General features: G+C 64.5%; 198 protein-coding genes, 2 tRNA genes and 3 rRNA genes (2 of these 203 cut by a window edge). 122 read left to right on the top strand and 81 right to left on the bottom strand.

Annotated features, from left to right (window positions below):
* From OU419_RS28615 to OU419_RS28570, 10 genes are all read left to right on the top strand, one after another.
* A protein-coding gene (locus tag OU419_RS28615; RefSeq protein WP_254469649.1) for an alpha/beta hydrolase crosses the window boundary here: on the top strand, positions 1 to 389 show its 3' end. 565 nt of this gene lie to the left of the window's left edge; only the last 389 of its 954 coding nucleotides appear in the window; its start codon lies off the left edge, out of view; the stop codon is at positions 387 to 389.
* Positions 390 to 866: 477 nt separating this feature from the next.
* On the top strand, positions 867 to 1,115 hold the full coding sequence (locus tag OU419_RS28610) for a hypothetical protein (protein ID WP_254469648.1): 249 nt from the start codon (positions 867 to 869) through the stop codon (positions 1,113 to 1,115).
* Positions 1,116 to 1,628: 513 nt separating this feature from the next.
* Positions 1,629 to 2,735: a DUF2169 family type VI secretion system accessory protein gene (locus tag OU419_RS28605; protein ID WP_254469647.1), complete on the top strand. Its 1,107-nt coding sequence runs from the start codon at positions 1,629 to 1,631 to the stop codon at positions 2,733 to 2,735.
* Positions 2,732 to 4,468: a Tox-REase-5 domain-containing protein gene (locus OU419_RS28600; protein ID WP_254469646.1), complete on the top strand. Its 1,737-nt coding sequence runs from the start codon at positions 2,732 to 2,734 to the stop codon at positions 4,466 to 4,468. Before OU419_RS28605 ends, OU419_RS28600 begins: the two co-directional genes overlap by 4 nt.
* 2 nt (positions 4,469 to 4,470) lie before the next feature.
* The gene (locus OU419_RS28595; RefSeq protein WP_268172744.1) at positions 4,471 to 5,199 is read left to right on the top strand and encodes an Imm52 family immunity protein; all 729 of its coding nucleotides are present in this window, start codon (positions 4,471 to 4,473) and stop codon (positions 5,197 to 5,199) included.
* Between the two features lie 44 nt (positions 5,200 to 5,243).
* On the top strand, positions 5,244 to 5,972 hold the full coding sequence (locus OU419_RS28590; RefSeq protein ID WP_268172743.1) for an Imm52 family immunity protein: 729 nt from the start codon (positions 5,244 to 5,246) through the stop codon (positions 5,970 to 5,972).
* Positions 5,973 to 6,016: 44 nt separating this feature from the next.
* Entirely contained in the window at positions 6,017 to 6,745 is a 729-nt protein-coding gene (locus OU419_RS28585; protein ID WP_268172742.1) for an Imm52 family immunity protein, read from the top strand.
* Between the two features lie 44 nt (positions 6,746 to 6,789).
* Positions 6,790 to 7,518: an Imm52 family immunity protein gene (locus tag OU419_RS28580; protein WP_268172741.1), complete on the top strand. Its 729-nt coding sequence runs from the start codon at positions 6,790 to 6,792 to the stop codon at positions 7,516 to 7,518.
* A gap of 44 nt (positions 7,519 to 7,562) precedes the next feature.
* Positions 7,563 to 8,291, top strand: coding sequence for an Imm52 family immunity protein (locus tag OU419_RS28575; RefSeq protein ID WP_268172740.1), 729 nt, complete (start codon positions 7,563 to 7,565; stop codon positions 8,289 to 8,291).
* Between the two features lie 294 nt (positions 8,292 to 8,585).
* Complete coding sequence (locus OU419_RS28570; RefSeq protein ID WP_254469644.1) at positions 8,586 to 10,130, top strand: DUF1254 domain-containing protein; 1,545 nt, start codon at positions 8,586 to 8,588, stop codon at positions 10,128 to 10,130.
* A gap of 256 nt (positions 10,131 to 10,386) precedes the next feature.
* Here OU419_RS28570 and OU419_RS28565 read toward each other — a convergent pair whose 3' ends face one another.
* The 3 genes from OU419_RS28565 to OU419_RS28555 form a co-directional block, all read right to left on the bottom strand.
* On the bottom strand, positions 10,387 to 10,719 hold the full coding sequence (locus OU419_RS28565) for a hypothetical protein (RefSeq protein WP_254469643.1): 333 nt from the start codon (positions 10,717 to 10,719) through the stop codon (positions 10,387 to 10,389).
* A 381-nt stretch (positions 10,720 to 11,100) separates the two neighbouring features.
* Positions 11,101 to 12,207, bottom strand: a complete 1,107-nt coding sequence (gene gbdR / locus OU419_RS28560; protein WP_254469642.1) for a choline metabolism transcriptional regulator GbdR — start codon at positions 12,205 to 12,207, stop codon at positions 11,101 to 11,103.
* 373 nt (positions 12,208 to 12,580) lie between these two features.
* Positions 12,581 to 13,957, bottom strand: a complete 1,377-nt coding sequence (locus OU419_RS28555) for an L-serine ammonia-lyase (RefSeq protein WP_254469641.1) — start codon at positions 13,955 to 13,957, stop codon at positions 12,581 to 12,583.
* Between the two features lie 339 nt (positions 13,958 to 14,296).
* Between OU419_RS28555 and OU419_RS28550 the strand changes: the two genes are divergently transcribed.
* The 4 genes from OU419_RS28550 to choV all read left to right on the top strand — a co-directional run bounded on the left by OU419_RS28550 (position 14,297) and on the right by choV (position 18,499).
* A complete protein-coding gene (locus OU419_RS28550; protein WP_254470320.1) occupies positions 14,297 to 15,235 on the top strand; it encodes a choline ABC transporter substrate-binding protein in 939 nt (312 codons plus the stop codon).
* Between the two features lie 247 nt (positions 15,236 to 15,482).
* Positions 15,483 to 16,421, top strand: a complete 939-nt coding sequence (locus tag OU419_RS28545; protein WP_254469640.1) for a choline ABC transporter substrate-binding protein — start codon at positions 15,483 to 15,485, stop codon at positions 16,419 to 16,421.
* Positions 16,422 to 16,475: 54 nt separating this feature from the next.
* On the top strand, positions 16,476 to 17,315 hold the full coding sequence (gene choW / locus OU419_RS28540) for a choline ABC transporter permease subunit (protein ID WP_254469639.1): 840 nt from the start codon (positions 16,476 to 16,478) through the stop codon (positions 17,313 to 17,315).
* 5 nt (positions 17,316 to 17,320) lie between these two features.
* A complete protein-coding gene (choV, locus tag OU419_RS28535) occupies positions 17,321 to 18,499 on the top strand; it encodes a choline ABC transporter ATP-binding protein (protein ID WP_254469638.1) in 1,179 nt (392 codons plus the stop codon).
* Between the two features lie 183 nt (positions 18,500 to 18,682).
* On the opposite strand, the gene OU419_RS28530 is transcribed toward choV, so the two are convergent.
* The 4 genes from OU419_RS28530 to OU419_RS28515 form a co-directional block, all read right to left on the bottom strand.
* The gene (locus tag OU419_RS28530; RefSeq protein WP_254469637.1) at positions 18,683 to 19,690 is read right to left on the bottom strand and encodes an alpha/beta fold hydrolase; all 1,008 of its coding nucleotides are present in this window, start codon (positions 19,688 to 19,690) and stop codon (positions 18,683 to 18,685) included.
* Between the two features lie 189 nt (positions 19,691 to 19,879).
* Positions 19,880 to 20,749 (bottom strand): helix-turn-helix transcriptional regulator, encoded by an 870-nt coding sequence (locus OU419_RS28525; protein WP_254469636.1) that lies wholly within the window; start codon positions 20,747 to 20,749, stop codon positions 19,880 to 19,882.
* Positions 20,750 to 20,802: 53 nt separating this feature from the next.
* A complete protein-coding gene (locus tag OU419_RS28520) occupies positions 20,803 to 22,221 on the bottom strand; it encodes an aminotransferase (RefSeq protein ID WP_254469635.1) in 1,419 nt (472 codons plus the stop codon).
* A 92-nt stretch (positions 22,222 to 22,313) separates the two neighbouring features.
* Positions 22,314 to 23,417 (bottom strand): polyamine ABC transporter substrate-binding protein, encoded by a 1,104-nt coding sequence (locus OU419_RS28515; RefSeq protein ID WP_254469634.1) that lies wholly within the window; start codon positions 23,415 to 23,417, stop codon positions 22,314 to 22,316.
* A 209-nt stretch (positions 23,418 to 23,626) separates the two neighbouring features.
* Between OU419_RS28515 and OU419_RS28510 the strand changes: the two genes are divergently transcribed.
* The 5 genes from OU419_RS28510 (at position 23,627) to OU419_RS28490 (ending at position 29,901) form a co-directional block, all read left to right on the top strand.
* Positions 23,627 to 24,274: a TetR family transcriptional regulator C-terminal domain-containing protein gene (locus OU419_RS28510; RefSeq protein WP_254469633.1), complete on the top strand. Its 648-nt coding sequence runs from the start codon at positions 23,627 to 23,629 to the stop codon at positions 24,272 to 24,274.
* 112 nt (positions 24,275 to 24,386) lie between these two features.
* Entirely contained in the window at positions 24,387 to 25,127 is a 741-nt protein-coding gene (locus tag OU419_RS28505; RefSeq protein WP_254469632.1) for a response regulator, read from the top strand.
* Positions 25,128 to 25,130: 3 nt separating this feature from the next.
* Positions 25,131 to 25,916, top strand: a complete 786-nt coding sequence (locus OU419_RS28500; RefSeq protein ID WP_254469631.1) for a substrate-binding periplasmic protein — start codon at positions 25,131 to 25,133, stop codon at positions 25,914 to 25,916.
* Positions 25,913 to 28,156 carry an ATP-binding protein gene (locus OU419_RS28495; protein ID WP_254469630.1) on the top strand — a complete coding sequence of 748 codons (2,244 nt, stop codon included), beginning with the start codon at positions 25,913 to 25,915 and terminating at the stop codon, positions 28,154 to 28,156. The genes OU419_RS28500 and OU419_RS28495 overlap by 4 nt, the downstream gene beginning before the upstream one ends.
* Before the next feature lie 320 nt (positions 28,157 to 28,476).
* Positions 28,477 to 29,901: an amino acid permease gene (locus tag OU419_RS28490; RefSeq protein WP_254469629.1), complete on the top strand. Its 1,425-nt coding sequence runs from the start codon at positions 28,477 to 28,479 to the stop codon at positions 29,899 to 29,901.
* Positions 29,902 to 29,949: 48 nt separating this feature from the next.
* Here OU419_RS28490 and OU419_RS28485 read toward each other — a convergent pair whose 3' ends face one another.
* Both OU419_RS28485 and OU419_RS28480 read right to left on the bottom strand, forming a co-directional pair.
* Positions 29,950 to 30,834: a dihydrodipicolinate synthase family protein gene (locus OU419_RS28485; RefSeq protein ID WP_254469628.1), complete on the bottom strand. Its 885-nt coding sequence runs from the start codon at positions 30,832 to 30,834 to the stop codon at positions 29,950 to 29,952.
* A gap of 59 nt (positions 30,835 to 30,893) precedes the next feature.
* Positions 30,894 to 31,676: an aldolase gene (locus OU419_RS28480; RefSeq protein WP_254469627.1), complete on the bottom strand. Its 783-nt coding sequence runs from the start codon at positions 31,674 to 31,676 to the stop codon at positions 30,894 to 30,896.
* A 144-nt stretch (positions 31,677 to 31,820) separates the two neighbouring features.
* Here OU419_RS28480 and OU419_RS28475 point away from each other — a divergent pair, with 144 nt between their 5' ends.
* The 11 genes from OU419_RS28475 to OU419_RS28425 all read left to right on the top strand — a co-directional run bounded on the left by OU419_RS28475 (position 31,821) and on the right by OU419_RS28425 (position 44,919).
* Entirely contained in the window at positions 31,821 to 32,360 is a 540-nt protein-coding gene (locus OU419_RS28475) for a helix-turn-helix domain-containing protein (protein ID WP_254469626.1), read from the top strand.
* Positions 32,361 to 32,589: 229 nt separating this feature from the next.
* Positions 32,590 to 33,378, top strand: a complete 789-nt coding sequence (locus OU419_RS28470; RefSeq protein WP_254469625.1) for an enoyl-CoA hydratase/isomerase family protein — start codon at positions 32,590 to 32,592, stop codon at positions 33,376 to 33,378.
* Positions 33,379 to 33,395: 17 nt separating this feature from the next.
* Positions 33,396 to 34,556 carry an acyl-CoA dehydrogenase family protein gene (locus OU419_RS28465; RefSeq protein ID WP_254469624.1) on the top strand — a complete coding sequence of 387 codons (1,161 nt, stop codon included), beginning with the start codon at positions 33,396 to 33,398 and terminating at the stop codon, positions 34,554 to 34,556.
* Positions 34,557 to 34,566: 10 nt separating this feature from the next.
* Positions 34,567 to 36,654 carry an acetate--CoA ligase family protein gene (locus OU419_RS28460; RefSeq protein WP_254469623.1) on the top strand — a complete coding sequence of 696 codons (2,088 nt, stop codon included), beginning with the start codon at positions 34,567 to 34,569 and terminating at the stop codon, positions 36,652 to 36,654.
* Between the two features lie 159 nt (positions 36,655 to 36,813).
* Positions 36,814 to 38,424, top strand: coding sequence for a 5-guanidino-2-oxopentanoate decarboxylase (locus tag OU419_RS28455; protein WP_254469622.1), 1,611 nt, complete (start codon positions 36,814 to 36,816; stop codon positions 38,422 to 38,424).
* A 149-nt stretch (positions 38,425 to 38,573) separates the two neighbouring features.
* Positions 38,574 to 39,764 (top strand): pyridoxal phosphate-dependent aminotransferase, encoded by a 1,191-nt coding sequence (locus OU419_RS28450; RefSeq protein ID WP_254469621.1) that lies wholly within the window; start codon positions 38,574 to 38,576, stop codon positions 39,762 to 39,764.
* A complete protein-coding gene (locus OU419_RS28445; protein ID WP_254469620.1) occupies positions 39,757 to 41,175 on the top strand; it encodes an aldehyde dehydrogenase family protein in 1,419 nt (472 codons plus the stop codon). Before OU419_RS28450 ends, OU419_RS28445 begins: the two co-directional genes overlap by 8 nt.
* Positions 41,176 to 41,230: 55 nt before the next feature.
* Entirely contained in the window at positions 41,231 to 41,935 is a 705-nt protein-coding gene (locus tag OU419_RS28440) for an NAD(P)H-dependent oxidoreductase (RefSeq protein ID WP_254469619.1), read from the top strand.
* Positions 41,936 to 42,207: 272 nt separating this feature from the next.
* A complete protein-coding gene (locus OU419_RS28435; RefSeq protein ID WP_254469618.1) occupies positions 42,208 to 43,143 on the top strand; it encodes a LysR family transcriptional regulator in 936 nt (311 codons plus the stop codon).
* A gap of 182 nt (positions 43,144 to 43,325) precedes the next feature.
* Complete coding sequence (locus OU419_RS28430) at positions 43,326 to 43,520, top strand: hypothetical protein (RefSeq protein ID WP_254469617.1); 195 nt, start codon at positions 43,326 to 43,328, stop codon at positions 43,518 to 43,520.
* Between the two features lie 400 nt (positions 43,521 to 43,920).
* Positions 43,921 to 44,919, top strand: coding sequence for a hypothetical protein (locus OU419_RS28425; protein WP_254469616.1), 999 nt, complete (start codon positions 43,921 to 43,923; stop codon positions 44,917 to 44,919).
* Here the strand turns inward: OU419_RS28425 and OU419_RS28420 are convergent.
* Together OU419_RS28420 and OU419_RS28415 are read right to left on the bottom strand one after the other, a co-directional pair.
* A complete protein-coding gene (locus OU419_RS28420; protein WP_254469615.1) occupies positions 44,901 to 46,235 on the bottom strand; it encodes a sigma-54-dependent transcriptional regulator in 1,335 nt (444 codons plus the stop codon). The genes OU419_RS28425 and OU419_RS28420 overlap by 19 nt on opposite strands.
* 3 nt (positions 46,236 to 46,238) lie before the next feature.
* Positions 46,239 to 47,996 carry a sensor histidine kinase gene (locus OU419_RS28415; protein ID WP_254469614.1) on the bottom strand — a complete coding sequence of 586 codons (1,758 nt, stop codon included), beginning with the start codon at positions 47,994 to 47,996 and terminating at the stop codon, positions 46,239 to 46,241.
* A gap of 113 nt (positions 47,997 to 48,109) precedes the next feature.
* On the opposite strand from OU419_RS28415, the gene OU419_RS28410 reads away from it, so the two are divergent.
* Positions 48,110 to 48,988, top strand: a complete 879-nt coding sequence (locus tag OU419_RS28410; protein WP_254469613.1) for an alpha/beta fold hydrolase — start codon at positions 48,110 to 48,112, stop codon at positions 48,986 to 48,988.
* Positions 48,985 to 49,338 (top strand): DUF7079 family protein, encoded by a 354-nt coding sequence (locus tag OU419_RS28405; protein WP_254469612.1) that lies wholly within the window; start codon positions 48,985 to 48,987, stop codon positions 49,336 to 49,338. Before OU419_RS28410 ends, OU419_RS28405 begins: the two co-directional genes overlap by 4 nt.
* A 1-nt stretch (position 49,339) precedes the next feature.
* On the opposite strand, the gene OU419_RS28400 is transcribed toward OU419_RS28405, so the two are convergent.
* Positions 49,340 to 49,816, bottom strand: coding sequence for a DUF3301 domain-containing protein (locus OU419_RS28400; protein ID WP_254470319.1), 477 nt, complete (start codon positions 49,814 to 49,816; stop codon positions 49,340 to 49,342).
* 121 nt (positions 49,817 to 49,937) lie between these two features.
* Here OU419_RS28400 and pdxY point away from each other — a divergent pair, with 121 nt between their 5' ends.
* Entirely contained in the window at positions 49,938 to 50,807 is an 870-nt protein-coding gene (gene pdxY, locus OU419_RS28395) for a pyridoxal kinase PdxY (RefSeq protein WP_254469611.1), read from the top strand.
* 61 nt (positions 50,808 to 50,868) lie between these two features.
* Here the strand turns inward: pdxY and OU419_RS28390 are convergent, their stop codons facing one another.
* From OU419_RS28390 to OU419_RS28365, 6 genes are all read right to left on the bottom strand, one after another.
* A complete protein-coding gene (locus OU419_RS28390) occupies positions 50,869 to 51,453 on the bottom strand; it encodes a YqaA family protein (protein WP_254469610.1) in 585 nt (194 codons plus the stop codon).
* A gap of 4 nt (positions 51,454 to 51,457) precedes the next feature.
* A complete protein-coding gene (gene ybaL / locus OU419_RS28385; protein WP_254469609.1) occupies positions 51,458 to 53,161 on the bottom strand; it encodes a YbaL family putative K(+) efflux transporter in 1,704 nt (567 codons plus the stop codon).
* Positions 53,162 to 53,365: 204 nt separating this feature from the next.
* Positions 53,366 to 53,845 (bottom strand): acyl-CoA thioesterase, encoded by a 480-nt coding sequence (locus tag OU419_RS28380; RefSeq protein ID WP_254469608.1) that lies wholly within the window; start codon positions 53,843 to 53,845, stop codon positions 53,366 to 53,368.
* Positions 53,846 to 53,997: 152 nt separating this feature from the next.
* A complete protein-coding gene (locus tag OU419_RS28375) occupies positions 53,998 to 54,756 on the bottom strand; it encodes an SDR family NAD(P)-dependent oxidoreductase (protein WP_254469607.1) in 759 nt (252 codons plus the stop codon).
* 295 nt (positions 54,757 to 55,051) lie between these two features.
* Positions 55,052 to 56,419: a glutamine synthetase family protein gene (locus OU419_RS28370; RefSeq protein WP_254469606.1), complete on the bottom strand. Its 1,368-nt coding sequence runs from the start codon at positions 56,417 to 56,419 to the stop codon at positions 55,052 to 55,054.
* A 122-nt stretch (positions 56,420 to 56,541) separates the two neighbouring features.
* The gene (locus OU419_RS28365; RefSeq protein ID WP_254469605.1) at positions 56,542 to 57,936 is read right to left on the bottom strand and encodes an aspartate aminotransferase family protein; all 1,395 of its coding nucleotides are present in this window, start codon (positions 57,934 to 57,936) and stop codon (positions 56,542 to 56,544) included.
* 128 nt (positions 57,937 to 58,064) lie between these two features.
* Between OU419_RS28365 and OU419_RS28360 the strand changes: the two genes are divergently transcribed.
* Both OU419_RS28360 and OU419_RS28355 read left to right on the top strand, forming a co-directional pair.
* Positions 58,065 to 58,850: an SDR family NAD(P)-dependent oxidoreductase gene (locus OU419_RS28360; RefSeq protein WP_254469604.1), complete on the top strand. Its 786-nt coding sequence runs from the start codon at positions 58,065 to 58,067 to the stop codon at positions 58,848 to 58,850.
* Positions 58,851 to 58,915: 65 nt separating this feature from the next.
* Complete coding sequence (locus OU419_RS28355; protein ID WP_254469603.1) at positions 58,916 to 59,581, top strand: GntR family transcriptional regulator; 666 nt, start codon at positions 58,916 to 58,918, stop codon at positions 59,579 to 59,581.
* A 22-nt stretch (positions 59,582 to 59,603) separates the two neighbouring features.
* Here the strand turns inward: OU419_RS28355 and OU419_RS28350 are convergent, their stop codons facing one another.
* From OU419_RS28350 to OU419_RS28340, 3 genes are all read right to left on the bottom strand, one after another.
* The gene (locus OU419_RS28350; RefSeq protein WP_254469602.1) at positions 59,604 to 59,816 is read right to left on the bottom strand and encodes a YgdI/YgdR family lipoprotein; all 213 of its coding nucleotides are present in this window, start codon (positions 59,814 to 59,816) and stop codon (positions 59,604 to 59,606) included.
* Between the two features lie 104 nt (positions 59,817 to 59,920).
* A complete protein-coding gene (locus tag OU419_RS28345; RefSeq protein WP_254469601.1) occupies positions 59,921 to 60,322 on the bottom strand; it encodes an SMI1/KNR4 family protein in 402 nt (133 codons plus the stop codon).
* Positions 60,323 to 60,498: 176 nt separating this feature from the next.
* Positions 60,499 to 61,374, bottom strand: a complete 876-nt coding sequence (locus tag OU419_RS28340; protein WP_254469600.1) for a Tim44 domain-containing protein — start codon at positions 61,372 to 61,374, stop codon at positions 60,499 to 60,501.
* Positions 61,375 to 61,615: 241 nt separating this feature from the next.
* Here OU419_RS28340 and OU419_RS28335 point away from each other — a divergent pair, with 241 nt between their 5' ends.
* A complete protein-coding gene (locus tag OU419_RS28335; RefSeq protein ID WP_254469599.1) occupies positions 61,616 to 63,373 on the top strand; it encodes a cation:proton antiporter in 1,758 nt (585 codons plus the stop codon).
* A gap of 12 nt (positions 63,374 to 63,385) precedes the next feature.
* On the opposite strand, the gene OU419_RS28330 is transcribed toward OU419_RS28335, so the two are convergent.
* Positions 63,386 to 64,156 carry an ABC transporter ATP-binding protein gene (locus OU419_RS28330; RefSeq protein ID WP_254469598.1) on the bottom strand — a complete coding sequence of 257 codons (771 nt, stop codon included), beginning with the start codon at positions 64,154 to 64,156 and terminating at the stop codon, positions 63,386 to 63,388.
* An 8-nt stretch (positions 64,157 to 64,164) separates the two neighbouring features.
* A complete protein-coding gene (locus OU419_RS28325) occupies positions 64,165 to 64,920 on the bottom strand; it encodes an ABC transporter permease (RefSeq protein WP_254469597.1) in 756 nt (251 codons plus the stop codon).
* A gap of 123 nt (positions 64,921 to 65,043) precedes the next feature.
* On the opposite strand from OU419_RS28325, the gene OU419_RS28320 reads away from it, so the two are divergent.
* Genes OU419_RS28320 through OU419_RS28295 form a run of 6 tightly spaced genes read left to right on the top strand, consistent with a single transcriptional unit; the run spans position 65,044 to position 70,717 of the window.
* On the top strand, positions 65,044 to 65,778 hold the full coding sequence (locus OU419_RS28320) for a sulfotransferase family protein (protein ID WP_254469596.1): 735 nt from the start codon (positions 65,044 to 65,046) through the stop codon (positions 65,776 to 65,778).
* Positions 65,779 to 65,792: 14 nt separating this feature from the next.
* Positions 65,793 to 66,716, top strand: a complete 924-nt coding sequence (locus OU419_RS28315) for a glycosyltransferase (RefSeq protein ID WP_254469595.1) — start codon at positions 65,793 to 65,795, stop codon at positions 66,714 to 66,716.
* Positions 66,713 to 67,708, top strand: coding sequence for a glycosyltransferase (locus OU419_RS28310; protein ID WP_254469594.1), 996 nt, complete (start codon positions 66,713 to 66,715; stop codon positions 67,706 to 67,708). Before OU419_RS28315 ends, OU419_RS28310 begins: the two co-directional genes overlap by 4 nt.
* Positions 67,709 to 67,712: 4 nt before the next feature.
* Positions 67,713 to 68,810, top strand: a complete 1,098-nt coding sequence (locus tag OU419_RS28305; RefSeq protein ID WP_254469593.1) for an acyltransferase family protein — start codon at positions 67,713 to 67,715, stop codon at positions 68,808 to 68,810.
* Positions 68,807 to 69,556 (top strand): class I SAM-dependent methyltransferase, encoded by a 750-nt coding sequence (locus OU419_RS28300; RefSeq protein WP_254469592.1) that lies wholly within the window; start codon positions 68,807 to 68,809, stop codon positions 69,554 to 69,556. Before OU419_RS28305 ends, OU419_RS28300 begins: the two co-directional genes overlap by 4 nt.
* Positions 69,557 to 69,562: 6 nt before the next feature.
* Entirely contained in the window at positions 69,563 to 70,717 is a 1,155-nt protein-coding gene (locus tag OU419_RS28295) for an acyltransferase family protein (protein WP_254469591.1), read from the top strand.
* Positions 70,718 to 70,723: 6 nt separating this feature from the next.
* Here OU419_RS28295 and OU419_RS28290 read toward each other — a convergent pair whose 3' ends face one another.
* Positions 70,724 to 71,515 (bottom strand): 2OG-Fe(II) oxygenase, encoded by a 792-nt coding sequence (locus OU419_RS28290; RefSeq protein ID WP_254469590.1) that lies wholly within the window; start codon positions 71,513 to 71,515, stop codon positions 70,724 to 70,726.
* Between the two features lie 18 nt (positions 71,516 to 71,533).
* On the opposite strand from OU419_RS28290, the gene OU419_RS28285 reads away from it, so the two are divergent.
* The gene (locus tag OU419_RS28285) at positions 71,534 to 73,435 is read left to right on the top strand and encodes a sulfatase family protein (protein WP_254469589.1); all 1,902 of its coding nucleotides are present in this window, start codon (positions 71,534 to 71,536) and stop codon (positions 73,433 to 73,435) included.
* A 13-nt stretch (positions 73,436 to 73,448) separates the two neighbouring features.
* On the opposite strand, the gene uvrD is transcribed toward OU419_RS28285, so the two are convergent.
* On the bottom strand, positions 73,449 to 75,629 hold the full coding sequence (gene uvrD, locus OU419_RS28280) for a DNA helicase II (RefSeq protein ID WP_254469588.1): 2,181 nt from the start codon (positions 75,627 to 75,629) through the stop codon (positions 73,449 to 73,451).
* 454 nt (positions 75,630 to 76,083) lie between these two features.
* Here uvrD and OU419_RS28275 point away from each other — a divergent pair, with 454 nt between their 5' ends.
* From OU419_RS28275 to OU419_RS28265, 3 genes are all read left to right on the top strand, one after another.
* The gene (locus OU419_RS28275) at positions 76,084 to 78,924 is read left to right on the top strand and encodes a putative bifunctional diguanylate cyclase/phosphodiesterase (RefSeq protein WP_254469587.1); all 2,841 of its coding nucleotides are present in this window, start codon (positions 76,084 to 76,086) and stop codon (positions 78,922 to 78,924) included.
* Positions 78,925 to 79,407: 483 nt separating this feature from the next.
* A complete protein-coding gene (locus OU419_RS28270; protein ID WP_254469586.1) occupies positions 79,408 to 81,585 on the top strand; it encodes an outer membrane assembly lipoprotein YfiO in 2,178 nt (725 codons plus the stop codon).
* Positions 81,586 to 81,593: 8 nt separating this feature from the next.
* Positions 81,594 to 82,304, top strand: coding sequence for a DUF3142 domain-containing protein (locus OU419_RS28265; RefSeq protein ID WP_408004975.1), 711 nt, complete (start codon positions 81,594 to 81,596; stop codon positions 82,302 to 82,304).
* 136 nt (positions 82,305 to 82,440) lie between these two features.
* Here the strand turns inward: OU419_RS28265 and trhP are convergent, their stop codons facing one another.
* Both trhP and zwf read right to left on the bottom strand, forming a co-directional pair.
* Positions 82,441 to 83,844 (bottom strand): prephenate-dependent tRNA uridine(34) hydroxylase TrhP, encoded by a 1,404-nt coding sequence (gene trhP, locus OU419_RS28260; RefSeq protein ID WP_254469585.1) that lies wholly within the window; start codon positions 83,842 to 83,844, stop codon positions 82,441 to 82,443.
* Positions 83,845 to 84,035: 191 nt separating this feature from the next.
* Complete coding sequence (zwf, locus tag OU419_RS28255; protein WP_254469584.1) at positions 84,036 to 85,511, bottom strand: glucose-6-phosphate dehydrogenase; 1,476 nt, start codon at positions 85,509 to 85,511, stop codon at positions 84,036 to 84,038.
* A gap of 91 nt (positions 85,512 to 85,602) precedes the next feature.
* Between zwf and hexR the strand changes: the two genes are divergently transcribed.
* Entirely contained in the window at positions 85,603 to 86,487 is an 885-nt protein-coding gene (gene hexR / locus OU419_RS28250; protein WP_254469583.1) for a transcriptional regulator HexR, read from the top strand.
* A 124-nt stretch (positions 86,488 to 86,611) separates the two neighbouring features.
* Positions 86,612 to 86,824: a PA3496 family putative envelope integrity protein gene (locus tag OU419_RS28245; RefSeq protein WP_254469582.1), complete on the top strand. Its 213-nt coding sequence runs from the start codon at positions 86,612 to 86,614 to the stop codon at positions 86,822 to 86,824.
* Here the strand turns inward: OU419_RS28245 and OU419_RS28240 are convergent.
* Positions 86,778 to 87,713, bottom strand: a complete 936-nt coding sequence (locus OU419_RS28240; protein ID WP_254470315.1) for a LysR family transcriptional regulator — start codon at positions 87,711 to 87,713, stop codon at positions 86,778 to 86,780. The two genes, OU419_RS28245 and OU419_RS28240, sit on opposite strands and share 47 nt — an antisense overlap.
* A 228-nt stretch (positions 87,714 to 87,941) precedes the next feature.
* Here OU419_RS28240 and OU419_RS28235 point away from each other — a divergent pair, with 228 nt between their 5' ends.
* The 4 genes from OU419_RS28235 to OU419_RS28220 all read left to right on the top strand — a co-directional run bounded on the left by OU419_RS28235 (position 87,942) and on the right by OU419_RS28220 (position 92,412).
* Positions 87,942 to 89,357 (top strand): acetyl-CoA carboxylase biotin carboxylase subunit, encoded by a 1,416-nt coding sequence (locus OU419_RS28235; protein WP_254469581.1) that lies wholly within the window; start codon positions 87,942 to 87,944, stop codon positions 89,355 to 89,357.
* An 11-nt stretch (positions 89,358 to 89,368) separates the two neighbouring features.
* A complete protein-coding gene (gene oadA / locus OU419_RS28230; RefSeq protein WP_302328769.1) occupies positions 89,369 to 91,183 on the top strand; it encodes a sodium-extruding oxaloacetate decarboxylase subunit alpha in 1,815 nt (604 codons plus the stop codon).
* Between the two features lie 211 nt (positions 91,184 to 91,394).
* On the top strand, positions 91,395 to 91,964 hold the full coding sequence (locus tag OU419_RS28225) for a c-type cytochrome (protein WP_254469580.1): 570 nt from the start codon (positions 91,395 to 91,397) through the stop codon (positions 91,962 to 91,964).
* Between the two features lie 106 nt (positions 91,965 to 92,070).
* Complete coding sequence (locus OU419_RS28220) at positions 92,071 to 92,412, top strand: zinc ribbon domain-containing protein YjdM (protein WP_254469579.1); 342 nt, start codon at positions 92,071 to 92,073, stop codon at positions 92,410 to 92,412.
* A gap of 111 nt (positions 92,413 to 92,523) precedes the next feature.
* On the opposite strand, the gene OU419_RS28215 is transcribed toward OU419_RS28220, so the two are convergent.
* From OU419_RS28215 to OU419_RS28205, 3 genes are all read right to left on the bottom strand, one after another.
* Positions 92,524 to 93,363: an acyl-CoA thioesterase gene (locus OU419_RS28215; protein ID WP_254469578.1), complete on the bottom strand. Its 840-nt coding sequence runs from the start codon at positions 93,361 to 93,363 to the stop codon at positions 92,524 to 92,526.
* 78 nt (positions 93,364 to 93,441) lie between these two features.
* Positions 93,442 to 94,470, bottom strand: a complete 1,029-nt coding sequence (locus OU419_RS28210) for a DUF5924 family protein (RefSeq protein WP_254469577.1) — start codon at positions 94,468 to 94,470, stop codon at positions 93,442 to 93,444.
* A gap of 124 nt (positions 94,471 to 94,594) precedes the next feature.
* Entirely contained in the window at positions 94,595 to 95,503 is a 909-nt protein-coding gene (locus OU419_RS28205) for a LysR substrate-binding domain-containing protein (protein WP_254469576.1), read from the bottom strand.
* A gap of 333 nt (positions 95,504 to 95,836) precedes the next feature.
* Between OU419_RS28205 and OU419_RS28200 the strand changes: the two genes are divergently transcribed.
* From OU419_RS28200 to OU419_RS28185, 4 genes are all read left to right on the top strand, one after another.
* A complete protein-coding gene (locus OU419_RS28200; RefSeq protein WP_254469575.1) occupies positions 95,837 to 97,327 on the top strand; it encodes an aldehyde dehydrogenase in 1,491 nt (496 codons plus the stop codon).
* Between the two features lie 42 nt (positions 97,328 to 97,369).
* A complete protein-coding gene (locus tag OU419_RS28195; RefSeq protein ID WP_302328766.1) occupies positions 97,370 to 98,797 on the top strand; it encodes an APC family permease in 1,428 nt (475 codons plus the stop codon).
* A 29-nt stretch (positions 98,798 to 98,826) separates the two neighbouring features.
* The gene (locus tag OU419_RS28190) at positions 98,827 to 100,209 is read left to right on the top strand and encodes an aspartate aminotransferase family protein (protein ID WP_254469574.1); all 1,383 of its coding nucleotides are present in this window, start codon (positions 98,827 to 98,829) and stop codon (positions 100,207 to 100,209) included.
* A gap of 192 nt (positions 100,210 to 100,401) precedes the next feature.
* The gene (locus tag OU419_RS28185) at positions 100,402 to 101,460 is read left to right on the top strand and encodes an ABC transporter substrate-binding protein (protein ID WP_254469573.1); all 1,059 of its coding nucleotides are present in this window, start codon (positions 100,402 to 100,404) and stop codon (positions 101,458 to 101,460) included.
* 99 nt (positions 101,461 to 101,559) lie between these two features.
* Here OU419_RS28185 and OU419_RS28180 read toward each other — a convergent pair whose 3' ends face one another.
* The 8 genes from OU419_RS28180 to glyA all read right to left on the bottom strand — a co-directional run bounded on the left by OU419_RS28180 (position 101,560) and on the right by glyA (position 111,681).
* Complete coding sequence (locus tag OU419_RS28180; protein WP_254469572.1) at positions 101,560 to 101,772, bottom strand: hypothetical protein; 213 nt, start codon at positions 101,770 to 101,772, stop codon at positions 101,560 to 101,562.
* A 670-nt stretch (positions 101,773 to 102,442) separates the two neighbouring features.
* Positions 102,443 to 103,642 carry a formaldehyde dehydrogenase, glutathione-independent gene (gene fdhA, locus OU419_RS28175; protein WP_254469571.1) on the bottom strand — a complete coding sequence of 400 codons (1,200 nt, stop codon included), beginning with the start codon at positions 103,640 to 103,642 and terminating at the stop codon, positions 102,443 to 102,445.
* Positions 103,643 to 104,036: 394 nt separating this feature from the next.
* On the bottom strand, positions 104,037 to 104,894 hold the full coding sequence (locus tag OU419_RS28170) for a formyltetrahydrofolate deformylase (RefSeq protein ID WP_254469570.1): 858 nt from the start codon (positions 104,892 to 104,894) through the stop codon (positions 104,037 to 104,039).
* A 56-nt stretch (positions 104,895 to 104,950) separates the two neighbouring features.
* On the bottom strand, positions 104,951 to 105,586 hold the full coding sequence (locus OU419_RS28165) for a sarcosine oxidase subunit gamma (RefSeq protein WP_254469569.1): 636 nt from the start codon (positions 105,584 to 105,586) through the stop codon (positions 104,951 to 104,953).
* Positions 105,587 to 105,667: 81 nt separating this feature from the next.
* Positions 105,668 to 108,688, bottom strand: coding sequence for a sarcosine oxidase subunit alpha (locus OU419_RS28160; protein ID WP_254469568.1), 3,021 nt, complete (start codon positions 108,686 to 108,688; stop codon positions 105,668 to 105,670).
* Positions 108,685 to 109,008, bottom strand: coding sequence for a sarcosine oxidase subunit delta (locus OU419_RS28155; RefSeq protein ID WP_254469567.1), 324 nt, complete (start codon positions 109,006 to 109,008; stop codon positions 108,685 to 108,687). The genes OU419_RS28160 and OU419_RS28155 overlap by 4 nt, the downstream gene beginning before the upstream one ends.
* 12 nt (positions 109,009 to 109,020) lie before the next feature.
* Positions 109,021 to 110,271 (bottom strand): sarcosine oxidase subunit beta, encoded by a 1,251-nt coding sequence (locus tag OU419_RS28150; protein WP_254469566.1) that lies wholly within the window; start codon positions 110,269 to 110,271, stop codon positions 109,021 to 109,023.
* A 156-nt stretch (positions 110,272 to 110,427) separates the two neighbouring features.
* On the bottom strand, positions 110,428 to 111,681 hold the full coding sequence (gene glyA / locus OU419_RS28145) for a serine hydroxymethyltransferase (RefSeq protein WP_254469565.1): 1,254 nt from the start codon (positions 111,679 to 111,681) through the stop codon (positions 110,428 to 110,430).
* Positions 111,682 to 111,905: 224 nt separating this feature from the next.
* Here glyA and OU419_RS28140 point away from each other — a divergent pair, with 224 nt between their 5' ends.
* The 4 genes from OU419_RS28140 (at position 111,906) to OU419_RS28125 (ending at position 115,494) form a co-directional block, all read left to right on the top strand.
* On the top strand, positions 111,906 to 113,099 hold the full coding sequence (locus OU419_RS28140; RefSeq protein ID WP_254469564.1) for a PAAR domain-containing protein: 1,194 nt from the start codon (positions 111,906 to 111,908) through the stop codon (positions 113,097 to 113,099).
* Positions 113,080 to 113,598: a hypothetical protein gene (locus OU419_RS28135; protein ID WP_254469563.1), complete on the top strand. Its 519-nt coding sequence runs from the start codon at positions 113,080 to 113,082 to the stop codon at positions 113,596 to 113,598. The genes OU419_RS28140 and OU419_RS28135 overlap by 20 nt, the downstream gene beginning before the upstream one ends.
* Positions 113,599 to 113,660: 62 nt before the next feature.
* On the top strand, positions 113,661 to 114,341 hold the full coding sequence (locus OU419_RS28130) for a hypothetical protein (protein ID WP_254469562.1): 681 nt from the start codon (positions 113,661 to 113,663) through the stop codon (positions 114,339 to 114,341).
* Positions 114,342 to 114,447: 106 nt separating this feature from the next.
* A complete protein-coding gene (locus OU419_RS28125) occupies positions 114,448 to 115,494 on the top strand; it encodes a threonine aldolase family protein (RefSeq protein ID WP_254469561.1) in 1,047 nt (348 codons plus the stop codon).
* Positions 115,495 to 115,646: 152 nt separating this feature from the next.
* Here OU419_RS28125 and OU419_RS28120 read toward each other — a convergent pair whose 3' ends face one another.
* Positions 115,647 to 115,964: a heavy metal-binding domain-containing protein gene (locus OU419_RS28120; protein ID WP_254469560.1), complete on the bottom strand. Its 318-nt coding sequence runs from the start codon at positions 115,962 to 115,964 to the stop codon at positions 115,647 to 115,649.
* 927 nt (positions 115,965 to 116,891) lie between these two features.
* On the opposite strand from OU419_RS28120, the gene fusA reads away from it, so the two are divergent.
* On the top strand, positions 116,892 to 118,940 hold the full coding sequence (gene fusA, locus OU419_RS28115) for an elongation factor G (protein ID WP_254469559.1): 2,049 nt from the start codon (positions 116,892 to 116,894) through the stop codon (positions 118,938 to 118,940).
* A gap of 235 nt (positions 118,941 to 119,175) precedes the next feature.
* Here the strand turns inward: fusA and gbcB are convergent, their stop codons facing one another.
* Positions 119,176 to 120,279: a glycine-betaine demethylase subunit GbcB gene (gene gbcB / locus OU419_RS28110; protein ID WP_254469558.1), complete on the bottom strand. Its 1,104-nt coding sequence runs from the start codon at positions 120,277 to 120,279 to the stop codon at positions 119,176 to 119,178.
* Positions 120,280 to 120,807: 528 nt separating this feature from the next.
* Here gbcB and gbcA point away from each other — a divergent pair.
* The 9 genes from gbcA to OU419_RS28065 all read left to right on the top strand — a co-directional run bounded on the left by gbcA (position 120,808) and on the right by OU419_RS28065 (position 131,291).
* Positions 120,808 to 122,097, top strand: a complete 1,290-nt coding sequence (gene gbcA, locus OU419_RS28105; RefSeq protein ID WP_254469557.1) for a glycine-betaine demethylase subunit GbcA — start codon at positions 120,808 to 120,810, stop codon at positions 122,095 to 122,097.
* 372 nt (positions 122,098 to 122,469) lie between these two features.
* Complete coding sequence (locus OU419_RS28100) at positions 122,470 to 123,447, top strand: dipeptidase (RefSeq protein WP_254469556.1); 978 nt, start codon at positions 122,470 to 122,472, stop codon at positions 123,445 to 123,447.
* 108 nt (positions 123,448 to 123,555) lie between these two features.
* Entirely contained in the window at positions 123,556 to 124,086 is a 531-nt protein-coding gene (locus OU419_RS28095; protein WP_254469555.1) for a 4-vinyl reductase, read from the top strand.
* Positions 124,087 to 124,160: 74 nt separating this feature from the next.
* On the top strand, positions 124,161 to 126,221 hold the full coding sequence (dgcA, locus tag OU419_RS28090) for a dimethylglycine demethylation protein DgcA (protein ID WP_254469554.1): 2,061 nt from the start codon (positions 124,161 to 124,163) through the stop codon (positions 126,219 to 126,221).
* Positions 126,222 to 126,323: 102 nt separating this feature from the next.
* The gene (gene dgcB / locus OU419_RS28085) at positions 126,324 to 128,291 is read left to right on the top strand and encodes a dimethylglycine demethylation protein DgcB (RefSeq protein ID WP_254469553.1); all 1,968 of its coding nucleotides are present in this window, start codon (positions 126,324 to 126,326) and stop codon (positions 128,289 to 128,291) included.
* Between the two features lie 118 nt (positions 128,292 to 128,409).
* The gene (gene etfA, locus OU419_RS28080; RefSeq protein ID WP_254469552.1) at positions 128,410 to 129,642 is read left to right on the top strand and encodes an electron transfer flavoprotein subunit alpha; all 1,233 of its coding nucleotides are present in this window, start codon (positions 128,410 to 128,412) and stop codon (positions 129,640 to 129,642) included.
* A 120-nt stretch (positions 129,643 to 129,762) separates the two neighbouring features.
* Positions 129,763 to 130,539, top strand: a complete 777-nt coding sequence (etfB, locus tag OU419_RS28075; protein ID WP_254469551.1) for an electron transfer flavoprotein subunit beta — start codon at positions 129,763 to 129,765, stop codon at positions 130,537 to 130,539.
* Between the two features lie 228 nt (positions 130,540 to 130,767).
* Positions 130,768 to 130,998 carry a hypothetical protein gene (locus tag OU419_RS28070; RefSeq protein WP_254469550.1) on the top strand — a complete coding sequence of 77 codons (231 nt, stop codon included), beginning with the start codon at positions 130,768 to 130,770 and terminating at the stop codon, positions 130,996 to 130,998.
* Positions 130,995 to 131,291 carry a cell division protein ZapA gene (locus tag OU419_RS28065; protein ID WP_254469549.1) on the top strand — a complete coding sequence of 99 codons (297 nt, stop codon included), beginning with the start codon at positions 130,995 to 130,997 and terminating at the stop codon, positions 131,289 to 131,291. Before OU419_RS28070 ends, OU419_RS28065 begins: the two co-directional genes overlap by 4 nt.
* Before the next feature lie 410 nt (positions 131,292 to 131,701).
* Here the strand turns inward: OU419_RS28065 and OU419_RS28060 are convergent, their stop codons facing one another.
* The gene (locus tag OU419_RS28060; RefSeq protein WP_254469548.1) at positions 131,702 to 133,126 is read right to left on the bottom strand and encodes an aspartate ammonia-lyase; all 1,425 of its coding nucleotides are present in this window, start codon (positions 133,124 to 133,126) and stop codon (positions 131,702 to 131,704) included.
* 212 nt (positions 133,127 to 133,338) lie between these two features.
* Here OU419_RS28060 and OU419_RS28055 point away from each other — a divergent pair, with 212 nt between their 5' ends.
* Positions 133,339 to 134,253 carry a LysR substrate-binding domain-containing protein gene (locus OU419_RS28055; protein ID WP_254469547.1) on the top strand — a complete coding sequence of 305 codons (915 nt, stop codon included), beginning with the start codon at positions 133,339 to 133,341 and terminating at the stop codon, positions 134,251 to 134,253.
* A 107-nt stretch (positions 134,254 to 134,360) separates the two neighbouring features.
* Here the strand turns inward: OU419_RS28055 and adhP are convergent, their stop codons facing one another.
* Entirely contained in the window at positions 134,361 to 135,395 is a 1,035-nt protein-coding gene (gene adhP / locus OU419_RS28050; RefSeq protein ID WP_254469546.1) for an alcohol dehydrogenase AdhP, read from the bottom strand.
* A gap of 314 nt (positions 135,396 to 135,709) precedes the next feature.
* Here adhP and purE point away from each other — a divergent pair, with 314 nt between their 5' ends.
* The 4 genes from purE to OU419_RS28030 all read left to right on the top strand — a co-directional run bounded on the left by purE (position 135,710) and on the right by OU419_RS28030 (position 138,381).
* Positions 135,710 to 136,201: a 5-(carboxyamino)imidazole ribonucleotide mutase gene (purE, locus tag OU419_RS28045; RefSeq protein WP_254469545.1), complete on the top strand. Its 492-nt coding sequence runs from the start codon at positions 135,710 to 135,712 to the stop codon at positions 136,199 to 136,201.
* Positions 136,202 to 136,272: 71 nt separating this feature from the next.
* Positions 136,273 to 137,358: a 5-(carboxyamino)imidazole ribonucleotide synthase gene (locus tag OU419_RS28040; RefSeq protein WP_254469544.1), complete on the top strand. Its 1,086-nt coding sequence runs from the start codon at positions 136,273 to 136,275 to the stop codon at positions 137,356 to 137,358.
* Positions 137,359 to 137,524: 166 nt separating this feature from the next.
* Complete coding sequence (locus tag OU419_RS28035; protein WP_081519143.1) at positions 137,525 to 137,770, top strand: GlsB/YeaQ/YmgE family stress response membrane protein; 246 nt, start codon at positions 137,525 to 137,527, stop codon at positions 137,768 to 137,770.
* Positions 137,771 to 137,838: 68 nt separating this feature from the next.
* Positions 137,839 to 138,381, top strand: coding sequence for a DUF3299 domain-containing protein (locus OU419_RS28030; protein ID WP_254469543.1), 543 nt, complete (start codon positions 137,839 to 137,841; stop codon positions 138,379 to 138,381).
* Between the two features lie 145 nt (positions 138,382 to 138,526).
* Here OU419_RS28030 and OU419_RS28025 read toward each other — a convergent pair whose 3' ends face one another.
* The 3 genes from OU419_RS28025 to OU419_RS28015 all read right to left on the bottom strand — a co-directional run bounded on the left by OU419_RS28025 (position 138,527) and on the right by OU419_RS28015 (position 140,663).
* On the bottom strand, positions 138,527 to 139,438 hold the full coding sequence (locus OU419_RS28025) for a D-hexose-6-phosphate mutarotase (protein ID WP_254469542.1): 912 nt from the start codon (positions 139,436 to 139,438) through the stop codon (positions 138,527 to 138,529).
* 81 nt (positions 139,439 to 139,519) lie between these two features.
* Entirely contained in the window at positions 139,520 to 140,200 is a 681-nt protein-coding gene (locus OU419_RS28020) for a GNAT family N-acetyltransferase (RefSeq protein ID WP_254469541.1), read from the bottom strand.
* Between the two features lie 13 nt (positions 140,201 to 140,213).
* The gene (locus OU419_RS28015) at positions 140,214 to 140,663 is read right to left on the bottom strand and encodes a GNAT family N-acetyltransferase (protein WP_254469540.1); all 450 of its coding nucleotides are present in this window, start codon (positions 140,661 to 140,663) and stop codon (positions 140,214 to 140,216) included.
* A 117-nt stretch (positions 140,664 to 140,780) separates the two neighbouring features.
* On the opposite strand from OU419_RS28015, the gene pdxR reads away from it, so the two are divergent.
* Entirely contained in the window at positions 140,781 to 142,235 is a 1,455-nt protein-coding gene (gene pdxR / locus OU419_RS28010; protein WP_254469539.1) for a MocR-like pyridoxine biosynthesis transcription factor PdxR, read from the top strand.
* 88 nt (positions 142,236 to 142,323) lie between these two features.
* On the opposite strand, the gene OU419_RS28005 is transcribed toward pdxR, so the two are convergent.
* From OU419_RS28005 to OU419_RS27990, 4 genes are all read right to left on the bottom strand, one after another.
* On the bottom strand, positions 142,324 to 143,304 hold the full coding sequence (locus OU419_RS28005; RefSeq protein ID WP_254469538.1) for a hypothetical protein: 981 nt from the start codon (positions 143,302 to 143,304) through the stop codon (positions 142,324 to 142,326).
* Between the two features lie 118 nt (positions 143,305 to 143,422).
* On the bottom strand, positions 143,423 to 143,596 hold the full coding sequence (locus OU419_RS28000; RefSeq protein ID WP_254469537.1) for a hypothetical protein: 174 nt from the start codon (positions 143,594 to 143,596) through the stop codon (positions 143,423 to 143,425).
* Entirely contained in the window at positions 143,589 to 144,149 is a 561-nt protein-coding gene (locus OU419_RS27995; protein WP_254469536.1) for an HdeD family acid-resistance protein, read from the bottom strand. The genes OU419_RS28000 and OU419_RS27995 overlap by 8 nt, the downstream gene beginning before the upstream one ends.
* 160 nt (positions 144,150 to 144,309) lie before the next feature.
* Positions 144,310 to 145,845 carry a BCCT family transporter gene (locus OU419_RS27990; RefSeq protein ID WP_254470310.1) on the bottom strand — a complete coding sequence of 512 codons (1,536 nt, stop codon included), beginning with the start codon at positions 145,843 to 145,845 and terminating at the stop codon, positions 144,310 to 144,312.
* Positions 145,846 to 146,202: 357 nt separating this feature from the next.
* On the opposite strand from OU419_RS27990, the gene betI reads away from it, so the two are divergent.
* The 3 genes from betI to betA all read left to right on the top strand — a co-directional run bounded on the left by betI (position 146,203) and on the right by betA (position 150,136).
* Positions 146,203 to 146,796, top strand: coding sequence for a transcriptional regulator BetI (betI, locus tag OU419_RS27985; protein ID WP_254469535.1), 594 nt, complete (start codon positions 146,203 to 146,205; stop codon positions 146,794 to 146,796).
* A gap of 56 nt (positions 146,797 to 146,852) precedes the next feature.
* Positions 146,853 to 148,325, top strand: coding sequence for a betaine-aldehyde dehydrogenase (gene betB / locus OU419_RS27980; RefSeq protein WP_254469534.1), 1,473 nt, complete (start codon positions 146,853 to 146,855; stop codon positions 148,323 to 148,325).
* Positions 148,326 to 148,453: 128 nt separating this feature from the next.
* Complete coding sequence (betA, locus tag OU419_RS27975; protein WP_254469533.1) at positions 148,454 to 150,136, top strand: choline dehydrogenase; 1,683 nt, start codon at positions 148,454 to 148,456, stop codon at positions 150,134 to 150,136.
* Between the two features lie 47 nt (positions 150,137 to 150,183).
* Here betA and OU419_RS27970 read toward each other — a convergent pair whose 3' ends face one another.
* A complete protein-coding gene (locus OU419_RS27970; protein ID WP_015479588.1) occupies positions 150,184 to 150,588 on the bottom strand; it encodes an acyl-CoA thioesterase in 405 nt (134 codons plus the stop codon).
* Positions 150,589 to 150,853: 265 nt separating this feature from the next.
* Between OU419_RS27970 and OU419_RS27965 the strand changes: the two genes are divergently transcribed.
* The 13 genes from OU419_RS27965 to OU419_RS27905 all read left to right on the top strand — a co-directional run bounded on the left by OU419_RS27965 (position 150,854) and on the right by OU419_RS27905 (position 167,260).
* A complete protein-coding gene (locus OU419_RS27965) occupies positions 150,854 to 152,173 on the top strand; it encodes an MFS transporter (protein ID WP_254469532.1) in 1,320 nt (439 codons plus the stop codon).
* A gap of 566 nt (positions 152,174 to 152,739) precedes the next feature.
* A 16S ribosomal RNA gene (locus OU419_RS27960) occupies positions 152,740 to 154,275 on the top strand.
* Between the two features lie 64 nt (positions 154,276 to 154,339).
* Positions 154,340 to 154,416 (top strand) — tRNA-Ile (locus OU419_RS27955).
* A gap of 29 nt (positions 154,417 to 154,445) precedes the next feature.
* Positions 154,446 to 154,521: transfer RNA gene (locus OU419_RS27950), tRNA-Ala, on the top strand.
* A 233-nt stretch (positions 154,522 to 154,754) separates the two neighbouring features.
* Positions 154,755 to 157,646 (top strand): 23S ribosomal RNA (locus OU419_RS27945).
* Positions 157,647 to 157,776: 130 nt separating this feature from the next.
* Positions 157,777 to 157,892 (top strand): 5S ribosomal RNA (gene rrf, locus OU419_RS27940).
* Together the 16S, 23S and 5S rRNA genes with 2 tRNA genes alongside form the textbook arrangement of a ribosomal RNA operon.
* A gap of 430 nt (positions 157,893 to 158,322) precedes the next feature.
* Positions 158,323 to 159,294: a phosphate ABC transporter substrate-binding protein PstS gene (pstS, locus tag OU419_RS27935; protein WP_254475563.1), complete on the top strand. Its 972-nt coding sequence runs from the start codon at positions 158,323 to 158,325 to the stop codon at positions 159,292 to 159,294.
* Positions 159,295 to 159,689: 395 nt separating this feature from the next.
* Positions 159,690 to 161,723: an ABC transporter permease subunit gene (locus tag OU419_RS27930; RefSeq protein ID WP_254475574.1), complete on the top strand. Its 2,034-nt coding sequence runs from the start codon at positions 159,690 to 159,692 to the stop codon at positions 161,721 to 161,723.
* Positions 161,724 to 161,748: 25 nt separating this feature from the next.
* Complete coding sequence (gene pstA / locus OU419_RS27925; protein ID WP_254475562.1) at positions 161,749 to 163,425, top strand: phosphate ABC transporter permease PstA; 1,677 nt, start codon at positions 161,749 to 161,751, stop codon at positions 163,423 to 163,425.
* Between the two features lie 52 nt (positions 163,426 to 163,477).
* Positions 163,478 to 164,314, top strand: coding sequence for a phosphate ABC transporter ATP-binding protein PstB (pstB, locus tag OU419_RS27920; protein WP_254475561.1), 837 nt, complete (start codon positions 163,478 to 163,480; stop codon positions 164,312 to 164,314).
* 164 nt (positions 164,315 to 164,478) lie between these two features.
* Entirely contained in the window at positions 164,479 to 165,210 is a 732-nt protein-coding gene (phoU, locus tag OU419_RS27915; protein WP_254475560.1) for a phosphate signaling complex protein PhoU, read from the top strand.
* A gap of 133 nt (positions 165,211 to 165,343) precedes the next feature.
* Positions 165,344 to 166,237, top strand: coding sequence for a response regulator (locus tag OU419_RS27910; protein ID WP_254475559.1), 894 nt, complete (start codon positions 165,344 to 165,346; stop codon positions 166,235 to 166,237).
* A 123-nt stretch (positions 166,238 to 166,360) separates the two neighbouring features.
* Positions 166,361 to 167,260, top strand: a complete 900-nt coding sequence (locus tag OU419_RS27905; RefSeq protein ID WP_254475558.1) for a peptidoglycan DD-metalloendopeptidase family protein — start codon at positions 166,361 to 166,363, stop codon at positions 167,258 to 167,260.
* Between the two features lie 100 nt (positions 167,261 to 167,360).
* Here the strand turns inward: OU419_RS27905 and OU419_RS27900 are convergent, their stop codons facing one another.
* The 3 genes from OU419_RS27900 to phoB form a co-directional block, all read right to left on the bottom strand.
* Positions 167,361 to 168,701, bottom strand: coding sequence for a hemolysin family protein (locus tag OU419_RS27900; RefSeq protein WP_254475557.1), 1,341 nt, complete (start codon positions 168,699 to 168,701; stop codon positions 167,361 to 167,363).
* 94 nt (positions 168,702 to 168,795) lie between these two features.
* Entirely contained in the window at positions 168,796 to 170,061 is a 1,266-nt protein-coding gene (gene phoR / locus OU419_RS27895; RefSeq protein WP_254475573.1) for a phosphate regulon sensor histidine kinase PhoR, read from the bottom strand.
* 179 nt (positions 170,062 to 170,240) lie between these two features.
* On the bottom strand, positions 170,241 to 170,930 hold the full coding sequence (phoB, locus tag OU419_RS27890) for a phosphate regulon transcriptional regulator PhoB (RefSeq protein WP_254475556.1): 690 nt from the start codon (positions 170,928 to 170,930) through the stop codon (positions 170,241 to 170,243).
* Between the two features lie 294 nt (positions 170,931 to 171,224).
* On the opposite strand from phoB, the gene OU419_RS27885 reads away from it, so the two are divergent.
* Positions 171,225 to 171,590, top strand: a complete 366-nt coding sequence (locus OU419_RS27885) for a COG4315 family predicted lipoprotein (RefSeq protein WP_302329079.1) — start codon at positions 171,225 to 171,227, stop codon at positions 171,588 to 171,590.
* Between the two features lie 107 nt (positions 171,591 to 171,697).
* Here OU419_RS27885 and ubiA read toward each other — a convergent pair whose 3' ends face one another.
* On the bottom strand, positions 171,698 to 172,588 hold the full coding sequence (gene ubiA / locus OU419_RS27880) for a 4-hydroxybenzoate octaprenyltransferase (RefSeq protein WP_254475555.1): 891 nt from the start codon (positions 172,586 to 172,588) through the stop codon (positions 171,698 to 171,700).
* Positions 172,589 to 172,614: 26 nt separating this feature from the next.
* Positions 172,615 to 173,169: a chorismate--pyruvate lyase family protein gene (locus OU419_RS27875; protein ID WP_408004915.1), complete on the bottom strand. Its 555-nt coding sequence runs from the start codon at positions 173,167 to 173,169 to the stop codon at positions 172,615 to 172,617.
* Between the two features lie 207 nt (positions 173,170 to 173,376).
* On the opposite strand from OU419_RS27875, the gene OU419_RS27870 reads away from it, so the two are divergent.
* The 5 genes from OU419_RS27870 (at position 173,377) to OU419_RS27850 (ending at position 176,215) form a co-directional block, all read left to right on the top strand.
* Positions 173,377 to 173,544, top strand: a complete 168-nt coding sequence (locus OU419_RS27870; RefSeq protein ID WP_015479573.1) for a rubredoxin — start codon at positions 173,377 to 173,379, stop codon at positions 173,542 to 173,544.
* Between the two features lie 188 nt (positions 173,545 to 173,732).
* The gene (locus tag OU419_RS27865) at positions 173,733 to 173,900 is read left to right on the top strand and encodes a rubredoxin (protein ID WP_138525920.1); all 168 of its coding nucleotides are present in this window, start codon (positions 173,733 to 173,735) and stop codon (positions 173,898 to 173,900) included.
* 155 nt (positions 173,901 to 174,055) lie between these two features.
* Positions 174,056 to 175,210, top strand: a complete 1,155-nt coding sequence (locus OU419_RS27860; protein WP_254475554.1) for an NAD(P)/FAD-dependent oxidoreductase — start codon at positions 174,056 to 174,058, stop codon at positions 175,208 to 175,210.
* Between the two features lie 196 nt (positions 175,211 to 175,406).
* Positions 175,407 to 175,679: an HU family DNA-binding protein gene (locus tag OU419_RS27855; protein WP_009614168.1), complete on the top strand. Its 273-nt coding sequence runs from the start codon at positions 175,407 to 175,409 to the stop codon at positions 175,677 to 175,679.
* 134 nt (positions 175,680 to 175,813) lie between these two features.
* Positions 175,814 to 176,215 carry a helicase gene (locus OU419_RS27850; protein WP_254475553.1) on the top strand — a complete coding sequence of 134 codons (402 nt, stop codon included), beginning with the start codon at positions 175,814 to 175,816 and terminating at the stop codon, positions 176,213 to 176,215.
* A gap of 63 nt (positions 176,216 to 176,278) precedes the next feature.
* On the opposite strand, the gene OU419_RS27845 is transcribed toward OU419_RS27850, so the two are convergent.
* From OU419_RS27845 to oxyR, 3 genes are all read right to left on the bottom strand, one after another.
* Entirely contained in the window at positions 176,279 to 177,685 is a 1,407-nt protein-coding gene (locus tag OU419_RS27845) for an aminoacyl-tRNA deacylase and HDOD domain-containing protein (protein WP_254475552.1), read from the bottom strand.
* A gap of 91 nt (positions 177,686 to 177,776) precedes the next feature.
* Positions 177,777 to 179,852, bottom strand: a complete 2,076-nt coding sequence (gene recG, locus OU419_RS27840) for an ATP-dependent DNA helicase RecG (protein WP_254475551.1) — start codon at positions 179,850 to 179,852, stop codon at positions 177,777 to 177,779.
* Complete coding sequence (gene oxyR / locus OU419_RS27835) at positions 179,849 to 180,781, bottom strand: oxidative stress transcriptional regulator OxyR (protein ID WP_254475549.1); 933 nt, start codon at positions 180,779 to 180,781, stop codon at positions 179,849 to 179,851. The genes recG and oxyR overlap by 4 nt, the downstream gene beginning before the upstream one ends.
* 94 nt (positions 180,782 to 180,875) lie before the next feature.
* On the opposite strand from oxyR, the gene OU419_RS27830 reads away from it, so the two are divergent.
* From OU419_RS27830 to OU419_RS27820, 3 genes are all read left to right on the top strand, one after another.
* Entirely contained in the window at positions 180,876 to 181,745 is an 870-nt protein-coding gene (locus OU419_RS27830) for an NAD-dependent epimerase/dehydratase family protein (RefSeq protein ID WP_254475547.1), read from the top strand.
* A gap of 1 nt (position 181,746) precedes the next feature.
* The gene (locus OU419_RS27825; protein WP_254475544.1) at positions 181,747 to 182,547 is read left to right on the top strand and encodes an AraC family transcriptional regulator; all 801 of its coding nucleotides are present in this window, start codon (positions 181,747 to 181,749) and stop codon (positions 182,545 to 182,547) included.
* 66 nt (positions 182,548 to 182,613) lie between these two features.
* Positions 182,614 to 183,237 (top strand): LysE family translocator, encoded by a 624-nt coding sequence (locus tag OU419_RS27820; protein ID WP_254475542.1) that lies wholly within the window; start codon positions 182,614 to 182,616, stop codon positions 183,235 to 183,237.
* Between the two features lie 34 nt (positions 183,238 to 183,271).
* Here OU419_RS27820 and OU419_RS27815 read toward each other — a convergent pair whose 3' ends face one another.
* The 6 genes from OU419_RS27815 to OU419_RS27790 all read right to left on the bottom strand — a co-directional run bounded on the left by OU419_RS27815 (position 183,272) and on the right by OU419_RS27790 (position 188,537).
* A complete protein-coding gene (locus tag OU419_RS27815; RefSeq protein WP_254475540.1) occupies positions 183,272 to 184,006 on the bottom strand; it encodes a putative periplasmic lipoprotein in 735 nt (244 codons plus the stop codon).
* A 66-nt stretch (positions 184,007 to 184,072) separates the two neighbouring features.
* Positions 184,073 to 184,453, bottom strand: a complete 381-nt coding sequence (locus tag OU419_RS27810) for a RidA family protein (RefSeq protein ID WP_024762056.1) — start codon at positions 184,451 to 184,453, stop codon at positions 184,073 to 184,075.
* 21 nt (positions 184,454 to 184,474) lie between these two features.
* Complete coding sequence (gene spoT, locus OU419_RS27805; RefSeq protein ID WP_254475538.1) at positions 184,475 to 186,583, bottom strand: bifunctional GTP diphosphokinase/guanosine-3',5'-bis pyrophosphate 3'-pyrophosphohydrolase; 2,109 nt, start codon at positions 186,581 to 186,583, stop codon at positions 184,475 to 184,477.
* 60 nt (positions 186,584 to 186,643) lie between these two features.
* On the bottom strand, positions 186,644 to 186,910 hold the full coding sequence (rpoZ, locus tag OU419_RS27800) for a DNA-directed RNA polymerase subunit omega (RefSeq protein WP_043256481.1): 267 nt from the start codon (positions 186,908 to 186,910) through the stop codon (positions 186,644 to 186,646).
* A 100-nt stretch (positions 186,911 to 187,010) separates the two neighbouring features.
* Entirely contained in the window at positions 187,011 to 187,622 is a 612-nt protein-coding gene (gene gmk, locus OU419_RS27795) for a guanylate kinase (RefSeq protein WP_254475536.1), read from the bottom strand.
* Positions 187,623 to 187,673: 51 nt separating this feature from the next.
* Positions 187,674 to 188,537, bottom strand: coding sequence for a YicC/YloC family endoribonuclease (locus tag OU419_RS27790; RefSeq protein ID WP_254475534.1), 864 nt, complete (start codon positions 188,535 to 188,537; stop codon positions 187,674 to 187,676).
* Between the two features lie 180 nt (positions 188,538 to 188,717).
* Between OU419_RS27790 and rph the strand changes: the two genes are divergently transcribed.
* Positions 188,718 to 189,437, top strand: coding sequence for a ribonuclease PH (gene rph / locus OU419_RS27785; protein WP_254475532.1), 720 nt, complete (start codon positions 188,718 to 188,720; stop codon positions 189,435 to 189,437).
* 35 nt (positions 189,438 to 189,472) lie between these two features.
* A complete protein-coding gene (locus OU419_RS27780; protein WP_254475530.1) occupies positions 189,473 to 189,844 on the top strand; it encodes a DUF4870 domain-containing protein in 372 nt (123 codons plus the stop codon).
* A gap of 60 nt (positions 189,845 to 189,904) precedes the next feature.
* Here OU419_RS27780 and OU419_RS27775 read toward each other — a convergent pair whose 3' ends face one another.
* Complete coding sequence (locus OU419_RS27775; protein ID WP_254475528.1) at positions 189,905 to 190,684, bottom strand: exodeoxyribonuclease III; 780 nt, start codon at positions 190,682 to 190,684, stop codon at positions 189,905 to 189,907.
* An 81-nt stretch (positions 190,685 to 190,765) separates the two neighbouring features.
* Here OU419_RS27775 and pyrE point away from each other — a divergent pair, with 81 nt between their 5' ends.
* Entirely contained in the window at positions 190,766 to 191,407 is a 642-nt protein-coding gene (pyrE, locus tag OU419_RS27770) for an orotate phosphoribosyltransferase (RefSeq protein WP_254475526.1), read from the top strand.
* Between the two features lie 21 nt (positions 191,408 to 191,428).
* A complete protein-coding gene (locus OU419_RS27765) occupies positions 191,429 to 192,046 on the top strand; it encodes a DUF4124 domain-containing protein (protein ID WP_408004914.1) in 618 nt (205 codons plus the stop codon).
* A gap of 9 nt (positions 192,047 to 192,055) precedes the next feature.
* On the opposite strand, the gene OU419_RS27760 is transcribed toward OU419_RS27765, so the two are convergent.
* From OU419_RS27760 to coaBC, 5 genes are all read right to left on the bottom strand, one after another.
* Positions 192,056 to 192,502: an acyl-CoA thioesterase gene (locus tag OU419_RS27760; RefSeq protein ID WP_254475525.1), complete on the bottom strand. Its 447-nt coding sequence runs from the start codon at positions 192,500 to 192,502 to the stop codon at positions 192,056 to 192,058.
* Between the two features lie 95 nt (positions 192,503 to 192,597).
* Positions 192,598 to 193,503 (bottom strand): acetylglutamate kinase, encoded by a 906-nt coding sequence (gene argB, locus OU419_RS27755; RefSeq protein WP_254475522.1) that lies wholly within the window; start codon positions 193,501 to 193,503, stop codon positions 192,598 to 192,600.
* A gap of 26 nt (positions 193,504 to 193,529) precedes the next feature.
* Positions 193,530 to 196,148: a phosphomannomutase/phosphoglucomutase gene (locus tag OU419_RS27750; protein ID WP_254475520.1), complete on the bottom strand. Its 2,619-nt coding sequence runs from the start codon at positions 196,146 to 196,148 to the stop codon at positions 193,530 to 193,532.
* 37 nt (positions 196,149 to 196,185) lie between these two features.
* Positions 196,186 to 196,641 carry a dUTP diphosphatase gene (gene dut, locus OU419_RS27745; RefSeq protein ID WP_254475518.1) on the bottom strand — a complete coding sequence of 152 codons (456 nt, stop codon included), beginning with the start codon at positions 196,639 to 196,641 and terminating at the stop codon, positions 196,186 to 196,188.
* 7 nt (positions 196,642 to 196,648) lie between these two features.
* The gene (gene coaBC / locus OU419_RS27740) at positions 196,649 to 197,857 is read right to left on the bottom strand and encodes a bifunctional phosphopantothenoylcysteine decarboxylase/phosphopantothenate--cysteine ligase CoaBC (RefSeq protein ID WP_254475516.1); all 1,209 of its coding nucleotides are present in this window, start codon (positions 197,855 to 197,857) and stop codon (positions 196,649 to 196,651) included.
* Positions 197,858 to 197,998: 141 nt separating this feature from the next.
* Between coaBC and radC the strand changes: the two genes are divergently transcribed.
* Complete coding sequence (gene radC / locus OU419_RS27735) at positions 197,999 to 198,673, top strand: RadC family protein (protein ID WP_254475514.1); 675 nt, start codon at positions 197,999 to 198,001, stop codon at positions 198,671 to 198,673.
* 18 nt (positions 198,674 to 198,691) lie between these two features.
* Here radC and OU419_RS27730 read toward each other — a convergent pair whose 3' ends face one another.
* Positions 198,692 to 200,263 carry an ABC transporter substrate-binding protein gene (locus OU419_RS27730; RefSeq protein ID WP_254475512.1) on the bottom strand — a complete coding sequence of 524 codons (1,572 nt, stop codon included), beginning with the start codon at positions 200,261 to 200,263 and terminating at the stop codon, positions 198,692 to 198,694.
* A 365-nt stretch (positions 200,264 to 200,628) separates the two neighbouring features.
* Between OU419_RS27730 and rpmB the strand changes: the two genes are divergently transcribed.
* Together rpmB and rpmG are read left to right on the top strand one after the other, a co-directional pair.
* Positions 200,629 to 200,865 (top strand): 50S ribosomal protein L28, encoded by a 237-nt coding sequence (gene rpmB, locus OU419_RS27725; protein ID WP_009614118.1) that lies wholly within the window; start codon positions 200,629 to 200,631, stop codon positions 200,863 to 200,865.
* 12 nt (positions 200,866 to 200,877) lie between these two features.
* Positions 200,878 to 201,033, top strand: coding sequence for a 50S ribosomal protein L33 (rpmG, locus tag OU419_RS27720; protein ID WP_009614117.1), 156 nt, complete (start codon positions 200,878 to 200,880; stop codon positions 201,031 to 201,033).
* A gap of 125 nt (positions 201,034 to 201,158) precedes the next feature.
* On the opposite strand, the gene OU419_RS27715 is transcribed toward rpmG, so the two are convergent.
* On the bottom strand, positions 201,159 to 201,521 hold the full coding sequence (locus tag OU419_RS27715) for a cupin domain-containing protein (RefSeq protein WP_254475510.1): 363 nt from the start codon (positions 201,519 to 201,521) through the stop codon (positions 201,159 to 201,161).
* A 299-nt stretch (positions 201,522 to 201,820) separates the two neighbouring features.
* Here OU419_RS27715 and OU419_RS27710 point away from each other — a divergent pair, with 299 nt between their 5' ends.
* Both OU419_RS27710 and OU419_RS27705 read left to right on the top strand, forming a co-directional pair.
* Positions 201,821 to 203,314, top strand: coding sequence for an aldehyde dehydrogenase (locus OU419_RS27710; protein WP_254475508.1), 1,494 nt, complete (start codon positions 201,821 to 201,823; stop codon positions 203,312 to 203,314).
* Positions 203,315 to 203,517: 203 nt separating this feature from the next.
* Positions 203,518 to 204,687 (top strand): MFS transporter, encoded by a 1,170-nt coding sequence (locus OU419_RS27705; protein WP_254475506.1) that lies wholly within the window; start codon positions 203,518 to 203,520, stop codon positions 204,685 to 204,687.
* Here the strand turns inward: OU419_RS27705 and OU419_RS27700 are convergent.
* The 3 genes from OU419_RS27700 to dadR all read right to left on the bottom strand — a co-directional run bounded on the left by OU419_RS27700 (position 204,684) and on the right by dadR (position 208,258).
* Positions 204,684 to 206,237, bottom strand: coding sequence for a phospholipase D family protein (locus OU419_RS27700; protein WP_254475498.1), 1,554 nt, complete (start codon positions 206,235 to 206,237; stop codon positions 204,684 to 204,686). The two genes, OU419_RS27705 and OU419_RS27700, sit on opposite strands and share 4 nt — an antisense overlap.
* 86 nt (positions 206,238 to 206,323) lie before the next feature.
* Complete coding sequence (locus tag OU419_RS27695; RefSeq protein WP_254475496.1) at positions 206,324 to 207,643, bottom strand: NAD(P)/FAD-dependent oxidoreductase; 1,320 nt, start codon at positions 207,641 to 207,643, stop codon at positions 206,324 to 206,326.
* A gap of 126 nt (positions 207,644 to 207,769) precedes the next feature.
* On the bottom strand, positions 207,770 to 208,258 hold the full coding sequence (dadR, locus tag OU419_RS27690) for a transcriptional regulator DadR (RefSeq protein WP_015479539.1): 489 nt from the start codon (positions 208,256 to 208,258) through the stop codon (positions 207,770 to 207,772).
* Between the two features lie 167 nt (positions 208,259 to 208,425).
* On the opposite strand from dadR, the gene OU419_RS27685 reads away from it, so the two are divergent.
* From OU419_RS27685 to OU419_RS27645, 9 genes are all read left to right on the top strand, one after another.
* Positions 208,426 to 210,987 carry a YdbH domain-containing protein gene (locus OU419_RS27685; protein WP_254475494.1) on the top strand — a complete coding sequence of 854 codons (2,562 nt, stop codon included), beginning with the start codon at positions 208,426 to 208,428 and terminating at the stop codon, positions 210,985 to 210,987.
* A 17-nt stretch (positions 210,988 to 211,004) separates the two neighbouring features.
* Positions 211,005 to 211,196 carry a YnbE family lipoprotein gene (locus OU419_RS27680; RefSeq protein WP_254475492.1) on the top strand — a complete coding sequence of 64 codons (192 nt, stop codon included), beginning with the start codon at positions 211,005 to 211,007 and terminating at the stop codon, positions 211,194 to 211,196.
* A 14-nt stretch (positions 211,197 to 211,210) separates the two neighbouring features.
* On the top strand, positions 211,211 to 211,555 hold the full coding sequence (locus tag OU419_RS27675; RefSeq protein WP_254475490.1) for a YdbL family protein: 345 nt from the start codon (positions 211,211 to 211,213) through the stop codon (positions 211,553 to 211,555).
* Positions 211,556 to 211,914: 359 nt separating this feature from the next.
* Entirely contained in the window at positions 211,915 to 213,210 is a 1,296-nt protein-coding gene (dadA, locus tag OU419_RS27670) for a D-amino acid dehydrogenase (RefSeq protein WP_254475488.1), read from the top strand.
* On the top strand, positions 213,185 to 213,538 hold the full coding sequence (locus OU419_RS27665; protein ID WP_254475486.1) for a RidA family protein: 354 nt from the start codon (positions 213,185 to 213,187) through the stop codon (positions 213,536 to 213,538). Before dadA ends, OU419_RS27665 begins: the two co-directional genes overlap by 26 nt.
* A gap of 96 nt (positions 213,539 to 213,634) precedes the next feature.
* Complete coding sequence (gene alr / locus OU419_RS27660; protein WP_254475484.1) at positions 213,635 to 214,714, top strand: alanine racemase; 1,080 nt, start codon at positions 213,635 to 213,637, stop codon at positions 214,712 to 214,714.
* A gap of 164 nt (positions 214,715 to 214,878) precedes the next feature.
* The gene (locus OU419_RS27655; protein WP_254475482.1) at positions 214,879 to 215,427 is read left to right on the top strand and encodes a cupin domain-containing protein; all 549 of its coding nucleotides are present in this window, start codon (positions 214,879 to 214,881) and stop codon (positions 215,425 to 215,427) included.
* 176 nt (positions 215,428 to 215,603) lie between these two features.
* On the top strand, positions 215,604 to 216,032 hold the full coding sequence (locus OU419_RS27650) for a c-type cytochrome (RefSeq protein WP_326494064.1): 429 nt from the start codon (positions 215,604 to 215,606) through the stop codon (positions 216,030 to 216,032).
* Positions 216,033 to 216,209: 177 nt separating this feature from the next.
* Entirely contained in the window at positions 216,210 to 218,063 is a 1,854-nt protein-coding gene (locus OU419_RS27645; protein WP_254475569.1) for an acetyl-CoA hydrolase/transferase C-terminal domain-containing protein, read from the top strand.
* Between the two features lie 116 nt (positions 218,064 to 218,179).
* On the opposite strand, the gene OU419_RS27640 is transcribed toward OU419_RS27645, so the two are convergent.
* Both OU419_RS27640 and rep read right to left on the bottom strand, forming a co-directional pair.
* Positions 218,180 to 218,755: a xanthine phosphoribosyltransferase gene (locus OU419_RS27640; protein WP_254475478.1), complete on the bottom strand. Its 576-nt coding sequence runs from the start codon at positions 218,753 to 218,755 to the stop codon at positions 218,180 to 218,182.
* Between the two features lie 214 nt (positions 218,756 to 218,969).
* Positions 218,970 to 220,979 carry a DNA helicase Rep gene (gene rep / locus OU419_RS27635; protein WP_254475476.1) on the bottom strand — a complete coding sequence of 670 codons (2,010 nt, stop codon included), beginning with the start codon at positions 220,977 to 220,979 and terminating at the stop codon, positions 218,970 to 218,972.
* 291 nt (positions 220,980 to 221,270) lie between these two features.
* On the opposite strand from rep, the gene OU419_RS27630 reads away from it, so the two are divergent.
* Positions 221,271 to 222,950, top strand: coding sequence for a putative bifunctional diguanylate cyclase/phosphodiesterase (locus OU419_RS27630; RefSeq protein ID WP_254475474.1), 1,680 nt, complete (start codon positions 221,271 to 221,273; stop codon positions 222,948 to 222,950).
* On the opposite strand, the gene OU419_RS27625 is transcribed toward OU419_RS27630, so the two are convergent.
* Entirely contained in the window at positions 222,947 to 224,332 is a 1,386-nt protein-coding gene (locus tag OU419_RS27625) for a NorM family multidrug efflux MATE transporter (protein WP_254475473.1), read from the bottom strand. The two genes, OU419_RS27630 and OU419_RS27625, sit on opposite strands and share 4 nt — an antisense overlap.
* 146 nt (positions 224,333 to 224,478) lie before the next feature.
* Here OU419_RS27625 and OU419_RS27620 point away from each other — a divergent pair, with 146 nt between their 5' ends.
* Positions 224,479 to 225,399: a LysR substrate-binding domain-containing protein gene (locus OU419_RS27620; RefSeq protein ID WP_254475471.1), complete on the top strand. Its 921-nt coding sequence runs from the start codon at positions 224,479 to 224,481 to the stop codon at positions 225,397 to 225,399.
* 586 nt (positions 225,400 to 225,985) lie between these two features.
* Positions 225,986 to 227,029, top strand: coding sequence for a haloacid dehalogenase-like hydrolase (locus tag OU419_RS27615; RefSeq protein ID WP_254475568.1), 1,044 nt, complete (start codon positions 225,986 to 225,988; stop codon positions 227,027 to 227,029).
* Between the two features lie 53 nt (positions 227,030 to 227,082).
* On the opposite strand, the gene OU419_RS27610 is transcribed toward OU419_RS27615, so the two are convergent.
* Both OU419_RS27610 and OU419_RS27605 read right to left on the bottom strand, forming a co-directional pair.
* A complete protein-coding gene (locus OU419_RS27610) occupies positions 227,083 to 227,718 on the bottom strand; it encodes a DUF2931 family protein (RefSeq protein ID WP_254475469.1) in 636 nt (211 codons plus the stop codon).
* Positions 227,718 to 227,909, bottom strand: the end of a protein-coding gene (locus OU419_RS27605; protein WP_254475467.1) for a PAAR domain-containing protein. 1,659 nt of this gene lie beyond the right edge of the window; the window shows 192 of its 1,851 coding nt (coding positions 1,660-1,851); its start codon lies beyond the right edge, outside the window; the stop codon is at positions 227,718 to 227,720. Before OU419_RS27605 ends, OU419_RS27610 begins: the two co-directional genes overlap by 1 nt.

The raw sequence follows: 227,909 nt of genomic DNA, 5'->3' as shown, positions 1-227,909 counted from the left end.
TGGGCGGCGGCCAGACGCCGGCGCGGCTGGAATGCGCCGATGCGCCGCTGTTTTCGCGGGCCGATCTCGATGCCTGCCTGGACGCCTACCTGCCCCACGCCGGCGACCGCCGCGACCCGCTGGCGCTGCCGCTGCGGGCCGGCGACTTCCGTGGCTTGCCGCGCGCCTTCATCGCTGTCGCCGAGTTCGACCCGTTGCGCGACGACGGCGCACTCTATTGCTCGGCATTGCGCGAGGCTGGCGTCGAGAGCCGCTTCTTCAATGGCGCGGGGCTGGTCCACGGCGCCTTGCGCGCCCGTGGCGTGGCGGAGGTGGAAGCGCTCTACCACGCGCTTTACCAGGCGTTGCGGAGTTTCCTCGGGATCACGCCACCGGCTGGCCGAGAATGAACTCGCGAGCGTCTTGAGCGCGCAGGGAAGGGCGGCATGGGGATCTGCCCGCAGCACTCCACGCCGTCCTGGCGAATATGCCCGGTCACGCAGGGCAGAGCGGCCGGGCCGTCGCCTGGCGGGTGGGCCGGCCAGCGCGCGCTCGAGTATGCCAGCGCGACAAGCTCCTCTCGCAGGGCCTGGAATGCTTCTGGCAAGACTGCCGCGCGACGCAAAAAAATCCCCTGCGACGCCCGACGCGTGGCAGGGGACAAAGCGAGCCGGTGATGGGCTGGCGGTGTGCTGGAGGCCCGTGCCGGCGAGGCTTTCGGGTTCGGTATGGGCCGCAGTCTGCGCGTATGGCCGTGGCGGCGATTAGCCGAAAACGACCTGCGCGTGCCCGTTGCGGACATTCCGCCGGCCGGGTGCTTGCCGCGCTCCTGTCCACTTACCAGAATCCGGCTCATGGGAATCCATGCCGCTGCGAGGAGAACTGCCATGATGCACGCTGACCTGATAGACCAGGACGACTTCCGCGAGCGCCTGCAAGCGCTGGGTTTCGCCGTACCACCGGATGTCACCGCGGAGCAGGCCTGCGAGTACGCCGTGCGCGCCCTGACCCCCGAACGCTCGATGGCGCTGCGCCGCCTGGTGGAAGAAATGCTCGCCGGCAACGCCACCCTGCTGCCCGCCGTGCGCGAAGCGATCTCCCGGCAGTTGCTGCCGGCCCTGGTGCCCAGGGCTTGATGTTTGTCGGTAGCCGGAGCCGCTCCGGCTGCCCTTCCGCTGCCTTGATGGCGATTGCTGCTCTGGCCTGAATCCGGCTGATGGATGGGGGCAGGAGTAGCCCCTCTTTACCCAACTCCCCCGACCAGTCTCCCCAGCCAGAGGGTGATTGGTGCCTCTGCCTGCCTCGAATACCTGCCGTGGAACATCGTTTTGTCAGAATTCACTGCGGTGCTCTGTTGGTAATTCCGTAACAGCCGTCAGTGGCCTCTGAAACCCCTTTTTGTGGGTCCACAGGCGTTCCTGCTCTTCCTAAATTCAGCCGCTCTATTGCGGGCTTTTCGGAGGGGCGGATGTGTTTCTGGTCATTGGCTGCATACGACGCAAACGGTTCATCGACGGCGCACTCGTTCGACGGTGCGCCAGTGCGATCTTCGATCTGTGCGGAGCGCACAGACCCTCTTCGGCATTGCTCGCCGCGTTGCCAGGGCGCGCGGTTCACCGGCTTGGTGGTGGATGGCCAGGGGGTTGCCGATGATGGTCCGCGTCGACAATCACAGCGGCCTGCCGCACCTGTTCTACGAAAAGGCCGCGCCGTCCGGTGAGCGCTTCGATGTCCTGGTGCTGCGCGGCACTTTCGACTTCGCTCGCGACGGCGCACCGATGGCGCTGGCCACCGGGCAGCAGCCGATTCTGCTGGGGGACCGTTACGACGGCCCGGTCAACACCCGTCCGCTCAAGGCGGTAATGGCCGAGGAAGGCGACCTGGTGCCAGGGAAGCCGGGAACGGACGTGCAGCTCTACGGCAGCCTGCAGGCGTACCACGGCATCGCGCGGGATCGCTGGCGGGTGGCGATCGAGGTGGGGCCGGTTCGCAAGGCGCTGATCGTGCTCGGCCCCCGGCGGCTGGAGAAGCGCTTCCTGGGCTGGGACATCAGCCAACCGGAAGACGTGCTCGCGGTGCCGCTGGACTATCGGCTCGCCTATGGCGGCAGCTATTTCGACCCGGCGGCCAGCCCCCTGTCGTCGGCCGCCGTGCTCTATCCGTTCAACCCATGCGGCCAGGGCTGGCTCCCGAGCAGCAGCGACTACAAATGGCTGGATAAAGACACCGCCCAGCGAATACGCGCCCACGTCAACGCGCAGACGACCCTGGCGGCGCCGCAGTTCGAACCGCTGGACCGCCCCTACGAGCACCCCTGGCAGAACTACCACAGCATCGGGCTTGGCCCCATCGCCCGCTGGTGGCAGCCGCGCCAGTCCCTGCAAGGCACCTTCGATGCCCGTTGGGAGCAGGAGCGCTACCCCTACATGCCCGAGGACTTCGACCCGCGCTTCTACCAGGCCGCACCGCCCGACCAGGTGGTGGCGAAACACCTGCGTGGCGGCGAGCCGATTTCCCTTGCCGGCTGCCTGGCCGAAGGCACGCGCACCATGCGGTTGCCGGAGTGGTCGCCCCAGTTGGTTGTGCACCGTGCCGACGGTAGCCGCCGCGTCGTCGAGCCAGTGCTCGACACACTGCGCCTGCACCTGGACAGCCAGCGCGCCACCCTCCTCTGGCGCTACGCCTTTTGCCAGGACGAACCCCTCACCCGAGTGGAAATCGCCACCTTCGGCAACCACCAGGGGCATGCACGATGATCGACCGTGTGGCATGCGACGTGCTGGGCCTCGATGCCGATGAAGAAGAGCGGCGGCAGCTCAAGCGCGAACTGGAGGAGGTGTGCAGGTGGGAAAACCGCGCCGGAACCACCCTGGTCATCCTCGGCCAGATGGAAAGCGTGAGGCCGCTGACTGCCGAATACCTGGAGATACGGCAAAGCACACAGGAAGAACTGGCGCAATTGAAACGGCGCCGTGCCGAGCTCGAAAGTGCTCTGGCGCCTCCGCCCCCGCCGCCCCCGGCTGCCCCACCACCCCCTGAGCCCGAAGCGCCGCCCGAGCCTGCACCGCTCGTCAAGCGCCATGCCGCCCATGCCAGCGCGCAGTGGTTCGCGCTCTGCGTGGAGCCCGACTTTTGCCGGGTCGGCCCCGGCATCGTCGCCTTCGACTCCTTCGCCACCCTCGATGAACCCGTCATCGCATCGCCCAACGTAAAGGCCCAGGGCACGCCGGTGTATCGCCAGGGCGACGTCTTCCGGGTCGTACAGGCCGACGCCGGCAGCCATGTGGTGTCCGGCACCGCCCTGGAATGCGGGCACGTGAAGCTGCTGGACGGGCAGAGCAACATCAAGGTCAACGGCCTGCCCCTCGCGCGGCACGGCAGCACCTGCCTGATCAACTGCGACGCCGACGGCAACGGCGGTGCGCTGGGGCAGATATTCACCCTGCGGGAGCAGATACGGCGCAATGCCGAGCCGCCAACCCATGCGCAACTGGAAGAAGACCTGCGCAACTACAACGTGCTGTACAAGGCGGCCCGTCAGAAGGCCGACAGCGTGGAGCAAAACCAGCAGTACGCGCGGCGGGAACTGAACGATACCTCCCGCCTCAGCCCATACGACTGGCCCAGGCGCGATGCGCTGAACGAGCGCATTTCGGCCCTGGAACAAGAACGCCAGGCCCTGGGGCAGGACCTGCTGTATTACCGGCACCAGGCCGAGTCTGCCGCCAGTGCGCTGTACGGCGACCAGCCGCGGATGTCCTCGCCGCTCACCTCGCACGAAACCAGGGAACTTCAGCGGCAGCGGGAGGAACAACGCAAGGTCGCCGACCGCCTGGGCGTCGTTGCAATGGGGCCCGTTGCCGGAGCGCTGCCGGCGCTGGTCGACATGGCGGGCGGCCCATCGGAGGCGATGGAAGACGCAGCGGACATCTCGATGAGCGCGCTGCCGATACCTGGGCCCAAGGGTGTTGGCGGGCGGGGGCTCGGCAACCGACCGCGAAACCCCGTGGGTGGTCGGGCAAGGGTGGATGCCGAGGCGGCGGGGCCGAGGCGAGCACGCGAGCCGGCGGCCAGCGAGGGCGTCCATATCCAACCGCGCTTGCGCACCCTGCAAGAGATGCAGGGGCAATCCGAGGGCGGCCCGGGAATCTGGGAGGCGTCTCCCAAGCGTACTGGCGGAGAGGAATATCAGGAGCAGATAAGTGGCGTGGAGCGAGGAGCGGAATATACAGTCAACGGAGTACGGTTCGATGGATATGACGCGTCACGTAACGTGTTGCTGGATGCTAAGGATTGGCGGGGATATCCGCCGGAGGGTACTGTTTTTTGGCAAAAAGGAGTTATCAAAGATGCTCTGCGTCAGATTGAATTCGCAGGTGGAACACCTATTGAATGGCATGTTTCAACACAATCGGCAGCCACTAGTCTTAGAGAAGTTATAGGGCAAAAAGGCATTAAGATTAATGTGGTGTTTACACCTAAGAGGTAAAAATGAAAGTATTCCTGGGTATTTACTGGAGAGCTCGCCCAATTACGCTGGGTGAATATTTAAGAAATACTAAATATTATCTGCGGAGGCTGCAGGAGATTCATCCGATTTTCAGAGAGCTGTACGATGTTGGGACAAAACCTAATGCTGAAACAGCTATTGCTCCCGATTTAAACAATTTCTACGAGGTTGCACGTGAGAAAGTATACGAAAAAGAATACGAGTACTCTCATACAGATGTGAGCGGCCATCCGACACTTGATGCTACCTGTAAGTTTGGCTATAGCTTAATTATGAGTAATAAGAATAGCGCTAAGGAAGGCAAGGTGTGTGTGTCTGTAAGTGCTGGTTCCAGTATTGATAGAATATTTAATAATGTTGTTATTAATTTTCCCGAATACCAATATCCAGAGTTTATAAATAAGCCTCTTTCGCTAGATTTGCTCAAGGCATCGATTGAGTGCTGGAGCCCGGAGTCTGGGCTTGTCACTAATATGGATTTCTTCTATTTGACATACGATAACTGGGACAGCCTCCCCGTCGGCTGGATGACCTACTCCGACAACCCCTCCGTATGCCAACTGCTCCCGCCGCATATTCAGTGCGAACGCTTCGGTCCGGGTAGCTTGATCACGATTTCGGAAGAGGTTTCCTCTGTGGATAACCCGGAACATGTGGAGAAGGCGCTGACCATTTCCGCCTGCCTTGCGGGTAAGATCACGCGTAATTAGATGAGATGAGTTGCGAATATAGTAATAGCCCTGGAGATGTGCATATGGAAGTATTCCTGGGTATTTACTGGAGAGCTCGCCCAATTACGCTGGGTGAATATTTAAGAAATACTAAAGATTATCTGCGGAGGCTGCAGGAGATTCATCCGATTTTCAGAGAGCTGTACGATGTTGGGAGAAAACCTAATGCTGAAACAGCTATTGCTCCCGATTTAAACAATTTCTACGAGGTTGCACGTGAGAAAATATACAATAAAGAAAACGAGTACTCTCATACAGATGTGAGCGGCCACCCGACACTTGATGCTACCTGTGAGTTTGGCTATAGCTTAATGATGAGTAATAAGAATAGCGCTAAGGAAGGCAAGGTGTGTGTGTCTGTAGGTGCTGGTTCCAGTATTGATGGGCTATTTAATACTGTTATTATTGATTTTCCCGAATACCAATATCCAGAGTTTATAAATAAGCCTCTTTCGCTAGATTTGCTCAAGGCATCGATTGAGTGCTGGAGCCCGGAGTCTGGGCTTGTCACTAATATGGATTTCTTCTATTTGACATACGATAACTGGGACAGCCTCCCCGTCGGCTGGATGACCTACTCCGACAATCCCTCCGTATGCCAACTGCTCCCGCCGCATATTCAGTGCGAACGCTTCGGTCCGGGTAGCTTGATCACGATTTCGGAAGAGGTTTCCTCTGTGGATAACCCGGAACATGTGGAGAAGGCGCTGGCCATTTCCAACTGCCTTGCGGGTAAGATCACGCGTAATTAGATGAGATGAGTTGCGAATATAGCAATAGCCCTGAAGATGTGCATATGGAAGTATTCCTGGGTATTTACTGGAGAGCTCGCCCAATTACGCTGGGTGAATATTTAAGAAATACTAAAGATTATCTGCGGAGGCTGCAGGAGATTCATCCGATTTTCAGAGAGCTGTACGATGTTGGGACAAAACCTAATGCTGAAACAGCTATTGCTCCCGATTTAAACAATTTCTACGAGGTTGCACGTGAGAAAATATACAATAAAGAAAACGAGTACTCTCATACAGATGTGAGCGGCCACCCGACACTTGATGCTACCTGTGAGTTTGGCTATAGCTTAATGATGAGTAATAAGAATAGCGCTAAGGAAGGCAAGGTGTGTGTGTCTGTAGGTGCTGGTTCCAGTATTGATGGGCTATTTAATACTGTTATTATTGATTTTCCCGAATACCAATATCCAGAGTTTATAAATAAGCCTCTTTCGCTAGATTTGCTCAAGGCATCGATTGAGTGCTGGAGCCCGGAGTCTGGGCTTGTCACTAATATGGATTTCTTCTATTTGACATACGATAACTGGGACAGCCTCCCCGTCGGCTGGATGACCTACTCCGACAACCCCTCCGTATGCCAACTGCTCCCGCCGCATATTCAGTGCGAACGCTTCGGTCCGGGTAGCTTGATCACGATTTCGGAAGAGGTTTCCTCTGTGGATAACCCGGAACATGTGGAGAAGGCGCTGGCCATTTCCAACTGCCTTGCGGGTAAGATCACGCGTAATTAGATGAGATGAGTTGCGAATATAGCAATAGCCCTGAAGATGTGCATATGGAAGTATTCCTGGGTATTTACTGGAGAGCTCGCCCAATTACGCTGGGTGAATATTTAAGAAATACTAAAGATTATCTGCGGAGGCTGCAGGAGATTCATCCGATTTTCAGAGAGCTGTACGATGTTGGGACAAAACCTAATGCTGAAACAGCTATTGCTCCCGATTTAAACAATTTCTACGAGGTTGCACGTGAGAAAATATACAATAAAGAAAACGAGTACTCTCATACAGATGTGAGCGGCCACCCGACACTTGATGCTACCTGTGAGTTTGGCTATAGCTTAATGATGAGTAATAAGAATAGCGCTAAGGAAGGCAAGGTGTGTGTGTCTGTAGGTGCTGGTTCCAGTATTGATGGGCTATTTAATACTGTTATTATTGATTTTCCCGAATACCAATATCCAGAGTTTATAAATAAGCCTCTTTCGCTAGATTTGCTCAAGGCATCGATTGAGTGCTGGAGCCCGGAGTTTGGGCTTGTCACTAATATGGATTTCCTGGATTTGACATACAAGAATAGGGACAGCCTCTCCATCGGCTGGATGACCTACTCCTCCAATCCCTCCGTATGCCAACTGCTCCCGCCGCATATTCAGTGCGAACGCTTCGGTCCGGGTAGTTTGATCACGATTTCGGAAGAGGTTTCCTCTGTGGATAACCCGGAACATGTGGAGAAGGCGCTGACCATTTCCGCCTGCCTTGCGGGTAAGATCACGCGTAATTAGATGAGATGAGTTGCGAATATAGTAATAGCCCTGGAGATGTGCATATGGAAGTATTCCTGGGTATTTACTGGAGAGCTCGCCCAATTACGCTGGGTGAATATTTAAGAAATACTAAAGATTATCTGCGGAGGCTGCAGGAGATTCATCCGATTTTCAGAGAGCTGTACGATGTTGGGAGAAAACCTAATGCTGAAACAGCTATTGCTCCCGATTTAAACAATTTCTACGAGGTTGCACGTGAGAAAATATACAATAAAGAAAACGAGTACTCTCATACAGATGTGAGCGGCCACCCGACACTTGATGCTACCTGTGAGTTTGGCTATAGCTTAATGATGAGTAATAAGAATAGCGCTAAGGAAGGCAAGGTGTGTGTGTCTGTAGGTGCTGGTTCCAGTATTGATGGGCTATTTAATACTGTTATTATTGATTTTCCCGAATACCAATATCCAGAGTTTATAAATAAGCCTCTTTCGCTAGATTTGCTCAAGGCATCGATTGAGTGCTGGAGCCCGGAGTCTGGGCTTGTCACTAATATGGATTTCTTCTATTTGACATACGATAACTGGGACAGCCTCCCCGTCGGCTGGATGACCTACTCCGACAATCCCTCCGTATGCCAACTGCTCCCGCCGCATATTCAGTGCGAACGCTTCGGTCCGGGTAGTTTGATCACGGTCTCGGAGGAGGTTTCCTCTGTGGATAACCCGGAACATGTGGAGAAGGCGCTGGCCATTTCCAATTGCCTTGCGGGCCATGTTTCACGGCGGTAGGTCGCTTGCACGAAGTTGCAGAGAGGGAACTGATTTGTTTTCCGGCGCCCAGGTTCGCAATTGCACTCATCTGACCATGCAGTTGCATTTGTTCTGACCAACGAGTTGTAGATGGACGAGGGCAGCAGTTGACCCAGCCGGAGAGAAATAGCAGCACGCGTCTAACAGTGCTCCCTCAATAGGCAGCTACCGACCCAAAGCGGACTGTGAGGCCGAAGCCCCAAGCTTGTCGACTCCCGTACGCCATCTAGACTCGTGCTTTCAAGGAGCACGGAAAGTTGAGTGTGAGCCGCAATGGCTCTCCGCAGTTTGCCGACCGACCTCTGGAACCCCGCTAACTTCAAGGAAGTCGACATGATCCACTCGCTGAAAGTGCTATCCGCTGCTGTTATGTTCGCCTGTCTTGGCACATCGATGCTTCATGCCGCCGACCAAGCCCCGGCCTCGCCGCTGATCAAGCAGATCAACAACGGCAACTGGCTCGATCCGAAGGAGGCCGAGAGCCTGCGTGACGAGCTGTACTACCAGCGCGCCATTTATGCCTACATGACGATGCTTCCTCTGCTCAACACCATCGGCATGAAAGACGGCTCGGAGAAGGCCTTCGGTGCCGGCTACAACGTGCTGCCGATCTGGAAGGAGCGCATGGACGCACGGACGATGGTGCCCACACCCAACGCTGACGTGATCTATTCCATGAGCTACCTGGATCTGAAAGAGACTGGTCCGCTGGTAGTCAAGGCGCCAGCCAATGTTATCGGCATGTTCACCGACTTCTTCCAGCGCACCCTCACCGATGTCGGCGCCATCGGGCCGGATCGTGCACGCGGTGGCCTCTATCTGCTGCTGCCGCCGGATTACAACGGCCCGGTGCCGGGAGGCTACTTCGCCGTAAAGTCACGCACCTACAACGTTTTCCTGTTCTTCCGCACCGTGATGGCCAAGGGCGATGGCAAGCCTGATCCGGCACCGGCGGTGAAGAGCGCCGAGACCACACGCGTCTATCCGCTGTGGGCGACCGAGAAAGACGCCAGGCCGATGCAGTTCCCAGACGCCAGCGGCAAGAACCTGAACATGATGTACCCGGTCGACAACACCTACTGGACCAAGCTCAAGGCCTTTATCGACTACGAGCCGGTCGAGGCCATCGACCCGGAGCTGCGCGGTGTGCTGGCTTCCATTGGCATCGTCAAGGGTGAGCCCTTCAAGCCTAATGCGAATCAGGAGGAGTTGCTGAAGAAAGCCGTCGAAACCGCGCCTAAGATGATCCTCGCCAATCGTCAGTTGGGCCGCGAGGACAAGCGCAACCTCTACTACACCGATCGCCAATACGAGAACACCTGGGCCGGCGGCACCAACGACTGGATGCAGAAGAGCTACCTGGACACCAACCAGCGCGCTAACTTCTTCCAGTTCGCCTACTCCTCCGCCCCGGCGATGGTGATGCACACCACCGGCGCCGGCTCCAAGTACCCCTTTACCGGCCGTGACAAGGACGGCAAGTTCCTCGAAGGTGGCAGCACCTATAAGTTGCGCCTGCCGCCGAACCCGCCGGCCGCGCTGTTCTGGGCGGTGACGGCCTACAACATCACTGATGGCACCATGCCCGAGACCAAGCAGTTGCTGCCGTCCACTAACGGCTATTACGACATTCCAAAGCAGCAGGACGGTTCCATCGAAATTTGGTTCGGCCCGGAGAAACCGGCTGATGTGGCCGACTCGGCCTTCATCCAGACCATTCCGGGGCGCAACTTCCTCGTGGCTCTGCGCCTGTACGGCAGCGAGGATGCCTTCTACGACCAGACGTGGAAGCCCGATGATGTGGTGAAGGTCAAGTAAGGGGGCTGGTTACGCTGGCGGGGCATCCCCGTCAGCGTCCGCTTGTGGCTATTCTCTGCCGCACATGGTTTCAAACCGTTCTGGTAAAACCGATGCAACTGCATGGTCAGAACGAATGCACACAGATGGTCAAGTGCAATGCAGCTCCGCGCCCAGGCTGGCCAGCGGGCGTATCGGTGGCAGGAAAACAAATCCTTCCTCTTTGAAACCTTGAAAACCCCAGCCAACGAGCTGGGGTTTTTGTTGTTGGGGCGGGTTATTGCCCTCTGGCGCGCTGTTGCTGGTTGGCCTGGTACAGCGACTGGGCGTCGGATGCCAGCAGTAGCAGCGAGCGGCTGAGTTGGAGGAGGTTGTGGTTGGGGAGGGCGGTCAGTTCGGCCAGCTCCAGTGTGGTGAGCAGGTCGATGAGGGATTTCAGCCGGTATTCGGCGGCGTCGTACAGCGCGTTGGCGGGGGCGTTGGGGTTCAGGTAGAGGGTGGCGTCGCGGGGCAGTTTGCTGTGTTGTGACGCTGGCCCCAGCGGGATGAAGGTGCCCCCTTCGCGGCGTTCTGCTGGGCTGGAGGGTGACGTATGATCGGTGTTAGCCATGATTCAGCTCCTGTTTAGCTGCTTTGTGGTTAGCGGGCTCAAGGTGTGTGACCACCTTGGGCCCGCGTCTTTTGGGTCTGTTGAAACTCCTGCTCGATCCGCGCTGTTCGGCGCTCACGGATCGCCTTCCGCTACTCCCCACGATGTGCCGATTAGGCAAGAACTTGCACAGATCGCTCGGGATCGTGTGGTGAACGAGCTGCCATGCTAGCGATGAGGGGGCGAGGCATCCACTGCGATGGGCGGGATGCAGTAGTTCCCTGTGCAGACTTGGGAAAAGGCTGATGAGGGCGGACTAGACGCGTCGGCGCCCCTGCTGAGGCGGGATGAAAAAAGGGAGGCCACTGGCCTCCCTTTTTCGTTCTGCGGGCGAGGTGCGGGTCAGACTACGCGCACGCTGGCGAAGGTGGATTCGCCCTGGGCCTGGCTCAGGGCGGAGATGGCGGAGGAGTTGGGCATGAGGGCGAGGTCCTGCGGGATGGGCATGACCATGACGGGCTGGCCGATGGGCTGGCCCTGGCGCTCGTCGCGCGGCGGGATGCCGAAGTATTCGCGGTAGCACTTGGAGAAGTGGGGGGTGGAGACGAAGCCGCACACGGAGGCGACTTCGATGATGGACATGGAGGTTTGCTTGAGCAGTTGGCGCGCGCGGATCAGGCGCAGCTTGAGGTAGTAGCGCGAGGGCGAGCAGTGCAGGTACTTCTGGAACAGGCGCTCGAGCTGGCGGCGCGAGACGTTGACGTAGACGGCCAGTTCGTCGAGGTCGATGGGCTCTTCGAGGTTGGCTTCCATCAGGGCGACGATTTCCTGGAGCTTGGGCTGGTTGGTGCCGAGCATGTGCTTGAGCGGGACGCGCTGGTGGTCCTGTTCGTTGCGGATGCGTTCGTAGATGAACATTTCGGAGATGGCGGCGGAGAGTTCGCGGCCATGCTCGCGGCCGATGAGGTGCAGCATCATGTCCATCGGCGCGGTGCCGCCGGAGGAGGTGAAGCGGTTGCGGTCGATGGAGAACAGGCGGGTGCTCATGGCGACGCGGGGGAAGGCTTCCTGCATGGCGGCCAGGCATTCCCAGTGGACGCTGCAGTCGTAGCCGTCGAGCAGGCCGGCGCGGGCCAGGGCCCAACTGCCGGTGCATACGGCGCCGAGCTTGCGGCCAAGGCGGGCCTGGGCCTGGAGGAAGGTGGCGTGTTCGCGGGTGACGCTGCGCTGGATGCCGACGCCGCCGACGACGATGAGGGTGTCCATTTGCGGGGCGCTGTCGCAGCCGGCGTCGGGGGTGATCTGCAGGCCGTCGCTGGCCCAGATCTGGCGGCCGTCGAGGCTCAGGGTGTGCCAGCGGTAGAGTTCGCGTCCGGAGAGCTGGTTGGCCATGCGCAGCGGTTCTACCGCGGAGGCCAGGGAGATCAGGGTGAAGTTGTCCAGCAGCAGGAAGCCGATGGACTGCGGAGCTCGGTTTTGCGGGGGAACTCCGGGGTTGAACGCGTTCATTCGATCACCTCACGCTAGTCACAGTCGCCTCGCTGGAGGCGTTTCTTATGCTTGTTGTCTGCTCGGGGAATTCCGCCTTGGGCGGTCCCTTGGCTGTTCCTCTGTCCATAGCAAGGCAAATGCCATGCCTAGGTTGAATGGACGTTCAATAAAAAAAGAAAACGGCATGGAAATGCCGTTTTTGATGGTCCGGATTGCGACCCCTCGCAGGTCGCAAATGCGCATGGGCACTGGGCTGGGGATTTTGGTAGCACTCGGCGGTTGGCTCGCCGAACCTGCGATGACCGGATCGGTAACGCTGGGTGCTACGTCGGTACGGGCGTACTGCTGCGCCAGAATGTGGCGTTGGATGGGCGGCGTGGTCTATTTGGGGTCAGCATTCGATGCTGCTGACGGCGAGGCCGCCGCGCGAGGTTTCCTTGTATTTGTCGTGCATGTCGGCGCCGGTGTCGCGCATGGTACGGATGACCTGGTCGAGGCTGATGAAGTGCTGGCCGTCGCCGCGCAGGGCCATTTGCGCGGCGTTGATGGCTTTCACGGCGGCGATGGCGTTGCGCTCGATGCAGGGCACCTGGACCAACCCGCCGACGGGGTCGCAGGTGAGGCCGAGGTTGTGTTCGAGGCCGATCTCGGCGGCGTTCTCTACCTGTTCGGGGCTGGCGCCCAGGACTTCGGCAAGGCCGGCGGCGGCCATTGCGCAGGCGGAGCCGACTTCGCCCTGGCAGCCGACTTCGGCGCCGGAGATGGAGGCGTTTTTCTTGCACAGGATGCCGACGGCGGCGGCGGCGAGGAGGTAGTCGGTGACGTCGCTGTCGCGGGCGTCGGGGTTGAAGCGCATGTAGTAGTGCAGGACGGCGGGGATGATGCCGGCGGCGCCGTTGGTGGGGGCGGTGACCATGCGCCCGCCGGCGGCGTTTTCTTCGTTGACGGCGAGGGCGAAGAGGTTGACCCATTCCATCGCGGAGAGGGTGGAGCCGATGACGTTGGGCTTGCCGATTTCCTGGAGGTTTCTGTGCAGGCGGGCGGCGCGGCGTTGCACGTTGAGGCCGCCGGGCAGGATGCCTTCGTGGTTGAGCCCGCTGTCGACGCAGTCGCGCATGGCTTGCCAGATGGTCTTGAGGCCGTCGCGGATGTCGGTTTCGCTGCGCCACATGCGTTCGTTGGCCATCATCAGTTCGGAGACGCGCAGGCCGTGGCGGCGGCACAGGGTGAGCAGTTCGGCGGCGCTGGAGAAGTCGTAGGGCAGCGCGGTGTGGTCGGTGTCGAGGCTGCCGGAGGCGGCCTGCTCCTGGTCGACGACGAAGCCGCCGCCGATGGAGTAGTAGGTGTCGCCGTGCAGGAGCTGGTCGCCGTGGAAGCTGCAAAGGCGCATGGCGTTGGGGTGGTAGGGCAGGTTTTCGTCGAGCAGGCGCATGTCGCGCACCCAGTCGAAGGCGATGGGCTGGTTGCCGGCCAGCAGCAGTTCGCCGCTCTGGCGCAGGGCGGCCATGCGCGGTTCGATCTGGCGCGGGTCGATGCGGTCGGGCCATTCGCCCATCAGGCCCATGATCACGGCGCGGTCGGTGCCGTGGCCGATGCCGGTGGCGGAGAGCGAGCCGTACAGGCGCACTTCGACCCGCGTGGTGCGTTGCAGCAACTGGCGTTCGCGCAGCGCGCCGACGAACAGGGCTGCGGCGCGCATGGGGCCTACGGTGTGGGAGCTGGAGGGGCCGATTCCGATCTTGAACAGGTCGAACACACTGATTGCCATGCCGGTCTCCGGGCGAGCTGCGCATCCGTGGGATAGGTGGGGTGGGCACGTCCCTGTGCCCGCGATGCGTTGTCATGATCGGTCCAAGCGCGGGCGCGGCCCCCTCCGGCACCGACCCGGCCATATCCAAAAGCGCCGTGGTTGCTCTTCGATGGGGCGCGGTGTGGGGGTGGCGGGCGATGGTGTTCCGCTGGCGACGATGGCATGCCTGGCTGCGACATCCGCGGGCCGGACCTCGACTGGTCGATAGGCGCGGGGTGGCGCCTGCTCCATGATTCTGGCCCGACGAACGGTATCGGACCGTGCGTGCCCCCTTCTCCGCAGTCAGAGGCTGGTCTCATGAAGAGTCTTGTGTCGTCGCTGTTGGCGTTATCCGTGGTACTGCCGGGCGTTGCCCGCGCCGCTGAACCCGATTCCTGCTCCGTGGTGCGTTTCGCCGACGTGGGCTGGACGGATATCACTGTTACGACGGCGGTGACGCGCCTGGTGCTGAGCCACCAAGGCTACCGCACGCAGGTGGTGCGGCTGTCCGTGCCGGACACCTACAAGGCGATGTCGGAGAAGAAGATCGATGTGTTCCTCGGCAACTGGATGCCGAGCATGGCGAACGACATCAAGCCTTACGCGGACAAGGGCACGGTGGAGACTGTGCGGGCGAACCTGGAGGGTGCCAAGTACACGCTGGCGGTGCCGCGCTATGCGTATGAGGCGGGCCTGAAGACTTTTGCCGATATCGCAAAATTCAGGGAGCAACTGGGCGGGCGCATCTACGGCATCGAGCCGGGCAACGATGGCAATCAGTTGATCCAGAAGATGATCCGGGAAAAGGCGTTCGGCCTGGGCGACTTCAAGCTGGTGGAGTCCAGCGAGGCGGACATGCTGGCCTACGTCAAGCGGGCCGGGGCCTTGAAGCAGCCGATCGTGTTCCTGGGCTGGGAGCCGCATCCGATGAACACGCGAATCCAAATGAACTATCTGGATGGGGGGGATTCCTACTTCGGTCCGCATTATGGCGGGGCGACGGTCTTCACTAACGTCAGAGCAGGCTATCTTCAGGAGTGCCCGAATGTGGCTCGGCTGCTGCAGAACCTGACATTCGACCTGGCGATGGAGAACCAGTTGATGGATGCGGTGCTCAACGAGCGGCGCAATCCGCGCCAGGCCGCCAAGGGTTGGCTCAAGGCCAACCCGCAGGTGCTCGATGGCTGGCTGCAGGGCGTCGCACCGCGCGTTTCCGGCGGTCCGGCAGGTGCCTCGAAGGCTGTCGCGTCGGACTGATCGCGGCCCTTGCAGGTCGTCTGCGCGGGGCCTCTGGACTGGATGCGACACGGCTGGTGCTGAATGCGACTTCGCCTGCACTGGTTGCGACGCACCCGGTATGCGGCGAATTTTTCCTGTTCCATGATCGTTTACGAAATGACAACAAAAGGGCCTGCGGTTTCGGCCCCACCAATAATACGAGAGACCGCCGCGCCCTCCACCGGGGGGGCAGCGCCGGCGCCCCACCCCGCAGAGGAGTACGCTCATGAAAGGTTGCAAGTCTTTGCTGCTGGCTGTGTCCGTTTGCGCGCCGCTGGCGGTTCAGGCCGCTGAACCTGAGTCGTGCGGCACGGTTCGCTTCTCCGACGTCGGCTGGACCGACATCACGGTGACCACCGCCACTACCCGCCAGGTGCTCGAGTCGCTTGGTTACACCACCAAGGTGAACATGCTTTCCGTGCCGGTGACCTACAAGTCGCTGGCGAACAAGGACCTCGATGTGTTCCTCGGCAACTGGATGCCGAGCATGGCCAACGACATCAAGCCATACGCCGACGCTGGCACGGTGGAAACCGTGCGCGCCAACCTCGAAGGCGCGAAGTACACCCTGGCGGTGACGCAGGCGGCGTATGACGGCGGGCTGAAGAGTTTCGCCGACATCAGCAAGTACGCCGACAAGCTGGGCAACAAGATCTATGGCATCGAGCCGGGCAACGACGGTAACCGCCTGGTGCAGGGGATGCTCGACAAGAACCAGTTCGACCTGGGCAAGTTCAAGCTGGTGGAGTCCAGCGAGGCGGGCATGCTGTCGCAGGTTGGCCGGGCCGACCGGCGCAACCAGTGGATCGTGTTCCTGGGCTGGGAACCGCATCCGATGAACACCCGCTTCAAGATGAAGTATCTGGAAGGCGGTGACGATGTGTTCGGCCCCAACTACGGCGGTGCGACGATCTATACGAACGTGCGCAAGGGGTACGCGCAGGAGTGTCCGAACGTGGGCAAGCTCCTGACCAACCTGACGTTCACCCTGGACATGGAAAACAAGCTGATGGATGCCGTGCTCAACGGGGGCAAGAAGCCCGAAGAGGCGGCCAAAGCCTGGTTGAAGGACCATCCGGAACTGCTCGACGCCTGGCTCGCCGGCGTGACCACCCGTGACGGCAAACCGGCCTTGGCGGCAGCCAAGGTGGCGTTCTCGAAATAAGAGCCGAAGTAATTGCCGTTGGCCGACTCCCCTAGCTTCTGATGGGCCCGCATCATGTTCCTGACTGATCACAAGCTCCCGCTGGGCGCGCATATCGCCGCTTTCGTCGATTGGCTCACCCAGCACGGCGCTTCCGTTTTCGACAAGATTTCCGACACCCTCGAGTTCCTGATCCACGGTGTCACCAACAGTCTGTTGTGGTTCAACCCGCTGGCGCTGATCGCGCTGCTGGTGATCCTGGTGTTCTACATCCAGCGCAGTTGGGGCCTGGCGGTGTTCGCCCTGGCTTCGCTGCTGCTGATTCTCAACCTGGGTTACTGGCAGGAGACGATGGAGACCCTGGCGCAGGTGATCTTCGCCACGGTGGTGTGTATCGCCATCGGGGTGCCGCTGGGCATCCTGGCGGCGCACAAGCCGTGGTTCTACACCGCGCTGCGGCCACTGCTGGACCTGATGCAGACGGTGCCCACCTTCGTCTACCTGATCCCGACCCTGACGCTGTTCGGCCTGGGTGTGGTTCCGGGGCTGATCTCCACGGTGATCTTCGCCATCGCGGCGCCTATCCGGCTGACCTGCCTGGGCATCCAGGACGTGCCGGCGGAACTGATGGACGCTGGCAAGGCCTTCGGTTGTTCGCGCTGGCAACTGCTGACGCGCATCGAGCTTCCGCACGCGATGCCGAGCATCGGCGCAGGGGTTACGCAGTGCATCATGCTGTCGCTGTCGATGGTGGTCATCGCCGCGCTGGTGGGTGCCGACGGCCTCGGCAAGCCAGTGGTCAACGCGCTCAACACGGCGGACATTTCCCTCGGCTTCGAGGCCGGTCTGGCCATCGTTCTGCTCGCCATCCTGCTCGACCGGGTGTGCAAGCAACGCTCGCTGCGGGGGAGGTAAGCACCATGTCCGCGATCCGATTCGAACATGTGGATGTGATTTTCGGCACCCACACCAAGGAAGCGCTCAAGCTGCTGGACAAGGGCCTGGGCCGTGAGGAAATCCTCAAGCGCACCGGCCAGGTGCTGGGCGTGGAAGATGCCTGCCTGGACGTCAATCGCGGCGAGATCTGCGTGATGATGGGGCTGTCGGGGTCGGGCAAGTCCAGCCTGCTGCGCTGCATCAATGGCCTCAACCGGGTGAGCCGGGGCAAGCTGCTGATCGAGCACGAGGGCCAGCAGGTGGATATCGCCAGTTGCTCGCCGGCGACGCTCAAGACCATGCGCACCAAGCGCATCGCGATGGTGTTCCAGAAGTTCGCGCTGATGCCCTGGCTGACGGTGGCCGAGAACATCGGTTTCGGCCTGGAGATGCAGGGCCGCCCGGCCAACGAGCGCAAGAAGGTGATCGACGAGAAGCTGGAGCTGGTGGGCCTGTCGCAGTGGCGCGACAAGCGCCCGGACTCGCTCTCCGGCGGCATGCAGCAGCGCGTCGGCCTGGCCCGCGCGCTGGCGATGGATGGCGACATCCTGCTGATGGACGAGCCCTTCTCGGCGCTGGACCCGCTGATCCGCCAGCAGTTGCAGGACGAGCTGCTGGTGCTGCAGCGCCAGTTGCACAAGACCATCGTGTTCGTCAGCCACGATCTGGACGAGGCGCTGAAGATCGGTACGCGCATCGCGATCATGAAGGACGGCCGCATCATCCAGCACGGCAAGCCGGAGGAGATCGTTCTCAGCCCGGCGGACGACTATGTGCGTACCTTCGTTGCCCACACCAACCCGCTCAACGTGCTGTGCGGTTCGAGCCTGATGCGCGGCCTCGACCAGTGCCGCCGCCAGGCCGACGAGGTGTGCTTCGACCAGGGCCGCGATTGCTGGATCGGGCTGACCGAGACCAACCAGGTCAAGGCCGCGCGCCAGGGCAGCAACATCATCGACCTGCAGCAATGGCGCCCGGGCGACCCGGTGGAGAAGCTCAAGCACGAGCCGACGCTGGTGGATGTGAGCATCCGCATGCGCGATGCGTTGCAGATCCGCTACCAGACCGGCCACAAGCTGGTGCTGCAGGAACAGAACCGTGTGGTAGGGGTGCTCGGCGACAGCGAGCTGTACCACGCGCTGCTGGGCAAGAACCTGGGCTGACTGCGCGCCCGAATGAAGAACGCCGGCTCCCTGCGAGGGGAGCCGGCGTTTTTGTCGGGACTGTTCTGAAGGGGCGGGCTTGCTCGCTCCTGTACGTCAGGTTCGGCGCCCGCCGGATCGCTTTGTAGGATGGGTATCGCTTCGCTCCACGCCATCCTACGGCTGAACCAGCCGGCACAGCGGTCAGTGCTTGAGGTCCGCCAACCCCTTGAGCAACGCCTCGTGGAAGCGTTTCGGGTCCTGGATCTGCGGTGCGTGGCCGAGGTTGTCGAATTCGACCAGGGTGGCGTTGGGGATGGCTTTGGCGGTCTGTTTGCCCAGCTCGGCGTAGTTGCCCAGCCTGGGTTTCACGTCGGCCGGGGCAATGTCCTTGCCGATGGCGGTGTTGTCCTTGGCGCCGATGAGCAGCAGGGTCGGCATTTTCAGTTGGCCGAATTCGTAGACCACCGGCTGGGTGAAGATCATGTCGTAGAGCAGCGCGGAGTTCCACGCCACGCGCTCGTGCCCGGCGCCGTTGAACAGGCCGGCGAGCATGTTCACCCATTTGTCGTACTCGGGTTTCCACTGGCCGGCGTAGTAGGTTGCCTGTTCGTACTGGCGGATGCCCTCGGCACTGGTCTTGAGCTCGCGCTCGTACCACTGGTCCGGGGTGCGGTAGGGCACGCCGAGGGCCTTCCAGTCTTCCAGGCCGATGGGGTTGACCATCGCCAGTTGCTCGACCTGCTGCGGGTACATCAGCGCGTAGCGGGTGGCGAGCATGCCGCCGGTGGAGTGCCCGAGCAGGGTGATCCTGCCGACCTTCAGGTGTTCCAGCAGCGCGTGGGTGTTGGTTGCCAGTTGCTGGAAGCTGTACTGGTAGCGCTCGGGTTTGGTGGATTTGCAGAAGCCGATCTGGTCTGGCGCAACCACGCGGTAGCCGGCGTCGCTCAGGGCGGCGATGGTGCTTTCCCAGGTGCCCGCGCAGAAGTTCTTGCCGTGCAGCAGCACCACGGTGCGGCCGTTGGGCTGCTTCTTGGGCTTCACGTCGATGTAGGCCATGTGCATGTGATGGCCCTGGGAAACGAAGCTGTAGTGGCCGACCGGGTAGGCGTACTGGAAGCGCTCCAGCTCTGGCCCGTAGGTGGGTTTAGTTTCGGCGGCGTGCAGCGGCAGGGTGGCGGCCAGTAGCAGGGCGGGAAGCCAGCGGCGCATCGGGGAGCTCTCCGGGTGGTTTGGGCACGGGTGAGACAGCGGTAGTCGCCATAGGTTGGCAGATTTCCGCGTGCACCGCCGCATCGGTTGGTATCGAAAACCGTACCGTTGTGCGCTGTGCGGGAGCAGCGGGTATCAGAATCGCAGGATGGGTATCGCTGCGCTCCACCCATCCTGCGTAGAGCAGGGTCAGGCGGCTGCAACGCCGCCGGTAAGCCAGTCGATGAATAGCGAGAAGAGCTCGGCCTGGGAGTTGATTTCGAGCTTGGTGTAGAGGTGCTTGCGGTGCATGCGTACGGTCTCGGGCGAGATGTCGAGCACCCGCGCGCTGGACTTCACCGAGTGGCCGCGCAGCAGCAGGTGGGCGATCTCCCGTTCGCGCTCGGTGAGACGGTCGCTGCCGAAGTTCATGAAGGCCGCGCGAATGTGCCGGTTCAGCGGCGCCTGGGCCGCCTGGCTGCCGTTGCCTTCGCCGCGCCCGGCCAGCAGCAGGTCGAGGCCGCCGCTACGTTCGAACTGGCGGATCAGCTCGCGCACCAGCGGCAGGGCGCCGGCCAGCAGGTCGAGCTGGGTTTCGCTGAAGCGCGCGCCGCTGTAGCCCTGGTACAGGCACAGGGAAACCTTGCGCGCCTCGCCGAGGTCGACGATGAAGTGGCAGTCCTCGGTGCAGCCGAACTTGAGGTAGTAGGTCTTGTAGTACTCGCTGGCGAAGAAGTCGTCCGGGGCGATGTCGGCCAGCGGGTAGAAGCCTTCGGTGAGGCCGTCTTCCAGGGCCAGGCAGAAGGGGTCGAGCAGGTAGCCGCGGGCGTAGTAGCGCTCGATCAGTCCTTCGTGGTGTTCGGGGACGATGCCGCGCTGGTACAGCGGCTGTGGTGGCTGGCCGCGCCGCTCCAGGCCGAGCATCACCGATTCCACTGGCACCAGGCAGTTCAGCGCCTCGGCCAGACGTTCGACGAAGCTGACCTCGCCGACGCTGGCGACAGCGCGCGCCAGCCCCGCATGCCAGGCATGCAGGGCTGGTGCATCGGAGGTTTCGCTCAGCGCCTGGGATTCGCTCATGTCCGGCAGTCTAAAGGGCTGCCGGGGTACAGGCAAAATCCTCGGATCGATCATCAGTGCCCCGCGTAATCGCCACTGCGCTTGAGGTCTTCTGCGGCTTCGAGGATCGACTCGCGCAGGGTGTCGACGATCTCGTCGACCTGCTCGCGAGTGATGGTCAGCGGCGGCGACATCACGTTGAGATGAACGATCGGCCGCACCAGAAGGCCGCGGGCCTGGGCGCGCAGGTGGATCTTCTCGCCGATGTTCAGTTCCTCGGGGAAGAGAGCCTTGCTGCGCTTGTCGGCGACGAATTCGACGCAGGCCATCAGCTTCTGGCAACGCACGCTGCCCACCAGCGGCAGGCCGGCCAGTTCCTGCAGGCGCTGCTCCAGGTAGTCGCCGACATCCTTCACGTGCTCCAGCAGGTTCTCCCGCTCGATGATCTCGATGTTCTTCAGCGCCGAGACGCAGCTCACCGGGTGCCCGCTGTAGGTGAAGCCGTGGGCGAAGCAGCGGCCCTTGTCGGCCTCGCCGATCACTTTCCAGATGCGCTCGGAGAAGATGCACGCGCCCAGTGGCAGGTAGCCGGAGGTCAGGCCCTTGGCGGTGGTGATGATGTCCGGCTGCATGCCGAACACGTCTTCGGAGGCGAAGAACGCGCCAAGGCGGCCGAAGGAGGTCACCACTTCGTCGGCGACGTAGAGCACGTCGTACTTCTTGCAGACTTCCCACATGCGCTGGTGGTAGCCCTTGGGCGGGATGATCACGCCGCCCGAGCCCATGATCGGTTCGGCGAAGAAGGCGGCAACCTTGTCCTGGCCCAGTTCGAGGATCTTGTCTTCGAATTCCTTGACCAGGAATTCGAGGAAGTCGCTCTCGGTCATGCCCTCCGGCGCGCGGTAGGGGTTGGGGCAGGAGATGTGGTGGATGACGTCCTTGAGGAAGTCGAACTCCGCCGGATGGTCGGCGACCTTGCCGCCCAGGGACATGGTGAGGAAGGTCGAGCCGTGGTAGGCGTTGACGCGGCTGATGATGTGCTTCTTCTCATGCTTGCCGCGGCAATTCTGGTAGTACTGGATCAGCCGGTAGGCGGTGTCCACGGCGGTGGAGCCGCCGGTGGTGAGGAATACGTGGTCGAGATCGCCCGGCGCCAGTTCGGCGAGCTTCTCGCAGAGCTGGATGGCGGTGACGTTGGCCATGTCGCAGAACGGGTTGGAGTAGGCCAGCTTGCGCACCTGTTCGGCGATGGCGTCGGCCATTTCCGCGCGGCCCAGGCCGATGTTGGTGCACCACATGCCGCCCACGGCGTCCAGGTAGCGGTTGCCCCTGGTGTCGTAGATGTAGGCGCCTTCACCGGCGGCGATGTTCAGCGCACCATTCACGCGGTGGTCGTCGAACACGTGGTAGCCGTGCATGTAGTGGGCCTTGTCGGCGGCGACCAGCTGCTCGTCGTTGAACTGGGCGAAGAAGGCTGGAGTTGGGGTGGTCATCGTCTGTACCTCGGACTTTCGGTTATTCGTGTAGGGGAGAGCCTTCTCCCCGTGCCCCGGCGCTCGGGCCGGGGCGTGTTCTGGGCGGTCCATCAGGTTCCGGTCTTCACCGCGTTCCAGGTACGGGTGATCAGGCGGGTGGCCTTGGGGTCCTGCACCTTCTGGGTGAACAGCCGCGAGCGGGTTTCGGCGTCGGGGTAGATCGCCGGGTCGTTGCGCACCTCGGCGGTGAGCATTGGCGTTGCGGCGGCGTTGCTGGTGGCGTAGCGGATGTAGTCGCTGACCTCGGCGGCGACCTTGGGCTGCAGCATGTATTCGATGAACGTGTGGGCGTTCGCCACGTGCGGCGCATCGGCCGGGATGTAGAAGTCGTCGAACCAGATCAGCGAGCCTTCCCTGGGCACGAAGTAGCCCAGCTTGACCTTGGCGCCGGCCTCGTCGGCGCGGGCCTGGGCGGTGGCGTAGTCGCCGGACCAGGTCATGGCCATGCACTGGTCGCCGTTGGCCAGGCCGTTGAGGTAGCTGGTGGAGTCGAACTTGCGGATGTACGGGCGGACCGATTGCAGCAGGTCCTGGGCGGCCTTCAGGTCTTCGGGCGCGGCGCTGTTGGGGTCGCGCTTGAGGTAGGCCAGGGCCAGCGGGATGACGTCGGTGGGCGAGTCGATGATGGTCACGCCGCAATCGGCGAATTTCGACACGATCTTCGGATCGAACAGCATCGCCAGCGAGCCGATGGGGGCGTCGGGCATGCGCTGCTTGATCTTGTCGATGTTGTAGGTGATGCCGTTGCTGCCCCAGGTGTAGGGCGCGGAGTACTTCACGCCCGGGTCATAGTGATCCAGGTGCTTGAGCACATCGGCATCGAGGTTGTTCCAGCTTGGTAGCCTGGACTTGTCCAGCGGCTGGAACACGCCGGCCTTGAGCAGCGGCGGCACCAGGGCGGCGTTGAGCACCACCAGGTCGTAGCCGGAGCGGCCGGGCAGCAGCTTGCCCTGCACTGTCTCGTAGGAATCGAAGGTGTCGTAGACCACCTTGATGCCGGTGGCTTTTTCGAAGTCGGCGATGGTGTGTTCGCCGATGTAGTCGGTCCAGTTGTACAGCCGCAGCGTGTTGGCGCTGTCGGCTTCCCCTCCGTGACCCAGAGCCGGCAAGGTTGCCAGCGCCGCGCTGAGTACTGCTGCGAGCGTTTTCTGCATGTCAGTCCCACCTGTAGTTGTTATTGATCGGAGTCGTCGCGGATGCAGCCACTCTCGGCCAGGGTCGGCGGATGGGCCATTCCCCGAACGGGTAGGTAAGGTCTGCCGATGGTTCGTCACGGCCGTGGCGAAACGACGACGGACCCTGGGGCTGGCATCCTGTCGAACAATCGTTCAGATTGGCCGCCTGAGACGAATGGAGCCTAGGCATGAACCAGGAAGTCCGCTTTTCCCGACTGGAGCCGGAGCAGCGCAAGGCACTGCTGATCGAGGCCACGCTCGCGTGCCTCAAGCAGCACGGCTTCCAGGGCGCATCGATCCGCAAGATCTGCGCCGAGGCCGGTGTGTCGGTGGGACTGATCAACCACCACTATTCGGGCAAGGACGAACTGGTGGCCGAGGCTTACCTGACGGTGACCGGGCGGGTGATGCAGTTGTTGCGCGAGGCCATCGCCGAGGCGGCGCCCGATGCCCGCGCGCGGCTGTCGGCGTTCTTCCGCGCCTCGTTCTCCGCCGAGCTGCTCGACCCGCAACTGCTGGACGCCTGGCTGGCGTTCTGGGGCGCGGTGAAGACCGCAGAGGCGATCAACCACGCCCATGATCACTCCTACGGTGAATACCGCTCGCTGCTGGCGCAGACGCTGAACGAGCTGGCGCGGGAAGAGGGCTGGGAAGGTTTCGACGCCGACCTCGCGGCCATCGCCCTGAGCGCGTTGCTCGACGGTTTGTGGCTGGAGTCGGGGCTGAACCCCAACACCTTCACGCCCGAGCAGGGCGTGCAGATCTGCGAGGCCTGGGTAGATGGCCTGCAGCATGGCGGGCGACAGCGATTCAGCCGCCCGCCGGCAGCCTGTTGATCGAATGTTCAGCTATCGGTACCCTGCTGCCGTCTGCGGGCTCCGTTCCCCGCAGCTCCCCTAGACTAATAACAAGAACGACCCCGACCCGTTCGGTGGCGTCAGCAGGGTATTGGCGATGGCTCCCCGTGTTCTGATCGTCGACGACGATCCGCTGATTCGCGAACTCCTCCAGGCCTATCTCGGCGAGGAAGGTTACGACGTGCTCTGCGCGGGCACTGCCGAGCAGGCCGAAGCCAGCCTGGCCGAGGCCGAGCGCGGCGAGCAGCCGATCGACCTGGTGATGCTCGACATCCGCCTGCCCGGCAAGGACGGCCTGACCCTGACCCGCGAGCTGCGCGTGCGTTCGGAGGTCGGCATCATCCTGATCACCGGCCGCAACGACGACGTGGACCGCATCGTCGGCCTGGAATGCGGTGCCGACGACTATGTGATCAAGCCGCTCAACCCGCGTGAGCTGGTGTCCCGCGCGAAGAACCTGATCCGCCGCGTTCGCCACGCCCGCCAACCCGTCGCCGCGCAACCGGCCCGGCAGAACCACAAGCGCTTCGCGCACTGGACGCTGGACCCCGACCGCCGCCGCCTGATCGACGCAGGCGGCAGCGAAACCCCACTGACCCACGGCGAGTTCCAGCTGCTCTGTGTGTTCCTGCGCAACACCGGCCATACCCTGAGCCGCGACCAGCTGATGGACCAGATCCGCAACCGCGAGTGGCTGCCCAACGACCGCTCCATCGACGTGCTGGTAGGCCGCCTGCGCCGCAAGCTGCGCGACGACCCTGCCGAGCCCGAGCTGATCATCACCATCCACGGCGCCGGCTACCTGTTCACCGCCACGCCCGCCGACGTCTGAGCCATGCGCTGGCCGGCCCTGCTGTGCCTGGTGCTGCCGCTGCTGGCAGCGGGCACCACCGCGAGCGCCGCGCAACCGATCCGCTACTGCGACTACCCCGTGTACCCGCCGATTTCCTGGAGCGATGGCCACGAGGTCCGCGGGCTGGCGCCGCAAGCGGTGCGCAGCGTGCTCGGCGAGCTGGGCTACGAGGTGACGACCGTGGTGCTCGGCAACTGGAAGCGCTGCCTGCTGGATGCCGCCGAAGGCCGCGTGGACGTGGTGCTGGCCTACCGCACGCCGCAGCGTGACGATGGCCTGCTGTTCTCCCGCGTGCCGGTGCTGCGCGAGGAAGTGGCGATCTTCTACAACCGCCGCAAGCCGGTGCGCTTCGACCGGCTGGACGACCTCGCCAGCTACCGTGGCGGGCTACTTTTCGGCGAGAGCTACGGGGCGCAGTTCGACCGCTTCGTCGCCGAGCACGGCAATGTCGAATGGGTCTCCGACAGCCGACAGAACTTCGGCAAGCTGATCCGCCAGCGTATCGACTTCATCGCCCACGAGCGCCGCACTGGCGGCCTGTTCGTCGAGCAGTTGGCCGGAGGCGAGAACATCGCGGCATTGCCCAGGCCGCTGACCGTGGACTACCTGCGCATCGCGGTGTCGCGCCGGTCGCCGCTGGCCGCGCGGATGGACGAGATCGACGCGGCGCTGCAACGGCGAGTGGAGGATGGCAGCGTGGCGCGCTGGCTGGATGACAGCGAGCGCGGCTACCGCGCGATGCTCGCCGGCGACGGAGTGCCGCGATGAAGCTGCCCGGCGGCCTGGCCCGGCGCCTGCTGCTGCGGGTGTTGCTGTTCAGCCTGTGCTTCACCGTGCTGGCCAGCGCAGTGCAGTTGTACTTCGAATACCGCCGCGAGATGCGCGACATCGAGGCGCGCCTGGAGCTGATCCGAGTCGGCTACCTGGCCAGCTTCGAGCGCAGCCTGTGGGACCTCAACCAGGAGCAGCTCAACGTGCAACTGCACGGCCTGGTGGACTTTCCCGACATCGCCCAGGCGCGTCTGCGCAGCGCCGATTTCAACCTGATGCAGGGCAGCGAAAGTGGGCGCGGCCCGCTGCGTGTGGAGCGTTTCGCCCTGGCCTTCCAGCCGCCGGATGGCGAGCGCCGGGAGCTGGGGGAACTGGAGGTGAGCATCGACCTGGGCGCCGTCTACCTGCGCCTGCTCCACGGCGGCCTGGCCAGCCTGTTGTGGATGGGCGTGTTCCTCTGTGGCCTGGCGGTGGCGCTGAGCTGGCTGTTCCACAGCCTGGTCACCCGGCATCTGCGGCGCATGGCCGATTTCGTTCGCGGGCTGACCGGCGGCGACCTGGGGACCGAGCTGGCGCTGGACAAGGTGCGCAGCGGCGAGGACGACGAAATCGACACCGTGGCTGATGCCCTAGACGGCCTGCGCCGCGCACTGCGCGCCGAACTTCGGCGCCGCGAGGCCGACCGCGAGGCGCTGCAAAGCACGCGCGACGAGTTGCAGCGGCGGGTCGAGCGGCGCACCGCCAGCCTGCGCCGCGCCAAGGAAGAAGCGGAGGCGGCCAACCGTGCCAAGAGCCGCTTCCTCGCCACCATGAGCCACGAAATCCGCACCCCACTGGGCGGTATCCTCGGCATGGCCGAGCTGCTGCGCGCGGCCCCCCTGGGCGAGCAGGATCGGCGCCGGTTGCAGGCGCTGTCCACTGCTGGCGAGGGGCTGCTGGCGATCCTCAACGAGGTGCTGCACTTCGCCAAGCTGGAAGATGGCGCCAGCCAGCCCGAGCCGGTGGACTTCTCCCTGCGCCGTCTGCTCGATGACGTGGTGACCCTGCTGGAGCCGCGCGCGCAGGACAACGGTACCGTCCTGCGGCTGCGCGTCGATCCGCAGGTGCGCGACGCCTGCCGGGGCGCCGAGCAGTTCCTGCGCCAGGTGCTGAGCAACCTGGTGGCCAACGCGGTGAAGTTCACCGAGGAAGGCGAGGTGCTGCTGGAGGTGGCCGTGCTGGCGTCCGACGAGGCCGGGCAGCGCCTGCGTTTCAGCGTGACCGACGACGGCATCGGGATTTCCTCGGAGCAGCAGGAAAAAATCTTCCAGCGCTTCACCCAGGCCAGCGACGAGGTGGCGCGGCGCTACGGCGGCACCGGCCTGGGGCTGGCGATCAGCAAGCGCCTGGTGGAAAGCATGGGCGGTGAGATCGGCGTGGAGAGCCTGGAGGGCGAGGGCAGCACCTTCTGGTTCGAGATCGCGCTGGCGCCGGGCGTGGTGCCGAGCGCTACGGCAATCGTGGAGTGCTCGCCGGCGCTGGAGGTGCTGGTGGTGGAGGACGTCGCCCTGAACCGCGAGGTCGCCCAGGCGCTGCTGGAGCGCGATGGCCATCGCGTGCACCTGGCCGACGACGCGGAGCCTGCGCTGGCGCTCGCCGCCTCGCGGCGCTTCGACCTGATCCTGCTGGATATGCACCTGCCGGGCATGAGCGGCCTGGAGCTGTGCCGGGCAATTCGCGGGCAGGCGGAAGGCCGCAACGTGCGCACGCCGGTGTTCGCCTTCACCGCCAGTGTGCAGCCGGGGATGGTGCGTCGCTATTTCGAGGCCGGCATGCAGGGCGTGCTGGGCAAGCCGCTGCGCCTGGAGCAACTGCGCCGCGCGCTGGCCGGTGTAACGGGCGATGCGGCGGACGAGACCGTGGACAGCGGCCCGCTGGATCACCGCGTGCTGGATACCCACCGCCGTCTGTTGGGCGAGCACAAGCTCGCCGAACTGCTCGATAGCCTCTGGCGCCTGATCGACCAGCAATGGCCGCTGCTGCTGGATGCGCTGCGCCAGGACGATGCGGTCGAAGCCGCGAGCCTTGCCCACCGGCTGGCGGGGAGTTGCCGGTCGATGGGGCTGCGCGGCCTGGGCGACTGCCTTGGCGAGCTGGAAGAGGCGGCGCTGGCGGGAGCTTCGCTCATGGGCTGGACGGATAAGCTGGATCGGGAGAAGGCGGTCGTTGCTGAACTCCTGAAGAGCACCCCGGCGTAGGGCGCATAACCTGGAACAGGTTATCCGCCATCTGCTGCGGCGGATAACGCTGGCGCGTTATGCGCCCTACAGGGGATGCCGGGCTCACTTTACGTTGTGGGAGCGAGCAACTATCTGAAAACCCCGCCCCGCGCGCCCTGCACAAAATCCTTACATCTTTCTACAACTTCGATCCTGCCGAACAACGGCGCCTTACATCGTCTTCCAATAATCCGGTGGCATCCGTGCCCGAGCCACGGCCTCTGACTGATTGGAGATAACAATAATGATCCAACGTAGAGTTCTGCTCAGCCGCGCCCGCCGCATTGCGGAGGTGTGCCATGTCTGAGCTGCAAGCGTCCCAGGAAAAAGATCGTATCCAGCTCACCCGAGCGCTCAAGAGTCGCCACATCTTCATGCTCTCGCTGGGCGGCGTGATCGGCACCGGCCTGTTCATGGGCTCGGGTGTCACCATCAATTCCGGCGGCCCGATGGGCGCCATCCTCGCCTACCTGGTCGCGGGCCTGCTGATGTACCTGGTGATGGTCTGCCTGGGCGAGCTGTCGGTGCAGATGCCGGTTTCCGGCTCCTTCCAGGCCCACGCCACACGCTTCATCGGCCCGGCCACCGGGTTCATGATCGGCTGGGTCTACTGGATGAGCTGGGCCTCCACCGTCGGCCTGGAGTTCACTGCCGCCGGCATGCTGATGACCCGCTGGTTCCCCGATGTGCCGATCTGGCTGTGGTCGGGCTTCTTCGTGATCGTGCTGTTCTCCCTCAATGCCCTGGCCACCCGAGCCTTCGGCGAGGCCGAATACTGGTTCTCGGGCATCAAGGTCGCGGCCATCCTGGCCTTCATCGTGGTCGGCGTGCTGGTGATCTTCGGCGCCATCCCGCTGAACGACGGCGCGGCTGCTCCGGGGCTGCACAACCTGATCAGCGACGGCCTGTTCCCCAACGGTCTGTCCGCGGTGTTCGCGGTGATGATGACGGTGGTGTACGCCTTCCAGGGCTGCGAGATCATGGGTGTCGCCGCCGGCGAGACCGACCAGCCGGAAAAGAGCATCCCGCGTGCCGTGCGCAACGTGGTGTTCCGCGTGCTGATCTTCTATGTGCTGGCGATTGCCGTGCTCTCCTGCATCGTGCCGTGGCAGAAAGCCGGGCTGATGGAGAGCCCGTTCGTGCAGGTGTTCGACATGGTTGGCATTCCCTACGCCGCCGACCTGATGAACTTCGTGATTCTCACCGCGATTCTCTCGGTGGGTAACTCGGGCCTCTACGCTTCCACCCGCATCCTCTGGGCGATGTCCAAGACCGGCATGGCGCCTCGCAAGCTGTCGAAACTCAGCGCCCGTGGCGTGCCGCTCTACGCGCTGCTGATCAGCCTGGCCTTCGCGCTGCTGTCGCTGCTGACCAGCATCGTCGCCGCCGACACGCTGTTCATGGTGCTGATGGCGGTGAGCGGGATGTCCGGTACGGTCACCTGGATCGTCATCGCCTACGCGCAGTACCGCTTCCGCCGCGAGCACATGGCCAAGGGCGGCACGGTGGCTGACCTCAAGTACGCGGCGCCGCTGTTCCCGTTGATTCCGCTGGCGTGCATCGCGATCTGCTGCTCGCTGTTCGTGTTCCTGGCGATGGACCCGACCCAGCGCCCGTCGCTGTACTGGGGCTTCGGCTTCATGGCGGCCTGCTACCTGGCCTACTACGTGCTCAAGCGCAAGCGCCCGCAGGTGGTCAGCGAGGCGGCGTTGAGCGTGGGTTGAATGGAGAAGAGCCCCGCGCGCGGCTGACGCGGGCGGGGCAGTCATGCCTCATTGCAGTGCTGTCAGCAGTCCCTGCAGATAGCGCTGGCCGTCGCCGTCCAGCTCCTGCAACGGCAGGCGCGGCACGCCGACCTCCAGGCCGGTCATGCGCAACCCTGCCTTGATGGTGGTCGGCAGGCCACGGCGGGTGATGTAGTCGAGCACCGCCAACTGCCGATAGAACGACTCCCGCGCATCCTCCATGCGTCCTTCCTGCACCGCTTCGTACAACGCGCGGTTGTGCTCCGGGATAAGGTTGGGCGCTGCCGTGCACCAGCCTTTCGCCCCGGCCACCAGCGCTTCCAGCGCCAGTGGGTTGCAGCCGTTGTAGAACGCCACCTGGCCGTCGGAGAGCAGGCGCAGGCGGTGCATGCGCTGGATGTCGCCGGTGCTCTCCTTGACCATCGTGACGTTCTCCACTTCGTTGACGATCCGCAGGATCAGCTCCACCGGCAGGTCGGTGCCGCTGGTGCCCGGGTTGTTATAGAGCATCACCGGAATGCCGATCGCCTCGCCCACCGCGCGGTAGTGGGCGAGGATTTCCGCTTCGTTGAGCTTCCAGTAGGACACCGGTAGCACCATCACCGCGGTGGCGCCGAGGCGTTCGGCGAAGCGCGCGCGGCGCACCGTGCGGGCAGTGGTGAGGTCGGACACGCTGACGATGGTGGGAACACGGCCGGCGATGGTCTTCAGGCTGAATTCCACCACCGCGTCCCATTCCGGGTCGCTGAGGTAGGCACCTTCGCCGGTGCTGCCCAGCGGCGCGATGGCATGCACGCCGCCGGCGAGCAGCCGTTCGATGGAGCGGCCGAGCGCCGGCAGGTCGAGCGTACCGTCGGAGCCGAAGGGAGTGATGGTGTAGCCGATGATGCCGTGGAGGATGGTCGAGGACATGGTTGCACCTGGGGCACTTGTGGGTAAGTGGCTTTGTCGTTATCGGAGTGGGAGGCCGGTCAGCTCAGGCATTCGCCGTGCTCGCGCAGGCTGCGCCGGGCGTAGTAGCTGAAGGCGGCGCCGTGGCGCTTGGGCGTGGAGATCCAGTCGTGCGCTTCCTTGCCCAGGGCCTGGGGTATCGGCTTGATCTTGCCGGCGGCCATCGCCAGCAACTGCATCTTCGCGGCACGCTCGAACAGCATCGCCACCACGCAGGCTTCCTCGATGCTCGAACCGGTCACCAGCAGGCCGTGGTGGGAGAGCAGGATGGCGCGCTTGTCGCCCAGGGCGGCGGAGATGATCTCGCCTTCCTCGTTGCCCACCGGCACGCCCGGCCAGTCCTTGAGGAAGGCGCAGTCGTCGAACAGCGGGCAGAGGTCCATGTGCGACACCTCCAGCGGCACTTCCAGCATCGACAGCGCGGCGGCGTGCAGCGGGTGGGTGTGGATGATGCAGTTGACGTCCGGGCGGGCGCGGTACACCCAGCTGTGGAAGCGGTTGGCCGGGTTGGCCATGCCCTGGCCCTGGAGCACCTTGAGGTCTTCGTCGACCAGCAGCAGGTTGCCGGAGGAAATCTCGTCGAAGCCCAGCCCCAGGCGCTGGGTGTAGTAGGTGCCGGGCTGTTCCGCGCGGCAGGTGATCTGCCCGGCCAGGCCCGAGTCGTGGCCGCCGTCGAAGAGAATCCGGCAGGTCAGGGCCAGTTTTTGCCGGGCAGTCCACGTATTATCGGCCAGGCTGGTCTGCATTTGCCGTTCGGCGTGCTGGATCAACTGGTCCTTGGGGAGGTGCATGGTTGTCGCCATGAGAGTCTTCCTCTGTTCGGGATGGACGCGAGTGGGGCTCGCGGTCATTTCGGTTGCGTTGCAATGACACAAATCAAGCTAAATGACACAATGTGTCATTGGCAAGAGAAAAGTTTCCCGCACCGGCGCCAAGGGGCGTTCTGCATGTCCATGCGATTGAAATTGCTGAGAAAAAAACTGGGGATCACCCTGGAGACGCTGGCCGACAAGACCGGCATGACCAAGAGCTACCTGTCCAAGGTCGAGCGCGGGCTGAGCACGCCGTCGATTGCCACGGCGCTCAAGCTGTCGAAGGCGCTCAACGTCCAGGTGGAAGAACTGTTCGCCGAGGAAAGCGGCGCCGCCGAGGGCTACAGCCTGGTGCGCAGCGGCGAGCGTCAGTCGCTGGCGCGCGACGACGAAGGCCCGGCCTATGCATCGCTGGCCCGGCAGATCGGCGACCGCGCGCTATTGCCGTTCATCGTCTATCCGCCGGCTGACTTCAGCCACTCGACGTTCAAGGAGCACCTGGGCGAGGAATTCATCTTCGTTCACCGGGGGCGGGTGGAGGTGGACTTCATGTCCGAACGCCTGACCCTGGAAACCGGCGACGCGCTGCACTTCAACGCGCAGAAACCGCACCGCCTGCGCTCCCTGGGCGATGAGCAGGCCGAACTGCTGGTCGTGGTGCACAGCCAGGACTGACCCCGCGCGCGGCGACCCTCCGCCGCGCCGTCCTCCGCGATTGTTCGAAGTTGTAACAAGCGCTCCCCCGATTGTCCTCCAAACGCCGGCAGCCCCCGCGCCGCGCGGCGTTCCCGCGTGTTCGCAGGCCGTTACAAGCCACCCATTCGGGTGGATTGCCGGCTTGCTGAACACTTGTTTAGTATTGGCTCAACGCCTCAACACAATCGACTACAAGAACGAGGGCAGCATGACTCAGCCATCCCCGCTCAGCCGGGTCCAGGACGGCATCGCCTGGATCACCCTGAACCGCCCCGAGCAGCGCAACGCGCTCGACGTCCCTACACTCAGGAACCTGCTGGCTCTGCTCGACGCCCATGAGGCCGATGCGGCCGTGCGTGTCATCGTGCTTACCGGCGAAGGCCGCAGCTTCTGCGCCGGCGCCGACCTCGCCGAATGGGCCGAGGCCGAAGCCCGTGGCGAGCTGGAAACCTACGGCTGGACCGAAACCGCCCACGCCCTGATGCGCCGCCTGCACGGTCTCGACAAGCCGACCATCGCCGCCGTCAACGGCACCGCCGTAGGCGCCGGGATGGACCTGAGCCTGTGCTGCGACTTCCGCATCGCCGGCGCCTCCGCGCGCTTCAAGGCCGGCTACACCGGCATGGCCTACTGCCCGGACGCCGGCGCGAGCTGGCATCTGCCGCGCCTGATCGGCAGCGAAGCGGCCAAGCGCCTGCTGTTCCTCGACGAACTGTGGAACGCCGAGCGCGCACTGAACGCCGGCCTGGTCGGCGAAGTGGTTGCCGATGAACAACTGCTGGAGCACGTCGGCGAATTCGCCGCACGCCTGGCAGCCGGCCCGACCTTCGCCTTCGCCCAGACCAAGCGCCTGATGCGCGACGGCGCCGCCCGCACCCTGGCCCAGCAACTGGAGGCCGAGCAGGCCGCCGGGCTGCTCTGTGGCCGCAGCGAGGATGCCGCCGAAGCACTGCGCGCCGTGGCCGAAAAACGCTCCCCCCAATTCAAAGGCCGCTGACGGCTGCAGGTGACGTGATGGATTTCCAACTGACCCAGGAACAGGAAATGCTGGTGGAGGCCGTTCGCGCCTTCGTCGAGAAAGAACTGCTGCCTCATGAGGAAGAAGTGGACCGCGCCGACGCGGTGTCCCCGGAACTGGCCGCGCAGATTCGCGGCAAGGCGCTGGCGGCGGGCTTCTATGCTTTCAACATGCCCGAGGAAGTGGGCGGCGGCGGCCTGGACTACCTGTCCCAGGCGCTGGTCGAGCGCGAACTGTCCAAGGTCTCCTGGGCGCTGCACGTGTTCGTCGCGCGTCCCTCGAAGATCCTCATGGCCTGCAAGGGCGAGCAGATCCAGGACTACCTGCTGCCGGTGGTGCAGGGCGAGAAGATCGACTGCTTCGCCCTCACCGAGCCGGGCGCCGGCTCCGACGCCAACTCGATCAAGACCCGCGCCGTGCGTGACGGCGACGACTTCGTGATCAACGGCTCCAAGCACTTCATCAGCCATGCCGGCCACGCCGACTTCGCCATCGTCTTCGCTGTGACCGACACCTTCGAGCGCAACGGCAAGAAGCGCAACGCCGTGACCGCCTTCCTGGTGGACAAGGGCACCGCCGGCATGACCGTGCGCCGCGGCCCGAAATGCGTGAGCAACAAGGGCTACCACACCTACGAAATCTTCTTCGACGACTGCCGCGTGCCGGCCTCCAAGGTGCTGGGCGAAGTCGACAAGGGCTGGGAAGTGGCCAACGCCTGGCTCACCGCAGGCCGCGTGATGGTCGCCGCCAACTGTGTCGGCCAGGCCCAGCGCGCGCTGGACCTGGCGCTGCAATGGTCGGCCGACCGCAAGCAGTTCGGTGCGGCCATCGGCAGCTACCAGGGCATCTCCTTCAAGCTCGCCGACATGGCCACGCAGATCCGCGCCGCCGAGCTGATGACCCTGCACACCGCCTGGAAGATGGACCGCGGCAGCATGACCGACGGCGAGGCCGGCATGGCCAAGCTGTTCGCCAGCGAAGTGCTGGGCAAGGTCGCCGACGAGACCGTGCAGATCTTCGGTGGCATGGGCCTGATGGACGAAGGCCCGGTGGAGCGCATCTGGCGCAACGCGCGCATCGAGCGCATCTGGGAAGGCACCTCGGAAATCCAGCGCCACATCATTTCCCGCGAACTGCTGCGCCCGCTGCTGCGCTGAGGCCACTGCGATGAAACGCGAAAACCTGCAACGCCTGCTGGCGCCCCGGCACCTGGCCTTCATCGGCGGCCGCAGCATGGCGCGCGCGCTCAAGCGCTGCGCCGAGGGCGGTTTCGCCGGGGAGATGTGGCTGGTCAACCCGCAATACGACGAACTCGAAGGCGTGCCCTGCGTACGCAGCATCGCCGAACTGCCCGAGGGGCCGGACGCAGTGTTCGTCGCCACCAACCGCGACCTGACTGTGCAAGCCGTGGCCGAGCTGGCCGCCAGGGATGCTGGTGGTGCCATCTGCTATGCCTCCGGCTTCGCCGAGACCGGTGCCGAGGGCGAAGCCTTGCAGCGCCGCCTGCTCGCCAGCGCCGGCGACATGGCCCTGCTCGGCCCCAACTGCTACGGTCTGCTCGACTACCTGCACGGCGCAGCGCTGTGGCCGGTGGCCCACGGCGGGCACCTGGTGGAAAAGGGCGTGGCGGTGCTGACCCAGAGCGGCAACTTCGCCTACAACCTGTCCATGAGCGACCGCTCGCTGCCCATCGCCTACATGGCCTCGGTGGGCAACCAGGCGCAACTGGGTGTGGCCGAACTGATGGATGTGCTGCTCGACGAGCCGCGTGTCACCGCCATCGGCCTGCACCTGGAAGGCCTGAAGAACGTCCCCGGCTTCGCCCGCGCGGCCTTCAAGGCATTGCAGAAGGGCATCCCGGTGATCGCGCTGAAGACCGGCGTGTCGCAGATTGGCGCCGAACTCGCGCTCAGCCACACCAGCTCGCTGGCCGGCTCCGATGCGCTGTACGACGCGCTCTTCGAGCGTCTCGGCGTGATCCGCGTCAGCGGCCCGGTGAGCTTCATCGAAACCCTCAAGGCGGCCGCCTGCGGCAACCTGCCGGCCGGCCCGAGCCTGGCCGCGCTGGCCTGCTCCGGCGGTGATGCCGGGCTGATCGCCGACTACGCCGAACGCAACGGCCTGGCCCTGCCCAAGCTGGTCGACGCGCAGCGTGCCGAGCTGGCCCGGGTGCTGCCGGACTACGCCAACATCGCCAACCCGCTGGACTTCACCACCGCCATCTGGGGCGACGGCCCGGCGTTGCAGCGCATGCTGGACAGCGCCCTGCAGACCGGCGCCGACGCCGCCCTGCTGGTGCTGGACTACCCCGGCGAGGAAACCGGCGAACGCCCGCAGTGCGACCTGCTGCTGGAGCTCTACTGTGCGGCGCTGGAGCGCCACGGCAAGGTCGGCTTCATCGCCTCCGCCTTGCCGGAACTGCTGCCCGAACACGCCCGCGAACTGCTGCACGCCCGTGGCGTTGCCGCGTTGCAGGGCGTGGAAGATGGCCTGGCGGCCTGGGGCCGCATCGCTCACTACCGGCAGCGTCGCGAAGCGCTGCTGGCCCGTGGCGAAGCGGCTCTGGTGCCGGTGTGCCCGCAGACTCTCGACAGCCAGGGACGGCTGCTCGATGAGTGGCAGTCCAAGCAGGCGCTCAAGCCCTTCGGCCTGCCGCTGCCGCGCGCCGCGTTGAGCACGCCGGCCCAGGCACGTGAAGCCGCTGCCGATGTGGGCTTCCCGCTGGCGCTGAAAGTGGTCAGCGCGCAACTGCCGCACAAGACCGAGGCAGGCGGCGTGGCGCTCAACCTGCGCAACGAGGCAGCGCTGGAAGCGGCGCTGTTCGACATGCGCGAAAACCTCGCCCGCCACGCGCCCGGCGTGCCCTTCGAGCAGGTGCTGCTGGAGCGCATGGCCAGCCCGCCGCTGGCCGAGCTGATCGTTGGCATCAAGCGCGAGAACGGTTTCGGGCTGGCACTGGTGCTGGGCGCCGGCGGCATCCTCGTCGAGCTGCTCAAGGACAGCCGCAGCCTGCTGCTGCCGACCACCGGCGCGGCGATCCGCGATGCCCTGCTGAGCCTGCGCAGCGCGCCGTTGCTCACCGGCTTCCGTGGCCGCCCGGCGGTGAACCTGGACGCCGTGGTGGAGGCCATCCGCGCGGTGGCCGACTACGCCTGCGAACACGTGGACAGCCTGCTGGAACTGGACGTGAACCCGCTGCTGGCGGACGCCGAAGGCGCCGTGGCGGTGGACGCGCTGATCCGTACCGCCGAATGAAACGCACGTCCCTGTAGGAGCGAGCAAGGGCTAGGCGCCCCCCTCGGTCCTACGAAAAGCAAAAATGCGGCGCACGCCGGACCTTCGGCGTCGACCCCAACGAGTAGGGCGAATAACCGCTCGCGGTTATCCGCCGAAGAACAATTCGGGAGATCGTTCATGCAAAACGACAAGACCCTCACCGGCGGCCAGGCCCTGGTACGCCTGCTGGCCAACTACGGCGTCGACACCGTGTTCGGCATTCCCGGCGTGCACACCCTGGAGCTGTACCGCGGCCTGCCCGGTAGCGGCATCCGCCATGTGCTGACTCGCCACGAGCAGGGCGCCGGCTTCATGGCCGACGGTTATGCGCGGGTCAGCGGCAAGCCGGGCGTGGCCTTCATCATCACCGGCCCAGGGGTGACCAACGCCGCCACCGCCATCGGCCAGGCCTATGCCGACTCGATCCCGATGCTGGTGATCTCCAGCGTCAACCACACCGCCAGCCTGGGTAAGGGCTGGGGCTGCCTGCACGAGACCCAGGACCAGCGCGCGATGACCGCGCCGATCACCGCGTTCTCCGCCGTCGCCTTGAGCGCCGAGGATTTGCCCGAGCTGATCGCCCGCGCCTACGCCGTGTTCGACAGCGAGCGCCCGCGTCCGGTGCATATCTCCGTGCCGCTGGACGTGCTGGCCAACCCGGTCGCCCGCGACTGGACCAACGAAGTCGTGCGCCGCGCCGGCCGTGGCCAGCCCAGCAGCGAAGCGCTCAAGCAGGCTGTGGATAAACTCCAGGCCGCCCAGCGCCCGATGATCATCGCCGGCGGCGGCGCGCTGCATGCCGCCGATACCCTGGCCGCGCTGAGCGAGCGCCTGGCCGCACCGCTGTTCACCAGCGTCGCCGGCAAGGGCCTGCTGGCGCCGGAAGCGCCGCTGTCCGCGGGCGCCACGCTGTGCACCCAGGCCGGTTGGGACATGATCGCCGAGGCCGATGTGGTCCTCGCCATCGGCACCGAAATGGCCGACACCGACTACTGGCGCGAGCGCCTGCCGCTCACCGGCGAGGTGATTCGCGTCGACATCGATTCGCGCAAGTTCAACGACTTCTACCCGAGCGCCGTGGCGCTGCTGGGCGACGCCAAGGCCACCGCCGAGGCGCTGCTCGCCGCATTGCCGGGCGCGGCCCGTGACGCGGCAAAGGCACAGTCGCGCATCGCCGAGCTGCGCGCGCAGATCGACGCCGGCCACGCGCCGTTGCAACGGATCCACCAGTCGATCCTCGAGCGTATCGCCAAGGTGCTGCCGGACAACGCCTTCATCGCCAGCGACATGACCCAGTTGGCCTACACCGCCAACTACCTGTACCCGAGCAAGGCCCCGCGCGGCTGGCTGCACCCCACCGGCTACGGCACCCTCGGCTACGGCGTGCCCGCCGGCATCGGCGCCAAGTTCGGCGCGCCGGAGCGTCCGGGCCTGGTGCTGGTGGGCGACGGCGGCTTCCTCTACACCGCCCAGGAACTGGCCACTGCCACCGAAGAGCTGGACAGCCCGCTGGTGGTGCTGCTGTGGAACAACGATGCGCTGGGGCAGATCCGCGACGACATGATCGGCCTGGACATCGAACCCATCGGCGTTCTGCCGCGCAACCCGGACTTCGCCTTGCTCGGCCGCGCCTACGGCTGCGAGATGCGCCAGCCGCAGAGCCTGGACGAACTGGAGGGCGACCTGCGCGCCGGCTTCGCCCATCCCGGCGTCACCCTTATCGAGCTGAAACACGCCTGCGCCCGCTGAGCCAGTCCAATACCTGCCTGCGCTTGCTCATGCTGCGTTGAAAGCAGGCTCAAAATGCTCATTTGGCGCGCCAAACTGCGCTTTTTCGCCTGCTTTCGCCTTGCCTGAGCGGCGCTCAGACAGGCCTTGAACAGGCTCAGGAGAATGGAATGCGATATTCACACTTCACCCAACGCATCGCCGGCGACGGCGCCGCCGCCTGGGACATTCACTACCGCGCCCTGGCGCGCATGGAGAAGGGCGACGACATACTGCTGCTGTCGGTGGGCGACCCGGACTTCGATACCCCGGCGCCCATCGTGCAATCGGCCATCGACAGCCTGCTGGGTGGCAACACCCACTACGCCGACGTGCGCGGCAAGCGCTCGCTGCGCGAAGCCATCGCCCGCCGCCACAGCCAGCGCAGTGGCCAGGCCGTCAGCGCCGATGACGTGGTGGTGCTGGCCGGCGCCCAGTGCGCGCTCTACGCCGTGGCGCAGTGCGTGCTCAACCCGGGCGACGAGGTGATTGTCGCCGAGCCGATGTACGTTACCTACGAAGCGGTGTTCGGCGCGTGCGGCGCCAAGGTGATCCCGGTGTCGGTGCGCTCCGAGCACGGCTTCCGCGTGCAGGCCGAGGACGTCGCCGCGCTGATCACCCCGCGCACCCGCGCCCTGGCCATTAACAGCCCGCACAACCCTTCCGGCGCCAGCCTGCCGCGCGCTACCTGGGAAAAACTGGCCGAGCTGTGCATAACCCACGACCTGTGGATGATTTCCGATGAGGTCTACAGCGAGCTGCTGTTCGACGGCGAGCACATCAGCCCCGCCAGCCTGCCGGGCATGGCCGAGCGCACCGCGACCCTCAACAGTCTGTCCAAGTCCCACGCCATGACTGGCTGGCGCGTGGGCTGGGTGGTTGGCCCGCGCGAGTTGTGCACGCACCTGGAAAACCTCGCGCTGTGCATGCTCTACGGCTCGCCGGACTTCATCCAGGACGCCGCCTGCACCGCGCTCGAAGCGAAGCTGCCGGAACTGGAAGCCATGCGCGAAGCCTATCGCCAGCGCCGCGACCTGGTGATCGATTGCCTGGCCGACTGTGTCGGCGTGCGCGCCCTGCGCCCGGACGGCGGCATGTTCGTGATGGTGGATATCCGCGCCACCGGGCTTTCCGCCCAGGACTTCGCCGACCTGCTGCTGGACCGCCACGGCGTCTCCGTGCTCGCCGGCGAAGCCTTCGGCCCCAGCGCGGCCGGGCACATCCGCCTCGGCCTGGTGCTCGGCGCCGAACCGCTGCGCGAAGCGTGCCGCCGTATTGCCCTGTGCGCCGCCGAGCTGCTCAAGGAAAAACGCTATGCATGACCGTACCCAGCTCTACATCGACGGCGCCTGGGTGGCGCCGCAGGGGCAGGGCATGGCCGAGGTGCAGAACCCGGCCACCGAGGAATGCGTCGGCCGCGTGCCGCTGGGCGGCGAAGCGGACGTGAACCGCGCGGTGGACGCCGCGCGCCGCGCCTTCCCGGCGTGGTCGCAGACCCCGTCCCACGTGCGCGCCGGCTACATCCGCGCGCTGGCCGAGCAACTGAAGAATCGCGCCGAGGAAATGGCCGCGCTGATCACCGCCGAGCTGGGCATGCCGGTGCAGTGGTGCCGCATGGTGCAGGTCGACGGGCCGATCGAGGGCCTGGAAAGCTACGCCGAGATGGCCGCGCACATGGACGAAGTGCGCGAGGTCGGCAATTCGCTGATCGTGAAGGAGGCGGTGGGCGTTTGCGCCTTCATCAACCCCTGGAACTACCCGCTGCACCAGTTGATCGGCAAGCTCGCCCCGGCCCTCGCCGCCGGCTGTACCGTGGTGGTCAAGCCCAGCCAGGACACCCCGCTGCACGCCTTCCTGCTGGCTGATATGGTCCACACCATCGGCCTGCCTGCCGGTGTGTTCAACCTGGTCAGCGGCCCCGGCTCCAAGGTCGGCGAAGCCCTGGCGCGCCACCCGGACGTGGACATGGTGTCGTTCACTGGCTCCACCGGCGCGGGGGTCAAGGTCTCCGAGGCAGCGGCGCCAACGGTCAAGCGTGTGTGCCTGGAACTGGGCGGCAAGTCGCCGTTGCTGATCACCGCCGATGCCGACCTGGCCGCCGCCGTGCGCCACGGCGTGCAGGACGTGATGATCAACTCCGGGCAGACCTGTACCGCGCTGACGCGCATGCTGCTGCCGGCCCATCGCTATGCCGAAGCCGTGGAAATCGCCCGCGCCGAAGCCCTCGCGCTGAAGATGGGCGACCCGCTGGACGCCGACAGCTTCCTCGGCCCGATGTGCTCGGGCGGCCAGCGCCGCACCGTGCTCGATTACATCCGCGTCGGGCAGGAAGAGGGCGCGCAACTGGCCTGCGGCGGCGCCGAGCGTCCGGCTCATCTGGAGCGCGGACATTACGTGCAGCCGACGATCTTTGCCGGCGTGAACAACCAGATGCGCATCGCCCGCGAGGAAATCTTCGGTCCGGTGCTGTGCCTGATTCCCTATGCCGACGAGGCCGAGGCGATCACCATCGCCAACGACTCGCCGTTCGGACTGTCCAGCGCCGTGTGGGCGGGCGACCGCGAAGATGGCTTGCGGCTCGCCCGGCAGATGCGCGCCGGCCAATGCTTCGTCAACGGTGGTGCCTTCAACTACCGGGCGCCATTCGGCGGCTACAAGCAATCCGGCAATGGCCGCGAATGGGGCGAGCAGGGCTTGCACGAGTTCGTCGAGCTAAAAGCCATCCAGCTGTGAATAACTGCCGCTTTTCCCGCAGGAAAGCGGCAGGTTCGAACCTTCAGGAATCCACATGAACGTACTGATCGTCCACGCTCACAACGAACCGCAGTCCTTCAGCACCGCACTGTTCAAACTGGCCGAGGAAACCCTGCGTGGCCAGGGCCATGAGGTGCAGGTCTCGGACCTCTATGCGATGAACTGGAACCCGGTGGCCAGCGCCGCCGATTTCGGTGCGCGCAGCAATCCGGACTACCTCGTGTACGCGCTGGAGCAGCGCGAAGGCGCGAAGAGCCAGACCATCGCCGCCGACATCCAGGCCGAGCTGGACAAGCTGCTCTGGGCGGACCTGGTGATCTTCAACTTCCCGATCTACTGGTTCTCCGCGCCGGCCATCCTCAAGGGCTGGTTCGATCGCGTGCTGGTCTCGGGCATCTGCTACGGCGGCAAGCGTTTCTACGACCAGGGCGGCCTGGCCGGCAAGAAGGCGCTGGTGAGCGTGACCCTCGGCGGGCGCGACCACATGTTCGGCGAGGGTGCCATCCACGGCCCGCTGGAAGACATGCTGCGGCCGATCCTGCGAGGCACCCTGGCCTATACCGGCATGAGCGTGCTGCCGCCGTTCGTGGCCTGGCACGTGCCGTACATCAGCAACGATGCGCGTGTGGACTTCCTGCGCCAGTTCCAGGATCGCCTGCTGCACCTGGAGAGCGACCAGCCGCTGGAATTCGTGCGCCTGGACCAGTTCGACGAGCGCCTCTACCCACTGCCGCGCTGAAGCGCGGGCATGAAAAAGGGCGGTCTTCCGAAGAAGGCCGCCCCTGGAGAAATAGTCAGTCGCTGCAGCCAGGTATGCGCGGGGGAGATGGCTGTCGATTGGTGTATCGGCAGCCGTACGATGGACTGGGTATGCCCAACGTCGCTGCAGCGACTTGGCGGGCACTATACGCGGTAACAATATGTAAAAAACGGCCCTATACTGCGATTCAGTTTTGCGGTGAGGGCAACAATGCCCCACGGCTTCCAGCGTGCCGGACAGCAGGGGGACTCATGGACGTACTTCACGCAATGCGGGCCTTCGTCCGGGTGGTGGACGCCGGCAGCTTCACCGCCGCCGCCAACGCCCTCGGGCTTTCCACCGCCCAGGTTTCCCGTGTGGTCTCCGACCTCGAATCGCAACTCGAAGCGCGCCTGCTGCACCGCACCACCCGCCGCCTGGCGCTGACCGAAACCGGCGAGCGCTACCTGCTGCGCTGCCGGGAAATCCTCGCCGATGTCGATGAAGCCGAGGCCGAGGCCAGCGGCGCGCACCTCAACCCCCGTGGCCGCCTGCGCGTGCACTCGCTGACCGGTCTCGGCCAGCAGCATCTGATCCCGCTGATCTCGCGCTATTGCGAGTCCTTCCCCGAAGTCTACATCGAGCTGACCCTGGCCCAGCGCCACCCGGATATCCTCGAAGAAGGCCAGGATGTGGTGATCACTCGCGACCGCGAACTGCCCGACTCCGAGTTCGTCGCCCAGACTCTCGGCACCATCCACAGCGTGCTCTGCGCCAGTCCCGAATACCTGAAGCGCCGCGGCATTCCGCAGACCGTTGCCGACCTCCACCAGCACCAGTGCCTGCGTCTGCAGGACCCGACCTTCCCGGAAGGCTGGGCCTTCGAGGAAGGCAACGAGGAGAGCGTGATCCGCCCGCGCGACACCTTCATGGTCAATGTCGCCGAGGCGCTTACCGGTGCGGCCAGCGCGGGCATGGGCATCTGTCTGCTGCCCAGCTATGTCGCGGCGCCGGCGCTGCGTCGCCGCACGCTGGTGCGCGTGTTGCCACGGCACACCCTGCACGTGCGGCAGATCTATGCGCTGTACCCGTCGCGGCGTTTCCTCGATGCCAAGATCCGCACCTGGGTAGAGTTCCTCAAGGAGGAGTTGCCCAAGGTGTTCCAGGACGACGAAGCGGTTCTCAACGATCCGGTCAACTGGGCCTGAACCGCACCCTGTCTGCGACAGATCGCCACGGGGCGCTCTGGATCGGGGTTCTTGAACGATCGCCGTTGATTGTTGCTTTTTAGGCAACGCTTTGTTGGTTAGCTAGCTATTTTTCTACTTACTGTTGCGCCGTAACCTTTCTCCAACCCCGACCAATCGGGTGTTCAGAAAGGATCTTCACCATGTCTCGTTCGCTTTATGTTGCTGCCCTGCTGTCCGTTTGCACGCTGTCCTTCACTCAGCTGAGCTTCGCTGAAGAGTCGCGCCTGATGACCGACAAACTGGTCAAGGCCAACGAAGCAGCCATCGCTCAGCAGCAGGCCCAGTCCGCCGAGCAGACTGCCAAGGCCGCCGCCGACAGCCGCTCCGACTCCTGATCGATCGCTTCCCCCGGGAGGCCCGGAGCGTGAGCCGGGCTTCTCAATGCCTTGCGCCGCATAAGACATGCGGCGTTTTTTTTGCCGGGCCGAAATTCGTCTTTTACAAAAGCTGCAACAGTCTTTCCTTGTGGGTGCTCTGTATTCCTGTCTTTTCGGTCAATATACTTGACCCAACAGTGCGATCTTCCCGGTTCGCTGTTCCCGGCCTCACCGCCGGCAAGCTTCCCGACGCCGATTCTTGATTGCTCCAGATCGACGTCTGTCTCAAGGCCGCTGCTTTAGCGGCCTTTTTTTTGCCTGCGGAAAATCTGCGGACCGCTCCCGTGGCGTATCCGCTGCGGGCTGGTAGGCTGGACGGGTTCCGTGCCAAGCGCCGGATTCGACAAGGATGCCGACCATGACCACCGATAACCCCTTTGCCACTCCTCTCGCCGAACTGGCTCCGCCAGCGGACTCGGCCTTGCCCGGGAACCGGCAGCCGCTGCAGTTCGTCGGTGCGATGATGCTTGCATCCGCGCTGCTCTTGCTCGGCACCGTCGGCTCGCAGTGGCTCATGGACCTAGGCGGTTTCCGGGATCGCCTGGAGCAATTCCTGCCGATGATGCTGGCCAACTGGGCCGGCGGGCTGATCCTCCACGCGGCGGCCGTGCTGCTGTTGGCGCACCACCTGCGCGAGCGCTATGACGTGGCCAGGTTCCAGCCGATCGGCGTGCTCCTGGCCGGTTTCGTCGTGCTCTACCTCGTCTTCACCGTTATCGCGAGCACGGCGCTGTCCTACCTGAGCCTGCCGTTCCATGAGTGGGCCTTCGCCAACGCACGCGTTTCCTGGGTACTGCTCTATGGCCAGTTCGAAAGCCTGCTGAACCTGGCGCTGGGCTGCCTGTTGCCCCTGTGGCTGGTCTTGCGCCTGTCGCGCGGGCGCTCGCGGCGATTGGCCGGTGAGCTGAACCTCGGTCTGCCGGCATGGCAGATCGCCCTGGGGCTGGCGCTGGTCGTCGTGGCGCTGCTGTACAGGCTGTTCGCTGCATTGAGTTACACCACGCTGCCGCTGGGCTTTGGCGCGGGATGGCAGTCGATGCTGCTGCTGAGCGGCTGCGTACTGCCGTTCGGGATCGTGATGGCTGCCGTGATTTCGCGTCTGCCGGCGCGGCTCCCGCGCTTCTCCGCCGGGCGGGTGCTGGGCGCCGCGCTGATGCTGCTGGTCATCTGGGGGGCGGCGGGATTGCTGTTGTCGGTCGTGGTAGCCATCGCGGCCTACGCCGCGGCTAGCACCCGCAACCTGCCGTTCTACCTGTTGCCGCCAGCGCTCCTGCTGCTGGCGTGCCTGTGGCCGCTCGCGCGCTGGTGTACCGGCCGCTTCTTCGCCGAGCGGCTTGCTCAGTCTTCGCCCAGGTAATCTCCGCGGCTCAGTCCGTGGCGCTGCATCTTCTCGTTGAGGGTGCGGCGCGGCAGGCCGAGCAGCTCCATCACTGCCTTGATATCGCCCTTGCACTGCGCCAGCGCCTGGCCAATGCACTGTGCCTCGTAGGCTTCCATGCGTTCGAACAGGCCGTTGCCGGCCGGCTCGATGGGGGTGTCGTCGCGGTCCAGCCCGAGTACGTGGCGCTCGGCGGCGTTGGCCAGCTCGCGCACGTTGCCCGGCCAGTCGTGGGCCAGCAGGCGGGCCAGTTGGGTGGCCGATAGTGGCACGCTTTCGCGGCCGAACTTTTCGCAGGCGAGCGTGGCGTAGTGCTCGAACAGCAGCGGCACGTCTTCGCGCCGCTCGCGCAATGGCGGCAGGCGCAGCTCGGCGACGTTCAGGCGGTACACCAGGTCTTCGCGGAAGCGTCCGGCACGTGCTTCTTCCAGCAGGTCCGGCTTGGTCGCGGCGATCACCCGCAGGTCGACCTTGATGCTCTGGTTGGAGCCCAGGCGCTCCAGTTGCTGCTCCTGCAGTACGCGCAGCAGCTTGACCTGCTGGGCCAGCGGCATGCTTTCGATCTCGTCGAGGAACAGGCTGCCGCCGTTGGCGTGTTCCAGCTTGCCGATGCGCTTGCCCTGGGCGCCGGTGAAGGCGCCGCTCTCATGGCCGAACAGTTCGGTCTCGAACAGTTGCTCGGGGATCGCCGCGCAGTTCAGCGCGACAAAGGGCTTGCCGGCGCGCGGACCGAAGTCGTGCAGGCAGCGGGCCACCAGTTCCTTGCCGCTGCCGGTCTCGCCGCGGATCAGCACGTTCACCGGGGTGCCGGCCAATGCCATGATCTGCCGGCGTAGCGCTTCCATCGGCCGCGAGACGCCGAGCAGACGCGATTCGATCTGGTCCTTGAGCGCGGCCTGTTCGCGTAGCTGGCGGTTCTCCTGCACCAGCCGGCGCTTCTCCAGGGCACGGCGCAGGCTGTCGAGCAAGCGTTCGGGGGTGAAGGGTTTTTCGATGAAGTCGTAGGCGCCCTGGCGCATGGCCTGCACCGCCATCGGCACGTCGCCATGCCCGGTGACCATGATCACCGGCAGGTCGCGGTCGAGCTGCTGCAGCCGTTCTAGCAGCGCCAGGCCGTCGGTGCCGGGCATGCGCACATCGCTGATGATCACGGCCGGCAGCTCACGCCCCAGGCTTTTCAGGCATTCGTCGGCACTGCCGCACAGGCGCACCTCGAAGCCGGAGAGTTGCAGCCATTGTTGGACGGCTTCGCGGATGGCGGCTTCGTCATCGACGAAGAGGATGTGCTCGCTCATGGTTCAGCTTTCTTCGGGGGCTACGGGCAGGCACAGGCGGAACGTGGCGCCGCCGGATGCGTGGTTGGCGGCGCTCAGGCTGCCGCCGAGTTCGTGGACGATGCCGTAGGATACCGCCAGCCCGAGGCCCAGTCCTTCGCCAACCGGTTTGGTGGTATAGAACGGGTCGAACACGCTGGCGAGATTTTCCTCGGCGATACCGTGGCCGTTGTCGGCCACTTCCAGGCACCACTGGCTGCCGTCGCGGCGCAGGCCCAGGGTGATGCGCGGCTGTTGGGTGCCCGCCACCGCGTCGAGGGCGTTGCGCAGCAGGTTGACCAGCACCTGCTCCAGGCGGATCGCGTCGCCCAGCACCCAGGCCGGTGTGGTGAGTGTCTGGTCGATCTCCACGCGCTCGTCGCGGATGCGCACGGCTAGCAGGCGCAGCGCCTGTTCGATCACGTGGCCCAGCTCGATGCGCTCGCGCAGGCCGCCGGGCGTCTTGCGGGCGAAGGTCTTGAGGTGCCCGGTGAGCGCGGCCATGCGTTCGAGCAGTTCGTCTACCCGCACCAGCGCCGCGCGGGCTTCGTCCTGGCGACCGGCATCCAGCAACAGGCGCACGCTGGCCAGTTGCATGCGCTGGGCGGTGAGCGGCTGGTTGATTTCGTGGGCCAGCGCCGCGGACATCTGCCCCAGCGCTGCGAGCTTGGCAGCCTGCACGAGGCCATCCTGGGCGGTGCGCAGGGCAGCGGTGCGCTGCTCGACCAGGCGCTCCAGTTCTTCCTGGTTGCGCTGACGCAGCCGGGCCAGTCGCCGCCGTTGCTGCAGCCAGAGGATCAGGAACACCAGCGCCAGCCACACGCCGGCGGCGGCCAGGCGGGCGCTGATGACATCGCTCTGGATGCCGCGGGTGTCGCGCAGCAGGTGCAGGGTCCAGTCGTCTTCCGGCAGGTCGACCGACTGCCAGAGGTATTCGCCGCCGATCTCCTGGCCTTCGACCCGCGCCAGACGGGCGCTGTCGCCAATGCGTTCGAGGTTCCGGTGCGGCAGGGCGCTCAGCGGTTGCCTGTGGTACTGGCGGGTGTCGGCCAGTTCGGCGCGGGCCACGGCGTCCAGCGGCATCAGCTCGCGGTAGCGCCAGCGCGGGTGGTTGGCGAGGAATACGATGCCCTTGCTGTCGCTGACCAGCACGACGTCGGGGGTCTGGCTCCACTGCCGTTCGAGATCGGGAAACTCCAGCTTGACCACGATGGCGCCGAGGAAGCGGCCATCGTCGTCGCGCAGCGCGTTGGACAGGAAGTAGCCGGGAATTCCGCTGGTCACGCCGACGGCATAGAAGCGCCCGGCGCCCTGGGCGATGGTCTGGCGGAAGTAGGGACGAAAGCCATAGTTGTGGCCGACGTAGCTGACCGGCAGGTCCCAGTTGCTCGCCGCCACCGCGAGGCCGGTGTGGTCGAGCAGTTCGAGGGTGGAGGAACGCGCCGCGCTGTTGATTTCCTGTAGCTTCAGGTTGAGCCGGTGTTGCAGCTCGCCGGTCACCGGGCCGCGCATGGCGGCGCGCAGGTCGGGATCCAGGGCGAGGACCGCCGGGATGCTGCGGAAGCGCTCTATCAGGGTGTGCAGGGCGTTGGCGTAGAGGCCGAGCTGCTCGTGGGCGGCCTCCGCTTCGGCGACCAGTGCCCGGTGCCGCGCCTGTTCGCCGGCCCAGTAGACCGCCAGCACGAGGCCGGCCAGCAGGAGCAGGCTGAGCAGGAGGAAACGCAGGGGACGGGGAAGCGGCATGTTCGGCGGCGATTTGCGCAGGATCGTGCGAGGAGGGCGACGATAGCACGTCCGCGTACTGGTTCGGCGTGGCGATGGGTCGTTACACTGCGACGTCCTGACGGAGACCCACCATGCAGTTGCTGTCCTGGACCCACGAAGGGTCCGCCGGTTTCACCTTGCGCGGCTGGCATAGCGCGCCCAGCGGCAAGCCGCTGTTGCACTTCCTCCACGGCAACGGCTTCTGCAGCCGTGCCTACGAGCCCATGCTCAAGTGTCTGGCGGAGGATTTCGATCTCTGGCTGTGCGACGTACAGGGGCACGGCGACAGCGACCACGGCGGCCGTTTTCACGGCTGGAACCGCAATGCGGAAATGGCGGTGGAAGCCTTCGAGGCCGGACGAGAGCCGTTTGGCGATGTGCCGCGCTACGCCTGCGGCCACAGTTTCGGCGGTGTGCTGACCAGCCTGGTGCTGGCGCGCCACCCCGGGTTGTTCCAGCGCGCGGTGCTGCTCGACCCGGTGCTGTTCACCCCGGCGATGATCGGCGTGATGGCGCTTTCGGAGGTACTTGGCCTGCACCAGCGGCGGGCGATGGTGCAGAAGGCGCGTTCGCGCCGCAGCCAGTGGCCGGACCGCGAGGCGGCGTATGCCGGGCTGCATGGCCGGGGCATCTTCAAGGGTTGGACGGACGATGCGCTGTGGGCCTACGTCGAGCATGCGATGAAGCCGGTTGCGGCTGGCGTCGAGCTCAAGTGCCGGCCCAGCCGCGAGGCGGAGATCTTCAGTTCCTTCCCGAAACGCCTGTGGCCGTCGCTGGGCAAGGTAGTCACGCCGACCCAGGTGGTATTCGGCGAGAAAACCTATCCCTTCGTGCCCAAGGCGGTGGCGCGCTGGTGCGCGAGCAACCCGGCGGTCAGTGCCCAGAGCGTGGACGGCGGGCACTGCTTCATGCAGGAGTTCCCCGACGACAGCGCCACGCGCGTCTCGCGCTTCCTGCTCGGGCACGAATGAACGACCCGGTCCGCGAGTCCGTCTGGCTGGCGCTGTCCGAGCTCTGGCTGGATTGCGAACTGGATGGCGCGGATCTCGCCGCCATCGCGGGTACCCTGCGGATCAGCGGCTATGATCCGGACGAGCTGGAGGCGATCTACCGGTTGGAGGTGGCGCCGGTGGTCTGGGTCAATACCTGGGTGACGGCGGGTGTGTGGGATGGCTTCGACCCCGACTGGCTGTTCGAAGCCTGCCGGCGCAACCAGGCGCGGCGGCGCTCCCTCTGGCATCGCGGTCGTTGCCGGCTGCTGCGGCGCGCGATGGTGGCGGCAGCGGAAGAAGACTGGCGGCGGTTGCGGGCGCTGCTCTAGGTCAGTCGCCGACCTGCTTGCCCCGGTGTGCGCGGCGCCATTCGTCCAGGCGCACTACTTCTGCCTTGGGACGTGGCGCCGGGGCGTCGTCGAACACGGCGTCGACGATCTCTTCATCCTGGGAGTCGAAGGTGGCGACCGGCGCGACACTCGCGCGGGGTTCCTGTTCGAAGCGGAACGGCGCCAGTTCGACCCGGGCCAGGTGCTGGCCGAACATCAGGATCCTGCCTGCGTAGCGCTCCTGGCCGGTGGCGGTGAATTCGAAGGCGTATTCCCGGGCCAGACGGCGGTGGCCACGGCCATCGCGCTCGAAGCGGATGCGGTGCAGTGCCATCGCTTCGTCGAGCAGCTCAACGCCTTCGCGCACGCAGTGCTGCTTGGCCAGCGCCAGTGCGCGCTCACGAATGCCGTGGGCACGCCACCACCAGGCGGCGGCCGCGATGACAAGCATGAAGACGAACAGATTGCCCAGGTCCACTTCCAGCATCCTCGGGGTCGGCGTACCAGCTTACTCACTCCGCCGCAGGGCGGCGAGAGGCGGTTGTTCACAGCGTGTGATTTGCGCCCCATACTGCCCCATTCTGTAGCAGGACACCGTTATGCCGCGCACTCCCCACGTACTCGCCATCCAGTCCCATGTCGTGTTCGGCCACGCCGGCAACAGCGCCGCCGAGTTCCCCATGCGCCGCGTCGGGGTGAATGTCTGGCCCCTCAATACCGTGCAGTTTTCCAACCATACCCAGTATGGCCAGTGGACTGGCCAGGTGCTGCCGCCGGAGCAGATTCCCGCTCTGGTGGACGGTATCGCGGCCATCGGCGAGCTGGGTAACTGCGACGCGGTGCTGTCGGGCTATCTGGGCAGCGCGGCGCAGGGGCGTTCCATCCTGGAGGTGGTGCGTCGCATCCGTGAAGTGAACCCGCGCGCGGTGTATCTCTGCGATCCGGTGATGGGCCATCCGGAGAAGGGCTGCATCGTTGCGCCGGAGGTTGGTGAATTCCTGCTCCACGAGGCGGCTGCCGTAGCGGATTATCTTTGCCCGAACCAGCTTGAGCTGGATAGCTTCTGCGACCGGCAGCCGGCTTCGCTGGAGGATTGCGCGGCGATGGCTCGCGGCCTGCTGGCGCGTGGTCCCAAGGCGATTCTGGTGAAGCACCTGAACTATCCGGGCAAGCCTGCGGACGCCTTCGAGATGCTGCTGGTGACTCCGGGCGAGACCTGGCACCTGCGCCGTCCGCTGCTGGCCTTCCCGCGCCAGCCGGTCGGGGTGGGCGACCTGACTTCCGGGTTGTTCCTCGCCCGCCTGCTGCTGGGTGACGATCTGCGCGCGGCCTTCGAGTTCTGCGCGGCGGCGGTGCATGAAGTGCTGCTGGAAACCCAGGCCTGCGGCAGCTACGAGCTGGAGCTGGTGCGGGCGCAGGATCGCATTGCGCATCCGCGGGTGAAGTTCGAGGCAGTGAAGCTGGGCTGAGCCGAGCGCGCCGGGGAGCTTCGTCATGAATGGCTCGCCGCAATGATGCGGCGCGCTCCGGTCAGAGCATGTATTTACCGAGCACCAGCCCACCCACCACCATTGCGGTGAGGATGCCGAAGGCCAGCCCGAGGCGCTTCTCGATGGCTTCGCGCAATGCCGGCCCGGCCCAGAACAGCAGGGCGCAGGTGGCGGCGAAGCGCAGGGTGCGCGCCACTACGCTGAGGCAGATGAACAGCATCAGGTCGAGCTGGGTCACTCCGCTGGTGAGGGTAATCAGCTTGTAGGGTAGCGGCGTGAAGCCTCCGCCCAGCAGCACCATCAGCCAGCCAAGCTCGTTGTAGCGCTCGGCGACATCGGCGAAGTTTTCCTGCAGGCCGTAGAACGCCAGGATGGCCTGGCCCACGGTCTCGAACAGCAGCAGGCCGATGAAGTAACCGGCGATGCCGCCCAGCACCGAGCTGATCACACAGATCGTCGCATAGCGCCAAGCCTTGGCCCGGTTGGCCAGGACCATCGGCACCAGCAGCGTGTCCGGCGGGATCGGGAAGAACGAGCTTTCGGCGAAAGTCACTCCGCCCAGGGCCAGCTCCGCGCGCGGATGGCCGGCCAGGCGCATGGTCCAGTCGTACAGCCGGCGCAGCATGGCGTCAGGCCGACTGCGGCAGGTGGTCGTCGCCGGGCGCCTCGGCGGCGTCCTCGCGCTCGACCCGCTGGGCCATGCCACTGGCGATTTCGCGCTCGCCCATGATCACCAGGTTCGCGCCGTTCTGCTCCAGGTAGTCCACCTCGGCATCGAAGTGCGCGCGGGCGATGATGTCCAGGTTCGGGTTGAGCGCCCGCGCGTGGCTGGCGATGGTTCCGGCTTCGAAACCGTTGGGGATGGCGATCAGCAGCCAGCGCGCCGAAGAGATGTTGGCCTGGGCCAGCACTTCGGGATTGGCGGCATTACCCACCACCACGCAGAGGCCGTATTCGCGCAGCTCGGCGGCCTTCTCCCGTTTGTCCTCGATCACTACCAGCGGAATCTTGTTCTTGCGCAGGCGTTCGCTCACCAGCCCGCCGACGCGGCCGTGGCCGATGAGGATCGCGTGGTCATGCTCCAGTACTGGCGGTGGCAGGTCCGGAGCTTCCACCTGGACCACGCCCGGCTCGCTCTCGGCCTTCTGCTCCTGGCGCGCCTGCAGGCGGTCGATGGCGATGAACAGCAGCGGGTTGACCAGGATCGACAGGATCGCGCCGGCCAGCACCAGGTCGCGGCCGGCTTCGGGCAGCAGGTTGAGACTGACGCCCAGGCCGACCAGGATGAAGGAGAATTCGCCGATCTGCGCCAGGCTCGCGGCGATGGTCAGCGCGGTGCTGTTGGGGTGGCCGAACAGGCGCACGATGACGTAGGCGGCGACGGACTTGCCGAATACGATCACCAGGAAGGTGGCCAGCACCGGCAGCGGCTCGTGGATCAGGATGGCCGGATTGAACAGCATCCCCACGGAGACGAAGAACAGCACGGCGAAGGCATCGCGCAGCGGCAGCGAGTTTTCCGCCGCCTCGTGGCTGAGTTCGGATTCGTTGAGGATCATCCCGGCGAAGAACGCGCCGAGGGCGAAGGAGACGCCGAAGATCACCGCCGAACCGTAGGCGATGCCCAGTGCGATGGCCAGCACGGCCAGGGTGAACAGCTCGCGCGAGCCGGTCTTGGCCACGCGCTCCAGGGCCCAGGGCACGATGCGGCGGCCGCCGAGGATCATCACCGCGACGAAGGCGGCGACTTTGCCCAGGGTCAGCAGGATCGGCATCAGCACGCCGCCCTCGCTGCCATCGGTGGTGCCTCCCAGCGATCCGGCGAGCGCCGGCAGCAGTACCAGGGTGAGGACCATCGCCAGGTCTTCGACGATCAGCCAGCCGATGGCGATGCGGCCGCGCTTGGTATCGATCAACTGGCGCTGCTCCAGAGCGCGCAGGAGCACGACGGTGCTGGCCACCGACAGGGCCAGGCCGAATACCAGGCCGCCGCCGAATTCCCAGTCCATTGCCCACGCCAGGCCCATGCCGAGCAGCGTGGCGACACCGATCTGGACCACCGCACCGGGAATGGCGATGGCTTTCACCGACAGGAGGTCCTTGAGCGAGAAGTGCAGGCCGACGCCGAACATCAGCAGGATGACGCCCAGTTCGGCGATTTCACCGGAAAGCGCCTGGTCGGCGACGTAGCCCGGCGTGAAGGGACCGGCCAGCACGCCGGCCAGCAGGTAGCCGACCAGCGGGGAGATACGCAGGCGGTTGGCCAGGGCGCCGAGAACGAAGGCCAGGACGAAGCCTACGGCGAGTGTGGTCAGTAGTGGTGTGTGATGCATGGTCTGGGCTCCGGGCACGCAGGGAGCAGCCGGGCCGGAGAGGGCGGGCTGCTCGAAGGTGGATCACGGGGGCAAACCCGCGTATGGAAACTCTAGGTGCTGAAACGTATTCCTACATTGCTTTCACGCAAGAGTAACCTGTTGACGTAACAGAAAATTTTCGCGACACACGGATTTTTTATCAAGAAATGTCGCGATCGTCTGTCATTCGTCGCGAATGGCCTTGTAACGCTGTTCCAGTTCCTGGCGAATCTGCCGACGCTGCTGGCCCTGCACGAAGCGGCGCTTCTCGTCCTTGGTCTGCGGCTCCAGTTGCGGGACCGGTGTGGGCTGGCGCTCGTCGTCCAGCGCCACCATCGTGAAGAAGCAACTGTTGGTGTGGCGCACGGATTTTTCGCGGATGTTCTCGGTGATCACCTTCACGCCGATTTCCATCGAGGTGCGGCCGGTGTAGTTGACCGACGCGAGAAAGGTGACCAGTTCACCGACGTGGATCGGCTGGCGGAAGATCACCTGATCCACCGAGAGGGTGACGACGTAGTGGCCGGCATAGCGGCTGGCGCAGGCGTAGGCTACTTCATCGAGGTATTTGAGCAGGGTGCCGCCGTGGACATTGCCGGAGAAATTGGCCATGTCGGGGGTCATCAGGACGGTCATGCTGAGCTGGTGGTTGCCGGGTTCCATGATCTTCTCTGTGGCGAGTCGGGAAAGGACCCACTCTGGACGATCCATTGCGGGGCTGGCGACACAGTTTTTTCTATACAACCCATTGGCGGCGGCCGCCAGGCGACCATCGACGGAGCCGGGCGGCCTTGCGCCGCCCGCTCGTTGCGGGCTCAACGGCCGGCGGAGAGGCCGAAGTCGATGGCCAGGTCGGCGCCGGTGATGGCTTCGGATTCCGGCCTGCACAGGTACCAGACCAGTTCGGCGACTTCTTCGGGACGGATGAAGCGCGCCACCTTGCCCTGTGGATAGTCCTTGAGCAGAGCGCGCTTGTAGCTGTCCGGGTTGCCCTGGCCGTAGCGTTCGGCCTGGTAGTCGAGCATTGGCGTAGCGATGTCCGCCGGGGAGATGGCATTGACGCGCACGCCCTGTTCGGCCAGTTCCAGCGCCAGGGTGCGGGTGAGCATGGTCAGTGCCGCCTTGCTCGCGCAGTAGGCCGCCGAGCCGCGATAGGCCTGGCGGCCGGAGTCGCTGGAGATGTTGACGATGCAGCCGTGGTTTTCCTTCAGGTAGGGCGTGGCTGCCTGGCACATGTAGAACGCCGCCTTGAGGTTGACGCCCATGACCAGGTCGAAATCGTCTTCGTTGAAGTCTTCCACCGGGCCTTCGCGCCACACGCCGGCGGCGTTCACCAGCGCGTCGAGGCGGCCGGTGCGGGCGAGAATGTCGGAGACCAGGCTGTGGCAGTTGTCGGCGCGCCGCAGGTCACCGACGGCGGTGGCATCCAGCGGCACCTGGGCGTTCAACGCGTGCAGGCCGGCTTTATCCACATCGGTGGCGGCGATGCGCCAGTGGCTCTGGGCGAAACGTTTGGCGATGGCTTTTCCGAGGCCACCGGCGGCGCCGGTGATCAGTACGACGGGAGTGCTCATTGTCTACGGATTCTCCCTGCCTGAGGGAAAACGGCGGCCGGCAGGCAGTACCGGCGCTCGCCGTATCGACCACAGGACGCCCCTGCGCCCTGTGCAATTACAGACCAAGAAAAGACCAGAATCTTCACTCTGGCAGGGTAAATTTTTCGTAAGGCTGTCGTGTGTCAGTGGCTATGTTACGAAGCGCGGGATTGGTGACGGCGGATAACGCTTCGCGTTATTCGCCCTACAGGAGGTTATCCACAACCGTAGGGTGAATAACCGCTTGCGGTTATCCGCCGACCTGCTGTGTGGATCAGGCGTGGTGCAGGTACCAGCGCCAGTCCTGTTCGCCGACCTCACCCATGAACTGGCGGAACTCTTCCCACTTGATCGCCAGGAACACTTTGAGGAATTCCTCGCCCAGCGCCTCGCGGGCCCACTCGGAGGCTTCCAGCGCGCGCAGTGCGGTCAGCCAGTCGGTGGGCAGGAATTCGGTGGCCTGCTCGTAGCCGTTGCCGACGATGGGTGCGCCCGGGTCGATCCGCTCGCGGATGCCCTTGTGAATGGCCGCCAGGATTGCGGCGGCGGCCAGGTACGGGTTGGCATCGGCGCCGCAGATGCGATGCTCGATGTGCCGGCTTTGTGCCGGGCCGCCGGGTACGCGGAACGACACGGTGCGGTTGTTCACGCCCCAGCTCTTGGCCAGCGGCGCGTAGCTGTTGGCCTGGAAGCGGCGGAACGAGTTGGCGTTGGGGCAGAAGATCGCCAGGGAATCGAGCAGGCAGGACATCATGCCGCCGATGGAGTGGCGCAGCAGCGGAGTGCCGTGGATGTCTTCGCTGGCGTAGAGGTTGTTGCCCTGTTCATCGGCCAGGCTGACGTGCAGGTGCATGCCGGAGCCGGCGCGGTCGCCGAACGGCTTGGCCATGAAACACGCCTGCAGGCCGTGCCTGTTCGCCACGCCCTTCACCAGGCGCTTGTAGCGCACGCCTTCGTCGATGGCCTGCATGACGTCGAAGCGGTGTTCCAGGGTCAGTTCGACCTGGCCTGGCGCGTATTCGGAAATGGCGGTGCGCACCGGCAGACCCTGGATTTCGCAGGCGGTGTAGAGGTCGTCGAGGAACGGTTGCAGCTGTTCCAGCTCGTAGACGCCATAGACCTGCGGGGCTTCCGGGCGGATGCCGTTCATCTGCACCGCCGGCTGCGGACGACCCTGGGCATCGCGCTGCTTGTCCAGCAGGTAGAACTCAAGCTCCACGGCCATCACCGGGTGGAAGCCGTCGGCCTTCAGCCGCTCGACCACGCGGCTCAGCGCTTGGCGCGGGTCGGCCGGAGTGGCGGGCAGGCCCTGGGTGGGGTGCATGCTTACCTGCAGTTGGCCGGTGGGACTGGAGCGCCAGGGTTGCAGGGTCAGGCTGCCGGGCAGCGGATAGGTCCAGCAGTCGGCGTCGGCGACCTCCCAGACCAGCCCGGTACCTTCCACGTCTTCGCCCTGTACGGTCAGCGCGAGGATCGAGCTGGGCAGTGGGCGGCCGTTGTCGTAGATCGCCAGCAGTTCGTCGCGATGCAGCAGCTTGCCGCGCGGAATGCCGTTGGAGTCGATGATGAACAGTTCGATGCTGCGTACGTCCGGATGGGCGGCGAGGAAGGCTTCGGCTTCCTTTCGATCGGCGAATTGCATGGGTGTCCTCGGTGGCGCTCGGCGCCGGAGTTTTCTTTGTGCAGAAGCGGCTTTGTCCGCGATATCCCGCCAGACGGCGACAGGTATCGCGGACCGGACCGGTTCCTGCCGGTTCCTGGCAATCAGGCTTCGCGCGCGCCGGGGATCGCCAGCAGCTCGGTGATGCCTGCATCCAGCGTTTCGATCAGACGGTCCACGTCGGCCGCGGTGGTGTCCGGGCAGCACAGCGTCATGTTGTGGAATGGCGTGATCAGGATGCCTCGGTTGATCAGGTACAGGTGCAGGGCCATCTGCAGTTCGTCGTGGAAGGCCGCTTCCGCCTCGGCGCCGGTACGCGGGGAGACGGGGCAGAACTGGAATTCGCTGCGTGCGCCCAGTTCGGTCACCGACCACTTCAGGCCATGCCTGGCGATCACTTCGCGGAAGCCGTCGGCCAGGCGCCCGGCCAGCGGCAGCATGTGGTCGTAGGCCGCCTGGGTCATTACCTGTTCCAGGTTGGCGCGCATGCAGTGCATGGCCAGGGCGTTGGCCGAGAGGGTGGTGCCCATGCCGCTGTGACCGTGGCCGTGGCTGTCCTGCTGGGCGCTCTTGCGCGAGGCGGCCATGCGTTCGGCCATCTCCGCGCTGCAGCCGAAGATGCCGCAGGGCACGCCGCCGGCGATCGGCTTGCCGACCACGAAGAAGTCCGGGTCGAGGTTCCACAGCGTGGTGCAGCCGCCGATGTTGGTGGAGATGGTGTGGGTTTCGTCGATGATGAGTAGCGATCCGTATTTGCGGGTCAGCTCGCGGCATTTCTGCATGAAGCCCGGATCGGGCAGGACCATGCCGATGTTGGTCATCGCCGGCTCGCACAGCAGGGCGCAGACGTCGCCCCGGGCCAGCGCGGCCTCCAGCGCTTCCACATCGTTGAACGGGATGGAGCGGCTGTGCTGGGTCAGGTCGTAGGCCTGGCCGACCAGGCCGGAGCGGTGCACGGTTTGGCCGTCGCGGTAGCGCACCATCACGTCGTCCACGGTGCCGTGGTAGCAGCCGTCGAACACCAGCAGGGTCTTGCGCCCGGTCACCGCGCGGGCCCAGCGCAGCACGTAACGGTTGGAGTCGGTGGCGGTGGCGGTCACCTGCCAGTAGGGCAGGCCGAAGCGGGCGGCGAGCAGTTCGCCGCAGACCACCGCGTCTTCGCCGGGCAGCATGGTGGTGAGGCCATTGGCGCCCTGCTCGGCGAGCGCGCGGGCGATCGGTGCGGGGGAGTGGCCGAACATGCTGCCGGTGTCGCCCAGGCAGAAGTCCACGTATTCATGGCCGTCCACATCGTAGAAGCGGGCGCCCTGGGCACGCTCGACGAACAGCGGGCAGGGCGTCGACCAGTCGGCCATCCAGTGCATCGGCACGCCGGCGTAGAGTGATTTGTGCGCACGCTCGGCAAGGGCCACGGATTTCGGGTTGCGCTCCAGGAAGCGCTGGCGCTCGCGGCTGGTGAAGAGATCGACGGCCTGTTGGGCGATTCCGCTGGCGGTCATGTTGCACACCTCGTTTGTTTTTTCGCACATATTCCATTTGTGATCACAAAAAAGTCAATATAGTCGTCATTCGGCCTGATAATCTGCGCTTTAATAATTTCTGTGATCACAAATAGAGGTTATCCACAATGAGCTACTCGCTCTGGGCAGGGCAGGTGGCGCTGGTAAGCGGCGCCGGCAGTGAATCCGGCATCGGTATCGCCATCGCCCGGCGACTGGCGCGCAACGGGGTGAAGGTGTTGCTCACCGCCAGCAGCGAGCGTGTTCACCAGCGCGCGGCGGAGCTGTGCGCGGAGGGTTTCGAGGCGCGTGCGATGCCAGCCGACCTGACTTGCGAAGAGGACGTCCGTGCGCTGGCCGATTGGGCGCAAGCGCAATGGGGGCGCGTGGATATCCTGGTGAACAACGCCGGCATGGCCATGCTGGGCAGCCCGGAGCCTTTCGCCGAACTGGCGGAGATGGATCTGGCGACCTGGAATCTGTCGCTGGCGCGCAATCTTTCCACAGCTTTCCTGCTCACCCGGGCGCTACTGCCGGCGATGCTGGCGCAGGGTTATGGCCGCATCGTCAACATCAGCTCGACCACGGGCACCCGCGGCAGCAACCCGGGCGAGTCGGCCTATAGCGCGGCCAAGGCCGGGATGCTCGGCATGAGCATGGGGCTGGCGCTGGAAGTGGGGCGGCGCGGGGTGACGGTGAATAGCGTGGCGCCGGGCTGGATCGCCACCGGCTCCAGCACCGGAGAAGAACTCGAAGCCGCGCGGCACACGCCGCTCGGCCGGGCGGGACGCCCCGAGGAGGTGGCCGCCGCGGCCGCATTCCTGGCCTCTCCCGAAGCCAGCTACATCACCGGCGAGGTGCTGGTGGTGGATGGCGGCAACTGTCTGATTGAAAACAAGGGGTTCCCCAGATGATGCACAACTGCAGCCTGACCTTCGCTCAACTGCCGGCGCCGCCGGCCGGACTGGAGTGACGCGCGATGGCCGACAACCTTCAGGAACAGCTTTACCAGAATCTGCGCCAGGCCCTGCTGTCCGGGCGCTTCCAGCCTGGCGAGCGGCTCAAGATCCGCGACCTGGCCGAGGAATGGGGCACCAGCCCGATGCCCGTGCGCGCTGCCTTGCAGAGGCTGGTCGCCGAGGGCGCGCTCGAAGGTGAGCCGCAGCGCTCGCTGCGGGTGCCGGTGATGACCCGTGAGCGTTATCTGCAGATACTGCAGGTGCGGCAATCGCTGGAGGGTTTGGCCGTGGAGGATGCGGCCAGGCATCTGCTTCCCGCCGACGTGCAGGTGCTGCGCGATTGCACCGAGCGCATGGAGGCCGCGCTGAACGCCCGCGATGTCCAGGGCTACCTGGATGCCAACAGCCAGTTTCATCTCACGCTCTACGGCGCCTGCCGCAACCCGACCCTGCTGCGCATGATCGAGGCGCTGTGGCTGCAGGTCGGCCCGTTCTTCAACCGCCTGTTCACCGAGGCCGACCTGTCGCTGCGCCTCAACGATTTCCACGAGGACGCGCTGCGTGCCCTGGAGCAGGGCGACGGCGCAGGCGCGCGCAAAGCCATCGAACAGGACCTGGGCTATTGCGGCCAGTACCTGCTCAATCTGCTTGAGCTGGAGAACGGGGGACGGCTGGGAGCGCGCTAGACATCGCTCAGCGCACCGGCACTCAGGGCGTCTTGATGAAGCGGACGTTGTCCTTCTTGATCAGGATGGTTTCGCCATTGAGTTGCTCGAATTCGTAGTAGTCATTGTATTTGTCGTAATCGGAGTGATCCTTCACCAGGATTTCGCTGCCATCCTGCAGCGTCACCACGGCCTTGTCGGCGCATCCGGCGAGGCCGAGCAGCAACAGGCTGGTGAACAGGGCTTTCAACTTCATAGCGTCTCCACAAGGCATCGCGCCGGGCCCGGGCAGCAAGGGCCGAAGGTACGGTGAGTTGCCAGTGAGACCATCGATGCGTCAGGAAATTCCGAAGCCGCGGGTCAGGTGTCGAGCCATACGTCGCGTGCCCAGGTCCACACCGAGTCCCAGGTTTCCTCGGTGAGCTCGCCGTCGGCCCATAGCACCACCTCGCCGTCCTCTGCGACCGCGTAGTAGTCGTCACCATCGGCGCAGAGCGGAATCAGTTCGCGCGGCAGGCCCATCGACCAGGCGACGGCGGCCACTTCCGGCAGGTAGGTATGGGAGTGCGGATCGGTCACCGTGACCGGCTCCAGGCGGCCATAGACGACATCGCTGACCTGCAGCAGGAACTCGCGGAATTCCGACGGAATGCCGATCAGCAGGGCTTCTTCGATTTCCACCAGCAGTTCTTCGTCCGGCAGTTCCAGCGGGACCGGAACCGGTTCGTTCGCTTCTCGCAGCTTCTCGATCACATCTTCCACGGGCGGGGGCCTCTCTACGCTGGATGGTGGCGCGCTTTATACAGTAGTAGCCGGCCCTTCGCGCAAGACCACTGCGTGGGCGTCCTCCAGACGGGCGGTTCCGTCCTGTGGCGGCAGACCGCGGCGCAGAAACGAAAAAGCCCGGCCAATGCCGGGCTCTGTCGGGGAACGCAGGATCAGTTCTGGCGGATGCCAGCCACCAGCCAGGGCTGGTTTTCGCCCTGGGCACGCTCCATGCGCCAGCTTTCGCTGAACGGCTCGCCCTGGTCGAAACGCGAGGACTTCGATACACCGCTGAAGGTCAGGGTGGCGATGGTCTTCTCGGCATTGTCATCCACACCTTCGAGCTGCACATCGAGGTTGTCGATGTAGGTCGACTGGTAGGCATCGCCCAGCTCGGCGCGTTCCTGCTTGAGGAACTGCAGCATCTGCGGGGTGACGAACTCGGCGATCTTGTCCATCTCGTTGGCGTCCCAGTGCTGTTGCAGGGACATGAAGTGCTCGCGGGCGGCGCCGACGAAGCGAGCTTCATCGAACCAGCTCGGCGCATTGATCACCGGGCGGCTGTCCACCACCGGACGCGAGGCGCCACCGAAGATCGACGGCGGAGCAGCTGGCATCTCGCGCTGCATCGGTGCATGGCCGGCCATGGCGGGCTGGGCCTGCTGGCGACGGCGGGCGGCGATGAAGCGGAAGGCGATGAACGCGATCAGCGCGATGATCAGGATGTCGAGGAACTGCATGCCCTCGAAGCCGTCGCCCATCAGCATGGAGGCGAGCAGGCCGCCGGCGGCCAGGCCTGCCAGCGGGCCGAGCCAGCGCGAAGCGCCGCTCTTGGCTGCGGCGCCGGCAGCGCCAGCGGCTGCACCGGTAGCGGCCGGGCCGGCGGCGGTGGGGGAATTCGGTGCGGCGTTGGGTTGCGCTTGGCGGGTCTGGTGGCTCGGCGCCGAGCCCATGCTCTTGCCGCCACCGAAACGTTTGGCGGCATTGACGTCGAGGCTGAGCGTCACGGCGACACAGAAGGCCATAGCAAGGCTGAGAAAGCGCTTCATCGTTGTCATTCTCTTGGTTGGTATACGACGCGCGTTATGTTGCCGAGCATCGGCCGCCAGGGCTATCCAGATTTTGTTTCTCGCTATTGCCCTGCCCCTCGATGGTGCGATTCCCTTTCCAAATCAGTCTGTTACTGATTTTTTCAGAGCCACCTCGCGGCGAGGTCGAATGGTAGGCTTCGCTGAGCGAGGCCGTCCGCCGCGCGATCCCCCTGACCCCACGCCGCGAGGACCGCCGACCATGCATGCCATCGATTTCATCCAGGACCTCGCGGTGATCATGCTGATCGCCGGCTTCGTCACCATCCTTTGTCACCGCTTCAAGCAGCCGGTGGTGCTGGGCTACATCATCGCCGGGGTGATCATCGGTCCGCACACCCCTCCGTTTGCCCTGGTGCACGACGAAGAGACCATCAAGACACTCGCCGAACTGGGGGTGATCTTCCTGATGTTCTGCCTGGGCCTGGAGTTTTCCCTGCGCAAGCTGTTCCAGGTCGGCGCCACGGCGTTCATCGCCGCGTTCCTGGAAATCACCCTGATGATCTGGGCCGGCTTCGAGATCGGCCGGCTGTTCGACTGGAACACGATGGACTCGCTGTTCCTCGGCGCGATCCTGGCGATGTCGTCTACCACCATCATCATCAAGGTGCTGGGCGACCTGAAGATGAAGAACGAGCGCTTCGCCCAACTGATCTTCGGCGTACTGATCATCGAGGACATTCTCGGCATCGGCATCATCGCACTGTTCTCCGGCATCGCCGTGAGCGGCACGGTGGAGGCCGACCAGGTGTTCTCCACGGTCGGCAAGCTGAGCCTGTTCATGGTCGTCGCGCTGGTCGTCGGCATCCTGCTGGTGCCGCGCCTGCTCGCCTACGTGGCGAAATTCGAAAGCAACGAGATGCTGCTGGTGACGGTTCTCGGCCTGTGCTTCGGCTTCTGCCTGCTGGTGGTGAAGCTGGAGTACAGCATGATCCTCGGCGCCTTCCTGATCGGCGCGATCATGGCCGAGTCGCGCCAGCTCATTCAGATCGAGCGCCTGATGGAGCCGGTGCGGGACATGTTCAGCGCGATCTTCTTTGTCGCCATCGGCCTGACCATCGATCCCCGGGTGCTGGTGGACTACGCCGCGCCGATCCTGGTGATCACCCTGGTGGTAGTGGCCGGCAAGCTGGTTTCGTGCGGCGCCGGCGCCTTCATCGCGGGCAACGACGGGCGCACGTCGATGCGCGTCGGCATGGGCCTTTCGCAGATCGGCGAGTTCTCCTTCATCATCGCTGCGCTGGGCATGAGCCTGGGCGTGACCAGCGACTTCCTCTATCCGGTGGTGGTCGGTGTTTCGGCCATCACCACACTGCTGACGCCGTACCTGATCCGCTCGGCGGACCCGCTGGCGCTGTACCTGGGGCGTAGCCTGCCGTCGCCGATGGTGCGGGTATTCAGCCTTTACGGCGAGTGGCTGCGCAGCATCAAGCCGCGCGGCGACAAGGCGATACTCGCCGGGATGATCCGGCGCATCCTGCTGCAGGTCGGGGTCAACCTGACGCTGGTGATCGGCATCTTCTTCGGCCTGGCGTTCTTCGCCGGGCAGATCGGCCAGTGGCTGGCGCAGTTCGTCGAGCAGGAAGCGCTGCACAAGGCGCTGATCTGGGGCGCCGCGCTGCTGCTGTCGCTGCCGTTCCTGATCGCCGCCTATCGCAAGCTCAAGGCGCTGGCGATGTTGCTGGCTGAAATGGGTGTGAAGGCGGACAGCGCCGGCCGGCATACCGCGCGTGTACGCCGGGTGATCTCCGAGCTGATCCCGCTGCTGTCGCTGGGCGGCATGATGCTGCTGCTGGCGGCGCTCAGTTCGAGCATCCTGCCGCCGGGCGAGCTGCTGGTAGTGGTGGCGCTGATCGCGGCGTTGGTGATCGCGGTGTTCTGGCGCTGGTTCATCCGCGTGCATTCGCGGATGCAGGTGGCGCTGCTGGAGACCCTGGAGCACAACAACGGCGGGCATTGAGCCCGCCGCCTGTCAGCCCTTTGCCTCGGCCAGGCCCAGTGCGGCCTTGCGCTCGCGGTCGGCCTTCTGCTTGTCGCGCACGGCGATCCGCACCGCCTCGTGGTAGGTCTCCACCACCTTCGGGGTATCGCCGCAGAGCACCAGCTTGCCGCGCTCGATCCACAACACGCGATGGCACAGGTCGCGGATCGCCTCCATGCTGTGGGAGACCAGGATCACTGTCTTGCCCTGCTTGATCTTGGCTTTCATGGCGGCGTGGGACTTCTCGCGGAAGGTCTGGTCGCCAACGCCGAGGATCTCGTCGATCAGCAGGATGTCCGGGTCGGCATGGATCGCCACGGCGAAGCCCAGGCGTGCGCGCATGCCGGTCGAGTAGGTGCCCACCGGACGCTCGAAGAAGTCGCCCAGGTCGCTGAACTCGCGGATTTCGTCCATCCGGCGGCGCAGCTCGTCGCGGCTCATGCCCAGCAGCAGCCCTCCGATGATCACGTTGTCGCGGCCGGACAGCTCCGGTTTGAAGCCGACGTTCAGCGCCAGCAGGCTGGCGTTGAGCGGCTTGCGCCGTTCCAGCGTGCCGCGATCGGGGTCGACGATGCCGGCGATCATCCGCAGCAGGGTGCTCTTGCCGGCGCCGTTGTTGCCGATAACGCCCAGGGTCTCGCCTTCGAAGAGATCGAAGCTGACATCCTGCAGGGCCCAGAACGACTCGTAGCGCAGCATGCCGACGCGCTGCCGGTACGACAGGCCGACGTTCTCGGCCCGAAGAATCAATTCAGAGGACATCATTCACCTCAGAACAGCAGCTTGGCGTATTTGCGTTCGTTGCGCTGCATGATCCACAGCGCCACACCCAGCAGCGGCAACGCGGTTGCCAGCACATAGAGCTGCTCGCCCCAGGACGGCCAGTGGTTGTGCAGCAGAACGTCGCGGTAGGCGGTGATCATCACCGTCATCGGGTTGATGTTCAGCAGCGGCGCCATCGACTCGGGAATCTCGTGGATGCTGAAGAACACACCGGACATGAACATCATCAGCATCAGGAAGTTGTCCACCACCTGGCGCAGGTCGGGTACGAACGGCAGTACCGCGGCGAGCAGGAAGCCGAAGCCGATGGTGAACAGCAGTTGGTTGACGATCAGCACCGGCAGCGCCAGCCATTCCAGCGACGGACGGTAGCCGGCGATCAGCAGCGAGATGATCAGCAGGGTGAGGATGATCAGGAACTTGAAGGTGTTGCTCAGCACCGGAATCAGCGCGAACACATACTTGGGCACGTGGATCTGCTGGATCAGCCCGGCGTTGGCCTGGATGGCATTGCTGGCCTGGCGCACGGAGCCGTCAAACCACTTCCAGGCCACCATGCCGCTGAGCAGCAGCGGGACATAGCCAGGGCGGCTGTGGCCCAGGGCCAGGCCGAAGACGATATAGAAGGCGCCCATGTACATCACGGGTTCGAGGATCCACCAGAGGAATCCCAGGAAGCGCCGCGCCACTTCTGTGCGCAGGTCGCTGTAGACGCCAAAAAGAATGATGTCCCTGTGCTTCATGTCTTTGTTGTTGGAATTGAAAAGGGATAGGTATTTAAACACAATGCCCCGCAGCAAGCCTGCGTGCCGATTGCGGCGCAATCTGTGCGGATTATCGCCCAAACATAAGAAAAAAGAGCTGGTATGCGCCTATTTGATGTCCTGTTCGGTTCCTCTCGGAAGCCCGCCGCCCCGCAAAGCCTGGTGCTGATGGTGGTCGGCATGCACCGCAGCGGTACCAGTTTCCTCACCGGCTCCCTGCAGGAAGCAGGTCTGGAGCTGGGCAAGCACAGTACCTGGAACCCCCATAACCTCAAGGGCAACCGCGAGAACACCGACATCGTCGCGTTCCACGATGCGATGCTCGCCGCCCGCGGCGGTGCCTGGGACAATCCGCCGGCGGAGCGCCCGCAGTGGACGGAGGCCGAGTACGCAGCCGCCCGCAAGCTGATCGACGATTACAGCGAGGCGCCGCGCTGGGGTTTCAAGGACCCGCGCGCGCTGCTGGCCGTCGAGGGTTGGCAGGAACTGATTCCCGACCTGCGTTTCATCGGCATCTTCCGCCATCCGTCTGCCGTGGCCGACTCTCTCCAGGCCCGTGGCGGCATGCCGCGCGAGCAGGCGTTCGCCCTGTGGAAGGCTTACAACAGCCGTCTTCTCGAACTGCACCGCCGGGTCAAGTTCCCGGTGCTGTGCTTCGACGAGGACGAGAACAGCCTGCATCGCAAGCTCGACACCGTGCTGCACCGCTTCGGCCTGGTGCCACCCAAGGCCGGGCGCTTCTTCAGCTCGGAACTCAAGCATCACCAGCAGGGCGGCGAGACGCTTTCCCCCGAGCTGGAAGACCTGTATCGGGCCCTGAAGGCCATCGCTGACTGACCGGGGGTTGTGTCATGCCCATCTTTCGCCGCGCGCCGCGACTGAGCGTCGTCGTCATCGTCTACAAAATGCCGGAGCAGGCCGACAAGACCCTGCACTCCCTTAGCCCGGCATACCAGCACGGAGTGAACGAGCGCGATTACGAAGTGATCGTCGTCGAAAATCACTCTGATCGCTTGCTGGGCCGCGAGCGGGCGACCCGCCATGCGGGCAACGTGCGCTACTACCATCGCAACGAGACCGAGCGTACGCCGGTCCATGCCATCAACTTCGGCGCCGCCCAGGCCCGAGGCAGCCACGTCGCGATCATGATCGACGGCGCGCGCATGCTCTCTCCGGGCGTGCTGCGCCATGCGCTGGACGCCTTCCGCCTGGCGCCCGAGGCGGCGGTGTCGGTGCCGGGCTACCACATCGGCCACAAGCTGCAGCAGGTGGCAGTGAATGAGGGCTACAACGAGGACGCCGAGCAGGTGTTGCTGCAGAGCATCGAGTGGCCGAGCAACGGCTACCGCCTGTTCGACATCGCCGTGCTCAGCGGCTCCTGCCAGGGCGGCTTCTTCCAGGCCAATTACGAGAGCAACTTCATCGGCATGTCGATGCGCAAGTGGAAGGCGCTGGGCGGAGTGAACCCGCGCTACAACGACTTCGGCGGCGGCAACGCCAACCTCGACTTGTACAAGCGCCTGCTCGAATACCCCAACACGCCGTTCTACCTGCTCTATAGCGAAGGCTCGTTCCATCAGTTCCACGGCGGTGTCACCACCGGCACCCTGCGCGAGGAGCGCGAACGCGTGTACAAGCTGCTCGACGAGCAGGACAGGCAGATTCGCGGGGAGAACCGCAACCCGCCCAGCGTCCACCCGATTCTGCTGGGTACGGCGCATCCGCACATCTTCCGCTTCCTTGGCCATTCGCTGAGCCGGGTGCAGTCCGCATGACCGCGCCCAGCCCGCAGAAGCCGCTGTTGTCGATCATCGTCATTGCCTACGACATGCCGCGGCAGGCGCTCAATACGCTGATCAGTCTGGCGCCGGACTACCAGGAAGGCGTCAGCGCCGATGACTACGAAGTCATCCTGGTGGAGAACCGCTCGCGGCGAAACATGGACGCCGAGGCCATTTCCCGGCTGCCTGGCAACTTCCGCTATTTCCTGCGCGATGAGCCGGGGGTCTCGCCGGCGCCGGCGATCAACTTTGCCATCGGCCAGGCGCGCGGGCGTTTCATCGGGCTGATGATCGACGGCGCGCGAATGGTGACGCCCGGTGTGGTGCGCTACGCGCTGATGGCGCTGCGCATGGATCCCGGCGCTCTCGTCGCCGTGCCGGGCTATCACCTGGGCGAGGACGAGCAGCAGTACCACCTCGCCCGCGGTTACAGCGAGGAGAAGGAACAGGCGCTGCTGGCGGGCATCGACTGGCGCAACAACGGTTACCGGCTGTTCGAGATTTCCTGCTGGAGCGGCGCCAATCCCAAGGGCTTCTTCCAGCCGTTCATGGAGTGCAACTGCCTGTTCATGGCCGCAGAGCTGCTGGCCGAGATCGGCAATGCCGACGAGCGCTTCGACATGCCCGGTGGCGGTGCGTTGAACCTCTACATCTATGGTGCGCTGGCCTGGCATCCACGCACCCAGCTCTATGTGCTGGCGGGCGAAGGGTCGTTCCACCAGTTGCACGGTGGCGTGACCACGTCGCAGGTGGAGGGCCGGGCAAAAATCCTCGAACAGCAGAAGGCGCAGTTGCACGAATTGCTGGGTCGGCGTTATCGCTCGCCGACGGTCGAGCCGATTCTCCTGGGCAAGATCAAGGCCCCCGCGCAGCGCTACCTGCTGCGTTCGGCGGAGCTGGCGCAGGAGCGTTTCGATCGCTTCGCGTACAACGGCGAGCATCCCTTCCAGGACGATCTGCGCAAGCTCGAACGGGAGCCGCACTGAAGCCATGAGCCAGTCCAGAGTCGCGGTACTCGATGACCTGCGTGGGATCGCCATCCTGCTGGTCGTCGTTTACCACGGCGTCACCGAGGCATTTGGTTTCACACCGCCGCCGTGGGGTACGTACTGGCTGTCTTTCATCTATGCCGGCAATACCGGCGTTACGCTGTTCTTCCTGCTCAGCGGCATCCTGGTATCGCGGCCGTTCTTCAACGGCCTGCGCGAACGCCAGCCGATGGACCTGAAGCTCTACGCACTGCATCGGGCCCTGCGGATCCTGCCGCTGTACTACCTGGCCGTGCTGGTTGGCGTGCTGTTCACCGGGCACTACGGACAACTGCCGGCGGCCTTGCTGTTCCTCGCCTGGGGCAAGGATGTGGGCGTCTTCAGCAATGTCTGGTGGAGCCTGTCGACGGAAGTGCAGTTCTACCTGTTCCTGCCCATCGCCTTCGCGCTGCTGGCCCGCGCGCCGGCATTGCTGGCGGCGTTGCTGCTGGCCTGGTTTGCGCTGTTCGTGTCGATATGTCTGGGCTGGGTGTCGTTCGGCCTGCTCGGGAACATCTATTGGGCGCTGTTCCTGGGTGGCAAGCTGCCGGCGTTCCTGGTCGGCGCGGGCATCGGCTGGATGCTCGCCAACCAGCGCCTGCCGGTGCTTTCGCCAGGCTCGCGGCTTGCCCTGCTGGCGCTGCTCACCGTGTTGCTGGCGGCCTTCCTGCAGATCGCCGTCGAGCATGGCGTGGTGAGTTTCTCCTGGCGACAGCCGTGGATCGTGATCCCGGAGAGCCTGCTGTGGGGCGGTGTCGCCCTGGTCCTGCTCGCCGGCTCGCGGAACACGGCGTCGCCGGTCAGCCAGGTGTTGCGCTACCTGGGCCGGATTTCCTATTCGCTGTATCTGGTTCACCTGCCGCTGATCGCACTCAGCCTCGCCTTGCCGCAGTACGTTCCCGCCAGCGCCGCGCTGCCCGTCTGGGCCCGGTTGCTGATGGGCTTCGTGGGCGCGCTGGCAGTGGCTCAGGCGAGCTACGGCCTGATCGAAAAACCCTTCCTTGCCTTGAAGAGTCGTTACTCTTCCCCCTCGAAGAAATCGGAGGCTTTACCGGTATGACCTCAGTTTATATGCCGCCGTCGGTGCGCCGTTTCGAGCCACTGCACATGGTCTTCAGCACCTGGGTCGACCACCTGCCGTTCGGCTACGACATCGTCGCCGCGCTGCGCCCCAAGCTCCTGGTGGAACTGGGTACGCACAAGGGACTTTCGTACTTCACCTTCTGCCAGTCGATGAAAGAGAACGAGATCGACGGCCTGTGCTACGCGGTCGATACCTTCGAGGGCGACGCCCATACCGACAAGTACGATGAGTCGGTGTTCAGCGCGGTGAATACACACAACCGCCAGCACTACCACGGCTTCTCGTACCTGATGCGGATGCTCTTCGAAGAGGCGTTGCAGCACTTCAGCGACGACAGCATCGACCTGCTTCACATCGACGGTTTCCATACCTATGAAGCGGTGAGCCAGGACTTCGCCAACTGGTATCCCAAGGTCAAGCCGGGCGGCATCATCCTGTTCCACGACGTCGCCGCGCGTGTGCAGGATTTCGGCGCCTGGAAGTTCTGGGACGAAACCTGTGCCCAGCACGAGACCTTCACTTTCGGTCACGGCTTCGGCCTGGGCGTGCTGCGCAAGCCGGGCGGCAACCGCAGCGCCGACCATCCGCTGCTGAAACTGCTCTTCGAAGGCTCCCGCGAGGACGACGGCGCCGCGCTGCGTGCGTTCTACGTGCATGCCAGCAAGCACCTGGAGAACACGCGCAAGCTCAAGCGCCTGACCCAGCAGAAGGCCGAGGGCTGATCGCGCATGACTTCGTCGGATGGCCGCGAGGGACTGCGGCAGCCAGCCAGCTACATGCCGGAGCTGGAGTCGCTGCGAGGCTGGGCGATCCTGCTGGTGGTGGGGTTCCACTACTTCGGCATTCTCAACCTTGCGGTGCGCCCGGACAATCCGTTCTGGGTGACGCTGCTGGGCGGCGGCAATACCGGCGTCACGCTGTTCTTCGTGCTCAGCGGCTTCCTGCTCTCGCGGCCATTCCTGGACGGCCTGCGCACCGGCCGCGAGGTGAGCATCCGGCGCTTCTACTGGGCGCGCTTCTTCCGCATCGTGCCGCTCTACTACGCGGCGGTGTTCGTTGCCTGGGGCATGACGCAGAAGGTCGCCGCGTTCAAGGCGCTGCTGTTCGTTCCCATCGGCTTCCAGGTGTTCCCCTTCAGCGTGCCCTGGTGGTCGCTGTGTACGGAAGTGCAGTTCTATCTGCTGCTGCCGTGGCTGATGTGGCTGCTGCGCTATCGCCTTGGCCGCTGGCTGGCGGCCGGCGGGCTGCTCGCCTGGCTGGGCGCGCACCTGTACCTGTTCCATTCGCCGGGCTGGCTGTCGCAGCTCAACCCGTGGGAGAACTCGCTGTTCGGCCGTGGCGGCGCCTTCCTGGTGGGCGCTGCCTGCGCGATGTTCAACCTGTCCGCGTGGCAGAACCGGCTGGCACGGCGCCCGCTTATCGCCGGGGTCGTGGTGCTTGCCTGCCTCCTGGCGCTGGGCCGCCTGTGGTTCTGGTTCTCGCTGACCGGCGAGCGCAATGCGCTGCAGGCGCTGCCGATGTACCACAACATCGAGGCGCTGCTATGGGGCGGTGTGATGCTCGGGCTGCTGGCGTTCGACTGGCGCAGCAAGGTCGTGCTGGTCAACCCGCTGCTGGATCATTTCGGGCGGATTTCCTATTCGCTGTACCTGATCCACGTGCCGGTCCAGTTCTACTGCCTCTACCCGCTCCGGGCCGCCGGCCTGGAGTTCGAGACCCACACCAGCGCCTACCTGCTGCGCATCGGCTTCAGCCTGCTGGCGTCGTGGGGCCTGGCATGGCTCAGCTATCGACTGGTGGAAACGCCGTTCCTGCGCCTGAAGTCGCATCTGGCGACCTTCTCCGCGCGCGCGCCCTGGGCGCGCCGCGCGGCGGACGCCTGAGAGGTGTCAGGCCGGCAGGTCGCGCCAGTGCGTGGCGAATCCCGGCTCTGCCTCGCCGGCCGGGCGGCCGTTGGTGTAGTAGTACAGCGCCAGGGAGCGGCGGTACACACCATCGGGGCAGGTCAGCGGCAGCGGATGGCCGTGGAACGAGGTGGACGTCGTGCTGAATACCACGCAGCGGTTGAGGATCGGCAGCACCCGCTTGGGTGGCCCGCTCATGGCCGGGTCCCACAGTTCCAGATGGCCGCCATAGGAGTCGGGCCACTCCTCGTTCAGGTAGATCAGCACGTTGAGGCGGCGATCCAGGCCGAAGTCACGGTGCGTGGTGAAGTCGGTGTGGACCTTGAGGAATCCGCCGCGCGCGATCTGGTGAATGCCGGCGCCGCGCAGGTTGGGGTCGGGGATCAGGTTGGCGATGCCGCTCAGGTGCGAGAGGTATTCGAGGAAACCATGCGAGTTCAGCTCCCAGAACAACTGGCGGTACGCCGGGGGCATGCGCAGCGGGTCGCGGATGTTGCGCTTGTCCTTCTGCACGTACTCGCCACTGGTCTTGTCCGCGTGGGTCGCATCGTTCCACATCGGGTCGGCCTGGTCGCGGGGGTATTCCTCCAGCAGGCGGCCGATGGTCGAGGCCGGCAGGAAGTCGTCGATGACGATGTGCGGGAAAGGGGTGTTGCTGGCATATTGCGGCGATTGTTCGACCACCCGTGCCATCAGCGCCGGGTAGTCCAGCAGCAGGCCGTTCGCGGGGGCGCCGGCATCGCTCGTGCTCTTTGGGGTGAAAAGCTTCTTAAGCATTTTTCGGGAATTCACTGAATGTTGTTCTTATCCAAGCGAGCGACAGGCGCGCTCACTACCCGACTTGCCGTTGCGTGGCTGATTCTGCTTGCCACGTTCTCCGTGAGCAATGCTCAGGATCAATCTGCCCGGCCGAACATTCTGTTCATCCTGGCCGACGATCTGGGCAACAACGATATCGCTTCCTGGGGCGATGGCCAGGCGCCGACCCCGACGCTGGATCAGTTGAGCACCCAGGCGCTGCGCTTCCGCCAGCATTACACGGACAGCACGTGCTCGGTCAGCCGCGCCGCGCTGCTGACCGGCCGCGCCCCGGTGAGCATTGGCTTCGAGCCGGACGGCCTGGGGCTTTCGCCCGACCTCGAGACGCTGCCCAAGTCGCTGCGCTCGCTGGGCTACAGCACTCATCACCTGGGCAAGTGGCATGTCGGCGAAGGGTTGGAATACCTGCAGATTCGCCCCAACCACCAGGGCTTCGACGACTGGTTCGGCATGCTCAACCACTTCGTCCTGAAGGGGCCGGATGCCAATGGCGTGCTCGTGCGCCGCAAGCCGACCTTCTACGATCCCTGGCTGGAGCGCGACGACGGCCCGCCCGTGCAGTACAAGGGCCAGCTCGATGACCTGCTGACCGACCAGGCCGTGTCCCTCATCGACAAGGGGCGGGCGGACGGCAAGCCGTGGTTCATCAACCTCTGGCTGCTGTCGCCGCACCATCCGTTCGAGCCCTCCGAGGAATTCCGCCGGCAGTACCCCGATACCGACGCTGGGCGCTACCTCGCGGTGCTCAAGCAGCTCGATCACAACGTGGCGCGGCTGCTCGACGCGCTCAAGCGCTCCGGGCAACTGGACAATACGCTGATCGTATTCACCAGCGACAACGGCAGCCCGAATATCGCGCGCGACAGCAACTATCCCCTGAGCGGCACCAAGGCCACCTACTTCGAAGGCGGAGTGCGTGCGCCGCTGATGATGATCTGGCCGGGGCACACCAATGCCCGCGACGTGGCCGGCATCTCGCATATCACCGATATCTATCCCACGCTGGTCGGCATGGTTGGCGGCACGGCGCCTGCGGGGCTGATGGGCCGCGATCTGTCGCCGCAACTGCGCGACGGCACGCCGTTGCCGAAGGTGGATGCGCTGTACTGGGCGGCGGATGTGATGACCTGGGGCATGACCTATTCCGGCCATCTACAAGGCCGCGGGCTGTTCTACCGCGACCTGTTCAACCAGTTCTTCAACCGTCCGCTGACCGGGCCGATCGGCAGCGCCGCTGCCGCCGCGCCGCAGGACACGCCATTCAGCCGGGAGGAAGCGTCTTCGCTGATTCGCGACTGGGAGCGCCGCGCACGGCCGATTCCGCTGCAATGGCACCCCGCCATCGGTGCCGCGCCGGCCTTTCTCAGCGGGCGTGACTTCCAGCGTTCGCCGGTATTCGGTGCCTACAGCCTTGGCCTGGCGCTGACGCGCAATCTGAGCCCCGCCCCGCAGGTACTGGCTGAGCAGCCTGGCATCTGGCGCCTGGCCCTGGAGCAGGGCCGCCTGGTGGTCACCCACGGCTCCGGCAGCTTCCGCAGCGAGCCGCTGAACTGGCGCGAGGGCTGCAACGGGCTGATCACCAGCTTCAACGTCAAGCCGGCATCCGCCTTCCCGTTCCCCGGGCCGGAGCAGGGCCAGTTGCGGGTTTACCTGAACGGCAGGCAGGTGCTCGCCGCGGACCAGCCGATGCCGCGCAACTTCAGTGTGGAAGCGATGGCGCAGCCGACCTACATCGGCTCCACCGCCAGTGGTGGGCAGCGCTTCGGCGGGCGGATCGGCCAGCCGCTGCTGATGGGCAAGTACCTGTTGCCCGAGCAGGACGGCTATCGCGTCGCCGACATGCAGACGGCGCTCTGCCCGGCGCCGCTGAAGCGCTGAGAACGCTGGAGGCCTAGATGGCCTCCAGTTTCGCGTAACCCATCATCAGCCACTTGCTGCCCTCGCTGTCGAAGTTCACCTGCACCCGAGCCTGGGCGCCGGAGCCTTCGAAGTTGAGGATCACGCCGTCGCCGAACAGCGGGTGGCGCACGGACTGGCCGAGGCTGAACGGGGTGTCCGGCACGCTTGCGCCGCTGAACAGGTTGCCGCTGCGCTGGTTGCCCGACAGGGGACGGCTCACCGAGTTGGACAGGCGCACTTCCTGGATTAGGCTCGGTGGGATCTCGCGAACGAAGCGCGACACCTTGTTGTAGGTCTCGCTGCCATACAGGCGGCGGGTTTCCGCGTAGGTCATCACCAGGCGCTGCATGGCGCGGGTGATGCCGACGTAAGCCAGGCGGCGCTCCTCCTCCAGACGGCCGGGTTCTTCCAGGCTCATCTTGTGCGGGAACAGCCCTTCTTCCATGCCGGCCAGGAACACCAGCGGGAATTCCAGACCCTTGGCGCTGTGCAGGGTCATCAGTTGCACGCTGTCTTCGAAGGCATCGGCCTGGGTGTCGCCGGACTCCAGCGCGGTGTGGTCGAGGAAAGCCACCAGCGGTGGGGTGTCCTCGTCGTCCGGGGTTTCGAAGGCGCGTGCGGCGCTGACCAGTTCTTCCAGGTTTTCCACCCGGGCCTGGCCTTTCTCGCCCTTTTCTTCCTTGTGGTAGGTGATCAGCCCGGACTGTTCGATGACGATCTGAGTCATCTGATGCAGCGGCATGCCTTCGACCTTCACGGCCAGCAGGTCGACGGTTTCCAGGAAACCATTGAGCGCACTGGCGGCGCGGCCGGCGACGGCCTTGGCGGCGATCACGTCGTTGATCGCCCGCCACATCGACGTACCATTCAGGCGCGCGGCGTTGCGGATCGCCTCTACGGTCTTCTCGCCAATGCCGCGCGGCGGCACGTTGATCACCCGCTCCAGCGCGGCGTCGTCGTCGCGCAGGCGGATCAGGCGCAGGTAGGCCAGGGCGTTCTTGATCTCGGCGCGCTCGAAGAAGCGCTGGCCGCCGTAGATGCGGTAGGGAATCTTTTCCCGCAACAGCGCCTCTTCCAGTACGCGGGACTGGGCGTTGGAGCGGTACAGAATGGCGATTTCGCTGCGCTTCAAACCATCCTTGCGCAGGGCATCCTCGATGGTCTCGACGATGTAGCGCGCCTCGTCGTGCTCGTTGAAGCCGGCATAGAGGGTGATGGGGTCGCCGTCCACGCCGTCGGTCCACAGCTCCTTGCCCAGGCGTCCGCTGTTGTTGGCGATCAGCGCGTTGGCGGCCTTGAGGATGGTGGCGGTGGAGCGGTAGTTCTGCTCCAGGCGGATGTCCTCGGTGCCTGCGAAATCATCGGCGAAGTGCTGGATGTTCTCGATTTTCGCGCCGCGCCAGCCGTAGATCGACTGATCGTCGTCGCCCACCACCATCAGGCTTTCGCCGCCCTTGGCGAGGAAGCGCAGCCAGGCGTACTGCACGGCGTTGGTGTCCTGGAACTCGTCCACCAGGATGTGGCGGAAGCGCCGCTGGTAGTGCTCAAGCAGGCTCGGGCGATCACGCCAGAGGTCCAGCGAGCGCAGCAGCAGCTCGGCGAAGTCCACGACGCCGGCGCGGGCGCAGGCCTCTTCGTAGGCCTGGTAGATGCTGACCATGGTCGACAGGTACAGGTCGCCGCCGGCCTGGATATTCTGCGGGCGATTGCCCTCGTCCTTCTGCCCGTTGATGAACCACTGCGCCTGGCGCGGCGGCCAGCGCTGCTCGTCGAGGCCCAGCTCGCGCACCACGCGCTTGACCAGGCGCAACTGGTCGTCGCTGTCGAGGATCTGGAAGTTCTCCGGCAGGTTGGCTTCCTGCCAGTGCGCGCGCAGCAGGCGGTGGGCCAGGCCGTGGAAGGTGCCGACCCACATGCCCGCCGGGTTGATCCCCAGCAACTGCTCGATCCGCGCGCGCATCTCGGCGGCGGCCTTGTTGGTGAAGGTCACGGCCAGGATGCTGTGCGGCGAGGCGCGCTCCACCTGGATCAGCCAGGCGATGCGGTGCACCAGTACGCGGGTCTTGCCGGACCCGGCGCCGGCGAGCACGCGCTGGCGTCCCAGCGGGGCGGCTACGGCCTGGCGCTGCGGGTCGTTGAGGGAGTTGAGCAGGAGGGAGAGGTCATCATTCATGGAGCGGCATTCTACCGGTGGGGGGAAAACCCCGGCAAACCAGTCCGCTGTCTGGCTGCTGCGACTCTGTTCGAGTGCCGGCGAGATCTTCTGGTTTGGAATTCGGGCCGCGGGCCGTTTCTGCCTGGAGTCGCAGCTCTGGCCGGGCGGCATCGAGAGCGCCGACGCCCATCTGAACCGCACGATTGCCTATTGGCGAGGACGGAGTGCGGGCCAGTGGTGACGTGCGCATCAACGGCAGGCCAATAGCCGCTGGTTCCGACGTGCCGTCGGTTGATCCGTAACGGCTGGGCAGAGGTTCTGCGCCTGGGCGTGGCGCATGACCATTCGACGGATTCCCGACGAAAGTTGGGCGGGCAGCCGGCTATTTGCCATCTGTGATGCTGTTAGCAAAGGTTTGTCCTCGGTTATGCTCCGCCGACGCTTAGGCCCAGAACCTACAAGAAAAACGCCTATGACCGCTTATGTAGAGCCTTCGGCGGTGCCGGTCAGTCATGCCGACATCCGCCAGCAGTATGCTCATGAAATCGCCGTCGAACGCACGCGCCTGCTGTATCAGGGGTCCCGGATTCCTACCCTGCTGATGCTGCTCAACGGTCTGGCCTGCGCCGCCCTGCTGTGGGGGGGACAGGATAGCGGGGTACTGGCCGGCTGGCTGATCTGGCTGGTCCTGCTGGCTGTGTTGCGGCTTATCCAGGTTTCTGCGTTCCATGCCGCATCCCCCGAGCGCCAGGCCAGCCCGCACTGGCAGCGGACCTTCCTGTTCGGCGCCGGCGCGTCCGGCCTGACCCTGGCGTTCGCCGCCATTGCGCTGGTGCCGGCCGATGCCTTCCTCCAGCAATCGCTGGTGTTCGGGCTGATCGCCGCCGCCATTCTCTCGGCCAGCGTCGCCTACGCGGTCAGCCTGCCGGCATTCCTCACTTTTGCCTTGCCCTGTCTGTTCCCTTCCATCGCCTACCTGCTGCTCAGTGACAATCCGCTGCAACAGGGCTGGGGCCTGCTGGGAGTAATCCTTCTGGCGGCGCTGCTGGTGGTGGCCTGGCAAATCCACCGGGTGGTCCACTCCGGCCTGTTGCGGCGTTTCCAGGCCCAGGCACTGGTGGCGCACCTGGAGCACGCCAATAGCCAGACCGAAGCGCTGAACCAGGACCTGGAGCGTGAAGTGGAGCAGCGTCGCCGTGCCGAGCGCGAGCTGCGCCACGCCCGCGATGCCCTGCAGGCGCGGGTGGAGGCGGGCAGCGCGCAGCTCAGCCACACCGAGGCGCGCCTGGCGCTGGCGCTGGAGGCCAGCGAACTGGGGTTGTGGGATTGGGACCTGGTCACGGATGAAGTCCACCACTCGCACCTGGAGGAGATCTTCGGGATCACCCAGGCTTCGGTGAAGAGCGTGCGCAACGACCTGCGCCCGCGCCTGCACCCGGACGACCTGCCGCTGCTGCGCCGCGCGCTGGTGGAGCACCTCAAGGGCCGCACCGATGGCTACCGCATCGAATACCGCGTGCGCCATGCCGATGGGCACTGGGTCTGGGTCGAGGACCGCGGCCGGGTGATGGCGCGCGACAGGCTGGGCAAGGTCACGCGGATGGTCGGCACCCGCTGCGACATCTCCACCCGCAAGCTGCGTGAAGAGGAGCAGCGCCTGGCCGCCACGGTGTTCGAGGCAGCCAGCGAAGGCATCATCATTCTCGACCCGGATTACCGCCTGATCGCCATCAACGAAGCCTTCACCCGCCTCACCGGCTACCGTCGCGAAGATGTACTGGGGCGCAACGTCAGCCTGCTGATGGGCTCGCCGGAAACCCTGCGACGCTACCAGTCGATCCGCGCCGAGCTGGAGCGCCAGGGTACCTGGCAGGGCGAGCTGATCGAGACGCGCAAGAACGGCGAACTCTATCCCCAGTGGCTGCAGCTCAACGTTGTGCGCGACAGCCGTGGGCAGGTCGCCCAGGTCGTCGGCTTCTTCGCCGACCTCACTGCCCGCCGCGATGCCGAAGAGCGCCTGCGCTACCTGTCGCATTACGACGAGCTCACCGGGCTGGCCAACCGCAGCCTGTTCAAGGAGCGCCTGCACGAGGCCGGCCAGCGTGCCCGCCAGGAGGGCCGCGGGCTGGCGCTGCTGCTGATTGACCTCGATCGCTTCAAGCTGCTCAACGACAGCCTCGGCCATGAAGTCGCCGACCAGCTACTGCGGCAGATGGCGCGGCGCATGACCCAGACCGTCCCTGAGGCCGACACCATCGCGCGGCTGTCCGGCGATGAGTTCGCCATTCTGATCGATTCCTATGCCAGCCTCGCGGCGCTGGCGCGGCTGTCCAGCCGTCTTCTGGCCAAGCTGCGCACGCCGATGACCGTGGGTGGCCACGAACTGGTGCTCAGTGCCTCGCTGGGTATCGCCCTGCTGCCGGAGAACGCGCGGGAAATCTCTGCGCTGATGAGCCAGGCGAACATGGCCATGCAGCATGCCAAGCACTTGGGCGGCAACACCTTCCAGTTCTTCACCGACAACCTGCAGGCCTGCACCCTGGAGCGCCTGCAACTGGAAACCCGGCTGCGCAAGGCTATCGATGAGGGCCAACTGGATGTCTACTACCAGCCCAAGCTGAACCTGCAGAGTGGCTGCCTGGACAGCGCCGAGGCGCTGGTGCGCTGGCATCATCCGGAACTGGGCATGGTGCCGCCGGGAGACTTCATCGGGCTGGCCGAGGAAACCGGACTGATCGGCGCCATCGGCGAATTCGTCCTGCGCCGCGCCTGCCGCCAGGCGCGTGGCTGGCAGCGCGACGGGCTGGGTGAGCTGCGGGTATCGGTGAACCTGTCGGTTCATCAGTTGCGCACAGGCAATCTCGTCAGCCTGGTGCGTACCGTGCTCGACGAAACCGGCCTGCCGCCGAATCTGCTGGAGCTGGAACTCACCGAGAGCCAGTTGCTGGACAACGTCGAGAGCGTCACCGCGACCTTCCGCCAGTTGCGTGAAATGGGCGTGAAGCTGGCGATCGACGATTTCGGTACCGGCTACTCATCGCTCAGTTATCTCAAGCGCTTCCCGGTGGACTACGTGAAGATCGACCAGACGTTCATCCGCGACCTGTCTGCCCAGGGCGAGGATGCCGCGATCACCCGGGCCATCATCGCGATGGCCCATAGCATGGAGTTGAAGGTGGTCGCCGAAGGTGTGGAGCAGCCCGAGCAACTGCAATTCCTGCGCGAACACCTGTGCGACGAGATCCAGGGCTTCCTGATCAGCCCGCCGCTGGCGGCCGAGGCGTTCGCCACCCGCCTGCGGGCGGGCCGTTGAGCGGGCGCGCCACGCAGGCCACCTGAGGGAGGCGATCCGCGCGAGCGTCTTCGCCCCTTCCTCGCTCATCGCGTTCGGCGGCACCGGCAGCCAAGCCGACGTCTTGCTGCCCTTCAGGATGCTCTGCGGGACGCGCGCCGTGCCCTCGCTCTGCGCGCCAGCTTCGGCCGCTACCGGGCAGCGCGCCGGTAATACCGAGCGCTGTGGCTCCGGCGAGCAGGGGGCGGCGGGAAGTGATAGATCGTGCGTCGATGCCTCTTCGCAAGGCACGAACCGCCGTCGACGGCGGGGCTCGGTGCGTACAGGGCCTTCCCTGGTGCCAAGGCACGTAACCACTGGGCAGCGGGTCCTACCGCCCGGCGCGTCGTGGCGGCGGTTCGCCCACGCGGATGCGGCAAGCGGCGGTGGAGCGAGGTAAGATTCTTCCTCGATGAGTCAACGCCCCGTGCCCAGCGTGCGGGCCCCAACGGACAAGGACCCTCCATGCGTCTGCACGGATTAACCCTACTGGCCCTGATGATCGGCAGCCTCGGCGTGCAGGAAGCGCGCGCGAGCAGCGACGACTCGTGCTACCCGAGCTGGAACCTCAAGCGCGACACGCTGGATGTGTGCAACAGCTTGCCGTTCCTGAGCCCGGGCAACGACAGCCGGGTCAATCTGCAACTGCTGCTGGCCGATGCCGGACAGACGACCATTCCGGATCGCCCGCTCTCCGACGACGAACAGCAACTGGGCTATGGCAAGGTGCCGTTCCCTCTTGCGCGCCTGCTCGACGATGGGCTGTCTTCCGATGCCGGCAGCCCGACCGCCGCCACCTCGGCCTCAGCGCCGCTGGCCGATCTGGTCGCGCGCATCGGCCTGCAGGCGGACAGCCTGCCGCAACCCTCCGACAGCTTCGCCAGCGGCGAAGGCAGCCGCTGCCGCAGCAACAACGCGGGCACCGCACAGGACTTCCTCAGCCAGTTGTTGCTCGCCGACGCACTGAGTGCCGAGGAGCGCCAGAGCCTGGCGCGCAGCCGCCTGACGCTGCTGGGCGCCTGCCAGTGGGACGACACGCAGCTCACCGTCATCCTGCCCTCCGACCTGCAATCCGCGCCGGGCAAGGCCTTTGCCACTTATCTCAAGGGGGCCGCGGAGTTCTATAGCGGCCGCTTCGGCGAGGCGCTCAAGGCGTTCCGCGCGCTGCAGTCCAGCGACCTGCCCTGGGTGCGGGAAACAGCCCGCTACATGATTGCCCGCAGCCTGCTCAACGAAGCCCAGCAGAATGCCTTCGACGAGATGGGCTACCCCGACCTGCGCAAGGTCGACAAGAACGTGCTGAAGAATGCCGAGGCCAGCCTGGGCGATTACCTCAAGCAGTATCCGCAGGGCCAGTACGCCGCCTCGGCCAAGGGCCTGCTGCGCCGTATCTACTGGCTGATGAGTGACGAAAGCCGGCTCGCTGGCGAGTACGCCGAGCTGTTCGCCCGCCCCGATGCCGACCTTGGGCAACTGATCCAGGAGGTGGACAACAAGCTGCTGGTCACCGCCCGCCCGGCGGATGTGCGCGACCCGCGCCTGCTGGCTGTGCTCGACCTGATGCAGATGCGCCACCATGAGCCGAACGAGCCGCGCGCGCTTGACGGCGCCGGCCTCGCCGCGCAGAAGGAGCTGTTCGCCGCGCAACCGGCGCTGCATGACTACCTGACTGCCGCCTACCATCTGTACGTGGACGAGAACCCCGGCGAAGCGCTGAAGAGCCTGCCGGAGGATATCCCCGAGAAGCTCGACTACCTCGCGTTCAGCCAGCAGGCCCTGCGTGGCTTCGCGCTGGAGGCCGGCAATGACTGGATCGCCGCCGAGAAGCTCTGGCTGCGGCTGCTGCCGCTGGCGCATCAGCCGCTGCAACGCGACCAACTGGAGCTGGCGCTGGCGTTCAACTACGAGCGCAGCGACCGCCTGGTGAAGGTCTTCGCCGAAGGCTCGCCGGTGCAGACGCCGATCATCCGCGAAATTCTCCTGCGCCACGTCGCCGGCCCCGAGCTGCTGCGCCAGCAGGCGCGTGCGGCCGGCGCATCGGTGGAGGAACGCGACACCGCGCTGTTCGCTCTGCTCTACAAGGACCTGCTGCACGGCCAGTACCAGGCGTTCATCGACGACCTCGCGCTGCTCCCTACCGAGCCGGGCGGCAAGCCGCTGGGTGCGAGCATCGGCTACCTCTACGGCAGCATGCCGCTGACACTGTTCCAGTGGCCGGGTGGCAAGAACGACACCGGCTACGAGTGCCCGGCGATCGTCGACGTCGCCCGCGACCTGTTGCAGAGCCCGCAACCGCCTCGGGCGTTGAACTGCCTGGGCGAGTTCATCCTGCGCAACGGCCTGGATGGATTCCCGCTGGACAGCCAGCCGAGCGAGCGCGAGCTGGGCGGCAGCGAGTCGTTGTTCCCCGGCAGCGCCTACTCGCGGATGGATGGCTATCTGAAGATCATCGCCGACAAGCAGGCGCCGGAGGATGACCGCGGCTACGCGCTGTTCCGCGCCATCAACTGCTACGCCCCCAGCGGATTCAACGGCTGCGGTAGCCAGGACATCGCTCCGGCGCAGCGCAAGCAGTGGTTCCGCACGCTCAAGGGGCAGTACGCCAGCACGCCCTGGGCGAAGGCGCTGAAGTACTACTGGTAAGCTGCGTGCTGCGGGTTGTCGCGGTCGGGCTGGCGCTGCTGCTGGGCAGCGCCACGGCGGCTGCCGGCGGGGTGGACGCCGTCGATCACGACGCGTTCTGGCTGTGGAGCGGTGTCGAGAGGCAGCCGGTGCTTGCCCAGGCGCACACGCTCTATGTGCTGCAAGGGCAGATCAGCGCGCCACGTCAGAAGGACGGTCGCGCCCGGCTGATCGCCCAGGGCATCGCCATACCTCGCCTGTCCCAGGGCGAGGTATGGGTGGTCTACCGTGCCCATACCCTGCGCTGGCACGAGGACATCTACCGCACCCTGCTGTCCCAGTTGCGCCGCTGGCGCGCCGCCGGTAATCCGGTGGTAGGTGTGCAGATCGACTTCGATGCGCGAACGCGCTATCTGAGCGAATACGTCGACTTCCTCCAGGACCTGCGCAAGCGCCTGCCGGGGGACTACAGGCTGAGCATCACCGGGTTGATGGACTGGAGCAGCAACGGCGCGCCGGACACCATCAACCGTCTGGCTGGCGTGGTGGACGAGGTGGTGGTGCAGACTTACCAGGGCCGCCACACCATCCCCAATTACCAGGCCTATCTGCCGCGTGTGGCGCGCCTGCAGTTGCCGTTCCGCATCGGCCTGGCGCAGTACGGGCAATGGCAGGCGCCGGACTACCTGGCGAAGAGTCGGTGGTTCAGGGGCTATGTGGTGTTCCTGCAGAATCCTTGAGCCGCCCGGGGCTTGCGCAGTATGGGCGGAGCCTTGGCGATACCCATGCTGTCGGCGCGCGGATTGATGGGCATCGCTCCATGCCAACCTGCGCTTCTGGCGGATGGGTGTTCCGCCAGAACGTGCTGCTCAAGACTCAGCTCCCGCCGCAACCGCACGTGCCGCAGTCATTCCCGCAGCCGCCGCCCACAGCCTTCTCGTGCTTGTCGCGCGTGGTCCCCCCATCCAGGTTGCGCATCAGCAGCGCGTATTGCAGGTCGAGGTCTTCGGGGAGCGGGAGGTAGACGATGTGCCCGTCCCCCGGCGCAATGCCGATGCAGTCGCCGCGGTTGTTCTCCAGCGCTTGCAGGCGGAAGGTGCGATTGCCTGCCGGAGTCATCAGCTCGACGCTGTCGCCGACTTCGAAGCGGTTCTTCACCCGTACCTCGGCCAGGCCGTTGCGCCGTTCGCCGGTGAGTTCACCCACGAACTGCTGGCGCTCGGACAACGAGTGTCCGTACTGGTAGTTCTGATACTCGTCATGCACGTGGCGGCGCAGGAAGCCTTCGGTGTAACCGCGGTGTGCGAGGGATTCCAGGGTCTGCATCAGGCCGAGGTCGAAGGCACGGCCGGCGACGGCGTCGTCGATGGCTTTGCGGTAGGCCTGGGCGGTGCGCGCAACGTAGTAGTGGGACTTGGTACGGCCTTCGATCTTCAGCGAGTGCACGCCCATCTCCGTCAGGCGCTGCACGTGCTGGATGGCCCGCAGGTCCTTGGAGTTCATGATGTAAGTGCCGTGTTCGTCCTCGAAGGCCTCCATCAGCTCGCCGGGGCGATTGCCTTCTTCGAGCAGGACGATTTCCCGGGTCGGCGCACCGATGCCCAGTGTCGGCTCGACGTCGCGCACCGCGTGGCCCAGTTCGTCCTCATGGGCGGCGTGGGTCTTGTATTCCCAGCGGCAGGCGTTGGTGCAGGTGCCCTGGTTGGGGTCGCGGCGGTTGATATAGCCCGACAGCAGGCAGCGGCCCGAATAGGCCATGCATAGCGCGCCGTGGACGAAGACTTCCAGCTCCATGCCGGGCACGCGCTCGCGGATCTCGGCGATTTCTTCCAGCGACAGCTCGCGGGACAGGATCGTTCGCTTGAGCCCCTGCTGGCGCCAGAACTCCACGCTGGCCCAGTTCACCGCGTTGGCCTGCACCGAGAGATGGATATCGACTTCCGGAAAATTCTGACGAACCAGCATGATCAGGCCGGGATCGGACATGATCAACGCATCGGGCCCCATCGCCAGCACTGGCTCCAGGTCATTCAGGAAGGTCTTGAGCTTGGCGTTGTGCGGGGCGATGTTGACCACTACGTAGAGGCGCTTGCCCTGGGCGTGGGCCTCGTTGATACCGGTGGCGAGGTTGGCGTGGTCGAATTCGTTGTTGCGCACCCGCAGGCTGTAGCGCGGCTGGCCGGCGTAGACGGCGTCGGCGCCATAGGCGAAGGCGTGGCGCAGGCTCTTTAGCGAGCCGGCCGGGCAGAGAAGTTCGGGGGAAAACGGGGTCTGGGACATGATGGCGGAGCGGGCTGTGGATAAAAGTCCGCCACTCTAGGGAATCGGGGCCTCTAGCATGGTGAGCGAGGTCAACGGATGCTCTATCGGCTCCCCACGACGATATGCCCGACGGGCTGTCTGCAGGATGGGTATCGCCGCGCTCCACGCCATCCTGCGCGGCGCTCGTCCTGTGCTTTCCGGTGAAGGGATCACTCCAGCCAGCGTCGTCCCTGCAATTCCAGCAGGGTCTGCGCCTGTTCCGGGCCGTTGCTTCCGGCGGGGTAGGGGCGTGGGCTCTGGTAGTACTCCTGCCAGCCTTTGATGATTGGGTCGACCCAGCGCCATGCCGCTTCCACTTCGTCGCGGCGCATGAACAGGGTCGAATCGCCCTCGATCACATCCAGCAGTAGACGCTCATAGGCATCCCAGCGGCGCTTGTTGCGGTTGAATGCCTGGGCGAGGTTCAGGTCCAGCTCCACCGGCTCCAGCTGCATGCCCTTGCCGGGCGCCTTGGCCATCAACTGCACGCTGATGCGCTCTTCAGGCTGCAACCTTATCCACAGGCGGTTGGCCGTGTTGCTCGCCGAGCCGATCAGGCCGTTGGGGGCGGGCTTGAACTGGATGACGATCTCCGAACACTTCTTCGCCATGCGCTTGCCGGTGCGCAGGTAGAACGGCACACCGGACCAGCGCCAGTTGTCGATCTCTGCCTGAATGGCGACGAAGGTTTCCGTATCGCTGTCGTTGTCGACATTTTTCTCGAACCAGTACGCCGGTACTTCCTGCCCGCCGATGTGCCCGGCGGCGTACTGGCCGCGCACCGTCTTGTCCTGTACGTCCTGCCCGGAGATCGGCCGCAGCGCCTCGATGATCTTCACCTTCTCGTTGCGTACCGCCTCGGCGTCGAAGCGCACCGGCGCCTCCATTGCCACCAGGCAGAGCAGTTGCAGCAGGTGGTTCTGCACCATGTCGCGCATGGCTCCGGCGTGGTCGTAGTAACCGCCGCGGTTCTCCACGCCGAGAGTCTCGCTGACGGTGATCTGCACGTGATCGATGTGCCCGTTGCGCCACACCGGCTCGAAAAGCGTGTTGGCGAAGCGCAGTGCCATCAGGTTCTGTACGGTTTCCTTGCCCAGATAGTGGTCGATGCGGAACACCCGCGACTCGTCGAACACTTCGCCAATCGCCTGGTTGATCGCCCGAGCCGATTCCAGCGAGTGGCCCAGCGGCTTCTCCAGCACGATGCGCGCCAGCGGACCGGCCAGCCCGGCGATCTTCAGGTTCTGCGCAATCGGAGCGAACAGGCTCGGCGCGGTGGCCAGGTAATGCACCAGCACGCGGCCCTCGCTGTGCTTGAGCGCCTTGGCCAGGCGACCGAAATCGGCGCTTTGCGAGGCATCGATGGCAAGGTACTCCAGGCGCTGGGCGAAGCTGCGCCAGGCTTCTACGATGAAATCGTTGCGCGCCACCTGGGCGCGGCAGTTGCGCTCGGCCAGGGCCAGGTAGGCGGCTGCGTCGCGGTTGCTGCGGGCAAGGGCGAAGATCCGCGTGTCGGCCGGCAGGCGATTCTCCCGATGCAGGTGGTAGAGCGCCGGCAGCAGCTTGTGCAGGGCGAGGTCACCGCTACCGCCGAATACCAGAATGTCGCAGGAGCTGGGGAGACTAGGGCTGGCGGGAGTATTCACGGACTTATTCCCTGGGCGTGGCGGATAGTTTTGTAGTATAACTACAACAAGACTACAGAAATCTCAGACAACTATCACCGAGCCTACCCCTGTGAACCTTTTGCAGCACATTGCCCAGTCGCGTCATCTGCTCCGCAAGTCGGAGCTCAAGGTTGCCGATCACGTGATGCAGGACCCTGCATCGGTCATGCACAGTTCAATGGCAGACCTCGCCCACGGTGTGGGTGTCAGCGAGCCGACCATCGTGCGCTTCTGTCGCGCCATTGGTTGCAGCGGCTTCCAGGACCTCAAGCTCAAGCTGGCGCAGAGCCTGGCCGCCGGCGCCAGCTTCGGCCAGTTCTCGATCAACGAGAGCGACTCGGTGGCGGACTTCAGCCTGAAGATCTTCGACACCACCCTGCACTCGTTGATGGAGGTGCGCGAGCATCTCGACACCCACGCCCTGGAGCGCGCCATCGCCGCCATCGCCCATGCCCAGCGTGTGGAGTTCTACGGTTTCGGCGCTTCCGGCGCGGTGGCGGCGGATGCCCAGCACAAGTTCTTCCGCCTGCTGCTGTCGGCGGCGGCGTATTCCGACCCCCACATGCAGGCCATGTCGGCGGTGACCCTGAAGCCCTCGGACGTGGCGATCTGCATCTCCCAGTCCGGCCGCTCCAAGGACTTGCTGGTGACCGCAAACCTGGTGCGCGAAGCCGGCGCCACGCTGATCACCCTGTGCCCGAGCCAGACTCCCCTGGCCGACCTGGCCACGGTCAACCTGGCGGTGGACGTGCATGAAGACACCGACATCTACACCCCGCTGACCTCGCGCATCGCCCACCTGGTGGTGATCGATGTGCTGGCGATGGGCGTGGCGATGGCCCGCGGCCCGGACCTGGTGAACCACCTCAAGAGCGTCAAGCGCAGCCTGCGCAGCCTGCGCCTGTCGCCGAAGGTGGTGAAGAGCCACGAGGAGCGCCCGGACGAGGCGTCCTGACCGCGCTGCAGCGGTGATGCCGACCGCTCGTCGGCGTCACCGACGCTTCACCCGTGCGTCGTCAAACGGTCATCCGTGGTCAGCATTCTGGCGTCTCCAGCCCTTCGGCCTTGGGAGATGCGAGATGCCCCGCCATATCGACGACACCCAGCAACTGGACAGCAAGACCCGCCGCAAGCTCGAAGACCAGCGGCGCATGCAGTTCCGCCGCGCCATCGAAGACCGAGCAGAGGCCCAGCGTCTCGCCGTCGAAACCTCCGATTTCCCCGATCTTATCGCCGCCGCCTACCTTACTTCGGCGAAGGCGGGCCGGCGAAGCGCTCGGCCAACTGGCTGATCAGCGCGCGCTCTTCACGGATGAAGACGACGAACGCCTGGGCTACAGGGCTCAGGCGCTTGCCGCGCGCATGCACCAGACACCAGCTACGGTAGAGTGGCAGCTCCTCCACCGGCAGCTCGCGCAACAGCCCCGATTGCAGCTCCCGGCTCACCGCGTGGCGTGGCAGCAGCGCCAGCCCCAGCCCCGCCAGCACGCCTTCGCGCGAACCTTCCAGCGATGCGAATTCCAGCGTCTGCGGGAAGTGCGCGCGCTTTTGCTGGAAGTGCTCCTCGCATGCCTTGCGGGTGCCCGAGCCTGGCTCGCGGATCAGCAGCGGGTAGGATTCCAGGTCCTTGAGCGACAGCTTGGCGGCGTTGCACAGCGGGTGCTCCGGCGGCGCGACCGCGACGATCGGGTTGTTCAGGAAGGGCAGGAATTCCAGCGCCATGTCCTGTGGTACCAGGGACATGATCACCAGGTCGTCGCGGTTGTCCGACAGGCGCTTGATCACCTGGGCGCGGTTGACCACCGTGAGGTGCAGGCTGACATCCGGGTGCTGCGCCTGGAACGCGGCGAAGAGGTGCGGCGTGATGTACTTGGCGCTCGACTCCACCGCCAGGCGTAGCTGGCCCTGCAGCGAACCCTTGATGTCGGACAGGTTCATGTCCAGCACTTCCAGGCGCTGGAAGATGTCGTTGGTGGCGCGCAGCAGGGCGTCGGCGGCGTCGGTCTGGTAGAGCTTCTTGCCGATGTATTCGAACAGTGGCTGTCCGACCAGCTCTTCCAACTGGCGAATCTGCAGGCTGACCGCTGGCTGGGTCAGTGCCATTTCCTCCGCTGCCCGGCTGTAGGAGCGGCTTTCGCATACCGCGCGGAAAACCTGCATCTGGCGAAGGGTCATACGCATCAACGACTTACGCATCGCTAGCGGCCTCTGGGGCGATCTTTTCAGCCGACTATAAAGCATTATTTATGGCTACCCCAATAATTATTGATTTTGGTTAATCCTCCTTCCCGCGCTAGGGTAAAAACACGCCGGAACCCGCTCCGGCCTACACGTTCAGCCGCCGGGAACGGCGCTGCCGATTGGTTTTTACGCCGGGGTTCAAAAGGCCCGGGCCGAGGGAAAGCCGAAGTGATCAAGAAAATCCTGATCGCCAACCGTGGGGAGATTGCCGTCCGGATCGTGCGCGCCTGCGCCGAGATGGGTATCCGCTCGGTGGCTGTCTATGCCGACGCCGACCGCCACGCCCTGCACGTAAAGCGTGCCGACGAAGCGCACAGCATCGGCACCGACCCGCTGTCCGGTTACCTCAACCCGCGCGCCCTTGTGAACCTGGCGGTGGAAACCGGTTGCGATGCGCTGCACCCCGGCTATGGCTTCCTTTCGGAAAACGCCGAACTGGCGGAAATCTGCGCCGAGCGCGGAATCAAGTTCATCGGCCCATCGGCGGAAGTCATCCGCCGCATGGGTGACAAGACCGAAGCGCGCCGCAGCATGATCGCCGCTGGCGTACCCTGCACCCCTGGCACCGAAGGCAACGTCGCCGACCTCGCCGAAGCCGTATCCGAAGCCGAACGCATCGGCTACCCGGTGATGCTCAAGGCCACTTCCGGTGGCGGCGGCCGCGGCATCCGTCGCTGCAACAGCCGCGAGGAGCTGGAACAGAACTTCCCCCGCGTAATCTCCGAGGCCACCAAGGCGTTCGGCAGCGCGGAAGTCTTCCTCGAAAAGTGCATCGTCAATCCCAAGCACATCGAAGCCCAGGTGCTGGCCGACTCCTTCGGCAACACCGTGCACCTGTTCGAGCGCGACTGCTCGATCCAGCGTCGCAACCAGAAACTCATCGAAATCGCCCCCAGCCCGCAGCTCACTCCCGAGCAGCGCGCCTACATCGGCGACCTCTCGGTGCGCGCGGCCAAGGCCGTGGGCTACGAGAACGCCGGTACCGTGGAGTTCCTGCTCGCCGATGGCGAGGTGTACTTCATGGAAATGAACACCCGCGTGCAGGTGGAGCACACCATCACCGAGGAAATCACCGGCATCGACATCGTTCGCGAGCAGATCCGCATCGCGTCCGGCCTGCCGCTCTCGGTCAAGCAGGAAGACATCGTCCACCGTGGCTTCGCCCTGCAGTTCCGCATCAACGCCGAAGACCCGAAGAACAACTTCCTGCCGTCCTTCGGCAAGATCACTCGCTACTACGCGCCCGGCGGTCCCGGCGTGCGCACCGATACGGCGATCTACACCGGCTACACCATCCCGCCGTACTACGACTCCATGTGCCTGAAACTGGTGGTCTGGGCACTGACCTGGGAAGAGGCGCTGGACCGCGGCCTGCGCGCGCTGGACGACATGCGCGTACAGGGCGTGAAGACCACCGCGCCGTACTACCAGGAAATCCTCAAGAACCCGGAATTCCGTAGCGGCCAGTTCAACACCAGCTTCGTCGAAAGCCACCCGGAACTGACCCAGTACTCCATCAAGCGCACCCCGTCGCACCTGGCCATCGCCATCGCCACCGCCATTGCCGCCCACGCTGGCCTGTGAGGATCACTTCAATGACCGTTGCCAAGAAAGTCACCGTCACCGATACCATCCTGCGCGACGCACACCAGTCGCTGCTGGCGACCCGGATGCGCACCGAAGACATGCTCCCGATCTGCGACAAGCTCGACAAGGTCGGCTACTGGTCGCTGGAAGTCTGGGGCGGCGCCACCTTCGACGCTTGCGTGCGCTTCCTCAAGGAAGACCCGTGGGAGCGCCTGCGCAAACTCAAGGCCGCGCTGCCCAATACCCGCCTGCAGATGCTCCTGCGCGGGCAGAACCTGCTCGGCTACCGCCACTACAGCGACGACGTGGTGCGCGCCTTCGTGGCCAAGGCCGCGGTCAACGGCATCGACGTGTTCCGTATCTTCGACGCGATGAACGACGTGCGTAACCTGCGCGTCTCCATCGAAGCGGTGAAGGCTGCCGGCAAGCACGCCCAGGGCACCATCGCCTACACCACCAGCCCGGTGCACACCATCGACGCCTTCGTCGCCCAAGGCAAGGCGATGGCCGACATGGGCGTCGACTCCATCGCCATCAAGGACATGGCCGGCCTGCTGACCCCCTATGCCACCGGTGAACTGGTCAAGGCGCTGAAGGATGCACTGCCGCTGGATGTGGTCGTGCACTCCCACGACACCGCCGGCGTGGCCAGCATGTGCCAGCTCAAGGCTGTGGAAAACGGCGCCGACCGCATCGACACCGCCATCTCCAGCATGGCCTGGGGTACCAGCCACCCGGGCACCGAGTCCATGGTCGCCGCCCTGCGCGGCACCCCGTTCGACACCGGCCTGGACCTGGAGCTGCTGCAGGAAATCGGCATGTACTTCCACGCCGTGCGCAAGAAGTATCACCAGTTCGAAAGCGAGTTCACCGGCGTGGACACCCGCGTGCAGGTCAACCAGGTCCCCGGCGGGATGATTTCCAACCTGGCCAACCAGCTCAAGGAACAGGGTGCGCTGAACCGCATGCCCGAAGTGCTCGCTGAAATCCCGCGCGTCCGCGAAGACCTGGGCTTCCCGCCGCTGGTTACCCCGACCTCGCAGATTGTTGGCACCCAGGCGTTCTTCAACGTGCTGGCCGGCGAGCGCTACAAGACCATCACCAACGAGGTGAAGCTCTACCTGCAGGGCCGCTACGGCAAGGCTCCGGGCACCATCAACGAAGCGCTGCGCCGCCAGGCCATCGGCAACGAAGAAGTCATCGACGTACGCCCGGCCGACCTGCTCAAGCCGGAACTGAACAAGCTGCGCGAGGAAGTCGGCAGCCTGGCCAAGTCCGAGGAAGACGTACTGACCTTCGCCATGTTCCCCGATATCGGCCGCAAATTCCTCGAAGAACGTGCCGCCGGCACCCTGAAGCCCGAAGAGCTGCTCCCCATCCCCAACGGCAAGGGCGTGGCCGCTGCCGGTGGTGAAGGCGTGCCGACCGAGTTCGTGGTCGATGTGCACGGCGAGAGCTACCGCGTGGACATCACCGGCGTCGGCGTGAAGACCGATGGCAAGCGCCACTTCTACCTGTCGGTCGACGGCATGCCCGAGGAAGTGGTCTTCGAGCCGCTCAACGAATTCATCGGCGGCGGCGGCAACAAGCGCAAGCAGGCCAGCGAGCCGGGCCATGTCACCACCACCATGCCAGGCAACATCGTCGACGTGCTGGTGAAGGAAGGCGACCGCGTGAAAGCCGGCCAGGCCGTGCTGATCACCGAAGCGATGAAGATGGAAACCGAAGTGCAGGCGGGTATCGACGGCACTGTGAAGGCTATCCACGTAGCCAAGGGCGACCGGGTCAACCCCGGTGAGATCCTGATTGAAATTGAAGGCTGACCAACGGACAGACGGGTCTTAAGGTTCAGTCCCCGGGGGAGCACGATGCTCCCCCTTTTTTTTGCCCCGCTGAGGCGTTTGCTTGATCTGCGTCGGAAACCTCCGCTGGCCATTCGCTATGTTCGACCCTGGGAAAACCGACCAGGGTAAGGCGATGGGGCGAATCGTTCTGTTGTGGGTCCTGTTCTGCGCAAGCGCGCAGGCAACTGAGATGATGGATCGGCTCGGAGCCTTGCAGAAGGATCCGTCCGCGGGGCAGCAGGCCTATGCCGCCGCCGAGGAGCGCATCCTGCTGTGCAGCAAGTGCCACGGAAAGGACGGCAACAGCCGCCGCGACTACATTCCCAACCTGGCCGGACAGAATCCGCAGTACCTGTTCGATGCGTTCGAAAAGTACGTCACCGGCCAGCGCACCGACTTCGTGATGAACCAGGCCGCGAAGCTCCTGACGCCCGAGGAACGGGTGAATATCGCCTTCTATTTCAGCCAGCAGAAAGTCCAGCCCAGGGCTGATTCGGCGACTCTCGACAAGGCGCTGGTGGAACAGGGTGCCCAGCGTTTCGCCACGGTCTGCGTCTCCTGCCACGGCGCCGAAGGACTGGGCCAGGACGCCTTCCCGCGTATCGCCGGTCAGTCCCGGCAGTACCTCACCCATGCGCTGCAACGCTATCGCGACAAAGACCCCAGCCGCGCCAACTCGCCGATGCTGGCCGTTGCGGCGCTGCTCAGCGATGACGACATCACGGCGCTTACCGCCTACCTGAGCCAACTGCAGCACTGAGCCATTCACCGACCGTTTGCCGCCCCTCCAGCCCGCATGGCCGACAGAGGGCGGTTAAACCTTATATACTTTGCGGTCTTTCAACCGTTTTGATGTGAGAACCGCCGTGAGCACTTTGCCTCCCTGCCCGAAATGCAACTCCGAATACACCTACGAAGACGGCGCCATGCTGGTCTGCCCGGAGTGCGCCCACGAGTGGTCCGCCGGTGGCGCGGCCGAGGCCGATAGCGACGCCCGCGTAATCAAGGATTCCGTCGGCAACCAGTTGCAGGACGGCGACACCGTCACCGTCATCAAGGACCTCAAGGTCAAGGGCTCGTCCCTGGTGGTGAAGGTCGGTACCAAGGTGAAGAACATCCGCCTGGTGGACGGCGACCACGACATCGACTGCAAGATCGACGGCATCGGCGCGATGAAGCTGAAGTCGGAATTCGTGAAGAAGGTCTGAACCTTCCGCGTACTCAATGAACGAAAAAGCCCGGCTACATGCCGGGCTTTTTTTGTCTGCCGCTCCCGGCCTGGGAAGGCGCAGTGGGAGCACACAAGCAGGATCGACGGTTCACTCCTTGTAGTAAACGATCTGGTTGCTGGTCGCCAGCAGCGCGCCGGAGTCGCTCCACAGTTGAGCGCTCTGGTCGAAGAAGCCGTTGCGGAATTCCTGGGCGCGGGCATCGCCCAGTAGGTAGCCGCTGCCGACTTCGGCCAGTTGCGCCGCATCGGTGTGGAAGTAGGTGGTGATCGACACCGTGCCGGCCGGCACCGGGATGGCGCGGCGCAGCCAGACGCGCGGGTAGAAGATGTCGCTCATCGCCGCCAGGGACAGGAAGTCCAGCGGGCGGGCCTGGGCGTCGCGCAGCCAGAGTTGGCTGCGGCTGGTGTCGCCGCTGCCGTCCCACTTGGTCGGGAAGGCGCCGGAGGCCGGGCGCATCTCGTACTGCCGGGGCCAGGCCACACCCTTGGCGGCGGGGCTCATCGCCTCGAAGTCGCTGGCCGGTGCCAGGCTGGGGAAGGGCAGGTCGGTCAGGCTCCAGGTGTCGCGGCGCAGCGCGGTGACCAGGGTGGCGGTGGTGGTGACCTGCTGCTCGCCGGACTCATCGGCCTGGGTCAGTTGCAACAACCAGTGCTGCGTGGAGCGATTGGTGCGCACCGGGGTGGCTTCGACCCGGAAGGCGCCGGCCACGACCGCCGCGGCGTAGTTCACCGTCAGCGATACCGGGCTGCCGAGCAGTTGCGGATGGCGCAGCGCGCCTTGCAGAAGGACGGCAGCGGTCACGCCGCCGAAGGGGCCGACCATGTTCCAGTAGTCCTGGCTGGTGCGCCCGTCGTAGAGGCCGGGGCGGCCTTCCACGGGTTGCAGGGCGACGGCGCGGTCGAATGGGTGCAGGGCAGTATCGGTCATGACTCTCTCGGCGCTTTTTGTTCTGGGGAGAGGCTCTTGTAGGGGAAAGCGCCGAGCCGGGTCAAGGATACCGAGTGGTCAGGGCGTGACCTCGAACCTGAGTGTGCCGATGACTTGCCCGGCTTCGGTGAGCACCTGCACCTGCCAGCTCCCGCTCGGGTCGCTGGGGAAGTTCTGTTTGTGGGTCCAGGCGCGGTAGCCGGCTTCGCGGCCGCCCTTGATGTCCAGGGCGATGCGGTCGACTTCCTGGCCGTCCTTGCGCCAGGCGTGGTAGATGCGCTCGTTCAGGCCGCGCGGGGCGTTGATCGCCGTGTAGGCATACAGCCCCTGGCTCTTGATCTGCGCAACGCTGACTGTCTCCAGGCTGTCGCCGGGAGTGCGCTGGGCGTTGTCGAAGCTTTCGGTCACCGCCATCTCGGTCATCCACAGCGTCGAGGGCGGCACCCAGGCGCGGGCGAACCAGCCGACCGCGCCGATCGACAGGGTCAGGCCGACCAGGGCGAACCAGCGCCACCATTTGTGGATCTTCACCGTTACCGCCAGGCTCGGGAACGACAGCAGCACGGCGATGCCCAGTGCCGCCTGATAGCTCTGCGGGGTGCTCAGGTGGAGGATGATCGGCAGCGCCGTGAGCAGGACCGCGAACAGCGTCAGGGTGTGGTAGCCGAGGAAGGTCCAGCGCCGCACCGACAGCCACTTGTAGTAGACCGGGTCGGTGATCGCCATCAGGCCGGCCAGCGCCAGCACGCCGGTGAACAGGGCCTGGCCGCTGTTCCAGGTGGTGGTGACGAAGAAGAACGGCAGGCAGAAGAACAGGCTTTCCTGATGGATCAACTGGGTTGCGTAGCGCAGCAGGCCCGGCGGCACTTCCCAGCCGAAGCGCCGCTTGAAGCGATCGGTCAGCAGGTTCTCCAGCATCAGCCAGACCCAGCTCACCAGCATGACGATGGCCATCACCCGGGCGAAGCCGGCGCGATGACGGTCCACCATGATGAAGCTGAACACCCCGGAACAGAATCCGAATAGGGCGACGATGTGCGGGTAGCGCTGCAGCAGGCCGAGGACCAGAGTGATCAGGCGCTGCACGCGCTCTTTCCAGATGAGCATGGGGCGGGGCGGAAGTACGAAAACGAAAGGGGGCGAGATTGTAACGCCTGGTGTCGACGAGGGGCACGGGGAGTGACGGGAGGAGCCGCTCCCGCCAGGCAAGGGAGCGCGCCCCGCCCGAGCGTCAGTGCTTCGCGCTCAACTCTTCCCGCGCATAGTCGACGAACAACTGTGCCGGCTTGGTCAACTGGGCGCGCTTGAGCCAGGCGGCCACCAGCCCCGAGGCGCTTACATCTTCGGTGATATTCACCATCACCACCTTCTTGCCGTCGTAGGTGCACTCCGAGTGCGGGCGGGTCACCAGCAGCGAGAAGCCGAAACCCTGGCCGACCATGCCGCGCACCATCTCGATGGAGGGCGAGCTGAAGGCGATATGCGGGTTCAGCCCCAGCTCCTCGAAGATGCTTACGAAGTAGGTGCGGCTGGGCTGCACATCCAGCAGGATCATCGGTTCCAGCGCCAGGTCGCGCAGCGACACCTTGTCCTGCCTGGCAAAGCGGTGGTCCTCGGGCAGCAGCGCGTAGGGGCGCTGGGCCGGCATCAGCGGGTCGGTGGCGATGGTGCCGTCGAGGTCGTGATCGTAGAGCAGGGCGAGGTCGAAGCGGCCGGCGGTGAGGCCCTGCACCAGTTCCTGCTGCTCGCCGTCGCTGATGCGGATCTCCACGCCGGGGTAGCGCTCGCGGAAGCCCGCGATCAGGCGCGGCAGGTAGAGCGGGGCGACCGTCTCGAAACAGCCGATGTCGATCTGCCCGGCCACCACATCGTTGTCGGCCAGGGCGTTCTGCTCGAACTCATGGGCCATGCGCAGCAGTTCCTGCGCCTTGCGGTAGAAGCGCGCGCCGCTGGGGGTCAGCGACACGCCCTGGGCATGGTGGCGGATGAACAGTTGCACGCCGAAGCTTTCTTCCAGGCCCTTGATCGCCGTGGAAATGGACGGCTGCGCGATGTACAGCTTGCGCGAGGCCTCGGCCACGCTGCCGCATTCCACGGTAGTCACGAAATACTTCAATTGCCGCAAGGTATAGGACGCCACTGCAAGACCTCTTCGGCGTCGCGGCGGGCAGCCGCGTGCCTGATGTGTTGTTGTCACCGGGCCGGTACACAGCAAGTTGCGGGCCTCCCTGTCCCTGCGCGCCAGTCGCCCATCACACGCGCCGACCGACCTGCCGTCCGGGCAGGAAGCGCCGCGCTTGCCGTGCACCATAACCCAGCGCGGCGCACTTTGCCGGTGCATGCCTGCCCAGCTTTTTCATATATCCCGAAGACATATTTAATAATTTTCCTTGGCCGGGGCTTGGGCGACCATCGATTCCACATCCAGAACAACAAAGTCGCCCTTCGATGCGACTGAAGCAGGAGAGCCTTGGTGCACGAGCTCAATGACTGGCGGCAACGCGCTGCCCGGCAGACCTTCATCGACAGCGCGCTGATCGGCGGCCGCCGCGTGGCCGCGCGTGACGGCGCCACCTTCGCATCCATCGATCCGGCGACCAATCGCCTGCTGGCCAATGTCGCCGCCTGCGGCGCAGCCGAGATCGACGCCGCCGTGCGCGTCGCCCGGCAAGCCTTCGAACAGGGCCCTTGGGCGCGCATGGCGCCGCGCGAGCGCAAGGCCGTGCTGCAGAGGCTGGCCGAGCTGATGATGGCCAACCGCGACGAACTCGCCCTGCTCGATACCCTGAACATGGGCAAGCCGGTGATGGACGCCTGGAACATCGACGTGCCCGGCGCCGCCGGCGTCTTCTCCTGGTATGCCGAAAGCCTCGACAAGCTCTACGACCAGGTAGCCCCGACCGCGCAGAACGCCCTCGCCACCATCACCCGTACGCCGCTGGGTGTGATCGGCGCCGTGGTGCCGTGGAACTTCCCCCTCGACATGGCTGCCTGGAAGCTCGCTCCGGCGCTGGCCGCCGGCAACTCCGTGGTGCTCAAGCCAGCCGAGCAGTCGCCGTTCTCCGCCCTGCGCCTGGCCGAGCTGGCGCTGGAAGCCGGCATTCCCGAAGGCGTGCTCAACGTCGTGCCGGGCCTGGGCGAAACCGCCGGCAAGGCGCTGGGCCTGCACCCGGACGTGGATGCCCTGGTGTTCACCGGCTCGACCCAGGTGGGCAAGTACTTCATGCAGTACTCCGCGCAGTCCAACCTCAAACAGGTCTGGCTGGAGTGCGGCGGCAAGAGCCCGAACCTCGTGTTCGCCGATTGCCGCGACCTCGATCTTGCGGCTGAAAAGGCGGCCTTCGGTATCTTCTTCAACCAGGGCGAAGTCTGCTCGGCCAACTCGCGCCTGCTGGTGGAGCGCTCGATCCACGACGAATTCGTCGAACGCCTCATCGCCAAGGCCCGCGACTGGGCGCCGGGCGACCCGCTGGACCCGGCCAGCCGCGCTGGCGCCATCGTCGACGGCAAGCAGACCGCCGGCATCCTGCGCTTCATCGACCAGGCCGCCAGCGATGGCGCGACGCTGGCCTGCGGTGGCCGCCAACTGAGCTTCAACGGCTCGGACAACTTCATCGAACCGACCATCTTCACCGGCGTGCGCCCCGAGCAGTCCCTGGCCCGCGACGAAGTGTTCGGCCCGGTGCTGGCGGTGATTGCGTTCGACAGCGAAGACGAAGCAGTGCAGATGGCCAACGACAGCGTCTACGGCCTGGCCGCCTCGCTGTGGAGCGACGACCTGCACCGTGCCCACCGCGTGGCGCGCCGCCTGAATGCCGGCACCGTGTCGGTGAACACCGTCGATGCGCTGGACCCGGCGATTCCGTTCGGCGGCGGCAAGCAGTCCGGCTTCGGCCGCGACCTGTCATTGCACTCGTTCGACAAATACACGCAGCTCAAGACCACCTGGTTCCAGTTGCGCTGATCTCCATCCGGACCCTTACAACGACAACAAGAGAACATCCGAATGAGTGTGAACGTACAACAGCCTGCCCTGCGCCGCGTACTCGGCCTGGGGCCGCTGCTGGCCGTGGCCATCGGCCTGGTGGTATCCCAGGGCGTGATGGTGCTGATGCTGCAGGGCGCCGGCACCGCCGGCCTGGGGTTCATCGTGCCGCTGTGCCTGGCCTACCTGCTGGCGCTCAGCTATGCGTTTTCCTTCTCCGAGCTGGCGCTGATGATTCCCCGTGCCGGCGGCCTGAGCAGCTATACCGAAGTCGCCATCGGGCACTTCCCGGCGATCCTGGCGACCTTCTCCGGCTACGTGGTGGTGGCGATGTTCGCGCTGTCCGCCGAACTGCTCCTGCTCGACATGATCATCGGCAAGGTCTACCCCGGCGTCGTGCCGCCGATGGTCGTCGCCTATGGCGTACTCGGCCTGTTCACCCTGCTCAACCTGCTGGGCATCGACATCTTCGCGCGCCTGCAAAGCGTGCTGGCGCTGCTGATGATGATCGTCCTGCTGGCGCTCGGCCTGGGGTCCGTGGGCAGCGAACAGGCGTCCGCGGAACTTGCCGTGGCCAGTGGCTGGAACCCGCTGGGCGCCGGAGTGCTGGCGCTGACCGCGATGGCCGTGTGGGGCTTCGTCGGCGCCGAGTTCGTCTGCCCGCTGGTGGAGGAAACCAAGCGGCCTGAGCGCAACATCCCGCGCTCGATGATCTTCGGCCTGACCATCATCTTCCTGACCATCGCCCTGTACTGCCTTGGCGCACTGATGCTGATCCCCGGCGAGGAACTGGCCGGCAGCCTGCTGCCGCACTTCCTGTTCGCCAACCGCGCGTTCGGCGAGTACGGCCAGTTGTTCCTGGTAGTCGCCGCCATCACCGCCACTTGCAGCACCCTGAACTCCTCGCTGGCCGCCATCCCGCGCATGCTCTACGGCATGGCGCAGAACGGCCAGGCGTTCCCGCAGTTCCAGTGGCTCAGCCGCAAGGCGCGCACGCCGTGGGTGGCCGTACTGTTCGTATCCGCCATCACCGGCCTGCCGATCGTCCTGTTGGGCGACAACCCCGACGCCATCAACATCCTCCTGCTGGCCGCCGCGCTCTCCTGGCTGCTGGCCTACATCATCGCCCACGTCGATGTGCTGGCCCTGCGCCGTCGCTACCCGCACCTGGCCCGGCCGTTCCGCACGCCGTTCTACCCGCTGCCGCAACTGTTCGGCATCGCCGGCATGATCTATGCGGTCGTGCACGTATCCCCGGCCCCGGAAATGACCGTTCGCATCTTCGCCAGCGCTGGCGTGGTGCTGGGCGTGGTGTCGCTGGTGGCTGTCCTGTGGATCAAGCTGGTGATGCGCAAGCCCCTTTTCGTACCCGAACCGCTCGAGACGGCCGGTGAGACTGCCCAGGGCAAGTCCGTCGCCCTCGATCGCCTGCAATCCCCGCTGGCCTGACGTACGCCGCGGGAACTAGGAGACTATCGATGACCGACCAGATCAGACCGCAACGTGACACCCGCGATTACCAGAGAGCGGACGCGGCTCACCACATCCACGCCTTTCTCGACCAGAAGGCGCTGAACGCCGAAGGCCCGCGCGTGATGGTGCGTGGCGAAGGCCTGCACCTGTGGGACAACGACGGCAACCGCTACCTCGACGGCATGTCCGGCCTGTGGTGCACCAACCTGGGCTATGGCCGCAAGGACCTGACTGCCGCCGCCACCGCGCAGCTCGACGAGCTGCCGTACTACAACATGTTCTTCCACACCACCCACCCGGCGGTGATCGAGCTGTCCGAAACCCTCTTCAGCCTGCTGCCCGACCACTACAGCCACGCGATCTACACCAACTCCGGCTCCGAGGCCAACGAGGTGCTGATCCGTACCGTGCGCCGTTACTGGCAGGTCGCCGGCAAGCCGCAGAAGAAAATCATGATCGGCCGCTGGAACGGCTACCACGGCTCCACCCTGGCGGCCACCGCCCTGGGCGGCATGAAGTTCATGCACGAGATGGGCGGCCTGATCCCGGACATCGCCCACATCGACGAGCCATACTGGTTCGCCGCCGGCGGAGACCTGACCCCGGCCGAGTTCGGCCGCCGCTGCGCGCTGCAACTGGAAGAGAAAATACTGGAGCTGGGTGCCGAGAACGTCGCCGGCTTCATCGCCGAGCCGTTCCAGGGTGCCGGCGGCATGATCTTCCCGCCGGAAAGCTACTGGCCGGAAATCCAGCGCATCTGCCGCCAGTACGACGTACTGCTGTGCGCCGACGAAGTGATCGGCGGCTTCGGCCGTACCGGCGAGTGGTTCGCCCACCAGCACTTCGGCTTCCAGCCCGACACCCTGTCCATCGCCAAGGGCCTGACCAGCGGCTACATCCCGATGGGCGGCCTGGTACTGAGCAAGCGCATCGCCCAGACCCTGGTGGAAGAAGGCGGCGTGTTCGCCCACGGCCTGACCTACTCCGGCCACCCGGTAGCGGCGGCAGTGGCCGTGGCCAACCTGCGCGCGCTGCGTGACGAAGGCTGGGTCAGCCAGGTCAAGAACGACACCGGCCCGTACCTGCAGCAGTGCCTGCGCGAAGTGTTCGGCAACCACCCGCTGGTGGGCGACATCCAGGGCGCCGGCTTCGTCGCCGCGCTGCAGTTCGTCCAGGACAAGGCCACCCGCAAGCGCTTCGACAACGAGAACGACATCGCCTGGCGCTGCCGCACCATCGGCTTCGAAGAGGGCGTGATCATCCGCTCCACCCTGGGCCGCATGATCATGGCGCCGGCGCTGGTGGCCGGTCGCAGCGAAATCGACGAACTGGTCGACAAGACCCGCCGCGCGGTAGACCGCACGGCGCAGGAAATCGGAGTGCTCTGAGCCCCTTCCGGCCCCGTTGACGCGGGGCCGGAAACTCCGCACTGCGCGAGCAGGGAACCGCTCAGGCCCGAACACCCAACAACGCCGCGAGCGCAATGACGCCCGCGCGATGGAACCCTTTTGCCTGGCCATTGGCCGGGGGTACTGCCCAGCAACAACAAACAACGCCAATCCGGCTGTGGGAGTCGTTCCATGAAATCGTCCTTGCTCAACCGCTTCCCGTTCACCAGCGTCTTCGCCTGCGCCCTTGCCGCCGCCATCGGCAGCGCCCACGCGCAGTCCCAGAGCATCACCGTCATCTCCTTCGGCGGCGCCACCAAGGCGGCCCAGGAGCAGGCTTACTTCAAACCCTTCGAAGCCAGCGGCGCTGGCAAGATCGTCGCCGGTGAGTACAACGGCGAAATGGCCAAGGTGAAGGCGATGGTCGACGTCGGCAAAGTCACCTGGGACGTGGTCGAGGTGGAAAGCCCCGAACTGCTGCGTGGCTGCGACGAGGGTCTGTTCGAACGCATCGACCCGGCGGCCATCGGCGACGAGAAGAACTTCGTCCCCGGTACCCTGAGCGAATGCGGCGTGGCCACCTACGTCTGGTCGATGGTCATGGCCTACAACGGCGCCAAGCTCGCCAAGGCTCCGCAGTCCTGGGCCGACTTCTGGAATACCGCCGAATACCCCGGCAAGCGCGGCCTGCGCAAGGGTGCCAAGTACACCCTGGAAATCGCCCTGCTGGCCGACGGCGTGAAGCAGGAAGACCTCTACAAGGTGCTCGGCACAAAGGAGGGCGTTGACCGCGCCTTCGCCAAGCTCGACCAGCTCAAGGGCAATATCCAGTGGTGGGAAGCCGGCGCGCAGCCGCCGCAGTGGCTGGCCGCTGGCGACGTGGTGATGAGCGCCGCCTACAACGGCCGCATCGCCGCCGCGCAGAAGGAAGGCGTGAAGCTCGGCATCGTCTGGCCGGGCAGCCTCTACGACCCGGAATACTGGGCCGTGGTGAAGGGCACGCCGAACAAGGCGCTGGCCGAGAAGTTCATCGCCTTCGCCAGCCAGCCGCAAACCCAGAAGATATTCTCCGAGAACATTCCCTACGGCCCGGTGCACAAGGGCACGCTCGACCTGTTGCCGGAGGACGTGCGCAGCGCCCTGCCGACCGCGCCGGCCAACCTGGAAGGTGCCCGTGCGGTCGATGCGGCGTTCTGGGTCGATCACGGCGAAGAACTGGAGCAGCGCTTCAACGCCTGGGCGGCGCGCTGATTCCGCTGTCACCGCCGCGCCTGCGACTGGTGCAGGCGCGGCGGTGCATCGTGCTTGATGAGGGGCGAGTAACGCTGTGCGTTATTCGCCCTGCGAGGCTTAGCTTTGCCGGCGCGCGGCGTCGTAGAGTTGGGCGGCTTCTGCCAGCAGTAGCTCCACGCCGCTCAGGGTTCGGGCGAGCAGGTCGCCGCTGGGCAGGTTGTCGGAGCTGGCCAGCAGGAGCAGTGCGGAGCGCGCTGAGCTTTGGCGGTCCTCGGCGGCGTCGAAGAGTTCAATGGATGTGGCGTCAATACGGATCTGGAATGCGGTCATTTTCATAATCCTTCAAGAATTGAGCAGTTCTGCTCGACCAGACGCCAATCTGGAGAGCAGGCCGTACAGGTTGGCGTGCCGGGAATGACCACCCGGTGCATCCGAAGATGCCCTGCACGGCCCGCCCATTGTGTAGACACGGCCATGCCGACAGGTACCTTTCGGCACTCGTCTGGTCATTCTTTCCGGGACGCCAATCCCGCACCGCTCGGTTGAGCGGCTGGGAAACGGTACGGGCTGAGCCTCTGGTCGTCAATCCGGTGGCGAGGTGCGCAGTCGCGGTGTTGGGGAGCGAGGTTGGCTTCACACTGGGGTGGACGTTTTGGGCTGGTGTCTGGCGCCGCTTTGGTGTCGCCTGAGGGATTCTGTTTCGCGCCCTCGGACGAGTCCCTTTTGTCAGGCGTCGGATAGCCGCCCTCCCAAAAGGAACCAGAAGGTCTCCGGGTCTTCGCTCCGGCATTGCTCCGAGGGTCGGCTTCCTGACGGGACTCTGCGCGCGCCGGGAACTTTGGTTGCTTCATGCCGGGTGTCGGGTACGGCTCTTCGTAGGATGGGGGAGCGAAACGATACCCATCCTACGAAATAGGATCACCGGGCAAAAAAAGGGAGCCTTGCGGCTCCCCTGGAGAGACGGCCACGAACGCGATTCGTGGCCGTGGCTGGCGCACCGTCAGGCGGCGCGGAACAGGTTGTGCGGGTCGATGACGAATTTCTTCGGCACACCGGCATCGAACTCGCCGTAGCCCTTGGGCGCGTCGTCCAGGGTGATGACTTCCACCCCGACGATGTCGGCGATCTTGATGCGGTCCCACATGATGGCCTGCATCAGTTGGCGGTTGTACTTCATCACCGGGGTCTGGCCGGTGTGGAAGCTGTGCGACTTGGCCCAGCCCAGGCCGAAGCGGATGCTCAGGCTGCCGTGCTTGGCGGCGTCGTCCACCGCGCCCGGGTCCTCGGTGACGTACAGGCCCGGAATACCGATCTTGCCGGCCACGCGCACCACACCCATCAGCGAGTTGAGCACGGTGGCCGGGGCCTCGTGCTGCGAGCCGGAATGGCCGTGGCCACGGGCTTCGAAGCCTACCGCGTCGACGGCGCAGTCCACTTCCGGCTCGCCCAGCAGATCGGCGATCTGCTCGTGCAGCGGAGTGTCCTTGGACAGGTCGGCGATCTCGAAGCCCTGCGCCTTGGCGTGGGCCAGGCGGGCCGGGTTGACGTCGCCGACGATCACCACGGCAGCGCCCAGCAGCCGCGCCGAAGCGGCGGCGGCAAGGCCGACAGGGCCTGCGCCAGCGATGTAGACGGTGCTGCCGGGCCCGACGCCAGCGGTCACCGCGCCGTGGTAGCCGGTTGGCAGGATGTCGGAGAGGCAGGTCAGGTCGCGGATCTTCTCCATCGCCGCCTCGCGGTTGGGCAGCTTCAGCAGGTTGAAGTCGGCGTAGGGCACCAGCACGTATTCGGCCTGGCCGCCGACCCAGCCGCCCATGTCGACGTAGCCGTAGGCGCCGCCCGCGCGGGCCGGGTTGACCGTCAGGCAGACGCCGGTGTGCTGCTCCTTGCAGGTGCGGCAATGGCCGCAGGCGACGTTGAACGGCACCGAGACCAGGTCGCCGATCTTCATGGTTTCCACGCCACGGCCGATCTCCACCACCTCGCCGGTGATCTCGTGGCCCAGCACCAGGCCTTGTGGCGCTGTGGTGCGGCCACGCACCATGTGCTGGTCGGAGCCGCAGATGTTGGTGGAGACCACGCGCAGGATCACCCCGTGGTCGATCTGCTTGCCCTGCGGGTCCTGCATTTTCGGATAGGGGATGTTCTGTACTTCGACCTTGCCCGGGCCGAGATAAACCACGCCACGATTGCCAGACATACGCATTCCTCATTGTGTTTGTGGGTACAAAGGCGGGCCTTGCGGCTCGCGGTTTTGCACTGGGATGTCGTGTGTTGCGCGACAGGGCCGGAAGTACTGCTGGCAGCCGGCGGGTCTGTCGGTGTTGCTCGGTGGTTGGAAGCGGGCTTCAAGACCCTCTCCCCAACCCTCTAACTAGGCGTCCCCCCCTGAAGGGAGAGGGCGCTTTACCGCTTGCGCCACAGTCCCGGTCGGAACGTAGGGCGGATGAGCTCCATCCATCCGCCGTTGGAAGTGTCATGGCGGATAACGCCTGTGGCGTTATCCGCCCTACTTGCCGTTCGGTGTCTCGGCTGCGCGCCCCGCTTGTCGGCGGCTCCGCTTGCAGCTTGTGGCTTGCAGCCCGGGGCTGCTCTTACAGCACCACCGTCCGGTTGGCGTTGAGGAACACGCGTTTCTCGATGTGGTAGCCCACGGCCTTGGCCAGGGTCAGGCATTCCACGTCGCGGCCCTTGGCGATCAGGTCTTCGGGGTAGTGGGCGTGGTCCACGGGCTCGACGCCCTGGGCGATGATCGGCCCTTCGTCGAGGTCGTTGTTGATGTAGTGGGCGGTGGCGCCGACCAGCTTCACGCCCTTCTGGTACGCCTGGTGATAGGGCTTGGCGCCCTTGAAGCCGGGCAGCAGCGAGTGGTGGATGTTGATCGCCCAGCCGTCCAGGCGGCGGCACAGCTCGGGGGACAGCACCTGCATATAGCGGGCGAGGATCACCAGTTCGGCGCCGGATTCCTCGATCACCCGCCATACCTTCGCCTCCTGCGCGGCCTTGTCGTTGGGGTCGAGGGCGAAGTGGTGGTAGGGGATGCCGTGCCAGCGCGCCAGCGGTTCGAGGTCCGGGTGGTTGGAGACCACGGCCACCACATCCATCGGCAACTGGCCGATGCGCTGGCGATAGAGCAGGTCGTTCAGGCAGTGGTCGGCCTTGGAGACCATGATCACCACTTTGCTGCGGTACCCCGGCGGGGTCAGTTCGACATTCATCTGGAACGGCGAGACGCGGTCGGCGAGGCCGGCGCGGAAGGCGGATTCGTCGAAACCGTCGCCTGCGCGGAACTCGATGCGGATGAAGAAGCGCTGCGCCAGGCGGTCGTCGAAGGAGTGGTGCTCGGTGACGTAGCAGCGCTGTTCGAACAGGTAGCGCGTGACCACATCGACGGTGCCCAGCAGGCTCGGGCTGTCGGCGGTGAGGATCCAGGTATCGGGGGTGCGGCTCATGGTCTGGCTCCGAACGGGTGGCACCCCTCTCCGCGGGGAGAGGGGAAGGGCAGCGCTTACACCGCTACCTGCAGGCCGTACTCGGCGCAGGAGTCCTGCAGCCACAGCCAGAAGTAGTCGGAGAAGCTGCGGCGCACCACCAGTTCCCAGGTGTGCTCGCCGGTATGGCGAATCACGCACTGGGACTTGGCGAATATGGTGCCGACCGCCTTGCCTACCGGGAAGTTGCTCGGATGCACGTCGTAGCTGGTGGACTTCATCAGCACTTCACGGACCTTGGCGCCTTCGAGTTCCAGCAGGGTCTGGCCGCCGCTGACGTTGACCACCGAGTAATGCAGCTCATCGCCCAGGGTTTCGCGCAGGCGCTGTTCGATGGCGAATTCCTCGCCGCCGGGGACAATCAGCAGCCACTCGTCCGGGCCGAGCCATTGCAGCGAGGTGCCGCCGTTGGCCACCAGGGTCAGCGCCACCGGCAGCTCCAGACCGAGGGCCTTGTGCACGCCGCCGGCGAAGGCCGGGTCGTGGGCGTCGCCGCGCAGGGTCAGGTGGCCGAGGAATTTCTTCTCGCGCAGGGTGATGCCGGCGTTGCTCACCTTGCGAGCGGCGAGCTGGTCCAGCTCGGCGTGGAACAGCGGCGACTCGGCCTTGATGCTGTCGTCGGGGCGCTGCTGGTAGAGATTGGCTTTGCTCATGTTCTGTTCACCTTGGGGCGCCGTGCGCCGGGGTAGTCGGTCAGCCCGCTGCGATGGCGGAGCGGGCGCGGCGAGGGCCGCTCAATCCACGTTCTGCCGTTCGCCTTTGGGGTCGTAGAACACCGAGCTGCAGATTTCCGCTTCCACCATGCGGCCGTCGGCCAGCGGGGCGTAGACCTTTTCGCCCATGCGCTTGATGCCGCCTTTCACCACCGCCAGGGCGAAGCCGTGGCCGAGGCTGCTGCTCATGTAGCTGGAGGTGACGTGGCCGACCATGTTCATGGGGATCGACTGGCGTGTGTCGAACACCAGTTGCGCGCCTTCGGGCAGCACATCCATCGGGTTGGTGGGCTTGAGGCCGACCAGTTGCTTACGGTCTTCGCGCAGGCAGTCGGAACGGTTCATGCCGCGCCAGCCGATCCAGGAGAACGGCTTGGTGCGCCCGACCGCCCAACCCATGTTGAGGTCGTCCGGGGTGACCGAGCCGTCGGTGTCCTGGCCGACGATGATGAAGCCCTTCTCGGCGCGCAGGACGTGCATGGTCTCGGTGCCGTAAGGCGTCAGGCCGTGCTTTTCGCCGTGCTCGACGATGGTTTCGAGTACGCCCATCGCGTAGTTGGCCTGGATGTTCACCTCGTAGGACAGCTCGCCGGTGAAGGAGATGCGGAACACCCGCGCCGGTACGCCGGCGACCTTGCCTTCCTTCCAGGTCATGAAGGGGAAGGCGTCCTTGTCCAGGTCGATGTCGGTGACCTCGGCCAGCAGCTTGCGGCTGTTGGGGCCGGAAAGGGTGAGGGTGGCCCAGTGGTCGGTGACCGAGGTGAAGTACACCTTCAGCTCCGGCCATTCGGTCTGGTGGTACAGCTCCAGCCACTCCAGCACGCGCGCGGCGCCGCCGGTGGTGGTAGTCATGACGAAGTGGTTGTCGGCCAGGCACGCGGTCACGCCGTCGTCGAAGACCATGCCGTCTTCCTTGCACATCAGGCCGTAGCGGGCCTTGCCCACGTCCAGCTTGGTCCAGGCGTTGGTGTAGACGCGGTTGAGGAATTCGCGGGCGTCCGGGCCCTGGATGTCGATCTTGCCCAGGGTCGAGGCGTCCAGCAGGCCGACCGACTCACGCACGGCGCGGCACTCGCGGGCCACCGCGGCGTGCATGTCTTCGCCGCGCCTGGGGAAGTACCACGGACGCTTCCACTGGCCGACGTCCTCGAACTCGGCGCCGTTCTTCACGTGCCAGGCGTGCAGGGCGGTGAAGCGCACCGGCTCGAACAGGTGGCCGCAGTGACGGCCGGCGACGGCGCCGAAGGTCACCGGGGTGTAGTTCGGGCGGAACATGGTGGTGCCGGTGTCGGCGATGCTCTTGCCCTGAGCGCGGGCGGCGATGGCCAGGCCGTTGATGTTGCCCAGCTTGCCCTGGTCGGTGCCGAAGCCCAGCGCGGTGTAGCGCTTGACGTGCTCGATGGACTCGAAGCCCTCGCGGCAGGCCAGTTCGATGGCGGCGGCGGTGACGTCGTTCTGGGTGTCGACGAACTGCTTGGGCGCGCGGGCGGTGGACTTCTCGTGGGGCACCTGGAACAGCGCCAGGGTGGCGTCCTCGGCGCGCTCGGCGACCACCGGCAGCTCGCCCTCGACAGCCTTGAAGCCGCCGTCGATCGCCGCCTGGGTGCCGGCCTTGTAGCCGTCGGCCAGGGCATCGGCGAGACGGAACACGCCGTTCACCGCGCCGGCGCAGAGGCGCTTCTGGAACGCCAGGCCCGGTACGAAGGCGAGGATGTCCTCGCGCCATTCCGGCTTGCCGCCCAGGTGGGAGGCCAGGTGCACCACCGGGCTGTAGCCGCCGGAGCTGGCGATGAGGTCGCAGTCCAGCCACTCGCCGGGCGCGGTCACCTTCAGGCGGAAGGTGTCGATGGGGGCGATTTTCGCGCCGCTCACACGCTTGCTGCCGCGTGCCTCGATCACCGCGCTGCCGGTGATGACGCGCATACCGCGCTTGCGCGCTTCCTCGACCCATTCGCCGCGCGGATTGGGGCGGGCGTCGGCGATGGCGACCACCTGCAGACCGGCTTCCTGCCAGTCCAGGGCGACGCGGTAGGCGTAGTCGTTGTTGGTGGACAGCACCAGCTTCTTGCCCGGCGCCACGCCGTAGCGGCGCACGTAGGTGGAGACGGCGCCGGCGAGCATGTTGCCCGGCACGTCGTTGTTCGCATACACCAGCGGGCGCTCGTGGGCGCCGGCGGCGAGCACCACGCGGTTGGCGCGCACGCGGTGCACGCGCATGCGCACCTGGCCCAGCGGGGCGGTCTCGCCCAGGTGGTCGGTGCGGCGCTCATGGATGGTGAGGAAGTTGTGGTCGTGGTAGCCGTTGACCGTGGAGCGCGGCAGCAGGACCACGTCCGGGTTGCCTTGCAGCTCGGCGATGACCTGGGCCACCCACTCCTCGGCCGGCTTGCCGTCGAGGGTCTCGCGGGTGTCGAGCAGGCTGCCGCCGAACTCTTCCTGCTCGTCGGCGAGGATCACCCGCGCACCGCTGCGCGAGGCGGCCAGGGCGGCGGCGAGGCCCGCGGGGCCGGCGCCGACGATCAGCACGTCGGCGTGGTGGTTCATCCAGTCGTAGCTGTCCGGGTCGACTTCGGTGGGCGCGCGGCCCAGGCCCGCGGCCTTGCGGATGTACTTCTCATAGGTCAGCCACATGGACTGCGGGTACATGAAGGTCTTGTAGTAGAAGCCGGGCGGCATCATCTTGCCGCCGACCTTGCCGAAGATCCCCATGAGGTCGTTCTGCACGTTCGGCCAGCCGTTGGTGGCGCTGGCGACGAGGCCGTTGTACAGCGCCTGCTGGGTGGCGCGCACGTTGGGCACCTGGGTGGATTCGCGCGAGCCGATCTGCAGGATGGCGTTGGGCTCTTCGGCGCCGGCGGCGACGATGCCGCGCGGGCGCGAGTACTTGAAGCTGCGGCCAAGAATGTCGACGCCGTTGGCCAGCAGCGCGGCGGCCAGGGTGTCGCCTGCGAAGCCCTGGTAGCTCTGGCCGTTGAAGGTGAAGGTCAGGGGTTTGCTGCGGTCGATACGACCGCCACGGGAAAGGCGATTCACCTGGCTCATGCCGGTACTCCCTGAGCGGCGGGTTTCTTCTCGGTATCGGCGGCGGTGATGCTGGGCTTTTCGCCGATCTTGTAGGTTTCGAGAATTTCGTAGGTCACGGTGTGGCGGGTGACGTTGAAGTACTGGCGGCAACCGGCGGCGTGCACCCACAGTTCGTGGTGGATGCCGCGCGGGTTGTCGCGGAAGAACATGTAGTCGCCCCACTCTTCGTCGGTGCAGGCGCCGGGGTCGAGCGGGCGCGGGATGTGCGCCTGGCCCTTGGCGTGGAATTCCTCTTCGGAGCGCAGCTCGCCGCAATGGGGGCAGAAGATGTTCAGCATGGTCGGGCCCTCTTAGTGCGCGACGGCGGCAGCGCCGTGTTCGTCGATCAGTGCGCCGTTGTGGAAGCGTTCGATGGAGAAGGGCGCGGCCAGCGGATGCGGCTCGCCCTTGGCGAGGGTGGCGGCGAAGACGTTGCCCGAGCCGGGGGTGGCCTTGAAGCCGCCGGTGCCCCAGCCGCAGTTGAAGAACAGGTTCTTCACCGGGGTCTTGCCGATGATCGGGCAGGCGTCCGGGGTGGTGTCGACGATGCCGCCCCACTGGCGGTTCATGCGCACCCGCGAGAGCACCGGGAACATCTCGACGATGGCCTGCAGGGTGTGTTCGATGACCGGGTAGGAGCCGCGCTGGCCATAGCCGTTGTAGCCGTCGATGCCGGCGCCGATGACCAGGTCGCCCTTGTCCGACTGGCTGATGTAGCCGTGCACGGCGTTGGACATGATCACGCTGTCGATGATGGGTTTGAGCGGTTCGGAAACCAGCGCCTGCAGCGGGTGGGATTCGATCGGCAGGCGGAAGCCGGCGAGCTTGGCCATGTGCCCGGAGTTGCCGGCGGTGACCACGCCGACGCGCTTGGCGCCGATGAAGCCGCGGTTGGTCTCGACGCCGATCACCGCGCCGTCCTGTTTGCGGAAGCCGATCACTTCGGTCTGCTGGATCAGGTCCACACCGAGGGCGTCGGCGGCGCGGGCGAAGCCCCAGGCCACGGCATCGTGACGGGCCACGCCGCCACGGCGCTGCACGGTGGAACCCATGACCGGGTAGCGGGCGCTCTTGGTGCAGTTCAGGTAGGGAATTTCTTCGGCCACCTGCTGCGCGTTGAGCAGTTCGCCGTCCACACCGTTGAGGCGGTTGGCGCTGACGCGGCGTTCGCCGTCGCGCATGTCCTGCAGGGTGTGGCAGAGGTTGTAGACGCCGCGCTGGGAGAACATGACGTTGTAGTTCAGGTCCTGGGACAGGCCCTCCCACAGCTTCATGGCGTGCTCGTAGAGCAGTGCCGACTCGTCCCACAGGTAGTTGGAACGGACGATGGTGGTGTTGCGCGCGGTGTTGCCGCCGCCCAGCCAGCCTTTCTCGACCACCGCGACGTTGGTGATGCCGTGCTCCTTGGCCAGGTAGTACGCCGTGGCCAGGCCGTGCCCGCCGCCGCCGACGATGACCACGTCATACACCGGCTTGGGCGTGGGCGTGCGCCACATGCGCTGCCAGTTCTCGTGGTGGCTCAGGGAGTGCTTGAACAGGCCGAAGCCGGAGTAGCGTTGCATGGGGTGCTCCTGATGTTTCCTGGCGCGAGGCTGCTTTTGTAGGGCGAATAACGCGTCAGCGTTATCCGCCGTGCCGGCGGCGGCGGATAACCTGTTCCAGGTTATGCGCCCTACGGCTACGGCGTGACAGTGGCTCCTATCGCGCCTTTCGAAATGTCAACGGTAAACCGGGAAGTCCGCGCACAGCCCGGCGACCTGGGTGGCCACCTTGGCCTCGACGTCGGCGTCGCCCAGGTGGTCCAGCACGTCACAGATCCAGCCGGCCAACTCGCGGCACTGTTCTTCCTTCAGCCCGCGAGTGGTCACCGCCGGGGTACCGATGCGGATGCCGGAGGTGACGAACGGGCTCTGCGGGTCGTTGGGCACGGCGTTCTTGTTCACGGTGATGCCGACGCGGCCCAGGGCGGCGTCCGCTTCCTTGCCGGTCAGGCCCTGCTTCACCAGGCTGATCAGCATCAGGTGGTTGTCGGTGCCGCCGGAAACCACGTCATAGCCGCGCTCGAGGAACACCTTGGCCATTGCCTGGGCGTTCCGGATCACCTGGGCCTGGTAGTCCTTGAAGCCGGGCTCCAGCGCTTCCTTGAAGCACACCGCCTTGGCGGCGATCACGTGCATCAGCGGGCCGCCCTGGGCGCCGGGGAAGACGGCGGAGTTGAGCTTCTTCTCGATCTCCTCGTTGGACTTGGCCAGGATCAGGCCGCCGCGCGGGCCGCGCAGGGTCTTGTGGGTGGTGGTGGTGACCACGTCGGCGTAGGGCAGCGGGTTCGGGTACAGGCCGGCGGCGACCAGGCCGGCCACGTGGGCCATGTCGACGAAGAGCAGCGCACCGACCTTGTCGGCGATGGCGCGGAAGCGCGGGAAGTCGAGGGTCTTGGAGTAGGCGGAGAAGCCGGCGACGATCATCTTCGGCTTGTGCTCCACGGCCAGGCGCTCGACCTCGTCGTAGTCGATCAGCCCGGTATCGGTGTTCAGGCCGTACTGCACGGCGTTGTACAGCTTGCCCGAGGACGACACCTTGGCGCCGTGGGTCAGGTGGCCGCCGTGGGCCAGGCTCATGCCCAGGAGGGTGTCGCCGGCGTTGAGCAGCGCGAGGTACACCGCGGAGTTGGCCGAGGAACCCGAGTGCGGCTGGACGTTGGCGTAGTCGGCGCCGAACAGCTGCTTGGCGCGGTCGATCGCGAGCTGCTCGACTTTATCCACATGCTCGCAGCCACCGTAGTAGCGCTTGCCCGGATAGCCTTCGGCGTACTTATTGGTCAGCCCGCTGCCCTGAGCCTGCATGACGCGCTTGCTGGTGTAGTTCTCCGAGGCGATCAGTTCGAGGTGGTCCTCCTGGCGGGCCTCCTCGGCGTCCATCGCCGCGAGCAGTTCGTCGTCATAGCCCTGGATCTGGTCGTGCTTGCTGAACATCGCTGCGTCTCCCTGCGGCGCGAGAGTCGCGCCGGAATGGCTGGTGCCGGGCCGCATGAGGCCCCTTGGCAGCGATGGTATGACTGGCCCTTGCGCCCCAGATGCCTATGTACGCCACGGGGGAGTGCGTTTGCGACATGGCGCTGCGGGAGGAAGTTGACGGGGTTTGTGGAAACGACCGTTCCAGACAGGCAGAATTGCGGCAGGACGCCAGGAAGGCGTGAATGGCCCCCGAGGGGAGCCGCCACTATCCAGGAGGGACTCCGCGCACGTCCAGACCCGCCGCACGACTCAGCGACAAGGACGCGTGCCCGAAGCCCGGGCATGGCGTCAACCCGACCGTCACCGGCTCTCCCAGCGTCATCATCAATGGCCTGCCCGCGTTGCGTGTGGGTGACAGCAGCGCCTGCGGCGATGCCGTGACCGAAGGCATCGGCAGCATTCTGGTCGATGGCCAGCCCATCGCCTTCCTGGGTAGCGCGACCGCCCACGGCGGCTCGATCATCAGCGGTTCGGGCGATGTGCTGGTCGGTACCCAGCACAGCCCGGTGCCGTTCGTCGCGCCGCTGCCCGTCGCAGTGGGCTTCAGTTGTCAGTTGCAGCTTTCCGCCGCCAACGGCCAACCCTATTCCTGCCTGCCATACCAGGCCGTGCTGGCGGATGGCTCGGTGCACACGGGCGTGACCGATCTTGCCGGCGCAACGCAGCCCATCCGCTCGGCGACGCAGATGGCCGTCACCAGTCTCCGTCTGCTGCCGCCCGCCATCGCCACGGCCTGCTGCGCCCGGCACGATCCGGCGCAGGGCCAGGGTATTTCCCTGCCGGTGTCGGGTGTCCAGACGTCGAAGACGCAACCCCAGGGGGCGACGCTCGTGCCCGTGCAGAAAGACGACAAGTCGCGCCCGCTGACCAGCGGCGAGCTGAGCATGGCGCAGAGCCTGTTCAAGGACTCGGTGGACTACGCCCGGGTGCGCGTGCACAACGAGGAATACCTGCCGTTCGGCCTGCAGCCCGACAACACGGCGATGACGCCCAACGGGGAGATGTACTTCAACCCGGACTTCTACAAGGCGGACTTCTCCGTGGATGCCCGCGACCGCCACTGGTTCATGCACGAGATGGTGCACGTGTGGCAGCACCAGCTTGGCTACTGGGTGCGGCTGCACGGCATCCTGCTGCATCCGGGCACCTTGTGGGGGCTGCTGGGCGACCCTTACGCCTACGAGTTCAAGCCGGGGTCGAAGCTGCAGGACTTCAACATGGAACAGCAGGGCGACATCCTTGCCGACTACTTCAGTTGGTCCACCGGCAACTCGGTCATGAGTGAAAGCGGCAGGAATGTCCGCAGCCTCGCCGAGTTCGAGGCGGTCCTGAGCGATTTCCTGAGGAACCCCAAAGATGCGTCGCTGCTTCCCTGAGCTTCTGGGCGGCCTGTTGGCCGTCGTGCTCGCCGGCTCCGTACAGGCGACTTCCCGGCACCACGACGGCGAGGCCCGGGTATGGATGAACGGCGAACAGCTCTGCGTCGGTGCGACCGGCACCTATGAGGTGGGTGGGCTGTTCTCAGGCTCGGCGAAGGTCGCCGACAACGTCGTCACGCTGCACGCGGTGTCCGTGCTTCGCGATGCGAAGGAAACCTGGGCGCAAAGCGTGCCGCCCGGCAAGCCCGGCGCCGGCCTGCGCCTGCTGGCGGACCAGTGCATCGGCTACGGGAGCCTGCCGGCAGACTTCGTGGCCAGCACCCCGGCGCAGCCATTGCAGGCCGGGATGTACGAGGTGTACCTGCTGGCGGGTGATCAGAAACGTCGGCGGGCGTGGTTCTACAAGCGCTTCTGCCTGGAGCGCGACGGCGAGGGCTGGCGAGTCGGCGAAGCGCGCTTCGTGGAGAACGCCGGCCAATGGCAGTGCGCGCCCTGAGGCGATAGGAAAGAGCCACCGCGAAGGCATAAACTGCGCGTCTCACGAAATGCGAGGACGCCATGAAACGCACCCTTCCCCTGATGTCCGCCCTGCTGCTCGCCGCGACGCTGCAGGGTTGCGGTGACGACAGCAAACCCGCCAAGGCCGAGGCCCCGGTGGCCGCCGACTCCGCCAGCGCCAGCCTGCCTTCCGGCGACAGTTGCAGCGGCCACGAGCTGGAGAAAGCCCTGCCGCCGGCCAAGGCCGTCTACGGATATCCCTTCATCTCCCGCGAGTGCGGCTACAACGACGCCACCATCACCTATGGCAAGGCCGACGGCAGCCAGCGCCTGGTGGTGACCCTGACCGACACCGGCATGCCGGCGCCCGGCAGCGATCCGCAGAGCGAGACCGCCAAGCAGTACCTGGCCGCCCAGGCCAAGCTGCGCGATACCACCAGCAAGAACGTCGCGCTGCTCAACCAGGCGCGCCAGGCGGCGCTGCAGAACGGTACCGCCGCGCAGTTCGGCGGCGAGGAATACCTGCCGGTGATCGACAGCACGCGCATGGGCGATCCGCTGGCGATCAGCGTGCCCGGCCCGGACGACAAGGCCGGCGAATCGACCCTGACCGGCCTCATCAAGGGCCGCTATGTGCTCAACATGAGCTCGCCGGACAAGCCCAACAAGGGCACCGCGCAATCCCTGCGCGAGCTGTTCGTGCCGATCTCCGAGCAGATGGCGCTGACCAAGCTGCCCTGATCCATCCCGCGGCCTCCCGTCAGCGGGAGGCCTGCGCCCTCCGGCTGCGGGCGACTATCCGTTGCTACGCTGCTGCCTGACGTACAACGTTTCCCGAGGCCGCACCATGACCGACAACACCCAGCAATTCGCCAGCGACAACTATTCCGGCATCTGCCCCGAAGCCTGGGCCGCGATGGCCGAGGCCAATCGCGGCCACGAACGCGCCTACGGCGAAGACCAGTGGACCGCGCGCGCCTCCGATCATTTTCGCGAGCTGTTCGAGACCGACTGCGAGGTGTTCTTCGCGTTCAACGGCACGGCCGCCAACTCCCTGGCCCTGGCCGCGCTGTGCCAGAGCTACCACAGCGTGATCTGCGCCGAGACCGCCCACGTCGAGACCGACGAATGCGGCGCGCCGGAGTTTTTCTCCAACGGTTCCAAGCTGCTGCTGGCGCGCACCGATGCCGAAGGCAAGCTGACCTCCGAGGCGATCCGCGAGATTGCCGGCAAGCGCCAGGATATCCACTATCCGAAGGCGCGCGTGGTGACCATCACCCAGGCCACCGAGGTCGGCACCGTCTACCGTCCCGACGAACTCAAGGCACTGAGCGCCACCTGCCGCGAACTGGGCCTGCATCTGCACATGGACGGCGCGCGCTTCTCCAACGCCTGCGCGTCCCTGGGCGCGAGCCCGGCGGAGCTGACCTGGAAATCCGGCGTCGAAGTGCTCTGCTTCGGCGGCACCAAGAACGGCATGGCGGTGGGCGAGGCGATCCTGTTCTTCAACCGCGAGCTGGCCGACGGCTTCGACTACCGCTGCAAGCAGGCCGGCCAACTGGCCTCGAAGATGCGTTTCCTCGCCGCCCCGTGGGTCGGCGTGCTGCAAGGCGACGCCTGGCTGCACTACGCCGGCCACGCCAACCACTGCGCGCGCCTGCTGGCGGAGCGGGTGGCGGACGTGCCGGGCGTGAGCCTGATGTTCCCGGTGGAGGCCAACGGGGTTTTCCTGCAGATGTCCGAGCCGGCGCTGGAGGCCCTGCGCCAGTCGGGCTGGCGCTTCTACACCTTCATCGGCGCGGGCGGCGCGCGCTTCATGTGCTCCTGGGACACCGATATCGCCCGCGTCGAGGCGCTGGCTGCGGATATCCGCCGGGTGATGAGCGCCACCTGATTTTTCCCCAGGCGCTGGGGACGGTTTCCCGCGCAATCTGTCCCCATCCTGTGGATGAATGGCTGCAGGCCGCGCGCAGCGTGGCTTGCATCGGGTCGTTCAAGATTTGACCAGGTGGCTGGCTTCTCCCGCAGGCGGCGAAGGTACTGCGCCTACACCCGCACCGCCGTGCCGCTGACACTCACCATCAGCATGCTGCCGTTCTGCCCTACCACTTCGTAATCCAGGTCGATGCCGACCACTGCGTTGGCACCCAGCTCCTGTGCGCGCTCCTTCAGCTCTTCGAAGGCAATCTCCCGTGCGCGGCCCAGTTCCTTCTCGTAGGCGCCGGACCGGCCGCCGATGATGTCGCGCAGGCCGGCGAACAGGTCGCGGAACACATTGGCGCCGAGAATCGCCTCGCCGACCACGATGCCGCGGTATTCCCGGATCGTCTGGCCTTCGATGGTGGGGGTGGTGGTAAGGATCATGGCGTGGACTCCTGCTCCTGGAAGAAAGCGCCAGCATAGTCCGCGAGGTCCTGGCCGGCGCTCCGCGTTTGTTTCAGCGTTTCACCGGAAAATCGTGGGCATCCTTGTGATAAAGCTGTGGGCAAGTCTTTCGGAAGTGATCCCGCAAGCGTTTGCCCAGGCGGCCCGAAATAGTGTCGTCAGATATCGTCGAAGCTCCGTATGGCGTGGGTTGTAGCGGTTCAAAGGTGGTCGGTGGATTACTCCACAACTGCTGTGGAAGCAAGCCTGGCAAAACTGTGGATAGCCTGTTGGTGCGAGGCTGTGGCCCCGGCATGGCGTGACTTCGGCAAGGTTGCCTGTTTTTTGATCAGCGACGGTTTTTCAATGGCTTGCACGCCTGTGTATCGTTCTGCCGCTCATTTCTGTGCACAACGCTTGCGCCGCTATCCCCGGAATGTGTTGACCCCACTGTGCAGCACCTGTGGAAAAGCTCACAGAGCCTGCGCCGTTCGCGGTCTTCACGAGATTGTTCGAAAACTGAGCAGCAGCATTGGCAAGGCATTGATCCACAGGCGCTTTATCCCGGCTGGCGGGCTGTCGCAAGACTTTCCACAATGCCTGTGGGGCGAAACTCGCAGAAGGTGTGGAAAACCTGTCGTTACATCGCTGGGGGCCTGCTACGGCGGCTACCCAGGTTGTCAGTACGTTTTTTGATCAAATGGCGAAAGCCCGATGGATTCTGGCTTTCGGGGGATCTTCGAGGGATTTTCGGGCGTGTTTTCCACAGTGGCTGTGTAGCGTTCTGCCCGGAAGATGTGGGTGGGCTGTGGATGAATGGCTGTAGCACCGATGGCTGCTGGGCTGCGGCGTGCTGATCATTTTTTGCCCATGAGTGCGCAGGGGTGACTGCCTATACTTCAGGAACCCTGGGGGCGGGAGATCATCATGTCCAGTTACTCGGTGGAACATATCCGCACCGTGGCTCTGGTCGGCCACGGCGACAGCGGCAAGACGCTGCTTGCCGAAGCGCTGCTGCAGCACAGTGGCGCGATCGCCAGCATGGGCTCGCTGGAGCGCGGCGATACGCTGTGCGACTCCGATCCGATGGAGCGCGAATACCATCACTCCCTGGCCGCTGCACTCGTTCATCTGGAACACGAGGGCACGCGGATCAACCTGATCGATACACCCGGCTACCCCGACTTCATCGGCCATGCGTTGCCCGCGCTGGGCGCGGTGGAAACCGCGCTGGTGGTGGTGAATGCGCAGAACGGCATCGAGCTGACCACCCGCCGCATGATGGGCTGGGCCGCTGATCGCGGCCTGTGCCGGATGCTGGTAGTCAACCGGATCGATGCCGAGCGGGTGGATCTCCCGGTGTTGCTGGCGGACTTGCGCGAAGCCTTCGGCAAGGAAGTGCTGCCGCTGAATCTTCCTGCCGAGGGTGGCACCCGCGTGGTGGATTGCTTCTTCGCCCCGGATGGCGACTCCGATTTTTCCTCCGTGGCCGAGGCGCACCAGGCGCTGGTGGACCAGGTGGTGGAAGTCGACGAGGAGCTGATGGCGCATTACCTGGAGGAAGGCGAGGTGGCGCCGGAGGCGCTGCACGCGCCCTTCGAGCGGGCGCTGCGCGAGGGGCACCTGATACCGTTGTGCTTCGTTTCGGCGCGTACCGGCGCGGGCGTGACAGAGTTGTTGGATGTGCTGGCGCGCCTGGCGCCCAGCCCGGCCGAAGGCAATCCGCCGCTGTTCGTGCGCACCGACGACAGTGGCGCGGTGCATGACTTCCGTTCCTCACCGGAGCCTGAAGCCCATGTGCTGGCCCATGTGTTCAAGGTGGTGATCGACCCTTTCGTCGGCCGCCTGGCGGTGTTCCGCGTCCATCAGGGTACGGTGCGCCGGGAGATGCAGTTGTTCGCCGGCGATGGGCGCAAGGCGTTCAAGGTCGGGCATCTGCTGCGCCTGCAGGGAAAGAAGCACGAAGAGGTGCCGCAACTGATCCCCGGCGACTTCGGCGCGCTGACAAAGATCGAGGAGCTGGATTACGGCGTGGTGCTGCATGACTCCCATGACGAGGACCATATCCGCCTCAAGCCGCTGAACTTCCCGACGCCGATGCAGGGCCTGGCCATCGAGGCCAGCCGGCGTGGCGACGAGCAGCGCTTGGCCGAAGTCCTCCAGCGGCTCCAGGCGGAGGACCCCTGCGTACGCCTGGACTACAACGCATCCACCCAGGAGACCGTGCTGCGCGGCATGGGTGAGCTGCACCTGCGCTACCTGCTGGAGCGGATGGCCGGACAGTACAAGCTGGAGGTACAAACCCGCACGCCCAGCGTGCCCTATCGGGAAACCGCCACGCGGGCGGCCGAGGGGCACAGTCGGCACAAGAAGCAGACGGGCGGAGCGGGGCAGTTCGGCGAGGTGTTCCTGCGGGTGGAGCCGTTGCCGCGCGGCGGTGGCTTCGAGTTCGTCGATGCGGTCAAGGGCGGGGTGATTCCCGGCCAGTTCATTCCCTCGGTGGAGAAGGGCGTGCGCTCGGCGCTCAGTGCCGGGCCGCTGGCGGGCTTCCCGGTGGCGGACGTGAAGGTCACGGTGTTCGACGGCAAGAGCCATTCGGTGGACTCCAAGGACATTGCTTTCCAGGCCGCCGGGCGCAAGGCGATGCTCGACGCGCTGCGCAATGCCGGCGGCATCGTGCTGGAGCCGGTGGTGAGCATCGAAGTGACGGCGCCGGACACTCGCCTGGGCGATATCACCGCCGACCTGACGGGGCGCCGGGGCCAGGTGCTGGGCACCGAGTCGCTGTCGGCCAATGTCGCGCTGATCCGTGGCCAGGTGCCGCTGGCGGAGCTGGACGGCTACGCCAACCGGCTCAAGTCGATCACCGCGGGGCAGGGGCTCTACGATCTGTCGCCCAGCCACTACAACGCCGTGCCGCAGGACATACAGCAGCGTCTCGCCAGCGGTTACAAGGCGGTGCCGGAAGACGACTGAGCGCATGTGGATATTCGTCGCAGGCTGAGCGTGCAAGGCGCTCGGGCCGTGCCTGTGCGCGGGCTTTGCGGCGGGGCTTTGCGATCTGGTCTGGCCCTAGTGGCATGCGGGTTGCAGGCGGGATCGAGGCGGCCATCCGCGGCGGCCACGGGTGTCTCCGGCATTGCGCCGAAGCCCCGCTGGCCTGTGGATAACTCCGTGGGTAACGTGTGTGGCGGATGGGGACAGGCGGTGATCAGTATTCGATCACCACGTCGCCCCTGGGGATGCTGCAGCAGGACAGGATGTAGCCCTCGGCCACGTCTTCGTCGGTAATGCCGCCGTTGTGTTCCATGTCCACTTCGCCTGAGCGCTTCATGACCTTGCAGGTGCCACAGATGCCCATGCCGCAAGCCTTGGGAATGTGCAGGCCGAGCTTGGCTGCGGCGGCGTGGACGGTCTCGCCCGGTGCCACGCGAATGCTCTTGCCGGTTTCGCAGAACTCCACGTTGTTCAGCTCGGCGGCTGGTACCTCCGCCGCTTCGGCTGCCTCGGCGGCCAGTTCCTTCACTTCGGCGCGCACTTCTGGCGGTGTTGGGCCGAAGGCTTCCTCGTGGTAGCGCGACATGTCGTAGCCCTCGGCTTCGAGCAGGCGCTTCACCGCGTGCATGTAGGGCGTGGGGCCGCAGCAGAACACTTCGCGGTCGAGGAAGTCGGGGGCGATCAGTTGCAGCATGGCCTTGTTCAGGAAGCCGCGATAACCGGCCCAGGATTCGCCCATATCGTACTTCTCGCACACCAGGTGCAGCTTGAAGTTGCCGATCCGCGAGGCCATGTGCTCCAGCTCGCGGTGGAAGATGATGTCTTTGGGCGTGCGTGCGCTGTGCACGAACACCATGTCGACATTGCCGTTGGTGTCGAAGAACCAGCGCGCCATCGACATCACCGGAGTGATGCCGACGCCGCCGGACAGGAACAGCGCCTTGTCGGTAGGGAAGTCGATGGCGTTGAAGTTGCCGACCGGGCCGTGTACCGGAATCTGGTCGCCTTCCTTGAGGTTGTCGTGCAGCCAGTTGGAAACCTTGCCGCCCGGCACGCGCTTGATGGTGATGGAGAAGCTGTAGGGCACCGAGGGCGAGCTGGAGATGGTGTAGGAACGCATGATCGGCTGGCCGTCGATCTCCAGCTCCAGGGTGACGAACTGCCCAGGCTTGAAGAAGAACATGATCGGCGCATCGGCCATGAAGCAGAAGGTGCGCACATCCCAGGTTTCCTGGATGGCCTTGACGCAGCGCACCAGGTGGCGGCCGTTGGCCCAGGTCTGGGTGTTCACCGGATTGAGGAAGTTGTTCGTCGACATGCTGTCTCTCCGCGCGCATGGCCTGATGGGCAGCGCCGGGCCCGTGGTGCGCGTCGCGGACGATGCGGGCGCACGGGCCTTTCGGCATGCCTGATGGGGCGGATTGTGCGCACGCCCACGGCCACCCATTTACCTGCCAGCGACATTTGCATGCTTATCGCGACCTGGCGCCTGGGGCGGGGGCTGCCGCGTCGGAAACGGATGTGGTCGTGTCGCCCGTAGATAAGGGTCTTCCCATGGCGTGGCCGCACACTCAGCGCCATGCCGAGCAACCCAGCAGCGGTTGAGCGAGACGGCGGGAAACGGCGCACTCGGCGCGCCTGGCACCTGCCGCAAACCAGCCCTGCGTGGCAAACCGTATCAGCCACTTGGAGCCGTTGAAAAACTGTCCTGGTGTTGTTGCCTGACCTTGTCGCACGAGAACTGCTGTCTGCGGCCGGGCACCTAGCCAGAAGCGCTTCGCTCAGTTTTTCAGCGACTCCCCATTTCCGCCGGCAGCCTGTGTGGCTGCGGCATGAGGACCTAGCAATGGACGTCACCGCTACTCTGAGTCTGGGCGATCCGCTGGAACCGGCCCGCAAGGCCACCGCCGAGATGCTGCGCACCCGCGATCACAGCTTCTCGCTGCCGCAACCCTTCTACAACGATGAGCGCCTGTTCCAACTGGACATGCAGGAGATTTTCCACAAGGAGTGGTTGATCGCCGGCATGACCTGCGAGATTCCGACCAAGGGCAACTTCCTTACCCTGCAGATCGGTGACAACCCGGTCATCGTGCTGCGCGGAGCCGAGGGGCAGATCCATGCCTTCCACAACGTGTGCCGCCATCGCGGTTCGCGCCTGTGCGTCAGCGACAAGGGCAAGGTGGCCAAGCTGGTCTGCCCCTACCACCAGTGGACCTACGAGCTGGACGGCCGCCTGCTGTTCGCGGGCACCGAGATGGGCGCTGACTTCGACATGAAGGACTACAGCCTGAAACCGGTGCACGTGAAGACCGCTGGTGGCTACATCTTCATTTCGCTGGCCGAGAACCCGCCGGCCATCGATGACTTCCTGCGTACGCTCGAGCACTACATGGAGCCGTACGACATGGAGAACACCAAGGTCGCGGTGCAGACTACGATCAAGGAAGCGGCGAACTGGAAGCTGGTGATCGAGAACAACCGCGAGTGCTACCACTGCAACGGTTCGCACCCCGAGTTGCTCAATACCCTGCTGGAGTGGGATGACGTCACCGACCCGCGCGCCAGCCAGGCGTTCAAGGACCAGGTCGCGGCCTGCACCACCGCCTGGGAAGCCGAGAAGATCCCCTACGCTCACGCCAGTTTCGGCCTGCGCAACCGCATCGTGCGCATGCCGCTGCTGCAAGGCACCGTGTCGATGACGATGGACGGCAAGCAGGGCTCGAAGAAACTCATGGGCCGCATCCGGAACCCGGACCTGGGTTCCATGCGCATCCTGCACCTGCCGCATTCGTGGAACCACTGCATGGGCGACCACCTGATCGTCTTCACCGTGTGGCCGATCAGCGCACAGGAAACCGTGGTCACCACCAAGTGGCTGGTGCACAAGGATGCGGTGGAGGGCGTCGATTACGACGTGGCGCGCCTGCGCGAAGTCTGGGACGCCACCAACGACCAGGACCGCCGCCTGGCCGAAGAGAACCAGCGCGGCATCAACTCCACCGCCTACCAGCCGGGGCCGTACTCCAAGACTTACGAGTTCGGTGTGATCAATTTCCTCGACTGGTACAGCGAGCGGATGCTCAACAACCTGGGCGAGGAATCCGCTCACGCCCGGCTGGTTTCCGAAAAGTAAGCCCCCTCATCCAGCGCCCCCTTCGCGGGGGCGCTGTCGTTCCGGAGGAATCCACGTGGATGCCGTGCTTTTCTACAGCAGCTCCGCCTTCGTCACCGCCCTGGTGGCGTGGAACCTCTTCGCCTGCTGGCGCAAGCGCTGACGGCTGCGCCGCCCGCAGTGGCCTGACGGCACCCTGCGCCCTTCCTTCGCCTTGAAACCCGCGGCAGACCGGCGCGAATGCCCTCGCCCGTGTCGCCGCCTTGACGCTTTCGGTACTTCGCTGGTCGCTTTCGAGCCGGGTCGCTACGGCACCCGGGGATATGCTGCCCCCAAAGCGTCGGCGCCAGTCCCGGCGCACCAAGTCCGACGCCTGACAAGAGGGACGCCAAGATGAGCCCAGCCGAACTTCACGCCGACAGCATCGTCATCGATGGCCTGATCATCGCCAAGTGGAGCCGCGAACTGTTCGAAGACATGCGCAAGGGCGGGCTGACCGCCGCCAACTGCACCGTGTCGGTGTGGGAAGGATTCCAGGCAACGGTGAACAACATCGTTTCCAGCAGCAAGCTGATCCGCGACAACAGCGACCTGGTGCTGCAGGTGCGTACCACCGCCGATATCCGCAAGGCCAAGGAGCAGGGCAAGACCGGTATCCTCTTCGGCTTCCAGAACGCCCATGCGTTCGAGGACCAGATCGGCTACGTGGAGATCTTCAAGCAGCTCGGCGTGGGCATCGTGCAGATGTGCTACAACACCCAGAACCTGGTCGGCACCGGCTGCTACGAGCGCGACGGCGGCCTCTCCGGCTTCGGCCGCGAGATCGTCGCGGAGATGAACCGCGTCGGCATCATGTGCGACCTGTCCCACGTCGGTTCGAAGACTTCCGAGGAAGTCATCCTCGAGTCGAAGAAGCCCGTCACCTATTCCCACTGCCTGCCCTCGGGCCTGAAAGAGCACCCGCGCAACAAGTCCGATGCCGAGCTGAAATTCATCGCCGACCACGGCGGTTTCGTCGGCGTGACCATGTTCGCGCCGTTCCTGGCCAAGGGCATCGACTCGACCATCGACGACTACGCCGAAGCCATCGAGTACGTGATGAACATCGTCGGCGAGGACGCCATCGGCATCGGCACCGACTTTACCCAGGGCCACGGCCAGGACTTCTTCGAGTGGCTGACCCACGACAAGGGTTACGCCCGCCGCCTCACCAACTTCGGAAAGATCGTCAACCCACTGGGCATCCGCACCGTGGGCGAATTCCCCAACCTCACCGAAACGCTGCTTGGCCGTGGCATGCCCGAGCGCGTAGTGCGCAAGGTCATGGGCGAGAACTGGGTAAGGGTCCTCGGCGAAGTCTGGGGCGAGTGATGAATACCCCTGGGGCCTGCTGCGCGCATCGATAGCTGCGCCGCCACTTCTCATACCTGAATGCAGGGCCGCGCCCTGCCGGAACAGTACTTTCTGGAGTCTGCACACATGGCCAAACACGCCCCCGAACTGCCCATCGAAGTCGACAGCGAAACCGGCGTCTGGACCACCGACGCCCTGCCGATGCTCTATGTGCCGCGGCATTTCTTCGTCAACAACCACATGGGCATCGAGGAAGAGCTGGGCGCCGAGCGTTACGCCGAGATTCTCTACAAGGCCGGCTACAAGTCCGCCTGGCACTGGTGCGAGAAGGAAGCCGAGTGCCACGGCCTGGTCGGCGTGGAAGTCTTCGAGCACTACATGAAGCGCCTGTCCCAGCGCGGCTGGGGCCTGTTCCAGATCGAACAGATCGACCTCGACAAGGGCACCGCCCAGGTGCGCCTGAAGCACTCGGCCTTCGTGTACGTCTACGGCAAGGTCAACCGCAAGGTCGACTACATGTTCACCGGCTGGTTCGCCGGCGCCATGGACCAGATCCTCCAGGCGCGCGGCAGCGACATCCGCACCGTCGCCGAGCAGGTCTACAGCGGCGCCGAGGACGGCCACGACGACGGCCTGTTCGTCGTCAAACCGCTCTGATCCACGACTTCGGCACGGGCGGCTCGCAGGCCGCCACCACAACAAGAAACCTCTGATCCCGTGAGGATGCCGCAATGGCTTTCGAGGCAATGTTCCAGCCGATCCAGATCGGCAAGCTGACCATCCGCAACCGCGTGCTCTCCACCGCCCACGCCGAGGTCTATGCCACCGACGGCGGCATGACCACCGAGCGCTACGTGAAGTACTACGAGGAGAAGGCCAAGGGCGGCATCGGCCTGGCCATCTGCGGCGGTTCTTCCGTGGTCGCCATCGACAGCCCGCAGCAGTGGTGGAGTTCGGTGAACCTCTCCACCGACCGCATCATTCCGCACTTCCAGAACCTGGCCGACGCCATGCACAAGCATGGGGCCAAGATCATGATCCAGATTACCCACATGGGTCGCCGTTCGCGCTGGGACGGCTACCACTGGCCGACCCTGATGTCGCCCTCGGGCATTCGCGAGCCGGTGCACCGCGCCACCTGCAAGACCATCGAGCCGGAAGAGATCTGGCGGGTGATCGGCAACTACGCCCAGGCGGCACGCCGGGCGAAGGAAGGTGGCCTGGATGGCGTCGAGCTGTCCGCCGTGCACCAGCACATGATCGACCAGTTCTGGAGCCCGCGCGTCAACAAGCGTACCGACGAGTGGGGCGGCAGCTTCGAGGGCCGCATGAAGTTCGGCCTGGAAGTGCTCAAGGCGGTGCGTGCCGAAGTCGGCGACGACTTCTGCGTCGGCATGCGCATCTGCGGTGACGAGTTCCACCCGGACGGCCTCACCCACGACGACATGAAGCAGATCGCCAAGTATTACAGCGATACCGGCATGATCGACTTCATCGGCGTGGTCGGTTCCGGCTGCGACACCCACAACACCCTGGCCAACGTCATCCCGAACATGACCTTCCCGCCGGAGCCGTTCCTGCACCTGGCCGCGGGCATCAAGGAGGTGGTCAACGTGCCGGTGCTGCACGCGCAGAACATCAAGGACCCGAACCAGGCCACGCGCATCCTCGAAGGCGGCTACGTGGACATGGTCGGCATGACCCGCGCGCACATCGCCGACCCGCACCTGATCGCCAAGATCAAGATGGGCCAGGTCGACCAGATCAAGCAGTGCGTCGGCGCCAACTACTGCATCGACCGCCAGTATCAGGGCCTGGACGTGCTGTGCATCCAGAACGCCGCCACTTCCCGCGAATACATGGGCGTGCCGCACATCATCGAGAAGACCACTGGCGTGAAGCGCAAGGTCGTCGTTGTCGGTGGCGGCCCGGCCGGCATGGAAGCGGCGCGCGTCGCCGCCGAGCGTGGCCACGACGTGACCCTGTTCGAGAAGAAGGACCAGCTTGGCGGGCAGATCACCACCGCCTCGAAAGCCCCGCAGCGCGACCAGATCGCCGGCATCACCCGCTGGTACCAGTTGGAGCTGGCGCGGCTGAACGTCGACCTGCGCCTGGGCACCGGCGCGGACGCCGACACCATCCTGGACCTGCGTCCCGACGTGGTGGTGCTGGCCAACGGCGGCCATCCGTTCCTCGAACAGAACGAGCACTGGGGCGCCGCCGACGGGCTGGTGGTCAGCAGTTGGGACGTGCTCGACGGCAAGGTGGCGCCAGGCAAGAACGTGCTGGTCTACGACACCATCTGCGAGTTCAGCGGCATGTCGGTGGCCGACTTCCTCGCCGACAAGGGCGCCCAGGTCGAGATCGTCACTGACGACATCAAGCCGGGCGTGGCCATCGGCGGCACCACCTTCCCGACCTACTACCGCAGCATGTACCCCAAGGAAGTGATCATGACCGGCGACCTGATGCTGGAGAAGGTCTACCGCGAGGGCGACAAGCTGGTGGCCGTGCTGGAGAACGAATACACCGGCGCGAAGGAAGAGCGGGTGGTCGACCAGATCGTCGTGGAGAACGGCGTGCGTCCGGACGAGAGCCTGTACTACGCGCTCAAGCAGGGCTCGCGCAACAAGGGCCAGATCGACGTCGAGGCGCTGTTCGCGATCAAGCCGCAGCCGTGCCTCAGCGAGCCAGGCGACGGGTATCTGCTGTTCCGCATCGGCGACTGCGTGGCCCAGCGCAATACCCATGCGGCGATCTATGACGCGCTGCGTCTGTGCAAGGACTTCTGACGCGACCGCAGGGCGGGTGGAGCCTTCGATACCCATCGATTGTCGAGGGTTCCACCCATCCCCTTTCAGCGTTAGTCCGGTCCCGTAGGGAGACCAATAACAATGCTCAACATCATCCTCCCCATCCTGCTCTTCGCCGCCCTCGGCCTTGCCGTGCTGGGCGCCGTGAAGCGCTTCGCGATGTGGCGCCGTGGCCGGCCCGCCCGGGTCGACTGGGTCGGCGGCCTGCTGAAAATGCCGCGCCGCTATCTGGTGGACCTGCACCACGTGGTCGAGCGCGACAAGTACATGTCCAAGACCCACGTGGCCACCGCCGGCGGCTTCGTTGCCGCGGCGCTGCTGGCGATCCTGGTGCACGGTTTCGGCCTGCACAACCGCATCCTCGGCTTCGCCCTGCTGGCCGCCACCGCGCTGATGTTCTGCGGCGCGCTGTTCGTCGCCAAGCGCCGCCTCGACCCGCCCTCGCGCCTGTCCAAAGGCCCGTGGATGCGCCTGCCGAAAAGCCTGCTGATGTTCTCGGCGAGCTTCTTCATCGCCACCCTGCCGGTGGCGGGCATTCTGCCGGAGGGCTTCGGCGGTTGGTTCCTGGCGGCCATCCTGGCCGTCGGCGTGGCCTGGGGTGTGTCCGAGCTGTTCTTCGGCATGACCTGGGGCGGGCCGATGAAGCACGCCTTCGCCGGCGCCCTGCACCTGGCCTGGCACCGCCGCGCCGAACGCTTCGGCGGCGGCCGCTCCACCGGCCTGAAGCTCCTGGACCTGAACGACCCCATGGCGCCGCTGGGCGTGGAAAAGCCCACCGACTTCACCTGGAACCAGTTGCTCGGCTTCGACGCCTGCGTGCAGTGCGGCAAGTGCGAGGCCATGTGCCCGGCCTTCGCCGCCGGCCAGCCGCTGAACCCGAAGAAACTCATCCAGGACATGGTCATCGGCCTGGCGGGCGGCAATGATGCCAACTTCGCCGGCAGCCCCTACCCCGGCAAGCCCCTGGGCGAGCACAGCGGCGGCCCGCACCAGCCCATCGTTGCGCTGGGCGGCAAGGCCCTGGTGGACGCCGAGACCCTGTGGTCCTGCACCACCTGCCGGGCCTGCGTCGAGGAATGCCCGATGATGATCGAGCACGTCGACGCCATCGTCGACATGCGCCGCCACCTCACCCTGGAAAAGGGCGCGACTCCGAACAAGGGCGCCGAGGTGCTGGAAAACCTCATCGCCACCGATAACCCCGGCGGCTTCGCCCCCGGCGGCCGGCTGAACTGGGCGGCGGACCTGAACCTGCCGCTGCTGGCCGACAAGCAGCAGGCCGACGTGCTGTTCTGGGTGGGCGACGGCGCCTTCGACATGCGCAACCAGCGCACCCTGCGGTCCTTCGTGAAGATCCTAAAGGCCGCCCACGTCGACTTCGCCGTGCTCGGCCTGGAGGAGCGCGACAGCGGCGACGTGGCCCGTCGCCTGGGTGACGAAGCCACCTTCCAGACCCTGGCCAAGCGCAACATCGCCACCCTGGCCAAGTACCGCTTCAAGCGCATCGTCAGCTGCGACCCGCACAGCTTCCATGTGCTGAAGAACGAGTACGGAGCGCTGGGCGGCAACTACGAGGTGCTGCACCACAGCACCTTCATCGACGAGCTGGTGCGCAAGGGCGCGTTGAACCTCGGGCAGAGCAAGGCCGACAGCGTGACCTACCACGACCCCTGCTACCTCGGCCGCTACAACGGCGAGTACGAAGCGCCGCGCAACGTGCTCAAGGCCATCGGCATCGAAGTGAAGGAAATGGCCCGCTCCGGCTTCCGCTCGCGCTGCTGCGGCGGTGGCGGCGGCGCGCCGATCACCGACATCCCCGGCAAGCAGCGGATACCCGACATGCGCATGGCGGACATCAAGGAAACCGGCGCCGAGCTGGTGGCCGTGGGCTGCCCGCAGTGCACAGCGATGCTCGAAGGCGTGGTCGCGCCGCGCCCGGAGATCAAGGACATCGCCGAACTGGTCGCCGAGGTACTCATCGAGGCCACCGAGGTGCCGGTAAAAAAGCCCTCGCTGGTACGCCGTGAAGAAGCGGCGGAGGTGCACTGATGAACGCGCCGGCCGCCTTCGTAGGGCGGGTAAAGCCAACGGCTCTATCCGCCGTATCGACTTCATCGGCGGATAACGCTTCGCGTCATTCGCCCTACACCAGCCTGGAGCATCGAGCATGAGCGACATCATCCGCCGCGATCCGCGCGCCGAGTGGATCGCCCGCAACCGCCTGCACCCGCTGCACGCGGCCATGCAGTCGACCCAGGGCGGCGAAAGCCGCTGGATGGGCCCAAGCGGCGTGCTGCGCAAGAACCCCCACGCGGTCGGCTTCATCGGCCCCAACGGCATCAAGCGCATCGACCGCTCCGGTGGCCAGCAGGGCACCGGCGGCAAGCGCAGCAGCGCGCCGGAAGTGGTGCAGTTGCCGTTGGTGACGATCGAGCAGCCGGCTTTTCTGATTGCCGTGGTGCCGGACATGGTCGGCGGCCGCCTTTCCAGCCACGACCGCGACCTGCTGGGCCTGGCCCGCAAGCTCGCCGGCAACGACGGCGCGGTGCTCGCCGTGATCTTCGGCGAGCACAAGGAAAGCGCCTTCGATACAGCGGGCGTCGACCGCCTGCTGCAGATCGAAGGCAATGAATATGACGGTTACGCCCCGGAACAACGGGTGCTGGCGCTGCGCTCGGTGAACAGCCAGTTCGCCCCGCGCCACTGGCTGCTGCCCGATAGCCGCAGCGGTGGCGGCGAACTGGGCCGTCGCCTGGCCGCGAGCCTGGGCGAGCGTCCGGCGACTCGCGTGTGGCAGGCCGAGGGCGAGCGCTGCGTCGGCCGCGCCGGTGCCGGCCAGCAGGATTTGCACCGTGGCCTGCCACGCCTGATCCTGGCCTCCGCCGAATGCGCCGAGCCGGTCAGCGAGACACGCCATGAGGTACGGCCTGTGGCACTGGCGAACAACGTCGCACGCAACCTGCCGCGCATCGAGGACCTCGGCCCGGTCGCCGTGGACCCGGCGCAGATTCCGATGTCCGAGGCGGAATTCATCCTCTCCGGCGGCAACGGCGTGAAGGACTGGGACCTGTTCCACCGCGCCGCCGCAGCCCTCGGCGCCACCGAAGGCGCATCCCGCGTGGCGGTGGACGACGGCCACATGCCGCGCGCGCGCCAGGTGGGCGCCACCGGCACCTGGGTCACTGCGAGGGTCTACCTGGCTGTGGGCATTTCCGGGGCGATCCAGCACCTGCAAGGCATCGGTTCCTGCGACAAGGTGGTGGCGATCAACCTGGACCCGGGTTGCGACATGATCAAACGCGCCGATCTCTCGGTGATCGGCGACTCCGCCGCGATTCTCCAGGCGCTGATCGAACTGGCCGAGGCCCATCGCAACGGAGGGGCGCGCGATGCGGCCTGAGGGGGGCTCTCCGACTGTAGGGCGGATAAAGCCGCAGGCTTTATCCGCCGCCATCGCCACATCGGCGGATAACGCTGCGCGTTATTCGCCCTACGCCAGCTTGCGAGCCCGAGGTGGCTTATGAATGACCTGAACATCGTCGCCCTGGTTTCCATCGGCGCCCACCCGGCTTCCGGTCGTGCGCGCCGCGCCGACCAGGACGCCCGCGCGGTGGAGCTGGGCATGCGCCTGGCCGGCAAGCGCCTGCGCGTGGTGCATGCCGGCGACGCCGGGGAAGAAGCTCTGCGCGGCTACCTCGGCATGGGCCTGGACGAACTGGCCGTGCTGGAGCAACCGCCGGGCGCCGACGCGCTGCCGCCGCTGGCGGACTACCTGGCTGACAGCGATGCGCAACTGGTGCTGACCGGTACGCAGGCGGAAACCGGGGAAGGCTCCGGCATGTTGCCCTTCCTGCTGGCTGAGCGCCTCGGCTGGCCGCTGGTGGTCGGGCTGGCGGAGGTGGAGAAGGTAGAAGGCGGCAGTGCCCAGGTGCTCCAGGCGCTGCCACGCGGCCAGCGCCGCCGCCTGAAAGTGCGGCTGCCCTTCGTCGCCAGCGTCGACAACGCCGGGCCGACGGCTCGCCAGAGCGCCTTCGGCCCGGCCCGCCGGGGTTATCTGGAGGCCTGCGAAGTGGAGGTGGTGGCCGACCCGCTGCTGGATGAGGGCAATCTGCAACCGGCGCGCGCGCGGCCCAAGCGGCTCAAGGTGGTCAAGGCAAAGACCGGCGCGGAGCGCATGAAGGCTGCCACCGCCAAGGCTTCTGGCGGTACTGGCCAGGTGCTGAAGGACGTCACGCCGCAGGCGGGTGCCGAGGCGATCTTCAAGCTGCTGCGCGAAGAGGGTGTGATACGGGGCTGACCGCGGCGGACCGGGTAGAGTCCTCTCCTGTGTGCGGCATCCGCAGGAGCGGGCCGTTTCCGGCGCGAACCACGGATATGGCGGAAATCATTGAAATAACACGAGATTGAATCTGTAAGCCATTGAATTGACAGCATACTGCTTGTCCGAAGATCACCGTTTCCGCTGGCCCCGCGTGACTCCATTCTTTATCCTCCGCACCCTTTGAAACACTTTGCGGAGGCTCCCATGCTCGATTCCACCCTCGAACAACTTGAACAACTGGTGGCCGAACTGCTGCAGCAGAACGAAGTGCTGGTTCAGGACAACGCCCAGGTGCGCGAGGAGCTGCTCAAGGTCCGCGAGGAGAACGACAGCCTGCAACTGTCCCTTATGGAGCAGGAAGAGAAGCACAACGCCACGGCCACCCGCCTGCAGGCGCTGATCCGCCGCGTCAGCGATAGTCGCGCCAGCGCATGAGTGGCGATGGCGTCCGCGTCCTGCGCATTCTCGGGCGCGAGTACAGCGTCCGTGCGCCGGCCGGGGAAGAGCGCCGGCTGCAGGACGCGGCCACCTTGCTGCAGGCGGAGATCGCCGCCAGCAAGAAGAAATTCCCCTACGTCACCAGCAATGAACTGATGGTGCTCTCCGCGCTCAACCTTTGCGCCCGCCAGCTCGGCGCGCAGGATGGGGACCGCGACGAAGCCGACGCCGTAGAGCGTATCGCCGCGCTCAACCGCCGGATTCTCGATCATCTGCAACGGCAGGATTGAGCTTCGGGCATCCACTGCGGGCCGCTTCGTACTGCGCTGATCGCCGACGGCGCCTGCTCCTGCTCGACTCTCGTCTGGCGCAATCGAAGCCTGCGTGCGATATCCATCGGCGCGGTGGCGCGAGGTTCGATGGCGATCGCATCACTCCACTCATCCTGCGAGCGGAATCTGCCGCGAGGTTTTTCGCCGTGCCCGAATCGAAGGTAAAAAAAAGGGGCACCGGGGTAAGCGGTGTCCCTTCGAGTGGAGAGCGGCCAAATGGCCTCTCAACCGGTGAGATGTGGCGCCCCGGAAGAATCCGCGGCGCCGGGTGTAAAAGAAGGGAACGGGGGTAACCGATCCCTGAAAGGTGAGGAAGGAGTACTCCCCCTCAACCGGTGAGACGTGCCCGGCCTGCGCCGGGCAAGTGATCAGGCGCGCAGCGGAATCAGTCGCGGGGCGATCATGTTTTCCGGCAGCAGGATGTCGGCCAGGGTGGCTTCGTCCAGCAGTTGCTCCTCGCGTACCAGCTCCAGTACGCCACGGCCGGTTTCCAGCGCGGTCTTGGCGATACGGGTGGAGTTTTCGTAGCCGATGTACGGATTCAGCGCGGTGACCAGGCCGATGCTGTGTTCCACCAGTTGGTGGCAGCGCTCGACGTTGGCGGTGATGCCGGTGATGCAGTGTTCGCGCAGCATGTCCATCGCGCGCTGGAGCAGGCGGATCGAGTCGAAGATCTTGTAGGCGATCAGCGGCTCCATCACGTTCAGCTGCAGTTGGCCACCTTCGGCGGCGATGGTCAGTGCCAGGTCGTTGCCCATGATTTCGAAGGCGCACATGTTCACGGCCTCCGGAATCACCGGGTTGACCTTGCCCGGCATGATCGAGCTGCCCGGCTGGCGCGGCGGCAGGTTGATCTCGTTGATGCCGGTACGCGGACCGCTGGAGAGCAGGCGCAGGTCGTTGCAGATCTTCGACAGCTTGACCGCGGTGCGCTTGAGCATGCCGGAGAACAGCACGAAGGCGCCCATGTCGGAGGTGGCTTCGATCAGGTCGGCGGCCGGGACTACCGGCTGGCCGCTGATTTCAGCCAGGCGCTCGACGGCCAGCTTCTGGTAGCCGGGGTCGGCGTTGATGCCGGTGCCGATAGCGGTGCCGCCGAGGTTCACTTCGGTCAGCAGTTCCGGCGCCAGGCGACGCAGGCGGTCGAGGTCTTCGCCCAGGGTGGTGGCGAAAGCGTGGAATTCCTGGCCGAGGGTCATCGGCACCGCGTCCTGCAGCTGGGTACGGCCCATCTTCAGTACGCCGGCGAACTCGACGCCCTTGGCGGCGAAGGCCTGGATCAGGCTGTCGAGGCTGGCCAGCAGGGTGTCGTGGCCCAGCAGCAGGCCCAGGCGGATGGCGGTCGGGTAGGCGTCGTTGGTCGACTGCGCCATGTTCACGTCGTTGTTCGGGTGCAGGTACTTGTACTCACCCTTGGCATGGCCCATGGCTTCGAGCGCGATGTTCGCGATGACTTCGTTCGCGTTCATGTTGGTCGAGGTGCCAGCGCCACCCTGGATCATGTCCACCACGAACTGGTCGTGGAAATCGCCACGGATCAGACGGGCACAGGCTTCGCTGATGGCGGCGTGCTTGTCTGCCGGCAGGTGGCCGAGCTTGTGGTTGGCATCGGCTGCCGCCTGCTTGACCATCGCCAGGGCGACGACCAGTTTCGGGTAGTGCGACAGCGGCACGCCCGAGAGGCGGAAGTTGTTCACAGCGCGCAGGGTCTGGATGCCGTAGTAGGCGTCAGAAGGTACTTCGAGGGTGCCGAGGAGGTCTTTCTCGATGCGGAACGATGCAACAGGGGACATGACGGGGATTGTCTCGGAAGAACACGGCCAGTGCCGCGATGCCCGGTAGACTAGGGATTTCGCCGATCGTCGGCCAATGCTGTTAAAAGTTGTCTCATGCACAAACGGCATAATGTACCCTGTGACGAAATGGTGACGGCGAGCGTATGGCTGTGTTACGCGCGCCCGGCTCCTGACCAATCGATCAGGCGCGACAACGCGCTGGAGATGACGTGAACCTCGAAACCAAATGGCTGGAAGATTTCAGCACCCTGGCCACCACGCGCAGCTTTTCCCAGGCGGCGGAAAAACGCTTCGTCACCCAGCCGGCGTTCAGCCGGCGCATCCGCAGCCTGGAAGACGCCCTCGGGCTGACCCTGGTGAACCGCCAGCGCACACCCATCGAGCTGACCGAGGCGGGCCAGTTGTTCCTGGTCACCGCCCGCGCGGTGGTCGAGCAGCTCGGCCAGGTGGTGCGCCACCTGCACCACCTGGAAGGCGGGCAGGGCGAGGTGCTGCAGTTCGCCGCCGCGCACTCTCTGGCGCTGGGCTTTTTCCCGGCATGGATTGCCCGCCTGCGTTCAGAGGGGCTGAACATCGCCAGCCGCCTGGTGGCGACCAACGTGGGCGAGGCGGTACACCTGCTGCGTGAAGGCGGCTGCGACCTGATGCTGGCGTTCTACGACCCGGATGCCGCGCTGCAGATGGACCCGGAAGTCTTCCCCTCGCTGCACCTGGGCCGCACCGAGATGCTGCCGGTGTGCGCGGTGAACTCCGCCGGCGTGCCGCTCTACGACCTGGACAGCGGGCAAAGCGTGCCACTGCTGGCGTACAGCGCCGGTGCTTTCCTCGGGCGCGGGGTGAACCTGCTGCTGCGCCAGCGCAACCTGCGCTACACCACGGTCTATGAAACCGCGATGGCCGACAGCCTCAAGAGCATGGCGCTGCAGGGCATGGGCGTGGCCTGGGTGCCGCGCCTGAGCATGGAGGCGGAGCTGGCGCGCGGCGAGTTGGCGGTGTGCGGAGGCCCGCACTGGATCGTCCCGCAGGAAATCCGCCTGTACCGCTGCGCGCTGGTGCGCAAGGCGCAGATCCGCCTGCTGTGGCGCAAGCTGGAAGGGGGGCTGGGGCTGGACGAAACGTCCTGAGGTGACGAGTGCGGCACCCATAAGGCCAAAGCCGCCCTCTCCCGTTTGCGGATAGAGGGCGGCTTCAGGCTTGAAGCGCAGGACGGGAGCCGTCCCGCGCGGAGGCCTTACATCTCGACCACGATGCGCCCTTCGATCTGCCCGGCGCGCATTCTGTCGAGGATGGCGTTGATGTCATCCAGCTTGCCGGCGCTGACGGTGGCCTTCACCAGGCCTTCGCCAGCGAAGTCGAGGGCTTCCTGAAGGTCGGCGCGGGTGCCGACAATAGAGCCGGTGATGTGCAGGCCCTTGAGCACCACGTCGAAGATCGGCGTGGGGAAGTCGCCCGGTGGCAGGCCGACCAGCGATACGGTGCCGCCGCGGCGGGCCATGCCGATGCCCTGGCCGAAGGCACTGTTGGACACCGCGGTGACCAGTACGCCGTGGGCGCCGCCGATGTCGCGCTGCACCACTTGCACCGGGTCTTCCTTCTTCGCGTTGATGGTCAGGCTGGCGCCCAGGCGCCTGGCCAGTTCCAGCTTGGCGTCGTCGACGTCCACGGCCACTACGTGCAGGCCCATTGCCTTGGCGTACTGCACGGCGACGTGGCCCAGGCCGCCGATGCCGGAAATCGCCACCCACTGGCCGGGGCGCGCTTCGGTTTCCTTCAGGCCCTTGTAGACGGTGACGCCCGCGCAGAGGATCGGCGCGATCTCGAGGAAGTCGACCCCCTTGGGCAGGATGCCGACGTAGTTCGGGTCGGCCAGTACATATTCGGCGTAGCCGCCGTTCACCGAGTAGCCGGTGTTCTGCTGGCTTTCGCAGAGGGTTTCCCAGCCGGTCAGGCAGTGTTCGCAGCAGCCGCAGGCGGTGTACAGCCAGGGTACGCCGACGCGGTCGCCCTCCTTCACGCGGGTGACGCCGGCGCCGACAGCGGCGACGAAGCCGACGCCCTCATGGCCGGGAATGAACGGCAGGCTGGGTTTCACCGGCCAGTCGCCTTCGGCCGCGTGCAGGTCGGTATGGCAGACACCGGAGGCTTCGATCTTCACCAGGATCTGCCCAGGGCCGGGCAGGGGAACCTTGACTTCCTCGATCCGCAGTGGCTCGCCGAAGGCGTGGACGACAGCGGCTTTCATGGTCGTGGGCAGGGTCGTGGACATTGCGCTCGCTCCTTGAAGGATGAGGGAACTGCCCATCCGGGCAGGGATGACAGAAGAGTCTGAGTCTCTGAGACTAGGCCATCTTGAGCTGAGGCAAGCTTTTCCCTGGTCATCCCGGATGCGCCGTACTCTGAAATGACGAAATCGGGACGGACGGTCATGGCAGGTGCACGATGCCCTGCCCTTTGCGGTATACTGCGCCGCCTTCAAGCCGGCACTGCCCGCCGGTTTGGCCACGTACAAGCCACGCCTCCGACGAGCGTGGCTTGTTGGTTTCTGACGCGCCCAAGAGCGCACTTGAGAGAGGCACGACGATGAGCGCACTGGTTGGCGTGATCATGGGTTCCAAATCCGACTGGAGCACCCTGAGCCACACCGCAGACATGCTGGACAAGCTCGGCATTCCGTACGAAGTGAAGGTGGTTTCCGCCCACCGCACGCCGGACCTGCTGTTCCAGTACGCCGAAGAGGCCGATGGCCGCGGCATCGAAGTGATCATCGCCGGCGCCGGTGGCGCCGCCCACCTGCCGGGCATGTGCGCCGCCAAGACCCACTTGCCGGTGCTGGGCGTGCCGGTACAGTCCTCCATGCTCTCGGGCGTCGATTCCCTGCTGTCGATCGTGCAGATGCCGGCCGGCATTCCGGTCGCTACCCTTGCCATCGGCAAGGCCGGCGCGACCAACGCCGCCCTGCTGGCCGCAAGCATCCTCGGTGGCAAGTACCCGCAGTATCACGAAGCGCTGAAGCAGTTCCGCACCGCCCAGACCGACTCGGTCCTGGAAAACCCGGACCCGCGCGAAGCGTAAGCAATGACCGTCCGCGCTGCCCTTGCTGCGCGGACAACCCCGAACCGCGTTAGCAAGCACAGGCTCGAACCATGAAAATCGGTGTCATCGGTGGCGGTCAGCTCGGCCGCATGTTGTCTCTGGCGGGCACCCCGCTGGGCATGAACTTCGCCTTCCTCGATCCGGCGCCCGACGCCTGCGCACAAGCCCTTGGCGAGCACATCCGAGCCGACTACGGCGACCAGGAGCACTTGCGCCAACTGGCCGATGAAGTCGACCTGGTGACCTTCGAGTTCGAGAGCGTACCGGCCGAGACCGTAGCCTTCCTCTCGCAGTTCGTACCGGTCTACCCGAACGCCGAGTCGCTGCGCATCGCCCGCGACCGCTGGTTCGAGAAGTCCATGTTCAAGGACCTGGGCATCCCTACGCCGGCCTTCGCCGATGTGCAGTCCCAGGCCGACCTCGATGCCGCCGTGGCCGGTATCGGCCTGCCGGCGGTGATGAAGACCCGTACCCTGGGTTACGACGGCAAGGGCCAGAAGGTCCTGCGCAAGCCCGAAGACGTGGCTGGTGCCTTCGCCGAACTGGGCAGCGTGCCGTGCATCCTGGAAGGCTTCGTGCCCTTCACCGGCGAAGTCTCGCTGGTGGCGGTGCGTGCCCGCGACGGCGAAACCCGCTTCTACCCGCTGGTGCACAACACCCACGAGAACGGCATCCTGCGCCTCTCCGTGGCCAGCACCGACCACCCGTTGCAGGCGCTGGCAGAAGACTACGTTGGCCGCGTGCTGGACAAGCTGGAGTACGTCGGCGTGATGGCCTTCGAGTTCTTCGAGGTCGACGGCGGCCTGAAGGCCAACGAGATCGCCCCGCGCGTGCACAACTCCGGCCACTGGACCATCGAAGGTTCCGAGTGCAGCCAGTTCGAGAACCACGTCCGTGCCATCGCCGGCCTGCCGCTGGGCTCCACCGCCAAGGTGGGCGAGAGCGCCATGCTCAACTTCATCGGCGAAGTGCCGCCGGTAGCCGACGTGCTGAACATCGCCGACTGCCATCTGCATCACTACGGCAAGGCCTTCAAGGCCGGGCGCAAGGTGGGTCATGCAACCCTGCGCAGCGTTGACCTGCCGACCCTCAAGGCGCGCATCGCCGAGGTCGAGGCGCTGATCGCCAAGGGCTGACGCATCGCCCTGCCGGCATCCCGAAAAGCCGCATCGTTCGCCGATGCGGCTTTTTTCTGTCCGCCAGTCGCCCCGCCCCGGCGGCGGAACACGGAACGCCAGCCTTTCCTACACTGTCCGATGACAGGCGCGCCCTACCGCGCTCAACCCACAAGGAGGGACTGTCATGGGATTCATCGGAACCATCGTCATCGGCCTGATCGTCGGACTCATCGCGCGCTTCCTCAAGCCCGGTGACGACAGCATGGGCTGGATCATGACCATCCTGATCGGCATCGGCGGCTCGCTGTTGGCTACCTACGGTGGCCAGGCCCTGGGCATCTACGCGGCCGGGCAGGCGGCCGGCTTCATCGGCGCGGTGATCGGCGCCATCGTGCTGCTGGTCATTTACGGTCTGATCAAGAAGAATTGACGGTGATTTCCGGCCCTCTCCCGCGACGGGGGAGGGTGCTGGAGGAATTTCCCGCCTGTGAGTCCACGATGCGCCGTACATTGCTCGCCTGCAGCCTGGTGCTGCTGACTTCCCTGGCCTGTGCCGCCGAACTGCCCGAAACCGACTGGCTGTCCCTGATGCCGCCCGCCGACCGCAAGGCCCTGGAGGACATGCCGGAGATCACCCACAACGGCCCCGAGGCCAATGGCACCTTCACCAACAAGGGTGGCCTGAAGCAGTCCGACAAGGGCCTGCCGAAGGTGATGTACTCGACCAAGACCGTCGCCGCGCTGAACGGCAAGGCACTGCGTCTGGGTGGATACCCGGTGCCGCTGGAGAACGACGCCAAGGGCCGCGTGACCGAGTTCTTCCTGGTGCCTTATCCGGGCGCGTGCATTCACGTGCCGCCGCCGCCGCCGAACCAGATCGTGCTGGTGCGCTATCCCAAGGGCATCCAGATCGACGATATCTACAACCCGATCTGGGTCAGCGGCACGCTGAAGATCGAGACGGTCAGCAACGAAATGGCCGACGCGGCCTATGCCATCGATGACGCCAAGGTGCGGCCGGTGGAGGAGAGCGACCTGTAGGAACGGGCTCGCAGTGTGTGGAGCGAATCGATAGCCATCGAGGTTCGCCCGAGCGTGTCGATGGGGCTTCACGGCTGGCTTCGATTTCGCCAGGTGCTGCTTTCGCAGGAGCGGCTCCGCCCGCTCCCGCGGTGGTCTCGAGCGATCAGTCGTTGAGCGCCTCGCCCCAGATCGTCACGCGCATCGTCTCGCTGCGCCCCGGCGCCACGCTCATGACGTCGTCCCAGACCCGCGCGGTCTCGATGCACAGCATGCCTTCCCAGGCATCGTCGCGGAACTGCGACAGCCGCGCTGCCTTGTCGATCCACGGGTTCCATACCACCGCCGAGCGCGAGCCGCCGGCCTGGATGTGGATGGCTCGCTCCCAGAGCGGGTCGCGGATCACCAGCGGCTTTTCCACATCCAGATAGATGCGGTCGGTTTCGCCGGCGATGCGCACTACGCCGTGTTGCTGGCGTTCTTCCCAGTCTTCCAGGGTTTCGATGTAGCGGCAGCCTTGCAGGCCGTCGATGGCGATCTCGCGGCTGTTGCTGACGGCGAAGTAGGTGTGCAGCGCCTGGCTGACCGGCAGCGGCCTGTCGCCCAGGTTGTGGGTGGTCAGCTCCAGGGTCAGGCGTTCGCCGAAGCGCATCGCCAGTTCCAGGCGCGCGGAATGTTGCCAGCCGGGCAGGCCGTGGCGGGCATCGACGCTGAAGTGCGCGGCCAGTTCGCCCTGTTCTTCGGCGATGTCATCCAGTTGCCAGTCCAACGCGCGAACCAGTCCGTGGGCCGGAGGCGTGTCGCCAGTGAAGGCGGTGCGGATTTCCACCGGATTGCGCGCCAGGTCGCCGAACCACGGCCAGCACACCGGCACGCCGCCACGCACCGACTGGCCGTGACGGTATTGCGCGGTATCGCTCAGCCAGACCAGCGGTGGCTGTTCGTGGGGCTGGTAGCTCAGCAGTTGCGCACCCTGCTGGGCGATCAGGGCTTCACCATAAGCGGTGTGTATCCGCCAGCAGGGCAGTTGGTCGATCTGCACCTGTTCGACGCTGGGGGTCTGGATGTCGCTGCTCATGGTGGTCTCCGGGACTGCGGTGGAAAGGATTCAGTATCACCGATCCTCTGCGCGCCGGGCAGTTCCCGAAGATTGAAAAGATCAGCGCAGGCGCAGGTCCGCCAGGTGCGTCCGCTGCAGCATTTCACCGTCGAAATTGGACGCACTCAGCCAGGCCTCGAAGGCCTGCTGGCAGCGCGGCCACTCGCTGTCGATGATCGAGAACCAGGCGGTGTCGCGGTTGCGGTCCTTCACCACCATGTGCTGGCGGAAGGTGCCTTCGAAGGTGAAGCCCAGCCGCTGCGCCGCGCGCATCGAGCGGGCGTTGAGCGAGTTGCACTTCCATTCCAGGCGCCGGTAGCCCAGCTCGAAGGACAGCCGGGCCAGCAGGTAGACCGCTTCGGTGGACGCCGGAGTGCGTTGCATGGTGCGGCCGAAGGCAATGTGGCCGATCTCGATCACGCCGTCCTTGGGAGTGATCCGCAAGAAGCTGAGCAGGCCGACGGCGCGGCCGCTGGTACGGTCGATCACGGCGAAGAACATCGGATCGGCGCTCGCGGCATTGCCGGTGAGCCAGTCGTCGAAGCCTGCGCGCTCGGTGAAGGGGCCGTAGGGCAGGTAGTCCCACAGTGCCGGATCGGAGTCGGGGCCTTGCAGCGCCTGCCACAGGTCGTCGCCGTGGGTAGCCGGGTCCAGCGGTGCAAGGTTCACGTAGCGGCCGGGCAGGGTGCGGCGTTCTGGGCTGGCGACCGGGCGCCAGTTCAGGGGTTGTTGCTCAGTCATGGTGCGCTCCGGCTCAGATGATCTTGCGGTACTGGACGAAACCGGAGCGGTCGGCGATCCGGTTGTAGAGGAACATGGCGTCGGTGTTGCTCTCGTGGGTCAGCCAGTGCACCCGCGAAGCGCCGTTGGCGCGGGCGTGGGCGTAGACATGCTCGATCAGCGCCGCGCCGATGCCGCCGCCACGCTTGTTCTCGGCGACGTACAGGTCCTGCAGGTAGACGTAGTCGCCCTGGGTCCAGCAGGAGCGGTGGTAGATGAAATGCACCATGCCGATGGCTTCTCCATCGCGCCAGGCGAGGGCGGCGTGCATCGGCTCGGCCGCATCGAGGAAGCGCTGCCAGGTGACGGCGGTGGTGGCCTCGTCGATGGTGGTCTTGTAGAAGCGCTGGTAGCCCTGCCAGAGCGGCAGCCAGGCGGCGTGATCGTCAGCGGTGATCGGGCGGATTTCGACGGCGGAAGACATGGAAGACAACCTTGTGTGCGTTGGAGTGGTTCCAGACTAGGTCGGGAATTGGTTCTGCTAAAGAGCCATTCGTGGTGAAATTTGAGGAACCATTAGCGCCTTTGCGGGAGTCCTTCCATGAGCGTTCCCTTGCCCTTCAACCCCTCCGGCATTCGCCTCGATCCGGATCGCCCCCTGGGCGTGCAACTGTTCCAGGCGCTGCGCGAGCGCATCCTTGATGGCCGTCTGGCTGCGCGCTCGCGGCTGCCGGCCAGCCGGGACCTGGCAGCCGCGCTGGGCGTTTCGCGCAATACCGTGGTGCGTGCCTACGAGCAGCTCTATGCCGAGGGCTACATCGAGGGCCGGACGGGCGATGGCACTTATGTCGCCGAGCGGGTTTTGCCGGCGCTTGGCGCGGTACGCGGTGCGGCGCGCAGCCCCGATGCGCCGAGCCTGGAGCGCCTGGAACGGCATCACCTGCCGATGCCTCCGGCCGGCGCGCCGCGAGCGTTCCGGGTCGGTGTGCCGGCTTTCGACCTGTTCCCGTTCGACACCTGGGCGCGTCTTCAGGCGCGCTTCTGGCGCGACCCGCCACTGGACTGCCTGGGTTACGGCGACCCCGCCGGCGAGCAGCGCCTGCGCGAACTGGTCGCCGCTTATCTGCGCAGCACCCGCGGCCTGCATTGCGACGCCGGGCAGATCATCATCACCAGCGGCGCCCAGCAGGGCATCGCGCTGTGTGCCCAGGTGCTGCTGGCCGAGGGTGACGGCGCGGCCATCGAGAACCCCGGCTACCGCGCGGCTGGTCACGCTTTCGCCACGGCCGGCGCACGGCTGCATGGCGTGCCGGTGGATGCCGACGGTCTGTGCACCGATAACCTGGAGTGCCTGCCGGACTGCCGGCTGGTGTATGTCACGCCTTCGCACCAGTACCCGACCGGCGTGACCCTGTCGCTGGCGCGCCGGCTGGCGCTGCTGGAGTGGGCCGAGCGCAGCGGCGGGTGGATCGTCGAGGACGACTACGACGGCGAGTATCGCTACAGCGGAACGCCACTGATGCCGTTGGCGGCACTGGATCGCCATGATCGGGTGCTGTATGTCGGCACCTTCTGCAAGATCACTTTCCCTGCCCTGCGCCTGGGGTACCTGGTGGTGCCGCCGTCGCTGGCGCAGGCGTTCGCGCGACGCCGTGCGCTGGATGTGCGGCACTCGGAGGTCGGAACGCAGCGAGTGATGGCCGACTTCATCGCCGAAGGGCACTTCCAGCGTCACGTACGGCGTATGCGCCGAGCCGCGCGCATGCGTCGCGATACGTTGTTGCAGGGCTGGCCGGATGTCGCCGGCTGCGCGCCGATGCCGGTGGTGGAGGCGGGTTTGCATCTGTGCGTGCGGGTCGACAGCCGCGAACGCGAGCGCGAGCTGGTGCGGCGTGCGGCGGCGGTGGGTGTGGAGGTGAATGCGCTGAGCGATTATTGGCTGCCGGAGTCCATCGAACCGGAAGATCAGCGCGCCGGGCTGGTGCTGGGCTTCGCGGCGGTGCCCGAGGCGCGAATCGCCGAAGCGCTCAAGGCGCTGCGCAAGGCTTGGCGGTAGGGCGTGCAACCGTTCGCGGTTGTACGCCGATACCAGGTAAGCGCCGGCCTAAGGCAGGCCGTACTCCAGCCGCTCCCGCCAAGTGTCGTCAGCCCTGTGCAATCAGCCTATTCATCTGGGCCTGTATCAAGGCTGCCCCCAGCGGTGGAAATAGAAGCGAAGTGAGGATCATCAGTCCGGTCGCGACTCGTGCGGGTTGCCCGCGTTGTTGCAGCAGGTCGCGAAGGATGTCACTCATAGCTGATAGTGCCATGGGAAACGCGAAGGGTACGAAAAAGCACATCCAGCCGGCGCCCCGCGGAGTGAGCAAGGATGGCGATTGACTATAGGAGCGGATATCGCGATGGATTCTGACGAGCCAGAAGAGGACGTAGAAAGGCACAAAAAGCGTTAGGAGGAAGGTGAGCAGCGGGTTATGGGGAGTCTCGCGATGCGGGGCAATCTGGCGCAAGGGAGGTGCCTCTTCGAACAGGCGACCGTTTAGGGACAGGAGAAGCAATGCGCCAATGATCACGGGTACGGCCACTAGCGCCAAGAGGAAGTACGGGCTCGAAGACAGCCAATCCGTAGCTGCGCCGAACGCGGGAACCAACATTCCCCCACAGAGGGTTTTCAATAACGTGAAAAGACCGAACGCAAGTATGTAGGTCTCGACCCTTGAGGTCGCCTGGGCGATGAGGGCCGGCAGGATCAGCGCGGTAGCGCCAAGAGTCAGTCCGACCAGGAAATACCCCAGTGCAATCAGCGGTAGTGCGGCGCCAGACAGGCATGTCAGCGCCACGCCAATAACAAAGATGACCGAGAACCAATGCAGACTACCCACCCCCTTGCTCCTGCTGATCGCCCAAGCCAGCGGAACACCAAGCACCATGCCAATGGGTTGTGCAGCGACTATCTGGCCAAGCTCGGAGTAGGGCAGTTGCGCCCAGTGCCTGATGAGCACCGGGAAATGGCTGGTGAGTAATGTGGCGCTACCTGCGATTGCTGCGAAATAAATCGTGATGGCCCAGAAGCGATAGCTACTGACCAGATCCGCCCAAGTCCATCTTTCCAGTGTTGAAGCATGCATATCCGACATTCTTTTCAGCAGAGGGATGCGGAAATTTTCACTAGTCGGCTGCAGTTTTGGTTGTTGAAACTTCCTCTTGTCGTATCGGAATTTCCCGTTCTGCTGACTGGCTGCTGAGTCAGGCAGGACGAGGCGTTTCGCGCTCCGCCCAGTAGGTCTGTTTGTGCCCACGCGCCTGATAGTCCCGCGCCAGGGCTTGTGCCTCGGCGCGGGTCAGGTTGCGGCGCATGACGTACTGGTTGCCGTTGTCGTCGAGACGCAACAGGCACCAGTCCCGCTCGCCATCAGGCATTGAAGGTCGAGGTCTTGCGCAGGCGCAGGGCGAGCATGATCAACAGTACGCCGAAGAATACGGCGTAGGCACCGATCACCCACACCACGGCTACTGCGCCGGCGCCGGGGTTGGCGAACATAAGGATGCCGAACAGCACCGAGACTGCGCCGGACAGCCCGAGCCACCATTCGTTGGCCAGTGAGTTGCGCAGGCGTATGGCGGCGATGATTTGCAGCACGCCGGTAATCAGCGCCCAGACGGCGATCAGCATCAGAAGGCCGAGCGCTGTCAGCGCCGGCCAGAAGAATGCCACCAGCCCGGCACCGATACCCAGCAGGCCGACCAGTGCCAACGGCCAGATCGGTCTTCCGGATTCGCGCATGCGCGCGGCGGCAAGCAGGGTGAAGAGTCCGTCGACGAAGGCGTAGGCGCCCCACACCAGAACCAGCACGGCGAGGGCTATGCTCGGCCAGGCGATCGCCAGTACGCCGAATATCACTGCCGCCACGCCGCGCAGGGCAATCCATTTCCAGTGCCGGCCAAGGGCCTGCCAGAGGGGGTTGTCGCTCATTTCTCTCTCCCGATAGGTTTCGCTGAAACCATAGTCTCTCGCCGGAACATGCGCTGGAGCGTCCGGGATCAATGCCGGGAAAAGAAAAGCCCGGCACGAAGCCGGGCGAAAGGGCCTGCCGTGGCAGGCGAGCGGCGTATGGGCTACGCCGCTGGGGAGATCAGGCGGTCGGTGCCAGGACGGCTGGCGGTCGCTCCCCGTGGAGTGCTGCGTAGTCAGCCTGCATGGCCTTGTAGAGGCCGAACATGAACAGGATCAGCACAGCCGAGAACGGCAGACCGGCCAGCACGACCACGGTTTGCATGGCGGTGAAGTTTCCGGCGAACAGCAGGCCGATGGTCACCAGGGTGATCACCGCCGACCAGAGGATGCGCAGCCAGTGCGGGGCGTCTTCGTCGAGGTCGCCGCCCTGGCGCGACAGGTTGGCGAGCATCACCGAACCGGAGTCCGCCGGGGTGAGGAACAGCACGAAGCCGACGAAGATCGACATGCCGATCACGATCCTGGCGAACGGGTAGTGCTGCAGCAGCAGGTAGATCGACATCGATGGCTGCTCCAGTGCGGCCTTTCCGAGGTCGGCGGCGCCGTGGTTCATCACCAGGTCCAGCGCGCTGTTGCCGAAGACCGAGAGCCAGGCGAGGGTGAAGCCCAGCGGGATCAGCAGGACGCCCATGACCAGTTCGCGCACGGTGCGGCCCCGGGAGATACGGGCGATGAACATGCCGACGAAGGGTGCCCAGGAGATCCACCACGCCCAGTAGAAGAGGGTCCACAGCCCCAGCCATTCCTCGCTCTTGCCCGCGCCGCCACCGGTGTAGACGTAGAGGTCGAAGGTCTTGAGCACCAAGCCGTTGAGGTAGTCGCCAAGGTTCTGTACGAAACCATTGAGCAGTTCCAGGGTGGAGCCGCAGACCAGTACGAACAGCAGCAGCGAGCTGAACAGCACGATGTTCAGGTTGGACAGCCGGCGGATGCCCTTTTCGATACCGGAAACCGCGGCCAGTGTGGCGACCAGGCTCATCACCAGCAGGACCACCAGCAGTGTGGTCCTGGAATGCTCGATGCCGGTCAGGTACTCGATGCCCGAAGACACCTGCAACGCGCCGATGCCCAGGTTGGTGACCAGGCCGAGCAGGGTGACGAAGATGCCGAAGCAGTCCACGGCGTTGCCGGCGGCGCCTTTGACCCAGCGCTCGCCGAGGACCGGCAGCAGTGCCGAGCGCAGGGCCAGGGGCTGGCGGTGGCGGTAGGCAAAGTAGCCGACGGCGAGGCCGACCAGCGCGTAGATTGCCCAGCCGTGCACGCCCCAGTGGAGGAACGTCAGTTGCAGCGCCTGGCGCGCGGCCTGCGCGCTGCCGGCCATGCCTTCGGGCGGGTGGTAGAGGTGGTCGATGGGTTCGGAGGCGGCGAAGTACAGCAGCGAGATGCCGATGCCCGAAGAAAACAGCATGCCCGCCCAGGCGCCGTAGCTGAAGTCCGGCGTCTCGTGGTCGGCGCCGAGCTTCAACTGGCCGAAGCGCGAGAAGGCGATCCAGATGACGAAGAACAGATAGCTCCCGATGGCCAGCATGTAGTACCAGCCGAAGCTATGCGAGAGCCACGCCTGGGTGCGGCTCAGGGCAGCTCCGGCGCTGTCGGGGAAGAGGATGAGGGCGGCGGTCAGAATCAGGATCAGTGCGGTGGAGCCGTAGAACACGATCGGATTCAGACGTACCTGCTCGTTTGTTTTTATTGGCGAAGCAGTACTCATTCGGAGGATGACCCCATGACAGTGAAAGCATGGCGGCCGGCGACGGTGCATAGGCACGGCGACGGGCCGCAAACCACAGACACAGCATTGCCGCCGCGACACTTCCGACCGGGATTCTGCGATCCTTGGCGGTTGGAGCGTGGCGCGGTGATGAACGGTTCGGGCCCGCTTGCACGCAAGGCTCGGGGAGGTTCACGGAGCGCAGCTTATTCTTAGTTGATTGAACGTTCAATAAAAACAAAATAGACTGGCCCACATTGACGCCGGACGGCAGTACTGCGTCCCGCGTGAGGAGATAGAACAATGCCCAAGGTCGGAATGCAGCCGATTCGCCGCTCCCAATTGATCCACGCCACGCTCGAGGCGGTGGACCAGGTGGGCATGGGCGACGCCAGCATCGCCCTGATCGCCCGCCTGGCGGGGGTCTCGAATGGCATCATCAGCCACTACTTCCAGGACAAGAACGGGCTTCTGGAGGCGACGATGCGCCACCTGATGTCGGCGCTGAGCAAGGCCGTCGGCGAACGCCGCAAGGCCCTGAGAGATGACGAGCCGCGCTCGCACCTTCGCGCGATCATCGAAGGCAACTTCGATGCGAGCCAGGTCAACGGGCCGGCGATGAAAACCTGGCTGGCGTTCTGGGCGACCAGCATGCACCAGCCGTCATTGCGGCGCCTGCAACGGATCAACGACCACCGCCTGTATTCGAACCTGTGCTGCGAGTTCCGCCGGGTTCTGCCGCTCGCCGAGGCACGTGCTGCGGCCCGTGGGCTGGCGGCTCTGATCGATGGCCTGTGGCTGCGCGGCGCGCTTTCCGGCGATGGCTTCGACACAGAGCAGGCACTGTCCATCGCCTACGACTATCTCGATCAACAACTGGCGAAGCGGACGGGATGAGCGCCCGCTGCGCCAGCCTTGCGCACTGACATCTAACAAGAGAGGACAACCACCTCATGGCTCGATTCGAAGTACAGAAGCTCTACATTGGCGGTCGCTATGTGGAGGCCACCAGCGGCGCCACTTTCGAGACCATCAATCCGGCCAATGGTGAGGTCCTTGCAGAGGTGCAGCGCGCATCGAAGGAAGACGTCGAACGTGCCGTGCAGAGCGCGGTGGAAGGGCAGAAGGTCTGGGCGGCGATGACCGCCATGCAGCGTTCGCGCATCTTGCGCCGCGCAGTGGAAATTCTCCGCCGGCGCAACGACGAGCTGGCCGAGCTGGAGACGCTCGACACCGGCAAGCCGCTGGCCGAGACGCGCTTCGTCGATATCGTCACCGGCGCGGACGTACTGGAGTACTACGCGGGCCTGGTTCCGGCAATCGAGGGCGAGCAGATTCCGCTGCGCGAGACCAGCTTCGTCTATACCCGCCGTGAGCCGCTGGGCGTGGTCGCGGGCATCGGCGCCTGGAACTATCCGATCCAGATTGCCCTGTGGAAATCCGCTCCGGCCCTGGCTGCCGGTAATGCGATGATCTTCAAGCCCAGCGAAGTCACCCCGCTGACCGCGCTCAAGCTCGCCGAGGTCTATACCGAGGCCGGCCTGCCCGATGGCGTGTTCAACGTGCTCACCGGCAGTGGCCGCGAAGTCGGTCAGTGGCTGACCGAGCATCCGCTGATCGAGAAGATTTCCTTCACTGGCGGCACCTCCACTGGCAAGAAGGTCATGGCCAGCGCATCGAGTTCGTCGCTCAAGGAGGTCACTATGGAGCTGGGCGGCAAGTCGCCGCTGATCATCTTCGAGGACGCCAATCTGGACCGCGCAGCGGATATCGCGGTCATGGCGAACTTTTTCAGCTCCGGCCAGGTGTGCACCAACGGTACCCGCGTGTTCGTCCCGCGCAATCTGCAGGCCCGCTTCGAAGAGAAGGTGCTGGAACGCGTGAAGCGCATCCGCCTGGGCAGCCCGCAGGATGAGAACACCAACTTCGGTCCGTTGGTGAGCTTCCCGCACATGGAGAGCGTTCTCTCCTATATCGACTCCGGCAAGGAGCAGAAGGCTCGCCTGCTGTGCGGCGGCGAGCGCGTCACGTACGGGGAGTTCGGCAAGGGCGCGTACGTCGCGCCGACAGTGTTCACCGACTGCCGTGACGACATGACCATCGTGCGCGAGGAAATCTTCGGGCCGGTCATGAGCATCCTCGTCTACGACACCGAGGACGAAGCCATCCGCCGCGCCAACGACACCGAGTACGGCCTTGCCGCCGGTGTCGTCACCCAGGACCTGGCCCGTGCGCACCGGGCGATCCATCGCCTGGAAGCAGGCATCTGCTGGATCAATACCTGGGGCGAGTCGCCGGCCGAGATGCCGGTTGGCGGTTACAAGCAATCGGGTGTCGGTCGCGAGAATGGCCTGACCACCCTGGCTCACTACACTCGCATCAAATCCGTACAGGTTGAGCTGGGCGACTACACCTCGGTGTTCTGATCGCCGCGATCGAGCCATGAAAGGCCGGTCGCAGGCATGACTCCCTGACCACCGGCCATCCCCAACACGCAGACACCGGCGCGCACGCGCCGCGGGCGGTGTCGTGCCTGAAAAAGAGGAAGGCCTGCATGCACCATGAATACGACTACATCATCATTGGCGCCGGTTCCGCCGGTAACGTACTGGCGACCCGCCTGACCGAGGACGCCGATGTCAGCGTCCTGCTGCTGGAAGCTGGCGGCCCGGACTACCGCGCCGACTTCCGCACGCAGATGCCCGCCGCGCTGGCCTACCCACTGCAGGGACGCCGCTACAATTGGGCGTACCTGACCGACCCGGAACCGCACATGAACAATCGCCGCATGGAGTGCGGCCGCGGCAAGGGCCTGGGTGGGTCCTCGCTGATCAACGGCATGTGCTATATCCGCGGCAACGCCATGGATTTCGACGGCTGGGCGAAGGCCAAGGGCCTGGAAGACTGGAGTTATCTCGATTGCCTTCCGTACTTCCGCAAGGCCGAGACCCGCGACATCGGCCCCAACGACTATCACGGCGGCGGCGGCCCCGTCAGCGTGACCACGCCCAAGGCTGGCAATAATCCGCTGTTCCACGCGATGGTCGAGGCGGGCGTGCAGGCGGGGTATCCGCGCACCGACGACCTCAATGGCTACCAGCAGGAGGGCTTCGGTCCGATGGACCGCACCGTCACCCCGCAGGGCCGTCGCGCCAGTACCGCCCGCGGCTACCTGGACCAGGCCCGCGAGCGGCCCAACCTGACCATCGTTACCCACGCGTTGACCGACCGCATCCTGTTCAGCGGCAAGCGCGCCATCGGCGCTGCCTACCTGCATGGCAACGACAACGCCCTGAAGGAAGCCCGAGCGCGTCGCGAGGTGCTGGTTTGCTCCGGCGCCATTGCTTCTCCGCAACTGCTGCAACGCTCCGGCGTCGGCCCGGCGGCGCTGCTGCGCGATCTGGGCATCGAGGTGATACATGACCTGCCCGGTGTCGGCCAGAACCTGCAAGACCACCTGGAGATGTATCTGCAGTACGCCTGCAAGCAGCCGGTCTCGCTGTACCCGGCGCTGCAGTGGTGGAACCAGCCGCAGATCGGTGCTCAGTGGATGTTCCTCGGTACGGGCCTGGGCGCGAGCAACCAGTTCGAGGCCGGCGGCTTCATTCGGACGCGCGCGGAGTTCGAATGGCCGAACATCCAGTACCACTTCCTGCCGGTGGCGATTAACTACAACGGCAGCAATGCGGTGAAGGAGCACGGCTTCCAGGCGCATGTCGGCTCGATGCGTTCGCCCAGCCGGGGGCGTATCCATCTCACTTCACGGGACCCGCGCAAGCATCCGAGCATCCTGTTCAACTACATGTCGACCGAGCAGGACTGGCAGGAATTCCGCGATGCCATTCGCATTACCCGCGAGATCATGAACCAGCCGGCGCTTGATCCCTACCGTGGCCGCGAGATCAGTCCTGGCCTGGACAAGCAGAGCGACGCCGATCTGGACGCTTTCGTTCGCGAGCACGCGGAAACAGCTTTCCACCCGTCCTGTTCCTGCAAGATGGGCGAGGATGACATGGCGGTGGTCGATGGCGAGGGCCGGGTGCACGGTATGGAAGGGCTGCGGGTGATCGATGCGTCGATCATGCCGCTGATCATCACCGGCAACCTCAACGCCACCACCATCATGATGGCCGAGAAGCTCGCCGATAAGGTGCGCGGTCGCCCGGCATTGCCGCGCAGCACGGCCGAGTATTACAAGGCTGGCGATGCTCCGGTGCGCGGCAAGCCGTTGCGCTGAGTGAGGCAGAAACGAAAACGCCGGCGAGAGTGCCGGCGTTTCAGTTTTCAACCACGACGCGGTGGGACCGGGCGAGTGCGGCCGCTACCGTCGATGGCGACGAATACGAATACAGCCTCGGTGACTTTGCGCCATTCGCTCGACAGAGGATCGTCGCTCCAGACCTCGACCAGCATGCGGATCGAACTGCGGCCGACTTCCAGCGATTGCGTGTAAAAGGAAAGCTGCGCGCCAACTGCGACCGGGACCAGGAAGGCCATGCGGTCGATGGCGACGGTCGCTACGCGGCCACCAGCGATGCGGCTGGCCATTGCTGTACCGGCGAGATCCATCTGCGCCACCAGCCAGCCACCGAAGATGTCGCCGAAGCCATTGGTTTCCCGTGGCAGGGCGGTGATCTGCAAGGCAAGGTCGCCTTGCGGGATGGGATCTTCTTGTTCAAGCTCGATCATAGGTAAGGGCCTCTTGCCCCCGGCTTTCTCATACAAGGTGCGGTTGAGGAAAAACTCTCCCAAGACGCCTGGCGGCGCAAGGCCTTGGGACAGCTTTTGATCGGCCCGGCTGCATTATATAGAGCAAGGCCTGGCACGACGACCGCAGGGTTTCGAGTTTGCCCCTGTTGCGCATGCCTGTGTCGCTTCAGTGCAATTTGCTATGGTGCGGCACCTGTGGCTCGCCGTCGCAGTCATCCGCCTTGCCCTGTCGAGAATAAGCACCATGCCTTCTGTGAACGCTCCTGCCGTGCCCGCGTCACGTCCTTTGACCCGCAGCGACTACAAGACCCTGTCCCTGTCCGCACTGGGCGGCGCCCTGGAGTTCTACGACTTCATCATCTTCGTGTTCTTCGCCACCGTGGTGGGCAAGCTGTTCTTCCCCGCCGACATGCCGGAGTGGCTGCGCCAGTTGCAGACCTTCGGCCTCTTTGCCGCCGGCTACCTGGCCCGCCCGCTGGGCGGTGTGGTCATGGCGCACTTCGGTGACCTGCTGGGTCGCAAGAAGATGTTCACGCTCAGTATCTTCCTCATGGCTGTGCCGACCCTGATCATGGGCCTGCTGCCTACCTATGCGCAGATCGGTATCTGGGCACCGCTGGCACTCCTGCTCCTGCGCGTCATCCAGGGCGCGGCGATCGGCGGTGAAGTGCCGGGAGCCTGGGTCTTCGTCGCCGAGCATGTGCCCAGTCGCTACGTGGGGTATGCCTGCGGCACGCTAACCTCGGGTCTGACTGCCGGCATCCTCATTGGTTCGCTGGTCGCAACACTGATCAACAGCGTGTTCACTGCCGATGAGGTGCAGGGATATGCCTGGCGGATCCCATTCCTGCTGGGTGGAATCTTCGGCCTGTTCTCCGTCTACCTGCGTCGCTGGTTGCATGAGACTCCGGTGTTCGCCGAACTGCAGCTGCGCAAGCAACTGGCCGAGGAAGTACCGCTGGGCGTGGTGGTGCGTGAGCACCGGCCTGCGGTGGTGCTATCGATGCTGCTGACCTGGGTACTGTCCGCCGGCATCGTGGTGGTTATCCTGATGACGCCCTCGGTATTGCAGAGCGTCTATGGCTTCGAGGCGGCGATTGCGCTGAAGGCAAATAGTCTGGCCATCGTCTTCCTGAGCGTGGGCTGCATCCTCGCCGGGCGCCTGGCGGATCGTTTCGGCGCTGGACGCACCTTTATATATGGAAGTCTGCTGCTGGGCGCGGTGTCCTGGACTTTCTATACCACCCTGAAAGCTCACCCGGATTGGCTGTTCCCGCTCTATGCGGTAACCGGACTGTGCGTGGGTGTTATCGGCGCAGTGCCCTACGTCATGGTTAACGCCTTCCCCCCTGTGGTGCGCTTCACTGGCCTGTCCTTCTCCTACAACCTGGCCTACGCCATCTTTGGTGGCCTGACACCGATGGTCGTTGCGCTGCTCATGAAGGAGGACCCGCTTGGTCCCGCCTACTACGTCGTGGCGTTGTGCGTGGTCGGGCTGTTGGTGGGGATCCATCTCCTGCGCAAGGAGCGTCGCCCGGAGGGGCGCGAAATGACTGCAAACTGATCGAGCGGACAGTTTTTTGCAGAAAATTTAAAAAAGTCGTTGACGGGCGTTTTCAAGTCCCTATAATGCGCACCACTCCCAGCGACGAAGCGCTGAAAGAGCTTGAAAATCAAGCACTTACAAAGCATCGAAGTCGGGAGTGGTGGTCCGGCAGGCGATTCGCTTGTCGCTCTCCGCGGGCTGCTTCGGCAGTGAGCTGAAAGGAAGATCATCGAGGTGCTTGACAGTGATTTTGAACGCTGTAGAATGCGCCTCCCGCTGGTGAGAAGGCTTCCTTCTCCGAAGCGCAAGCGGTTGAGTAGAAAAGAAAATTTTCGAAAATAACGCTTGACGAAGTAAGAGGTTGCTGTAGAATGCGCGGCCTCGGTTGAGACGAAAGAATCAACCAACTGCTCTTTAACAAGTTGAATCAAGCAATTCGTGTGGGTGCTTGTGATGTAAGACTGATGATCGACTGATTATCAGCATCGCAAGTAACACTCGTGAATTCGAGAGTTTTAGCTCTTTAATTAGAGCATGCGATTGCTGAGCCAAGTTTAGGGTTTTCTCAAAACCCAAGCAGTATTGAACTGAAGAGTTTGATCATGGCTCAGATTGAACGCTGGCGGCAGGCCTAACACATGCAAGTCGAGCGGATGAAGGGAGCTTGCTCCTGGATTCAGCGGCGGACGGGTGAGTAATGCCTAGGAATCTGCCTGGTAGTGGGGGACAACGTTTCGAAAGGAACGCTAATACCGCATACGTCCTACGGGAGAAAGCAGGGGACCTTCGGGCCTTGCGCTATCAGATGAGCCTAGGTCGGATTAGCTAGTTGGTGGGGTAAAGGCCTACCAAGGCGACGATCCGTAACTGGTCTGAGAGGATGATCAGTCACACTGGAACTGAGACACGGTCCAGACTCCTACGGGAGGCAGCAGTGGGGAATATTGGACAATGGGCGAAAGCCTGATCCAGCCATGCCGCGTGTGTGAAGAAGGTCTTCGGATTGTAAAGCACTTTAAGTTGGGAGGAAGGTCAGTAAGTTAATACCTTGCTGATTTGACGTTACCAACAGAATAAGCACCGGCTAACTTCGTGCCAGCAGCCGCGGTAATACGAAGGGTGCAAGCGTTAATCGGAATTACTGGGCGTAAAGCGCGCGTAGGTGGTTTGGTAAGATGAATGTGAAATCCCCGGGCTCAACCTGGGAACTGCATCCATAACTGCCTGACTAGAGTACGGTAGAGGGTGGTGGAATTTCCTGTGTAGCGGTGAAATGCGTAGATATAGGAAGGAACACCAGTGGCGAAGGCGACCACCTGGACTGATACTGACACTGAGGTGCGAAAGCGTGGGGAGCAAACAGGATTAGATACCCTGGTAGTCCACGCCGTAAACGATGTCGACTAGCCGTTGGAATCCTTGAGATTTTAGTGGCGCAGCTAACGCGATAAGTCGACCGCCTGGGGAGTACGGCCGCAAGGTTAAAACTCAAATGAATTGACGGGGGCCCGCACAAGCGGTGGAGCATGTGGTTTAATTCGAAGCAACGCGAAGAACCTTACCTGGCCTTGACATGTCCGGAACCTTGCAGAGATGCGAGGGTGCCTTCGGGAATCGGAACACAGGTGCTGCATGGCTGTCGTCAGCTCGTGTCGTGAGATGTTGGGTTAAGTCCCGTAACGAGCGCAACCCTTGTCCTTAGTTACCAGCACCTCGGGTGGGCACTCTAAGGAGACTGCCGGTGACAAACCGGAGGAAGGTGGGGATGACGTCAAGTCATCATGGCCCTTACGGCCAGGGCTACACACGTGCTACAATGGTCGGTACAGAGGGTTGCCAAGCCGCGAGGTGGAGCTAATCCCATAAAACCGATCGTAGTCCGGATCGCAGTCTGCAACTCGACTGCGTGAAGTCGGAATCGCTAGTAATCGTGAATCAGAATGTCACGGTGAATACGTTCCCGGGCCTTGTACACACCGCCCGTCACACCATGGGAGTGGGTTGCTCCAGAAGTAGCTAGTCTAACCGCAAGGGGGACGGTTACCACGGAGTGATTCATGACTGGGGTGAAGTCGTAACAAGGTAGCCGTAGGGGAACCTGCGGCTGGATCACCTCCTTAATCGAAGATCTCAGCTTCTTCATAAGCTCCCACACGAATTGCTTGATTCACTGGTTAGACGATTGGGTCTGTAGCTCAGTTGGTTAGAGCGCACCCCTGATAAGGGTGAGGTCGGCAGTTCGAATCTGCCCAGACCCACCAATTGTTGTGGTGTGCTGCTGATCCGATAAGGGGCCATAGCTCAGCTGGGAGAGCGCCTGCTTTGCACGCAGGAGGTCAGGAGTTCGATCCTCCTTGGCTCCACCATCTCTAAATCGTCAAAAGCTCAGACATGAATGTTCAGGTTAAGGAACATTGATGTCTGGTCTTTGTACCGGAACTGTTCTTTAAAAATTTGGGTATGTGATAGAAGTAGACTGAATGATCTCTTTCACTGGTGATCATTCAAGTCAAGGTAAAATTTGCGAGTTCAAGCGCGAATTTTCGGCGAATGTCGTCTTCACGTTCGAGACATATGACCAGATTGCTTGGGGTTATATGGTCAAGTGAAGAAGCGCATACGGTGGATGCCTTGGCAGTCAGAGGCGATGAAAGACGTGGTAGCCTGCGATAAGCTTCGGGGAGTCGGCAAACAGACTTTGATCCGGAGATCTCTGAATGGGGAAACCCACCTAGGATAACCTAGGTATCTTGTACTGAATCCATAGGTGCAAGAGGCGAACCAGGGGAACTGAAACATCTAAGTACCCTGAGGAAAAGAAATCAACCGAGATTCCCTTAGTAGTGGCGAGCGAACGGGGATTAGCCCTTAAGCTTCTTTGAATCTAACAGAACGCTCTGGAAAGTGCGGCCATAGTGGGTGATAGCCCCGTATGTGAAAGGTTCTTTGAAGTGAAATCGAGTAGGACGGAGCACGAGAAACTTTGTCTGAATATGGGGGGACCATCCTCCAAGGCTAAATACTACTGACTGACCGATAGTGAACCAGTACCGTGAGGGAAAGGCGAAAAGAACCCCGGAGAGGGGAGTGAAATAGAACCTGAAACCGTATGCGTACAAGCAGTGGGAGCCTACTTAGTTAGGTGACTGCGTACCTTTTGTATAATGGGTCAGCGACTTATATTCAGTGGCGAGCTTAACCGTATAGGGAAGGCGTAGCGAAAGCGAGTCTTAATAGGGCGATTTAGTCGCTGGGTATAGACCCGAAACCGGGCGATCTATCCATGAGCAGGTTGAAGGTTAGGTAACACTGACTGGAGGACCGAACCCACTCCCGTTGAAAAGGTAGGGGATGACTTGTGGATCGGAGTGAAAGGCTAATCAAGCTCGGAGATAGCTGGTTCTCCTCGAAAGCTATTTAGGTAGCGCCTCACGTATCACTCCAGGGGGTAGAGCACTGTTTCGGCTAGGGGGTCATCCCGACTTACCAAACCGATGCAAACTCCGAATACCTGGAAGTGTCAGCGTGGGAGACACACGGCGGGTGCTAACGTCCGTCGTGAAAAGGGAAACAACCCAGACCGTCAGCTAAGGTCCCAAAGTTGTGGTTAAGTGGTAAACGATGTGGGAAGGCTTAGACAGCTAGGAGGTTGGCTTAGAAGCAGCCACCCTTTAAAGAAAGCGTAATAGCTCACTAGTCGAGTCGGCCTGCGCGGAAGATGTAACGGGGCTCAAACCACACACCGAAGCTACGGGTGCATCGCAAGATGCGCGGTAGAGGAGCGTTCTGTAAGCCTGTGAAGGTGAGTTGAGAAGCTTGCTGGAGGTATCAGAAGTGCGAATGCTGACATGAGTAACGACAATGGGAGTGAAAAACTCCCACGCCGAAAGACCAAGGGTTCCTGCGCAACGTTAATCGACGCAGGGTTAGTCGGTCCCTAAGGCGAGGCTGAAGAGCGTAGTCGATGGGAAACAGGTTAATATTCCTGTACTTCTAGTTACTGCGATGGAGGGACGGAGAAGGCTAGGCCAGCTTGGCGTTGGTTGTCCAAGTTTAAGGTGGTAGGCCGAACACTTAGGCAAATCCGGGTGTTCAAGGCCGAGAGCTGATGACGAGCTTTCTTTTAGAGAGCGAAGTGGTTGATGCCATGCTTCCAGGAAAAGCTTCTAAGCTTCAGGTAACTAGGAACCGTACCCCAAACCGACACAGGTGGTCGGGTAGAGAATACCAAGGCGCTTGAGAGAACTCGGGTGAAGGAACTAGGCAAAATGGCACCGTAACTTCGGGAGAAGGTGCGCCGATGAGGGTGAAGCATTTACTGCGTAAGCCCATGTCGGTCGAAGATACCAGGCCGCTGCGACTGTTTATTAAAAACACAGCACTCTGCAAACACGAAAGTGGACGTATAGGGTGTGACGCCTGCCCGGTGCCGGAAGGTTAATTGATGGGGTTAGCGAAAGCGAAGCTCTTGATCGAAGCCCCGGTAAACGGCGGCCGTAACTATAACGGTCCTAAGGTAGCGAAATTCCTTGTCGGGTAAGTTCCGACCTGCACGAATGGCGTAACGATGGCGGCGCTGTCTCCACCCGAGACTCAGTGAAATTGAAATCGCTGTGAAGATGCAGTGTATCCGCGGCTAGACGGAAAGACCCCGTGAACCTTTACTGTAGCTTTGCACTGGACTTTGAGCCTGCTTGTGTAGGATAGGTGGGAGGCTTTGAAGCGTGGACGCCAGTTCGCGTGGAGCCATCCTTGAAATACCACCCTGGCATGCTTGAGGTTCTAACTCTGGTCCGTTATCCGGATCGAGGACAGTGTATGGTGGGCAGTTTGACTGGGGCGGTCTCCTCCTAAAGAGTAACGGAGGAGTACGAAGGTGCGCTCAGACCGGTCGGAAATCGGTCGCAGAGTATAAAGGCAAAAGCGCGCTTGACTGCGAGACAGACACGTCGAGCAGGTACGAAAGTAGGTCTTAGTGATCCGGTGGTTCTGTATGGAAGGGCCATCGCTCAACGGATAAAAGGTACTCCGGGGATAACAGGCTGATACCGCCCAAGAGTTCATATCGACGGCGGTGTTTGGCACCTCGATGTCGGCTCATCACATCCTGGGGCTGAAGCCGGTCCCAAGGGTATGGCTGTTCGCCATTTAAAGTGGTACGCGAGCTGGGTTTAGAACGTCGTGAGACAGTTCGGTCCCTATCTGCCGTGGACGTTTGAGATTTGAGAGGGGCTGCTCCTAGTACGAGAGGACCGGAGTGGACGAACCTCTGGTGTTCCGGTTGTCACGCCAGTGGCATTGCCGGGTAGCTATGTTCGGAATAGATAACCGCTGAAAGCATCTAAGCGGGAAACTAGCCTCAAGATGAGATCTCACTGGGAACTTGATTCCCCTAAAGGGCCGTCGAAGACTACGACGTTGATAGGTCGGGTGTGTAAGCGCTGTGAGGCGTTGAGCTAACCGATACTAATTGCCCGTGAGGCTTGACCATATAACACCCAAACAATTTGGTGTTAGACGGTGAAGTCGACGAACCGAAAGTTCGTGTGAACCGCAAATACCTGTCACATACCCGAATCTGGATGAGCGTGTGCCAAGGCCACGAGCATCCTAAAGAATTGCTTGACGACCATAGAGCGTTGGAACCACCTGATCCCATCCCGAACTCAGTAGTGAAACGACGCATCGCCGATGGTAGTGTGGGGTTTCCCCATGTGAGAGTAGGTCATCGTCAAGCTCCTATCCCAAAGCCCCTGATCAGCCTCGCTGGTCGGGGGCTTTGCTTTTGCGCGCGGAAAACAGGGGCTGAAGGCTGTGCAAGTCGGCGAGGCATCGGGTGATGTGGCGCGTTGAGTCGGTGGCTGCTGCCGCTCGGAGCAGCCGATTGCATCTGGATCAACATCACATGTCTTTCAATGTGGCCCAGTCGCCGGTTGGCCACCAGACCTAGCCTGCGCAACGCATGCTCAGCGCCCTGAAAGACCGTTCCAGTCGCTCAGGGGCTTCTCCAGGGTGCTCTTCCGAGTTCGATTTGCCTTGTTACAACCGCCCTGCAACAGACTGATGGCATTTCATCCAACTGTCACATTCGCGTCATAGAGTCTTCATGCGGCCTGACGATACTGGCCCCCGTTCCATCCAACCCCATTCTCCTCAAGGAGCAAGGCATGAAACTCAAGCGTTTGATGGCGGCCCTGACTTTTGTCGCTGCAGGCGTAGGCACCGCCAGTGCGGTAGCCGCGATCGATCCGGCCCTGCCGGAATACCAGAAAGCCAGCGGTGTGTCGGGTAACCTGTCGAGCGTCGGTTCCGACACTCTGGCCAACCTGATGACCATGTGGGCGGAAGAGTACAAGCGCCTGTACCCGAACGTGAACGTGCAGATCCAGGCCGCCGGCTCATCCACCGCGCCGCCGGCTCTGACCGAAGGTACCGCCAACCTCGGCCCGATGAGCCGCAAGATGAAGGATGTCGAGCTGCAGGCCTTTGAGCAGAAGTACGGCTACAAGCCGACTGCTGTTCCGGTTGCAGTGGACGCCCTGGCGATCTTCGTGCACAAGGACAACCCCATCAAAGGCCTGACCATGCAGCAGGTCGATGCCATCTTCTCTTCCACCCGCCTGTGTGGCGGCAAGTCGGAAGTGAAGACCTGGGGTGACCTGGGCCTGACCGGTGATTGGGCCAACAAGCCCGTGCAGCTCTTCGGTCGTAACTCCGTATCCGGCACCTACGGCTACTTCAAGGAAGAAGCCTTGTGCAAAGGCGACTACAAGCCGAACGTGAATGAGCAGCCGGGTTCGGCGTCCGTGGTTCAGTCGGTCAGCCAATCCCTGAATGGCGTTGGGTACTCCGGTATCGGTTACAAGACCGCTAGCGTGAAGACCGTTGCTCTGGCCAAGAAAGAAGGCGGCGAGTTCATCGAGGACAACGAAGCTAACGCCCTGAACGGTAGCTACCCGCTGTCCCGCTTCCTGTACGTCTATGTCAACAAGGCCCCGAACAAACCGCTGAACCCGCTGGAAGCCCAGTTCCTGAAGATGGTGCTCTCTAAATCTGGCCAGCAGGTAGTTGTGAAAGACGGCTATATCCCTCTGCCGTCGAAAGTCGCCGAAAAAGCGATCAAAGAGCTGGGTCTGTAAACAGCCCGTCAACCGGGCGGAGCAAACCGCCCGGCATGGGCTGACGCCTGCTCGACCGGGCCCGCCAGCATGGCTCTGCTGGTGGGCTTTGTCGCGTCACTTCCATGTCATCTTTCTGTCACACAGAGCCGCTAGGGTGTCACTCCATGAACGACCTGGCCAACTCCCCGATGACTTCTTCTCTCCCCGAGCGGATCGATTTCAATACGCCTGCGCTTCAGCGCAAGCGTCGCCTGCGCGCGCTCAAGGATCGACTCACCCGTTGGTATGTGCTGGTCGGCGGTCTCGCCGTGCTGGCTGCTATTACCCTGATTTTCTTCTACCTCGCCTACGTCGTGCTGCCGCTGTTCCGCGGCGCCGAACTGGAAGCTCGCGACCCTCTGGCTCCAGCCTGGCTGAAGGCGGCCCAGGCGCCGCTTCTGCTGAGTATCGAAGAACAGAACCTGGTGGGTATGCGCGTTGCTGCAAATGGCGAAGTGGTGTTTTTCAGCGCCAAGACTGGCGATGAAATGGACCGTATCGCGCTGAAGCTGCCCGCAGGTAGCAGCGTGACGTCGATTGCGGAAGACCAGCCAGGTCATCCGGCCGTGGCTCTGGGGCTGTCCAACGGACAGGTGCTGGTGTTCAAACACACCTACAAGATCACCTACCCGGACAATAAGAAGACTGTTACCCCACAGATCAGCTATCCGTACGGCGAGGCAGCCATCAACCTGGACCCGCAGGGACGTCCGCTTGAGCACGTGGCAATCTCATCGAGCGATGAGAGTCTGCTGCTCGCGGCCTCCAGCGGAAGCCAACTGCTGCTGCTCAGCCTGACCAGCCAGGAGAACATGCTCACCGGCGAGACCTCGCTGGAGGAAGATCGCATCAACCTGCCGCAGATCGCCGACCCGGTGAAAGCGATCTATATGGACCCGCGCAAGCAGTGGCTCTATGTCCTGAACGGCCGTGCCCAGGCTGACGTGTTCGATCTGAATACTCACCAGCTCAACGGCCGTTACAAACTGCTCGATGACGCCTCCGCCGAAGTGACTTCCAGCGCCCAACTGCTGGGTGGCATTTCGCTGATGGTTGGCGACTCCAGGGGGAGCATTGGCCAGTGGTTCATGGCCCGGGGCGAAGATGGCGAACCGCGCCTGTCCCACGTACGTGACTTCAAGCTGGGCGACCAGGCCGTGGCCGGAATCACCTCCGAGCAGCGCCGCAAAGGCTTCCTGGCCATCGACAAGCAGGGCAATCTCGGTATCTTCCACAGCACCGCGCATCGCACGCTGCTGGTGGAGAACGTTGCACCGTCGGCTGGCCTGATGGCATTGTCGCCGCGCGCCAACCGCCTTGTCATTGAGCAGGGCGGCGAACTGCGCCGATTCGCCGTCAGCAACCCGCACCCGGAAGTTTCCTGGAGCGCCCTGTGGGGCAAGGTCTGGTATGAAAGCTATGACAAGCCTGGCTACGTCTGGCAGTCCACCGCCGCGACCACCGACTTCGAGCCCAAGCTGAGCCTGTCGCCGCTGACCTTCGGCACCCTGAAGGCCGCCTTCTACGCGATGATCCTTGCCGCCCCGCTGGCCATCGCCGCCGCCGTCTACACCGCGTATTTCATGGCTCCCGGCATGCGTCGCAAGGTGAAGCCGGTGATCGAGCTGATGGAAGCGTTGCCGACCGTGATTCTCGGCTTCTTCGCCGGCCTGTTCCTGGCGCCATATGTTGAAGGCCACCTGCCGGGCATCTTCAGTCTGCTGCTGCTCACTCCCCTGGGTATCCTCGCCGCCGGCCTGATCTGGAGCCGCCTGCCCGAGCGCATTCGCCTGGGTCTGCCGGCCGGCTGGGAAGCCGCGATTCTGATCCCGGTCGTACTCGCCACCGGTGCGTTCGCCCTGTGGATGAGCCCGCACCTGGAGACCATGTTCTTCGGCGGAGACATGCGCCTGTGGATCAGCCACGACCTGGGCATCACTTACGACCAGCGCAACGCCCTGGTTGTTGGTTTGGCGATGGGCTTCGCGGTGATCCCGAACATCTTCTCCATCGCCGAAGACGCCATCTTCAGCGTGCCCAAGAGCCTGACCTACGGCTCCCTGGCCCTGGGCGCCACGCCTTGGCAGACGCTGACTCGCGTGGTGATCCTGACTGCGAGTCCAGGCATCTTCTCCGCTCTCATGATCGGCCTTGGCCGCGCCGTGGGCGAGACCATGATCGTGCTGATGGCGACCGGCAACACCCCGGTGATGGACGTGAACATCTTCCAGGGCATGCGTACCCTCGCGGCTAACGTCGCGGTGGAAATGCCCGAGTCGGAGGTAGGCGGAACGCACTACCGCGTGCTGTTCCTCTCGGCGCTGGTGCTGCTTTCCTTCACCTTCGTGATGAACACCCTGGCAGAGCTGATTCGTCAGCGCCTGCGCAAGAAATACGCGTCGCTCTAAGCGACGCCCGACGAGGCTACGTTCCGTGAAACAGAAACAGGAATCCGTCAAAGCGTGGTTTGCCAGCGGTTCTCCCTGGGTGTGGATGAATGCCGGTGCGGTGTCCATCGCCGTGATCATGACCATCGGCCTGCTCGCCGTGATCGCCGTGCGCGGGCTCGGCCACTTCTGGCCGGCCGATGTGATCGAGGCGACCTACACCGTTCCCGGTGAAGCACCCAAGACCCTGATCGGCGAAGAAGTGCAGGTCGAGCAAGTGCCGCGTGAGCGTTTGCGTGGCGCCGGTCTGCCGGTTCCGGACAATGGCCCGGAATTCATGACCCGCGAACTGCTCAAACTGGGTAACCGTGACCTTTACGGCGGCGACTTCTCCTGGGTGATCGGCGAATGGCTGACAGACAAGCGTCATCCTGCCGAACTGGTGACCCTGGAGCGCCGCGAGTGGGGCAACTTCTACGGCTATCTGCTGAATGTGAAGGAAAACGGCAAGGTCGTTGCCGAAGGTGCGGGCGCCATGCCCGAGCTGCAGGCTCGCCTGAAGCGCGTCGATGATCTCTACGCCAAGCTGTACCGGCTGGAGAAGAAGGACATCGGCGGCATCAACCACGGCCTTGAGCGCCTGCGCCTGAAAGAACGTGGTCTGCAACTGAACGGCAAGCTGGATGCCGCCGCCGAGGCCGATATCGCCGCTGGCCGCGCCGAGCTGAACGCCCAGTACAAGGTGCTGGAAGAGCAGCTCAACGGCCTGCACCAGGAGTTCAACCGCGACAGCGTAACAATGCGCGATGCGTCCGGCAGCGAGACCGAGATCACTCTCGGCAAGCTGGTGCACGCCTACCAGCCCAACCAGATGGGCGTCGGCGCCAAGTTCGTCTTCTACTTCAAGAAGCTGTGGGAATTCCTGAGCGACGACCCGCGGGAAGCGAACACTGAAGGCGGTATCTTCCCGGCGATCTTCGGTACCGTGATGATGACTCTGGTGATGGCCGTGATCGTCACCCCGTTCGGCGTGATCGCAGCGGTTTACCTGCGCGAATACGCTCGCCAGGGCCTGTTGACCCGCATCATCCGTATCGCGGTGAACAACCTCGCAGGCGTTCCGGCGATCGTCTATGGTGTGTTCGGCCTGGGCTTCTTCGTCTATGTGCTGGGTGGGTCGATCGACCGGATGTTCTTCCCCGAAGCCCTGCCAGCGCCGACCTTCGGTACGCCGGGCCTGTTCTGGGCCTCTCTGACCCTGGCTATCCTCGCTGTACCGGTGGTGATCGTGGCCACCGAGGAAGGTCTGGCGCGTATCCCGCGCGCCACCCGCGAAGGTTCCCTGGCCCTGGGCGCAACCAAGGCAGAGACCCTGTGGAAGGTCGTCCTGCCGATGGCCAGCCCGGCGATGATGACCGGCCTGATTCTCGCCGTGGCCCGTGCCGCCGGCGAGGTGGCGCCGCTGATGCTGGTTGGGGTGGTGAAGCTGGCCCCGGCGCTGCCAGTCGATGGCAACTACCCGTACGTGCACCTGGATCAGAAGATCATGCACCTGGGCTTCCACATCTATGACGTCGGCTTCCAGAGCCCGAACGTCGAAGCCGCGCGCCCGCTGGTGTACGCCACCGCGCTGCTACTGGTGATGGTCATCGCCCTGCTGAACTTCTCGGCCATCGCCATCCGTAACCGCCTGCGCGAAAAGTACAAGGCGCTGGAAAACTGATTCTGCAGGCGGTGGGCCAGCCCCGCCGCCAAGCCTCCAAGGGAGACTGAACATGCAACATGAAACCGCTACCCACGGCATCGACATCGGCGCGCTCGGCCGTGGCGAGCGCCAGGGCATGAGCCTGGAGAGCGAGACCGTCGCCCTCGAGGTGCCCGGCCTGAGCCTGTTCTACGGCGAGAAGCAGGCGCTTTTCGACGTCAGCATGAACATTCCGAAGCAGCGCGTGACCGCCTTCATCGGCCCGTCCGGTTGCGGAAAGTCCACCCTGCTGCGCTGTTTCAACCGCATGAACGACCTGGTCGACGGTTGCCACGTGAAGGGCGAGATCCTCCTCGACGGCCACAACATCTTCGCCAAGGGTGTGGACGTGGCCGAGCTGCGCCGTCGCGTCGGCATGGTATTCCAGAAACCCAACCCGTTCCCCAAGAGCATCTACGAGAACGTGGTTTACGGCCTGCGCATCCAGGGCATCAACAAGAAGCGTGTGCTCGACGAAGCCGTCGAATGGGCGCTCAAGGGCGCCGCCCTGTGGGACGAAGTGAAAGACCGCCTGCACGAATCCGCCCTCGGCCTCTCCGGCGGTCAGCAGCAGCGTCTGGTCATCGCCCGTACCATTGCGGTCGAGCCGGAAGTGCTGCTGCTCGACGAGCCGTGCTCGGCACTGGACCCGATCTCCACCCTGAAGATCGAAGAGCTGATCTACGAACTGAAGTCCAAGTTCACCATCGTCATCGTGACCCACAACATGCAGCAGGCCGCGCGCGTCTCCGACTACACGGCGTTCATGTACATGGGCAAGCTGATCGAGTTCGGCGACACCGACACGCTGTTCACCAACCCGGCGAAGAAGCAGACGGAAGACTACATCACCGGTCGCTACGGTTGATGCCATGAGAAATCTCCTCTGGCTTTGCCGGCGGAGCTTGCCGTACGGAAACTGCTGTCGGTGCTCCGCCTTCGCGCCAGCGAAGATTTCTCAAGGGCCTCAATGCTCCGGATGAGACCGGAAAAGACCGAGTTCTGAACTTCGCACCTTCCAAGGGTTTGCACATGATCAACAAAGACAGCCTCACCCATCACATTTCCCAGCAGTTCAATGCAGAGCTGGAGGATGTGCGCAGCCACCTCCTGGCAATGGGCGGACTGGTGGAGAAACAGGTCAACGACGCGGTCAACGCGCTGATCGACGCCGATTCCGGCCTTGCCCAGCAGGTGCGAGAAATTGATGACCAGATCAACCAGATGGAGCGCAACATCGACGAGGAATGCTTGCGCATCCTCGCCCGTCGCCAGCCGGCGGCTTCCGACCTGCGCCTGATCATCAGCATCTCCAAGTCGGTGATCGATCTGGAGCGTATCGGTGACGAAGCTTCGAAGATTGCTCGTCGCGCCATCCAGTTGTGCGAAGAGGGCGAGTCGCCGCGCGGCTACGTCGAGGTTCGCCACATCGGCGGCCAGGTGCGCAAGATGGTTCAGGAGGCGCTGGACGCCTTCGCCCGTTTCGACGCCGATCTGGCGTTGTCGGTGGCGCAGTACGACAAGACCGTCGATCGTGAGTACAAGACTGCGCTGCGCGAACTGGTGACCTACATGATGGAAGACCCACGTGCCATTTCGCGCGTGCTCAACGTCATCTGGGCGCTGCGCTCGCTGGAGCGCATCGGCGATCATGCGCGCAACATCGCCGAACTGGTGATCTACCTGGTGCGCGGCACCGATGTTCGTCACATCGGCCTGACCCGCATGAAGGAAGAAGTGCAGGGCACCGGGAAGGCCGAATAAGGCTCCCTGCGCCTGTATCGACGAACCCGGCCAAGCGCCGGGTTCGTCATTTTATGGCCAGGCGGTCCTGCGCCGATGGCATGTCGCCACCCGGCAAGGCTATCCTTCGCCCTATCGTTCCAAGGAGTCGCCGATGGGCAAGGTCAGTGTGCTGGTCGTGGATGATGCCCCCTTCATCCGTGACCTGGTCAAAAAGGGGCTGCGGGACCATTTCCCCGGCCTGCAGATCGAGGAGGCGGTCAATGGCCGCAAGGCGCAGCAATTCCTGGCGCGCCAGAGTGTCGACCTGATTCTCTGTGACTGGGAAATGCCGGAGCTGTCGGGCATCGAATTGCTGACCTGGTGTCGCGAGCAGGAAGGTCTGAAGACCACGCCGTTCATCATGGTCACCAGCCGTGGCGACAAGGACAACGTCGTGCAGGCCATCCAGGCCGGCGTTTCCGACTTCATCGGCAAGCCGTTCTCCAACGATCAACTGGTGAGCAAGGTGAAGAAGGCGCTGTCGCGCGCCGGCAAGCTGGAAGCCCTTGCGGCCCAGGCGCCACAGCGCAGTCTGGTGGGCTCGATGCCCAACGACTCGCTCAGCGCACTCACCGGCGGCAAGGCCGAGGTCGTGCGCCCCTCCGCGCCAACCGCACCGCGCCCGGCTGCTACTCCGGCAGCCCCTCCTGCGGTGTCCGCTGCACGTCCGGCCGCCAAGGGGCAGCAGGGCCAGTTGCGGCTGCCGCAAACCAACCTGCCCTGCGTGATCAAGGCGTTGAGTCTCAAGGAGGCGCTGCTGGTGATCAAGCGCGGTACGCCGCTGCCGCAGGTGCTGGAAAGCGCCGTGCTCGACCTGGAGGAAGACAGCGACGTCGCTCGCCTCAATGGCTACCTGCACGCCGTGGCGGCGCTGGAGCCCAGGCCCGATAGCGAGTGGCTGCAACTGACCTTCCGCTTCGTCGACCGCGATCCGCAGAAGCTCGACTACCTTTCGCGCCTGATCGCTCGTGGCAGCACTCAGAAGCATTACGTCCCCGGTGCCTGATCCGGTTACAAATTGGCCGACCGACGGGTAGTACTGCTTCACACCCCGACCGGCGGCAGGTCGCGACGCATGGGCTGCACTGCTAGTCTTGCCTGCGTCGCCATACCTATAACCAGAGTCGACATGCTAGGGCGCAGTATCTTCCTGTGCGGTCTTTTGGCCGCATCGGGGACGGCTTCGGCCGTAACCATCTACAAATACACCGACGCCAATGGCGTGGTCACCTACACGGACAAGGCCGTGGCGGGTGCGGCGGTGTTCGTCTTCCGCGATCGCATGGTCGAGCACCTGGAACAGCAGGTGAAGCTGGAGACCAAGAAGCACGCCGGCGGCGAAACGCTGCAGGTGCGCAACGACCTGTATGCCCCGGTGGAGGTGGAGCTGAGCATCACTGGCGCGCAGAACGCCATCGGCGCGCCGGAGCAGCCGATCCGTTGGGTGCTGCCACCGCGCAGCGCCATCCGCCTGGCGACTCTCACTCCCCGCGATCCGGGCAAGGCAATGCAATACAAGCCCAAACTGCGCTACGCCCTGGGCGACCCGCGCCCTCAGCCGTTGGCCTACCGGTACGCCTTGCCGTGGGTTGGTGGGCCGTTCCGCCTGACCCAGGGCGCCAATGGCCGCTACAGCCACTTCACGCCCAAGGGCCGTTATGCGATGGACATCGCCATGCCCGAAGGTACGCCGATCATCGCCGCGCGAGGCGGTACCGTGGTGAAAATCGAGAACAGCCAGAGCGGGCGCGGCAAGAATCCGTCCGGCAACTTCGTGCGCATCCTGCACGATGACGGCACGATGGGTGTCTACCTGCACCTGATGCGCGGTTCGGTGCTCGTCCATGAAGGTCAACGCGTCGCTACCGGTACCTCCCTGGCCCGCTCGGGCAACACCGGCAACAGCAGCGGCCCGCACCTGCACTTCGTGGTACAGCGCAACGTCGGCCTGGCGTTGGAGTCGATTCCTTATGACTTTTCCCAGCCAGTGGACACACTGCCCAACTTCGCGGTGGTGAAGGGCAACTGACGCTCAGGCGTGCTAATTGCCCTGTGGATAAATTCGTCCGCTCCGGCAAACGAGCACAAAAAAGGCAGCCTTCGGGCTGCCTTTTTCATTGGCCGGGCTGTCAGTCCAGCTTCACGACCTTGGCGAGGACGATCTTCGGCCCCTTCATCTTCTTCACGATGATCCGCAGGCCTTCGGCTTCGACCACTTCCTCTTCTTCCGGCACGCGCTTGAGCGAGTCGTAGACCAGGCCGGCTAGGGTGTCCGCTTCGACATGGTCGAGGTCGACGCTCAGCAGTCGTTCCAGCTTGAACAGCGGCGTGTCGCCACGCACCAGCAGCTTGCCCGGCTGATAGGCGAGGATGCCGCGCTCGGCCTTGCGGTGCTCATCCTGGATATCGCCGACCAGCACTTCCAGCACGTCTTCCATCGTCAGGTAGCCGATCACCTTGTGGTCGGCTTCCTCCACCAGGGCGAAATGCGAACCGCCCTGGCGGAACTGCTCCAGCAGGCGCGCCAGCGGCATGTGCTTGGTGACCATCTCCAGCGGGTGGGTCAGCTCGTCGAGATCGAAGGACTCCGGCAGGCTGTCCAGCGTGGCGAGGGCCAGCAACAGGTCCTTGATATGCAGCAGGCCGATGAACTCACCCTTGTCGCTGTCGTACACCGGGTAGCGGCTGTACTTGTGGCGGCGAATGGTAGCGAGAATATCGTCCAGCGGTGCGGTGCGTTCGAGGTAGACCAGATCCTCGCGGGAATTGGCCCAGTCCACGACTTCCAGCTCGCCCAGCTCCACCGCCGACGCCAGCACACGCATGCCCTGGTCGCTGGGGTCGTGGGCGCGGCTGGAGTGCAGGATCAGCTTCAGCTCGTCGCGACTGTAGTGATGCTCATGGTGCGGCCCGGGCTCACCCTGGCCAGCGACCTTGAGGATGGCGTTGGCGCTGGCGTTGAGCAGCCAGATCGCCGGGTACATCGCCCAGTAGAAAAGGTACAACGGCACTGCGGTCCACAGCGACAGCAGTTCGGGCTTGCGGATCGCCCAGGACTTGGGCGCCAGCTCGCCGACCACGATGTGCAGGTAGGAAATGATGAAGAACGCGGTGAAGAACGACACGCCGCGGATGACTTCCTCGGAGTGCACGCCAATTGCGGCCAACAGGGGCTCCAGCAGCTCGGCGAAGGCCGGCTCGCCGACCCAGCCCAAGCCGAGGGAGGCCAGGGTGATACCGAGCTGGCAGGCGGAGAGGTAGGCGTCGAGCTGATTGTGCACGCGGCGCAGGATGGTGCCGCGCCAGCCATGCTGCTTGGCGATGGTTTCCACGCGGGTCGAGCGCAGCTTGACCATCGCGAACTCGGCGGCCACGAAAAAGCCGTTGAGCAGCACGAGGAAAAGAGCAAAGAGAATCAGGCCAAAGTCGGCGAAATAGGTTAACGCGGTGCTACTGGGAGAAGGATCCATGGTTCTGTTGAATAGGGAATGGACGGACAAGGATGCGGTTCACGGACGTCACTGGCAAGCCCGCTGATACCAATGTCGGCAGGTTGGGTCCCGCTCAGGTGCGCTGCTCGACCTGTTGGGTGGGGAAGTGGCAGGTGAAGCTGCTGCCCTTGCCCGGAACGCTGCTGATATCGAGGCTGCCGCGATGGCGCAGCAGTACGTGCTTGACGATCGCCAGGCCCAGGCCGGTGCCGCCGGTACTGGCGTTGCGGCTGGAGTCGACGCGGTAGAAGCGCTCGGTCAGGCGCGGCAGGTGCTTGGGATCGATGCCGATGCCGCTGTCCTGCACCGCCAGGTGCGCACCCTGTTCGTCACCCCACCAGCGAATGCGGATCTCGCCTTCGTCGGGGGTGTACTTCACAGCGTTGAACACCAGGTTGGAGAACGCGCTGCGCAGCTCGGCCTCGCTGCCCTTGAGTTTCACCCTGGCATCGGCTTCCAGACTGATGCGGTGATTGCGGCCGCCGGAGAGCGCCTGGGCATCGTTACGGATCGACAGCAGCATCAGGTCGATGGCGACCGGCTTGTTGTCGGCCGGATAGTCCGTGGCCTCCAGCTTGGCCAGCAGGAGCAGATCGTTGAGCAGGCTCTGCATGCGCCCGGCCTGCTGCTGCATCTGTTGCAGCGCGCGAGTCCAGCGTGGATTGACGTCTTCGACGTTATCCAGCAGCGTCTCCAGGTAACCGGCGATCACCGTGAGCGGGGTACGCAGTTCGTGGGAGACGTTGGCGACGAAGTCCTTGCGCATCTGTTCGAGCTGGTGGACGCGGGTTACATCGCGGACCAGCATCAGGTGTTCGCCGGCGCCGTAGATGGTGATGTGGAACTGCAGACGCAGGTTGTCATTGATCGGCGAGGTGAGCTCCAGCGGCTCGCGATAGTCCTCCTGGGCGAAGTACTCCTTGAAGCGCGGGTGGCGGACGAGGTTGCTCACCGGCTGGCCGCCGTCCTGCGGGCTCTTGAGGCCGAGCAGACGCTCCGCGGACTGGTTCCACCATTCCAGGTTGCCGTCGCGGTCGAGCAGGATCATGCCGTCGCGCAGGGCCGCGGTGGACTCCTGCATCCGGTCGATCACCGCCTGCAGGCGGCCGCGGGCCTTCTGGTTGCGCCGTTGCAGATGGTAGATGCTGTCGAAAACCTCGCCCCATAGGCCGTAGCCGTCGGGCGGCGCTTCATCGCTCTGGTGCGTTTTCAGCCATTGGTACAGACGCAGCAACTGCCAGGTCGACCAGCCGAGGTAACCGGCCAGGGCCGCTGCGATGGCCCAGCCCCATTGGCCGGAAATCAGGCCGAGCAACAGGCCAGCGGCCAGCACCAACATCAGATGGCGAATCAGCACGCCACGCCAGTTCTGGGTCACGAAATTCCGTTCCTTGTACCCGATGTCGAGGGGCCGAGGGCGTTTCGCCGCGAGCCGCGTTGCCGTGTCAAAACACACCAGGCTAGAGGTGGGGCGAGGTCGCGGCCGTGGCAAAGCGTCATCAGACCCTCTGGACTCGATCAGCTCTTGGTCGAGAAACGATAACCGGTGCCGCGCACGGTCTGAACGAGATTTTCGTATACCTCGCCCAGGGCCTTGCGCAGGCGGCGGATGTGCACGTCGACGGTGCGTTCCTCCACGTACACGTTGCCGCCCCAGACCTGGTCCAGCAACTGGCCACGAGTGTAGGCACGCTCCTGGTGTGTCATGAAGAACTGCAGCAGGCGGTATTCGGTCGGGCCCATTTCGGCCGGTTTGCCGTCGATGGTCACGCGGTGGCTGATCGGGTCGAGCATCAGGCCGCCGACCTCGATCGGCGTTTCGCTGTCGCCGGCACCGGTGCGTCGCAGGACGGCCTTGAGGCGGGCGACCAGTTCGCGTGGGGAGAACGGCTTGGTGATGTAGTCGTCGGCGCCGACTTCCAGGCCCTGGATCTTGTTGTCCTCTTCGCCCTTGGCGGTGAGCATGATGATCGGGATCGAGGAAGTCAGTTCGTCGCGCTTCAGGCGGCGGGCCAGTTCGATGCCGGAGGTGCCCGGCAACATCCAGTCGAGCAGGATCAGGTCCGGCTTGCGGTCGACGATCACCGCGTGAGCCTGCTGGGCGCTGTCGGCCTCGAGACATTCGTAGCCGGCCATCTCCAGGGCCACAGCGATCATTTCCCGGATCGGAGCTTCGTCATCGACGATGAGGATTGTCTTGCCAACCATGCTGATGCCTCAGGAATTCTGTATTGCGCCGCATTAGATAACGGAAATATTTCATGAATGTGACACCGGGATGTTAGCCGAGCCTTGCCGCAGAGCGCTCGTCTATGCTGAACGGGTAGCCGCGTCGTTCCAGGGCGCGCGGCAGGCGGCAACCGGACCGGCCTGCGGCGAGGCTTGGAATGCTGCGAAGACGGTTGTGAGTGCGCTCTGTGCCGGGCCTGTCCGCCCGCCGGATGTCGCCGGTACTCGCGCTCTTGCACCTCACCAGAGGACTGCTTTCCGAGGAGACCTGCGATGAAAATGCTACTCCCGGCCCTGACTATGGGCCTGATGTTTGCGGCACTACCGGTGCTGGCCGCCGAACCCGGCATGGCGAAGGACGGCATGCTGGTCGATGCCAAGGGTATGACGCTCTACACCTTCGACAAGGACAGCGGCGGCAAGTCGATGTGCAATGGCAGTTGCGCGCAGAACTGGCCGCCGCTGATGGCCTCCGTCGACGCCAAGGCCAAGGGCGACTGGACCTTGATCAAGCGCGACGACGGCAGCGTACAGTGGGCCTACATGGGCAAGCCGTTGTACACCTTCGTGCAGGACAAGAAGGCCGGCGACATGGCCGGTGACGGCAAGATGGGGGTCTGGCACATGGCCAGGCCGTGATGTGATCTGGGAGGCGGACTGTTCAGGCATGGCGTGAGAGCGGACTCCACCCCCTCAACCACAGTGCCTGCGAGAGCAGCGAATGCCGGTCGCTGGCTGTCCGGCATTCAGCGCAGCGCGAAGTCCACCGCCGTGCCGAGGAAAATCGCCAGCCCCGCCCAATGATTGTGCAGGAATGCCTTGAAGCATTTCATCGGCTCGCGGTCGCGGGTGGAGTGGAACTGCCAGGCGAAGCAACCTGCCGCCACAGCCAGGCCGAGGTAGTAGTACAGGTGCATGGCCAGCTTGTTGCCGGCGAGGATCAGCAGCAGGAGCATCAGGCCCTGCAGCGTCAGGTTGATCACCCGGTCAGCGTCGCCGAAGAGGATCGCGGTGGACTTCATGCCCATTTTCAGGTCGTCCTCGCGGTCGGTCATCGCGTAGTAGGTGTCGTAGGCCACCGTCCACAGCACGTTGGCGAAGAACAGCAGCCAGGCCGCGGCCGGCAAGGTGCCGCTGGCTGCGGTGAAGGCCATCGGGATACCCCAGGAAAACGCCGCGCCCAGCACCACCTGCGGGTAGTAGGTGTAGCGCTTCATGAAGGGATAGAGCGCCGCTACCGCCGCGCCCCCGAAGGATAGCCAGATGGTCTGCTCATTGGTGCACAGCACCAGCAGGAAGCTCAGGCCCAGCAGCACGAAGAAGGTGATCCACGCCTCGCGCACAGTGACCTTGCCGGTGGCCAGCGGGCGGGCCTTGGTGCGCTCGACATGGCCGTCCAGCTTGCGGTCTGCGAAGTCGTTGATCACGCAGCCGGCGGCACGCATCAGCACGGTTCCGACGACGAATATCGCCAGGTTCTTCGCGCTCGGCACGCCGCCGCTGGCCATCCACAGCGCCCACAGTGTCGGCCACAGCAGCAGGTAGATACCGATCGGCTTGTCCATGCGCGTCAGTTGGATGAAGTCCCAGGCGCGGGGATGCAGGCGGGCGAGGGGTTTGATCAGGGCGACGAACATGGCGGTCTCCGGCAACGGTCCCGGGATTATACGGACTGTTCTTCCAGGCGGTGCCACAGCGAGGGCAGGAATACTTCGGCGACCAGCACGCCAAGGCCGTCGCGGCTGAACAGCGAACGGCGGCCCCAGGGGCGTTCGGCGCGTACTTCGGCAGGCATGCAGGCGGCTGGATAGCGGCACACCTCGATGGGGCCGCGGTGGAAGGCGCGGTCGCTGAACAGCAATTCGCCCAGGGAGCGGCTGCCGAGCAGGCGCAGGTCGAAACCGGAGCCTTCCAGCGCATTGCGCGCGGCGACGCTGCGGGCGAACACCCAGGGCGTACCGTGACCCTTCAGGTACACCTCACGAACCCAGCCGAGGCTACCGTCGGCGACACCCAGCGCCGCGCACTCATCCGGACGCATCCGATGCCAGCCTTCGGCCAGTGGCTGTACCGCAAAGGCGCCATCGGACAGCGCGGTCAGGCGACGTGTCAGCGAGCCTTCGTCGAACAGCCAGTCGCGCACCTGGGCGGACGGCGACGGAAGCAGTTGGGCTGAGGTGAGCCAGCGGGGCGGATGAGTCAGGGCTGCGTCGGGCACGGGAATGATTGCGGGTTGCCAGGGACGCGGCAGCTTAACATGGCGGCTTTGCGCGTCCGATTGCGTTCGCTGCAAGAGAGCGTTACGCGAAACCCCACCAAAGGTATGGCCGGTCGTTCGGTACTTGCGCGTTGGGCTCATCGCCAGTACAAAGCCCGACACTGGGCGCAGCGACGTCCCAAGGTACAAGAACAGAGGTAGTAGCCGATGAAGAAGTGGCAGTGTGTGGTATGTGGCCTGATCTATGACGAAACCAAGGGTTGGCCGGAAGAGGGCATTGCCGCCGGCACGCGCTGGGAAGACGTGCCGGAAGACTGGCTGTGCCCGGATTGCGGCGTCGGCAAACTGGACTTCGAGATGATCGAAATCGGTTGATCGCAGCCGGTTCGACCCGCGACGGCGGCCTTCGGGCCGCCGTTGGCGTTTCAGGACCGGCACAGCGCAGGTCTGCGGCATAGACTGGCAGGGTTGACCGATCTGCCGTATCCCGGCGGCGCGTGCGCCGTTGGCCGCTGGCAATCAATCCGTTAGTTTTACCGAAACGTCCGCAGGAGGGTTGGCCGATGCGCAAATGGCAATGCGTGGTCTGTGGTTTCATCTACGACGAGGCGCTGGGGCTGCCGGACGAAGGCATCGCGCCGGGTACGCGCTGGGAGGACATCCCGCCGGACTGGGTGTGCCCGGACTGCGGCGTGGGCAAGATAGACTTCGAGATGATTGAAATCTCCTGAGGATCCTCCAGGACCTCGCTGCGCGTCGGCATGGCCGCGTTGGAAGCGAACTCGCCAGGTCCTGGTCGGAGTCTTGGTCTCAGAACTGACATGCGGCGGCCAATAGGCCGCCGTGACGTGTTTATGAAGTGGTGTACTTAGAGGTGGAGAGAGCAATGAGCGACAACGCACCGCTGGTGATCATCGGTACAGGCCTGGCCGGCTACAACCTGGCGCGCGAGTGGCGCAAGCTGGACAGCGATACGCCGCTGCTGCTGATCACCGCCGATGACGGCCGCTCCTACTCCAAGCCGATGCTGTCCACCGGGTTTTCCAAGGACAAGGACGCCGACGGCCTGGCGATGGCCGAGCCGGGGGCGATGGCCGACCAGCTCAAGGCTCGCATCTTCACGCACACCCGCGTTACTGGCATCGATCCGGGGCACCGGCGCCTGTGGATCGGCGAAGAAGAAGTCCGCTACCGGGACCTGGTGCTGGCCTGGGGCGCTGACACCATTCGCGTGCCGGTAGAAGGCGATGCACAGGAACTGATCTTCCCGATCAACGACCTGGAAGACTACGCACGCTTTCGCGCGGCGGCGGCAGGCAAGCGCCGCGTGCTGTTGCTGGGTGCCGGTCTGATCGGCTGCGAATTCGCCAATGATCTCTCCAGCGGCGGATTCGAGGTCGATGTAGTGGCACCCTGTGAGCAGGTCATGCCCGGCCTGCTCCACCCGGCCGCCGCCCAGGCGGTACAGCAGGGGCTGGAAGGCCTCGGCGTACGCTTCCACCTCGGCCCGGTGCTGAACCGCCTGGTGCGTGCGGGCGACGCGCTGGAAGCGCACCTCTCCGATGGCCAGGTGATCGCCTGCGACCTGGTCGTTTCCGCCGTCGGTCTGCGCCCGCGCGTCGATCTGGCCGCCGCTGCCGGCCTGGACGTCAACCGCGGCGTGATGGTGAACCGCGAGCTGCGCACCTCCCATGCCAATATCTATGCCCTGGGCGATTGCGCCGAAGTGGATGGCTTGAACCTGCTTTACGTGATGCCGCTGATGTCCTGCGCCCGTGCGCTGGCGCAGACCCTGGCAGGCAAGCCGACCGCTGTGAGCTACGGTGCCATGCCGGTAACGGTGAAGACCCCGGCGTGCCCACTGGTGGTTTCCCCTCCGCCGCGTGGTAGCGAGGGCGAATGGCTGGTGGAAGGCTCTGGGGCGGACCTCAAGGTTCTATGCCGGGATACCGCCGGTCGATTGCTCGGGTACGCCCTTACTGGAGCTGCAGTGAGCGAAAAACTCTCGCTGAACAAGGAGTTGCCGGCGCTTCTGGCATGAGAGTCCTCGGCAATGGCGGATTTGTCATGGGAAAGTGTTCGCAAATTGTCAGACGATACTGGCGCAGCCGCTTGCGGCGTGCCATCCTCCCCCCGTCTGCCGCAGTCTAGAGCCTGTACGGCCGGGCTGCGGTGCCTTGGGCGCTGTTGGGAAGACAGCACGGACACAACAACAACAAACCGTCAAAGAGGCATCTATGCGTAAACCAGAACTCGCCGCCGCGATCGCCGAGAAGGCCGACCTCACCAAAGAACAAGCCAACAAGGTGCTGAACGCGCTGCTGGATGAGATTACCGGCGCGCTCAACCGCAAGGACAGCGTTACCCTTGTCGGTTTCGGCACCTTCATCCAGCGCCATCGCGGCGCCCGTACCGGCAAGAACCCGCAAACCGGCCAGCCGGTAAAGATCAAAGCCAGCAATACGGTTGCCTTCAAACCGGGCAAGGCATTGAAAGACGCGGTCAACTGATCGCTTCGAACCCGGAGCCAGAGCGGCTCCGGGTCGCCTCTCCAGTTACATTTTCCCTCCAAAAGACCGGATGTAGTCCGTTTTGAATGTGGCTACAATGCGCATACTTTTGTCTCGAACGTCGAGGTTTGTGCATGAAATTCCGTCTTCTGCTGTGGCTTCTCGGCCGCATGATGGCCAAGGCCAGCCGTGAAAATCCGGCATTCCAGAAGCAACTGGAAGGCAAGGACCTGGTGTTCCAACTGCATACCCTGGACGGCAAGGTCGCCCGTCACTACATCGTCAAGGACCTGCGTGTCAGCGCACGCCGTGGCATTCACCCGGGGCCGGCGTTCGCCCTCGGGTTCAGGGACGGCACCTACGGTTTCGCCACCATGACCTCGAAGAATCCGCAACTTGCGTTCATGCAGGGCATCCAGAACAAGGACATCCAGATCCAGGGCAATCCTGCGCTGGTGATCTGGTTCCAGGGTCTGGTCAAGTACCTTAAGCCGAAGAAGAAGGCCGCCCAGGCCAATGAAAAGAAAGCCGCCTGATCCGGCAGCTCTCCATGAAAAAGGCCCCGTCGGGGGCCTTTTTCGTTTCAGTGCGCGGCAGGTTCAGTGCGAGCTGTTGAACTGGCTGGCCAGTTCGCGCAGCGCCGCTTCGGCGTCCAGTACCTTGCGTACGGCGTCTTCGGCGCGTTCGCGGGGGATGTCCAGGCGGTCCAGCAGGTCCTGCGGGATGCTCGTCTCGGGCCCGCTGCCGATGCCGTGGTTGCGCAGCAGGCGGGTGGCCAGGCATACCAGGTTGGCGTAGGGAGCGCAGTCACCGGCATAGGCCGGGTCGTGCTGGAAGCGCAGGGCGGTGTAGATCTCCTCCGGCATGTCCCAGGTGCGCATCAGCCAGGCACCGATCTGCTCGCGGGTGATGCCCAGAAGGTGCTTCTCGATGAGATTGTGTTCGACGTGGGGATTGACCTCCAGGTGTCGGCAGATCAGCGAGAAATGCGGCGGGAAGATGTGCGCCAGAACCAGGTAGCCGATGCTGTGCAGCAGGCCGCCGAGATAGGTCAGGCCGGCTTCCGGTCGCTCGGCGCGCGGCACGGCGCGGGTCAGGCCCTCGATCACCGCGGCGGTGTAGATTGCCTGGTGCCAGTAGGGCGTGGCGTGCTGGGGCTGGTCCTTGGGCAGGCTCAGGGTCTTGCCCAGGGCCAGGCCCAGGGCGAGGTTGATCACCAGGTCGAAGCCCAGCACGCGGACGATGGCGTCTTCCACTGAGCGGATCTTGCCGGGCGCGGCGTAGTAGGGCGAGGCCGCCCAACTGACCACCTGCGCGGCCAGCGCCGGGTCGGTCTCCACCACACCGGTGATGTCGTCCACGGTGGCGTTGGGGTCGACACGCAGCTTGATGATCTTCTGCGCGGTTTCCGGCAGTGGCGGAATCTCGATGGTCTCTTCCAGGCGCTGCTGGATACGGCGGGCAGTAAACGCCTGCACGGCCTGGGTGATCTCGGCCCGGTCGTCATCCGGGCGGTCGAGGTTGGGGCGGATGGCTTCCAGCGGAACGCCGAAACGGGCGGCGCTGGCCTTTTCCAGCAGGCCGCGGAATGCCGGAGTGGCGATTTCGAGAAGGATACCCGCGGTGCCGGATTCGATCAGCAACTGCGGCTCCTGCAGCAGCCGGTCGTCATACAGGCATGGTGAACTGGTCAGCGGCGGCAGCGCTGGCAGGCGGCCGAGCTGATGCTTGCCGAGCATGCGCTCCAGGCGTTCGGGCTTGACTGCCACCAGCTTGCGTCCGGTCAGCTCGGCGAGGCGGTTGAGGTCGAGCAACTGGCTCTGCGGGAACAGCACCAGCAAGGTACCGACGGCGTCCTCCAGCAGGCTGGCCTGGACACGACGGTTGGCAGGCAGGGTCAGGGTTTCGCGAACCTCGTGGTAGGCGATCCCCAGCTTGTCGAGTAGCTGGAGAATGACCGCGGGGGCCTGCGATGTATCGGAAGGGGCGCGTGCGGCGTCGCTCATGAATGTGATCCGGTTATCAACGGCTGGGTCGGAGTATAACCAGCCGGTCAGCGTGACCGGGCAGTCAGCTGACCGATGAGAGTGAACTTCGTCACACTTGCCCGTATTGCTGCCCGTGGCGCAGCCAGCGCGCCAGCAATGGGCTGACGGATTGCGGCCAATGCGCCAGCAGTGCCTGCGCCGCGTCGCGTACCGCTGGCAGGAGATCGGCGTCGCGCATCAGATCGGCGACCTTGAATTGCAGCAGGCCGGTCTGGCGAGTGCCGAGCATTTCACCGGGGCCTCGCAGTTCCAGGTCTTTCTCGGCGATGACGAAGCCGTCGCTGGTCTCGCGCATGATCCCCAGGCGCTCGCGGCCGATCTGCGAAAGCGGCGGGTGGTAGAGCAGCACGCAGTGGCTCGCCGCGCTGCCCCGGCCGACACGCCCGCGCAACTGGTGCAGTTGGGCCAGGCCCAGGCGCTCGGGGTTCTCGATGATCATCAGGCTGGCATTGGGTACGTCCACGCCGACCTCGATCACCGTGGTCGCCACCAGCAATTGCAGCAGGCCTTCCTTGAAGGCTTCCATGACCACGGCCTTGTCCGCCGGCTTCATGCGTCCGTGGATCAGCCCGACGCGCAACTCGCCCAGCGCCGAGGACAGTTCCTCGTAGGTGGTTTCCGCCGCCTGGCAGGTGAGTTCTTCGGATTCCTCGATCAGCGTGCATACCCAATAGGCCTGGCGGCCTTCGGCACAGGCGGCGCGCACCCGCTCGATCACTTCGATGCGGCGGCTGTCGGCCACCAGCACGGTGTTCACCGGAGTACGGCCGGGCGGCAGCTCATCAAGAATCGAGGTGTCCAGGTCGGCATAGGCGCTCATCGCCAGCGTGCGCGGGATGGGCGTGGCGGTCATGATCAACTGGTGTGGGCAAAGCCGCCCGTCCACGCCCTTCTGGCGCAGCGCGAGGCGCTGCTGCACGCCGAAGCGATGCTGCTCGTCGATGATCACCAGGGCGAGGCGCTTGAACTTCACTTCGTCCTGGAACAGTGCGTGGGTACCCACCACCATCGGCACGCCGGCGGCGATCTGTTCCAGCGCGGCACTGCGGGCCTTGCCCTTGAGCTTGCCGGCGAGCCACGCGACCTCGATGCCCAGCGGCTGCAGCCATTTGCTGAAGTTGAGGAAGTGCTGCTCGGCGAGGATTTCGGTGGGCGCCATCAGCGCTACCTGATATCCGGCCTCCAGCGCCTGCAGTGCGGCGAGCGCGGCAACCACTGTCTTGCCGGCGCCCACATCACCCTGTACCAGGCGCAGCATCGGTTCGGGTTGGGCGAGATCATAGGCGATTTCCGCGCCGACCCGCTGTTGCGCACCGGTAGGTTTGAAACCGAGGTTCTTCAGGTACAGCGGCGGCAGACGCTTGGCCGGTGGCAGCTTGGGCGCGGCCTGGGAGCGCACGCTTTCGCGCAGGCGTTGCAGCGAAAGCTGGTGGGTCAGCAGTTCCTCGAAGGCGAGACGATGCTGAGCCCAGTGGCGCCCCTCGGCGAGCTCTTCCAGGTTGGCATCCGGTGGTGGCCGGTGCAGGTAGCGGATGGCTTCGTCCAGCGGGCCGAGCCGGTAGTCACGGGCCAGCTCGGCTGGCAGCCAGTCCGGCAGGCTGGATGGGCCGAGGCGCGCGAGGGCCTGCTCGCTGAGCTGGCGCAGGCGCTGCTGGGTAAGGCCCTCGGTGGTCGGGTAGATCGGCGTGAGCGTCAGCTCAACCGGCGCCGCCACGGCATCGGTGAGTGCGCGGTACTCGGGGTGGTAGATCTCCAGGCCCGAGGCGCCCGGGCGGGCTTCGCCGTAGCAGCGCAGGTGTGTGCCGCGCTTGAGACCGTCCCTCTGCGCCTGGCTGAAATGGTAGAAGCGCAGGCTCAGGGTGCCGCTGCCGTCCTGCAGGCGCACCAGCAGGCTGCGGCGCTTGCCCATCACCACGTCGGCGCCGGAGACCACGCCTTCGACCACCGCATCCTGCCCCGGACGCAGCGCACCTATGGGCGTGACGCGGGTACGGTCCTGATAGCGCAGCGGCAGGTGGAAGAGGATGTCCTGGAGATTTTCCAGCCCGACCTTCGCCAGCTTTTCTTCCAGTGCCGCACCCACGCCCTTGAGTGCGGTGACGGGAATGTTCGACAGCTCGGTCATGCCGGCTCGGCTTCACCCTTGACGGTCGGTTTGGCGACCGAGCAGAGGCGGATCGAGTCGGCCAGCACTTCGATGGCGCGCGGGCGAGGAAAGCTGGCGCGCCAGGCGATGGCGACGGTACGCAGTGGAGCCGGTGCGGTGAACGGGCGGACTTCGATGACTCCCGGCGCGTAGTGGTGGCTATCGACAGCGGAGAACGGCAGCACCGACACGCCCAGGCCGGAGGCGACCATGTGGCGGATGGTTTCCAGCGAGCTGGATTCCACCGTGGTGTGCTTGTTCTCGTCGCCCTTGCGGGTGGTTGGGCAGGCTTCCAGCACCTGGTCGCGGAAGCAGTGTCCCTCGCCGAGCAACAGCAGGCTCTTGTCGTTGAGCAACTCCGCGTCGATGGATTTCTTCGCCGTCCACGGGTGATCGGCGGGCATCAGGACGTAGAACGGCTCGTCGAACAGCGGGAGGGTCAGCACGTCGGCTTCCTGGAAGGGCAGGGCGATGATGATCGCGTCCAGCTCGCCGGTGCGCAGCTTGTCGCGCAGGATGTGGGTGAAGTTTTCCTCGATGTACAGCGGCATCTGTGGGGCGACCCGGTGCAACTGCGGGATCAGGTGCGGGAACAGGTATGGGCCGATGGTGTAGATGGCGCCGACCTTCAGCGGCGAGGTCAACTGGTTCTTGCCGGCCTGGGCCAGCTCGCGGATGCCTTGCGCCTGCTCCAGCACCTTCTGCGCCTGGGCGACGATGCCCTCGCCCACGGGCGTCAGGCGTACGGCGCTCTTGCTGCGTTCGAAGATCAGCACGCCGAGCTCGTCTTCCAGTTTCTTCACGCCGACCGAAAGCGTCGGCTGGCTGACGTGGCAGCGCTCCGCGGCGCGGCCGAAATGTTGCTCCTGGGCGAGCGTGACGATGTAGCGCAGTTCGGTAAGGGTCATGGCGACTAATCCGTTGAGTTGGCCCAAGCATAGCGGCTGCACCGCTGCGAACCAACCGCGCTAAACTGCCAGCCTTTGATTCGTGGAGCCAAGCATGAGCACGAGCACCTTCCCGAGCCTGATGATCGTCGGTTGCGGCGATGTCGGTAGCCGTCTGGGGCGGCAGTTGGTCGCGCGCGATTGGCGCGTCCACGGCCTGCGGCGCAACATCGCCGCGTTGCCGCTGGAGGTGCTGCCGGTGGCTGGGGACCTGGGCCAGCTCGAATGCCCCGATACCTGGCCGGTGGGCAAGCTGGACTACCTGGTGTACTGCGCAGCGGCGACCCAGCACGATGAGGCGGGCTACCGCGCGGCGTATGTCGAGGGCCTGCGCAACGCCCTCGATTGGCTCAGGCAGCGCGGTCAGTCGCCCAAGCGCCTGCTGTTCGTCTCCAGTAGCGGCGTGTACGCCCAGCGCGACGGCGAATGGGTCGACGAAAACTCGCCCGCCGAAGCCCAGAGCTATTCTGGCAGCGTGATGCTCGAAGCCGAACAGGTGGCGTTGCGCAGCGGCATTCCCGCCAGCGTCGTGCGTCTGACCGGTATCTATGGCCCAGGCCGCGAGTGGCTGCTCAAGCAGGTACGCGATGGCTACCGAGTCGCCAGCGAGCCGCCGCTGTATGCCAACCGCATTCATGCCGAGGACGCCGCCGGCCTGTTGGCGGCACTGCTGGAGGCCGATCGCGATGGGGGCGCGCTGGAGGATTGCTACATCGGCGTCGACGACGATCCGGCCGCACTGCATGAGGTGGTCGCCTGGTTGCGCGAGCGCCTGGGGGTGAACCACTGGTCCGATGAGCAAAGCGTGCGACGAGCCGGCAGCAAGCGTTGCAGCAATGCCCGCGCCCGAGCGCTGGGCTGGGTGCCGCGCTATCCGAGTTTCCGCGAAGGCTACGCGGCGATCCTTGCCGGCAAGGACGACTGAGATGGACGCCAACCGGTTGCTGGCGCGCCCCTGGTTGCCGGGAGTGGAGTTGTTCCATGCGGACTTCTCCGGCCAGCCATTCGGACGGCATAGCCACGATGCCTTCGCCATCGGTGCCATTCTGCATGGCGCCGGCGGCTATCAGTGCCGGGGCGCGCGCCATGTGCTCCCGGCCGGCACGTTGTCGCTGATGAACCCGGAGGAGCCCCATACCGGCAATGCCGAGTCCGAGCGGCTGATCTACCGCATGCTCTACATCGAAGAGTCGCGCCTGCTGCCGTTGCTGGGCCGCAAGCAGTTGCCGCGCGGCTTCCAGACACTCAACCCGCCCGACGACGGACAAGTGGCCGCCGCGCTGCAACGGGTGGCGCTGGAGTTCGAGGGCAATGACGCGTTGTCCCTGGACAGCGAGCTGCTGGCGCTGCTGGAGCTGGTGTTCGTCCGCCACGGAGGCATGCGTCCGCATGCCTCGTTATCTCGCGACGGCAGCGTCACCGCCCGCCTGCGCGAGTATCTGGAGGCGAATTACCGCGACGCGGTCAGCCTCGACGATCTGGCGGCGCTCTTGCAACGCCATCCACGCCACCTGATCGAAGCCTTCCGCACCGCCTACGGCGTACCGCCGCACACTTATCTGCTGCAGCGTCGTATCCGTGAGGCCAAGCGCCTTCTGATCGCCGGCGAGAAGCCTCTGGATGTCGCGCTGGCGCTGGGTTTCTACGACCAGGCGCATTTCTCCGGCACCTTCCGCCGCTTCACCGGCGTCACGCCGGGACGCTTCCTGCGCGCCACGCGCACCTGAGTTTTCTCCAAGACGCCGCGCGGCCGGCACTTCCAGACTGCGATCCACCGATTTCGGGAGATCGCCATGTTCGCTGCCTTCGCGCTGGTCGCCAGCACTCATTTCGCCGCCCTGCTGTCGCCGGGGCCGGATTTCTTTCTGTTGATCCGTGCCGCGCTGCTGCGCGGGCGTCGGCACGCCGATGGCTGTGCGGTGGGAATTACGCTGGCCAATCTCGCCAGCATGGCGCTGGTGCTTTTCGTCCTCGGCTTGCTGCCGGAGGTGGCAAGCCACGGCTTGCGCGTTGTGCAGTTTCTGGGTGGTGCCTACTTCGTCTGGCTCGGTGCCCAGGCGTTGCTGGCGCGCCGGGAGCTGGAGATTCCTGCGCAGATGGGCGGACAGCGTCCAGGCGGATTCCTGCGGGGGCTGCGCGAGGGTTTTCTGGCTAGCAGCCTGAACCCCAAGCTGCCGATCTTCTACACCGGGCTGTTTGGCGTGCTCGGCCAGTTCCACCTGCCCGGCTGGGCACTGGGGGTTTGCGTGCTGTGGATGGGCGTGGTGGTGCTGCTCTGGGACATGGCGCTGGTGCGCCTGCTGGACCGTCCGCGCTGGCGTGGCTGGCTGCGGCGACGGGTGACTGCGCTGGATCGGCTGTGTGGCGGATTGCTGCTGGCGCTGGGCGGCTGGCTGTTGTGGGTAGGGTTGCGGTGAAGCCGGGCAGGCTGCTGGCGCCTGCCCATCGCGATCAGTCGCGTTCGAGCACCCATACGCGGTTGCCCGGCGAGTACTGCGGCATTTCGTCGGCCTGGGCGCGGTTTACCGCTTCGAACAGCTCCAGCTTGTCTCCGTCGCGCTCGAACAGGTACTCACGACCTTGCTGGCCCTGTTGCAGCCAGATGCTGTCGTTGTCGCCGCTCATGGCCGCGCAGTCACCAGCCAGGCATAGCGCGTAGCGGTCGGCGCCGGGCATGCCTTCGAGGGCGCCGTTGGGCTGGAACTTGACCTTGCTGCCTTTGCCCTGGCCTTCCTCGATCATCCAGGTGCCCTTGAGGTAGGCGTTGTACAGGGCGCTCTCGAAGGTGCTGCCGGCCTGGCTTTGCGCGGAGGGCTGGCTCTTGGGACGCAGGAAGCGTTGTTCCGGCCAGTTGTCGCTTCCCACCTGCACCAGTTCCTTGCCGTCCAGCTCCAGGCTTTCCTGTTTGCTGCCGTAGAAGTCGACGCGGTAATGCTTGGGATCCACCGTGGTCAGTTGCCCTTCGCCGAGTTCGAAACCGTTACTGAAGGTGGCCTGGCTGGCCTTGGTGTCCAGCTTCCATTCCAGGTTCGGACCATAGGCGAGCAATGCTTCGCGCAGTTTGCCGCCTTTGCCGGCGGCATCGATGGCAGCCTGGTTGATCCAGACGCCGGAAGGGTCGGATGGGGTGCCGGCGCAGCCGGTGAGCAGGCCGATCAGGGCGCTCAGAATCAGGGCGCGACGCATGTGTGCTCCTTGCAGACAGCAGACAAGACAACGGGGCCGCAGGGGCCCCGTATTCACAGGTGGTGCTTATTCCAGGACGACGATGGCGTCCATCTCGACCTGCGCGCCTTTCGGCAGGGCGGCAACACCGATGGCGGCGCGGGCCGGGTAGGGTTGGGTGAAGTACTTGCCCATGATCTCGTTGACCTTGGCGAAGTGCGACAGGTCGGTGAGGAAGATGTTCAGCTTGGCGACGTCGTGCAGGTAGCCACCGGAGGCTTCGATCACGGCCTTCAGGTTCTCGAAGACCTGGACGGTCTGCTCTTCGAAGCCCTCGACCAATTCCATGGTTTTCGGGTCCAGCGGGATCTGACCGGAGACATAGACGGTGTTGCCAGCCTTGATCGCCTGGGAGTAGGTGCCGATGGCGGCCGGGGCTTTGTCGGTATGGATAACGGTCTTGGTCATGTCGACTCCTTGAGGGTGGGATCAGCTGCGCATGCGGGTGATGCGAATCACGCCCTTGAGCGCGCGCAGCTTCTTGATGACGCGGGCCAGGTGCACGCGGTCATGCACGCTGACGACCAGTTGGACCACGCTGATGCGGCCATCGCGTTCGTCCATGCTGATCTTTTCAATATTGCCGTCGGCGGCGTTGACACTGGTGGCGAGCAGGGCGATCAGGCCGCGCTGGTGCTCCAGTTCGACGCGTAGTTCGACGTTGAACTCCCCGGTGACATCCTTGGCCCAACTGAGCTGGATGCACTTCTCCGGGTTGTGGCGGATTTCGCTGATGTTCTTGCAGTTTTCCAGGTGCACCACCATGCCCTTGCCGGCGGACAGGTGGCCGACGATGGGGTCGCCCGGGATCGGTGTGCAGCATTTTGCGTAGCTGAGCACCAGGCCCTCGGTACCGCGGATCGCCAGCGGGCCTTCGGCGCTCGGTGCCTGCTCGCCGTCGCTGGACAGCAGGCGGCGTGCGACCACGTAGGCCATACGGTTGCCCAGGCCGATCTCTTCCAGCAGGTCTTCGAAGACCTCCATGCGGTACTCGGCGAGTACGCCCTGGATGCGCTCCTGCGGGATCTTTTCGAGGTGGCTGTCGAAGCCTGCGAGGGTCTTGTTCAGCAGGCGCTCGCCGAGGTTGATCGACTCGGAGCGGCGTTGCAGCTTCAGTGCATGGCGAATGTGCGTGCGTGCCTTGCCGGTGACCACGAAGTTGAGCCAGGCCGGATTCGGCCGGGTGCCCGGCGCGGTGACGATCTCCACCGTCGCACCGCTTTGCAGCGGCTCGGACAGAGGCGCCAGGCGGCGGTTGATGCGGCAGGCGATGCAGCTGTTGCCGACGTCGGTGTGTACCGCGTAGGCGAAGTCCACGGCCGTGGAGCCCTTGGGCAGCTCCATGATGCGGCCCTTGGGTGTGAAGACGTAGACCTCGTCCGGGAACAGGTCGATCTTGACGTTCTCGATGAATTCCAGCGAGTTACCGGCGCGCTGCTGCAGTTCGAGGATGCCCTTCACCCACTGGCGGGCGCGGGCGTGGGTGCCCTTGGGCGATTCGTCTTCGCTGGATTTGTACAGCCAGTGCGCGGCGATGCCGTGGTTCGCCATCTCTTCCATCTCGCGGGTGCGGATCTGGATCTCGATGGGTACGCCGTGCATGCCGAACAGGGTGGTGTGCAACGACTGGTAGCCGTTGGCCTTGGGAATGGCGATGTAGTCCTTGAAGCGACCGGGGAACGGCTTGTACAGGTTGTGCACGGCGCCGAGCACGCGGTAGCAGGTGTCGACCTTGTCGACGATGATGCGGAAGGCGTAGACGTCCATGATCTCGTTGAACGCCTTGCGCTTGCCGCGCATCTTCTTGTAGATGCTGAACAGGTGCTTCTCGCGGCCCAGGACCTGGCCTTCCATGCCCTCGCGGGCGAGGCAGTTCACCAGCGACTCCTGGATCTTTCCGACGATTTCGCGGCGGTTGCCACGGGCCTTCTTCACCGCCTGGCGGATGCGCTCGGAGCGCATCGGGTGCATGGCCTTGAAGCCGAGATCCTCGAACTCCACGCGCATGCTGTGCATGCCCAGCCGGTTGGCAATGGGGGCGTAGATCTCCAGGGTTTCCTTGGCGATGCGCCTACGCTTCTCGCCGGACAGTACTTCCAGCGTGCGCATGTTGTGCAGGCGGTCGGCCAGCTTGACCAGGATCACCCGGATATCGCGCGCCATGGCCATCGCCATCTTCTGGAAGTTTTCGGCCTGGGCCTCGGCCTTGGACTCGAAATTCATCTGGGTCAGCTTGCTGACCCCGTCCACCAGTTCGGAAACGGTCTCGCCGAACTGGGCGGTGAGCGCTTCCTTGGCGATGCCGGTGTCCTCGATCACGTCGTGCAGCATGGCAGCCATCAGGCTCTGATGGTCCATGTGCATGTCGGCGAGGATGTTGGCGACGGCGAGCGGGTGCGTGACATAGGCTTCGCCGCTGCGGCGGCGTTGCCCGTCATGGGCCTGCTCGGCGTAGTAATAGGCGCGGCGGACCAGGTTGACCTGATCCGGGCCCAGATAACTCGACAGCCGGTCGGCGAAGGCGTCTATGCTCGGCATGGGATCTCCTCCCGCCGAGCAGCCAGTCGCGGCGCGCCTTTTCGTCGGCCCGACATAGACTTACAGGGCCTCGTTGTTGGCCTCGTCTTCAAAAGCAGCGAACAGCGGTTCTTCTTCAACCACGTCCTCCTGCTGAACGATTTCAGCATCCACCAGACCGGAAGCGATCTCGCGCAGAGCGACGACGGTGGGCTTGTCGTTTTCCCAGGCTACCTTCGGCTCCTTGCCGCCGGTGGCCAACTGGCGAGCGCGCTTGGTGGCGAGCATGACCAGCTCGAAACGGTTATCGACGTTGTCCAGGCAGTCTTCAACGGTGACGCGGGCCATGGTGTTCCTCGTTACGAAAATGGATGCCCGGAGAATACCGGGCGGACTGAATAGTCTAAAAAATCGCCAATCTTTATGGAAGAGCCTTTGCTCTTCCCATTCAGGCCAGCAGTTGTTGCAGCAGTTCGGTATGACGTTTCTGCTGGGCGTCCTGGCGCAACTGGCGCGCCCGGAAAATCGCTTTCAGGTCTTCCAGCGCATGGGCGAAGTCATCGTTGATCACCAGGTGATCGTACTCGACATAATGGCTCATTTCGCTGACCGCTTCCTGCATCCGGCGGTCGATTACCTCGTCACTGTCCTGGCCGCGGTTGGTCAGGCGTTGGCGCAGGGCCTCCTGACTGGGCGGCAGGATGAAGATCGACTGTGCCTGGGGCATCAGCTTGCGCACCTGCTGGGCTCCCTGCCAGTCGATTTCGAGGATCAGGTCGAAACCTTCCTGCAGGGTTTTCTCCACCCAGCGCTGCGAAGTGCCGTAGAGGTTGCCGAACACTTCGGCATGTTCGAGGAACTCGCTGCGCTCAAGCATGGCGGTGAAGGTGTCGCGGCCGACGAAGTGATAGTTCACACCGTCCACTTCGCCAGGGCGCATGCTGCGGGTGGTGTGGGAGACGGAGACGCGCACGGCTGGCATGGCGTCGAGCAGCGCCTTGACCAGGCTGGTCTTGCCGGCGCCGGACGGGGCGGAAACGATGTACAGGGTGCCGGACATGGGGCGTTCCTGGAGTTGCGGTTGACGGTTCGGTAGCCGGGAAGCTCCCGGTTACTCGATATTCTGGACCTGTTCGCGCATCTGCTCGATCAGGACCTTGAGATTGACAGCGGCCTGGGTGGAGCGTGGATCGAATGCCTTCGAACCCAGAGTGTTGGCCTCACGGTTGAGTTCCTGCATCAGGAAGTCCAGGCGGCGGCCGGCGGCACCACCGGCCTTGAGCACGCGGCGCACTTCGGTGACGTGGGTGGTGAGCCGGTCGAGCTCCTCGGCGACATCGCTCTTCTGCGCCAGCAGGACCATTTCCTGCTCCAGGCGCTGCGGGTCGAGGTCGGCCTTCATTTCGGCGAAGCGATCGAGAATCTTCTGGCGCTGGTTGGCGAGCATTTCCGGCACCAGTTGGCGCAGGTTGGTGACCTCATCGAGCATCGAGGCCAGGCGCTCGTCGATGATTTTCGCCAGCTCGGCGCCTTCGCGTGCGCGGCCGGCTTTCAGTTCTTCCAGCGCCTGGGTGAATGCGCCCAGGGCGTCGGCGTTGAGCGCCTGCGGATCGGCAGCGTCGGCCACCAGTACGCCCGGCCAGGCCAGCACGGCCAGCGGGTCGAGCGGTGCAGGCTGCTTGATCAGGCTGGCCACGGTTTCGGCCGCGGCGACCAGTTGCGCCGCACGTTCGCGATCCACCTGCAGCGGCTTGCCGGTGTTCTCCTCGACGAAGCGCAGGGTGCATTCCACCTTGCCGCGGGACAGCCCCTGGCGCAGCGCTTCACGCACGCCACCTTCGAGGTCGCGGAAGGCTTCGGGCAGGCGCAGGTTCGGTTCGAGGTAGCGGTGGTTGACCGAGCGCAGTTCCCAACTGAGGGTTCCATGAGTCCCGGCCCGCTCCACGCGGGCGAAGGCGGTCATGCTGTGGACCATGAGGTTACCTCGCTGAGTTTCTGTGGCTGAAAGTTCGTTGAAAGCCGCCGACAGATCGTCGGAAACCGGCAATTGTACCCCAGCGCGTCGCGCAGCCGCACGCTGGCGGTGGTTGTGCCCGTCCGCTGGCCTCTATAATGGCGGTCATTCCCCCGCCAGCAATCTTTACAGGATGCCTCGATGAACCGTCCCAGTGGCCGCGCCGCCGACCAACTGCGCCCGATCCGTATCACCCGTCACTACACCAAGCACGCCGAGGGCTCCGTGCTGGTCGAGTTCGGCGACACCAAGGTGATCTGCACCGTCAGCGCCGAAACCGGAGTGCCGCGTTTCCTCAAGGGCCAGGGCCAGGGCTGGCTGACCGCCGAGTACGGCATGCTGCCGCGTTCCACCGGTGAGCGTAACCAGCGCGAAGCCGCTCGCGGCAAGCAGGGTGGCCGCACTCTGGAGATCCAGCGTCTGATCGGCCGCTCCCTGCGCGCCGCGCTCGACCTGACCAAGCTGGGCGAGAACACTCTCTATATCGATTGCGATGTGATCCAGGCCGATGGCGGTACCCGTACCGCTTCCATCACCGGCGCTACCGTGGCGCTGATCGACGCGCTGGCCGTGCTGAAGAAGCGCGGAGCGCTCAAGGGCAACCCGCTCAAGCAGATGGTCGCCGCGGTTTCCGTAGGCATGTACCAGGGCGAGCCGGTGCTCGATCTGGACTACCTGGAAGACTCCGCCGCCGAAACCGACCTGAACGTGGTGATGACCGACGCCGGCGGCTTCATCGAGGTGCAGGGCACCGCCGAGGGCGTGCCCTTCCAGCCGGCCGAGCTCAATGCCATGCTGGAGCTCGCGCAGCAGGGTCTGCGCGAACTGTTCGAGCTGCAGCGCGCTGCACTGGCGGACTGACCCTACGAGCGGCGAATGGCCGAAGGAGCGACAGGATGAGCGACGAGGTTCCGGTTCAGCGGGGTCAACCCAGCCAGGAAGCCCGGCAATGGGCGATGTTCTGCCACCTCGCCGCTTTCCTGGGCTTCTTCCTTCCCATCGGCAACCTGATCGGGCCGCTGATCATCTGGCAGCTCAAGCGGGAAACCGATGCCTTCGTGGATCAGCAGGGCAAGGAAGCGCTGAACTTCCAGATCACCGTGACCATCGCGCTGACGATCAGTTGTCTGCTGATGTTGCTGCTGGTCGGGTTCGTGCTGGCAGGGCTGGTCGTGGTCGCCGCGCTGATCCTGACGATCATCGCCGGGGTCAAGGCGAGCGAGGGGGTGGACTACCGCTACCCGTTCACCTGGCGCCCGCTCAGGTAATTTCCGCGAGCATGAAAAAGCCGGCTGTGAGCCGGCTTTTTCATGGGTGGTCGATGGGGCTCAGATGCTCAGCGCCCAGTCGTAATCCACAATCAGCGGTGCATGCTGGGAGAAGCGCGGCTGACGCGGCAGCTTGGCGCTGCGCACGAAGCGGCGCAGACCCGGAGTCAGCACCTGATAGTCGAAGCGCCAGCCCAGATTGAGCATCTCGGCCTGTTCGCTGTCCGGCCACCAGCTGTATTGGTCCCCCTCGCGATTGACCTCGCGCAGGGCGTCCACGTAGCCCATCGTGCCGAACACTTCATCCATCCAGCCGCGTTCTGGCGCCAGGAAGCCAGGCATCTGCTGGCATTCGCGCCAGTTCTTCACGTCGAGCTTCTGATGCGCTACGTACAGCGAACCGCAATAGATGTATTCGCGGCGCTTGCGGCGCTGCTTGTTAAGGTACTGGGCGAAGTCGTCCATGAACTTGAACTTGTGGTTCAGGTTCTCATCCCCTTCCTGCCCGGTAGGCAGAAGGAGAGTGGCGATACTCACCTTATCGAAATCGGCTTGCAGGTAGCGCCCGTAACGATCGGCCATCTCGAAACCCAGGCCGCTTATGACAGCTTTGGGTTGCAGACGACTATAGATTGCGACGCCACCCTGGGTGGGCACTTCGGCATCGCAGGCGTACAGGAAGTAGCCGTCCAGTTGATAGGACGGGTCATCCAGATCGAAAGCGGAGGCGCGGGTATCCTGCAAGCAGATCACGTCGGCATTCTGGGCTTGCAGCCAACTGAGCAAACCACGCTCGGCTGCAGCCTGAATACCATTCACGTTCACACTGATGATCCGCATAAATGGCCCCCAAAATCACGTGTGTGTATGATACCCGAGCTCAAACGGTTTAGCTAAATTCATACCGGCCGGTTCTCTCACATGCAGGCATATCAACGCGATTTCATCCGCTTCGCCATCGAGCGCGGCGTTCTGCGCTTCGGCGAGTTCACGCTCAAGTCCGGGCGTACCAGTCCTTACTTCTTCAATGCCGGTCTGTTCAATACCGGTGTTGCACTGGCTCAACTGGGGCGTTTTTACGCCAGCGCCATCGTCGACAGCGGTATCGCTTTCGACGTTCTGTTCGGCCCAGCCTATAAAGGAATTCCATTGGCGGCCGCTACAGCGGTAGCGCTCGCCGAGCAGCATGGCCGCGACCTGCCCTGGTGCTTCAACCGCAAGGAAGCCAAGGATCACGGCGAAGGCGGTACCCTGGTTGGCGCGGCGCTGACCGGTCGCGCCCTGATCATCGATGACGTGATCACTGCCGGTACCGCAATTCGCGAAGTGATGCAGATCATCGACGCCCAGGGCGCCAAGGCGGCGGGTGTGCTGATCGCACTGAACCGCCAGGAACGCGGCAAGGGTGAGCTGTCGGCGATCCAGGAAGTCGAGCGGGACTTCTCCATTCCGGTGGTCAGTATTGTGTCGCTGGAGCAAGTGCTGGAATATCTCGCTGGTGATGCGCAGTTGAAACAGCACTTGGCGGCTGTCGAGGCTTATCGCGCGCAATACGGTATCTAAAATCTGGACAAGGTGTCTGGCATGGCCAAGCAGGGTGCGTTCCGCTACAGGGTGTTGATGGGACTGATGGGGGCCTTGCTGGCAGGCCAGGCGCTGGCTGCTGGAAAAGATCAAGTCGAGACGTACCGCTACGTCAATGAGAAGGGTGTGACCGTCATCGACCGGATGGGGGTGCCGCCGCAGTTCATTGGCAAGGGGTACGAGGTCCTGAACGACCAGGGCCGCGTCATTCGCGTGGTGCCGCCAGCGCCGACCGCCGCCGAGATCGAGCAGCGCAAGGCGGATACCGCACGCGCCAACTCCGATGCACAGCTGCTGCGCCTGTACACCAGCGTCGACGATGTAGACCGAGCGCGTGATCGCAAGATGTCGGAGCTCGATGGCCTGAGCAGCGTGGCCAAGGGCAACCTGCAGTCTCTCAAGACCCAGCAGGCCAATCTCCAGGCCCGTGCCGCCGAGCAGGAGCGCGCCGGTCGCCCGGTGCCCGACGACCTGGTGGCGCAACTGTCCAACCTTCGCAGCGAAGAGCAGCACCTGCTGCAGGACATCGACCGCTATCAGCAGTTGCGCGACCAATCGCTGGCCAATTTCGCTTCCGATCGCGCGCGCCTGCTGCAATTGCTCGGCGACTCGCAGTGAGCCGTGCGCTCACTGGTCCGGTGAGCGTCTTTCGAATTCGTTGATCTTCCCGCGCAACCAGTCCGGCAATGGCTGGCTGGTACGGTCGTCGCCTGCATAGGCGTAGATCAGCTCACCGAGCGTCAGCAACTGCTCGTCGTTCCAGATCGCTACCTGGAACGTCAGGCTGCTGCGGCCCAGCCGGCTCACACGCACGCCCATTTCCAGCCAGTCGTCGAAGTGCGCGGGCGCCAGGTATTCCAGTGTGGTCTTCACCGCGAACAGGTCGCCGCCGCCGCGCAGGAGGTCGGCCGGGTAGTTCACGCCCAGGTGGCGGTAGTACTCGGTGGTCGCGACGTCGGCGTAGGTGAGGTAATTGCCGTTGAAGACGATCCCTTGTGGATCGACTTCCGACCAGCGCACGCGCAGGCCGTGGAAGAAACTGAAGTCGTTGCGGGCAACGGGGGCTGCGGCCATGCTGAACTCCTCGGGCGCCGGATCGGGGTGTGGCACGGGGCCTCGAACCTGTCCGAAAAAACACCCGCGAGGATCGCTCCTGGCGGGTGTTTCGGTCAGCGGTGCCTGCGGTTGGTGATCAGAGTGCCGACGCCGCTGTCGGTGAAGATCTCCAGCAGCACGGCGTTGGGTACACGTCCATCGATGATGTGAGCGCTGGTCACGCCACCCTGGACCGCTTCGAGGGCGCAGCGGATCTTCGGCAGCATGCCGCCGTAGATGGTGCCGTCGGCGATCAGTTCATTGACCTGCTCGGTGGTCAGGCCGGTGAGGACCTGGCCCTGCTTGTCCATCAGGCCGGCGATGTTGGTCAGCAGCATCAGCTTCTCGGCCTTGAGTGCCTCGGCTACCTTGCCCGCTACCAGGTCGGCGTTGATGTTGTACGACTCGCCGTTGGCGCCCACGCCGATCGGCGCGATCACCGGGATGAAGTCGCCCTGCACCAGCATGTTCAGCAGTTCGACATTGACTCCGGTGACTTCCCCCACATGACCGATATCGATGATTTCCGGCTTGGTCATCTCCGGGGTCTGGCGGGTGACGGTGAGCTTCTTCGCGCGAATCAGCTCGGCGTCCTTGCCGGTCAGGCCGATGGCGCTGCCGCCATGACGGTTGATCAGGTTGACGATGTCCTTGTTGACCTGGCCGCCGAGGACCATCTCGACCACATCCATCGTCTGGGCATCGGTCACGCGCATGCCGTCGATGAAGTGGCTTTCGATCGACAGGCGACTGAGCAGGTCGCCAATCTGTGGGCCGCCACCATGAACCACCACCGGGTTGATGCCAACAGCCTTCATCAGCACCACGTCGCGGGCGAAGCTGTTCTTCAGCTCGTCTGTTTCCATGGCGTTGCCGCCGTACTTGATTACCAGCGTCTTGCCGACGAAACGGCGGATGTAGGGCAGGGCTTCGGCAAGGACGCGGGCAACCTGGGCGGCGTCATCGCGGCTCTGGGTCATGGTGGGCTCCGGCATAGTGCTACAGGTCAAAAGGGCAGGCTGAGGGCGGGGTCGACCGCTTTCAGCTGGGTGCGGAACACGTCCTTGATGCGTTCCAGTTCTTCCTCGGTGTCGGCCTCGAAGCGCAGTACCAGCACCGGGGTGGTGTTGGACGCACGTACCAGGCCCCAGCCTTTGGGGTAGTCCACGCGCACGCCGTCGAGGGTGGTGAGGTTGGCTTCACCCCACTGGCCGCGGGCTTGCAGCGCCTCGATCAGGGCGAACTTGCCCTCGTCGGTGACGGTGATGTTGATTTCAGGGGTGGAGACGTCCAGCGGGAACGCGGAGAACACGCGCTCGGCGTCACGCTTGTCCAGGCTGATGATTTCCAGCAGGCGCGCGGCGCTGTAGATGCCGTCGTCGAAGCCGAACCAGCGCTCCTTGAAGAAGATGTGGCCGCTCATCTCTCCGGCCAGCAGCGCGCCGGTTTCCTTCATCTTTTTCTTGATCAGCGAGTGGCCGGTCTTCCACATCACCGGACGGCCGCCGTAGCCGCTAATCAGCGAGATCAGGCGACGGGTGCATTTCACGTCGAAGATGATATCGGCGCCGGGGTTGCGCGAAACGACGTCCTTGGCGAACAGCATCAGCAGGCGGTCCGGATAGATGATGGTGCCTTCGTTGGTCACCACGCCAACGCGGTCGCCGTCGCCGTCGAAGGCCAGGCCGAGGTCGGCACCGGTTTCCTTGACCTTGGCGATCAGGTCTTCCAGGTTCTCGGGCTTGCCCGGATCCGGGTGGTGATTCGGGAAGGTGCCGTCAACCTCGCAGTACAGCGGAATCACGGTGCAGCCCAGGGCTTCGATCAGTTGCGGGGCGATCACGCCGGCAACGCCGTTACCGCAGTCGACGACTACTTTCAGCGGCTTGGCCAGGGCGATGTCGTCGCGGATCTGCTTGAAGTAGCGCGGCAGGATGTCGACTTGCTGCACGCTGCCCACGCCGCTCGCCAGGTCATTGTTCTGGATACGCTCGCGCAGTGCCTGGATCTGCTCGTTGGCCAGGGTTTCGCCAGCGACGACGATCTTGAAGCCGTTGTAGTCCGGAGGGTTATGGCTGCCGGTGAGCATCACGCCCGATTTGCCTTCCAGTACGTTGGCCGCATAGTACAGCACCGGAGTCGGCACCATGCCCACATCGGTGACCTGGCAGCCGCAGTCGAGCAGGCCCTGGATCAGTTGCTGGACCAGCTCGGGGCCGGACAGACGGCCATCGCGGCCCACGGAAACGCAAGGCTCGCCGCGTGCCAGGCTCTCGGAGCCAATGGCGCGACCGACCCAGTAGGCGGTCTCGGCGGTCAGGGTGTCGCCGACCACGCCACGAATATCGTAGGCGCGGAAGATGCTGGCGGGCAGTTGCGGGGCTTTAGGCGTGCTCATAGCGGGGGTTTGCTCCAATCCCAGGAGGTCCTGGTCTTCATCAAGTATGTCGATGTCCAGAATGTCGGTGTTCTGGAACAGCGGGTCGACCAATGGCGTCTCGGTGGCAGCCGGTGCGCGTGCCGCGGCGGCCACGGGGGCCGGCTTGGCGGAGGCGTCGGGGCTGCTGGTACCGGGGGTTTCGGCCTTGCGGCGCGGTTGACGGGCCAGCGCCTGAGCGACTGCCTGCAGACTCGGCAGGCTCAGCTCAGGAGCTTTGGCAGTGCGTTGTCCGGCGAGTTCCTGCGCGAAGTTGCCCAGGGCCTGGGCATCACGGGTCACGCGGCGTTGCAGGGAGCTCTGCGCCAGGTACACGCCCAGCAGCCCGCCTACCAGCGCCAGGAGGCCGGCCAGACCGAGCAGGGCCGGGGAGTAGAGCGGCGCGACGAGGGCTGGGCCGGGGGTGAAGCTGAGTTTCCAGTTCGGATTGCCGCTGGTGAGCGATTGTGCCGGGGCGTTGGCGGCCTGCCCCCGCTGCATCAGCACCTGGGCCGGCGAATTGGCGAACTGCTGGTCAAGTTGCAGCTGGCCGACATCGGCAGGCATCGGCGGCAGTCCATTGAGCAGGCGTTGCAGGTCGATGACCAGCAGCAGCGTGCCCTGAATCGAATTGTCGGCGGCGCGCAGGGCCGTTGGGCTGTAGACCAGCCAGCGCTGGCCGACCTTGTAGGCTTCCGGGGCCACGTTCTGGCCGCTTTCGACACGGTGCAGCATGTCCAGGGCGGCATAGTTCAGCGGGCCGGCGCGCTGTGCGTCCTGTACCGCCTGGCCGTTGGCGTTCAGGTGTACGTCGACCAGCCCGTCCAGGTGCCACTGACTGAGCGTCTTCTCCAGCGCGGCGATGCGCGAGGGGTCGTTGCTCTGCAGAGTGGGCAGCAGATCCGGGTTGCCGGCGATGGTCCGGCCATCGGCGGACAACATGTTCAACGATTGACGCAGGGCGCCGGCCTGGCTTTCCGACCAGGCGCCAGCCAACTGCTCGCGGTGAGTCTGTTCGGCATTGCCGAACAGGCTGAACCACAACAGGGCGCCAGCGGCAGCAACGCCCGCCGCGGTGATGGCGATGGCGGGAGCCAGGGGCTTCAGGTCGGGTTTGGCGGACAGTGACACGCGCTTGGCTGCCTTGCCTGCCGGAACGATCTCCGGCAGGTCATCTGCTTCCTTGGCGGTGCGTTGGAAAAGTTTCATGCAACGTCTCCTCGGCGATTCATCCTGAAATCAGGGATCAGTGACTACCCGAATGTCCGAAGCCGCCGGCGCCGCGCTGGGTCTCGTCGAAACTCTCGACCAGCTCGAAATGCGCCTGTACCACCGGCACCAGTACCAATTGGGCGATGCGCTCGCCCACGGCGATATTGAAAGCAGTCTGGCCGCGGTTCCAGCAGGACACCATCAGCTCGCCCTGGTAGTCGGAGTCGATCAGGCCAACCAGATTGCCCAGCACAATGCCGTGCTTGTGGCCCAGTCCGGAACGCGGCAATACCAGTGCGGCGAGGCCCGGGTCGGCGATGTAGACCGACAGGCCGGTGGGGATCAGCACGGTCTGGCCGGGCTCCAGCAGGCAGTCTTCCTTGAGCATGGCGCGCAGGTCGAGGCCGGCGGAGCCGGGAGTGGCGTAATGCGGCAGCGGGAATTCGGTGCCGAGGCGGGGATCGAGGATCTTGGCTTGCAGAGAGTGCATTGAGTTCTCAGTGTTGTCTGATGCGGTCGGCGATGAAGGCGATCAGCTGACGGGCGATCTTGCCCTTGCTGGTCTGGGCGAACGCAGTTTCGTGCAGCTCGCGATCGATGACCGTGATGGCGTTCTCTTCACTGTTGAAGCCAATCGACGGGTTCGCCACATCGTTGGCCACAATCAGGTCGAGATTCTTGTCCTTGAGCTTGCGCGAGGCGTACTCGAGCAGGTTTTCGGTTTCGGCGGCGAATCCGACGCTGAACGGGCGGTCGCCGCGCTGCGCCAGGGTGGCGAGGATGTCGGGGTTGCGCACCAGCTGCAACAGCAGGCCGTCACCCTTGGTCGGGTCTTTCTTGAGCTTCTGCGAGGCGACGACTTCCGGGCGGTAGTCGGCGACCGCCGCGGCGGCGATCAGGACGTTCGCCGGCATCGCGGCTTCGCAGGCTGCGAGCATGTCGCGGGCGCTGACCACGTCGACACGGTTGACCCGGTCGGGCGTTGGCAGGTGCACAGGGCCGGTCACCAGGGTGACGCGAGCGCCCGCCTCGGCAGCCGCTTCGGCCAGGGCAAAGCCCATTTTTCCGGAGCTGTGGTTTGTGATGTAGCGCACCGGGTCGATATTTTCCTGGGTCGGGCCGGCGGTGACCAGCACGTGCTGGCCGGTCAGTTCCTTGAACTGGAAACAGTCGGCGGCCAGTTGCGCCAGCTCCTCGGCTTCCAGCATGCGGCCGGGGCCGACATCGCCGCAGGCCTGGCTGCCAGCGGCCGGGCCGAACAGATTCATGCCGCGCGAGCGCAGCAGCTCGGCGTTTACCTGGGTGGCAGGGTCGCGCCACATGGCCTGGTTCATGGCCGGGGCGAGGGCGACCTGCGCGTCGGTGGCAAGCACCACGGTGGTCAGCAGGTCGTTGGCCACGCCCTGGGCGAGACGCGCCATCAGGTCGGCTGTGGCGGGAGCGATCAGTACGAGGTCTGCCCAGCGGGCCAGTTCGATGTGCCCCATTGCCGCTTCGGCAGCAGGATCGAGCAGGTCCAGGTGCACCGGATGGCCGGACAGCGCCTGAAGAGTGAGGGGTGTGATGAACTCGCGGCCGCCGTGGGTCATCACGACACGCACCTCGGCACCCTGGTCGCGCAGACGACGAACCAGTTCGGCGCTCTTGTAGGCCGCGATGCCGCCACCCACGCCCAGGACGATGCGTTTACGATAGAGCCGCTGCATAGGCCAGCCTTAATTTCGGAAATGGATGACGTGCGCTTAAGCCAGCGACGCCTCCCCAGGCCTCCGGCTGCGCGAAGCGAGGGGGGTAAGATAGCACAGCGCCCGCATGGGAACAGCGGGCCAGCCTGACTGGGAGGTCCTATGAGCATTCGAAACTGGCCTGCGGCAGAACGCCCGCGGGAGAAGCTACTTGATCGTGGTGCCGCGAGCCTGAGCGACGCGGAACTGCTGGCCATCTTCCTGCGCACCGGCGTTGCCGGATGCAGCGCGGTGGAGCTGGCCCGGCGACTGTTGATCGAGTTCGGCGGGCTGCGTGCATTGCTGGAGGCCGATCTGGATTCCTTCTGCAGCCATCTGGGGCTGGGAGTGGCGAAGTATGTGCAATTGCAGGCGGTGCTGGAGATCGCCCGGCGGCACCTCGCCGAGCAACTGAGCCGGGATTCCGCGCTGGAAAGCCCGCAGGCGGTACGTGACTTTCTCAAGGCGCGCCTGCGTCACGAGCCGCATGAGGTCTTCGCCTGCCTGTTCCTGGACAGCAAGCACCGCGTGCTGACGTTCGAGGTACTGTTCCACGGCTCCATCGACTGCGCGAGCGTCTACCCCCGGCAGATCGTCAAGCGTGCCCTGGCGCACAACGCGGCGGCGCTGATCCTGACGCACAATCATCCATCCGGGCTGACCGAGCCGAGTCAGGCCGACTGCCTGCTGACCCGGCGCATCATCGACGCGCTTTCGCTGGTGGACGTGCGGGTGCTCGATCACTTCATCGTCGGCGAGGGCGAGCCTTTGTCCATGGCCGAGCACGGCTGGCTGTAGCCGCGCCCGACCCTGCGATCAGAACGTGACGCGGGAGAAGTCCTGGCGGCCGAACGGACTCACCGCGTAGCCCTTCACGTCCTTGCGGGTGATGGCCGATGCGGTCGGGTGCGCCAGGGGCAGCCACAGCGCCTGATCGTGGATGATCTGCTGCGCCTGGCGATACAGCTCGCTGCGCCGGGCGCGGTCGGCGGCGGTCTTGCCCTGGCTTATCAGGCCGTCGAGCTTCTCGTCGCAATAGCGGGCGAAGTTGAGCCCGGACTTCACGCTGGCGCAGGAAAACTGCGGGGTGAGGAAGTTGTCAGGATCGCCGTTGTCGCCGGCCCAGCCCATGAACAGCAGGTCATGCTCGCCGGTCTTGGCGCGGCGGATCAGCTCGCCCCACTCGATCACACGGATCTCGGCCTTGATGCCGATCTGCGCGAGGTCTGACTGCAGCAGTTGCGCGCCGGTACTCGGGTTGGGGTTGAGCAGGCTGCCGGAGGGGCGGGTCCAGATGGTGGTCTTGAAACCTTCCTTGAGCCCGGCCTCGGCCAGCAGTGCGCGGGCTTTTTCAAGGTCGCGAGGGTAGCCGGGGATGTCCTTGGCATAGCTCCATGTATTGGGCGGATAAACGCCCTCGGCAGGAATGGCGCTGCCGGCGAATACCGCCTGCAGGTAGCTCGGTTTGTCGAAGGCGAGATTGATGGCCTGGCGCACCTTCGGGTTGTCCAGCGGTGCGTGCTGGCTGTTTATGCCGACGAAAGCGGTCATGAATGCCGGGGTCTGCTCGACCTTGAGCTCCGCACTCTTGGCGGCCGCCTCCACGTCTATCGGCTTCGGCGAGAGGGCGATCTGGCATTCGCCACGCTTGAGTTTCTGCAGGCGCACCGACGCATCGGGGGTGATGGCAAAGACCAGGTTATCCACAGCCGGCTTGCCGCCGAAGTACTCGCCGTTGGCGGCGTAGCGGACCACGGCGTCCTTCTGGAAGCGCTTGAATATGAAGGGGCCGGTACCGATCGGCTGGGCATTGAGCTTTTCCGGAGTGCCAGCCTTCATCAATTGGTCGGCGTATTCGGCGGAATAGATGGAGGCGAAGCCCATGCTGAGCATCGGCAGGAAGGTGGCGTCCGGATGGTCGAGGGTGAAGCGCACGTGGCGCGCGTCGACCTTCTCTACCGCCTTCACGAGGCCTGGCAGTTGCATCGACTGGGCGTGCGGAAAGCCGCTCTGGGCCACCTTGTGCCACGGGTGCGCGGGGTCGAGCATGCGCTGGAAGCTGAACACCACGTCGTCGGCGTCCAGCGGGCGGCGAGGCTTGAAGTAGTCCGTATGATGAAAGGCCACGCCGTCACGCAACTGGAAGTCGTAGACCAGTCCGTCGGCGGAAACCGTCCAGCTCTCTGCCAGGCTGGGGACCAGCGCTCCACGGGCGGCGTCGAAGTCGACCAAACGGTTCATCAGCACGTCGGCGGACGCGTTGGTGGTGGTCAGCGAGTTGTACTGGACCACATCGAATCCTTCGGGGCTGGCTTCGGTGCAGACGCTGAGGTTCGCGGCGCTGGCGAATGCCGGCGCGAGGAGGAGGGCGAGCAGGGCGAGACGCATGACGGACTCCGTTGAAGGTGGCAAGATGCCCATCCACAGGGCTGGGCGGGTCATGCAAGACTGTTGGCAGCCTCGAAGGAGCTACCCTAGTCGAAGCGCTCCGAAGCGACAACGATGACAGGCGACGAACGGCACCGGTGCCACGCCCCACGGGGGCTGGCGTGCCCTTGCCGAAGTCATGCCCGCCCTTGCAGCGCCAAGTGTCTTTCTGATATAAAGCTGCGCTCTTTTCTGGGGCCCTGCTCTGATCTTGCGACCCGATCGCGGCGATGTGGCAGTTAAGACCCCGGTGAAACTGAGAATCCAATTGAGTTAAGCAGCCAACCCATGCCGGGTTTGGCATGTGGTTTACAGAGGGCTGAGCCATGTCGAGAGTTTGCCAAGTGACCGGTAAGGGTCCGGTTACCGGGAACAACATTTCCCACGCACACAACAAAACCCGCCGCCGTTTCCTGCCGAACCTGCAGCACCACCGTTTCTGGGTTGAATCCGAGAAGCGCTTCGTGCGTCTGCGTGTTTCTGCCAAGGGCATGCGTATCATCGACAAGCGTGGCATCGAGGCCGTTCTGAACGACCTGCGCGCCCGCGGCGAAAAATTCTAAGGAGCTGCAGTCATGCGCGAACTGATCCGTTTGGTGTCCAGCGCCGGTACCGGCCACTTCTACACCACCGACAAGAACAAGCGTACCAAGCCTGAGAAAATCGAGATCAAGAAATTCGATCCGGTTGTTCGCAAGCACGTGATCTACAAGGAAGCCAAGATCAAGTAATTGATCCGGCCCTTGCGAAGAAACCCGCCCCTCGTGGCGGGTTTTTTCTTGCCCGCAGTTTCTGCCGCCAGTGCAGCGCGCACAAAAAAGCCCGCCGGATGGCGGGCTTTTTCACATCTGGCCGATCAGGCCTTCTGCTCGAAGATCACGTAGACCTTGCGGCAGGGCTCCAGCACTTCCCAGGTGCCGCTGAAGCCGGCCGGGATCACGAAGCGGTCGCCCACGCGAACGGTCTTGGCGCCGCCGTCGGCATCGCGGATCACCGAGACACCCTGGAGAATTTCGCAGTACTCGTGCTCGGTGTAGCTGACATTCCAGTGGCCCGGCTCGCCCTCCCAGATGCCGACGTTGAACTGGCCACAGGGGCTGGCGTAGTGGTTGCGCACGTTCTGAGCCGGGTCGCCCTTGATGATGCGCTCCGGAGCGGGGCGGTAATGTTCGGGGGCGGTGGTGGCCTGGGCAAAATCGACGATCTGATCGACGTTCATGGCGGTCTCGATTCTTGTGTTGTTGGCGAGAGTACGTGCGGGCACGCGCAGCGCTGTTGGATATTTACTCCGAGGCGGCTGTCGGAAAACCATCAGCCGATGAATCAGGGCAGTCTATGTTTAATAAAACGAACGTGACAAGGCCATTTTGCCGCTTAGTGTAAAAAATATTGAAAATTGCCTGCCTCCGGTTTAGGGTGGCGTACAGCATGCGTTTGCTCCGCCTTGCGGATTTTTTGACAGCGCGCCCGCCCGGGCGCCTGCACCTGATAAGTACATTAATAAGAGGACACGTTGTCATGGGTACCCTCACTCGCGCCGATTGGGAAGCTCGCGCCAAGGATCTGAAGATCGAAGGCCGCGCCTTCGTCAACGGTGAATACGTCGACGCCGTATCCGGCGACACCTTCGATTGCATCAGCCCCGTGGATGGCCGCTTCCTGGCCAAGGTCGCCAGTTGCGACCTGGGCGATGCCGAGCGTGCCGTGCAGGTTGCCCGTGCCGCCTTCGATTCCGGCGTGTGGTCGCGCATGGCCCCGGCCAAGCGCAAGAAGGTCATGATCCGCTTCTCCGAGCTGCTGCTGGAGAACGCCGAGGAACTTGCCCTGCTGGAAACCCTTGACATGGGCAAGCCGATCAGCGATTCGCTGAGCATCGACGTGAACAGCGCCGCCAACAGCCTGCGCTGGAGCGGCGAAGCGATCGACAAGATCTACGACGAAGTCGCCGCCACCGCCCATGACGAACTGGGCCTGGTGACCCGCGAGCCGGTTGGCGTGGTTGCTGCCATCGTGCCGTGGAACTTCCCGCTGCTGATGACCTGCTGGAAACTCGGCCCGGCCCTGAGTACCGGTAACTCGGTGATCCTCAAACCTTCCGAAAAGTCCCCGCTGACCGGCATCCGCATCGCCCAACTGGCCATCGAGGCCGGTATCCCGAAAGGCGTATTCAACGTTCTGCCGGGCTTCGGCCATACCGTAGGCAAGGCCCTGGCCCTGCACATGGACGTCGATACCCTGGTGTTCACCGGTTCGACCAAGATCGCCAAGCAACTGATGATCTACGCTGGCGAGTCCAACATGAAGCGTGTCTGGCTGGAGGCCGGCGGCAAGAGCCCGAACATCGTCTTTGCCGACGCTCCGGACCTGAAGGCCGCCGCCGAAGCAGCCGCCAGCGCCATCGCCTTCAACCAGGGCGAAGTCTGCACCGCCGGTTCCCGCCTGCTGGTGGAGAAGTCGATCAAGGCCCAGTTCGTGCCGATGGTCGTCGAAGCCATCAAGGCCTGGAAGCCCGGCAACCCGCTGGACCCGGAAACCAATGTCGGTGCACTGGTCGACACCACCCAGATGAACAACGTGCTGAGCTACATCCAGGCTGGCCATGACGATGGCGCCAAGCTGGTGGCCGGCGGCAAGCGCACCCTGGAAGAGACCGGCGGCACCTACGTCGAGCCGACCATCTTCGACGGCGTGACCAACGCCATGCGCATCGCCCGCGAAGAGATCTTCGGCCCCGTGCTGTCGGTCATCGAGTTCACCGATGCCGAAGAAGCCGTACGTATCGCCAACGACACTCCGTACGGCCTGGCCGCCGCGGTGTGGACCAGCGATCTGTCCAAGGCGCACCTGACCGCCAAGGCGCTGCGCGCTGGCAGCGTGTGGGTGAACCAGTACGACGGCGGCGACATGACCGCCCCGTTCGGTGGCTTCAAGCAGTCCGGCAACGGCCGTGACAAGTCGTTGCACGCCTTCGACAAGTACACCGAGCTCAAGGCTACCTGGATCAAGCTGTAAGGTCGTCTCGCAGGGGGCGTGTCGTGCTTCCTCTGCGGCGAACATGATTCGGGCTTTCTAGCCGGACCGGCCTGAGCCTGGGCCGGTTCTGACAAGCCATATCGGCGGCCGGGTTTCCCTCTGGGAAGCCCGGCCGTTGTGCATTGCACAACGGGCAACCTGACGGGCCCGCTGTGCGCTCCGGATGGAATGGGAGAATAACAATGCGTTGGGGTGCCTATTCTGCGGTCTGTCTATCGGTAATCAGTATCGGGCTGGCGCTCGGGCTGACCATGCCGCTGGTGTCGTTGCGCCTCGAGGGCTGGGGCTACGGCAGCTTCGCCATCGGCGTGATGGCGGCAACACCCGCCGTGGGTGTGCTGCTGGGCGCGATGCTGGCTGGCCGCCTGGCTGCGCGTGTCGGTACACGGCGATTGATGCAGTTGTGCCTGATCTCGGGAGCTTTCTCGGTCGGCCTGCTGGCGGTGCTGCAGAGCTATCCGATCTGGATCGCCCTGCGTCTGCTGATCGGCGTGCAACTGACGGTGGTGTTCATTCTTGGCGAGAGCTGGATCAACCAGTTGGCCGTCGAAAAATGGCGTGGCCGCCTGGTGGCGCTTTACGGCACCGGTTATGCGTTGAGCCAGTTGTCCGGTCCGGTGCTGCTTACCTTCATCGGCACTGCCGACGACCGCGGTTTCTGGATCAGTGTCGGCCTTCTGGTGGGCGGTTCCCTGCTCCTGCTGGGCCGTGGCGGTGCTCCGAAGGTGGACCCGCACAGTGCATCCGGGCGTGGTCTGTTCGCGTTCTGCCGCAAGCTCCCGGCGATTGCCTGGGCCGTGGTGTTGTTTGCCGGTTTCGAGGCGATGATTCTGACCCTTCTGCCGGTCTATGGCGTCCGCCAGGGGTTCACCCAGGCGGTGGCGCTGGCGATGGTCAGCACCGTGGTGGTGGGCGATGCGCTACTGCAATTGCCGATCGGCTGGCTGGCCGACCGCATCTCGCGGCAGTCGCTGTTCAAGGGTTGCGGTATCGTCCTGCTGGTAAGCAGCCTGGGCATTCCTCTGCTGCTGCACAGCCCGGCCATCTGGCCGGTACTGGTGCTGTTCGGCGCCAGTGCGGGCGGGCTGTTCACTCTGTCGCTGATCCTCATCGGCGAGCGCTACCGCGATGATGCGCTGGTCCGTGCCAATGCGCACATTGCGCAGCTCTGGGGGATCGGTTGCCTGATCGGGCCACTGGCCACCGGGGCGGCGAGCCAGTGGATCAGCGGGCACGCGTTGCCGTTGATCATGGCTCTGGGGGCGGCGGGCTTCGTGGTGCTGGTGTCCTGTCGCGGCCTGCCTTCCACTATGCAGGCAACGGATGCCGAACTTCAGCAGGAGCGCTCCTAGAGCATCTTCTCCAGCCCGATGGCGCCAGCGATCCAGGCATTGAACCGGCGCCACAGGCTGCCCGGCTCGTGGTGCCGCGTGTGTCGCTGGCCATCGCGTTCGTCCACCCAGATCAGCCGGGGCTGTGCGCCGTTGCGGTCGATCTTCACCTGGTAGCTGACGCTCGGCGACATGCCGGCAAGCGCCAGGCGCCGCACCTGCTCGGCCAGTTCCGGGCTGTCGACGATGACCCCGACCTCGGTATTCCACAGTACCGAGCGCGGGTCGAAGTTCAAGGACCCGACGAAGACCTGTTGGCGGTCGAAAACCGCCGCCTTGCTGTGCAGGCTGGCGCTGCTGGAACCGCGTACCATCCAGGGCGCGCCGGCGATGCGCGCGTCGGGTTCGGCGCGCAGTTCGAACAGCTTCACACCGTGTTCCAGCAAAGCCATGCGGTACGGCGCGTAGCCGGCATGCACGGCTGGTACGTCGGTGGCTTCCAGCGAGTTGGTCAGCAGACGCACGCTGACGCCCTGGTCGGCGCGCCGGGTGAGGTAATCGACGCCGGCACTGGTCGGTACGAAGTACGCCGAAACGAGGATCAGCTCCTGGGACACATTGTCGAACAGAGGCGCCAACTGGGTGCTGAGCATCTGTTCCGGCTTCGGGTTGCCCTGGTCGAGGACCTTCAGCGGCGCATCCCAGATCGCCCGGCCAGGAGCCCAGACCAGGTCGTCGAACCAGTTGTCCAGGTGTGGCCGGTCGCTGTTGCGATTGAGCCGGGCGATATAGCCCGAGCGTCTGACCCGCTCGCGATCCATGTAGCGATCCAGCGAGCGCCGCACGCTGGCCAGGTCGTCCTCTCCCTGCTGGCCCCACAGGTAATCTTCGATGGGGCGGCTGATGGCGCTGTTCCAGTATTCGTCGAAGCTCTGGCCGAGTGACTGCGCGACCGGGCCGACGCTGAGCAGGTCCAGGTCGCTGAAATTCATTTCGGCCTTGGCGTCGAAATATTCGTCGCCGAGGTTGCGGCCGCCAACGATGGCCACGCTGTTGTCCGCCAGCCACAGCTTGTTGTGCATGCGCCGGTGCTGTTCGGAGAGGTTGAACAGTCGTCCCATGTTGCGCGTAAGGCCGGTGCTGCGGCCCAGGTGCAGCGGGTTGAACAGGCGGACCTGGATGTTCGGGTGGGCCGCCAGGGCGCCTAGCTCGTAGTCCCAGCCGTCGCTGCTGGTGTCGTCGATCAGCAGGCGGATGCGTACGCCGCGGTCTGCGGCGTGCAGCAGCTCGCGGATCAGCGCGCGGGTGGTGAGGCCGTCATGGACGATGTAGTACTGGATATCGAGGCTGCGTTGCGCCCTGCGGATCAATTCGGCGCGCGCCAGGAATGCGTCGACGCTGGAGGCCAGCAGATGGAAGCCGGACAGCCCGGGATGCGCAGCGCCGCGTTGGCGTACCTCGCTGTCCAGCGCGGTGCCTTGCACCGGCAGAATGTGCGATGGCGTCGGGGATGGCGTGCTGGCGCAGCCGCCGAGTACCAGCAGGGCTAGCAGCAGTAGGCGTGAAAGCAAGTGGGAGTCTCCGGCAGGCCCGCCGCAGGGCGGGCTGCCGAAGATTCTAGCCGCTCATCGGCGGCAAATCGCTGAGCGTATTCGAATCAGCCCGCGAGCGTTTCCTTGAAGCGGTACCAGGCCATACCCAGCGCCAGCAGCGGAGAGCGCAGCAGCTTGCCACCCGGGAACGTAATGTGCGGCACCTTGTTGAACAGATCGAAGCCTTTGCTGTGTTGTCCGGCGATGGCTTCGGCGAGGAGCCGGCCGGCCAGGTGTGTCGCGTTCACGCCGTGGCCGGAGTAGGCCTGGGCGAAGTACACGTTGGGCTGGTTCGGCAGGCGGCCGATCTGCGGCAGGCGGTTGGCGCCGATGCCGATCATGCCGCCCCACTGGAATTCGATGCGCACGTTCGCCAGGTGCGGGAATACATTGAGCATCTTCGGGCGCATGTACGCGGCTATGTCGGCCGGGTCACGCCCCGAGTAGTGGCAGGCACCGCCGAACAGCAGGCGGTTGTCGGCGGACAGGCGATAGTAGTCCAGCGCCACACGCTGGTCACACACAGCCATATTTTGCGGCAACAGGGCATGGGCTTGCTCGGCGGACAGGGGTTCGGTGGCTATCACGTAGCTGCCGGCGGGCAGCACTTTGCCGTCCAGGTAGCTGTTCAGGCCATTCTGGTAGGCGTTGCAGCCGATCACCAGGGTCTTTGCACGCACGCTGCCGCCAGCGGTGTGCACGCGCACTTCGTTGCCGTAGTCGATCGACGTTACGCGGGAATTTTCGAACAGGCGTACACCCAGGCTTTGCGCGGCAGCCGCTTCGCCGAGGGCGAGGTTGAGCGGGTGCAGGTGCCCGGAGCCCATGTCCACCATGCCGCCGACGTAGAGGTCGGAGCCTACGATGGAGCGCATGTCCTCTTTCGGAATCATGCGCAGCTCATGGCGATAGCCCAGGCTCTTGAGCTCTTCGAAGTCCTCGCGGAAGCCTTCGACATCCGACGGCTTGTTGGCCAGGTCGCAATAGCCCCAGGTCAGGTCACACTCGATGTTGTACTGCTGGACGCGGCGGCGGACGATTTCCACCGCCTCGAGGCCCATCAGCTTCAGTTCCCGGACGCCATCGGCGCCGATCACCGACTCGAACTGCTCGACGCCGTGACCGACGCCGCGGATCAGTTGTCCGCCGTTGCGTCCACTGGCACCCCAACCGATCCGATGGGCCTCCAGCAACACCACAGAGAGACCGCGCTCGGCCAGTTCGATCGCTGTATTCAGCCCGGAGAAGCCACCGCCGATGATGCACACATCCGCCTTTTCCTCGCCGGCCAGGGGAGGCACTTCGATACGGCGATTGACGCTCGCGGCGTAGTAGGAAGGGGCGTGATGGTCGGTGTGCACCGGCTGGTGAACGCGGGCGTTCATGTGCGATATCCTGATTGTTGTGTTGTTAAAATTTTACGCAGGATAAACGCCGACTTCCCGCCCAGCCAAGGGGGGAGCCGTAAAAAGAGCCGGAATGTCGTAAAAAAGATTGGCAGACGGCTGCGATCAATCGGGAATCGGCAGGGTCAGGCTCTCCTTGACCTCTTCCATCACGATGTAGCTCTTGGATTCGCGGACGTGCGGCAGCTTCAGCAGAATGTCGCCCAGCAGCTTGCGGTAGGACGCCATTTCCGAGATACGCGCCTTCACCAGGTAGTCGAAATGGCCCGACACCAGGTGGCACTCCAGCACATGGGGAAGCTTGAGCACGGAGCGGCGGAAGTCCTCGAAGGTATCGCCGGACTTGTAGTCCAGGCTGATTTCGACGAATACCAGCAGGCTGGCCTTTAGGTACTGGGGGTTGAGACGGGCGTTGTAGCCCATGATGATCCCTTCGCGCTCCAGCCGGCGCACGCGCTCTGTGCACGGCGTGGTGGAAAGGCCGACGCGCTCGCCCAGTTCGGTGAAGGAGATGCGACCTTCCTCTTGCAGGATACGCAGGATGTTGCGGTCGATCTTGTCCAGTTCGCGGCGGCTCTGATGCTGGGTTCTCATTGTACTGGGCTCTGAAGGCGGTTCTGGCCGGGGGAATGTCGGCAATATAGTCGGTTATGTAGTGAATATCACTGGCATCGCTTGAACTTCTCGCGACCCTTGGCCAGCCTGTAGGCCAAGGCCCCGCCAAAAGGGGATGATTCCTGCGCTTTTCACCGGAGCCCGGCATGCCTCTACCGCGCTTTCGCACCGTCTTCCTGCTGCTGTCGCTGATCCTGACGCTGGTGGCTGGCGGCGCGTGGCTGGCGGTTCCGCGGCTGCTGGCCGGGGCGGGCGTGAGCATTGAGCAGTGGCAAGGGGTTGGTATTTCCCGCTGGGGGCTGTCGCTGGATCACCTCGCGTTGCAGCGGCAGACTGCGGACCAGGGCCGGCTGGCCGTGCGCATCGAGCAGCTGCAACTGGGCTGGCCGCAACACGCCGATGGCCGTTGGCGCTTGGCCTACCTGTCGGCTGCCGCCGTGGATATCCGGCAATGGCCGGGAGAGGGCGGCTCGGTCGACCCGGCATTGCCGGGCCCGGCACAGCTTGGGCGCTGGCTGACGCTGCTGCCTGGCCGCCTGGCGCTGGAGCGTGCGAGCCTGGAACTGCCGTGCAGCCGCGAGCAGCGCTGTACGCTCGCAGGCAGCGCCCACTGGGAACAGTTGCAGGGCGGTGCCGCGGCGTTGGGCGGCGAGCTGCGCCAAGGCGGCCAACAGTTGGCGTTCAATGGCCTGCTGCTGCCCGAAGCTGGTCATTGGTGGCTGCGACTGGACAGCTATCTGGATAACGAACAGTTGCTCTCGCTCGATACCACGTGGGCGCCGACGCAACGGACGCTGAGCGGATCGCTGGCCAGTCCTGCCGTGCCGCCGATACAGGCGGTACGCAACTGGTTGGGCATGTGGCTGCCAACGCCCAACCTGCCGTTGCCGATCCCGGAGGCCGGTCGCTTCCGCCTGAGCTGGGATACCCGCCTCGCCGGGGACTCCGCCTGGCCGGATTGGCCGGGGTTGCGCGATGGCCGCGGGCGCATCGATCTGGCCCTTCAATTACCTCAGCCGTGGCCGCTTCCGGGCTTGGGCAGCCTGCAGGGTGACCTGCAACTGGTGGGCGAGGCGGGTGAGCGTGGCTGGTGGCCGATGGTGGTTGGCGGTGACCTGCGGGTGACCGATCTTTACGGCGATTGGCTGCAGGCACTGCCAGTCGGCCTGCGTCCGGCTCGGCTGAACCTGCACCTGGAGCCTGGCGTGGACGACGAGGCCGGCAGCGTGCGCCTGGACCTGCATAGTGTCGGTGCGGCGGATTTGCGCCTGCGGGCGCGCGCCTCACTGGAGGAGGTCAGCCCTCTGGTGGTGCAACTGAACGATGCGCGGCTGGAAGGCAAGATTCCGCATCTAGACCTGGCAGGTGTGAAGAGCGACAACAGCCGAATCGACCTGAACTTCGACAGTCGCCTGGATTCGCAGGTGGCCAGCTTCTCCATCGCATCCGGTGCACGGCTGCAGGTCGGCACGCTGAGCGCTCCGCAGTCGATCAAGGCCAGCAAGCTCGCCGCGACCCTGGGCAAGGGGGTGCTGGAGCTGCGCTATCAGGCAGGAGCGCCGCCAGGCCTGCAGATGAGTGGGCCGCTGCAACTGATCGTTGGCGAGCTGCGCCAACCGCGGCTCAAGCCGCTGAGCTGGACGGCAAGGGGTGACCTGGTAGCCAGCCTGGACCGGCAGCAGTTCAAGGGCAGCCTGCAGAACGGCGCTGCGCTGAATGCCGGCATCGACCTCAGCTATTCGAGAGACAAGGGACTGGAGCTCGGCGCGACGGTGGCGGAATTCTTTCTGCGCAGTGGCAACCCATTGGGCGCCTCCCTGGCGGACTGGCCGGAACTGCTCAGCCTGAACAATGGCCGGGCCAGCCTCGATCTGCAATGGAGCCTGCCGCCAGGCAAGGCGGCGCAACGGTTCGGCCTGCAGTTGCAGGGACGAGGGCTGGAAGGTATCTACGACCGCAGTGAAATTCACGGGCTGGATCTGCAGGCGAAGCTGAGCCTGAATGGATCGCAACTGGAGCTCCAGTTGCCGCAGTTGAGCGTTTCCGCGCTCAACCCTGGCGTCCCCCTGGGGCCGCTGAGGGCCAGGGGGAACTACCGGAGCACCCTGGCGGCGCCACTGGCCGGCCGAGTCGACTGGCAGCAGGCGGAGCTGGCGCTGTTCAACGGGCGTGCCTGGTTGCCTGCGGGCACTGTGGATCTTTCCGCGCTGGGGCAGGATCAGATGCTGCGGTTGGAGGGGCTGTCGCTCGACGCGATCCTCCAAGCTTATCCGGCCGAGGGGCTGGCCGGCACCGGCATCATCGATGGCACGCTGCCGCTGCGCCTGGAACAGGGCAAGCTGAACATTCATGGTGGGCAGGTAACGGCGCGCGAGCCGGGTGTGCTGCAGTTCCGTTCGGAGAAAATTCGCTCCCTGGGGCAGAGCAATCCGGCGATGCAGTTGCTGGCCACCGCGGTTGACGACTTCCGCTACGACAAGCTCACCAGCACGGTGGATTATGATGATTCCGGCAAGCTGCTTCTCGCGCTGAGCCTGAGCGGGCGCAACCCGGCGCTCGAACAGGGACGGCCGATCAACCTCAACGTCAACCTGGAGGAGAACGTGCCCAAGTTGCTCACCAGCCTGCAATTGAGCGATCGGGTCAGCGAGACCATCCGCAAGCGCGTGCAGGAACGCCTGCGCAATGACCCGGCCGCCGCGCCATGACCGCAAGGAGAATCCCGATGCGCCTCCGCGTCCTATCCGCCTTCCTGCTCCTGGCCGGCCTGGCCCAGGGCTGCACGCCGACCGTGCAGCTCGCCGCGCCGAAGGAGCCGATCAACATCAACCTCAACGTGAAGATCGAGCACGAGATCTATATCAAGGTCGACAAGGCGCTCGACGGCATCATCAACGAGAACAGCGGCCTGTTCTGAAAAGGAGCCCATTCATGAGACTGAACCGCAAACTCGGCGCCGCGCTGCTTGCCTTCTGCATCAGCCTGCCGGCCCTGGCGATGAACCTGGAGCAGGCAATGTCCGCGCTCGGCAGCGCCAAGGCCCAGGGGCTTGTCGGCGAGCAGACCGATGGCTATCTCGGCGTGGTCAAGAACAGCGGGCAGGCAGCCGATATCGCCGCCCAGATCAACGCCGCGCGCCGTGCCGAGTACCAGAAGGTGGCCAGCCAGAGCGGTGCCAAGCTCGGCGACGTCGAGAGCCTCGCCGGCAAGAAGGCTATCGACCGTACGCCGTCCGGGCAGTACGTGCAGGTGAACGGCCAATGGGTGCGCAAGTAGCCGGCCAAGGGGATTTCCCTGGCTGCCGTCGGTTCCGGCGGTGGCCAGGAAGGAGCTTCTGTAGGGCAGGTTAGTCCCGCTTTAGCCTGCTCAGGCGCGAGAAGATCGTGTGCGCAGTCTTTCGTTCGATATTTCTTCCTGATCTGGCGAAATTCTCGCCAGATACTCAACCATTCGGTCCTGGTATGAATTCGCTATATCCTGGTGGATGTACCTCCGCAAATGACGCTTTCGCCAGGAATTTTCGTCAAATACCTGCTGTTAAACAGTGAATATATCTGACGCTGCCTTCCTATACTGCGCGCATCTACGTTCAGAATAAAAAACGTCCGCGTACCCGCGCGGCGTGGGAGGCAAGAATGCGTGTTCTGGTGCTTGGCAGCGGTGTGATCGGTACCGCCAGTGCTTACTATCTCGCCCGTGCCGGCTTCGAAGTGGTCGTGGTCGACCGCCAGAACGGTCCGGCCCTGGAAACCAGCTTCGCCAACGCCGGCCAGGTGTCTCCTGGCTACGCCTCTCCCTGGGCCGCCCCGGGTATCCCGCTGAAAGCCATGAAATGGCTGCTGCAGACCCATGCGCCGCTGGCCATCAAACTCACCAGCGATCCCAGCCAGTACTCCTGGATGTGGCAGATGCTGCGCAACTGCAATGCCAAGAGCTACGCGGTGAACAAGGAGCGCATGGTGCGTTTGTCCGAGTACAGCCGTGACTGCCTCGACGAACTGCGCGCCGAAACCGGTATTGCCTATGAAGGCCGTACCCTCGGTACCACCCAACTGTTCCGTACCCAGGAGCAGCTTGACGCCGCTGCCAAGGACATCTCCGTGCTGGAAAGCTCCGGTGTGCCCTACGAAGTGCTCGACCGCGCCGGCATCGCCCGTGTCGAACCCGCTCTGGCCAAGGTGGCCGACAAGCTGGTCGGCGCCCTGCGCCTGCCGAACGACCAGACCGGTGACTGCCAGATGTTCACCACCAGGCTGGCCGACATGGCCAAGGCCCTTGGCGTGGAGTTCCGCTTTGGCCAGAACATCCAGCGCCTGGACTTCGCGGGTGATCGCATCAATGGTGTCTGGGTCGACGGCGAGCTGGTCACCGCCGACCGCTACGTGCTGGCGCTGGGCAGCTACTCGCCGCAGATGCTCAAGCCGCTGGGCATCGATGCCCCGGTGTATCCGCTCAAGGGCTACTCGCTGACCGTGCCGATCACCAACCCGGACATGGCGCCGACTTCCACCATCCTCGACGAGACCTACAAGGTCGCGATCACCCGCTTCGATCAGCGCATCCGCGTTGGTGGCATGGCGGAAATCGCCGGCTTCGACCTGTCGCTGAACCCGCGTCGCCGCGCCACCCTGGAAATGATCACCACCGACCTCTACCCGGAAGGCGGCGATGTCAGCAAGGCCGAGTTCTGGACCGGACTGCGCCCAGCGACCCCGGATGGCACCCCGATCGTCGGTGCCACCCGCTACCGCAACCTGTTCCTCAACACCGGCCACGGCACCCTGGGCTGGACGATGGCCTGCGGCTCGGGTCGCTACCTCGCCGATCTGATGGCGAAGAAGCGTCCGCAGATCAGCACCGAGGGCCTGGATATTTCCCGCTACGGCTCTGCCTCGGAGGCCCAGAATGGCCATCCTGCGCCGGCACACTAACGAGCGGATGAGTCAGATCGTCGTCCATAACGGCACGGTGTACCTCGCCGGCCAGGTGGGCGACGACATGACCGCCGGCATCGAACAGCAGACCCGCGAGGTTCTCGGCAACATCGAGCGCCTGCTCGACGAGGCTGGTACCAGCACCTCGCGGATTCTCTCGGTGACCATCTACCTGAAGGACATCGCCGCAGACTTTGCCGGCATGAATGCTGTCTGGGACAGGTGGCTGCCCGAGGGTGCCGCCCCGGCCCGCGCTACCGTCGAGGCCCGGCTGTGCGATCCGGAAATCCTCGTGGAGATGTCGGTTGTTGCCGCACTGCCCTGAGTTTTAGCGTGGCCCGGCCAAGCGCCGGGCTTTTTTTCGTTCCGGATTCATCCGTTCCATCCGCGTTTCGTTTCAACAGAAGAAGAGAGCCTCGCCATGCGTCCCGCCCGTGCCCTGATCGATCTTGCCGCTTTGCGTCACAACTACCGTCTGGCCCGCGAGGTCAGCGGCGCGCGAGCGTTGGCAGTGATCAAGGCCGATGCCTACGGGCACGGCGCCGTGGTGTGCGCCCGCGCGCTGGAATCCGAGGCCGAAGGATTTGCCGTGGCCTGCATCGAGGAAGCGCTGGAGCTGCGCGAAGCCGGAATTCGCTCGCCGATCCTGCTGCTTGAAGGCTTTTTCGAGGCCAGCGAGCTGGAGCTGATCGAGGCCCATGATCTGTGGTGTGTGGTGCATTCGGCCTGGCAACTGGAGGCCATCGAGCGTGCCCGGCCGGCGAAGCCGCTGACCCTTTGGCTGAAGATGGACTCGGGCATGCACCGCGTCGGTTTCTTCCCACAGGATTATGCCGCTGCGCTGGCGCGCCTCAAGGCGTTGCCGCATGTGGCCAAGGTTGTCCTCATGACCCACTTCTCCCGCGCCGACGAGCTGGACTGCGCACGCACGCAAGAGCAGGCCGCAGCGTTCCAGACCGTGCGTGAAGCTGCCGGTCAAGGGCATGAAGTCAGCCTGCGCAACTCCCCCGGCATCCTCGGCTGGCCTAACGTACCCAGCGACTGGGTGCGTCCGGGGATCATGCTCTACGGCGCCACGCCGTTCGAACAGGCTCATCCGCTGGCGGACCAACTGCGTCCGGTGATGACCCTGGAGTCCAAGGTCATCAGCATCCGCGAACTGCCGGCTGGCGAGCCGGTGGGCTACGGCGCGCGCTATATCGCCGACCGCCCGGTGCGGGTCGGTGTCGTGGCGATGGGTTATGCGGACGGCTATCCGCGCCATGCGCCGGACGGTACCCCGGTCTTCATCGACGGCAAGCCCAGCCGCATTATCGGGCGCGTGTCGATGGACATGCTGACCGTGGATCTGACCGATCTGCCGAGCGCAGGCCTGGGCAGCCGCGTCGAGCTCTGGGGGCCGAACGTTCCCGCCAGCCAGCTCGCCGCTCTCTGCGGCAGCATCCCCTACCAGTTGTTCTGCAACCTCAAGCGCGTACCGAGGGTCTATTCCGGCGAGTGACGGATACCGTCCGTAAAGTTTGCGCAGGATCGACAGGCGATCTGTTGTAAATACTGAACGGTGTTGCCATGATACGTGGCACTTGGAACCCGCTCGGCTCAAGCCGTTGGCGGGTTCTGCCTTTCAGAGCCTGCCTGATCACAAGAATAAGGAGGACCCCACCCTTGGACGTCGGTGCTCGTCTGCAAGCCATCCGTAAGCTCAAAGGTTTGTCCCAGCGCGAACTCGCCAAACGGGCGGGTGTGACCAACAGCACAATCTCGATGATCGAGAAAAACAGTGTCAGCCCCTCCATCAGCTCACTGAAGAAAGTGCTGGGTGGTATTCCGATGTCCCTGGTGGAGTTCTTCTCCCTGGATCTGGAGCAGAACAGCAACACCCCGGTGGTCTACAAGGCAGACGAACTCAGCGACATGTCCAGTGGCTCGATCATCATGAAGCTGATCGGCAAGGACTATCCCAGCCGCGCCATCACCTTGCTCGACGAGACTTATCCTCCGGGCTCCGATACCGGCGACGACATGTATGCCCACGAGGGCGAGGAGACCGGCGTGCTGGTGGAGGGACGCCTGGAGCTGACCGTCGGCGACGAGGTCTTCGTCCTCGAACGCGGTGACAGCTACTATTTCGACAGCACCAAGCCGCACCGTTTTCGCAACCCGTTCGAAGCTCCTGCACGGCTGATCAGCGCGACCACACCAGCAAATTTTTGAACAGCCGGTAGGACCGGCCAGACCAGCTGCGACCTAATGCCGCAAGGCCCGGCAAGGCAGTGCAATTGTTTCGAGCTGACGGGCTTTGCCGTTATACTTGCGCCCGCCCGCGCGGCCCGAGACTGTGATGACTGCTACCGCGCCCGGGTGTGATAAGCCACGATGAGGGTGAAAGGGTGAACCTGATTAAAAAAATGCTGGCAGCCCAAGCTGCCGTGCTGGCCCTGTGGGCTGTAAGCGCTCAGGCCGCGACCAACGATGACGCCATTGCCAAGCGTCTCGAGCCGGTGGGGAAGGTCTGCGTACAGGGTCAGGAATGCGAAGGCGTTGGCGCCGTGGCTTCGGCCGGTGGTGGCGGTGCTCCGCGTTCGGGCGAAGAGATTGTCGGCAAGGTGTGCACCACCTGCCACGGCACTGGTCTGCTGAATGCACCGAAGATTGGTGACAAGGCGGAGTGGGGCAAGCGCGCCAAGGAGCAGGGTGGTATCGATGGCCTGCTGGCCAAGGCGATCTCCGGTTTCAACGCCATGCCGCCGAAAGGCACCTGCGCCGATTGCTCGGATGACGAGCTGAAAGCCGCGATTCACCACATGTCCGGGCTGTAACAGCCGACCTGTGCGAAAAGCCGCCTTCGGGCGGCTTTTTCATGCCTGTGATTTCTTGTATTGGCTTGGGGGAGCTTCCCTGGCCGAATCCGGTCCAAACTCCTGTCGTCGCCCGTGGACGCAATCCAGGAGGAAAGCCCGGTGCAATCCTGCTCACTCGAAGTCGCCGTTGAACAGATGCTGCAGCGTCTGGACGGCGAAGTTCGCCTTGGCCTGCCGCTTGGGTTAGGCAAGCCCAACCGGCTGGCCAACGCACTGTACCGACGCATCCGGGAAAATCCGCGCCGTCGCCTGACGCTCTATACGGCCTTGTCCCTGGGCCGGCCACTTGCGGGCAGCGAACTGCAGCGCCGCTTCCTCGATCCCTTCGTCGAGCGCCTGTATGGCGATTATCCCGAGCTGGACTATCTGCATGACCTGCGCAAGGGCGCGCTCCCGGAGAACATCCGTGTCGAAGAGTTCTACCTGCAGCCGGGCAGCCTGCTGGACAGCGCGCCGGCGCAACAGAACTACATCAGTTGCAACTACAGCCACGTCGCCCGCGATATCAACGCCAAGGGCGTCAACGCCGTCGCTCAGTTGGTGGCGCGCAATCCCGCGCGACCGGGCAAGCTGAGCCTGTCGTGCAACCCGGATATCACCCTTGACCTGTTGCCGATGCTGCGCAAGCGCCGCGAGGCGGGGGAGACCATCCTGGTCGTCGGCGTCGTGCATGATCAGTTGCCGTACATGCCCGGTGATGCGGAGGTGGACGAAGACCTGTTCGATCTGCTGGTCGATGCGCCGGGGGATACCAGCACACTGTTTTCCACACCGAACCTGCCGGTCGGCCTGCAGGACCACTGTATCGGTCTGCATGCCAGTGCGCTGGTGCGCGATGGTGGAACCCTGCAGGTGGGCATCGGTTCGATGGGCGACGCCCTGACCTCGGCACTACTGATCCGTCAGCGTGACAATGCAGGCTACCATGCCCTGCTGGACTGCCTCGACAGCCGCTCGCGCCACGCCGGGCTGATCGAGCGGGACGGCGGCACCGGTGTCTTCACCCTTGGCCTCTACGGTTGCAGTGAAATGCTCGTTCCCGGCCTGCTCGCGCTGGCCGAGGCGGGCGTGCTCGGTCGCCGTGTCGCTGCCCGTGCCGGCGAGCCCAGTGTATGGCTGCACGGCGGTTTCTTCCTCGGCCCGCAGGCGTTTTACCAGCGTCTGCGCGAAATGCCCCTCGAAGAACTGATGGGTATCGGCATGACGGGTATCGGCTTCGTCAACAACCTCTATCGAGATGAGGAGCTCAAGCGCGCGCAGCGCCGCGATGCGCGCTTCATCAACAGTGCCTTCACCGTGACGTTGCTGGGAGCGGGCGTGGCCGACCAGTTGGAAGATGGCCGGGTACTCAGTGGCGTTGGCGGGCAGTACAACTTCGTCGCCCAGGCACATGAGCTGGAGGGCGGGCGTTCGATCCTGATGCTGCGCAGTTGGCGCGAGTCTGAGGGTGAACTGAGCTCCAACATCGTCTGGAGCTACGGGCACACCACGATTCCACGCCATCTGCGCGATATTGTGGTGACGGAGTACGGCATTGCCGACCTGCGCGGAAAGAACGACGCGGAAGTGATCGAGGCGATGCTGTCGATTGCCGATTCGCGATTCCAGGACGAACTGATCGTCCAGGCCAAGGAGGCGGGCAAGTTGCCGGAGGCTTTCGAACTTTCGCCACGCTACCGCGACAACACACCGGAGCGTCTGCGCGAGGCGACGCGCGGGTTGCGCAAATTGCTGCCGGAGTTTCCGCTGGGTTGCGATTTCACCGAAGACGAGCGCGACCTGCTGCGGGCGTTGGGCTGGCTGAAGAGCAAGCTGCGCCTGAGCGAAATTCTCGAGCTGGGCAAGGCGACGCTGGATGCGCCGGCGCCTGCGGCATTCCCCGCGCACTTGCAGCGCATGGGGCTGGGCGCGCCGGATGGGCTGCGCGAGGAGCTGTACCAGCGGCTGATCCTGGCTGGCCTTAAGGCCAGCGCCCGGCAGGATCCATAGGGCGGCTCGCCGATCCCACGGCAGGCTTTAGCGCCGTGCTCCCGCGAAAGGTGCTGCGTTCAGGCATGAAAAAAGGCGGGTCCTGTCGGTGCCCGCCTTCTGTGTGGTGCGGTGGATCAGTCTTCGAGGAACTCGACCTGACCGTTGGCCAGGGACTTCACCCGCGCCAGGGATTCCACGCGGTAGCCCTCGCTTTCCAGCAGGGAGCGGCCTTCCTGGAACGACTTCTCGATGACGATGCCCAGGCCGGCAATGGATGCGCCTGCCTGCTGGATCAGGTCGATCAGCGCCTTGGCGGCATGGCCGTTGGCGAGGAAGTCGTCCACTACCAGCACATGATCGGCAGCGGTCAGGTGCTTGGCGGAGATGGCGATGGTGCTTTCGGTCTGCTTGGTGAAAGAGAACACCTTGGAGATCAGCAGGTCATTCTTCAGCGTCAGCGACTGGAACTTGCGGGCGAAGATCACCGGAATACCCAGCTCCAGGCCAGCCATGACCGCCGGGGCGATGCCCGAGGCTTCGATGGTGACGATCTTGGTAATCCCCTGGTTCTTGAAGCGTTCGGCGAATTCATGGCCGATCTGCTTCATCAGCGCCGGGTCGATCTGATGGTTGAGGAAGGCGTCTACCTTGAGGACCTGTTCGGAAAGAACAATGCCTTCGCTGCGAATTTTGTCTTTGAGGGTGTTCAATTTGGGTGCTTCCGGAGCGGCTGCCGCTGATGAAGCGCGTAATTCTACCTTGCCAGCGGGGTTCTGCGCGACGTTCCGACAAATGCGAATGCTGATCGGGTAGACAGCTTTATGCCGGGTGCGGTGCCGCGCTTCATTGCCGGGCGGAATTATCCGCGGTCCGGCCTTCACGCGGCTACCAGGCGGACGTCCATCACTCCTGCAAGGCTTGTCGTCAGCGCTTGAGCATTGCCCGGATATCGGCCAGCGCGGAGTTGCCCTTGGCTACCTTGACCTCCACCGGCGCGTCCTCCTGGCCTTCCCAGACAAGGTCCTCGGGAGGCAACTCGTCAAGGAAGCGGCTCGGCGAGCAGTCGATGATCTCGCCGTACTGTTTGCGCTTGGCGGCGAAGGTCATGGCCAGGTTCTTCTTCGCCCGGGTGATCCCGACGTAGGCCAGGCGCCGCTCTTCCTCGATGGTGTCGGCCTCGATGCTGGAGCGGTGCGGGAGGATTTCCTCCTCGACGCCGAGGATGAAGACATAGGGGAATTCCAGGCCCTTGGACGCATGCAGGGTCATCATCTGCACGCCTTCGGCGCCTTCCTCTTCCTCCTGCTGGCGTTCGAGCATGTCGCGCAGCACCAGCTTGGCGATGGCCTGCTCGATGGTCATGTCGCCTTCTTCGTCACGCTCCAGGGTGTTCTTCAGCGCGTCGATGAGGAACCAGACGTTGCCCATGCGGAAGTCGGCGACCTTATCGCTGGAGGCGTTCTGCCGCAGCCAGTTCTCGTAGTCGATGTCCATCACCATGCTGCGCAGGGCCCCGATCGGGTCATTGCCTGCGCACTGTTCGCGAACCTTGTCGATGAAGCGCTTGAAGCGTTGCAGGCGCTCGACGTAGCGCGCGTCGAGATGTTCGGCAAGGCCGATTTCCTCGATGGCGTTGAACATCGAGGAGCCGCGTTCGGTGGCGTAGTTGCCGAGCTTTTCCAGGGTGGCGGAGCCGATTTCCCGGCGCGGCACATTGATCACGCGGAGAAAGGCGTTGTCGTCGTCCGGGTTCACCAGCAGGCGGAAATAGGACATCAGGTCTTTCACCTCCTGGCGCCCGAAGAAGCTGGTGCCGCCCGACAGGCGATAGGGAATCTGGTGGTGCTGCAGCTTCAGTTCGATCAGCTTCGCCTGGTAGTTGCCACGGTAGAGGATGGCGAACTCGCTGTAGGGACGCTGGGTCTTCAGGTGAATGGTGAGGATTTCCATTGCCACCCGCTCGGCTTCGGCCTCTTCGTTGCGGCAGCGGATGACCCGGATCGGGTCGCCTTCGCCCATCTCGCTCCACAGTTGCTTCTCGAACACGTGGGGGTTGTTGGCGATGAGGATGTTGGCGCATTTGAGGATGCGGCTGGTGGAGCGGTAGTTCTGCTCCAGCATCACTACCTTCAGCGAAGGGAAGTCGTCCTTCAACTGCATCAGGTTTTCCGGCCGCGCGCCGCGCCAGGCGTAGATCGACTGGTCATCGTCGCCTACCACGGTGAAATGCGCCCGCTGCTGTACCAGCATCTTCACCAGCAGGTACTGGCTGGCGTTGGTGTCCTGGTATTCGTCCACCAGCATGTAGCGCACGCGGTTGCGCCACTTCTCGAGGATCTCCGGGTGTTCCTGGAACAGCTTCACCGGCTGCAGGATCAGGTCGTCAAAGTCCACCGCGTTGTAGGCACGCAGGGTGCGCTGATAGTGCAGGTAGACCATCGCGGCGGTCTGTTCCCTGGGGTTGCGCGCCTTTTCCAGCGCTTCCTCCGGCAGGATCAGGTCGTTCTTCCAGCCGCCGATCAGGTTCTTGATCTCGTCCAGACCGTCATCGCCGGAATACTCCTTCTGCATGATGTCGGTCATCAGCGCCTTCACGTCGCTCTCGTCGAAGATCGAGAAGCCGGGCTTGTAGCCCAGGGCCGCGTGCTCCTTGCGGATGATGTTCAGGCCCAGGTTGTGGAAGGTGGAGACCGTCAGCCCCTTGCCTTCGCCGGGGCGCAGCAGAGTGCTGACGCGTTCCTTCATCTCGCGGGCGGCCTTGTTGGTGAAGGTCACGGCGACGATGTACTGGGCACGGATACCGCACTGCTGTATCAGGTAGGCGATCTTGCGGGTGATCACGCTGGTTTTGCCGGAGCCGGCGCCGGCCAGCACGAGGAGCGGGCCGCCGACGTAGTTCACGGCTTCTTGCTGCCGGGGATTGAGTCGGGACATGGAAGGCGGGGGAGTCTGTGGCGAAGCGGGCGCGTATTCTAGCAGGCCGCGCCAGCCATAGGGGCGGCGGCGGAAAAGCGGCGATCTGTGACACGATCGTACTTCTCTGTTTTGGATAAAACCGCACATGTATTAGGCTTGTGACAGCATTACTTGAAGAAAACTCTTAAGAGTTTCTCTGAAGTTTCGTCCATACCCGGGGACCCGGATATGGCAGGGCTTCAAAACCGGGAGGATCGGGCGAAGGGACAGTCGCCGGTTTCTCCCCTTTTGCATGGACATGGGGGTCGCTTGGCAGCGTCGGTCGAACCAACGCGCCTGCTCCTGCTGGCGGAAGCGCCGCAGTGGGCCCAGCTACTGCGCGGGCATCTGGCCGCGTTGGGGCAGAGCTATTCCCTGATAACCGCGCCCTCCTGGCAGGCCGCCAGCAGTCTGTTCGACGAGGATCAGGTCGGCCTCGTGCTGGCTACGCCCGGCAAGCTGCCGTCCTCCCACCAATGCCACCTGCCGCTGGTCCTGCTGTTGGAGCGCGAGCCCGAAGAGGATCCGGTCGGCGTATCCGACTGGCTGGTGGCTGAAACCCTGAGCGTCGAAGTCCTGCGCCGTTGCCTGCGCTATGTGCGCGAACGCAGTTCGCTGCAGGATACCTTGCAGAGCCTGGCCGAACAGGACCCGTTGACCGGCATCGCCAACCGCCAGGGCTTCCAGACGCTGCTCGCCGCGTGCCTGAGCGAATCCGATGGCCGTGGCCTGGCGCTGGGGCATCTCGATCTGGACAACTTCCGCCACGTCAACGACGCCCTTGGCCACCAGGCCGGCGACCGCCTGATCCTGCAAGTGGTCGGGCGGCTCAAGGCGCAGTTGGACAACGGCGATCACATCGCCCGCCTGGGCAGCGATGAATTCGCGCTGCTGCTGGATACCCGGCGCGACCCGGGCAGGGTCGAGAAGATTGCCGAACGCATCGTCGAAACCCTCGGCGAGCCCTATTGGGTCGAGGGTGAAAGCCTGTTGATGGGTTGCAGCCTGGGCATGGCCCATGCCCGCGCCGGCGACAGCGCCGACCCGCTGATGTGGCACGCGCACATCGCCATGCAGCAGGCCAAGGCCCGTCAGGGTTGCACCTTCCATGTGTTCGACGAGCGCATCAACCGTGGAGCGCGCAGCCTCGCCGATCTGGAAAGCGAACTACGCCGCGCGCTGCGCCGCGACGAGCTGGAGCTTCACTACCAGCCGCGCCTGGACCTGCACGATGGCCGCATCGTCGGTCTGGAGGCCCTGGTGCGCTGGCGCCATCCCGAGCGTGGCCTGCTGACGCCGGGTGACTTCGTGCCGCTGGCCGAGGAAAGCGGGCTGATCGTGCCGCTGGGCTACTGGGTGATCTCCCGCGCGCTGCGCGACATGCAGTGGCTGCGCGGTCGCGGCCTGCCGGCGTTGCACATGGCGATCAACCTGTCGTTCCGCCAGTTCCAGGACAGCCAGTTGCTGCCAACCCTCGAACGCCTGATCCGCGAGCGCGGCGTGGACGCCCAGTGGCTGGAGTTCGAGCTGACCGAGACCGCCGTGATGCGTCGCAGCGACCAGGTGCTGCAGACCATGCAGGCCCTCGGCCGGCTGGGCGTGCGCTTCTCGCTGGATGATTTCGGCACTGGTTTTTCGTCCTTCGTGCACCTCAACAGTTTGCCGATCACGCTGCTGAAAATCGACAAGAGCTTCGTCGGCGGCATGCACGAGCGTCCGGAAAACATGCAGTTGGTGCGGGCGATGATCAACCTGGCGCACAACCTCAACCTCGAAGTGGTCGCTGAGGGTGTAGAGACCATCGAGCAGCAGAACCAATTGAGCCAGTTCGGCTGCGACCAGGTACAGGGTTACTGGATCAGCCGGCCCCTGCCGCTTCCCGAGCTGGCGCGGTTCCTTGTCTTCGGCGGCAACCGCGCGCTTCGCCTGCAGGACTCGATCAACAGCTAGCAGGCACCGAGCGCAGCGCCCTGCTCCCGGGGGCGGATCAGCCGCGCGGTCTTCGCTTCGAACGCCAGGGTCAGGCCGATGGCGGCGCAGGCCAGGCCGGATGCCAGGCCCCACCAGACACCGCTCGGCCCCCAGCCGAGCGGGAAGGTCAGCAGCAGTGCCATCGGAACTCCCACCAGCCAGTAGCCGGCCAGGCCGACCAGGAACGTCGTGCGGGCGTCCTTCAGGCCGCGGATGGCGCCCATTGCGATGGTCTGTGTGCCGTCGAACAGCTCGAACCAGGCGGCGATGGCGAGCAGGCCAACGGCGAGCTTCACCACCTCCTGGTTGGCCGGGTCGTTGCGATCGAGGAACATACCCACCACCAGCTCCGGCGCCAGCCAGAAGAGCGCGGCGAAGGCGAACATGCAACTGGCACCGAAACCGATGCCGAGCCTGCCTGCGCGGCGCGCTTCGACCAGCCGGCCTGCCCCGTAGTGCTGGCCGATGCGGAAGGTCACCGCGTAGGAGATGCCCACCGGCACCATGAAGGCCACGTACACTGACTGGATCGCGATCTGGTGCGCGGCCAGTGCGGTGCTGCCGATAGCACCCATGCACAGCGCGGCGACGGTGAACATCCCGGACTCGACGGCATAAGTGCCGCCGATCGAAACCCCCAACCGCAACGACTCGCCGATCACCTTGAGGTTCGGCCTGGCCAGCCCGCGCAGCAGCGGGTAGGCCTCGTAGGCCGGGTGCCAGCGCAGGTACAGCGCGAGAATCACTGGCAACGTGTTCATCACCACCGCCGTCACCAGGCCGATGCCCGCCAGCCCCAGGCGTGGCAGGCCGAACATTCCCTCGATGAAGGCGTAGTTGAGGGCGAAGTTGGCCAGCGCGCCGATCACGCTGATGGCCATCACCGGCCCGGTGCGTTCGATCGCGCTGGTGAAGCCGCGCAGCACCATGAACATCATGTAGCCGGGCAGGGCGAAAACGATGCTGCGCAGAAAACTCATGGTGCCGGCGACAGTCTTCGGGGCTTGCCCGAAGGCGAGCAGGATGGAGCCGAGGTTCCACAGCAGCAGCCCCGCCGCCAGTGACAGCGCGAAGCCGATCCAAAGGCCCGCCTGGGTCGCCTGGACTACGCCAGCCACATCCTTCGCGCCGTAGCGGATGGCGACCAGGTTGCCGGTGGCCGCCACTACGCCGACGCAGAACATCGACACGAACGCATAACTGGATGCGCCGAGCCCGCCGGCAGCCAGAGCCTCGGGGCCGAGCTTGCCCATCATCACGGTATCGGTGAACACCATTGCCACATAGGCCAGTTGGGCGGCGATCAACGGGCCGGCCAGGCGGAGTATGGCGATGAGTTCGTCACGGTAGAGGCGTTTCATGAGTCAGGCTCAGTCAGCGACGAGCCGCTGGCGGGCCTGTCGAATGGAAAGTCCCTCATTTTCAGGCGCCCAGGTAGTGGGCACAAAAGGAAAAAAACGATGCTATCCATGAGTCATACTCATGCCTTGGATATTCGGAGCCGACCATGAATCGCCAGTTGCCGCCGCTGTATGCCTTGCGCGCCTTCGAGGCCGCCGCCCGGCATTCATCTTTCACTCGTGCCGCCGAGGAACTGGCGATCACCCAGAGCGCGGTGAGCCGGCATATTCGTACGTTGGAGGAACACTTCGCCTGCCGCCTGTTCCAGCGCCGGGGCCGGCAACTGGAGCTGACCGAGCCGGCGCGCATGCTGCTGCCTGGCCTGCGCGATGGTTTCGACGCACTTGAGCGCGCCTGTTCAAGCCTGCGCGCGGAGGAAGGCGTGCTGCGCCTGAAGGCGCCCTCCACCCTGACCATGCGCTGGCTGCTGGCGCGCCTGAGCAACTTCCGCATGCAGAACAGCGATGTCGAGGTGCAACTGACCAGTGCCTGGATGGATGTGGACCGCGTGGACTTTCTCAACGAGCCGTTCGACTGCGCAGTGCTGCTTGGCGCGGGGCACTTTCCGCCGGATTGGGAGGCCGTTTTGCTGTTTCCCGAGTGGCTGATTCCGGTGGGCTCCCCGGCCTTGCTCGATGACGGTCCGTGGGATGCCGAGCGGCTGGCTGGCGCCGAACTGCTGCATCCGACGCCGGATCGCCGCGACTGGCGCCGCTGGCTTCAGCGCATGGGCCTGAGCGAACGGGTCTCGCTCAAGGGCGGGCAGGTCTTCGATACCCTGGAACTGGGTATCGTTGCCGCCACGCGGGGCTATGGCGTGTCCATCGGCGACCTGGTGATGGTCGCCGAAGACGCCAACCTGGGGCGACTGGCTCTGCCCTGGCCAAGTGCGGTGGCCAGCGGTGAAAGTTATTACCTTGTCTGGCCGAGGGCCAGGCGCAATCAGGAGCGCTTGCACCGCCTGCGGGATTTCCTGCTGAGCGAAGTTCAGGCCATGCAGTTGCCGCAAGTTGAGCTGCTCGAATGAACCTTTGCATCGGCGACTGTCATCCGCCGCTGCAATCATCGGTCGAGACCTGGTTGCGCATCTCATGGCGGACACCGTGGAAGTCTCCGGTGGCCGGCACGGTCCCGCATTACCGCGGAGTGTCGGCGATGGAGATGACACGGGTGAGGTCGGGTTCCCCTTGGGTGGTGCAGGCCGCGCGATACGCGCCTGCTGCATTCGCCTGTTCATCAAGGTTGTCGGGCAGTCACCGTGGGCGCTGCTGACGCTGGCATATCGGCTGCTGTACAGCTCGCAGCTCTGCTTTCCGATATCGCCGCGCAAATGGGTTACCAGCCCCAGGCTGCCCTCACCAAGACGCTCGAGGAAACCTGCGGCGAGGCCCCCGGGGCGCATGCGCCGTCCCGTGAGCTAGACCAGGCGTATCTGCCGGCCACGGGTTTGCCGCGCATGGGCACGTTCTGGCGCATGCGCGACGTTCAGGGTCGCAACGGTCGCAGAGCTGAAACACAGCTTTGCTAGGGTTTTAGCTGGCCTAGTCCAGGGAGGGTCCGCACAAGGGCTTTCCCAACCCTACAGACCACCTCGGGGGAATCCCATGAAACCCATGCGCACCCTTCTTGCCGGCCTGCTTCTTTGCGGCCTCGCCAGCACCGCCCTCGCCGCCACCGAGCTGAAACACTGGCCGGAGCCCGCGGCCAAGCAGCTCGACGCCCTGATTGCCGCCAACGCCAACAAGGGCGCGTTCGCGGTCTTCGACATGGACAACACCAGCTATCGCTACGACCTCGAAGAGTCGCTGCTGCCATTCCTGGAAATGAAGGGTGTCCTCACGCGCGAGAAGCTCGACCCGTCGCTCAAACTGATCCCGTTCAAGGACGTGGCCGGCCACAAGGAAAGCCTCAACAGTTACTACTACCGGCTGTGCGAGATCGACGACCTGGTCTGCTACCCGTGGGTCGCCCAGGTGTTCTCCGGCTTCACCCTCAAGGAGCTGAAGGGCTACGTCGACGAACTGATGGCCTACGGCAAGCCGATTCCCAGCACCTATTACGACGGCGACGCGCTAAAGACCATCGAGATCAACCCGCCGAAGGTCTTCACCGGCCAGACCGAGCTGTACAACAAGCTGATGGAGAACGGCATCGAGGTCTACGTGATGACTGCGGCCCATGAGGAACTGGTGCGCATGGTCGCCTCCGATCCCAAGTACGGCTACAACGTGAAGCCGGAGAACGTCATCGGTGTCACCACCCTGCTGAAGGATCGCAAGACCGGCGCGCTGACCACCGCGCGCAAGCAGATCGCCGACGGCAAGTACGATCCCAAGGCCAACATGGACCTGGAGATCACGCCCTACCTGTGGACGCCGGCCACCTGGATGGCCGGCAAGCAGGCCGCGATCCTCACCTACATCGACCAGTGGAAGCGCCCGATCCTGGTCGGTGGCGACACCCCGAGCAGCGACGGCTACATGCTGTTCAATGGCACCGCCGAGAATGGCATCCACCTGTGGATCAACCGCAAGCCCAAGTACATGGACCAGCTCAACGGCATGATCAAGAAGAACGCCGAAGCGCAGGCCAGGCTCGGGCAGCCGGTTACGGCGGACAAGAACTGGGTGATCGTCAAACCCGAAGAGATCCAGTAAACCGAAACGAAAGAGGCCGGCATTCGCCGGCCTCTTCGTATGGAGTGGGTAGTTCACCAACTGCCATAGGGAATGCCGTGTTTGTCGATGTAGGCTTTGGCCGATGGCTCAAGTGGTAGTGCGTACTGTCCACCAGTTTTCCCCTGAGATGGCCCCTTGGGCTCGACTTCTGCCTGGGCATGCAGAATCTCGATGCTTTCGCCGCAGGTGCTTCTTACCCAGGCGCGTACTGTTCCGCCGGGAGCAAGGCCGACGGCCAGGAACTCTCGATAGGCACTAGCGGGGCAAGGTGGATCGAGCTTTTCGACCATCAGTTGGCGCGCACGCTCGGGAATCTCCAGGGTGATGCGATAGGTCTGGGGTTCTGCCAATGATTGCCAGCGCACGAAGATGCGTTGGGGTAGGTCTGCATCGTTCACATTCCGGCCAGCCCCCCAGCCGCTACGCCACACTTCGGGGCGACCACTGCCGTCATCTGGCACGTGTACTTCTACGACGCCACCACCCATGCGGGGGAACGCGTGTCCCCTGATGTCCTCCACATCCGCCGTTTCTACCCACACTTCCATGTAGTCCGGAGCGAGGAAGCCCAGCCGCCAGTAGGGATACGGCAGGCTGCCGGGGCCTTTGCCGGCATGGGCGCAGCCGCCCAGCAGGGCGAGGCACAGGAGCATTGCAAGGCGTTTCATCAGGCGTCCTTCCTGAGTGGCTGATCCGAATAACGGGCACGGCTGCCGTCGGCAGGCCGGTTGGGAAATACCACATCGGAGCGGCTTCCGCCTGCGCCGGCCACCGCATTCCAGTTCGAGGACTGGTGAATGTAGCGTTGCCGAAGCAGGCGCTCTTGTTCATTCGAGAGCTTTCCAGTCCCACGTCTGGC

The sequence above is a fragment of the Pseudomonas triclosanedens genome, from assembly GCF_026686735.1.
In the GTDB taxonomy this organism is placed as follows: domain Bacteria; phylum Pseudomonadota; class Gammaproteobacteria; order Pseudomonadales; family Pseudomonadaceae; genus Pseudomonas; species Pseudomonas triclosanedens.
This window is presented reverse-complemented; position numbering and strand designations above follow the sequence as displayed.

Bases quoted from the DNA above. Each gene is read 5' to 3' on its own strand.
- OU419_RS28610 (WP_254469648.1), top strand. From the start codon at position 867: ATGATGCACGCTGACCTGATAGACCAGGACGACTTCCGCGAGCGCCTG.
- OU419_RS28605 (WP_254469647.1), top strand. From the start codon at position 1,629: ATGATGGTCCGCGTCGACAATCACAGCGGCCTGCCGCACCTGTTCTAC.
- OU419_RS28600 (WP_254469646.1), top strand. From the start codon at position 2,732: ATGATCGACCGTGTGGCATGCGACGTGCTGGGCCTCGATGCCGATGAA.
- OU419_RS28595 (WP_268172744.1), top strand. From the start codon at position 4,471: ATGAAAGTATTCCTGGGTATTTACTGGAGAGCTCGCCCAATTACGCTG.
- OU419_RS28590 (WP_268172743.1), top strand. From the start codon at position 5,244: ATGGAAGTATTCCTGGGTATTTACTGGAGAGCTCGCCCAATTACGCTG.
- OU419_RS28585 (WP_268172742.1), top strand. From the start codon at position 6,017: ATGGAAGTATTCCTGGGTATTTACTGGAGAGCTCGCCCAATTACGCTG.
- OU419_RS28580 (WP_268172741.1), top strand. From the start codon at position 6,790: ATGGAAGTATTCCTGGGTATTTACTGGAGAGCTCGCCCAATTACGCTG.
- OU419_RS28575 (WP_268172740.1), top strand. From the start codon at position 7,563: ATGGAAGTATTCCTGGGTATTTACTGGAGAGCTCGCCCAATTACGCTG.
- OU419_RS28570 (WP_254469644.1), top strand. From the start codon at position 8,586: ATGGCTCTCCGCAGTTTGCCGACCGACCTCTGGAACCCCGCTAACTTC.
- OU419_RS28565 (WP_254469643.1), bottom strand. From the start codon at position 10,719: ATGGCTAACACCGATCATACGTCACCCTCCAGCCCAGCAGAACGCCGC.
- gbdR (WP_254469642.1), bottom strand. From the start codon at position 12,207: ATGAACGCGTTCAACCCCGGAGTTCCCCCGCAAAACCGAGCTCCGCAG.
- OU419_RS28555 (WP_254469641.1), bottom strand. From the start codon at position 13,957: ATGGCAATCAGTGTGTTCGACCTGTTCAAGATCGGAATCGGCCCCTCC.
- OU419_RS28550 (WP_254470320.1), top strand. From the start codon at position 14,297: ATGAAGAGTCTTGTGTCGTCGCTGTTGGCGTTATCCGTGGTACTGCCG.
- OU419_RS28545 (WP_254469640.1), top strand. From the start codon at position 15,483: ATGAAAGGTTGCAAGTCTTTGCTGCTGGCTGTGTCCGTTTGCGCGCCG.
- choW (WP_254469639.1), top strand. From the start codon at position 16,476: ATGTTCCTGACTGATCACAAGCTCCCGCTGGGCGCGCATATCGCCGCT.
- choV (WP_254469638.1), top strand. From the start codon at position 17,321: ATGTCCGCGATCCGATTCGAACATGTGGATGTGATTTTCGGCACCCAC.
- OU419_RS28530 (WP_254469637.1), bottom strand. From the start codon at position 19,690: ATGCGCCGCTGGCTTCCCGCCCTGCTACTGGCCGCCACCCTGCCGCTG.
- OU419_RS28525 (WP_254469636.1), bottom strand. From the start codon at position 20,749: ATGAGCGAATCCCAGGCGCTGAGCGAAACCTCCGATGCACCAGCCCTG.
- OU419_RS28520 (WP_254469635.1), bottom strand. From the start codon at position 22,221: ATGACCACCCCAACTCCAGCCTTCTTCGCCCAGTTCAACGACGAGCAG.
- OU419_RS28515 (WP_254469634.1), bottom strand. From the start codon at position 23,417: ATGCAGAAAACGCTCGCAGCAGTACTCAGCGCGGCGCTGGCAACCTTG.
- OU419_RS28510 (WP_254469633.1), top strand. From the start codon at position 23,627: ATGAACCAGGAAGTCCGCTTTTCCCGACTGGAGCCGGAGCAGCGCAAG.
- OU419_RS28500 (WP_254469631.1), top strand. From the start codon at position 25,131: ATGCGCTGGCCGGCCCTGCTGTGCCTGGTGCTGCCGCTGCTGGCAGCG.
- OU419_RS28495 (WP_254469630.1), top strand. From the start codon at position 25,913: ATGAAGCTGCCCGGCGGCCTGGCCCGGCGCCTGCTGCTGCGGGTGTTG.
- OU419_RS28490 (WP_254469629.1), top strand. From the start codon at position 28,477: ATGTCTGAGCTGCAAGCGTCCCAGGAAAAAGATCGTATCCAGCTCACC.
- OU419_RS28485 (WP_254469628.1), bottom strand. From the start codon at position 30,834: ATGTCCTCGACCATCCTCCACGGCATCATCGGCTACACCATCACTCCC.
- OU419_RS28480 (WP_254469627.1), bottom strand. From the start codon at position 31,676: ATGGCGACAACCATGCACCTCCCCAAGGACCAGTTGATCCAGCACGCC.
- OU419_RS28475 (WP_254469626.1), top strand. From the start codon at position 31,821: ATGTCCATGCGATTGAAATTGCTGAGAAAAAAACTGGGGATCACCCTG.
- OU419_RS28470 (WP_254469625.1), top strand. From the start codon at position 32,590: ATGACTCAGCCATCCCCGCTCAGCCGGGTCCAGGACGGCATCGCCTGG.
- OU419_RS28465 (WP_254469624.1), top strand. From the start codon at position 33,396: ATGGATTTCCAACTGACCCAGGAACAGGAAATGCTGGTGGAGGCCGTT.
- OU419_RS28460 (WP_254469623.1), top strand. From the start codon at position 34,567: ATGAAACGCGAAAACCTGCAACGCCTGCTGGCGCCCCGGCACCTGGCC.
- OU419_RS28455 (WP_254469622.1), top strand. From the start codon at position 36,814: ATGCAAAACGACAAGACCCTCACCGGCGGCCAGGCCCTGGTACGCCTG.
- OU419_RS28450 (WP_254469621.1), top strand. From the start codon at position 38,574: ATGCGATATTCACACTTCACCCAACGCATCGCCGGCGACGGCGCCGCC.
- OU419_RS28445 (WP_254469620.1), top strand. From the start codon at position 39,757: ATGCATGACCGTACCCAGCTCTACATCGACGGCGCCTGGGTGGCGCCG.
- OU419_RS28440 (WP_254469619.1), top strand. From the start codon at position 41,231: ATGAACGTACTGATCGTCCACGCTCACAACGAACCGCAGTCCTTCAGC.
- OU419_RS28435 (WP_254469618.1), top strand. From the start codon at position 42,208: ATGGACGTACTTCACGCAATGCGGGCCTTCGTCCGGGTGGTGGACGCC.
- OU419_RS28430 (WP_254469617.1), top strand. From the start codon at position 43,326: ATGTCTCGTTCGCTTTATGTTGCTGCCCTGCTGTCCGTTTGCACGCTG.
- OU419_RS28425 (WP_254469616.1), top strand. From the start codon at position 43,921: ATGACCACCGATAACCCCTTTGCCACTCCTCTCGCCGAACTGGCTCCG.
- OU419_RS28420 (WP_254469615.1), bottom strand. From the start codon at position 46,235: ATGAGCGAGCACATCCTCTTCGTCGATGACGAAGCCGCCATCCGCGAA.
- OU419_RS28415 (WP_254469614.1), bottom strand. From the start codon at position 47,996: ATGCCGCTTCCCCGTCCCCTGCGTTTCCTCCTGCTCAGCCTGCTCCTG.
- OU419_RS28410 (WP_254469613.1), top strand. From the start codon at position 48,110: ATGCAGTTGCTGTCCTGGACCCACGAAGGGTCCGCCGGTTTCACCTTG.
- OU419_RS28405 (WP_254469612.1), top strand. From the start codon at position 48,985: ATGAACGACCCGGTCCGCGAGTCCGTCTGGCTGGCGCTGTCCGAGCTC.
- pdxY (WP_254469611.1), top strand. From the start codon at position 49,938: ATGCCGCGCACTCCCCACGTACTCGCCATCCAGTCCCATGTCGTGTTC.
- OU419_RS28390 (WP_254469610.1), bottom strand. From the start codon at position 51,453: ATGCTGCGCCGGCTGTACGACTGGACCATGCGCCTGGCCGGCCATCCG.
- ybaL (WP_254469609.1), bottom strand. From the start codon at position 53,161: ATGCATCACACACCACTACTGACCACACTCGCCGTAGGCTTCGTCCTG.
- OU419_RS28380 (WP_254469608.1), bottom strand. From the start codon at position 53,845: ATGGAACCCGGCAACCACCAGCTCAGCATGACCGTCCTGATGACCCCC.
- OU419_RS28375 (WP_254469607.1), bottom strand. From the start codon at position 54,756: ATGAGCACTCCCGTCGTACTGATCACCGGCGCCGCCGGTGGCCTCGGA.
- OU419_RS28370 (WP_254469606.1), bottom strand. From the start codon at position 56,419: ATGCAATTCGCCGATCGAAAGGAAGCCGAAGCCTTCCTCGCCGCCCAT.
- OU419_RS28365 (WP_254469605.1), bottom strand. From the start codon at position 57,936: ATGACCGCCAGCGGAATCGCCCAACAGGCCGTCGATCTCTTCACCAGC.
- OU419_RS28360 (WP_254469604.1), top strand. From the start codon at position 58,065: ATGAGCTACTCGCTCTGGGCAGGGCAGGTGGCGCTGGTAAGCGGCGCC.
- OU419_RS28355 (WP_254469603.1), top strand. From the start codon at position 58,916: ATGGCCGACAACCTTCAGGAACAGCTTTACCAGAATCTGCGCCAGGCC.
- OU419_RS28350 (WP_254469602.1), bottom strand. From the start codon at position 59,816: ATGAAGTTGAAAGCCCTGTTCACCAGCCTGTTGCTGCTCGGCCTCGCC.
- OU419_RS28340 (WP_254469600.1), bottom strand. From the start codon at position 61,374: ATGAAGCGCTTTCTCAGCCTTGCTATGGCCTTCTGTGTCGCCGTGACG.
- OU419_RS28335 (WP_254469599.1), top strand. From the start codon at position 61,616: ATGCATGCCATCGATTTCATCCAGGACCTCGCGGTGATCATGCTGATC.
- OU419_RS28330 (WP_254469598.1), bottom strand. From the start codon at position 64,156: ATGTCCTCTGAATTGATTCTTCGGGCCGAGAACGTCGGCCTGTCGTAC.
- OU419_RS28325 (WP_254469597.1), bottom strand. From the start codon at position 64,920: ATGAAGCACAGGGACATCATTCTTTTTGGCGTCTACAGCGACCTGCGC.
- OU419_RS28320 (WP_254469596.1), top strand. From the start codon at position 65,044: ATGCGCCTATTTGATGTCCTGTTCGGTTCCTCTCGGAAGCCCGCCGCC.
- OU419_RS28315 (WP_254469595.1), top strand. From the start codon at position 65,793: ATGCCCATCTTTCGCCGCGCGCCGCGACTGAGCGTCGTCGTCATCGTC.
- OU419_RS28310 (WP_254469594.1), top strand. From the start codon at position 66,713: ATGACCGCGCCCAGCCCGCAGAAGCCGCTGTTGTCGATCATCGTCATT.
- OU419_RS28305 (WP_254469593.1), top strand. From the start codon at position 67,713: ATGAGCCAGTCCAGAGTCGCGGTACTCGATGACCTGCGTGGGATCGCC.
- OU419_RS28300 (WP_254469592.1), top strand. From the start codon at position 68,807: ATGACCTCAGTTTATATGCCGCCGTCGGTGCGCCGTTTCGAGCCACTG.
- OU419_RS28295 (WP_254469591.1), top strand. From the start codon at position 69,563: ATGACTTCGTCGGATGGCCGCGAGGGACTGCGGCAGCCAGCCAGCTAC.
- OU419_RS28290 (WP_254469590.1), bottom strand. From the start codon at position 71,515: ATGCTTAAGAAGCTTTTCACCCCAAAGAGCACGAGCGATGCCGGCGCC.
- OU419_RS28285 (WP_254469589.1), top strand. From the start codon at position 71,534: ATGTTGTTCTTATCCAAGCGAGCGACAGGCGCGCTCACTACCCGACTT.
- uvrD (WP_254469588.1), bottom strand. From the start codon at position 75,629: ATGAATGATGACCTCTCCCTCCTGCTCAACTCCCTCAACGACCCGCAG.
- OU419_RS28275 (WP_254469587.1), top strand. From the start codon at position 76,084: ATGACCGCTTATGTAGAGCCTTCGGCGGTGCCGGTCAGTCATGCCGAC.
- OU419_RS28270 (WP_254469586.1), top strand. From the start codon at position 79,408: ATGCGTCTGCACGGATTAACCCTACTGGCCCTGATGATCGGCAGCCTC.
- trhP (WP_254469585.1), bottom strand. From the start codon at position 83,844: ATGTCCCAGACCCCGTTTTCCCCCGAACTTCTCTGCCCGGCCGGCTCG.
- OU419_RS28245 (WP_254469582.1), top strand. From the start codon at position 86,612: ATGCCCCGCCATATCGACGACACCCAGCAACTGGACAGCAAGACCCGC.
- OU419_RS28240 (WP_254470315.1), bottom strand. From the start codon at position 87,713: ATGCGTATGACCCTTCGCCAGATGCAGGTTTTCCGCGCGGTATGCGAA.
- oadA (WP_302328769.1), top strand. From the start codon at position 89,369: ATGACCGTTGCCAAGAAAGTCACCGTCACCGATACCATCCTGCGCGAC.
- OU419_RS28225 (WP_254469580.1), top strand. From the start codon at position 91,395: ATGATGGATCGGCTCGGAGCCTTGCAGAAGGATCCGTCCGCGGGGCAG.
- OU419_RS28215 (WP_254469578.1), bottom strand. From the start codon at position 93,363: ATGACCGATACTGCCCTGCACCCATTCGACCGCGCCGTCGCCCTGCAA.
- OU419_RS28210 (WP_254469577.1), bottom strand. From the start codon at position 94,470: ATGCTCATCTGGAAAGAGCGCGTGCAGCGCCTGATCACTCTGGTCCTC.
- OU419_RS28195 (WP_302328766.1), top strand. From the start codon at position 97,370: ATGAGTGTGAACGTACAACAGCCTGCCCTGCGCCGCGTACTCGGCCTG.
- OU419_RS28190 (WP_254469574.1), top strand. From the start codon at position 98,827: ATGACCGACCAGATCAGACCGCAACGTGACACCCGCGATTACCAGAGA.
- OU419_RS28185 (WP_254469573.1), top strand. From the start codon at position 100,402: ATGAAATCGTCCTTGCTCAACCGCTTCCCGTTCACCAGCGTCTTCGCC.
- OU419_RS28180 (WP_254469572.1), bottom strand. From the start codon at position 101,772: ATGACCGCATTCCAGATCCGTATTGACGCCACATCCATTGAACTCTTC.
- fdhA (WP_254469571.1), bottom strand. From the start codon at position 103,642: ATGTCTGGCAATCGTGGCGTGGTTTATCTCGGCCCGGGCAAGGTCGAA.
- OU419_RS28170 (WP_254469570.1), bottom strand. From the start codon at position 104,894: ATGAGCCGCACCCCCGATACCTGGATCCTCACCGCCGACAGCCCGAGC.
- OU419_RS28165 (WP_254469569.1), bottom strand. From the start codon at position 105,586: ATGAGCAAAGCCAATCTCTACCAGCAGCGCCCCGACGACAGCATCAAG.
- OU419_RS28160 (WP_254469568.1), bottom strand. From the start codon at position 108,688: ATGAGCCAGGTGAATCGCCTTTCCCGTGGCGGTCGTATCGACCGCAGC.
- OU419_RS28155 (WP_254469567.1), bottom strand. From the start codon at position 109,008: ATGCTGAACATCTTCTGCCCCCATTGCGGCGAGCTGCGCTCCGAAGAG.
- OU419_RS28150 (WP_254469566.1), bottom strand. From the start codon at position 110,271: ATGCAACGCTACTCCGGCTTCGGCCTGTTCAAGCACTCCCTGAGCCAC.
- glyA (WP_254469565.1), bottom strand. From the start codon at position 111,681: ATGTTCAGCAAGCACGACCAGATCCAGGGCTATGACGACGAACTGCTC.
- OU419_RS28140 (WP_254469564.1), top strand. From the start codon at position 111,906: ATGGCCCCCGAGGGGAGCCGCCACTATCCAGGAGGGACTCCGCGCACG.
- OU419_RS28135 (WP_254469563.1), top strand. From the start codon at position 113,080: ATGCGTCGCTGCTTCCCTGAGCTTCTGGGCGGCCTGTTGGCCGTCGTG.
- OU419_RS28130 (WP_254469562.1), top strand. From the start codon at position 113,661: ATGAAACGCACCCTTCCCCTGATGTCCGCCCTGCTGCTCGCCGCGACG.
- OU419_RS28125 (WP_254469561.1), top strand. From the start codon at position 114,448: ATGACCGACAACACCCAGCAATTCGCCAGCGACAACTATTCCGGCATC.
- OU419_RS28120 (WP_254469560.1), bottom strand. From the start codon at position 115,964: ATGATCCTTACCACCACCCCCACCATCGAAGGCCAGACGATCCGGGAA.
- fusA (WP_254469559.1), top strand. From the start codon at position 116,892: ATGTCCAGTTACTCGGTGGAACATATCCGCACCGTGGCTCTGGTCGGC.
- gbcB (WP_254469558.1), bottom strand. From the start codon at position 120,279: ATGTCGACGAACAACTTCCTCAATCCGGTGAACACCCAGACCTGGGCC.
- gbcA (WP_254469557.1), top strand. From the start codon at position 120,808: ATGGACGTCACCGCTACTCTGAGTCTGGGCGATCCGCTGGAACCGGCC.
- OU419_RS28100 (WP_254469556.1), top strand. From the start codon at position 122,470: ATGAGCCCAGCCGAACTTCACGCCGACAGCATCGTCATCGATGGCCTG.
- OU419_RS28095 (WP_254469555.1), top strand. From the start codon at position 123,556: ATGGCCAAACACGCCCCCGAACTGCCCATCGAAGTCGACAGCGAAACC.
- dgcA (WP_254469554.1), top strand. From the start codon at position 124,161: ATGGCTTTCGAGGCAATGTTCCAGCCGATCCAGATCGGCAAGCTGACC.
- dgcB (WP_254469553.1), top strand. From the start codon at position 126,324: ATGCTCAACATCATCCTCCCCATCCTGCTCTTCGCCGCCCTCGGCCTT.
- etfA (WP_254469552.1), top strand. From the start codon at position 128,410: ATGAGCGACATCATCCGCCGCGATCCGCGCGCCGAGTGGATCGCCCGC.
- etfB (WP_254469551.1), top strand. From the start codon at position 129,763: ATGAATGACCTGAACATCGTCGCCCTGGTTTCCATCGGCGCCCACCCG.
- OU419_RS28070 (WP_254469550.1), top strand. From the start codon at position 130,768: ATGCTCGATTCCACCCTCGAACAACTTGAACAACTGGTGGCCGAACTG.
- OU419_RS28065 (WP_254469549.1), top strand. From the start codon at position 130,995: ATGAGTGGCGATGGCGTCCGCGTCCTGCGCATTCTCGGGCGCGAGTAC.
- OU419_RS28060 (WP_254469548.1), bottom strand. From the start codon at position 133,126: ATGTCCCCTGTTGCATCGTTCCGCATCGAGAAAGACCTCCTCGGCACC.
- adhP (WP_254469546.1), bottom strand. From the start codon at position 135,395: ATGTCCACGACCCTGCCCACGACCATGAAAGCCGCTGTCGTCCACGCC.
- purE (WP_254469545.1), top strand. From the start codon at position 135,710: ATGAGCGCACTGGTTGGCGTGATCATGGGTTCCAAATCCGACTGGAGC.
- OU419_RS28040 (WP_254469544.1), top strand. From the start codon at position 136,273: ATGAAAATCGGTGTCATCGGTGGCGGTCAGCTCGGCCGCATGTTGTCT.
- OU419_RS28035 (WP_081519143.1), top strand. From the start codon at position 137,525: ATGGGATTCATCGGAACCATCGTCATCGGCCTGATCGTCGGACTCATC.
- OU419_RS28030 (WP_254469543.1), top strand. From the start codon at position 137,839: ATGCGCCGTACATTGCTCGCCTGCAGCCTGGTGCTGCTGACTTCCCTG.
- OU419_RS28025 (WP_254469542.1), bottom strand. From the start codon at position 139,438: ATGAGCAGCGACATCCAGACCCCCAGCGTCGAACAGGTGCAGATCGAC.
- OU419_RS28020 (WP_254469541.1), bottom strand. From the start codon at position 140,200: ATGACTGAGCAACAACCCCTGAACTGGCGCCCGGTCGCCAGCCCAGAA.
- OU419_RS28015 (WP_254469540.1), bottom strand. From the start codon at position 140,663: ATGTCTTCCGCCGTCGAAATCCGCCCGATCACCGCTGACGATCACGCC.
- pdxR (WP_254469539.1), top strand. From the start codon at position 140,781: ATGAGCGTTCCCTTGCCCTTCAACCCCTCCGGCATTCGCCTCGATCCG.
- OU419_RS28005 (WP_254469538.1), bottom strand. From the start codon at position 143,304: ATGCATGCTTCAACACTGGAAAGATGGACTTGGGCGGATCTGGTCAGT.
- OU419_RS28000 (WP_254469537.1), bottom strand. From the start codon at position 143,596: ATGCCTGATGGCGAGCGGGACTGGTGCCTGTTGCGTCTCGACGACAAC.
- OU419_RS27995 (WP_254469536.1), bottom strand. From the start codon at position 144,149: ATGAGCGACAACCCCCTCTGGCAGGCCCTTGGCCGGCACTGGAAATGG.
- betI (WP_254469535.1), top strand. From the start codon at position 146,203: ATGCCCAAGGTCGGAATGCAGCCGATTCGCCGCTCCCAATTGATCCAC.
- betB (WP_254469534.1), top strand. From the start codon at position 146,853: ATGGCTCGATTCGAAGTACAGAAGCTCTACATTGGCGGTCGCTATGTG.
- betA (WP_254469533.1), top strand. From the start codon at position 148,454: ATGCACCATGAATACGACTACATCATCATTGGCGCCGGTTCCGCCGGT.
- OU419_RS27970 (WP_015479588.1), bottom strand. From the start codon at position 150,588: ATGATCGAGCTTGAACAAGAAGATCCCATCCCGCAAGGCGACCTTGCC.
- OU419_RS27965 (WP_254469532.1), top strand. From the start codon at position 150,854: ATGCCTTCTGTGAACGCTCCTGCCGTGCCCGCGTCACGTCCTTTGACC.
- pstS (WP_254475563.1), top strand. From the start codon at position 158,323: ATGAAACTCAAGCGTTTGATGGCGGCCCTGACTTTTGTCGCTGCAGGC.
- pstB (WP_254475561.1), top strand. From the start codon at position 163,478: ATGCAACATGAAACCGCTACCCACGGCATCGACATCGGCGCGCTCGGC.
- phoU (WP_254475560.1), top strand. From the start codon at position 164,479: ATGATCAACAAAGACAGCCTCACCCATCACATTTCCCAGCAGTTCAAT.
- OU419_RS27910 (WP_254475559.1), top strand. From the start codon at position 165,344: ATGGGCAAGGTCAGTGTGCTGGTCGTGGATGATGCCCCCTTCATCCGT.
- OU419_RS27905 (WP_254475558.1), top strand. From the start codon at position 166,361: ATGCTAGGGCGCAGTATCTTCCTGTGCGGTCTTTTGGCCGCATCGGGG.
- OU419_RS27900 (WP_254475557.1), bottom strand. From the start codon at position 168,701: ATGGATCCTTCTCCCAGTAGCACCGCGTTAACCTATTTCGCCGACTTT.
- phoR (WP_254475573.1), bottom strand. From the start codon at position 170,061: ATGTTGGTGCTGGCCGCTGGCCTGTTGCTCGGCCTGATTTCCGGCCAA.
- phoB (WP_254475556.1), bottom strand. From the start codon at position 170,930: ATGGTTGGCAAGACAATCCTCATCGTCGATGACGAAGCTCCGATCCGG.
- OU419_RS27885 (WP_302329079.1), top strand. From the start codon at position 171,225: ATGAAAATGCTACTCCCGGCCCTGACTATGGGCCTGATGTTTGCGGCA.
- ubiA (WP_254475555.1), bottom strand. From the start codon at position 172,588: ATGTTCGTCGCCCTGATCAAACCCCTCGCCCGCCTGCATCCCCGCGCC.
- OU419_RS27870 (WP_015479573.1), top strand. From the start codon at position 173,377: ATGAAGAAGTGGCAGTGTGTGGTATGTGGCCTGATCTATGACGAAACC.
- OU419_RS27865 (WP_138525920.1), top strand. From the start codon at position 173,733: ATGCGCAAATGGCAATGCGTGGTCTGTGGTTTCATCTACGACGAGGCG.
- OU419_RS27860 (WP_254475554.1), top strand. From the start codon at position 174,056: ATGAGCGACAACGCACCGCTGGTGATCATCGGTACAGGCCTGGCCGGC.
- OU419_RS27855 (WP_009614168.1), top strand. From the start codon at position 175,407: ATGCGTAAACCAGAACTCGCCGCCGCGATCGCCGAGAAGGCCGACCTC.
- OU419_RS27850 (WP_254475553.1), top strand. From the start codon at position 175,814: ATGAAATTCCGTCTTCTGCTGTGGCTTCTCGGCCGCATGATGGCCAAG.
- OU419_RS27845 (WP_254475552.1), bottom strand. From the start codon at position 177,685: ATGAGCGACGCCGCACGCGCCCCTTCCGATACATCGCAGGCCCCCGCG.
- recG (WP_254475551.1), bottom strand. From the start codon at position 179,852: ATGACCGAGCTGTCGAACATTCCCGTCACCGCACTCAAGGGCGTGGGT.
- oxyR (WP_254475549.1), bottom strand. From the start codon at position 180,781: ATGACCCTTACCGAACTGCGCTACATCGTCACGCTCGCCCAGGAGCAA.
- OU419_RS27830 (WP_254475547.1), top strand. From the start codon at position 180,876: ATGAGCACGAGCACCTTCCCGAGCCTGATGATCGTCGGTTGCGGCGAT.
- OU419_RS27825 (WP_254475544.1), top strand. From the start codon at position 181,747: ATGGACGCCAACCGGTTGCTGGCGCGCCCCTGGTTGCCGGGAGTGGAG.
- OU419_RS27820 (WP_254475542.1), top strand. From the start codon at position 182,614: ATGTTCGCTGCCTTCGCGCTGGTCGCCAGCACTCATTTCGCCGCCCTG.
- OU419_RS27815 (WP_254475540.1), bottom strand. From the start codon at position 184,006: ATGCGTCGCGCCCTGATTCTGAGCGCCCTGATCGGCCTGCTCACCGGC.
- OU419_RS27810 (WP_024762056.1), bottom strand. From the start codon at position 184,453: ATGACCAAGACCGTTATCCATACCGACAAAGCCCCGGCCGCCATCGGC.
- spoT (WP_254475538.1), bottom strand. From the start codon at position 186,583: ATGCCGAGCATAGACGCCTTCGCCGACCGGCTGTCGAGTTATCTGGGC.
- rpoZ (WP_043256481.1), bottom strand. From the start codon at position 186,910: ATGGCCCGCGTCACCGTTGAAGACTGCCTGGACAACGTCGATAACCGT.
- gmk (WP_254475536.1), bottom strand. From the start codon at position 187,622: ATGTCCGGCACCCTGTACATCGTTTCCGCCCCGTCCGGCGCCGGCAAG.
- OU419_RS27790 (WP_254475534.1), bottom strand. From the start codon at position 188,537: ATGGTCCACAGCATGACCGCCTTCGCCCGCGTGGAGCGGGCCGGGACT.
- rph (WP_254475532.1), top strand. From the start codon at position 188,718: ATGAACCGTCCCAGTGGCCGCGCCGCCGACCAACTGCGCCCGATCCGT.
- OU419_RS27780 (WP_254475530.1), top strand. From the start codon at position 189,473: ATGAGCGACGAGGTTCCGGTTCAGCGGGGTCAACCCAGCCAGGAAGCC.
- OU419_RS27775 (WP_254475528.1), bottom strand. From the start codon at position 190,684: ATGCGGATCATCAGTGTGAACGTGAATGGTATTCAGGCTGCAGCCGAG.
- pyrE (WP_254475526.1), top strand. From the start codon at position 190,766: ATGCAGGCATATCAACGCGATTTCATCCGCTTCGCCATCGAGCGCGGC.
- OU419_RS27765 (WP_408004914.1), top strand. From the start codon at position 191,429: ATGGCCAAGCAGGGTGCGTTCCGCTACAGGGTGTTGATGGGACTGATG.
- OU419_RS27760 (WP_254475525.1), bottom strand. From the start codon at position 192,502: ATGGCCGCAGCCCCCGTTGCCCGCAACGACTTCAGTTTCTTCCACGGC.
- argB (WP_254475522.1), bottom strand. From the start codon at position 193,503: ATGACCCAGAGCCGCGATGACGCCGCCCAGGTTGCCCGCGTCCTTGCC.
- OU419_RS27750 (WP_254475520.1), bottom strand. From the start codon at position 196,148: ATGAAACTTTTCCAACGCACCGCCAAGGAAGCAGATGACCTGCCGGAG.
- dut (WP_254475518.1), bottom strand. From the start codon at position 196,641: ATGCACTCTCTGCAAGCCAAGATCCTCGATCCCCGCCTCGGCACCGAA.
- coaBC (WP_254475516.1), bottom strand. From the start codon at position 197,857: ATGCAGCGGCTCTATCGTAAACGCATCGTCCTGGGCGTGGGTGGCGGC.
- radC (WP_254475514.1), top strand. From the start codon at position 197,999: ATGAGCATTCGAAACTGGCCTGCGGCAGAACGCCCGCGGGAGAAGCTA.
- OU419_RS27730 (WP_254475512.1), bottom strand. From the start codon at position 200,263: ATGCGTCTCGCCCTGCTCGCCCTCCTCCTCGCGCCGGCATTCGCCAGC.
- rpmB (WP_009614118.1), top strand. From the start codon at position 200,629: ATGTCGAGAGTTTGCCAAGTGACCGGTAAGGGTCCGGTTACCGGGAAC.
- rpmG (WP_009614117.1), top strand. From the start codon at position 200,878: ATGCGCGAACTGATCCGTTTGGTGTCCAGCGCCGGTACCGGCCACTTC.
- OU419_RS27715 (WP_254475510.1), bottom strand. From the start codon at position 201,521: ATGAACGTCGATCAGATCGTCGATTTTGCCCAGGCCACCACCGCCCCC.
- OU419_RS27710 (WP_254475508.1), top strand. From the start codon at position 201,821: ATGGGTACCCTCACTCGCGCCGATTGGGAAGCTCGCGCCAAGGATCTG.
- OU419_RS27705 (WP_254475506.1), top strand. From the start codon at position 203,518: ATGCGTTGGGGTGCCTATTCTGCGGTCTGTCTATCGGTAATCAGTATC.
- OU419_RS27695 (WP_254475496.1), bottom strand. From the start codon at position 207,643: ATGAACGCCCGCGTTCACCAGCCGGTGCACACCGACCATCACGCCCCT.
- dadR (WP_015479539.1), bottom strand. From the start codon at position 208,258: ATGAGAACCCAGCATCAGAGCCGCCGCGAACTGGACAAGATCGACCGC.
- OU419_RS27685 (WP_254475494.1), top strand. From the start codon at position 208,426: ATGCCTCTACCGCGCTTTCGCACCGTCTTCCTGCTGCTGTCGCTGATC.
- OU419_RS27680 (WP_254475492.1), top strand. From the start codon at position 211,005: ATGCGCCTCCGCGTCCTATCCGCCTTCCTGCTCCTGGCCGGCCTGGCC.
- OU419_RS27675 (WP_254475490.1), top strand. From the start codon at position 211,211: ATGAGACTGAACCGCAAACTCGGCGCCGCGCTGCTTGCCTTCTGCATC.
- dadA (WP_254475488.1), top strand. From the start codon at position 211,915: ATGCGTGTTCTGGTGCTTGGCAGCGGTGTGATCGGTACCGCCAGTGCT.
- OU419_RS27665 (WP_254475486.1), top strand. From the start codon at position 213,185: ATGGCCATCCTGCGCCGGCACACTAACGAGCGGATGAGTCAGATCGTC.
- alr (WP_254475484.1), top strand. From the start codon at position 213,635: ATGCGTCCCGCCCGTGCCCTGATCGATCTTGCCGCTTTGCGTCACAAC.
- OU419_RS27645 (WP_254475569.1), top strand. From the start codon at position 216,210: ATGCTGCAGCGTCTGGACGGCGAAGTTCGCCTTGGCCTGCCGCTTGGG.
- rep (WP_254475476.1), bottom strand. From the start codon at position 220,979: ATGTCCCGACTCAATCCCCGGCAGCAAGAAGCCGTGAACTACGTCGGC.
- OU419_RS27625 (WP_254475473.1), bottom strand. From the start codon at position 224,332: ATGAAACGCCTCTACCGTGACGAACTCATCGCCATACTCCGCCTGGCC.
- OU419_RS27620 (WP_254475471.1), top strand. From the start codon at position 224,479: ATGAATCGCCAGTTGCCGCCGCTGTATGCCTTGCGCGCCTTCGAGGCC.
- OU419_RS27615 (WP_254475568.1), top strand. From the start codon at position 225,986: ATGCGCACCCTTCTTGCCGGCCTGCTTCTTTGCGGCCTCGCCAGCACC.
- OU419_RS27610 (WP_254475469.1), bottom strand. From the start codon at position 227,718: ATGAAACGCCTTGCAATGCTCCTGTGCCTCGCCCTGCTGGGCGGCTGC.